At 75.9% G+C, this 221,970-nt stretch carries 200 protein-coding genes and 7 pseudogenes (2 of these 207 cut by a window edge); 104 read left to right on the top strand and 103 right to left on the bottom strand.

Annotated features, from left to right (window positions below; translation table 11 throughout):
- Positions 1-293 carry the 5' portion of an SRPBCC family protein gene (locus tag HNR12_RS27080; RefSeq protein ID WP_179770199.1) on the bottom strand. 130 nt of this gene lie to the left of the window's left edge, so only the first 293 of its 423 coding nucleotides appear in the window; the start codon lies at positions 291-293; the stop codon falls past the left edge of the window.
- A 150-nt stretch (positions 294-443) separates the two neighbouring features.
- Between HNR12_RS27080 and HNR12_RS27075 the strand changes: the two genes are divergently transcribed.
- Positions 444-1,034 carry a TetR/AcrR family transcriptional regulator gene (locus HNR12_RS27075; protein WP_179770198.1) on the top strand — a complete coding sequence of 197 codons (591 nt, stop codon included), beginning with the start codon at positions 444-446 and terminating at the stop codon, positions 1,032-1,034.
- Here HNR12_RS27075 and HNR12_RS27070 read toward each other — a convergent pair.
- Together HNR12_RS27070 and HNR12_RS27065 are read right to left on the bottom strand one after the other, a co-directional pair.
- Complete coding sequence (locus HNR12_RS27070) at positions 1,016-1,600, bottom strand: dihydrofolate reductase family protein (protein ID WP_179770197.1); 585 nt, start codon at positions 1,598-1,600, stop codon at positions 1,016-1,018. The two genes, HNR12_RS27075 and HNR12_RS27070, sit on opposite strands and share 19 nt — an antisense overlap.
- A 400-nt stretch (positions 1,601-2,000) precedes the next feature.
- A pseudogene (locus tag HNR12_RS27065) lies at positions 2,001-3,443 on the bottom strand (Hsp70 family protein); the annotation flags it as partial.
- Here HNR12_RS27065 and HNR12_RS27060 point away from each other — a divergent pair.
- Together HNR12_RS27060 and HNR12_RS27055 are read left to right on the top strand one after the other, a co-directional pair.
- Positions 3,352-3,735, top strand: coding sequence for a DoxX family protein (locus HNR12_RS27060; protein ID WP_394353929.1), 384 nt, complete (start codon positions 3,352-3,354; stop codon positions 3,733-3,735). The pseudogene HNR12_RS27065 and the gene HNR12_RS27060 sit on opposite strands and share 92 nt — an antisense overlap.
- A gap of 133 nt (positions 3,736-3,868) precedes the next feature.
- The gene (locus tag HNR12_RS27055) at positions 3,869-4,723 is read left to right on the top strand and encodes a DUF1963 domain-containing protein (RefSeq protein WP_179770194.1); all 855 of its coding nucleotides are present in this window, start codon (positions 3,869-3,871) and stop codon (positions 4,721-4,723) included.
- 93 nt (positions 4,724-4,816) lie between these two features.
- Here HNR12_RS27055 and HNR12_RS27050 read toward each other — a convergent pair whose 3' ends face one another.
- Both HNR12_RS27050 and HNR12_RS27045 read right to left on the bottom strand, forming a co-directional pair.
- Positions 4,817-6,343, bottom strand: a complete 1,527-nt coding sequence (locus HNR12_RS27050; RefSeq protein ID WP_217782135.1) for an acetyl-coenzyme A carboxylase carboxyl transferase subunits beta/alpha — start codon at positions 6,341-6,343, stop codon at positions 4,817-4,819.
- A gap of 175 nt (positions 6,344-6,518) precedes the next feature.
- Positions 6,519-7,904, bottom strand: a complete 1,386-nt coding sequence (locus HNR12_RS27045; protein ID WP_179770193.1) for an SLC13 family permease — start codon at positions 7,902-7,904, stop codon at positions 6,519-6,521.
- Positions 7,905-8,039: 135 nt separating this feature from the next.
- On the opposite strand from HNR12_RS27045, the gene HNR12_RS27040 reads away from it, so the two are divergent.
- The 5 genes and pseudogenes from HNR12_RS27040 to HNR12_RS27025 all read left to right on the top strand — a co-directional run bounded on the left by HNR12_RS27040 (position 8,040) and on the right by HNR12_RS27025 (position 11,406).
- Positions 8,040-8,738, top strand: a complete 699-nt coding sequence (locus HNR12_RS27040) for a FadR/GntR family transcriptional regulator (RefSeq protein ID WP_179770192.1) — start codon at positions 8,040-8,042, stop codon at positions 8,736-8,738.
- A 90-nt stretch (positions 8,739-8,828) separates the two neighbouring features.
- Positions 8,829-9,221: a DUF6153 family protein gene (locus HNR12_RS27035; RefSeq protein WP_179770191.1), complete on the top strand. Its 393-nt coding sequence runs from the start codon at positions 8,829-8,831 to the stop codon at positions 9,219-9,221.
- 123 nt (positions 9,222-9,344) lie between these two features.
- Positions 9,345-10,073 (top strand): DUF305 domain-containing protein, encoded by a 729-nt coding sequence (locus tag HNR12_RS27030; protein WP_179770190.1) that lies wholly within the window; start codon positions 9,345-9,347, stop codon positions 10,071-10,073.
- A gap of 114 nt (positions 10,074-10,187) precedes the next feature.
- Positions 10,188-10,649: pseudogene (locus tag HNR12_RS29675) on the top strand (sigma factor); the annotation flags it as partial.
- Between the two features lie 160 nt (positions 10,650-10,809).
- Complete coding sequence (locus tag HNR12_RS27025; RefSeq protein ID WP_308118490.1) at positions 10,810-11,406, top strand: sigma factor-like helix-turn-helix DNA-binding protein; 597 nt, start codon at positions 10,810-10,812, stop codon at positions 11,404-11,406.
- 57 nt (positions 11,407-11,463) lie between these two features.
- Here the strand turns inward: HNR12_RS27025 and HNR12_RS27020 are convergent, their stop codons facing one another.
- On the bottom strand, positions 11,464-11,979 hold the full coding sequence (locus HNR12_RS27020; protein WP_179770189.1) for a MarR family winged helix-turn-helix transcriptional regulator: 516 nt from the start codon (positions 11,977-11,979) through the stop codon (positions 11,464-11,466).
- Positions 11,980-12,109: 130 nt separating this feature from the next.
- On the opposite strand from HNR12_RS27020, the gene HNR12_RS27015 reads away from it, so the two are divergent.
- On the top strand, positions 12,110-13,213 hold the full coding sequence (locus HNR12_RS27015; RefSeq protein ID WP_246425179.1) for an alcohol dehydrogenase catalytic domain-containing protein: 1,104 nt from the start codon (positions 12,110-12,112) through the stop codon (positions 13,211-13,213).
- Here HNR12_RS27015 and rpmF read toward each other — a convergent pair.
- The 7 genes from rpmF to HNR12_RS26980 form a co-directional block, all read right to left on the bottom strand.
- Complete coding sequence (rpmF, locus tag HNR12_RS27010) at positions 13,174-13,350, bottom strand: 50S ribosomal protein L32 (protein WP_179770188.1); 177 nt, start codon at positions 13,348-13,350, stop codon at positions 13,174-13,176. The two genes, HNR12_RS27015 and rpmF, sit on opposite strands and share 40 nt — an antisense overlap.
- Before the next feature lie 110 nt (positions 13,351-13,460).
- The gene (locus HNR12_RS27005) at positions 13,461-13,709 is read right to left on the bottom strand and encodes a type B 50S ribosomal protein L31 (RefSeq protein WP_179770187.1); all 249 of its coding nucleotides are present in this window, start codon (positions 13,707-13,709) and stop codon (positions 13,461-13,463) included.
- Between the two features lie 76 nt (positions 13,710-13,785).
- Entirely contained in the window at positions 13,786-13,950 is a 165-nt protein-coding gene (gene rpmG / locus HNR12_RS27000; protein WP_179770186.1) for a 50S ribosomal protein L33, read from the bottom strand.
- 61 nt (positions 13,951-14,011) lie between these two features.
- A complete protein-coding gene (gene rpsN / locus HNR12_RS26995) occupies positions 14,012-14,317 on the bottom strand; it encodes a 30S ribosomal protein S14 (protein WP_179770185.1) in 306 nt (101 codons plus the stop codon).
- A 1-nt stretch (position 14,318) separates the two neighbouring features.
- Positions 14,319-14,555, bottom strand: coding sequence for a 50S ribosomal protein L28 (rpmB, locus tag HNR12_RS26990; RefSeq protein ID WP_179770184.1), 237 nt, complete (start codon positions 14,553-14,555; stop codon positions 14,319-14,321).
- Positions 14,556-14,615: 60 nt separating this feature from the next.
- Positions 14,616-14,876: a 30S ribosomal protein S18 gene (gene rpsR, locus HNR12_RS26985; protein ID WP_179770183.1), complete on the bottom strand. Its 261-nt coding sequence runs from the start codon at positions 14,874-14,876 to the stop codon at positions 14,616-14,618.
- 266 nt (positions 14,877-15,142) lie between these two features.
- Positions 15,143-16,084, bottom strand: a complete 942-nt coding sequence (locus HNR12_RS26980; protein WP_179770182.1) for an RNA polymerase sigma-70 factor — start codon at positions 16,082-16,084, stop codon at positions 15,143-15,145.
- 253 nt (positions 16,085-16,337) lie between these two features.
- Between HNR12_RS26980 and HNR12_RS26975 the strand changes: the two genes are divergently transcribed.
- Positions 16,338-16,823, top strand: coding sequence for a carboxymuconolactone decarboxylase family protein (locus tag HNR12_RS26975; protein ID WP_179770181.1), 486 nt, complete (start codon positions 16,338-16,340; stop codon positions 16,821-16,823).
- Between the two features lie 94 nt (positions 16,824-16,917).
- On the opposite strand, the gene HNR12_RS26970 is transcribed toward HNR12_RS26975, so the two are convergent.
- The gene (locus tag HNR12_RS26970) at positions 16,918-17,268 is read right to left on the bottom strand and encodes a DUF3817 domain-containing protein (RefSeq protein ID WP_179770180.1); all 351 of its coding nucleotides are present in this window, start codon (positions 17,266-17,268) and stop codon (positions 16,918-16,920) included.
- 205 nt (positions 17,269-17,473) lie between these two features.
- Positions 17,474-18,196: a TetR/AcrR family transcriptional regulator gene (locus HNR12_RS26965; RefSeq protein ID WP_179770179.1), complete on the bottom strand. Its 723-nt coding sequence runs from the start codon at positions 18,194-18,196 to the stop codon at positions 17,474-17,476.
- Between the two features lie 64 nt (positions 18,197-18,260).
- Here HNR12_RS26965 and HNR12_RS26960 point away from each other — a divergent pair, with 64 nt between their 5' ends.
- The 4 genes from HNR12_RS26960 (at position 18,261) to HNR12_RS26945 (ending at position 22,868) form a co-directional block, all read left to right on the top strand.
- Positions 18,261-18,659, top strand: a complete 399-nt coding sequence (locus tag HNR12_RS26960) for a VOC family protein (RefSeq protein ID WP_217782147.1) — start codon at positions 18,261-18,263, stop codon at positions 18,657-18,659.
- 202 nt (positions 18,660-18,861) lie between these two features.
- Positions 18,862-19,272, top strand: a complete 411-nt coding sequence (locus HNR12_RS26955; protein WP_179770178.1) for an SH3 domain-containing protein — start codon at positions 18,862-18,864, stop codon at positions 19,270-19,272.
- Positions 19,273-19,403: 131 nt separating this feature from the next.
- Complete coding sequence (locus tag HNR12_RS26950) at positions 19,404-19,865, top strand: hypothetical protein (protein ID WP_179770177.1); 462 nt, start codon at positions 19,404-19,406, stop codon at positions 19,863-19,865.
- A gap of 228 nt (positions 19,866-20,093) precedes the next feature.
- Positions 20,094-22,868: an FAD-binding and (Fe-S)-binding domain-containing protein gene (locus HNR12_RS26945; RefSeq protein ID WP_179770176.1), complete on the top strand. Its 2,775-nt coding sequence runs from the start codon at positions 20,094-20,096 to the stop codon at positions 22,866-22,868.
- 69 nt (positions 22,869-22,937) lie between these two features.
- Here HNR12_RS26945 and HNR12_RS26940 read toward each other — a convergent pair whose 3' ends face one another.
- From HNR12_RS26940 to HNR12_RS26930, 3 genes are all read right to left on the bottom strand, one after another.
- Entirely contained in the window at positions 22,938-23,363 is a 426-nt protein-coding gene (locus HNR12_RS26940) for a VOC family protein (RefSeq protein ID WP_179770930.1), read from the bottom strand.
- Between the two features lie 40 nt (positions 23,364-23,403).
- Entirely contained in the window at positions 23,404-23,679 is a 276-nt protein-coding gene (locus HNR12_RS26935; RefSeq protein ID WP_179770175.1) for a hypothetical protein, read from the bottom strand.
- A 216-nt stretch (positions 23,680-23,895) separates the two neighbouring features.
- Entirely contained in the window at positions 23,896-24,828 is a 933-nt protein-coding gene (locus HNR12_RS26930) for a LysR family transcriptional regulator (RefSeq protein WP_179770174.1), read from the bottom strand.
- A 76-nt stretch (positions 24,829-24,904) separates the two neighbouring features.
- Between HNR12_RS26930 and HNR12_RS26925 the strand changes: the two genes are divergently transcribed.
- Entirely contained in the window at positions 24,905-25,618 is a 714-nt protein-coding gene (locus HNR12_RS26925; protein ID WP_179770173.1) for an aspartate/glutamate racemase family protein, read from the top strand.
- 522 nt (positions 25,619-26,140) lie between these two features.
- On the opposite strand, the gene HNR12_RS26920 is transcribed toward HNR12_RS26925, so the two are convergent.
- Positions 26,141-26,971 carry a helix-turn-helix transcriptional regulator gene (locus HNR12_RS26920; RefSeq protein ID WP_179770172.1) on the bottom strand — a complete coding sequence of 277 codons (831 nt, stop codon included), beginning with the start codon at positions 26,969-26,971 and terminating at the stop codon, positions 26,141-26,143.
- A 207-nt stretch (positions 26,972-27,178) separates the two neighbouring features.
- On the opposite strand from HNR12_RS26920, the gene HNR12_RS29670 reads away from it, so the two are divergent.
- A complete protein-coding gene (locus HNR12_RS29670; RefSeq protein WP_179770171.1) occupies positions 27,179-28,864 on the top strand; it encodes an OmpA family protein in 1,686 nt (561 codons plus the stop codon).
- 114 nt (positions 28,865-28,978) lie between these two features.
- On the opposite strand, the gene HNR12_RS26910 is transcribed toward HNR12_RS29670, so the two are convergent.
- The 4 genes from HNR12_RS26910 to HNR12_RS26895 form a co-directional block, all read right to left on the bottom strand.
- Positions 28,979-29,410: a PPOX class F420-dependent oxidoreductase gene (locus tag HNR12_RS26910; RefSeq protein ID WP_179770170.1), complete on the bottom strand. Its 432-nt coding sequence runs from the start codon at positions 29,408-29,410 to the stop codon at positions 28,979-28,981.
- 72 nt (positions 29,411-29,482) lie between these two features.
- The gene (locus HNR12_RS29665) at positions 29,483-30,055 is read right to left on the bottom strand and encodes an ArsR/SmtB family transcription factor (protein ID WP_179770169.1); all 573 of its coding nucleotides are present in this window, start codon (positions 30,053-30,055) and stop codon (positions 29,483-29,485) included.
- 247 nt (positions 30,056-30,302) lie between these two features.
- Positions 30,303-31,124, bottom strand: coding sequence for an NAD(P)H-binding protein (locus HNR12_RS26900; protein WP_179770168.1), 822 nt, complete (start codon positions 31,122-31,124; stop codon positions 30,303-30,305).
- Positions 31,125-31,279: 155 nt separating this feature from the next.
- Positions 31,280-31,708, bottom strand: coding sequence for a MarR family winged helix-turn-helix transcriptional regulator (locus tag HNR12_RS26895; RefSeq protein WP_179770167.1), 429 nt, complete (start codon positions 31,706-31,708; stop codon positions 31,280-31,282).
- A 123-nt stretch (positions 31,709-31,831) separates the two neighbouring features.
- On the opposite strand from HNR12_RS26895, the gene HNR12_RS26890 reads away from it, so the two are divergent.
- Positions 31,832-32,722, top strand: coding sequence for an MBL fold metallo-hydrolase (locus tag HNR12_RS26890; RefSeq protein ID WP_179770166.1), 891 nt, complete (start codon positions 31,832-31,834; stop codon positions 32,720-32,722).
- A gap of 408 nt (positions 32,723-33,130) precedes the next feature.
- On the opposite strand, the gene HNR12_RS26885 is transcribed toward HNR12_RS26890, so the two are convergent.
- The 3 genes from HNR12_RS26885 to HNR12_RS26875 form a co-directional block, all read right to left on the bottom strand.
- Positions 33,131-33,631 (bottom strand): hypothetical protein, encoded by a 501-nt coding sequence (locus HNR12_RS26885; protein ID WP_179770165.1) that lies wholly within the window; start codon positions 33,629-33,631, stop codon positions 33,131-33,133.
- A gap of 660 nt (positions 33,632-34,291) precedes the next feature.
- Entirely contained in the window at positions 34,292-35,557 is a 1,266-nt protein-coding gene (locus HNR12_RS26880; protein WP_179770164.1) for an FAD-dependent monooxygenase, read from the bottom strand.
- Positions 35,558-35,601: 44 nt separating this feature from the next.
- Entirely contained in the window at positions 35,602-36,786 is a 1,185-nt protein-coding gene (locus tag HNR12_RS26875; RefSeq protein WP_179770163.1) for an NAD(P)/FAD-dependent oxidoreductase, read from the bottom strand.
- A gap of 156 nt (positions 36,787-36,942) precedes the next feature.
- Between HNR12_RS26875 and HNR12_RS26870 the strand changes: the two genes are divergently transcribed.
- On the top strand, positions 36,943-37,866 hold the full coding sequence (locus HNR12_RS26870) for a phosphotransferase family protein (protein WP_179770162.1): 924 nt from the start codon (positions 36,943-36,945) through the stop codon (positions 37,864-37,866).
- 40 nt (positions 37,867-37,906) lie between these two features.
- Here the strand turns inward: HNR12_RS26870 and HNR12_RS26865 are convergent, their stop codons facing one another.
- Complete coding sequence (locus HNR12_RS26865; protein WP_179770161.1) at positions 37,907-38,680, bottom strand: TetR/AcrR family transcriptional regulator; 774 nt, start codon at positions 38,678-38,680, stop codon at positions 37,907-37,909.
- A gap of 102 nt (positions 38,681-38,782) precedes the next feature.
- Between HNR12_RS26865 and HNR12_RS29340 the strand changes: the two genes are divergently transcribed.
- Together HNR12_RS29340 and HNR12_RS26860 are read left to right on the top strand one after the other, a co-directional pair.
- On the top strand, positions 38,783-38,911 hold the full coding sequence (locus tag HNR12_RS29340; RefSeq protein WP_274706682.1) for a hypothetical protein: 129 nt from the start codon (positions 38,783-38,785) through the stop codon (positions 38,909-38,911).
- Positions 38,912-39,034: 123 nt separating this feature from the next.
- Complete coding sequence (locus tag HNR12_RS26860; RefSeq protein ID WP_179770160.1) at positions 39,035-39,502, top strand: DUF6640 family protein; 468 nt, start codon at positions 39,035-39,037, stop codon at positions 39,500-39,502.
- Here the strand turns inward: HNR12_RS26860 and HNR12_RS26855 are convergent.
- Positions 39,489-40,292, bottom strand: a complete 804-nt coding sequence (locus HNR12_RS26855; protein WP_179770159.1) for an aminotransferase class IV family protein — start codon at positions 40,290-40,292, stop codon at positions 39,489-39,491. The two genes, HNR12_RS26860 and HNR12_RS26855, sit on opposite strands and share 14 nt — an antisense overlap.
- 257 nt (positions 40,293-40,549) lie before the next feature.
- On the bottom strand, positions 40,550-46,000 hold the full coding sequence (locus HNR12_RS26850; RefSeq protein ID WP_179770158.1) for an ATP-binding protein: 5,451 nt from the start codon (positions 45,998-46,000) through the stop codon (positions 40,550-40,552).
- 602 nt (positions 46,001-46,602) lie between these two features.
- On the opposite strand from HNR12_RS26850, the gene HNR12_RS26845 reads away from it, so the two are divergent.
- Positions 46,603-47,013, top strand: a complete 411-nt coding sequence (locus HNR12_RS26845; RefSeq protein ID WP_308118491.1) for a nuclear transport factor 2 family protein — start codon at positions 46,603-46,605, stop codon at positions 47,011-47,013.
- 81 nt (positions 47,014-47,094) lie between these two features.
- Here the strand turns inward: HNR12_RS26845 and HNR12_RS26840 are convergent, their stop codons facing one another.
- Together HNR12_RS26840 and HNR12_RS26835 are read right to left on the bottom strand one after the other, a co-directional pair.
- A complete protein-coding gene (locus HNR12_RS26840; protein ID WP_179770156.1) occupies positions 47,095-47,421 on the bottom strand; it encodes a DMT family transporter in 327 nt (108 codons plus the stop codon).
- Positions 47,418-47,777 carry a DMT family transporter gene (locus HNR12_RS26835; protein WP_179770155.1) on the bottom strand — a complete coding sequence of 120 codons (360 nt, stop codon included), beginning with the start codon at positions 47,775-47,777 and terminating at the stop codon, positions 47,418-47,420. Before HNR12_RS26835 ends, HNR12_RS26840 begins: the two co-directional genes overlap by 4 nt.
- A 628-nt stretch (positions 47,778-48,405) precedes the next feature.
- On the opposite strand from HNR12_RS26835, the gene HNR12_RS26830 reads away from it, so the two are divergent.
- The 3 genes and pseudogenes from HNR12_RS26830 to HNR12_RS28915 all read left to right on the top strand — a co-directional run.
- Positions 48,406-49,125, top strand: coding sequence for a TetR/AcrR family transcriptional regulator (locus HNR12_RS26830; RefSeq protein ID WP_179770154.1), 720 nt, complete (start codon positions 48,406-48,408; stop codon positions 49,123-49,125).
- Position 49,126: 1 nt separating this feature from the next.
- The gene (locus HNR12_RS26825; RefSeq protein ID WP_218902061.1) at positions 49,127-50,824 is read left to right on the top strand and encodes an MFS transporter; all 1,698 of its coding nucleotides are present in this window, start codon (positions 49,127-49,129) and stop codon (positions 50,822-50,824) included.
- A pseudogene (locus HNR12_RS28915) lies at positions 50,710-51,633 on the top strand (MFS transporter); the annotation flags it as partial. The gene HNR12_RS26825 and the pseudogene HNR12_RS28915, both read left to right, overlap by 115 nt.
- A 133-nt stretch (positions 51,634-51,766) precedes the next feature.
- Here the strand turns inward: HNR12_RS28915 and HNR12_RS26815 are convergent.
- Positions 51,767-52,594 (bottom strand): SAM-dependent methyltransferase, encoded by an 828-nt coding sequence (locus HNR12_RS26815; protein WP_179770153.1) that lies wholly within the window; start codon positions 52,592-52,594, stop codon positions 51,767-51,769.
- A 233-nt stretch (positions 52,595-52,827) separates the two neighbouring features.
- Between HNR12_RS26815 and yhfZ the strand changes: the two genes are divergently transcribed.
- Genes yhfZ through HNR12_RS26775 form a run of 8 tightly spaced genes read left to right on the top strand, consistent with a single transcriptional unit; the run spans position 52,828 to position 60,397 of the window.
- On the top strand, positions 52,828-53,742 hold the full coding sequence (yhfZ, locus tag HNR12_RS26810) for a GntR family transcriptional regulator YhfZ (protein WP_179770152.1): 915 nt from the start codon (positions 52,828-52,830) through the stop codon (positions 53,740-53,742).
- Between the two features lie 15 nt (positions 53,743-53,757).
- A complete protein-coding gene (locus HNR12_RS26805; protein ID WP_179770151.1) occupies positions 53,758-54,138 on the top strand; it encodes a transcriptional antiterminator in 381 nt (126 codons plus the stop codon).
- Positions 54,135-54,494: a DUF2620 family protein gene (locus tag HNR12_RS26800; RefSeq protein ID WP_179770150.1), complete on the top strand. Its 360-nt coding sequence runs from the start codon at positions 54,135-54,137 to the stop codon at positions 54,492-54,494. Before HNR12_RS26805 ends, HNR12_RS26800 begins: the two co-directional genes overlap by 4 nt.
- 3 nt (positions 54,495-54,497) lie before the next feature.
- The gene (locus HNR12_RS26795; protein WP_179770149.1) at positions 54,498-55,892 is read left to right on the top strand and encodes a YhfT family protein; all 1,395 of its coding nucleotides are present in this window, start codon (positions 54,498-54,500) and stop codon (positions 55,890-55,892) included.
- Positions 55,889-56,815, top strand: a complete 927-nt coding sequence (locus HNR12_RS26790; RefSeq protein ID WP_179770148.1) for a phosphotriesterase family protein — start codon at positions 55,889-55,891, stop codon at positions 56,813-56,815. Before HNR12_RS26795 ends, HNR12_RS26790 begins: the two co-directional genes overlap by 4 nt.
- Positions 56,812-57,939: an aminotransferase class V-fold PLP-dependent enzyme gene (locus HNR12_RS26785; protein WP_179770147.1), complete on the top strand. Its 1,128-nt coding sequence runs from the start codon at positions 56,812-56,814 to the stop codon at positions 57,937-57,939. The genes HNR12_RS26790 and HNR12_RS26785 overlap by 4 nt, the downstream gene beginning before the upstream one ends.
- Positions 57,939-59,105, top strand: a complete 1,167-nt coding sequence (locus tag HNR12_RS26780) for an alanine racemase (protein WP_179770146.1) — start codon at positions 57,939-57,941, stop codon at positions 59,103-59,105. The genes HNR12_RS26785 and HNR12_RS26780 overlap by 1 nt, the downstream gene beginning before the upstream one ends.
- Positions 59,106-59,137: 32 nt before the next feature.
- On the top strand, positions 59,138-60,397 hold the full coding sequence (locus HNR12_RS26775) for a phosphopentomutase (protein ID WP_218902060.1): 1,260 nt from the start codon (positions 59,138-59,140) through the stop codon (positions 60,395-60,397).
- Between the two features lie 62 nt (positions 60,398-60,459).
- On the opposite strand, the gene HNR12_RS26770 is transcribed toward HNR12_RS26775, so the two are convergent.
- Positions 60,460-61,542 (bottom strand): tartrate dehydrogenase, encoded by a 1,083-nt coding sequence (locus HNR12_RS26770; RefSeq protein ID WP_179770145.1) that lies wholly within the window; start codon positions 61,540-61,542, stop codon positions 60,460-60,462.
- 93 nt (positions 61,543-61,635) lie between these two features.
- The gene (locus HNR12_RS26765) at positions 61,636-62,541 is read right to left on the bottom strand and encodes a LysR family transcriptional regulator (RefSeq protein ID WP_179770144.1); all 906 of its coding nucleotides are present in this window, start codon (positions 62,539-62,541) and stop codon (positions 61,636-61,638) included.
- Positions 62,542-62,659: 118 nt separating this feature from the next.
- Between HNR12_RS26765 and HNR12_RS26760 the strand changes: the two genes are divergently transcribed.
- Positions 62,660-64,300 carry an SLC13 family permease gene (locus HNR12_RS26760; RefSeq protein WP_179770143.1) on the top strand — a complete coding sequence of 547 codons (1,641 nt, stop codon included), beginning with the start codon at positions 62,660-62,662 and terminating at the stop codon, positions 64,298-64,300.
- 34 nt (positions 64,301-64,334) lie between these two features.
- Here the strand turns inward: HNR12_RS26760 and HNR12_RS26755 are convergent, their stop codons facing one another.
- Positions 64,335-64,814: a MerR family transcriptional regulator gene (locus HNR12_RS26755; RefSeq protein ID WP_179770142.1), complete on the bottom strand. Its 480-nt coding sequence runs from the start codon at positions 64,812-64,814 to the stop codon at positions 64,335-64,337.
- Positions 64,815-64,877: 63 nt separating this feature from the next.
- Here HNR12_RS26755 and HNR12_RS26750 point away from each other — a divergent pair, with 63 nt between their 5' ends.
- Complete coding sequence (locus tag HNR12_RS26750; RefSeq protein WP_179770141.1) at positions 64,878-65,870, top strand: NAD(P)/FAD-dependent oxidoreductase; 993 nt, start codon at positions 64,878-64,880, stop codon at positions 65,868-65,870.
- Positions 65,867-67,294 (top strand): MFS transporter, encoded by a 1,428-nt coding sequence (locus HNR12_RS26745; RefSeq protein ID WP_179770140.1) that lies wholly within the window; start codon positions 65,867-65,869, stop codon positions 67,292-67,294. The genes HNR12_RS26750 and HNR12_RS26745 overlap by 4 nt, the downstream gene beginning before the upstream one ends.
- 50 nt (positions 67,295-67,344) lie before the next feature.
- On the opposite strand, the gene HNR12_RS26740 is transcribed toward HNR12_RS26745, so the two are convergent.
- A complete protein-coding gene (locus tag HNR12_RS26740) occupies positions 67,345-67,497 on the bottom strand; it encodes a hypothetical protein (RefSeq protein WP_179770139.1) in 153 nt (50 codons plus the stop codon).
- A gap of 382 nt (positions 67,498-67,879) precedes the next feature.
- Between HNR12_RS26740 and HNR12_RS26735 the strand changes: the two genes are divergently transcribed.
- The 3 genes from HNR12_RS26735 to HNR12_RS26725 all read left to right on the top strand — a co-directional run bounded on the left by HNR12_RS26735 (position 67,880) and on the right by HNR12_RS26725 (position 70,542).
- A complete protein-coding gene (locus HNR12_RS26735; protein WP_179770138.1) occupies positions 67,880-68,359 on the top strand; it encodes a YciE/YciF ferroxidase family protein in 480 nt (159 codons plus the stop codon).
- A gap of 189 nt (positions 68,360-68,548) precedes the next feature.
- Positions 68,549-70,210 (top strand): serine/threonine protein kinase, encoded by a 1,662-nt coding sequence (locus HNR12_RS26730; RefSeq protein ID WP_179770137.1) that lies wholly within the window; start codon positions 68,549-68,551, stop codon positions 70,208-70,210.
- Positions 70,207-70,542 carry a hypothetical protein gene (locus HNR12_RS26725; protein WP_179770136.1) on the top strand — a complete coding sequence of 112 codons (336 nt, stop codon included), beginning with the start codon at positions 70,207-70,209 and terminating at the stop codon, positions 70,540-70,542. The genes HNR12_RS26730 and HNR12_RS26725 overlap by 4 nt, the downstream gene beginning before the upstream one ends.
- A 56-nt stretch (positions 70,543-70,598) precedes the next feature.
- Here HNR12_RS26725 and aztD read toward each other — a convergent pair whose 3' ends face one another.
- The 4 genes from aztD to aztB all read right to left on the bottom strand — a co-directional run bounded on the left by aztD (position 70,599) and on the right by aztB (position 75,000).
- Positions 70,599-71,837, bottom strand: a complete 1,239-nt coding sequence (aztD, locus tag HNR12_RS26720; protein ID WP_246425178.1) for a zinc metallochaperone AztD — start codon at positions 71,835-71,837, stop codon at positions 70,599-70,601.
- A 91-nt stretch (positions 71,838-71,928) separates the two neighbouring features.
- The gene (aztC, locus tag HNR12_RS26715; RefSeq protein ID WP_179770135.1) at positions 71,929-72,882 is read right to left on the bottom strand and encodes a zinc ABC transporter substrate-binding protein AztC; all 954 of its coding nucleotides are present in this window, start codon (positions 72,880-72,882) and stop codon (positions 71,929-71,931) included.
- The gene (locus tag HNR12_RS26710; RefSeq protein WP_179770134.1) at positions 72,876-74,069 is read right to left on the bottom strand and encodes a hypothetical protein; all 1,194 of its coding nucleotides are present in this window, start codon (positions 74,067-74,069) and stop codon (positions 72,876-72,878) included. Before HNR12_RS26710 ends, aztC begins: the two co-directional genes overlap by 7 nt.
- 85 nt (positions 74,070-74,154) lie before the next feature.
- Complete coding sequence (gene aztB / locus HNR12_RS26705) at positions 74,155-75,000, bottom strand: zinc ABC transporter permease AztB (RefSeq protein WP_179770133.1); 846 nt, start codon at positions 74,998-75,000, stop codon at positions 74,155-74,157.
- A gap of 50 nt (positions 75,001-75,050) precedes the next feature.
- Here aztB and aztA point away from each other — a divergent pair, with 50 nt between their 5' ends.
- Positions 75,051-75,722, top strand: a complete 672-nt coding sequence (gene aztA, locus HNR12_RS26700; protein WP_179770132.1) for a zinc ABC transporter ATP-binding protein AztA — start codon at positions 75,051-75,053, stop codon at positions 75,720-75,722.
- 212 nt (positions 75,723-75,934) lie between these two features.
- Here aztA and HNR12_RS26695 read toward each other — a convergent pair whose 3' ends face one another.
- From HNR12_RS26695 to HNR12_RS26685, 3 genes are all read right to left on the bottom strand, one after another.
- Complete coding sequence (locus HNR12_RS26695) at positions 75,935-76,915, bottom strand: alpha/beta fold hydrolase (protein ID WP_179770131.1); 981 nt, start codon at positions 76,913-76,915, stop codon at positions 75,935-75,937.
- A 34-nt stretch (positions 76,916-76,949) separates the two neighbouring features.
- Positions 76,950-78,008 (bottom strand): hypothetical protein, encoded by a 1,059-nt coding sequence (locus tag HNR12_RS26690; RefSeq protein WP_179770130.1) that lies wholly within the window; start codon positions 78,006-78,008, stop codon positions 76,950-76,952.
- 1,024 nt (positions 78,009-79,032) lie between these two features.
- Entirely contained in the window at positions 79,033-79,767 is a 735-nt protein-coding gene (locus HNR12_RS26685; RefSeq protein ID WP_179770129.1) for a GbsR/MarR family transcriptional regulator, read from the bottom strand.
- Positions 79,768-79,945: 178 nt separating this feature from the next.
- On the opposite strand from HNR12_RS26685, the gene HNR12_RS28030 reads away from it, so the two are divergent.
- Positions 79,946-81,562, top strand: coding sequence for a serine/threonine-protein kinase (locus tag HNR12_RS28030; protein ID WP_218902059.1), 1,617 nt, complete (start codon positions 79,946-79,948; stop codon positions 81,560-81,562).
- Between the two features lie 30 nt (positions 81,563-81,592).
- Here the strand turns inward: HNR12_RS28030 and HNR12_RS26675 are convergent, their stop codons facing one another.
- The 4 genes from HNR12_RS26675 to HNR12_RS26660 all read right to left on the bottom strand — a co-directional run bounded on the left by HNR12_RS26675 (position 81,593) and on the right by HNR12_RS26660 (position 84,417).
- Positions 81,593-82,264 carry a pyridoxine/pyridoxamine 5'-phosphate oxidase gene (locus HNR12_RS26675; protein ID WP_179770128.1) on the bottom strand — a complete coding sequence of 224 codons (672 nt, stop codon included), beginning with the start codon at positions 82,262-82,264 and terminating at the stop codon, positions 81,593-81,595.
- A 192-nt stretch (positions 82,265-82,456) separates the two neighbouring features.
- Positions 82,457-82,969 (bottom strand): DUF1360 domain-containing protein, encoded by a 513-nt coding sequence (locus tag HNR12_RS26670; RefSeq protein ID WP_179770127.1) that lies wholly within the window; start codon positions 82,967-82,969, stop codon positions 82,457-82,459.
- Between the two features lie 154 nt (positions 82,970-83,123).
- Entirely contained in the window at positions 83,124-83,330 is a 207-nt protein-coding gene (locus HNR12_RS26665; protein WP_179770126.1) for a hypothetical protein, read from the bottom strand.
- Between the two features lie 184 nt (positions 83,331-83,514).
- Positions 83,515-84,417: an alpha/beta hydrolase gene (locus HNR12_RS26660; protein ID WP_179770125.1), complete on the bottom strand. Its 903-nt coding sequence runs from the start codon at positions 84,415-84,417 to the stop codon at positions 83,515-83,517.
- A gap of 109 nt (positions 84,418-84,526) precedes the next feature.
- On the opposite strand from HNR12_RS26660, the gene HNR12_RS26655 reads away from it, so the two are divergent.
- The 8 genes and pseudogenes from HNR12_RS26655 (at position 84,527) to HNR12_RS26625 (ending at position 91,654) form a co-directional block, all read left to right on the top strand.
- Positions 84,527-85,069, top strand: coding sequence for a TetR/AcrR family transcriptional regulator (locus tag HNR12_RS26655; RefSeq protein WP_338119831.1), 543 nt, complete (start codon positions 84,527-84,529; stop codon positions 85,067-85,069).
- A gap of 392 nt (positions 85,070-85,461) precedes the next feature.
- Positions 85,462-86,370, top strand: a complete 909-nt coding sequence (locus HNR12_RS26650) for an endonuclease/exonuclease/phosphatase family protein (RefSeq protein ID WP_179770123.1) — start codon at positions 85,462-85,464, stop codon at positions 86,368-86,370.
- Positions 86,371-86,539: 169 nt separating this feature from the next.
- On the top strand, positions 86,540-87,370 hold the full coding sequence (gene kduI, locus HNR12_RS26645) for a 5-dehydro-4-deoxy-D-glucuronate isomerase (protein WP_179770122.1): 831 nt from the start codon (positions 86,540-86,542) through the stop codon (positions 87,368-87,370).
- A complete protein-coding gene (locus HNR12_RS26640; protein ID WP_254904157.1) occupies positions 87,367-88,155 on the top strand; it encodes an SDR family oxidoreductase in 789 nt (262 codons plus the stop codon). The genes kduI and HNR12_RS26640 overlap by 4 nt, the downstream gene beginning before the upstream one ends.
- A gap of 248 nt (positions 88,156-88,403) precedes the next feature.
- Positions 88,404-89,186 (top strand): IclR family transcriptional regulator, encoded by a 783-nt coding sequence (locus HNR12_RS26635; RefSeq protein ID WP_217782173.1) that lies wholly within the window; start codon positions 88,404-88,406, stop codon positions 89,184-89,186.
- Positions 89,187-89,405: 219 nt separating this feature from the next.
- Positions 89,406-90,296 (top strand): annotated as a pseudogene (locus HNR12_RS29870) (L-lactate permease); the annotation flags it as partial.
- A gap of 61 nt (positions 90,297-90,357) precedes the next feature.
- Entirely contained in the window at positions 90,358-91,107 is a 750-nt protein-coding gene (locus HNR12_RS29330) for an L-lactate permease (protein WP_218903450.1), read from the top strand.
- A 100-nt stretch (positions 91,108-91,207) separates the two neighbouring features.
- Positions 91,208-91,654 carry a hypothetical protein gene (locus HNR12_RS26625; protein WP_179770121.1) on the top strand — a complete coding sequence of 149 codons (447 nt, stop codon included), beginning with the start codon at positions 91,208-91,210 and terminating at the stop codon, positions 91,652-91,654.
- A gap of 110 nt (positions 91,655-91,764) precedes the next feature.
- Here the strand turns inward: HNR12_RS26625 and HNR12_RS26620 are convergent, their stop codons facing one another.
- Together HNR12_RS26620 and HNR12_RS26615 are read right to left on the bottom strand one after the other, a co-directional pair.
- Entirely contained in the window at positions 91,765-91,983 is a 219-nt protein-coding gene (locus HNR12_RS26620; RefSeq protein ID WP_179770120.1) for a hypothetical protein, read from the bottom strand.
- A 148-nt stretch (positions 91,984-92,131) separates the two neighbouring features.
- Positions 92,132-92,944, bottom strand: coding sequence for an MBL fold metallo-hydrolase (locus tag HNR12_RS26615; RefSeq protein WP_179770119.1), 813 nt, complete (start codon positions 92,942-92,944; stop codon positions 92,132-92,134).
- Between the two features lie 493 nt (positions 92,945-93,437).
- Between HNR12_RS26615 and HNR12_RS26610 the strand changes: the two genes are divergently transcribed.
- From HNR12_RS26610 to HNR12_RS28905, 3 genes are all read left to right on the top strand, one after another.
- Entirely contained in the window at positions 93,438-94,886 is a 1,449-nt protein-coding gene (locus tag HNR12_RS26610) for a GntP family permease (protein ID WP_179770118.1), read from the top strand.
- Between the two features lie 131 nt (positions 94,887-95,017).
- Positions 95,018-96,190, top strand: a complete 1,173-nt coding sequence (locus HNR12_RS26605) for a CaiB/BaiF CoA transferase family protein (RefSeq protein WP_179770117.1) — start codon at positions 95,018-95,020, stop codon at positions 96,188-96,190.
- Positions 96,190-98,193, top strand: coding sequence for an aldolase/citrate lyase family protein (locus HNR12_RS28905; RefSeq protein ID WP_246425177.1), 2,004 nt, complete (start codon positions 96,190-96,192; stop codon positions 98,191-98,193). Before HNR12_RS26605 ends, HNR12_RS28905 begins: the two co-directional genes overlap by 1 nt.
- 275 nt (positions 98,194-98,468) lie before the next feature.
- On the opposite strand, the gene HNR12_RS28015 is transcribed toward HNR12_RS28905, so the two are convergent.
- Positions 98,469-99,884: a sensor histidine kinase gene (locus tag HNR12_RS28015; RefSeq protein WP_218902058.1), complete on the bottom strand. Its 1,416-nt coding sequence runs from the start codon at positions 99,882-99,884 to the stop codon at positions 98,469-98,471.
- Positions 99,885-100,099: 215 nt separating this feature from the next.
- On the bottom strand, positions 100,100-100,246 hold the full coding sequence (locus HNR12_RS26590; protein WP_179770116.1) for a hypothetical protein: 147 nt from the start codon (positions 100,244-100,246) through the stop codon (positions 100,100-100,102).
- A 553-nt stretch (positions 100,247-100,799) separates the two neighbouring features.
- Here HNR12_RS26590 and HNR12_RS26585 point away from each other — a divergent pair.
- Positions 100,800-101,990: a sensor histidine kinase gene (locus tag HNR12_RS26585; RefSeq protein WP_179770115.1), complete on the top strand. Its 1,191-nt coding sequence runs from the start codon at positions 100,800-100,802 to the stop codon at positions 101,988-101,990.
- A gap of 568 nt (positions 101,991-102,558) precedes the next feature.
- On the opposite strand, the gene HNR12_RS26580 is transcribed toward HNR12_RS26585, so the two are convergent.
- From HNR12_RS26580 to HNR12_RS28900, 3 genes are all read right to left on the bottom strand, one after another.
- Complete coding sequence (locus tag HNR12_RS26580; RefSeq protein ID WP_179770114.1) at positions 102,559-104,103, bottom strand: lyase family protein; 1,545 nt, start codon at positions 104,101-104,103, stop codon at positions 102,559-102,561.
- An 86-nt stretch (positions 104,104-104,189) separates the two neighbouring features.
- The gene (locus tag HNR12_RS26575) at positions 104,190-105,764 is read right to left on the bottom strand and encodes a class I adenylate-forming enzyme family protein (RefSeq protein WP_179770113.1); all 1,575 of its coding nucleotides are present in this window, start codon (positions 105,762-105,764) and stop codon (positions 104,190-104,192) included.
- A 40-nt stretch (positions 105,765-105,804) separates the two neighbouring features.
- Complete coding sequence (locus tag HNR12_RS28900) at positions 105,805-107,508, bottom strand: zinc-binding dehydrogenase (RefSeq protein WP_179770112.1); 1,704 nt, start codon at positions 107,506-107,508, stop codon at positions 105,805-105,807.
- A gap of 452 nt (positions 107,509-107,960) precedes the next feature.
- Here HNR12_RS28900 and HNR12_RS29660 point away from each other — a divergent pair, with 452 nt between their 5' ends.
- On the top strand, positions 107,961-111,506 hold the full coding sequence (locus tag HNR12_RS29660; protein ID WP_218902057.1) for a LuxR C-terminal-related transcriptional regulator: 3,546 nt from the start codon (positions 107,961-107,963) through the stop codon (positions 111,504-111,506).
- A 280-nt stretch (positions 111,507-111,786) separates the two neighbouring features.
- Here HNR12_RS29660 and HNR12_RS26560 read toward each other — a convergent pair whose 3' ends face one another.
- Positions 111,787-112,962 (bottom strand): erythromycin esterase family protein, encoded by a 1,176-nt coding sequence (locus HNR12_RS26560; protein ID WP_179770111.1) that lies wholly within the window; start codon positions 112,960-112,962, stop codon positions 111,787-111,789.
- A 101-nt stretch (positions 112,963-113,063) separates the two neighbouring features.
- Here HNR12_RS26560 and HNR12_RS26555 point away from each other — a divergent pair, with 101 nt between their 5' ends.
- From HNR12_RS26555 to HNR12_RS26530, 6 genes are all read left to right on the top strand, one after another.
- Positions 113,064-113,768 (top strand): TioE family transcriptional regulator, encoded by a 705-nt coding sequence (locus HNR12_RS26555; RefSeq protein WP_179770110.1) that lies wholly within the window; start codon positions 113,064-113,066, stop codon positions 113,766-113,768.
- 356 nt (positions 113,769-114,124) lie between these two features.
- Positions 114,125-115,387: an IS701 family transposase gene (locus HNR12_RS26550; RefSeq protein ID WP_179770109.1), complete on the top strand. Its 1,263-nt coding sequence runs from the start codon at positions 114,125-114,127 to the stop codon at positions 115,385-115,387.
- A 144-nt stretch (positions 115,388-115,531) separates the two neighbouring features.
- A complete protein-coding gene (locus HNR12_RS26545) occupies positions 115,532-116,698 on the top strand; it encodes a 3-deoxy-7-phosphoheptulonate synthase (protein WP_179770108.1) in 1,167 nt (388 codons plus the stop codon).
- Between the two features lie 57 nt (positions 116,699-116,755).
- Complete coding sequence (locus HNR12_RS26540; RefSeq protein WP_179770107.1) at positions 116,756-117,526, top strand: 2,3-dihydro-2,3-dihydroxybenzoate dehydrogenase; 771 nt, start codon at positions 116,756-116,758, stop codon at positions 117,524-117,526.
- A 42-nt stretch (positions 117,527-117,568) separates the two neighbouring features.
- A complete protein-coding gene (locus HNR12_RS26535; RefSeq protein ID WP_179770106.1) occupies positions 117,569-118,264 on the top strand; it encodes an isochorismatase family protein in 696 nt (231 codons plus the stop codon).
- A complete protein-coding gene (locus HNR12_RS26530) occupies positions 118,261-120,180 on the top strand; it encodes a chorismate-binding protein (RefSeq protein ID WP_179770105.1) in 1,920 nt (639 codons plus the stop codon). The genes HNR12_RS26535 and HNR12_RS26530 overlap by 4 nt, the downstream gene beginning before the upstream one ends.
- An 86-nt stretch (positions 120,181-120,266) precedes the next feature.
- Here the strand turns inward: HNR12_RS26530 and HNR12_RS26525 are convergent, their stop codons facing one another.
- A complete protein-coding gene (locus tag HNR12_RS26525; RefSeq protein WP_179770104.1) occupies positions 120,267-121,718 on the bottom strand; it encodes an NDP-hexose 2,3-dehydratase family protein in 1,452 nt (483 codons plus the stop codon).
- Entirely contained in the window at positions 121,708-122,697 is a 990-nt protein-coding gene (rfbB, locus tag HNR12_RS26520; protein ID WP_179770103.1) for a dTDP-glucose 4,6-dehydratase, read from the bottom strand. The genes HNR12_RS26525 and rfbB overlap by 11 nt, the downstream gene beginning before the upstream one ends.
- 287 nt (positions 122,698-122,984) lie before the next feature.
- On the opposite strand from rfbB, the gene rfbA reads away from it, so the two are divergent.
- From rfbA to HNR12_RS26490, 6 genes are all read left to right on the top strand, one after another.
- Positions 122,985-123,989, top strand: coding sequence for a glucose-1-phosphate thymidylyltransferase RfbA (gene rfbA, locus HNR12_RS26515; protein WP_179770102.1), 1,005 nt, complete (start codon positions 122,985-122,987; stop codon positions 123,987-123,989).
- A complete protein-coding gene (locus HNR12_RS26510) occupies positions 123,959-124,663 on the top strand; it encodes a methyltransferase (protein ID WP_179770101.1) in 705 nt (234 codons plus the stop codon). Before rfbA ends, HNR12_RS26510 begins: the two co-directional genes overlap by 31 nt.
- A gap of 7 nt (positions 124,664-124,670) precedes the next feature.
- Positions 124,671-125,282: a dTDP-4-dehydrorhamnose 3,5-epimerase family protein gene (locus HNR12_RS26505; protein ID WP_179770100.1), complete on the top strand. Its 612-nt coding sequence runs from the start codon at positions 124,671-124,673 to the stop codon at positions 125,280-125,282.
- Positions 125,283-125,343: 61 nt separating this feature from the next.
- Positions 125,344-125,895 (top strand): TetR/AcrR family transcriptional regulator, encoded by a 552-nt coding sequence (locus HNR12_RS26500; RefSeq protein WP_179770099.1) that lies wholly within the window; start codon positions 125,344-125,346, stop codon positions 125,893-125,895.
- 79 nt (positions 125,896-125,974) lie between these two features.
- Positions 125,975-126,520, top strand: a complete 546-nt coding sequence (locus HNR12_RS26495; protein WP_179770098.1) for a TetR/AcrR family transcriptional regulator — start codon at positions 125,975-125,977, stop codon at positions 126,518-126,520.
- Between the two features lie 106 nt (positions 126,521-126,626).
- A complete protein-coding gene (locus tag HNR12_RS26490; RefSeq protein ID WP_179770097.1) occupies positions 126,627-127,751 on the top strand; it encodes a nucleotide disphospho-sugar-binding domain-containing protein in 1,125 nt (374 codons plus the stop codon).
- Positions 127,752-127,826: 75 nt separating this feature from the next.
- On the opposite strand, the gene HNR12_RS26485 is transcribed toward HNR12_RS26490, so the two are convergent.
- Positions 127,827-129,065: a class I SAM-dependent methyltransferase gene (locus tag HNR12_RS26485; protein ID WP_179770096.1), complete on the bottom strand. Its 1,239-nt coding sequence runs from the start codon at positions 129,063-129,065 to the stop codon at positions 127,827-127,829.
- Positions 129,066-129,081: 16 nt separating this feature from the next.
- Entirely contained in the window at positions 129,082-130,107 is a 1,026-nt protein-coding gene (locus HNR12_RS26480) for a Gfo/Idh/MocA family protein (RefSeq protein ID WP_179770095.1), read from the bottom strand.
- A 212-nt stretch (positions 130,108-130,319) separates the two neighbouring features.
- On the opposite strand from HNR12_RS26480, the gene HNR12_RS26475 reads away from it, so the two are divergent.
- Positions 130,320-132,659 (top strand): TOMM precursor leader peptide-binding protein, encoded by a 2,340-nt coding sequence (locus HNR12_RS26475; protein WP_338119830.1) that lies wholly within the window; start codon positions 130,320-130,322, stop codon positions 132,657-132,659.
- A 35-nt stretch (positions 132,660-132,694) separates the two neighbouring features.
- Here the strand turns inward: HNR12_RS26475 and HNR12_RS26470 are convergent, their stop codons facing one another.
- Positions 132,695-133,300 carry a response regulator transcription factor gene (locus tag HNR12_RS26470; protein WP_179770093.1) on the bottom strand — a complete coding sequence of 202 codons (606 nt, stop codon included), beginning with the start codon at positions 133,298-133,300 and terminating at the stop codon, positions 132,695-132,697.
- A gap of 303 nt (positions 133,301-133,603) precedes the next feature.
- Entirely contained in the window at positions 133,604-136,792 is a 3,189-nt protein-coding gene (locus HNR12_RS29325; protein WP_179770092.1) for a BTAD domain-containing putative transcriptional regulator, read from the bottom strand.
- A 120-nt stretch (positions 136,793-136,912) separates the two neighbouring features.
- On the opposite strand from HNR12_RS29325, the gene HNR12_RS26460 reads away from it, so the two are divergent.
- Complete coding sequence (locus HNR12_RS26460; protein WP_179770091.1) at positions 136,913-138,523, top strand: MFS transporter; 1,611 nt, start codon at positions 136,913-136,915, stop codon at positions 138,521-138,523.
- Between the two features lie 175 nt (positions 138,524-138,698).
- The gene (locus HNR12_RS26455) at positions 138,699-139,289 is read left to right on the top strand and encodes an NADPH-dependent FMN reductase (RefSeq protein WP_179770090.1); all 591 of its coding nucleotides are present in this window, start codon (positions 138,699-138,701) and stop codon (positions 139,287-139,289) included.
- A 246-nt stretch (positions 139,290-139,535) separates the two neighbouring features.
- Here HNR12_RS26455 and HNR12_RS26450 read toward each other — a convergent pair whose 3' ends face one another.
- Positions 139,536-140,243 (bottom strand): TetR/AcrR family transcriptional regulator, encoded by a 708-nt coding sequence (locus tag HNR12_RS26450; protein ID WP_179770089.1) that lies wholly within the window; start codon positions 140,241-140,243, stop codon positions 139,536-139,538.
- A gap of 161 nt (positions 140,244-140,404) precedes the next feature.
- On the opposite strand from HNR12_RS26450, the gene HNR12_RS26445 reads away from it, so the two are divergent.
- Complete coding sequence (locus tag HNR12_RS26445) at positions 140,405-141,139, top strand: SDR family oxidoreductase (protein WP_179770088.1); 735 nt, start codon at positions 140,405-140,407, stop codon at positions 141,137-141,139.
- Between the two features lie 46 nt (positions 141,140-141,185).
- Here the strand turns inward: HNR12_RS26445 and HNR12_RS26440 are convergent, their stop codons facing one another.
- Positions 141,186-143,144 carry an aconitate hydratase gene (locus tag HNR12_RS26440; protein ID WP_179770087.1) on the bottom strand — a complete coding sequence of 653 codons (1,959 nt, stop codon included), beginning with the start codon at positions 143,142-143,144 and terminating at the stop codon, positions 141,186-141,188.
- A gap of 120 nt (positions 143,145-143,264) precedes the next feature.
- On the opposite strand from HNR12_RS26440, the gene HNR12_RS26435 reads away from it, so the two are divergent.
- Positions 143,265-144,242, top strand: coding sequence for an aldo/keto reductase (locus HNR12_RS26435; protein WP_179770086.1), 978 nt, complete (start codon positions 143,265-143,267; stop codon positions 144,240-144,242).
- Positions 144,243-144,343: 101 nt separating this feature from the next.
- On the opposite strand, the gene HNR12_RS26430 is transcribed toward HNR12_RS26435, so the two are convergent.
- The 3 genes from HNR12_RS26430 to HNR12_RS26420 form a co-directional block, all read right to left on the bottom strand.
- Entirely contained in the window at positions 144,344-144,757 is a 414-nt protein-coding gene (locus HNR12_RS26430; RefSeq protein WP_308118987.1) for a rhodanese-like domain-containing protein, read from the bottom strand.
- Complete coding sequence (locus HNR12_RS26425) at positions 144,754-145,284, bottom strand: cysteine dioxygenase (RefSeq protein ID WP_179770085.1); 531 nt, start codon at positions 145,282-145,284, stop codon at positions 144,754-144,756. The genes HNR12_RS26430 and HNR12_RS26425 overlap by 4 nt, the downstream gene beginning before the upstream one ends.
- 194 nt (positions 145,285-145,478) lie before the next feature.
- Positions 145,479-146,504 carry an LLM class flavin-dependent oxidoreductase gene (locus HNR12_RS26420; RefSeq protein ID WP_179770084.1) on the bottom strand — a complete coding sequence of 342 codons (1,026 nt, stop codon included), beginning with the start codon at positions 146,502-146,504 and terminating at the stop codon, positions 145,479-145,481.
- Between the two features lie 416 nt (positions 146,505-146,920).
- On the opposite strand from HNR12_RS26420, the gene HNR12_RS26415 reads away from it, so the two are divergent.
- Positions 146,921-147,313, top strand: coding sequence for a hypothetical protein (locus HNR12_RS26415; RefSeq protein ID WP_179770083.1), 393 nt, complete (start codon positions 146,921-146,923; stop codon positions 147,311-147,313).
- Positions 147,314-147,396: 83 nt separating this feature from the next.
- On the opposite strand, the gene HNR12_RS26410 is transcribed toward HNR12_RS26415, so the two are convergent.
- A complete protein-coding gene (locus HNR12_RS26410; protein ID WP_179770082.1) occupies positions 147,397-147,858 on the bottom strand; it encodes a MarR family winged helix-turn-helix transcriptional regulator in 462 nt (153 codons plus the stop codon).
- A gap of 79 nt (positions 147,859-147,937) precedes the next feature.
- Here HNR12_RS26410 and HNR12_RS29865 point away from each other — a divergent pair.
- Together HNR12_RS29865 and HNR12_RS29320 are read left to right on the top strand one after the other, a co-directional pair.
- A pseudogene (locus HNR12_RS29865) lies at positions 147,938-148,507 on the top strand (SDR family NAD(P)-dependent oxidoreductase); the annotation flags it as partial.
- Between the two features lie 37 nt (positions 148,508-148,544).
- Positions 148,545-148,694, top strand: coding sequence for an SDR family oxidoreductase (locus HNR12_RS29320; RefSeq protein ID WP_218902056.1), 150 nt, complete (start codon positions 148,545-148,547; stop codon positions 148,692-148,694).
- Between the two features lie 38 nt (positions 148,695-148,732).
- Here HNR12_RS29320 and HNR12_RS26400 read toward each other — a convergent pair whose 3' ends face one another.
- Positions 148,733-149,500, bottom strand: a complete 768-nt coding sequence (locus tag HNR12_RS26400) for a helix-turn-helix domain-containing protein (RefSeq protein ID WP_179770081.1) — start codon at positions 149,498-149,500, stop codon at positions 148,733-148,735.
- Positions 149,501-149,707: 207 nt separating this feature from the next.
- On the opposite strand from HNR12_RS26400, the gene HNR12_RS26395 reads away from it, so the two are divergent.
- The 3 genes from HNR12_RS26395 to HNR12_RS26385 are packed head-to-tail and all read left to right on the top strand — an operon-like array spanning position 149,708 to position 151,449.
- A complete protein-coding gene (locus HNR12_RS26395) occupies positions 149,708-150,571 on the top strand; it encodes a V-type ATPase subunit (protein ID WP_179770080.1) in 864 nt (287 codons plus the stop codon).
- Positions 150,568-151,101, top strand: a complete 534-nt coding sequence (locus HNR12_RS26390; protein WP_179770079.1) for a hypothetical protein — start codon at positions 150,568-150,570, stop codon at positions 151,099-151,101. The genes HNR12_RS26395 and HNR12_RS26390 overlap by 4 nt, the downstream gene beginning before the upstream one ends.
- Positions 151,102-151,131: 30 nt before the next feature.
- Positions 151,132-151,449 (top strand): hypothetical protein, encoded by a 318-nt coding sequence (locus HNR12_RS26385; RefSeq protein WP_179770078.1) that lies wholly within the window; start codon positions 151,132-151,134, stop codon positions 151,447-151,449.
- A gap of 62 nt (positions 151,450-151,511) precedes the next feature.
- Here HNR12_RS26385 and HNR12_RS26380 read toward each other — a convergent pair whose 3' ends face one another.
- A complete protein-coding gene (locus HNR12_RS26380) occupies positions 151,512-151,850 on the bottom strand; it encodes a DUF6355 family natural product biosynthesis protein (RefSeq protein ID WP_179770077.1) in 339 nt (112 codons plus the stop codon).
- Between the two features lie 192 nt (positions 151,851-152,042).
- Between HNR12_RS26380 and HNR12_RS26375 the strand changes: the two genes are divergently transcribed.
- The 3 genes and pseudogenes from HNR12_RS26375 (at position 152,043) to HNR12_RS29655 (ending at position 154,537) form a co-directional block, all read left to right on the top strand.
- Complete coding sequence (locus HNR12_RS26375; RefSeq protein ID WP_179770076.1) at positions 152,043-153,764, top strand: cation:proton antiporter; 1,722 nt, start codon at positions 152,043-152,045, stop codon at positions 153,762-153,764.
- A gap of 171 nt (positions 153,765-153,935) precedes the next feature.
- A pseudogene (locus HNR12_RS29860) lies at positions 153,936-154,256 on the top strand (GAF domain-containing protein); the annotation flags it as partial.
- Between the two features lie 65 nt (positions 154,257-154,321).
- On the top strand, positions 154,322-154,537 hold the full coding sequence (locus HNR12_RS29655) for an ANTAR domain-containing protein (protein ID WP_217782424.1): 216 nt from the start codon (positions 154,322-154,324) through the stop codon (positions 154,535-154,537).
- A 15-nt stretch (positions 154,538-154,552) separates the two neighbouring features.
- Here HNR12_RS29655 and HNR12_RS26365 read toward each other — a convergent pair whose 3' ends face one another.
- Both HNR12_RS26365 and HNR12_RS26360 read right to left on the bottom strand, forming a co-directional pair.
- Positions 154,553-155,458, bottom strand: a complete 906-nt coding sequence (locus HNR12_RS26365) for a serine hydrolase (protein WP_179770075.1) — start codon at positions 155,456-155,458, stop codon at positions 154,553-154,555.
- A complete protein-coding gene (locus HNR12_RS26360; protein WP_179770074.1) occupies positions 155,455-156,354 on the bottom strand; it encodes a LysR family transcriptional regulator in 900 nt (299 codons plus the stop codon). The genes HNR12_RS26365 and HNR12_RS26360 overlap by 4 nt, the downstream gene beginning before the upstream one ends.
- A gap of 205 nt (positions 156,355-156,559) precedes the next feature.
- Here HNR12_RS26360 and bla point away from each other — a divergent pair, with 205 nt between their 5' ends.
- Positions 156,560-157,504, top strand: a complete 945-nt coding sequence (gene bla / locus HNR12_RS26355) for a class A beta-lactamase (protein ID WP_179770073.1) — start codon at positions 156,560-156,562, stop codon at positions 157,502-157,504.
- Between the two features lie 64 nt (positions 157,505-157,568).
- Here the strand turns inward: bla and HNR12_RS26350 are convergent, their stop codons facing one another.
- A complete protein-coding gene (locus tag HNR12_RS26350) occupies positions 157,569-159,998 on the bottom strand; it encodes a hypothetical protein (protein ID WP_179770072.1) in 2,430 nt (809 codons plus the stop codon).
- 528 nt (positions 159,999-160,526) lie between these two features.
- On the opposite strand from HNR12_RS26350, the gene HNR12_RS29310 reads away from it, so the two are divergent.
- The 7 genes and pseudogenes from HNR12_RS29310 to HNR12_RS29650 all read left to right on the top strand — a co-directional run.
- Entirely contained in the window at positions 160,527-161,864 is a 1,338-nt protein-coding gene (locus HNR12_RS29310) for a sensor histidine kinase (RefSeq protein WP_179770071.1), read from the top strand.
- On the top strand, positions 161,864-162,301 hold the full coding sequence (locus tag HNR12_RS26340) for a roadblock/LC7 domain-containing protein (protein WP_179770070.1): 438 nt from the start codon (positions 161,864-161,866) through the stop codon (positions 162,299-162,301). Before HNR12_RS29310 ends, HNR12_RS26340 begins: the two co-directional genes overlap by 1 nt.
- A 31-nt stretch (positions 162,302-162,332) precedes the next feature.
- Positions 162,333-162,677 carry a DUF742 domain-containing protein gene (locus HNR12_RS26335; protein WP_179770069.1) on the top strand — a complete coding sequence of 115 codons (345 nt, stop codon included), beginning with the start codon at positions 162,333-162,335 and terminating at the stop codon, positions 162,675-162,677.
- The gene (locus HNR12_RS26330; RefSeq protein WP_179770068.1) at positions 162,655-163,272 is read left to right on the top strand and encodes a GTP-binding protein; all 618 of its coding nucleotides are present in this window, start codon (positions 162,655-162,657) and stop codon (positions 163,270-163,272) included. The genes HNR12_RS26335 and HNR12_RS26330 overlap by 23 nt, the downstream gene beginning before the upstream one ends.
- A gap of 144 nt (positions 163,273-163,416) precedes the next feature.
- Positions 163,417-164,664, top strand: a complete 1,248-nt coding sequence (locus HNR12_RS26325) for a styrene monooxygenase/indole monooxygenase family protein (RefSeq protein WP_179770067.1) — start codon at positions 163,417-163,419, stop codon at positions 164,662-164,664.
- A 97-nt stretch (positions 164,665-164,761) separates the two neighbouring features.
- Positions 164,762-165,484, top strand: coding sequence for a YqjF family protein (locus HNR12_RS26320; protein ID WP_179770066.1), 723 nt, complete (start codon positions 164,762-164,764; stop codon positions 165,482-165,484).
- Between the two features lie 152 nt (positions 165,485-165,636).
- A pseudogene (locus HNR12_RS29650) lies at positions 165,637-166,785 on the top strand (CASTOR/POLLUX-related putative ion channel); the annotation flags it as partial.
- Between the two features lie 1,000 nt (positions 166,786-167,785).
- Here the strand turns inward: HNR12_RS29650 and HNR12_RS26310 are convergent.
- Positions 167,786-168,799, bottom strand: a complete 1,014-nt coding sequence (locus HNR12_RS26310; protein ID WP_179770065.1) for a glycoside hydrolase family 11 protein — start codon at positions 168,797-168,799, stop codon at positions 167,786-167,788.
- A 542-nt stretch (positions 168,800-169,341) separates the two neighbouring features.
- Here HNR12_RS26310 and HNR12_RS26305 point away from each other — a divergent pair.
- Positions 169,342-170,913 carry a long-chain-fatty-acid--CoA ligase gene (locus tag HNR12_RS26305; protein ID WP_179770064.1) on the top strand — a complete coding sequence of 524 codons (1,572 nt, stop codon included), beginning with the start codon at positions 169,342-169,344 and terminating at the stop codon, positions 170,911-170,913.
- Between the two features lie 128 nt (positions 170,914-171,041).
- Here HNR12_RS26305 and HNR12_RS26300 read toward each other — a convergent pair whose 3' ends face one another.
- From HNR12_RS26300 to HNR12_RS26270, 7 genes are all read right to left on the bottom strand, one after another.
- Positions 171,042-172,664: a solute symporter family protein gene (locus HNR12_RS26300; RefSeq protein ID WP_179770063.1), complete on the bottom strand. Its 1,623-nt coding sequence runs from the start codon at positions 172,662-172,664 to the stop codon at positions 171,042-171,044.
- A 1-nt stretch (position 172,665) separates the two neighbouring features.
- Positions 172,666-173,013 carry a DUF485 domain-containing protein gene (locus tag HNR12_RS28865; RefSeq protein ID WP_179770062.1) on the bottom strand — a complete coding sequence of 116 codons (348 nt, stop codon included), beginning with the start codon at positions 173,011-173,013 and terminating at the stop codon, positions 172,666-172,668.
- A 509-nt stretch (positions 173,014-173,522) separates the two neighbouring features.
- Positions 173,523-175,244, bottom strand: a complete 1,722-nt coding sequence (locus HNR12_RS26290) for a sodium/solute symporter (protein ID WP_179770061.1) — start codon at positions 175,242-175,244, stop codon at positions 173,523-173,525.
- A complete protein-coding gene (locus HNR12_RS26285; protein WP_179770060.1) occupies positions 175,244-175,594 on the bottom strand; it encodes a hypothetical protein in 351 nt (116 codons plus the stop codon). Before HNR12_RS26285 ends, HNR12_RS26290 begins: the two co-directional genes overlap by 1 nt.
- Entirely contained in the window at positions 175,594-176,472 is an 879-nt protein-coding gene (locus HNR12_RS26280; protein ID WP_179770059.1) for a LytR/AlgR family response regulator transcription factor, read from the bottom strand. The genes HNR12_RS26285 and HNR12_RS26280 overlap by 1 nt, the downstream gene beginning before the upstream one ends.
- Positions 176,472-177,476 (bottom strand): sensor histidine kinase, encoded by a 1,005-nt coding sequence (locus HNR12_RS26275; RefSeq protein WP_217782440.1) that lies wholly within the window; start codon positions 177,474-177,476, stop codon positions 176,472-176,474. Before HNR12_RS26275 ends, HNR12_RS26280 begins: the two co-directional genes overlap by 1 nt.
- A gap of 327 nt (positions 177,477-177,803) precedes the next feature.
- Complete coding sequence (locus tag HNR12_RS26270; protein WP_246425176.1) at positions 177,804-178,622, bottom strand: IclR family transcriptional regulator; 819 nt, start codon at positions 178,620-178,622, stop codon at positions 177,804-177,806.
- 124 nt (positions 178,623-178,746) lie between these two features.
- Here HNR12_RS26270 and HNR12_RS26265 point away from each other — a divergent pair, with 124 nt between their 5' ends.
- The 6 genes from HNR12_RS26265 (at position 178,747) to HNR12_RS26240 (ending at position 185,823) form a co-directional block, all read left to right on the top strand.
- The gene (locus tag HNR12_RS26265; protein WP_179770056.1) at positions 178,747-179,979 is read left to right on the top strand and encodes a CaiB/BaiF CoA transferase family protein; all 1,233 of its coding nucleotides are present in this window, start codon (positions 178,747-178,749) and stop codon (positions 179,977-179,979) included.
- 7 nt (positions 179,980-179,986) lie between these two features.
- On the top strand, positions 179,987-180,769 hold the full coding sequence (locus HNR12_RS26260) for an enoyl-CoA hydratase-related protein (protein WP_179770055.1): 783 nt from the start codon (positions 179,987-179,989) through the stop codon (positions 180,767-180,769).
- 183 nt (positions 180,770-180,952) lie between these two features.
- Positions 180,953-181,936 (top strand): Bug family tripartite tricarboxylate transporter substrate binding protein, encoded by a 984-nt coding sequence (locus HNR12_RS26255; protein ID WP_179770054.1) that lies wholly within the window; start codon positions 180,953-180,955, stop codon positions 181,934-181,936.
- The gene (locus HNR12_RS26250; RefSeq protein ID WP_179770053.1) at positions 181,936-182,637 is read left to right on the top strand and encodes a tripartite tricarboxylate transporter TctB family protein; all 702 of its coding nucleotides are present in this window, start codon (positions 181,936-181,938) and stop codon (positions 182,635-182,637) included. The genes HNR12_RS26255 and HNR12_RS26250 overlap by 1 nt, the downstream gene beginning before the upstream one ends.
- A 174-nt stretch (positions 182,638-182,811) precedes the next feature.
- Positions 182,812-184,389, top strand: a complete 1,578-nt coding sequence (locus tag HNR12_RS26245) for a tripartite tricarboxylate transporter permease (protein WP_179770052.1) — start codon at positions 182,812-182,814, stop codon at positions 184,387-184,389.
- A gap of 213 nt (positions 184,390-184,602) precedes the next feature.
- The gene (locus HNR12_RS26240) at positions 184,603-185,823 is read left to right on the top strand and encodes an MFS transporter (RefSeq protein ID WP_179770051.1); all 1,221 of its coding nucleotides are present in this window, start codon (positions 184,603-184,605) and stop codon (positions 185,821-185,823) included.
- 64 nt (positions 185,824-185,887) lie between these two features.
- Here HNR12_RS26240 and HNR12_RS26235 read toward each other — a convergent pair whose 3' ends face one another.
- The 6 genes from HNR12_RS26235 to HNR12_RS26210 form a co-directional block, all read right to left on the bottom strand.
- Complete coding sequence (locus HNR12_RS26235; RefSeq protein ID WP_179770050.1) at positions 185,888-187,663, bottom strand: hypothetical protein; 1,776 nt, start codon at positions 187,661-187,663, stop codon at positions 185,888-185,890.
- A 243-nt stretch (positions 187,664-187,906) separates the two neighbouring features.
- Positions 187,907-188,836, bottom strand: coding sequence for a gamma-glutamyl-gamma-aminobutyrate hydrolase family protein (locus tag HNR12_RS26230; protein WP_179770049.1), 930 nt, complete (start codon positions 188,834-188,836; stop codon positions 187,907-187,909).
- Between the two features lie 193 nt (positions 188,837-189,029).
- On the bottom strand, positions 189,030-189,584 hold the full coding sequence (locus HNR12_RS26225; protein ID WP_179770923.1) for a GTP-binding protein: 555 nt from the start codon (positions 189,582-189,584) through the stop codon (positions 189,030-189,032).
- A gap of 19 nt (positions 189,585-189,603) precedes the next feature.
- Positions 189,604-189,963: a DUF742 domain-containing protein gene (locus HNR12_RS26220; protein WP_179770048.1), complete on the bottom strand. Its 360-nt coding sequence runs from the start codon at positions 189,961-189,963 to the stop codon at positions 189,604-189,606.
- 67 nt (positions 189,964-190,030) lie between these two features.
- Positions 190,031-190,462 carry a roadblock/LC7 domain-containing protein gene (locus HNR12_RS26215; protein ID WP_179770047.1) on the bottom strand — a complete coding sequence of 144 codons (432 nt, stop codon included), beginning with the start codon at positions 190,460-190,462 and terminating at the stop codon, positions 190,031-190,033.
- 63 nt (positions 190,463-190,525) lie between these two features.
- Entirely contained in the window at positions 190,526-192,010 is a 1,485-nt protein-coding gene (locus HNR12_RS26210) for a sensor histidine kinase (protein ID WP_179770046.1), read from the bottom strand.
- An 826-nt stretch (positions 192,011-192,836) separates the two neighbouring features.
- On the opposite strand from HNR12_RS26210, the gene HNR12_RS26205 reads away from it, so the two are divergent.
- The gene (locus HNR12_RS26205) at positions 192,837-194,540 is read left to right on the top strand and encodes a DEAD/DEAH box helicase (RefSeq protein WP_179770045.1); all 1,704 of its coding nucleotides are present in this window, start codon (positions 192,837-192,839) and stop codon (positions 194,538-194,540) included.
- 338 nt (positions 194,541-194,878) lie between these two features.
- The gene (locus HNR12_RS28860) at positions 194,879-196,126 is read left to right on the top strand and encodes a styrene monooxygenase/indole monooxygenase family protein (RefSeq protein WP_179770044.1); all 1,248 of its coding nucleotides are present in this window, start codon (positions 194,879-194,881) and stop codon (positions 196,124-196,126) included.
- An 85-nt stretch (positions 196,127-196,211) separates the two neighbouring features.
- Here the strand turns inward: HNR12_RS28860 and HNR12_RS26195 are convergent, their stop codons facing one another.
- The 4 genes from HNR12_RS26195 to HNR12_RS26180 all read right to left on the bottom strand — a co-directional run bounded on the left by HNR12_RS26195 (position 196,212) and on the right by HNR12_RS26180 (position 200,197).
- Complete coding sequence (locus HNR12_RS26195) at positions 196,212-197,462, bottom strand: FAD-dependent oxidoreductase (RefSeq protein WP_179770043.1); 1,251 nt, start codon at positions 197,460-197,462, stop codon at positions 196,212-196,214.
- 74 nt (positions 197,463-197,536) lie between these two features.
- Complete coding sequence (locus HNR12_RS26190; protein WP_179770042.1) at positions 197,537-198,262, bottom strand: maleylpyruvate isomerase family mycothiol-dependent enzyme; 726 nt, start codon at positions 198,260-198,262, stop codon at positions 197,537-197,539.
- Entirely contained in the window at positions 198,255-199,103 is an 849-nt protein-coding gene (locus HNR12_RS26185; RefSeq protein ID WP_179770041.1) for a fumarylacetoacetate hydrolase family protein, read from the bottom strand. Before HNR12_RS26185 ends, HNR12_RS26190 begins: the two co-directional genes overlap by 8 nt.
- Positions 199,100-200,197 (bottom strand): cupin domain-containing protein, encoded by a 1,098-nt coding sequence (locus HNR12_RS26180; protein ID WP_179770040.1) that lies wholly within the window; start codon positions 200,195-200,197, stop codon positions 199,100-199,102. The genes HNR12_RS26185 and HNR12_RS26180 overlap by 4 nt, the downstream gene beginning before the upstream one ends.
- Positions 200,198-200,386: 189 nt before the next feature.
- On the opposite strand from HNR12_RS26180, the gene HNR12_RS26175 reads away from it, so the two are divergent.
- Complete coding sequence (locus tag HNR12_RS26175) at positions 200,387-201,193, top strand: IclR family transcriptional regulator (protein ID WP_179770039.1); 807 nt, start codon at positions 200,387-200,389, stop codon at positions 201,191-201,193.
- A 135-nt stretch (positions 201,194-201,328) separates the two neighbouring features.
- On the opposite strand, the gene HNR12_RS26170 is transcribed toward HNR12_RS26175, so the two are convergent.
- From HNR12_RS26170 to HNR12_RS26160, 3 genes are all read right to left on the bottom strand, one after another.
- Entirely contained in the window at positions 201,329-202,600 is a 1,272-nt protein-coding gene (locus HNR12_RS26170; RefSeq protein ID WP_218902055.1) for an FAD-dependent oxidoreductase, read from the bottom strand.
- Between the two features lie 47 nt (positions 202,601-202,647).
- On the bottom strand, positions 202,648-203,922 hold the full coding sequence (locus HNR12_RS26165; protein ID WP_217782434.1) for an MFS transporter: 1,275 nt from the start codon (positions 203,920-203,922) through the stop codon (positions 202,648-202,650).
- A 425-nt stretch (positions 203,923-204,347) separates the two neighbouring features.
- Complete coding sequence (locus tag HNR12_RS26160) at positions 204,348-204,839, bottom strand: hemerythrin domain-containing protein (RefSeq protein ID WP_179770037.1); 492 nt, start codon at positions 204,837-204,839, stop codon at positions 204,348-204,350.
- Positions 204,840-204,961: 122 nt separating this feature from the next.
- Here HNR12_RS26160 and HNR12_RS26155 point away from each other — a divergent pair, with 122 nt between their 5' ends.
- Together HNR12_RS26155 and HNR12_RS26150 are read left to right on the top strand one after the other, a co-directional pair.
- Positions 204,962-205,312 (top strand): winged helix-turn-helix transcriptional regulator, encoded by a 351-nt coding sequence (locus HNR12_RS26155; protein WP_179770036.1) that lies wholly within the window; start codon positions 204,962-204,964, stop codon positions 205,310-205,312.
- Between the two features lie 141 nt (positions 205,313-205,453).
- Positions 205,454-206,302 carry an SDR family oxidoreductase gene (locus HNR12_RS26150; protein ID WP_179770035.1) on the top strand — a complete coding sequence of 283 codons (849 nt, stop codon included), beginning with the start codon at positions 205,454-205,456 and terminating at the stop codon, positions 206,300-206,302.
- Between the two features lie 57 nt (positions 206,303-206,359).
- Here the strand turns inward: HNR12_RS26150 and HNR12_RS26145 are convergent, their stop codons facing one another.
- From HNR12_RS26145 to HNR12_RS26100, 10 genes are all read right to left on the bottom strand, one after another.
- Entirely contained in the window at positions 206,360-207,310 is a 951-nt protein-coding gene (locus HNR12_RS26145) for a dihydrodipicolinate synthase family protein (RefSeq protein WP_179770034.1), read from the bottom strand.
- 49 nt (positions 207,311-207,359) lie between these two features.
- On the bottom strand, positions 207,360-208,568 hold the full coding sequence (larC, locus tag HNR12_RS26140) for a nickel pincer cofactor biosynthesis protein LarC (RefSeq protein ID WP_179770033.1): 1,209 nt from the start codon (positions 208,566-208,568) through the stop codon (positions 207,360-207,362).
- Positions 208,565-209,347 (bottom strand): nickel pincer cofactor biosynthesis protein LarB, encoded by a 783-nt coding sequence (larB, locus tag HNR12_RS26135; protein WP_179770032.1) that lies wholly within the window; start codon positions 209,345-209,347, stop codon positions 208,565-208,567. Before larB ends, larC begins: the two co-directional genes overlap by 4 nt.
- Complete coding sequence (larE, locus tag HNR12_RS26130) at positions 209,344-210,249, bottom strand: ATP-dependent sacrificial sulfur transferase LarE (RefSeq protein WP_179770031.1); 906 nt, start codon at positions 210,247-210,249, stop codon at positions 209,344-209,346. Before larE ends, larB begins: the two co-directional genes overlap by 4 nt.
- Entirely contained in the window at positions 210,246-211,385 is a 1,140-nt protein-coding gene (locus HNR12_RS26125) for an Ldh family oxidoreductase (protein ID WP_246425803.1), read from the bottom strand. Before HNR12_RS26125 ends, larE begins: the two co-directional genes overlap by 4 nt.
- Before the next feature lie 62 nt (positions 211,386-211,447).
- On the bottom strand, positions 211,448-212,704 hold the full coding sequence (locus tag HNR12_RS26120) for a DUF362 domain-containing protein (protein ID WP_179770029.1): 1,257 nt from the start codon (positions 212,702-212,704) through the stop codon (positions 211,448-211,450).
- Positions 212,701-214,221, bottom strand: a complete 1,521-nt coding sequence (locus tag HNR12_RS26115) for a tripartite tricarboxylate transporter permease (RefSeq protein WP_179770028.1) — start codon at positions 214,219-214,221, stop codon at positions 212,701-212,703. The genes HNR12_RS26120 and HNR12_RS26115 overlap by 4 nt, the downstream gene beginning before the upstream one ends.
- A gap of 9 nt (positions 214,222-214,230) precedes the next feature.
- A complete protein-coding gene (locus HNR12_RS26110; protein WP_179770027.1) occupies positions 214,231-214,800 on the bottom strand; it encodes a tripartite tricarboxylate transporter TctB family protein in 570 nt (189 codons plus the stop codon).
- 130 nt (positions 214,801-214,930) lie between these two features.
- The gene (locus HNR12_RS26105) at positions 214,931-215,989 is read right to left on the bottom strand and encodes a tripartite tricarboxylate transporter substrate binding protein (protein WP_179770026.1); all 1,059 of its coding nucleotides are present in this window, start codon (positions 215,987-215,989) and stop codon (positions 214,931-214,933) included.
- A gap of 109 nt (positions 215,990-216,098) precedes the next feature.
- Entirely contained in the window at positions 216,099-216,746 is a 648-nt protein-coding gene (locus HNR12_RS26100) for a GntR family transcriptional regulator (protein ID WP_179770025.1), read from the bottom strand.
- Between the two features lie 195 nt (positions 216,747-216,941).
- Between HNR12_RS26100 and HNR12_RS26095 the strand changes: the two genes are divergently transcribed.
- The 5 genes from HNR12_RS26095 to HNR12_RS26075 form a co-directional block, all read left to right on the top strand.
- The gene (locus HNR12_RS26095; protein WP_179770024.1) at positions 216,942-218,090 is read left to right on the top strand and encodes a mandelate racemase/muconate lactonizing enzyme family protein; all 1,149 of its coding nucleotides are present in this window, start codon (positions 216,942-216,944) and stop codon (positions 218,088-218,090) included.
- Between the two features lie 44 nt (positions 218,091-218,134).
- Positions 218,135-218,923, top strand: coding sequence for an SDR family oxidoreductase (locus tag HNR12_RS26090; RefSeq protein ID WP_179770023.1), 789 nt, complete (start codon positions 218,135-218,137; stop codon positions 218,921-218,923).
- Positions 218,924-219,110: 187 nt separating this feature from the next.
- Positions 219,111-219,962: a fumarylacetoacetate hydrolase family protein gene (locus HNR12_RS26085; RefSeq protein WP_179770022.1), complete on the top strand. Its 852-nt coding sequence runs from the start codon at positions 219,111-219,113 to the stop codon at positions 219,960-219,962.
- 360 nt (positions 219,963-220,322) lie between these two features.
- Complete coding sequence (locus tag HNR12_RS26080; RefSeq protein ID WP_179770021.1) at positions 220,323-220,943, top strand: hypothetical protein; 621 nt, start codon at positions 220,323-220,325, stop codon at positions 220,941-220,943.
- Between the two features lie 651 nt (positions 220,944-221,594).
- A protein-coding gene (locus tag HNR12_RS26075) for an IS5 family transposase (protein ID WP_394353923.1) occupies positions 221,595-221,970 on the top strand; the annotation gives its coding sequence in 2 pieces (ribosomal slippage) (positions 221,595-221,963 and positions 221,966-221,970; 876 coding nt in all) (it continues 502 nt past the right edge of the window).

Below are 221,970 nucleotides of genomic sequence, written 5' to 3'. Positions count from 1 at the left end.
TCGGTGCCCGCGCCGTCGGGCACGAGGGCGTGGGAGGCGACGGTGCGCACCCCCGCCGTGCGCGCCTCCCAGGTGAACCCTGCCTCGGGGCGCCAGTCGGTGACCTCGTACACGGCGGGGGCCAGGCCGGGCTGGCGCACCCGGAACCGGCTGCCGACGGCGACGGGGCCCGGGTCGCCCACCCGGGAGACCGCGTCGACGGTCGGCAGCATCCGGGCCCATTCGTCCAGGGCGCTCATGACCCGCCAGACCGACGCGGGGTCGGCGGCGACCCGCCGTGCCACGGTGATCATCGTGCGCCGCCTCCCAGGGGCTCGACAGGAACGACCGGTCCCCGCAATGTACCATTCGGTACATTGACCGCGCGGGGCGGCGGACCGGCGGGGGGCCGCCCGGCGCCCGGCCGAGCCCCGCCCGCACCCGACCCCGAGGTGAGCCGCACCGTGAGCGACGCCCGCGAGGACCTGCTGGACCGGGTCGTCGCCTGGCTGGCCGAGCACGGCGCCGGCGACACCAGCATGCGCACCCTCGCGGCGGGCCTGGGCACCAGCCACCGGATGCTGCACTACCACTTCGGCTCGCGGGAGGCCCTGCTCGGCACGGTGGTCGAGCGGGTCGAGCGCCGCGAGCGCGACGCCCTCGCCGCGCTCCGCGCCTCGACCGCCGACCCCTTCGAGGCCGGGATGGCGTTCTGGGCCCGCCTCGCCGACACCGCCCAGGTCTTCGCGCCGCTGTACTTCGAGCTGGCCGGGCACGCCATGCTCAGCCGCCCCTACGCCCGCTCCTGGCGCCGCTGGCTGGCCGAGGGGTGGTCGGCGGCGCTGGCGCGGCTGTTCCTCGACGCGGGCGCCGCACCCGACCGCGCCGAGGCCCTGGCCCGGCTCTCCCTCGCCCAGGCGCGGGGCCTCCTGTTCGAACTGGCCCTGACCGGGGACCGTCCGGCCGCCGACGCCGCCATGCGGCGGTTCGCCACGATGCTGCGCGCCGAGGCGGCGGCGGCCGCGGGCGGGGCGGGTCAGCGGGGGATCCGGTAGCGGATGTGGGTGGCCTCGGGGGTGTCGACCACGCGGACGACCTCCAGTTCCACGCGCGCGGGCAGCACGTCGAACAGCCGCCGCCCGCCCCCGAAGAGCACCGGGACCAGGTGGATCTGCACCTCGTCCAGCACCCCCTCCTCGATCGCGCGGCGCCCCGTGTAGGCGCCGATCACGTGCACCCGGCGGTCGCCGGCGGCGGCCTTCGCCCGCGCCATGGCGTCGGCGATCCCACCGGACACGTAGGTGACCAGCGGATAGCCGGCCACGGACGGTCCGGGCGGCCGGTGGCTGGGCACGAAGATCGGCACCCCCTGGCCGTGGTGGTCGCCGCCCCAGTGGTCCACCTGCTCAGCGGTGCGCCGCCCCACCAGGATGGCCCCGGCCGCCGCGACCTCGGCCATCAGCTCCCCGCCGGGCCCCGAGGTGCGGACCTCCCCCTCGGGGGTGAAGGCCCACGCGTGCAGCGGGGCGAACCCGTCACCTCCGGGGTTGCCCGGGCCGTCGTTGGGTCCCGCGATGTACCCGTCCAGCGACATCGACATGTCCAGTACCGCTACCGCCATGGCGGCCTCCCGCGTCGAGTCCGGCTCTGCCTTTCCTGGGGGTGACCCCGCCGGGCGGCGTTTCTCATCGGTCCCCGGCGCCCCGTCGGGGCCGGGCGGCCTCGGCACCGGCCGCGGGCGGGCGGCCGAAGTGGCGGGCCCCCGGTGCCAGCGCGGCGGCGGGCGGCGCACCGGTGGTCGGCACGGGCACCGCCCTCTCCACTGGGAGTGAAGCGGTCCTCATGACAATGTGTTTTGCGGTGAAACGCGCAACTCGGTGCGCCCCGGTGAGCGCCGCTGGACGGCGAAGGGGTCCGGCCGAGAGCAGGCTGGGCCGGCGGTCCGGCGCGGGCGCCGGCGGCGGTTAGGGCGCGCCGGTCGCGAAGTCCTCGTCGTCGGGGTCGCAGGGCACCAGCGCGCCGGCCGGTCGGGTCAGGTCCTCGGTGGCGTCGGCGGCCTCGGCGGGGACGCCCGTGACGACAGTGGACCGCGCACCGCCGGTGCCCAGGTCCGTGGCGGTGACGGTGACGACTCCGTTGGGGTCGATGTCGATGGCGGCCTCGATCCGCGGCACGCCGCGCGGCGCCGGCGGCAGATTGGTGAGGTCGAAGCCGCCGAGCCTCCGGTTGTGCCGCGCGGTCTCGCGCTCGCCCTCATAGACCTGGATCCGTGCGAGGGGCTGGTCGTCGTCGGCCGTGGTGAAGATCTCCGACCGCTTGGTCGGGATGGTGGTGTTCCTCTGGATGAGCTTGGTGAACACCCCGCCCTTGGTCTCGATCCCCAGCGACAGCGGGGTGACGTCCAGCGGCAGGAGGTCCTTGACCTCGCCCTTGAGGACACCGGCCTGGAGCGCGGCGCCGACCGGCACCAGCGCGTCGGGGTCGGCGCCCCGGTAGGGCTCCCTGCCGCCGGTCAGCTCCCTGACCAGGTCGACCACCGCGGGCATGCGGGTGGCGCCGCCCACGAGCACCGCGCGGTCGACGTCCTCGGGGGCGCGCTCCGCGTCGGCGAGCACCCGGTGCACGGCGGTCCGGGTGCGCTCGAGGAGCCCGGCGGTCAGGCGCTGGAACTCCGCGCGGGTCAGCGTCGCGTCCAGGTGCAGCGGGCCCTCCGCCGATGCCGCGATGTGGGGCAGGCTGATGGCGGACTCGCTGGAGCTGGACAGCTCGATCCTGGCCTTCTCGGCCGCCTCGCGCAGCCGCTCCAGCGCCGTGCGGTCCGCTGCGAGGTCCGCACCGGTCCGCGCCCGGAAGCGCTGAACCAGCCAGTCGACGACGGCCTGGTCCCAGTCGTCGCCGCCGAGGTGGTTGTCGCCGTTGGTGGCCTTGACCTCGACCACGCCGTCGCCGACCTCCACCAGGGAGGCGCTGAAGGCGCCGCCACCGAGGTCGTAGACGAGGATGGTGGCCTCGTCCTCCTTCTCCAGGTGGTAGGCCAGCGCCGCGGAGGTGGGCTCGTTGATGATGCGCAGGACGTTGAGGCCCGCGATCGTGCCGGCCTCCTTGGTGGCCTGGCGCTGGTACGCGCCGAAGCAGGCGGGGACGGTGATGACCGCGTCGGTGACCTCCTCGCCCAGGTAGGCCTCGGCGTCGCGCTTGAGCTTGCGCAGGACGAACGCGCTGATCTGCTGCGGGTTGAACGTCTTGCCGTCGATCTCGGCCGTCCAGTCGGTGCCGATGTGGCGCTTGACCGAGCGGATGGTCCGGTCGACGTTGGTGACCGCCTGCCGCTTGGCGGCCGCCCCGACGAGCACCTCGCCGTTCGTCGTCTTCATCGCCCACGGCTGGCAGAAGCTCACCGAGATGGGCCTGGCCGGGACCGCCGCGGGATTCGGCCAGATGGGCGTCCCGCTGCCCACCGTCAGCGCCTGGTTCGCGACGTTCGTCGAACTCGTGGGCGGCGCCGCACTGGTGCTCGGGCTCGCCACCCCCGTGGTCGGAGTGCTCCTGGCGCTCAACATGCTCGGCGCCTTCGTGTTCGTCCACGCCGGCAACGGGCTGTTCGTCACCGAGAACGGCTTCGAACTCGTTTTCGCCCTGGGCGCCGCGGCCCTCGTGCTCGCCGCCGTCGGCGCCGGGCGCGTCAGCCTCGACCACCTGATCGCCCCGCGCCTGCCCCGCCGCTCGGGCCGCCCGACGGCCGGCGCCGCGGCCTGACCCGGCCGGCGCCACCGCCCGCGGCCCGCGCCGGCCGCCCGCGGCCGTGGAAGGCGGGACGGCCGGAACCGGACGCGGCGGGCGCGGCGGACCCGGGGCGGAAACGTCTCCGGGATGTGGTTCACTCCTGCGCGTGCGACCACACGACCTCAAGACCAGCTTCCACCGGCTGTGCGCCACCCACCTGGGCGCGGACACGGGGCCGCGCGTGGCGGCGCTGGCCCGTACCGGCTTCCACCTCGACCCGGTCGGCGACCCCGCCGACGCCACGGGGCGGTTCCGCTTCGGTGGGCGGGCGCTCCTGGATCCCGGCACACCGTGGCCGGAGTCCGAGGGCCGCCCGATGCCCCTGCTCGCCGTCGTGGACACCGACGCGCTCGCGCCCTGGCTCGACCTCGAACTCCCGCCCGGCTCGGGCCTGCTCAACGTCTTCTACATCGGTGCCGAGGACGACGTCGCCGACGACATCCGGGCCGGCGAGCAGGCCCGCTTCGAGTCGCCGGTCGACTGGCGGGTGGTCCCCGCCGATTCCGCGACGGCGGCCGACACCGCGCCTCCCGCCGGCGGCGTGGTGCTCCCCGAGCGCCCCGTGCGCGCCGCCCCGATGCTCGCCCTGCCCGACACCTCCCGGGTCTTCGGCCCTCCGGTGGCCGACGGCCCCGGCGACGCGGAGGTGTGGGACGCCTTCGAACGCGTCTGGGAGCGACTGCCCGACCTCGCGGACGGCGACCGCGCCCTCCCGCCGTTCGCCAACCTCCCCGCGGACCTCGACGAGGACACCGACGAGTCCGGCCACCGCGCGTTCGGCTGGCCCTGGCCCATGCAGGGCGGCCCCATGCCCGACACCGGCCGGATCCACCTCCTCCAACTCGACACCGACCCCGCCTGGACCTGGGCCGACTGCGGCATGGTCACCTTCGACATCCCCGCCCCCGCCCTGCGCGCCGGCGATTTCACCCAGGTCGACTGCTACCTCGCGTCCTGCTGACCGCCGCCGCCCCGCCGGGGGCGGCGTTAACGGCTGTCCGCGCTGATTTGGCCAACCGGCGCACGCCGCCGGGTGATGTGCCTTCTCGGGCGGCTAGGGCAGGCCCAGGCGGCGGTAGCGGGTGTGGCGGGACCGCGTTCGGGTGGCCGGGTCGGTGGTGACCAGGGATGCCAGCTCCTGGCGGATGACGGCGCCCAGGCGGCGGCAGAACGCGTCGGGCTCGTCGGCGGCGTCGTCGTGTTCGGGGACCACGCGGTCGACCACGCCGTTGGCGTGCAGGTCGCGGGAGCGCACGCCCTGGGCGGCGGCGAGGTCGGGGGCGCGGTCGACGGTGCGGTGGACGATGGCGCTGGCGCCCTCGGGCGGCAGGGGCGACAGCCAGGCGTGCTGCGCCGCGACCACCCGGTCGGCGGGGGCCAGGGCCAGCGCGCCGCCGCCGGTGCCCTGGCCCAGCAGCACCGCCAGGGTCGGGGTCTCCAGGGTCACGAGTTCGGCCAGGCAGCGGGCGATCTGGCCGGCCATGCCGCGCTCCTCGGCGTCCTTGGACAGGGCGGCGCCGGGGGTGTCGATGACGGTGACCAGCGGCAGGCGCAGCTCGCGCGCGACGCGCATGCCGCGCCGCGCCTCGCGCAGCGCGGCCGGGCCCAGCGGCCGCTCCATCGACTGGCGGGCGCGGTCCTGGCCGAGCACGACGCAGGGGGCGTCGCCGAAGCGGGCCAGCGCCAGCAGCAGGCCCGGGTCGGACTCCCCCTCGCCGGTGCCGTTGAGCGGAACCACGTCCTCGGCCGCGCGGCGCAGCAGCTTGCGCACGCCCGGCCGGTCGGGGCGGCGGGACCGCGTGATGGACTCCCAGGCGGGGATGTCGGGCACGGGCGGGTCGTCGGCGCCCAGCGGCGCGCCGCCGGGCCCGGCGGGCGTGCCCGAGGGCCGGGCCAGCAGGATGTTGAGCGCCCGGTCGGCGATGGCGGGGACGTCGGCGGGCTCCAGCACGGCGTCGATCAGCCCGCGGCGGTAGAGGTTCTCGGCGGTCTGGACGCCTTCGGGGAAGGGGCGGTCGTACAGCGCCTCGTACACGCGCGGGCCGAGGAAGCCGATCAGCGCGCCGGGCTCGGCCACGGTCAGGTGCCCCTGGGAGCCCCACGAGGCGAGCACGCCGCCGGTGGTGGGGTGCCGCAGGTAGACGAGGTAGGGCAGGCCCGCGCTCTTGTGCGCGGCGATCGCGGCGGAGATCTTCACCATGGACAGGAACGCCAGGGTGCCCTCCTGCATGCGGGTGCCGCCCGAGGCGGGGGCGGCGATCAGCGGCAGCCGCTCGGCGGTGGCGCGCTCGACCGCGCTGACCAGCCGCTCGGCCGCGGCGATCCCGATCGATCCGGCCAGGAAGCGGAACTCGCACACCATGACGGCGACCCGGCGGCCGCGCAGCCGCCCCTCGCCGGTGAGCACCGACTCGTCGCACCCGCTGCGTTCGCGCGCCGCGGCGAGTTCGGCGGCGTAGGCGGGGTCGGGGCGGACGTCGACCGGTTCGGTGTCCCAGGAGCGGAAGCTGCCGGGGTCGAGCGTGGCCGCGAGGAGGTCGCGGGCGCCCAGTCTCCGGCCGTGGTCGCGCGGGCTCGCCACTGCGGTCTCCTCTCGGGGGCGGACTCCTGGTGGACTAGCCAATAGGCCAGTGCCGCCGATGTCAATCCCCGCGGCCGGGGTTCGCCCCGCTGCCCGGACGGCGCCTACGAGCGCGTGCCGGTGCGGCGTGACGGCGCGGCCGGTCCCCCGCGGGGGGCCGGCCGTGCCGTCACGGCTACAGCCAGCCGGGCAGGACCAGCACGCCCCAGGCCAGCAGCGGGCCGATGGCCACCACGACGGCGCTGTAGACCAGGATCTGGCGGTAGAACCGGTCCGGCTCAATGCCGGTGGCGTTGGCCAGGACCAGGGCGCCGTTGGTGGAGAACGGGCTGACGTCCACGATGGTCGAGGCGACCGCGAGCGCCGTGATCACCCCGACCGCGCCGATGTCGCCCTGGAGCAGGAACGGCACCGCCAGCGGGATGGTGGCGCCCAGGATCGCCGCCGAGGACGCGAACGCCGACACGATGCCGCCGATGTAGCACAGCAGCAGCGCCACCAGCAGCGGAGCCGCCAGCCCGGCGGCGCCGTTGCCGACGTACTCGATGGTGCCGGCCTCCTCCATGACGCCGACGAACGTCAGCATGCCCGTGATGAGCAGCACCGTGGACCAGCTGATCTGGCTGATGGCGCCCTTCTGCGCGGCCGGGGAGAGCAGCGCCAGGACCACCGTCACGGTGATGGCGACGAAGCCGACGTCCAGCCCGAAGCCCAGCGCGAGGACGCCCAGGATGACGAGTCCGGCGATGGTCGCCGCCTGGTCGAACCGGAAGCCGCCGGCCCCCTTCTCCGCACCGGCCTCGGCGGCCGCGCCGTCCTTGGTGGCGGCGGGGGCGGCGTCCGCGGCGCCCTGCCCGCCCGAGGAGCCTGAGCCCGACGGCGGCGCGGCCGGGGTGCCGCCCGCGCCGCCCGCCCCGGCGCCGACGGCCGCGGGCTCGAAGTCGCGGGCGTGCACGCCGATCAGCCGGTGCCCGCCCAGGGCCAGGAACAGCACCGCCGAGATGGCGAGGTTGAACAGCAGGCTGCCGAAGAACAGGGTGAGCGGGGCCAGGGGGAGGTCGCTTTCGGCCACGATGCCGTTCACCGTGACCCCGTACACGCTCGCGGGCGAGAACCCGCCGCCCTGGGCGCCGTGCACCACCATCATGCCCATGAGCAGCGGGCTGATCCGGTACTTGGCCGCGAACCCCAGCGCGATGGGGGCGATGATGGCGACGGCGGCGGGGCTGAGCGCGCCCACCGCCGTGAGCAGGGCGGTGATGGCGAACATGATCCACGGGATGGCGATCACGTACCCGCCGACCAGGCGCACCGCGCCGCGGACCAGCAGGTCCACGGTGCCGTTGTTCTTGGCGATGGCGAACAGGTAGGTGACCCCGACCAGGGTGAGGAACAGGTCCGCGGGGAACCCGGCGAGGATGGTGTCGGTGTCCATCGCCAGGGCGAGGGTGCCCACCAGGAACGCGGCCACGAACGCCAGGGCGCCGATGTTGATGGGGAGGACGGTGGCGATCACGAACATCGCCACGAGTACGAGGATGGTGAGAAGTTGGGGTGACATGGTGGACCGATCAGGGGCGGGGACGAGCTGTGATTCAGCTCATGAGGAACAGTGGCCTAGCCAATATGTCAGCTATCCTCCTGTCAAGGCCCTTGCATGATCCACCCCCTGTCGCCGGGACCTCCCGGAGGAACCATGAGGCCCAAACCGCCGCGCCCGCGCCCTCTTGCGCGCCCACGACTCTACGAGCAGCTCGTCGAGCGCCTGTGCGAGTACATCCGCGAAGCGGAGCTCGGCCCGGGCGACAAGCTGCCTCCCGAACGCGAGTTCGCCGCCGCCCTCGGCGTCAGCCGGGTCTCCCTCGGCCAGGCCCTGGTGGCGCTGGAGGTCCAGGGCATCATCGACGTCCGGCACGGCGACGGCGCCGTAGTACGGTACAGCCCCTCCGACGAGGAGGTGCTGCGGGTCCTGCGCGACCGCGACAACCGCCGCGCCGAGATCATCGAGGCCCGCCAGGCGCTGGAGGTCAAGCTGGCCGAACTCGCCGCCCGGCGCCGGAGCAGGGCCGACATCGCCGAGATCGACGCCGCCCTCGACCTGATGCGCCGGGAGATCGCCTCCGGCGAGCGCGGCACCACCGGCGACGAGCGCTTCCACAGCGCCGTGATCCGCGCGGCGCGCTCGGGGCTGCTGGCCCGGATGATGGACGAGATCGCGCCGATGATCCTGCAGACCCGGATGGAGTCGCTGTCCCAGCCCGGCCGCCCCCCGGCGTCCCTGGCCGGCCACGAGCGCATCGCCGACGCCATCCGCGCCGGCGACGCCAAGGCGGCGGGCGAGGCCATGCGCGACCACCTGGAGATGGTCTCCGACGTCGCGCCGCTGGACGACTAGGGCGGCGCGGCCCGCCTCGGCTGGACCGCGGGGCGGTCCCCGGCGGCGCCCCGCCGCGCCGCGCGCTCCGGACGTGCCTACAATCGGTTCATGATCTTGGTGCCCCGGCGACGACTGCGGCGTACCGCGCTCGTGTGGGCGCGGGGGCTGCTGATGCTGGGGCTGCTGTTCGGGGTCGGCGCGATGCACACGCTCGGGCACCATCCCGAGCACGCCCACGGCACGCCCCCGCCCCCGGCGGCCGCGGCGCACGCCGACCCGGCGACCGCCCACGACGGCACCGATCCGCCCGCCCTTGACCCCACCTCGGTGTGCCTGGCCATCGGCGGGATCGCGCTCGCGCTGATCGGGGTGGCCGCCGCGCTGTTCACCCCGTGGCCGCGGGTGCCGGTGGGTCCGCCGCCGGCCATGCGGTGGCGGCTCACCGCCGTCGCGCTGCCCGCGCCGCCCTCTCTGGCGAAGCTCCAGGTGTTACGGATCTAGATGCCCCGCGGGGCCGCGCGCCCGACGCCCGCCGCCCCGGACACGGACCCACGACCACCTGCACCGCGCCATGGCGCCCGTTCGCCATGCCCGCGCGCCCGCATACGAGAAGGACCGACACACATGACCGAGCACACCGGGCACACCGAGCACACCCTCAAGCGCGTCCTGCCGCTGCTCGCGGCCGCCGTGGCGGCCGCGCTCACCGCCACCGCCTGCGGCGGCACCGAGCCGTCCGCCGAGGCCGCCCCCGAGTCCTCCGCCGAGGCCGCCGAGTTCAACGACTCCGACGTGATGTTCGCGCAGATGATGATCCCCCACCACGAGCAGGCGGTGGAGATGGCGCACCTGGCCGAGGACCGGGCCGGCGCGGAGGTCCGCGACCTGGCCGCCGGGATCGAGGCGGCCCAGGGGCCGGAGATCGAGCAGCTCACCGCGATGCTGGAGTCCTGGGGCGAGGAGCCCCTGCCCGAGGCCGAGGCCAGGGACCACGGCATGGCGGGCATGCTGACCGACGACCGGTTGGCCGAGCTGGAGCGGGCCGAGGGCGGGGAGTTCGACACGCTGTTCCTGGAGATGATGATCGCCCACCACGAGGGCGCCGTGCAGATGGCGGCGGAGGAGATCGAGAACGGCGTCAACCCCGAGGCCGTTGAGCTGGCCGAGTCGGTCGTGGAGGCCCAGGAGGCCGAGATCGAGCAGATGAACGGCATGCTCGGCGGCGCCGGATCCGACTCCGACGCCGACGCCGGCTCCGCGCCCGAGGCGAGCACCGGCCCCGACGAGACCGAGGGCGACGAGGCCGGGGGCGACGGCGAGGGCGAGGCCGCGCACGACCACAGCGGCCACTGATCCGCTCCATCCCCGGGCGGGGGCGTCGGGACCGCGCGTCCCGGCGCCCCCGCCGCGCGTCCGGGCCCGGGCCGCCTCGCACGCGTCCGGCTCGCCCCGCCGGGGCGGTCCGGCATGTCCCGGCGGGAGTCCGGTCCAGACCGCCGCGCGGCCGCGTGTCACAGGGCGCGCGGCCGCCGCCTCTGCCGCTGGGGCTGCGGGTCACGCGGCGCGCGGCCTGCCGGCGGCCGCTTTCCCCCGCTTCGCGGAGCCGGCCGCGCCGCCGCGTGTCACAGGCGCGGGCGCCGCCTCGTCTCGTGTTGCGGGAAGCGGCCGCACAAGAGGAAGGTGGCGATGATGGGGTTCATCGCGGCGAGCGGAACCGGGGCCGGGACCGGAGAGGCGGCGGGCGCCGCGCCGTCCCGCCCGGCGGGGCGCGGCGGAGGCGGCGCGAGCCGCGCCGAGGAGTTCGAGGAGCTGCGGCCGCTGCTGTTCTCCATCGCCTACCGGATCCTTGGCAGCGTGGCCGAGGCCGAGGACGCCGTGCAGGAGGCGTGGCCGCGCTACGCGTCCTCCCCCGTCCGGCCCGACTCCCCCAAGTCGTTCCTGTCGGCGGTGGTCACCCGCATCGCGATCGACGTGCTGCGCTCGGCCCGCGTCCGGCGGGAGGAGTACACCGGCCCGTGGCTGCCCGAGCCGCTGCTGACCGATCCCTACCAGGACCCCGAGCGCGGCGGAGCTGGCCGACTCGGTGTCGGTGGCGGCGCTGCTCCTGCTGGAGCGGCTCACCCCGCTCGAAAGCGCGGTCTTCGTGCTGCGCGACGTGTGCGGGTTCGGCTTCCCCGACATCGCCTCGGCCGTGGGGCGCTCGGAGGCCGCGTGCCGCCAGCTCGCGGTCCGCGCCCGCCGCCACATGGACGGGGGCCGGCCCCGGTTCGCGGCCGACCGGGCCGAGCGCGAGAGGCTGGCGGGGCGGTTCCTCGACGCCTTCCGCGACGGCGACGTCGACGGGCTGACCGCGCTGCCGGCCGCCGACGCGGAGATGGTCGGCGACGGCGGCGGCAAGGCGCCGCAGTGGGGCGAGCGCCTCGCCGGTGCCGCGGCCGTGGCCCGGGTGCCGGCCGGGGTGGTCCCGCTGTTCGCCCGGATCAGCGCGCGGGCGCAGGCCCGCACGCTGAACGGCCGGCCGGGCGCGGTCTTCAGCGACCGCGGCGGACGCGTTCTCAGCACGTGGACGTTCGACGCCGCGAACGGGCGGATCCAGGCGATCCGCACGCTCAACAACCCCGACAAGCCGCGCCGAGTGGGGCCCGTGGCCGACGCCTGGGCGGCGCTGGCCGAGGCGCGGGCCTAAGACGCGGCCGGAGGCACCCGGGGCCGGGCGAGCGCGGCGCGCGCCCCTGCGCGCGCCTCACCCCTTGGCGGGGCGCTCCTTCGCGCGCGGCGGGCGGCGCCTGCGGGCGGCCGTGGAGCGGGGCGGCTGGGCCCGCATGTGGTCGCGGACGCGGCCCATGATGTCGCCGAGGTGGCGCAGGTCGTCGTCGGACAGCGGCTCGAACAGCAGCCGGCGGGCGACCTCGATGTGCCCGGGCAGGACCCTGCCGACCAGCGCGCGCCCGGCGTCGGTGATGGTGACGAGCGTGGCGCGCTGGTCGTCGGGGCTGGGCGCGCGGGTGACCAGCCCCTCCTTCTCCAGCAGTCCGGCCTGGTGGGTGAGGCCGCTGCGGCTGTAGACGACGCCGTCGGCGAGTTCGGTCATGGTCATCCGGCCCTCGGTTCCGGCGAGCTTGGCCAGCAGCTGGAACTGCACGTGGCTGAGGTCGCTCTGCGACCGCAGCTGCTGCTCCACGGCGTGCTGGAGCAGGCTGGCGGACTCCATGAGGGCGAAGTACGTGGTGAGCTGCTCGGGTTCCAGGGCGTCGGCCATCACCCCATCGTAGATGCTTCGAAAACGAAGCAGTGTGACCGTCCTCACCACCCTCCCCCTGTGCTTCGAATTCGAAGCACACTAGGCTCGCAATCACTTCGAAATCGAAACACTTTGGGGAGAGAGTGCCATGAGCACCATGAAGGCAGTGCGCTTCCACTGCTACGGCGACAGCGGCGTGCTGGTCCACGAGGAGGCCGAGCGGCCCGTTCCGGGCCCCGGGCAGGTGCTGGTGCGGGTGGCCGCCACGTCGTTCAACCCGGTCGACGCGACCATCCGCGCCGGCCGCCTGACCGAGGTCTTCCCGGTGGAGCTGCCGCACGTGCCCGGCCTCGACGTCGCCGGGACCGTCGCCGCGTTCGGCCCGGGGGTCGAGGGGCCGCGGGTGGGCGAGGCGGTGGTGGCGTTCCTGCCGCTAGACGCCGACGGCGCGGCGGCGGAGTACGCGCTGGCCCCGGCCGCGTCCCTGGCGGCGGCGCCCCGCACGCTCGACCTGGCCGACGCGGCCGCGCTGCCCGCCGTCGGCCTGACCGCGTGGCAGGCGCTGTTCGAGCACGCCGGCCTGCGGGCGGGGCAGTCGGTGCTGGTCAACGGGGCCGGCGGGGCGGTGGGCGGCTACGCGGTCCAGCTCGCCGCGGCGGCCGGGGCCCGCGTCACCGCCACGGCGGGCGCGCGCAGCGCCGACCGCGTCCGCGGCTACGGGGCCGAGCGGGTCGCCGGGTACCTCGACCACACCGCGCCCCTCGCCGATGCCGTCGGCGGGCCGTTCGACGCGGTGCTCAACCTGGTGGCCACCACACCCGAGGAGAGCGCGGCGCTGACCGGCCTCGTCGCCGACGGCGGGATCGCGGTCAGCGCCACGGGCCCCCTGCCCGAGGACCCCGCACGGGGCGTGCGCGCCGCCGCGCTCTTCACCCGGAGCGACGCCGCCACCGGCCCCCGCTCGGTGTGGTGCGGAGCGGGGGCCGGGGGTGCGCACCGGGCGGGTGGCCGTGGACCAGTGACTGGCGGAGGATCCAGCGCCGAGGGCGACGCCGAGGGCCGGGCCGCCGCCCCGGACGCCGCGCCGGGCCGCCGGACACGCCGAAGGGCGCGGGTGCCGCCGCCCCCGCCCTTCGGCGCGCCGTCTGTTCTCACCGTCCGCTCGTGCGTCCGCTCTCCCGTCGGCGCGCGGCCGTGTGCCAGGTGCCGGTCTCAGGGCTGGTCCGGGGGCGGCAGGAGGCCGCGGCGGTAGGCCGGGACGAGCTGGTAGGGCACCCGGTACGTGCGGCCGTCGAGCTGGACCGTGGCGAGTTCGGGGCGTTGGGCCTTCCAGGCGGACCGGCGCTTGCGGGTGCTCGACCGGGGCGTGCGCTGCTTGGGTACGGCCATGGCGGTGTCTCCTTGTCTGCTGGGCTGCCCCTCTTCCCGGGGCGCCTGGGCTTGTCGGCTTCCACGGCTTCCCGGCCTCGCGTCTTCGCGTGCCGGAGGCGTGGGCGGCGCTACCTGGTCCGGGCGTAGCGCCGGTTGAAGCGCTCGACGCGGCCGGCGGTGTCGACCACGCGGCTCTGCCCGGTGTAGAAGGGGTGGCTCGCAGAGGAGATCTCGACGTCGATGACCGGGTAGGTGTTGCCGTCCTCCCATTCGATCGTGGTGTCGCCGGTGGCGGTGGAGCGGGTGAGGAACGCGAAGTCGGCGGCGCGGTCGCGGAACACGACCGGGTGGTAGGGCGGGTGGATGTCGGGGCGCATGGCGGTGTCCTTTCTCCGGGTGGGCGGGTGCGGGCCCGGCGCGGCGGCGGGCGGAGCGCTGGGCGGGCCGGGCGGCTCAGCGCTGCTCGCGGAACTCCACGTGGCGGCGCACGAGGGGGTCGTACTTGCGCAGCACCAGGCGGTCGGGGGTGTTGCGGCGGTTCTTGCGGGTCACGTACACGTAGCCCGTGCCCGCCGTGGAGGCGAGCTTGACGATGGGGCGTGCGCGGTCGCGTGCCATGGGTCTCCTCGGCTGATGGGGTCGGTGCGGGGCGCGCCCGCCGGGGCGGGGCGGGCGCCGGTCACCAACTGGACTTGGTCACTCCGGGAAGCTCGCCCCGGTGGGCCATCTCGCGGAAGCGGATGCGCGAGAGCCCGAACCGGCGCAGATGGCCGCGGGGGCGGCCGTCGACGGCGTCGCGGTTGCGCACCCGGGTGGCGCTGGCGTCGCGGGGCTGGCGCTGGAGTTCCGACACTGCGGCGGCGCGCTCCTCGGGGGTGCTGCGGGGGCTCTTGACGATCCGCTTCAGCTCGGCCCGCCGCTCGGCGTAGCGGGCGACGACGCGCCTGCGGTGCTCGTTGCGGGCGATCTTGCTGGTCTTGGCCATGTCAGACCCGCTCCCCTCGGGCACGGATGTCGGCGACCACGCGCTCGATGCCGCGCGCGTCGATCACCTTCATGCCTTTGGTGCTGACGGTCAGCCGGACGTAGCGGTTCTCGCTGGGCAGCCAGTAGCGCTTGCGCTGGATGTTGGGGTCGAACCGGCGCCGGGTGCGGCGGTGGGAGTGGGAGACCGCGTTGCCGAAGGCGGGGGCCTTGCCGGTCACCTGGCAGATGCGGGACATGCGGGTTCCTTTCGCTGGTGCGTCGCCGGTGCGGGCCGGGACGGGGCCGGACGGGGCGGGTCAGGACCTGCCGCGCGGCAGCGGCGCGGACGGGTAGGGCAGCAGCGCCATCTCGCGGGCGTTCTTGATCGCCCGCGCCAGGAGCCGCTGCTGGCGCGCCGTGACGCGGGTGACCCGGCGGCTGCGGATCTTGCCCCGGTCGGAGATGAACCGGCGCAGCAGGTCGGTGTCCTTGTAGTCGACGTAGTCCGCGTCGCCCAGGGGGTTGGCGAACCGCGCCGGCGTGCGCCGCCCGCGGGACCGCCCCGATGCCGAGGTCATGGCTGCCTCCCGAGTGTGTGGTGCCTGTCGTGCGGGTCGGGTGCGCGCAGGGCGGCGCCCGCGACCCATGATGAAAACGATAACCGTTTTCATACTACCTGCGTGCGGCACCCCAACGCACACGCCTCCCGGGCGGCGGACACCGCGCCCGCCCGGCCGCCGCCTTCCCCGCCAACGCGAACGGCCGGCCACCCCGGAGGGTGGCCGGCCGGTGGACCCCGTTCGTCCGCTCGCCCGGTGGCGCCGCCGTCGGGCGGCCACCGGTATCAGCGGCTCATGGCGGTCTCCCGCTCGACACGGGACAGCTTCTGGGGGTTGCGCACCACGTAGAGGCCGGTGATGAGGCCGTCCTCGACCTGGGCGGTCACGACGTTGTCGACCTCGCCGTCGACGCGCATGACCAGCGCGGCGCGGCCGTTGATCTGCGCCCACTCGACCGCCGTCTCGCCGGGCAGCCGCAGCCTGCTCATCTCCAGGAGCCGGATGACCTTGTCGGCGCCGGTGATGATCCTCGGGAGCGCCTGCTTGATCCCCCCGCCGTCGCCCACCAGGACGACGTCGGGCGCGAGCAGGTCGAGCAGGCCCTGCAGGTCGCCGGTCTCCACGGCGCGCTGGAACGCCGCGAGCGCGCCCCGGGTCTGGGCCGGCGACACGGGCCCGCGCGGGCGGCGCGCCGCGACGTGCGCCCGCGCCCGGTGGGCGATCTGGCGGACGGCGGCGGGGGTCTTGTCGACGGCCCGCGCGATCTCGCCGTAGTCCAACTCGAACACGTCGCGCAGCACGAACACCGCGCGCTCGTTGGGCGCCAGCGTCTCCAGCACCAGCAGCATCGCCGTCGAGACGCTGTCGGCCAACTCGACGTCCTCGGCGACGTCGGGCGAGGTGAGCAGCGGCTCGGGCAGCCAGGGCCCGACGTAGGTCTCCCGGCGGCGGCCGAGCGTGCGCAGCCGGATCAAAGCCTGGCGCGTGGCGATCCGGACCAGGTAGGCCCGCCGGTCGCGCACCTGGCCGAGGTCCACGCCCACCCACTTCAGCCAGGTCTCCTGGAGCACGTCCTCGGCGTCGGCGGCCGAGCCGAGCATCTCGTAGGCGACCGTGAACAGCAGGTTGCGGTGGGCCACGAACGCCTCGGTGGCGGGGTCGCCTTCCCCGTCCCGGCTCCCTGGCCGCACGTGGTCGGCGGGCGTGGTTGACGACGTGGCGGCCATGTCGGCTCCTCTTCCTCTCGGCGGTGTCGCTCACAGGACACCGGCCGCCGCCGGTCTGTGACACATCGGCGGCGATCGCCGCCCACTCTGCCGCACGCGGGCGCGCGCCCGGCGCGCGGGCTCCCGTGTGCGCCGGGCCGCGTCCGGACCCGGCCCGCGCCTGTGCGCCGCGTCACACCGCGACCCTGTCACGGGGGCGCGGCCGTCGGCATCTTGTGGGCGTCCGTATCCGACAAACCGCGAGGACGACGCCATGGAGCCCCGTTTCAACCTGTTCGACAGCCCCACCGCCGCGAAGTTCGCCAAGCGGATGCACGCCGCCGGGATGGTCACCGAGGGGGCGTCGCTGCCGAAGACGACGCAGGAGCTGGTCCGGCTGCGCATCAGCCAGATCAACGGCTGCGGCCTGTGCGTCGACATCCACACCAAGGAGGCCGCGGCCGCCGGTGAGACGCCGCTCCGCCTCAGCCTGGTCGCGGTCTGGCGCGAGGCCACGGTGTTCACCGAGGCCGAGCGCGCCGCCCTGGCCCTCGCCGAGGAGGGCACCCGCCTCGCCGACGCCCACCACGGCGTCTCCGACGCGACCTGGGCCGAAGTCCGCAGGCACTTCGACGACGACCAGATCGGCGCCCTGATCGCCGTGATCGCCATGATCAACGCCGCCAACCGCATGAACGTGATCGTCCGCAACGCCGGGGGCTCCTACGAGCCCGGCATGATGGCCGGCACCCTGGACTGACCGCCGGACGCGGGCGGGCGGGCCGGACCGGGCGATTTGGTCCGGCCCGCCCGCAGGGGCGCCTCTCAGGGCGCCGGGCGATCGCCCCGCCGGGTCAGGACACGGGGTCGGGGGTGCGCTCCGACCGCCCGGGGGCGGGGGTGAGGCGGCCGGTGCGGTGCAGCCACCAGTCGGCGGCGAGGGTGGCCAGGGGCGGGACGGAGGCGGCCAGGGCCAGCAGGGTCGACCAGACGTTCCAGCGCAGGTGGACGGCCGCGGCGAGGGTGACGGCCACGTAGACGATGAACGCGCCGCCGTGCACGGGGCCGAAGAACTCCACACCCGCCTCGCTGCGGCTGCCCAGGTACTTGACGTACATGCCGGCCAGCAGCCCGATCCAGGTCAGGGCCTCGATGATCGCCACCACGCGGAAGGCGACCGCTGCGACGCGGGGACTGATGCTCACGGTGTTCCTCGGTTCCTTGGAATGGCTCGGCCGGGGCGTTATGCGCGTATCGCGCCGTTTGCCGCTCACAGGCTAAGGCGCCCCCCGGAGCGTCCGGATCCGGGGCCGCGGTCGCGGTCGCGGCTCCCGCCGCGCGCGGCCCGCGCCGCTTCCGCCGGCTCCCCCGGTGCACCGCCCCGCCCGGCACGCGCCTCCGGCGCGGCCGTCACTCCGCCGCCAGCGGCTCCAGGGCGGCCACGACGCGGTCCAGGCCGAAGCGCCAGGCGGCCTCGGGGTTGTAGGCGGCGTTGTTGGCCGCGCCCGCCGCGGCGCCCACCCGCTGGGCCAGCGGGTGGTCCGCGCCCAGGTAGGCGGCCAGGCGGCGGCCGGTCTCCGGCCAGGACTCCGCCATCTCCGCGGCGTGCGGGTCGGGGCGCCGGGCGCGGGCGGCGGCGCGGGCGAAGTCCAGGACGAAGGTCAGCGCGGCGTCGCGCTCCACGTCGGAGAGCCCCATCGGGTCCAGGGCGTGCAGTTCGTGGTCGTACTTGGCGATGGTGCCCGGCCCCAGGGCCGTGCGCTGGTCGGCCACCTCCAGCAGCCACGGGTGGTCGGTGTGCAGGGCCAGGTTGGCCTCGGCGACCCGGCGCACCCGGGCGCGCCAGTCGGCCTCGGTGTGGGGCGGGCGCGGCGCGGCCGCGTGGACGGCGTCGGCCATGAGCACCGGCAGGTCGTCGCGCGAGCCCACGTGGGTGTACAGCGACATCGTGGAGAGCCCGAGGTCGCCGGCCAGCCGCCGCGCGGTGACCGCCGCCAGCCCCTCGGCGTCGGCCAGGGCGACGGCGGCGTCCACCACCCGCGAGGTCGACACCCGCGCCCGGGGACCGCGAGCCCCGCCGCGCGGTGCCGAGGGGTGGTCGCGCCACAGCAGGTCGATCAGGTCACGGGCCACGGAAATCCTCCTCCGATGTCGGGAATACCCGAGCCGTCTGTTACCTTGTACATCGTACATAGTTTTGCGACCACGGGAGGCTCCCCTGAAGACCACCGCCACCGCCCTGTCCCTGAATGTCCCCGACGTAGCGGCGTCCGCCTCCTTCGCCAAGGAGCACTTCGGGTTCACCGAGGCGATGTCGGACGACGGCTTCGTCTCCCTGGCGCACCCCCACGCCGCCCTCAACCTGATCTTCCTGCGCACCGGCCTGGGCACCTTCAAGCCCGCCTCCATCGCCGGTCCCGCCGGACAGGGGATGCTGATCGTGTTCGTCGTCGAGGACCTCGACGCCGAGTTCGCCCGCATCGCCGCCGCCGGCGCGCAGGTGGTCACCGAGCCCGAGACCGAGCCGTGGGGCGAGCGCTTCTGCCAGTTCGCCGACCCCAACGGGCTCATCTGGCAGCTCGTCCAGTGGGTCTGACCGGCCCGAAGGGCTGACGAGTTGACGGGCTGAGAGCCCGCCGCGCCGCCTCACCGACGGAGGCGGCGCGGCAGGCCGACCGTCCGGCGGGGCCCCTACCACGGCCGAGCGCGCGGAGCCAGGGGCGGGTTCCACCCCGCGCGAGGTGCCCAGGCGCGTGCTGTGATGCGAGGGCAGCCGCTCCCGCTCTCCTGGAGGAACCGTGCCCGCCTCTCGCCTCGCCCGTCCGGCCGCGGCCCTGGCCATGGCCGCAGCCCTGCTCGCGGTCCCGGCGCCGCCCGCCTCCGCCGCGTCCGGCTCGGCCGCTCCCGCCGAGCCGCCCGCCGACGTCAGCCTCCTGCACTACCCCTGCGGCACGTCCGCGCCCGCCGACAACAGCACCGTGGTCGGCTATCCCCTGACCGACGGCCTCAACATGCGCTCCGGCTCGGGGGTCACCTGCCCCTCCCTCGGCCAGGCCCAGCGCGGCGACCGCCTCGACTACCACTGCTTCACCATCAACCGCCACGGCGACCGGTGGACCTATGTGCGCAACGTCCGCACCAACGTCGCGGGCTGGGTGGACAACGACTTGATCTCCTACGGGGGGAGCACGGTGTGGTGCGGCCGGTGACCCGCCGGCCCCGACGGGGCGGGGCTCCGCCGTTCCCGCGGCACCCCCGCAATTCCGGAAAAGGCCGAGCATTTTCGCCCGAAAATCCTGATCATCCGTTTAGCGGCGCCGCCGTCGCTATTCTTTCCCCCATGAACCCCGTCGAGTGCTGGTTCTGCTCCGGTCCGATTCGCGGTGGCGACTACCTGCGTTTTGACATGTACCGGAACGCCCAGTACACGCCCCTGCTCGTGGCGGTCCACGTGCGCTCGGAGCGGGCGTGGGTGAACATCCCCCGGTGCGCGCGGTGCTGGTTCGGGCACGGCGTCGAACGCGTCACGCGATGGGTCTTCCTCGGCTCGGCCCTGGTCACCGGCCTGCCCACCGTGCTGATGGCGGGCTCCTACCTCGGCGGCGACCCCTGGGCCGACTCCTGGCAGATCGTCTTCCCCTGGATCTGGACCCTGGCCTGGCTGGGCCTGTGGCTGGGCGTGCGGCAGCACCGGCTCCCCTGGCGGTTCCTCGCCCCCCGCCCCGAGCGCCACGCCCGCGAGCACCCCGCCGTGGCCGCCCTGGCCGAGGAGGGCTGGAAGCCCGGCGGCCCGCTGGGCTGACCCCCGGCCCGCCGCCGCGTCCACCGCCGCCTAACCGCCCGGCCCCGCCCTGCGCCCCCGGGCGGCGCCGCAGGGCGGGTCGTCCGCGGCGGGCGGTGCGCGCGCGAGTATCCTCGACCCGCGTGACCTGGCGCTCCGGGCACCACCGCCCAAGGCCGCCCGGCCCGCCCGGGTGCCGCCGGTGGTCCGGCCCGGCCCGCGCCCACACCAGCGAGGGGGAGCACCACCGTGATCGAAACGCCGGACCGCGCCGTCCTGTCCGCCGTCGAGACGGCCGTCCCCGGCATCGCCCGGACGCGGGTCAGCGACCGGCTCGGCATGGCCCACGACGCCTCGCACTACCTGCTCACCCCCCAGGCCGTGCTCGTGCCACGCGACACCGGCCAGGTGGCGGCGCTCCTGCGGGCGGGCCTGCCCCTGACCTTCCGCTCCGGCGGCACCAGCCTGAGCGGGCAGGCCGTCAGCGGCAACCTGCTGGTCGACACGCGCCGCCACTTCCGCTCCGTGGAGGTGCTCGACGACGGCGCACGCGTGCGCGTCCAGCCGGGCGCCGTGCTGCGCCAGGTCAACGCCCGGCTCGCCCCCTACGGCCGCAAGCTCGGCCCCGACCCCGCCAGCGAGTCGGCGTGCACCATCGGCGGCGTCGTCGCCAACAACTCCAGCGGCATGACCTGCGGCACCCACGCCAACACCTACCGGACCCTGGAGTCGCTCACCCTGGTCCTGGCCGGCGGCACCGTCCTGGACACCGGCGCCCCCGACGCCGACGCCCGCCTGCGCGCGCTGGAGCCCGACCTCGCCGCCGGCCTGGAGCGGCTGCGCGACCGGGTGCGCGCCGACCCCGACTCCGTCCGCCGCATCACCGCCCAGTTCTCGCTGAAGAACACCATGGGCTACGGCCTCAACAGCCTCCTGGACCACGACTCCCCCGCCCAGATCCTCGCCCACCTGGCCGTGGGCAGCGAGGGCACGCTCGGGTTCGTCGCCGAGGCGGTGCTGCGCACGGTCCCGGCCCACCCCCTGGCCGCCACCGTCCTGCTCGTCTTCCCCACCCTGCGCGCGGCCATGGACGCCATGCCGCGCCTGGTGGAGGCCGAGCCCGCCGCCGTCGAACTGCTGGACGCGGAGTCCCTGCGTGTGGCACAGGCCGACCCCAAGGCCGGCGACGTGCTGCGCGCCCTCACCGTCGAGGAGCACGCCGCCCTGCTGGTGGAGTGGCAGGAGGCCGACACCGAGGCGCTGGCCGAGCGCGAGCGCGCCGCCGAACGGGTCTTCGCCGACCTGCGCCTGGCCGCCCCCGCGCGGCTCAGCCGCGACTCCGCCGCCCGGGCCGCGCTGTGGCACATCCGCAAGGGCCTCTACGCCGCGGTCGCCGGGGCGCGCCCCAGCGGCACCACCGCGCTGCTGGAGGACGTCGCCGTCCCCGTGCCCGAACTTGCCGGCCTGTGCGGCGACCTCACCGCGCTGTTCGCCCGCTACCGCTACGAGGACAGCGTCATCTTCGGCCACGCCAAAGACGGCAACCTGCACTTCATGCTCAACGAGCACTTCGCCACCGACGTGCGGCGCTACGCCGACTTCACCGAGGACATGGTCGCCGCCGTCCTCGACCGGGGCGGCACGCTCAAGGCCGAGCACGGCACCGGCCGCGTCATGGCCCCGTTCGTCCGCCGCCAGTACGGCGACGAACTGTACGAGGTCATGCGCGAGGTCAAGCGGCTGTGCGACCCCGGCGGCACGCTCAACCCCGGTGTCGTCCTCACCGACGACCCCCGCGCCCACCTGCGCGACCTCAAGGTCTCCCCCGCCGTGGAGCCCGAGGTGGACCGGTGCGTGGAGTGCGGCTACTGCGAGCCGGTGTGCCCCAGCCGCGACCTGACCACCACCCCGCGCCAGCGCATCGTGCTGCGCCGGGAACTGGCCGCCGCCCAGGCCGCCGGCGACCACGCGCTGGCCCGCCGGCTGGAGGAGGAGTACGGCTACGACGCCGTGGACACCTGCGCCGTGGACGGCATGTGCGCCACCGCCTGCCCCGTCCAGATCAACACCGGCGAGCTGACCAAGCGGCTGCGCGCCGAGCGCCACGGCCGCCTCGCCCAGCAGGGCTGGAAGACCGCGGCACGGCACTGGGACGGCGTCACCCGGGCCATGAACCTCGCCCTGGACACCGCCGCCGCCGCGCCGGGCCGGGTGCCCGAGGCCGCCAGCCGTGCGGCGCGCGCGGTGGCCGGCGCCGAGGCCGTGCCCCAGTGGACCCCCGACCTGCCGCGCGGCGGCCGGCGGCGCCGCCCGGTGCGCGCGGCCGAGGCCGACGCCGTCTACGTCCCCTCGTGCCTGAACACGCTGTTCGCCCCGGCCGAGGGCGGGCCGGGCGTGATGGCCGCCTTCGGGCGCCTGGCCGAGCGCGCGGGCGTCCGGCTGCGGGTGCCCGAGGGCGTGGCGGGCCTGTGCTGCGGCACCCCGTGGTCGTCCAAGGGCTACACCGACGGCTACGCGGCCATGCGCCGCCGGGTGGCGGCGGCCCTGGCCGAGGCCACCGACAAGGGCCGCATCCCCGTCGTCAGCGACGCCGCCTCCTGCACCGAGGGGTTCGACCGCCTCGCCCAGGCCGCCGAGGTCGAGGTGGTCGACGCGGTGGCCTTCACCGCCGAGCGCCTCCTGCCGCGCCTCACCGTGCGGCGCCGCCTGCCCTCGCTGGCCCTGCACCCCACCTGCTCGGCCACCCGGCTGGGCCTGGACCCCGCCATCGCCGTGGTCGCCGAGGCCGTGGCCGAGCGGGTGGTGGTGCCCGACGACTGGCAGTGCTGCGCGTTCGCGGGCGACCGCGGCCTGCTGCACCCCGAGCTGACCGCCTCGGCCACCCGCGCCGAGGCCGCGTCGGTGGCCGCGGCCGGGTGCGCCGCCCACGCGTCGGTCAACCGCACCTGCGAGATCGGCCTGGCGCGCGCCACCGGCCGGCCCTACCGCCACCTGCTGGAGCTGCTGGAGGAGGCCACGGCCTGAAGCGCGCCCCGGCGGCGGCGCGGTCGGCCCCGGGGCGGCGGCCCGCCCGGCCGCCCTCCCGCGCGGGGCTCAGCCCAGCTGCTCGGCCAGCGCGACGATGATGCCCTCGGGGCCGCGGACGTAGCACAGCCGGTAGCTGTCCTCGTAGCGCGCGACCTCGCCGACGGGTTCGGCGCCGCGGGTGCGCAGGCGGGCGAGGGTGTCGTCGAGGTCGTCGACGGCGAACATGACGCGCCGCAGGCCCAGCGTGTTGGGCGGCAGGTCCTCGGGCTCGGCGCTGACCGCCGCCGGCGCGCGGAACCGCGTCAACTCGATCCCGCCGTGGCCGTCGGGGGTCCGCAGCATCACGATGTCGCTCTTGACGTCGTGGAGCCCCACGAGGCGGTCCACCGAGGGCCCCTCGACCGAGACCTCGCCCTCCACCTCCAGACCGAGTTCGACGAAGAACGCGGTCGCCGCCGCGAGGTCGTCGACGACGACACCGACGTGGTCCATGCGTTGAACGGCCATGTCCCGAGGATAGGCGCCCGCGGCGTCATTTCCCGGCGCCGCCGCCCTCGTACGCGCGCCGGTAGTACGAACGCAGCCCGAGGCTGGCGGCGGTGAGGACGGCGCCGACCACCAGGCAGCGCAGGGCGAAGGGCAGGGCGTCGTCGCCCTGCACCACCAGGAGCAGGCCCATCACGCCGGCCATCAGCACCGGGATCCCCGTCGCGAGCAGGGCGGTGCCGTACCACTCGACCTCGCGGCGGCCGGTCATCGCGCGGACCGCCACCGCCACCGGGTTGCGCCGTCGTGGTCGCTCGGCCATGGGAGGGCCCCTGTCACTCGGCGGGCGGGGGATGCGGCGCGCCGCGAACCCGCGCGCCGGTTTTCGGTGCCGGTCTCGGTGCCGGAAAACGCCGACGGGGACGAGTATGCCGGGCCGCCCCGGAACCGTCGAGGGGGCCGCAAGCGGCGCACCGGCCCTCCTCCGGGCCGGTTCCGGCGCCGTCGCCGCCGCTCGCGGGGCCCTTCGCCGGCCGGGTCAGGAGCCCGCGCGCGGCGCCTGGCCGGATGCGGACGCCTGGTCGGCGCGGCGGGCGTCGCGCAGCGCGAGCACGGCGGCGCGGACGGCCGGGATCTGGTCGGCCTCGCGATGGTGGAAGGCGTGCAGCGCGCGCGGGCGCACCCCCGGCACGTCGTGCACCGCCACCTCGGGGTGGCGGAAGGCGGCCAGGGCCAGTCCGGGCAGCAGCGCCACCCCCAGCCCCCGCGCCACCAGCGCCTGGGTCACCACGTAGTCGTCGGTGGCGTGCCGGATGTCGGGCGCGAACCCCGCGTCGGCACAGGCCCGCACCAGGGAGGCCGTGCACCGCTCGCAGCCGGCGATCCAGCGCTCCCCGGCCAGGTCCGCCAGGCCGGCCGCCGGCCCGGTGCGCGCGGCCGGCACCACGAGCCGGACCGGGTCCGCCCCCAGGGGCAAGCCGACCAGGCCCGCCTCCTCCGGCGGCGGCGCCCCGGCGTGGGCGAACGCGACCGCGACGTCCACCGCGCCGGTCCGCAGCAGGTCGAGCGCCTCGGGCGGCTCGGCCTCCCGCAGCCCGACGTCGAGGCCGGGATGGCGCTCGGCCAGCAGCCCGATCGCGGCGGGCACCAGGGTCGCCCCGGCCGAGGGGAACGCCGCCAGCCGCACGGTGCCCGACCGCAGGTCGCTCAGCGCGGCCAGGTCGTCGGAGGCGGCCCGCAGCCGCGACGCGACGGCCTCGGCGTGGCGCAGCAGCACCGCGCCCGCCTCGGTCAGCCGCACCCCGCGCGGCACGCGGACCACCAGCGGCAGGCCGGCCTGGCGTTCGAGCGCGCGCAGGTGCTGGCTGACCGCGGGCTGGGTCCAGCCCAGCGCGCGGGCCGCGCCGCCGATGGAGCCCGCGCGGGCGATCTCGCGGAAGACGAGCAGGCGGTGGGGGTCGGGGCCGGTCATGCCATAAGTATCCCTTGGGTCCTGGCCAAGAAGGTCAGGGCTACCTAGGGGCGGCGGAGCGGGCCACGATGGGGGCATGACACGAACGATCGGCCTCATCGGAGGCATGAGCTGGGAGTCCTCGGCGGAGTACTACCGCCTGCTCAACGAGGGGGTGCGGCAGCGCCTCGGCGGCCACCACAGCGCCCGCGTGGTCCTGCACAGCCTCGACTTCGCCGAGGTCGCGGCGATGCAGCGGGCCGGGGACTGGGCCGCCGCCGGCGCGGCGCTGGCCGAGGCGGGCCGGGGCCTGGAGCGCGCGGGCGTCGACCTGGTGCTGCTGTGCACCAACACCATGCACCGGGTGGCCGACACCGTGGAGGCCGCGGTGGGGGTGCCGTTCCTGCACCTGGTGGACTGCACGGCCGAGCGGCTGGCCGGGGCGGGCCTGCGCCGGGCGGGCCTGCTGGGCACCCGCCACACCATGGAGCTGCCGTTCTACCGGGACCGCATGCGCGCCCGCGGGGTGGAGGTGGTGGTCCCGGAGGCGGCCGACCGCGCCGTCGTGGACGCCGTCATCTACGACGAGTTGACCCGGGGCCGGATCGAGGAGTCCTCGCGCGCGGAGTACCGCCGGATCATCGCCCGGCTGGCCGAGCGCGGCGCACAGGGCGTGATCCTGGGCTGCACCGAGATCACCCTGCTCATCGGCGAGCGCGACAGCCCGGTGCCGGTGTTCGACTCCACGCGCCTGCACGTCGAGGCGGCCCTCGACCTCGCCCTGGCGCCCGCCGCGGCCCCCGCCGACTGACGCGCGGGGGAGGCTCCGGCCTTCGCCGGGGCTCGCCCGGCTGCGCCGCTCCACCAGTAGGTGGCGGCGCCACCGACAGAACGACCTTTACGACGTAGATTCCTAACATATGTCCGACTTGCCGGACGGTGCGGCAACCGGTTGACCCCTGGCCACGCTCCGTAGCGTTACGGAGATGACGGACGTCCGCCCCGGCCTCGACCTCGCCCGCTCCTTCTACGCCGACGTCGTCGAACCCCTCGTCGGCGTGCCCCACACCGCGTGCCTTCACCCCCTGGCCCGCCCGCCTCACGGAGGTCTACCGCTCGATGCTCGGCGGCACCCCGGCGGGCTGAACCGCTGCGCCGACCGCTCGCCGCCTAGCACGCGCGCACGGGACGCACAAGAGGGGAGCCTGTGCCCTTCCTGGATTGGCGTGGGTGGAGAGCATGGAGCCCCATACGTGTCGACGGAGGAGGAGCGGGACGTGCCGTGCGGTGCAGGGGGCGGCCGGGGAGGCGGGAGCCGAGGCGGGGGCGCGCCTCACCCGCCGCGCGGGCGCGCGCCCGGCGGGTGGAGGCGGTCGGGCGCCTCGGTCTCCGGGAAGTACACGATGAGGGTCTGCCGCGGCGCCTCCGGGAGGCGCAGGCCGCGGTACGCCAGGGTGAAGTCCGGTCCCCCGCGGCCGCTGATCCGGTACCGCCCGTGGGTCTTCTCGTCCACGCGTTGAAGGTCGCGCAGCCGGCGAAACTCCGGGCTTTTCTCCTCCAGTTCGGCGACCAGCGCCCGCAGTTCCCGGTCGTCGGGATAATAGGCGCGGCTCATCCGCAGATAGGAGACCACGGATATCGCCTTGGCCGTCCAGTCCGGAAACATCTCCGCGCCCAGCGGGGTGAGGAACATGATGCGCGCCATGTTCCGCTCGGATTCGGGAATGCGCGCGAAGTCCGTGAACACCTCCGCCGCGCGCGTGTTCCACGCCAGGACGCCGGTCGCGCGGCCGACCACGTAGGCCGGGGTGCCGCCGATCCTCGACAGCATGTCGTGAAGGCCCGGCATGACCCGTTCGGGCAACTCAAGGGGGACCCGGTCGTCGGCGGGCCGCGCCAGGCGGATGAGGTGCGCGCGCTCCACATCGGTGAGCCGCAGCACGCGGGCCACGGCGTTGAGGACGGGGACCGAGACGGTCGTGTTCCTCCCCTGCTCCAGGCGCAGGTAGTAATCGGGGCTGACCCCGGCGAGTTCGGCGACCTCCTCGCGGCGCAGGCCCGGAACACGCCGGCGACCGGAGTGGCGGACACCTACGGTGCCGCAGGGCTGTATGGCCGCGCGGCGCGAACGCAGGAAGTCGCGGAGTTCCGTACAGGGGTCCATGCCCGTATTCTCGCCGATCTCTCCCGCCCATCGGATTGTCCGCCACCGGCCTTTTCCGGCCGCTGTTCTCCCGGCCTTTTCCGGAGGCGCGGCCGTCCGAACGACCGCGGGGCCGCACACGTCGGCGGCCCCGCCCCGCCCCCGCCCGTCCGCTGACCGCTCACCACTGACCGCTGACCGCTGACCGCACCCCCAGGAGAGGCCCCGGTGACCCACCGCAGCAACCGCCGCCGCCCGCTGAGCGCGCTCGTTCGGCCCTCGGCCGCCGCCCTCGCCGCCGTCCTGGCGGCCACCGCCTGCTCGGAGGCGCCGCCCGGCTCCGGCCCCGAAAGCGGTTCCGAGAGCGCCGGAGGGGAGTCCGGCGCGCCTCATCAGGCCGCCGGTTCCGTCGAGTACTACGACACCCTGTACGCCGACGACGACCGGCCCAGGCCGCAGGACGCCGTCCTCGGCTACCACTACTCCCCCGAGGAGCCCTCGGTCCGCGTGGACCTGCTGGCCGCCGACCGCCACGAGGGGCACCTGGTGGTGCAGGTGCGGCTGTCCCGCGACCCCGCGGACGGCGACCACGCGGTGCACCCGTTCGGCATGCTGCAGAACGAGTTCGGCGTCGGCAGCAGCCGGAGGTACCCCCGAGGCCGGGCCTCGGGTGTCGCGGTGCTCGACGTGCAGAACCGCGCGCTGCAGCTGCCCTACCGCATCCCCTCCGAGCAGGCGCACGACGTCGACTGCCTGTGCAGCAACAACGACGAACTGGACTCCTTCCTCGACCCGGGCGAGGAGATGACGTTCTACACCGTGCACCCGGCGCCGGCGGGCACCGATACCGCCACCGTCTTCACCGACGCCGCGCCGCCGTTTGTGGACGTGCCCGTCACCGACCGCGCGCCGAGCGCACCGGAGGGGCAGACCCTGCGGATGCCCGAGGACGTACCCGCGGCCGAGCCGGACACGCTGGCCTGGGGCACCGCCGTGGAGGCCGCCGACGCCAGCCAGGCCGTCCGCACCGACGCCGAGTCCACCAGCATCGACCTCTCCGCCGACGTCCTGTTCGCGACCAACGAGTCGGAGCCGTCCGCCGAGGCCGAGGAGGTGCTGGCGCGCACCGCCGAGCAGATCGACGCCTCCGGCGCCGCCGAGGTCACCGTGGCGGGCCACACCGACGACACCGGCAACGACGCGATCAACGACCCGCTCTCACGGGAACGCGCGGAGAACGTCACCTCCGCCCTGGAGGACCTGGTCGCCGGGGATGTGACCTTCACCGCCGAGGGGTTCGGCTCCGACGAACCCCTCTACGACAACGACACCGAGGAGGGGCGGCGGCTCAACCGCCGCGTCACCATCAGCTTCACCGGCCAGGCGCAGGCGCCTCCCGGCGGCTCGGCCGGCCCTTCGCCCACCGCCGCGCCGTCCCCGGGGGCGTCGGAGGCCTCGGGTGAGGCGCGCCCCGCGCGGGAGTTCGAGCAGGAGTACAACCTCCTCGGCTCGACCGGCGGCGACATGGGCACGGCCCGGCTGCGGCTGCTGGACCTGCGCCGCCTGGACGGCGGGGCGGCCCTGCTCCTCTACGAGTTCACCGGGGTCGACTCCGCGTCCACGATCGACTTCCTGGACACCGCGCCGCTCAACGAGGACGGCGGGACATGGACCTCGGGGGTCGCGCTCACCGACCCCGCCACCGGCCTGCGCCACCGGCCGCTGCGCCTGGAGCAGGAGGGCGCCGACCGCCCGGACCTGCTCAGCACGCGGATCGTCAACCCGCTGCACAACCGGGAGGCCGGCGAGAGCGCGGTGCTGTTCACCGTGGTCCCGCTGCCGGAGAGCGCGCCCGCCGCGACGGTCGAGGCGGGCGAGTTCCCGCCGTTCGAGGACGTCGCGGTCGCCGACTGACGCGGGCCGCGGCCGGGCGGCGCGGGGACGGCGGTGGTCCGCGGGCCGCGGTGGTGCGGGGGCGGTGGTGGTGCGGCGGGCGCGCCGCCCCGCACCACCGCCCCGGCCGCCTCCTCAGCGCAGGCTCTGGCCGTACACGTGGTCGACCGCCATCACCATGAGCACCCGGCGGTCGGACACCATCACCGACCGGTACTCGTCCCAGTCGGGGTGCTCCCCGGCGGCGCGCCGGTAGTAGTCCACCAGCGCCTCGACCTCGGGTCCGTGGGGGTCGGTGCCCGGCCCGATCAGGGTCACCGTCCCCTCGGCGGTGGCCCACCGCCATCCGTCGGACGCGGTGACCTCCAGCGCCGCCCGCGGGTCGCGGCGCAGGTTGACGGTCTTGGCCCGGCCCTCGGTCATCGACACGTAGAGGCGTTCGGCCTCGCGGTCGTAGTAGGGCTGGACCGGGGAGAGCTGGGGCCGGCCGTCGGCCTTGAGCGTGGCGAGGACGCCGAGCCGGCTCTCGGCGAGCAGCGCGCGCGGGTCGAATGCGGTACCTGTCATGTCCGTCCCAAGCCCCGGCGGCGCCCGCCTATTCCGCGTCCGGCCGCCCGGTGGCGCACCCCGCCGGAGGCGTCACCGCGGGGACCGCGGGAACGCCAGTCCGGCGCCCAGCGGGGTGAGCGTGTGCATCCGCCATCTCCCCGTGTAGACGCTGTGGACGAGCCCGGAGGCGCGCAGCACGCGCACGTGCTCGCTCACGGTCGACTCCGCGACACCGAGCAGGCGGGCGAGCCCGCCCGTGCACCTGGAGCGGCCCAGGGCCAGCAGCACCCGGGCCCGGGTGGGCCCGAGGAGGGCCTCCAGAGCGGCGGCGTGGGAGCCCGCGTCGGGCTCTCCGCCCGTGGCGGTGACGGGGTAGACCAGCACCCGCGGGAGGTCGCGGTCCACCAGGGCGACAGGCGTGACGCGGCAGAAGTACGCCGGGATGAGGACCAGCCCGCGCCCGTTCAGATGGATGTCCAGATCGCCGTAGTGGGCCGGGTAGTCCGCCGTCAGGACGGGGAGCTGCCAGCTCAGCGGCGGCCGCAGCGCCGCGAGCGTCTGCTCGACTCCGCCGCGCGTGAACTCCCCGGCCGGCCGGGTGGCCTCGGACCCCACGCACGCCCGGGCCCGGGGCCAGTCCGGCGCGATGATCGTGTCGTGCACCGCGCGCAGCGCGGAGGTCAGCAGGTCGATCCGGTCGCGGTCCCCGGCGGCGAGGTCGGCCGTCCACGGCGGCAGCGCGCGTCTGCGCGCCGCGTAGGAGAGGTCCGCTTTGAGCCGCGCGCGGGGGGTGGCCGAAACGGCCTCCAGACCAGCGTCGATCCCCTCCAGCCCGTCGAACGGGCGGCCCTGGGGCGCGCGTCCGCATGGGGTCCGCCCCCGCTCGGAGTGCCGCGCGGGGGCGGGGAGGTCAGCCGCCGAACCGGGCGGCGTTCTCGGCCACCCACTGGGCGAAGGTGCGGGCGGGGCGGCCCGTGACCTGCTCGACCGTGGGCAGCACCGTGTAGCCGGCCGGCGGCGGGTCCGTCCGCATGGCCAGGAAGAACGCGATGTCGTCGTCGCCGAAGCCCTGCGCGCGCCACTGGGCGACGGTCTCGTCCCGGCTGACCTCGACGTAGCGCACCTCCCGGCCGAGGACCTCGCCGATGATCCGGGCCTTGTCCGGCGGTGTCAGCACCTCGGGGCCGGTCAGCCAGTACTCCCTGCCGCCGTGGCCCTCGCCGGTGAGCGCGGCGGCGGCCACCGCCGCGATGTCGGCGTCGTGCACCATCGCGCTCTTGGCCGAGGGAAACGCCTCGCGCAGCACGCCCTCCTCGCGCACGGCGTCGGCCAGTTCGAGGGCGTTGGACATGAACTCCACCGGCATCAGCAGGGTCCAGTCCAGGCCGCTCTCCTCGACGGCGCGGTCGAGACCGGTCCGCTCCACGTCGCCCTTGAGCACGGTGACCCTGCGGACCCCGGCCGCCACCGCGAGGTCCATGAGCCGGGGGCCGGTCTCCAGCGGGGCGTAGTCGTCGCCGAAGCTGATGAGGTGGAGGGCGGTGGCGCCGTCGAACACCTCCTCCAGCCCGGCGGGGTCGGTGAGGCTGCCGACGGCGACCTCCGCGCCCGGCGGGAGGCCGGCCCGGGCGGGGTCGCGGGTGAGCGCGCGGACGCGGCGGCCCTCGGCGAGCAGGTGGTGGACCAGGGGGCGGCCGACGTTGCCGGTGGCTCCGGTCACAAGGACGGTCATGGTGGCTCCTTTCGTCGGGCGCCGAACCTAGCTGCGGTGGCGGCCATCCACTGTCCGCCAATGCCGCGGGTGCCGCGCACGCCGGAGCCGCCTCCGCCCGCGCCGGGCGGGGCCCGGCCGGATGGGCCGGGATCGGACCGGGTGGATTGGACCGGCTAGTTCCGGACCAGCGCCTGCCGCAGCAGGTCGTGCAGCACGCTCTGCTGCTCCGCGCTGAGAGCGCCCAGCGGGGAGTGCTCGCTGAGGAGGTCGAGGAGCCGCTCCCGCAGGGCCGCGCCCTCGGGGGTGAGGGAGATCCGCTTGGCGCGGCGGTCGGTGGGGTGCGCGTGGCGCTCGACCAGGCCCTGCTTCTCCAACTTGTCGACGACGAAGGTGGCGTTGGAGGGCTCGCAGCTCATGCGCTCGGCGAGTTCGCGCATGGTGAGGGGACCGCTCATCTCCCGCAGCGCCGTGGCCTGGGGCGCGGTGAGGCCGAGGGTGGCGGCGCGTGCCTGCACGTGCTGGGCGATCTGCTGGGCCAGGCCGTTCACCAGGCCGCAGAGCTGCCGTTCGGCCGTGGCCCGCGCATCCGGGGACGTCGTCATAGGACCAGCCTAGCAAGTACATCAAGTCAAAACATTTCAAGCTTGCATATTTCAAACTTGATCCTTAAGGTCTCCCATGTCGCCGCGACGCGGCGAGGACCACCCACGGAGACGGGAGACCACATGAGCACCATCGCGGCGGACCACGCGGAGCGGCTGCGGCGGCCGGCGGGCATCCGCTCGCTGCGCCTGGGCGACACGCGGGTGACCTACCTGCCGGACGGGGCGGTGCTCCTCCCGCCGCGCGGCTGGCTGCCCGACACCACCGAGGAGGTGTGGGCGGCCCACCCGGAGTACCTCGACGCCACCGGCCACCTGGTGGCGAGCATCGGGGGCCTGCTGGTGGAGTACGGCGGACGGGCGCTGCTCATCGACTCCGGATTCGGCCCGCGGTCGCTGCCGGCCGACCCGCAGACCCCGCGCGGCCCGATCCACGGCGGCGCGCTGCTGGACAGCCTGGCCCGGGCGGGCCGCCGCCCCGAGGACGTCGAGGCGGTCGCCTTCACCCACCTGCACCCCGATCACCTCGGCTGGGTCGAGGACCCCTCCCCCGGAACGGACCGCCCCCCGTTCGCCCACGCCGCCCACCTCGTCTCCGAGCCGGAGTGGGCCGGGCACGCCGGCCTCACCGCCGGGGGCATGGCCGGCACCGTCGCCGCCCTGGCGCCGCGCGTCCGCACGGTCGCCGACGGCGAGGAGGTGTTCCCGGGAGTGCGGGTCCGGATCACCGCCGGCCACACGGCCGGGCACGCCGAGTACGTCATCACCGGCGGCGGACAGCGGCTGATCGCCTTCGGCGACTCCCTCCACTCGCCCATCCAGGTCGGGCACCCCGAGTGGTCGGCGGCGGTCGACCACGACCCCGCCCGGTCGGCCGGCCACCGCCGTGCCCTCGCCGCCGAACTGGAGGAGCCCGGCACGATCGGGTTCGGCATCCACTTCGCCGACGCCCAGTTCGGCCGCGTCCGCCGCGACGGCGGCGGCGCCCGCGTCTGGGCGCCCCTGGCCGACTGAGCCCCGGGCGGCGCGCGGACGGGCGGCCTCGGGCGGCAACGGCCGAGGCGGCGGAGGGTCCGCAGCCCTTCCGAGCCGGGCCTGCGCGAACGGTGCCGGACCGGGAGGGCCGTGTGCCGGAGCGGTCCCGGGCCCGTCCGCGAAATCGGCGGGAGGGAGCGGAATACCCGGCCCCACCGGGTGGTTGTGCAGGGTGCAGGTCGATGCGGTCAGTGTCCCCCGGGCCTCACCCATCGCCTTCGCGGAATACCGCGTCCAGACCCGCCACGGCGGGCACCGGGCGGCCTCGGAGCCGCGTTGTGCTTCTCGCCGAGAGGCGACCGCCGCATCGCACCTTGCACGCGTCACGGCCCCGGCGGCAACCACCGCCGGGGCCGTTTCGCGTCTCGGGGGCGCGGGGACCCGCGCTCAGGCCCGCCGGGCCGCGCGCGAGCGCGCGGAGACCGCCAGGCCCACGGCGCCCGCCACGGCTGTCAGCAGGCAGATCGCGGCCAGCGGACCGGCGGCGAGCAGCATCATCCCGTAGCCGATGTTGGCCCCGATGACCGGCGCCTGTCCGACCCACAGCAGCGCACCGCCGAAGGCGCCCAGCACGGTGAGCGGCGCGACGACCGCCCACCAGCCCGCACGCACGTGTCCGGCGCGGACGGCCTTCACCAGGGTGTACAGGCAGGCGGCGGCGACGGCCGAGGCGGCGAGCCCGATACCGTGCAGCGCCCACGCGGGCAACGACGCGGCGGGCAGGTGGGCGTCGCCGCCGGGGGTGCCGCCGTCGCCCAGAAGGAGTTCGAGGATCCACCGGACCGCCACCGGGCTCGCCAGCGGCAGCCCGAGCGCGGCCGCCGGCCACAGTCGGCGCCGTACGGCTGGTGCGGTGCGGTGCCCCGGTTGCGAGGGATGTGGTTGCATACCCGCCATCGTGGTCGCCCGCGCGGCGGCACGGCAGAGTACGCGTACTTACTTACTCACGTACTCACTCCGACGACGCCGTCCCCACACCCGGCGACTCCGGAGAGCGAGGCAGCCGGCAAGGCGGAGGCCGGTCACGGTGGGTACGGCCGGCGGTCAGCGGCTCCCCTCAACGTGACTGAGCCCGCGCCGAGGCAGCGAGCGGCGAGGGCCGCGGCCACCGCCCTGGTCGCCCGCTGCCAAGCCCGCGACCGGGACCGAGCGCCACACCCAGCGGTCGCCGGGAACAGCCCCGGCGGTGGCGCCTGCTGGGCGGGGGAACCGGAGGATCCCCGTACCGCCTCCGGCCGCGCCTCCATCCCCGGTCCCGCCTGGCCCGGTGGCGAGAATCCGTATGCCGTCGCCCCACGAGGGTCACGGGGCCCGGCGCCGGGGACTGGCTGCTGGCGTCCTGTCGGCCCGCCCGACCGCCCGCCACACCGGTGACCGCCGCCCCCACCACCCGCCGACCTCGGCGCCCCGACGCGGGCCCGACCGTCTTCGGGGGAAGCGGTGGCCGCCTGCCAAGGCCGCCGCCACCGCCCCCACCCCACCCGACGCGGCGGCATCGGCGCTTCCCCGCGGCCGTGCCGGTGCTTCCCGCGGCCGCGCCGCGGGCTCTTACCCGGGCACGCGCGCGGCCCGCGCTGTTGCGGCGGTGGCGAGGTCGGGATGGGCGAAGTCCATGTCCTTCATCCGGGCCGCCTTCGCCTTGGTCCGCCACATCCGGAACAGCGGCGCGGTCAGGGGCAGCAGGCTGAGGCGCAGCAGCAGCCTGCGCCGCCCCAGCTCGAACCGGCCGGCCGGCACGAAGAACGCGCGCATCTGGGTGCCGTTGCCCTGCAGGTAGGCGATGTGCGGCCGCAGCCGCCGCTCCCACCGCGCCAGCGCCTCGGGCACGTCGGCGCCGTGGCGCTGCAGCATGGTGCCCAGCAGGTCGGCCCCCGCCATCCCGCTGGAGACCCCCATCCCCGCGTACAGCGTCACGCACCAGGCGGCGTCGCCCACCAGCACCACCCGGCCCCGGTGCCAGCGGTCCATGCGCACCTGCTCGACGGAGTCGAACAGGACGTCGGGGGCCGACTCCAGCGCGTCCAGCGCCGCCCCCAGGACCGGGCCGGGCGGCTCGGGCCCGAACGCCTCGCGCACCCGCTCGGCCATGGGGCGGGTGAACTCCGCCTCGACGTCGTCGGTGCGGTAGCTGAGGAGCACGGTCGGCGGTCCGTCCTTGAACGGGAAGACCCACATGGACCGCGCGGACTCGGCCATGATGACCGAGTCCCGCGGGGAGCAGCCCGGCAGCGCGCCGGGCAACTGGAAGGCGACCGCCATGTGGCCCATGCGGTGCAGGTGGTCCTCGTGCGGCCCGAACACCAGCCGCCGCACCGTCGAGCGCAGTCCGTCCGCGCCCACGACCAGGTCGAAGCGCTCGGTCGCCGAGGTCTGGGCGGCGGTGTCGGCCAAGGTGACCTCCACCCCCTCGGCGTCCTGCTCGATGCGGACCGGCTCGGTGGAGTAGCGGACCTCCACGTCGGCGGGCAGCGCCGCGAACGCGGCCGCCTCCACGTCGCCGCGCGTCATCAGCCACGGCCGCCCGGGGAAGTCCTTGAACCCCAGGCCGGGCCGGACTCCGCCGTCGCGGTCGATGTCGTGGCTCGCACCGTCGGGACCCCGGTCGGTCATGTGCTCCAGGGCGCCCAGGCGCCCGGCGGCGGCGCGGCCCGCGCCGAACAGCGCGACGAAGTACCCGCCGGTCCGACGGGCCGCGGCGCGCTCGACCACGACCGGCGTCCAGCCGATCTGCCGCAGGCGCAGCGCGGCGGAGATCCCGCTGACGCCCAGCCCGACGACCAGTGCGCGGCGGCCGCCGCCGTTCCTCTCGTCCATGGGATGCCTCTCCTCGCGGGGGTGGGGTCGGTGCCGGCGGCCGCTCAGCGGGCGGTCGGCGCGGCGGGACGGCCGGCCTTGAGGAGTTCGCGGCGCGTGTCGTCGGCGACCCAGGTCAGCGAGCCGGGCTTCTCGGCCTCGTGGGCCAGGTGCTTGAGGGTGGACAGGCAGACGAACTCCTTGACCCGGGCGCCCAGGCGGCCGGCGATGTGGAGCCCCTTCGCGGTGTCGTCCCTGTTGGCGAACTGGAAGATGCCCGCGCCCCGGCCGAGGCTGATGCACTGGCCGAAGAACCCCAGGTTGACGGGCTCGGGCTCCTCGCCCGCGATCCTGCGGAGCACCGTGTCGGCGGCGTGCGCGCCCAGCCGGGTCGCGGACTGGCAGCTCATGCGGAAGGGCAGGTCCGAGGGCGCGGCCGCGTCGCCGGCCGCGACGATGCGCGGGTCGTCCACGCTGGTCAGGGTCTCGTCGGTGAGAAGGCGCCCCAGGGCGTCGGTGCTCAGCCCGCTGCGCGCGGCGAGGTCGGGCACGCCGAACCCGGCCGTCCAGACGGTGACGTCGCTGCGCAGATCGCGGCCGTCGGCGAACCGCACGGTCTCGCGCGTCACCTCCGCCACCGTGGAGTCCGGGCCGTCGAGGACCCGCACGCCGAGCTTGGCCAGGCGCCCGGCGACCGAGCGCCGCCCGCGCGGGTGCAGGTAGGGGCCGAGGATTCCGCCGCAGACGAGGGTGACCTTGCGGCCCTGCTCGGCGAGTTCGGCGGCGGCCTCGATACCGGTCGGCCCGGCCCCGACGACCGTCACCGCCGCGCCGGCGGGCGCGGCGGTGAGGGCGTCCGCCAGCCGCTGCGCCTCCTCCAGGGTGGAGACGGGGTGGGAGAACTCGGCGGCGCCGGGCACCGGGGGCTCGGCGCCGCCGCTGCCCACGGCGTAGACGAGGTGGTCGTAGCCGAGGGAGCCGCCCTCGGCGAGCGCGACGCTGCGCTCGGCGGCGTCCACGCGCGTCACCGCGTCCACGACCAGCCGGACACCCGGGGCCAGGACGTCGCGGTAGTCGGTGACCGCGCGGTGCGTCCCGGCCGCCAGCTGGTGCAGCCGGATCCGCTCGACGAAGACCGGGCGCGGGTTGACCAGGGTCACCGCCACGTCGCCGCGCTGGGTGAGGCGGTTGGCCGCCAGGACGCCGGCGTACCCGCCGCCGATAACGACCACATCGGTGTTGTCTGCCATCGCGTTACTCCTTCGCTGCGGAGGTCCGCACACAAGACACCGCCGCCACGGCCCCCGTGACACCGTGTGGCGCACATCACTCGGCGCAGGGCGCCCGGGGTGCTGCGGGAAAACCGGTGCCCCGGCGCGCCGCCGCCCGCTACACTCGCGCCCGCCATGGACGTCGCAGACCATTCGCGCGGAGAGGGCCCCGGCGAGGGCGCCCCCGACAGCATCCCCGACAGCGCCCCCGACCGCGGGCACGGGGCCGTGCTGGCCCGGGTGCTCGCCGGGGACCGTCCGGCCGACCTGCGCCGCCACCGCGGCCAGTTCCACGACGTGGTGGTCGGCTCGCGGCGGGTCGTGTGCTTCGCCCGCACCCAGGCGGCCGGCGCGCGGCTGGCGGGCCGGGCCGCCGTGCTCCGGGCCGTGGCCGGACTCGGCCTCGGCGTGCGGGTGCCCGAGCCGCTCGCCCAGGGCGGCGGAGCCGCCGGCCCCGAGCCGCCCCACCTCGTGCTGACCCGTGTCCCCGGCGCGCCGCTGGACCCCGCGCGGCTGCGCGAGCGCGCGGTCGCCGACGCGGTGGCCGACCAGTACGCCGCACTGCTTCGGCGCCTCGCCGACGCGGGCGCGGCTGCGGCGCGCGGCGGCCTGCCGGGCACCCCGCGCGACCGGTGGCACCGGTTCGCCGCGGACGTCCGCGACGGCCTGCTCCCGCTGATGTCGGCCGCCGGACGGGCGCGGGCCGAGCGGGAGCTGGCGGCGGCCCGCGGCCTTCCCCACCGGGAGTCCGCCCTGGTCCACGGCGACCTCGGGCCGGAGAACGTGCTGTGGGAGTGGAGCGGCGGGCTGCCCCGCCTCAGCGGGGTGGTCGACTGGGACGGCGCCGCCGTGGGCGATCCGGCCGGGGACCTGGCGGCCGTGGCGGCGGGCCACGGCGACGCGCTCCTGGCCGCCGTGCTCGCCCGGGTCGGCGCGCCGCCGGACACGGCCGAACGCGTCGCCGCCCTGCGCGGCACGTTCGCCCTGCAGCAGGCGCTCGGCGCCCTGCGCGACGGCGACGCCGCGGAACTGGCCGACGGCCTGCGCGGGTACCGCTGAGCGGAGCGGTCGGCCGGGCCGTCCGCGCCCCCGGCACCGGTCACGCGCCGCGCTTCCCGGACGGCGCGTCCGGCCGGCCCAGGTCGCGCTCCCGCTCCGGCCGCTCGGCGGCGTCCAGGCCCAGGCGGGCGGCGATCTCGCTCAGGCACTCCTCGAACACCGGCTCCATGTCGGTGTAGGCGAAGTCCACCTGGTGGAGGACCTCCATGCACAGCAGGCCGTACAGCCGGATCCAGCACGACAGGAAGACGTGGGCGGCCTCGGGCGGCAGCCGGCCGCCGATGGAGTCGGCGTAGGCGGTGAGCTGGGCGCGCAGGGACGCGGGCAGGTCGGCCGGGTCGGGCACGGGGAAGGGCCGGGTCCGCCACACGTCGGCCACCAGGTCCAGCAGCACCTCCTCGAAGCGCTGCCCGGCCTGGCGGCGCTCCGCATCGGGCCGCCGGGCGGCGGGAGCGACCGGACTGGCGAAGATCCAGCCGAACTCGGCCGGGTGGGCGACGGCCCAGGCGCGCATGGCCCGGCAGGCCTCCAGCAGCCGCTCGCCCGCGGGCGCGCCGGGGCGGGCGTCGCGGGCCCGCTCCATCTCGGCGGCCAGTTCGCAAAAGAAGCCGGCCGTGACGGCGCCCACCAGTTCGTCGTGGCCGGCGTAGTAGTGGTACAGGGCCGGGCCGCTCATGCCGACCTCGCGGGCCACGGCGTTGATGGTCACGGCGGCCGGCCCCTGCTCCACGAGCAGGCGGCGCGCGGCCGCGTGGATCTCCTCCAGGGCGGCCTCGCGCATCCGGCGCCGCCGGTCGGTGGTGCGTGCGGGCATGCGGCGTCCCTCTCTCGTCCTCGGTGCCGTTGACATCCTAGGCCCTCTATGTTTACTTAATGGTTCTAAGGAAATCTAGAACCTCTAAACAAGTGAGGGACGATGACACAGACCTGGTGGATCCTGCTCGGAAGCCTGTGGCTGGCGACCGCCGCGTGGTGGGGGCTCTCCCGCTACGCCCACGTGCGGCGGGGGCTCGTCGGCGCCGACGGCCGGGGGCGGGCCAACTGAGCACGGCCCCCGTCCCCGCGCCGGCGCCGCCGCCCCGCGCGGCGGCGCCGGCGCGCATCCCCCACTCCCCGCTCTCCCCCGCCCGCGCCCCTCCGCGCCGCCCCCGGAAAGGGACCAGCCCTCATGCTCTTCGCCCGGACCCTGATCGTCGCCGTCGCCGTGGTCACCACCTCCGGCGCGGTGCTCGCCGACCTCGTCATCCCCGGCCTCGCGGCCCAGCACGCGTTCAACCCCCGCTGGCCCCCGCACGCCAAGTTCCACGACGCCCAGTACATGGTGATGACCGTGCTTCTGGGCCTGATCGGCCTGGTCCTGGCCCTGCGCCGGGGGCCGGGCTCCCTGGGGCGGCTGCTGGGCGCCGCGGCCGTCCTGGCGGTTCCCTGGGTCGGCATGCTCGCCGCCCCGCTGTTCCCGGGGACCGCCGCCTACGACCCGGAGTTCGCCGACCGCACCGTCTTCGTCCTGGGCCTGCACGGGCAGCTGTTCCTGGCCCTGGTGCTGATCACGACCCTGCTCGCGGCGGTGGCATTGGCCCTCGGCGCGCTCCCGCCGCGCCGGGGCCGGGCCGGAACGGACCTCACGGCGCCGTGAGGGGCTCGGCCGCGTAGGCCCGGTGCAGCAGCTCCACGAACTCCGGCGCCTCGGGGAGGTCGGCGGCGCCGATCCGGCGGACCGCGATCCCGGGCGTCCAGGAGTTCATGACCACGGCGCCGGCCAGCGCCGGCACGTCGGCCGGGGTGACCTCCTTGCTGACCTGGGGCACCCCCAGGCGGTCCAGCCGGCGCCGGACGATGTTCATCGTCGTGCCCGCCAGCATCCCGGCCGCCGGCCACACCACCGCCGCGCCGTCCCAGAAGGCGAGGTTCCAGATCGTCCCCTCGCTGAGGCGCCCCCGGCGGTCGACGAACGCCGCGTCGTCGAAGCCCTGGGCGACCGCCTCGCGCAGGTGGTAGGTCTTGGCGACCTCGCCGACGTGCTTGATCCGGGGCAGCACCCGCTCGTGCTCCACGACGGCCAGCGCCAGCGGCCCGGCGGGGCCGGAGGAGGGCGGGCCGGTGCGCACCAGCAGCTCGGGCACCGCATCGGGCCCGGCCACGGTGAACTCGCCCGCCGGGGAGTACACCGTGGCCGTCAGCGAGACGTCGGCCGGGCTCTGCGCCAGCGCCGCCCGCAGGGCCGCGCGCACCCGATCGTCGCTCGGCGCCTGGCCGAACAGCTCCTGGGAGGCGCCGCGCAGCCGGTCCAGGTGCAGGTCCAGGCCGCGCACGCGGCCGCCGCGCACCTGCATGGCGGTGAAGTGGGCGTAGCCCGCGAAGGCGAGCGGGGCCAGCTCGGCGGCGGTCGCCGGGCGCTCGTCGCGGTGCACAGCGAAGAAGGTCATACCGTCCTCCAGGGGTCGCGAGGTCGCGTGGACGCCCGGACGCCTCCCCGGCGAACGGTCCCGCCGTCACCGGTCTGACGTGCGCGGACGTCCCTTGCAACCGCGACGCTACGCCTTCACACCCGTGTGAAGGTCAACCCGCGCGGGGCGGCGCGCCGCCCGGCCGCGCCCCGCCCGCCCCTGGCCGTTCGCGGCACGCGCGAGGCCCGTTCGACCCGGCCGGGTCGAACGGGCCCTCGCCCCGCGTTACCGGTGCCTCAGCGCAGCCCGGACTGGATCGCCTCGATGATCCGCGGGCGCATCTCGGCGGCGCTGATGACCGCGTCCACCGAGCCGACCTCCACAGCCCGCCGGATGCTGTGCACCCGGTCGAACTCCGCCGCGACCTCGCCCAGCTTCTCGGCGCGCACCGCCGAGCGCAGCTCGTCCAGCTCCGCCGCCAGCGCCGCCTTGTCGGTGCCCACCGCCGCCGCGACCCGGCCCTCCAGTTCGCGCACGCGCGGGTCGGCCGCGGTGCGGGCGTTGACGTCGCCGGAGAACACCACCGCCGCGGCGGGCGCGCCGCCCAGCACCGAGGCGAACGAGCCCTCCAGCGCCAGCACGGTCATGTTCGGGTTCAGCGCCTTGGAGAACACCACGAAGGCGCCGCCGTGGTAGCGCGAGATCACGCAGAACACGATCGGGCCGCGGAAGTTCACGATGGCCCGGCCGATCTCGGCGCCGTACTCCAACTGGAGCTTGCGCATGGACTCCGGGGAGCCGTCGAAGCCCGACAGGTTGGCCAGCACCACCAGCGGCCGGTTGCCGCTGGCCGCGTTGATCGCGCGGGCGACCTTCTTGGAGGAGCGCGGGAACAGCGTGCCCGCGGTGTAGGTGTCGGGGCCGTCGGTGGGCGGGAAGCCGCGCCGGGGCACCGACCGCGACTCGATGCCCACCAGGCACACCGGGATCCCGCCCAGGTGGACGTCCTGCACCGCCGCGGTCTCGGCGTCGGCCATGCCCGCCCAGCGCTCCAGCACCGGGTGGTCCTGGTCGGACAGCGCGCGCATGACCGTGCGGATGTCGAACGGCTTCTTGCGGTCGGGGTTGGTATCGGCGGAGAAGATCTCGCCGACCGTGGTGAAGTCGCTGCCCTCCAGCGTGTGCGGGAAGTCGGAGACGTCGCGGTCGAGGGGGTCGGTGGTGGCGGCCCGGCGCGGCGCCGACTCCCCCGGCACCACGTAGGTGTGGTCGTAGTGCGCCATCAGGATGTCGCGCGCGGCGGCGAGGTTCGGCGCCCAGTACTGGGCCTGGCCGTTGGGGCCCATGACGCGGTCGTAGCCGCCGATGCCGAAGTTGTCCTCGGCCGACACGCCGCCGGAGAAGTCCAGCGACTGCTTGCCGGTGAGCACCATCGCGGAGTCGGGGGTCATGACCAGGACGCCCTTGGTGTGCATGAGCATCGTGGCCTCGGCGTTCCAGTACGGCTGCGCCCCGACGTTGATGCCCGCGACCACGATGTTGATCTCGCCGCCGTCCTGGGTGAACTCCACGATCCGCTTGAGCGCGGCGGCCACCCAGTCCATGTTCTCGGTGCCCGACTCCATGGAGATGCGGGCCCCGGCCGACAGCGCGTACCACTCCAGGGGCACGCCCATGCTCTCGGCGAGGTCCAGCGCCGCGATGACGCGGCGGCACTCGGGTTCCGACAGCGCGCCCAGCGCCTTGGTGGGGTCGCCCAGCAGCACCACCCGGGTGACGCCCTCGGGGTGGCGCCGGGTGGGGGTGGTGACCACGCCGGCCACCATCGCGGCGGTGTTGCCGCCCTTGGGGCGGTCCACCGGGACCAGCCGGTGGTCGGCGTCGAGGTCGTACTCGGTGAAGTCGCCGAGCAGACCGGTCAGCTCGTAGGGGTAGACGGTGTTGCGGGCGGCGGCGCGCAGCACCTTCTGCCGGTAGTCGTCGACCGGCTCGACCGGCTCGGTGGAGGGCTCGCCGATGGTCAGTTCGGTGCCGCCGGTGGCGTCGAAGGTGGCGCGCACGGCCACCTTGACCAGCTCACCGGTGCGGCGGTCGCGCTGGCGCGCGATGAACAGGATCTCCTCCAGCCCCGCGCCGGCCGTGGTGGGCAGCACGCGGCGAGCGATCCGGTCCAGCTCCGCGCGGGTGATGTCGATGGGCGGCCAGACGTAGACCACGATCCGGTTGGTGGTGAACCGCTTCTTCGACGGCCGCCGCGCCTGCGCCCGGCGGATGGAGTCCAGGCAGGCGGCGATGGTGTCCTCGGCGGTGGGCAGCGCGACCAGCCGGCCGTCCTGCTCGCGCAGCTCGGTGAGGTCGCGGACCTGGGCGAACGCCACGAGGCGGTCGTCGGAGGGGTTCTCCCGCGCCACCGCCTGGAACAGGTAGACCTCCTCGTCGGAGGACGGCAGGCGGGTGAGGTCGAACTTGCTCAGCCGCTCGATCTGCATCCGCTGCGCGATGTAGGGGTGCAGGCCGCGGATCAGCCGCTCCTCGGTCATGCCGGTGGTGGAGGGGCGGAAGGTGAAGTGGTGGTGCATCACCGCGCCGGCCCGGCCGGCGACGGTGGCGGTGACCCGGCGGACCTGCTCGGGCAGCGGGTGGGCGCTGATGGCCTCGTGCAGGGCGGCGGCCATGGCGTCGGAGTCCTCGGGCTGGTTCTCCCAGACCAGGTAGATGTCGGCGTCCACGGCGTCCTCGCCGCCGGCCACCTCGGCCAGGCCGCGCAGCGCGCTGCCCACGGAGTCGAAGGAGGCCGCCGAGGAGGCCAGGCAGGAGCCGCCGCGCCGGGCGACGACGAACGTGCAGCCGGCGGCCTGGCGGGTGTGGACGTCGGTGAGGCCCTTGTTGCCGTAGTAGCGGCGGGTCAGGACCTCCAGCATCACCGGGTCGTGCAGGCCGTGGCGGACCAGCCGCTGGCCCAGCACCCGCACCAGCGGCTCGGTGCTGCGCACCATGGCGGCGATGCGCTCGTCGCGGTCGGGCGCCTCGGGGTTGGCGTCGAGGTAGCGCAGGTGGCGGCGGACGTCGGCGTAGACCCGGGCGCGGTTGCGGCGCAGCAGCGGCTGGGCGAACCAGGAGAACACCAGGCCGCGGGCGAGGTCGGCGACCACCGGGAAGCGGACCTGGGTGGCCGCCACCAGCCGCTCCAGGGCCAGGCCGACGGGCTCGCGCAGCGCCTCCTCGGGCGGGGGGTCGCGCAGCCAGGCGCGCAGCAGCGCGGTGACGACGGCGGCGTCGGCCGAGGCGCGCTGCTGGGCGAGGAAGATCCTAAACACCGCCGCCTCAAGGTCGGGGCCGCGCTCCAGGTCGGTGACGCCGTAGTGGCCCAGCGCCTTGGCGAGCTTGGCCTGGAACGCCGGGGGCAGCCCGGCCCGCTCGACGTCGAGGCTCTGCAGGTAGGTGTGGAAGTACTCGCGCGCGCTGTGGACGTGGTTGTCGCCGTCGTCCTCGCCGGCCGGCCGGTTGCGGCTCAGCTCGGCGAGGTCGGCGAAGACGCCGACCAGGTCCAGCTCCTCGGCCAGCGGGCGGTGGCCCTCGGCGGCGGCGGCCCGGCGCACGGCGAGGTAGCCGTCGACCACCCGGCGCTCGTCGTGGGGGTCGACGTCGAAGCCCAGGAGCAGGCCGCGCAGGTCCTCGCGGCCGCGCGCCAGCCGCTCGGCCACCGGAACGGCCTCGGGCTCGGCGGGCAGGTCGAGTTCGACGGCGGGGCCGGTGGCGGTGTCCTCGGTGTCGGTGAGGGGCTCCAGGCGCAGCAGCGGCGCGCCGGTCTCGACCTGGCTGCCCACGGAGACGGAGTACTCCTTGAGCCGGGCCTTGACCGGTGCCCGCAGCACGGTCTCCATCTTCATGCTCTCCAGCACGAGGACCGGGGCGCCCGCCTCGACCTCGGCACCGGCCTCCAGCGGCGCGGCCACGACCAGCGCGGGGGCGGGGGCGCGCAGCACGCCGCCCTCGTCGCGGCTGACGCGGTGGACGACCCCGTCGACCTCGATGCGGTGGATGGGGCCGTGCGTGCCGGTGACCAGGCGGTAGCGGGCGCCGTTGACCGTGATGCGGCCGGTGTGGCGGTCGAAGCGCTCCAGTTCGACGTCGGCCGTGCGGACGTCCTCGCCCGCCTCGACGCCGACGCGGAAGCGGTGCGCCCCCACGCGGGCCACCCGCACGCGGTAGCCGACGCCGTGCAGCTTGAGGTCGAGCGGCCGGCCGCTCTTGTGCTGCACCTGCGGGCGCCCGCCGAAGGCGGTGGACAGCAGCCGCTGCCGCTCGACGCGCTCCTCCTCCTCGTAGGCCTCGATGGCGGCGGCGGCCAGCGCGACGGCGGAGTGGCGGTGGGAGACCAGGCGGCCCTCGCCGCGGACGCGGTCGATCCAGCCGGTGTCGGCGCTGGCGTCGACGACCTCGGGCTGGTCGAGCAGGTCGAGCACGAAGTTCTTGTTGGTGGCGCCGCCCTCGATGATCACCGTGGTCTGGGCCATGGCCCGGCGCAGCCGGCCCAGCGCCTCGTCGCGGTCGCGGCCGTAGGCGATGATCTTGGCGATCATGGAGTCGAACTCGGTGGGGATGGTGTCGCCCTCGCTGACACCGGTGTCGACGCGGATGCCCGGGCCCACGGGCAGGTCCAGGCGGGCGATGCGCCCGGGCGAGGGCGCGAAGTCGCGGTCGGGGTCCTCGGCGTTGAGGCGGGCCTCGACGGCGTGGCCGCGCTCCACGGGCGGCGTGCCCTCCAGGCGCCCGCCGGAGGCCACGTGCAGCTGCGCCTTGACCAGGTCGAAGCCGGTGGTGGACTCGGTGATGGGGTGCTCGACCTGGAGGCGGGTGTTGACCTCCAGGAACGCGAACATGCGGTCGCCGGGGTGGTAGAGGAACTCCACGGTGGCGGCGCCGCGGTAGCCCACGGCCACGGCCAGGCGCTCGGCCGACGCCTTGAGGTCGGCGGCCTGCTCGGGGCTGAGCACCGGCGACGCCGACTCCTCGATGATCTTCTGGTTGCGCCGCTGCACCGAGCAGTCGCGCACGCCCAGCGCCCAGGCGGTGCCCTGGCCGTCGGCGATGACCTGGACCTCGACGTGGCGGGCGCCGGTGACCAGGCGCTCCAGGAACATGACGCCGCTGCCGAAGGCGCGGGCGGCCTCCTGGCTGGTGCGCTCGAAGGCGTCGACCAGTTCGGCCTCGCCGGTGATGACGCGGATGCCGCGTCCGCCGCCGCCGGCGGTGGCCTTGAGCATCAGCGGGTAGCCGATCTCGGTCGCGGCGGCGAGGGCGGCGTCCAGGGTCTCCACGGCGCCGCGGCTCCACGGCGCGACGGGCACGCCGACCTCCTCGGCCAGCAGCTTGGCGCCGATCTTGTCGCCCAGGCGGCGCATGGCGTCGGCGCTGGGGCCGACGAAGGTCACGCCGACGCGTTCGCACAACTCGGCGAACGCGGGGTCCTCGGCGACGAAGCCCCAGCCCACCCACGCGGCGTCGGCCTTGGTCTCGACCAGGGCGCGCTCCAGCACGGCGAGGTCGAGGTAGGGGCGCGCCGAGGCGGGGCCGAGGTCGTAGGCGATGTCGGCCTCGCGCACGAACGTGGCGGTGCGGTCGACGTCGGTGTGCAGGGCGACGGTTTCGATCGGTCGGCCCGCCTCCGCGGACAGTTCGCGGACAGCGTTGATGAGCCGCATCGCGGCCTCACCACGGTTGACGATGGCGATACGACTGAACACCCGACCGAGCCCCCTCCTTAAAACCCCGAAGCCCGGTCGGCCGACTCCCGACCTGGGCGATCCGCTTCAGCGGCGGGCGGTTAACCGGGCCGAGTGTAGCGAATGGCGGACGGTGGGGTTGCGGCGCGCGCTGCGGCGCGGACCCGCCGGGAGGGGGCGGCGGCCCGCCCGGTGGTCACTCCGTGTGACGGCGGGCCAGGAGGCGGCGGGGGCCGGAGGGCGGGGGCCCGAGGGCCGCGCGGGGGCGGGAACCGGCCGGTCGGAGGCGCCGGAGGCGGGGGCGGGCCGCCGGGGCGGGGAGCACGCTCGGTGACGGCCGCCCGCGCCTCCAGACCGCCTTGACGGGGCTTGGATCCCGGCGCGGCACCGCGGGAAGGCCGCCCGGGACGGGCGGGGGACGGCGGTTGGCCCGCCGCGTGACCGGACTTGGACGGCGGCTGGAGCCCGCCCGCGCGGCCGGGCCACCGGGTTCAGCGGCGCGCGGAGCGGGAGCGAGCCGGGCGGGGGCGAAGGAGGGGCTTGGCGGCAGAGCCGTTGGCAAGACCAACAATATGGTTTATCGTTGGCACAGCCAACATTGGCCACACCATCAAGGAGTCTCCGTGTCCACCACCCTGACCGCCGACCGCGCCGAGGTCGCCGAGCTGTTCGCCCGGCTGGCCGACCTGCTGGACGCCCGCCGCCCCGACGACGCCCGCACCGTCTACCACGACGACATCGTGGTCCACTCGCCGCGCGGCGGCGAGCTGCGCGGCCTGGCGGAGGTGACCGGCTTCCTCAAGAGCGCCCTGACCGGGGAGGAGCTGACCCAGCACGTGCACGGCGACGTGCTGGTGCACCTGGACGGCGACCGGGCCACCGCGGCGGCGAACCAGCTCGTGTACTTCTACCGGGGCGGCGAGCCGCCGCACCGGACCGGCGGCCTGCGCGTGGCCTGCGGCGCCGCGCGGACCCCGGAGGGCTGGCGGTTCACCGAGATGCGGATCACGCCCGCCTGGACGCGGGAGCACTGAGCGGGAGGGACGGGGCCGCGCCCGCGCGGGTCCGCGCGGTGCCGGGGGCGCGGCCCGCCAACCGGCACCGCGCCCCCGGCGTCAGTGCGCGGCACCGAGTTCGATGCACAGCACCCCTGCGGCGATGAGCACGATGCCCAGGACCATGACCGTGGTCAGGGGCTCCTTGAAGAGCACGCGCGAGGCCAGCGCGGTCAGGGCCACGCCCACCGCCGCCCAGATGCCGTAGGCGACGCCCAGGGCCAGCCCGCTGCTCAGCGTGAGGGTGAGGAACCCGAAGGCGGCGACGTAGCCGGCGCCCACACCCGCCCACCACGCCTTGGCGCCGCCGGGCTGGGAGGCCATCCGCAGCGAGAGCGTGGCGGCCACCTCGGTGAGGATCGCGCACGCGAGGAAGATCCAGCTCATGCCCCGGCCCGCTCCGCTTCCCGCGCCCTTCTGGCGGCGGCCTGGGCGCCGAGTTCGACGCACAGCACCCCGCCGATGACCAGGGCGATGCCGACGCCCATCACCACGGTCAGCGGGTCGCCGAAGAGCAGCGTGGCCATGACGGCGGTCAGCGCGACCCCGCTGGCGCCCCAGACGCCGTAGGCCACACCGATCCCCATCCCGGCGCGCAGCACGAGCCCCAGAGCGGCGAACGAGCCGACGTAGCCGGCGGCGACCACGGCGTAGAGGGCCGGGGCGTCCAGGGCCGCGCGCAGGGAGAGCGTGGCGGTGACCTCCATCAGGATCGCCGCCGCCAGCAGCAGCCATTTCCTCATCAGGGCGTCTCGTCTCCCAGGTGTCGTCCGGCGACCACCGGCGGGTCGCCGCGGTCACGCCTCGAAGCGGGCAACGCGGCGGCCGCGGTCCCCTCTACCCCGAGCAGGCCCCGCACCGAGTCCGAAATGCGGCGTTTCGCGGCACCGTTCCCGCCCGGGACTCTACCTCCCGCAAGACCAAGCCCGCCGCCCCGAAGGCCACGGGGCGCCCGGCCGACGGACAACGGCAGGGACGGCAAGGGGCGAGGCGCGCGACGGGCACCAGCGCCTGCCGGTGGTCGGGGCGCGCGGCCACCGGACCCGTAGGTGTTGAGGCGGCGACGGTGCGCCGAAGGCGGAAGGGCGCGCGGCAGCCCCGCCGCAGGCGTCCTCGCCGCCCCGTCGACACCCCCGGCCCGCGCCGACCTGACCGCCAACCGCCCGCCCCCGCCCCGTCCCACCGTCGCCGCGCCGTCGCCGCCTCGACCTTCGCCGGCATGGCCGTTGACCGGCGGTCCGCCGATCGCCGATGGGCACGGCGGAACGGCGCCATCCCACCCGTCCCCGCACCCCCGTGAGCAGGGTCATGTTGTGTACATTCGTACTTTTACTTTTGTACTTGTACATTTGTACACAGGAGGTGAGGCACATGGACTCCACTGGAGGAACGGATCCCGCCACGCGCGCCGAACCCGCCCGGGCCGCCGGGGCCGGCGCCCGGCGGGCCCGGCGGGATCCCTCGGGGCGGCGGCGGGCCATCATCGAGGCGGCGGCGGACCTGATCGCCGAGCAGGGGGCCGTCGACCTGACGCACCGGCGGGTGGCCGCGCGGGCCGGGGTGCCGCTCGGGGCGACCACCTACTACTTCTCCTCCCTGGAGGAGCTGAGCACCGAGGCGCTGCGCCTCCTCGCCCGCCGGCAGGACGACCAGCTCGCCGGCATCCGGCGCACCCTGGAGGGCGGCGCCGACCCCGACACCCTGGCCGCCGCGCTGCACGACTACCTGTGCGGCACCGCCCAGGTCTACGCCGACATGGCGCTCTACGTCGCCGGGGCCCGCGACCCCGCGCTCAGACCGCTGGCGCTGAGCTGGTTCGACGACCTCGTGGGCATCCTCTCGGCGCACACCGACCCCGACTCCGCCCGCGCCATCGCGGTCTATCTCGACGGGGCCACCGTGCACGCCGTGCTCCACGACGAGCCGCTGGACCGCGCGGCCCTGAGCCACGCCATAGCGCCCTTCCTGGCCCGTACCGCGGCCTCCTCCGAAGCCTCCGCCGGACCCGCCCGACCCGCCGGGGCCGCCGACTCCCCCACGCCACCCACAACCGCCGGAACGCCCGGCGCACCCCACGAGAAGCGAGAATGAGATGAGCATCCAGCGCCGACCGGACACGGCGGCCGCCCCCGCCGTGTCCCGGGCCCGCCGCTGGGCGTGCCTGGCGGTGCTCTCGGCCGGCCTGCTGGTGGTCGTGATGGACTACACGGTCCTCAACGTGGCGCTGCCCGACCTCACGGCCGACCTGCGGCCCACCGCCGACCAGCAGCTGTGGATCGTCGACGTCTACTCCCTGGTCCTGGCCGGCCTGCTGGTCGCCATGAGCGCTTTGGCCGACCGCTGGGGCCGCCGCCTGCTGCTGCTCGCCGGCTTCGCCGTCTTCGGCGGCGCCTCGCTGCTCGTCCTGGCCGCCGACACCCCACCCGCCGTGATCGCCGTGCGCGCGCTGCTGGGCGCCGGCGGGGCCATGATCATGCCCACCACGCTGTCGATGATCCGCTCGGTCTTCACCGACCCGCGCGAGCGCGCCACCGCGCTGGGCGTGTGGGCGGCGACCTCCTCGCTGGGCATGGTGGTGGGCCCCGTGGTCGGCGGGTTCCTGCTGGAGCACTTCAGCTGGCACGCCGCCTTCCTGCTCAACGTGCCGCTGATGCTGGCGGGCCTGGTCGCGGGCCGCCTGGTGCTGCCCGAGACCCGCGATGCCGCCCCGGGGCGCTGGGACGCGCTGGGCACCGCGCAGTCCATCGCGGGCATGGCCGCCCTGGTCTGGGCGGTCAAGCGGATCGCCAAGGAGGGGCCGGGCGACCTCCTGGCGCTGGGTGTGCTGGCGGCGGCCCTCGCCCTGCTGACCTGGTTCGTGCTGCGCTGCCTGCGGCGCCCCGACCCGCTGCTGGACGTGCGGCTGTTCACCCGGCGCCCCTTCACCGCGGGCGTGCTGGCCGCGCTGGCGGCGATGTTCGCCGAGGCCGCGCTGCTGCTCCTGGTCGCCCAGTGGCTCCAACTGGTGCTGGGCCTGTCGCCGCTGTGGGCGGGGGTGTACATGGTCCCGATGGCCGTGACCGCGGGCGCGGCCTCGCTGGTGGCCTCGCCGCTGGCGCACCGCGCCGGGGCGCGCGGGGTGCTGGCGGGCGGGCTCGCGGTGTCGGGTGCCGGCTTCCTGTCGCTCCACCTGTCCCCCGGCCCGCTGACCTACCCCGCCGTCCTGGTCGCCCTGGCGCTGATCGGCGCGGGCACCGGGTCGCTGGCCATCGCCTCGGCCATCATCATGACGGGCACGCCCCCGGCCAAGGCGGGCAACGCCGCGGCCATCGAGGAGACCGCCTACGACCTGAGCAACCTGCTGGGCGTGGCGGTACTGGGAAGCGTGGCGGCGGCGGTCTACCGGGGCCACCTCGACACCGCCGGGCTGGGGTTGTCGCCCGCGAACGCCGACGCCGCGCGGGAGTCGCTGGCGGCGGCGCAGGAGATCGCCGAGCACACGGGCGCCGCCGAACTGGCGCTGCGCGCGCAGGAGGCGTTCTCCGACTCCCTGGTGCAGACCGGGGCGATCGGCGGGCTGGTCATGCTCGCCACCGCGGCGGCGGTGTTCGCGCTGGTGCCCCGGGGTTTCGACCTGGGCGAGCAGCCGACCGGATCGGCGCCAAGCCGGTCCTGCTCGGCGGCCTGGCCGCCTTCGCGGCGGCCTCCGCGCTCTACGCGCTGGCCGACAGCCCGGGCTGGCTGTGGGCGGCCCGGCTGGGGCAGGGCGCGGCGGCCTCGGCGTTCTCGCCCTCGGCCTCGGCGCTGGTAGCGCGGCTGAACCCGGCGGCCCGGCGCGGCCGGGCGTTCGGGAGCTACGGCTTCCACAAGTCGATCGGCTACACCCTGGGCCCGCTGCTGGGCGGCGTGCTGGTCTGGGCCGGCGGGCTGCGGCTGCTGTTCGCGGTGATGGCGGCCTGCGGCGCGGTGGTGGCGGTGTGGGCGGCGCTGGCCGTGCCCGCCGTGCCGCCCCTGCCGCGCGCCCGGCAGACGGTGGCCGACCTCGCCCGCCGCCTGGGTGACCGGTCGTTCCTCGGGCCGACGGCGGCTCTGGCCGCCGCCACGGCGGCGCTGTCGGTCGGGGTGGGGTTCCTGCCGGTGTCGGGCGCGGCCGCGGGCCTGGGCACCGTGGCCACCGGCGCGGCCGTCTCCGCGCTGGCGGCCACGGCCGCCGTCGTGCAGCCGCTGGTGGGGCGCGCGCTGGACGCGGGGCGCCTGCGGGCGCGCACGGGCCTGCTCGCCGGGCTGCTGGTGACGGCCGCCGGACTCGGCGCGGCGGTCCTGCCGGGGCTGCCGGGGCTCCTCGCCGCGGCCGTCCTCATCGGCGCCGGGACGGGGCTGGTCACACCGCTGGGCTTCGCCGCCCTCGCCGCGGCCACGCCCGAGGAGCGCATGGGCCAGACCATGGGATCGGCCGAACTGGGCCGCGAACTGGGCGACGCGGGCGGCCCGCTGCTGGTCGCGGCGACGGCCGCGGCCGCCGCGCTGGCCTACGGCTACGCGGCCCTGGCCGTGCTGCTGGCGGCGGGCGCCCTGGCGGCCCTGGCCACCGGCCGCCGGGACGGCGGCGCGGCGCGCCCTGATCGGCGCGGCACCGCCGGGCCCGCGTCGCCCGCCCGCGCCGGGCGGCCGCCGACCGCGGCCGCCCGGCGGCCCGTGCACGCCCACCCGGCGGCCCGCGCCCCTGCCCACCTGCGCCCGCGAGCGCACCCCGCTAGACGACGCGCCCGACTCCCCCGAAGAGGTAGACCTCCGGCGGGGCGCCCACGGCGGTGGGCTCGGGGCGCCAGCGGGAGCAGGACACCACGCCCGGCTCCAGCAGTTCGGTGCCCGCGAAGTAGCCCTCGATCTCCTTGCGGCTGCGGGCGATGATGGGGGTGCCGCCGCGCTCGTTCATCTCGCGCATGACCTCCAGCATCGGCTCGCCGTGGATCTCGGCGGTGGAGTGGGTCAGCACCAGGTGGCTGCCCGGCGCCAACTCCTCGACCAGGCGCGCCACGACCGCGTAGGACCGCTCGGTGTCCACGAGGTGGTTGACCACGCCCAGCAGCATGAGCCCCACCGGCCGGCTGAAGTCCAGCGTGGCGCGGGCCGCCTCCAGGATGGCCTCGGGCTCGCGCAGGTCGGCCTCGATGTAGTTGGTGGCGCCCTCGGGGCTGCTGGTCAGCAGCGCGCGGGCGTGCACCATCACCAGCGGGTCGTTGTCGACGTAGACCACCCGCGACTCCGGCGCCAGCTCCTGGGCGACCTCGTGGGTGTTGTTCATGGTGGGCAGGCCGGTGCCGATGTCGAGGAACTGCCGGATGCCGGCCTCGCGCACCAGGTGGTGGATCACCCGGATGAGGAACGCGCGCTCGGCGCGGGCGCCGTCGGCGATGTCGGGCAGGCGGCGCAGCACGTCGTCGCCCGCGGCGCGGTCGGCGGCGTAGTTGTCCTTGCCGCCCAGCCAGTAGTTCCACACCCGCGCGGAGTGCGGCACCGACAGGTCGAGGGAGGGAGGAGCCTCGCGGGACTCGTCGGCCGGGGGGAAGGGGGTGCTCATCAACGACTCCAGGGACCGTGTTCGGCGGCGATGCCATGGTGGTGCGCCGCGGTGGCGGCGGCGCCGGTGCCCCGGACGCCCCGCCCTGCGGCGGGATGAACCCGACAATACTCACCCGCTCCCGCCCCGGCGCGCCGGATCTCCGGTCGCCGCGAACACGATCCGGTGAACTTTGCCAAGTCGGCCGCGTGAACCTATACCCAATATCCAGAATATTGAATATATTGCTCCGCATGTCCCGTATGCAGGTGCTGATGTCCAAGGCCGGCGCGGTGGCCCACAGCATGGCCGCCGAGCTGACGTCGGCCTCCGTGGGCGACCGCATGCCCACGGCCCAGGAGCTGAGCGAGCGCCACGGCGTGGGCAAGGGCACCGTCCAGGCGGCTCTGGCGCTGCTGGAGGAGGCCGGCGCCGTCGAGATCCGCTCGCGCGGCAAGCTGGGCACCTTCATCGCGGCCATCGACCACCGGCTGGTCTGGGAGCTGGCCGGCAGCGGGTCCATCCCCATCGCCATGCCGCTGCCCTACACCCGCCGCTACGAGGGCCTGGCCACCGGCCTGCACGCCGCCTTCGAGCAGCTGGGCCTGCCCTGCACGCTGATGTTCGTGCGCGGCTCGGCCAACCGGGCGCGGGCCGTCCGCCAGGGACGCGCCGACTTCGCGGTGATGTCGGGCTTCGCCGCCCGCGCCGACCCCGAACTGGAGATCGTGCGCGACTTCGGCCCCCAGACCTACGTGGGCGCCCACGGCCTGGTGGTGGCCCAGGGCCGCGACCCCGACGACCCCGACCTGCGCCTGGCCGTGGACCCCTCCTCGGCCGACCAGCGCGAGCTGACCGCCCTGCGGTTCCCCGGCCTGCCCCCCGAGCGCCGGGTGGAGGTCTCCTACAACCAGCTCGGCCGCCACTTCGCCGACGGCCTGGTGGACGCCACCGTGTGGAACGTCGACGAGGTCGACGCCCACATCGCCGCGCCCATCACCGTCCACCCGCTGGACGGCGTGGACGACACGGCCACCACCTCCGCCGTCGTCGTGGCGCGCCGCGGCGCCGACCCCGCGCCCGTCGCCGTGCGGGAGGCGCTGGCCGCCGACGTCGTCATGGCCGCCGCCGCCGAGGTCGTGGCGGGCACGCGGATCCCCACCTACTAGAGAGGAGCGCTCGCGATGGACCCGGCCCTTCTCCAGCGGCTCGACCTCGTCCGCGGCCTGCCCGGCACACCGCCGGGCGTGGTGGACTTCGTCGCCGCCGAACTGTCCCGCCTGGAGGACGCCCACCACGTCACCGAGGAGACGGCGGGCACCCTGACCGCCCACCTGGTGGCCGCCCTCACCCGGGCGCTCGGCGGCGAACCTGACGTGGACCCGCCGTCCGAGGCGGTCTACCGGGAGGTCACCGAGGCCGTGCCCGGCGCCCCCGCCGCGGCCGCCGGGCTGGCCGACCGCGCCGAGGCGGCCCTCGGCGTGCGGCTGTCCGAGGCCGAACGGCGCTACCTCAGCCTCCACCTGGGCACGCTCGCCCTCACCTCGCCAAAGGAGAAGCCATGAAGTTCATCGCCGGCGGAGTCGCCAAGTCCGAGGTCGCCGACACACTGCGACCGCTGCTGCGGGAGGGCGACACCGTCCAGGTGGGCACCGACATGGACGCCGCCGCCCTGCTGCGCACCGGCGCCGCGGACTACTACCTGGGCACCTGCCACACCGGCGCCGGCGCCAGCCTGGGCGTGCTCGTGGGCCTGCTGGGCTCGGACCGGACGCACACCTTCGGCCGCCGCGTGCCCTCCGCCGCCGACGTCCAGGCGGCGGTGGACGCGGGCAAGGTCGCCTTCGGGTTCGCCCTGGACCAGGTACAGGACGTGGTGCCGCTGCTGTGGGCCGCCCTCGACGCGAAGCGCCAGGGCTGACCCATGGACCTCGCGACCACCACCGCCGCCTCCGCCGGCGTCTCCTTCGAGCCCTGGCAGGCCGGCCTCGTCATCGTGCTGTGCGCCTTCGCGGCGCTCATCGCCAACGCGGCGCTGGCCGTCTTCAACGACGGCGCGCGCCCCTTCATGCTCGACTACATCCAGGGCCGCTCCACCCGCCCGGCCACGGCCACCATCGTCTTCGGGCTCTCCGCCGGGTTCATCTTCGGACTGGGCGCGCCCATGGCGCTGTCCACCGGCGTCCTCAACCCGTGGCTGGTCTTCCTGCCCGTGGAGATCCTGGGCCTGCTGGCGCCGTGGCGGTGGCTGGCCGCCGGCGCGGGCGCGCTGTGGGGCGCGGTCTGCGTGTTCGGGCTCAACGCCGCCAACCGGGTGGCCACCGGGCTGCCGGTCGACTTCATCAGCGCCCTGCAGGAGATCTCGACGCCGATCCTGTGGCTGTTCGCGATCTTCCCGGTGCTGGCGATCACCCGGCAGTTCGGCCGCACCAAAGGCCTGGTCGCGCTCGTCGCCGAGGCCGCGGTCATCGTGGCGTCGATGCGGCTGTGGCCCGACCTCTTCCCCGGGTCGGCCGCCATGGCGCTGGGCGTGATCCTGCTGCTGGTCTTCGCGGTGCTGCGCGACCGGGCCGCCAAGCGGGCCGAGACCGCCGAACTCGCCGCCAAGACCGAGGAGGAGCGCCGGGCCCACGAGGAGCGGCAGGCCGCCACCGCCGCGGCCTCCGACCAGCTGTTCGGGCCCAGCGCCGACCGGCTGCGCCGCAACGCGCCCTGGCTGGCGGTGCTGGGCGGCCTGGTCGCCGCGCTCGCCGCGAGCGGCGTGTTCGGCGGCGGCGAGGCCACCAGCTTCCTGGTGGCCGACGGCTCCTACACCGAGGCCGCCCAGGTCGACTTCCTGCGGGCGTTCGGGTTCGTGCCGCTGATCGCCACCACCGCGCTGGCCTCGGGCGCCTACGCCATGGCCGGGTTCACGTTCGTCTACCCGGTGGGCTACCTGGTGCACGTGTTCGTCGACTCCTGGCCGCTGGCCATGGGCGCGGCGTTCGTGCTGGGCGCGGTCGTCATGGCGGCCGAGGTCTACCTGCTCAGCGCGCTGGGCCGGTGGCTGCAGCGGCGCCCCAGCATCCGCGACGCCGCCGACCACATCCGCGCCGCCATCACCGAGTCGCTGTCGCTGGCGATCCTGGTGGGCTCGCTCATGGCCGGCCTGGCGATGGGCGAGGGCCTGGGCATCGCCCTGGTCGGCGGGCTCTACCTGTTCAACGAGTCGCTGGGGCGGCCGGTCGTGCGCATGGCCGCCGGCCCGACGGCCGTCATCGCCGCCGGGATCGTGCTCAACCTGCTCCACCTCGTCGGCCTGTTCACCCCCGCCTCATGATGATCCGCACCGTCACCGGGCAGCGGACGGCGCCGGCCGGGGTCGCCGGCGCCGTCCTGGCCCACGAGCACCTGCGGATCGACCTGACCACGCCCGCCGACCCGGCGGCGGCCGTCACCGACGACGCCGCCGTGGTCGCCGAACTGCGCGCGGCCCGCGCCAAGCACGGCCTGGGCCTGGTCGTGGACCTCACCTGCCGGGGCATGGGCCGCGACGTGCGCGCCGTCCGGTCGATCTCCGAGCGCTCCGGGGTGCCCGTGGTCGTGGCGACCGGGTGGTACTACGAGCGGTTCCACCCCGGCGGCGAGCCCGGCGGCTCGGTGGAGCGCGCCGCCGACCTGCTCGTAGCCGAGATCGAGGAGGGCGTGGCCGGCACCGGGATCCGGCCGGGGGTGATCGGCGAGGTCGGCAGCCACGGCCCCGCCGCCACCCCGGCCGAGCGCACCGGGCTGCTGGCCGCCGGGCGCGCCGCCGCGGCCACCGGCCTGCCGGTGGCCACCCACGCCCACCTGGGGCAGGGCGCCCTGGAGCAACTGGACCTGCTCACCGGCGCCGGCGTGCCCCCGCACCGGGTCTCCATCGGCCACCAGGACCTCGCCGAGGACCCCGGCCAGCACCGCGCCATCGCCGAGGCCGGGGCCTACGTCGCCTTCGACACCGTCGGCAAGGCGTCCTACCGCTCCGACGAGCACCGGCTGGCGCTGCTGCTGGACCTGCTGGAGGCCGGGCACGCGCGCCGCGTCCTGCTCAGCAACGACATCTCCCGCGACGCCTACCTGGCCTCGCGCGGCGGCCAGGGGTTCGGCCACGTGCTGGGCCCCTTCCGCCGCGCCCTGGCCGAGCGCGGCGTCGACGAGCCCACACTCGACCTGCTCTACCGGGCCAACGCACTGCGGTGGCTGACCGGAACGGAGGAGTCATGACCGCCAGGGAGGGCGGGCGGCCCGAACTGCCCGCCACCGCGCCCCTGCCCATCGCCACCGCGGCCGACGCCGAGCGCGCCCAGCAGCGCCTCGTCGCGGCCGTGGCGGCGCACCTGCCCGGCGCCGAGCAGTTCCGCGCCGACGCCGGGGTGGTGCCCGGCACCGGCCGCCCCGACACCACCCGCCGGGTCGAGGCGGCGCTGGCCGAGGCCTTCGGCGCCGCCGACGCGTGCCTGGTGCAGGGCGCCGGCACCGGCGCCATCCGCGCCGCGCTGTCGGCGGGGCCCTGGGCCGAGGGCACCCGCCGGATCATCGCCCACGACGCCCCCGACTACTCCACGACCGCCACCACCCTGCGCGACGGCGCGGCCGAGGTGGTGCGCGTGGACTACGAGGACCCCGCCGCCCTGGCGCGGGCGCTGGCCGAGGACCCCGCCCGCTGGGTCTACGTCCAGCACACCCGCCAGCGGCTGGCCGACCGGCACAGCCCGGCCGAGGTCATCGCCGCGGCGCGCGCCGCCGGCCGCGGGGTGGTCGTGGACGACAACTACGCGGTGTACCGCACGCCCCGCACCGGGGTGGAGTTGGGCGCCGACGTGTCGGCGTTCTCGCTGTTCAAGCTGCACGGCCCCGAGGGCGTGGGCGTGGTGCTGGGCGACGCCGAGGTGGTGGCCCGCGCCCGCGCCGCCAACTACTCCGGCGGCGGCCAGGTGCAGGGCCACCAGGCGCTGGCGGCACTCCAGGCGCTGGTCATGGTGCCGCTGAACTGGGCCGCGCAGGCCCGTGCGGCCGTGGAGCTGCGCGACCTGCTGGCGGCGGGCGAGGTGCCCGGCGTGGTCGACGCCCGCCTGGCCAACGCCCAGGACCTGTGCGTGGTGGCGCTGCTGGAGCGCCCGGTCGCCGAGCACGTGCCCGCCTGGGCGGCCCGCCACGGCGCGATCCCCTACCCGGTGGGCTCCAACTCCCGGTTCGAGATCACCCCCCTGGTCTACCGGCTGTCCTCGGCGGCGCTGGCCGCCCGGCCCGACCTGCGCCCGTGGGCGGTGCGCGTCAACCCCATGCGGGCCGGTGCCGGGCTGACCGCCGCGATCCTGCGCGCGGCGCTGGCCGAAGGGGCCGCCTGATGTTCCTGCGGATGACCGAGCGCCGCAACCCCGCCCTCATCGACGCCGCCGTGGCGCTGCACCGCTCCGGCGCCATCGAGCCCGACACCTACGTCATCGACCGCGACACGGTCGAGCACAACGCCGCCGCCCTGGCCGCGGCCGGCGCCGAGCACGGCGTGGGCCTGTGGTTCGTCGCCAAGCAGTACGGGCGCAACCCCCTGGTGACCGCCACGGTCGCCCGCCACCTGCCCTTCGCCGCCGCGATCGACCACCGCGAGGCCGAGGCGGCCGTGGCCGCCGGAGCCCGGCTGGGCAACACCGGGCACCTGGTGCAGACGCCGCGCCGGCTGCTGCCCCGGGTCCTGGCGCACGAGCCCGCCTATGTCACCGTCTTCGACCTGGAGAACCTGGCGGCGGTGGCCGAGGCCGCCGCCGCGCTGGGGCGCCGCCAGCGGGTGCTGCTGCGGGTGCGCGGCGCGCCCGAGACCACGTTCCCGGGCCAGGACGGCGGGTTCGAGGCCGACGGCCTGGCCGACGCGGTGAAGCGCGCCGCGCGCCTGCCGGGGGTGGAGGTCGCCGGCGCCACCGGGTTCCCCTGCATCAGCTTCGACCCCGAGGCGGGCCGCCCCCGGCCCACCGGCACCCTGGAGCGGGTGCGCGCGGCCGCGGCCCTGCTGCGCGACCTGGGGGTGGCCGACCCCGTGCTGTCGCTGCCCAGCCACACCAGTGTGAGCACCGTCCCCTGCATCGCCGCCCTGGGCGGCGCGTTCGGCGAGCCCGGGCACGCCCTGACCGGCACCACCCCCGAGCACGCCGAGGACCCCGGCCTGGCCGAGCGGCCCGCGATCGTCTACGTCTCGGAGGTCGCCCAACTGGGGTCGGCGCCCAGCGTGTTCGGCGGCGGGTTCTACAGCCGGGGCCACGAGCGCGAGGCGCTGATCGCGACCTCGGGCGGCGCGCGGCGGGCCGCGCTGCGCTCGGCCCCGGCCGCCAGCATCGACTACTACCGCCGGTTCGACTGGCTGGAGGAGGGCGCGGGCGCGCATGTCGGCGACACCGCCGTCATGGCGTTCCGCACCCAGGTGTTCGTGACGCGCAGCCGGGTGGCCGTGGTCTCGGGCATCGGCTCCGGGCGGCCCGTCCTCGACGGCGTGTTCGACGCGCTGGGCGGGCGGGTCGCGTGAGCGCGCCGTCCGCCGCACGGCGCCCCGCCGCCTTGCCCCCGGACCCGGCGCGCCGCTCGGCCACCCTGCTGGTCCTGGACGGCCTGGGCGTGGGCGCGCTGCCCGACGCCGCCGACCTGCGGCCCGCCGACGCCGACGCCGACACCCTCGGCGCGGTGGCGCGCTGGTCGCTGGCGCGGCGGGGCCGCCCGCTGGCCGTCCCCCACCTGGCCGGCCTGGGCCTGGCGGCCGTGCGCCCCGACCTGGCCGGCGCGCTGGCGCCGCCCGTCCCGCTGCTGCGCGCGGCCGGCGCCCGCTCCGCGCTGGGCTACCCCGGCGCGGACTCCTTCGCCGGGCACCAGACCCTCATGGGCGCCGACATGTCGCACGTGGTGCTGCGCCGGCTGGCCGAGTCCGCCGAGGAGGTCACCGCCGCGCTGAAGGCGGCCGGGCACCGGGTGGAGCCGCTGGAGGGCGGCCCGGTGCTGGTGGTGGACGGCACGGCGCTGGTGCACGACAACCTGGAGGCCGACCCCGGGCTGAACTGGAACGTCTCGGGCCGGCTGGCCGACGCGGCGTTCGAGGAGATCGTGGCGATCGCGCGCACCGTGCGCGCGGTGGCCCCGGTGGCGCGGGTCATCGCCGTGGGCGGGCACTCCGACGGCCCCCTCGCCGGCGCGGTGCGCGCCGGCGCCGACGGCACGGTCGGACTGGACACCCCGGCCAGTGGGTTCTACCGCAACGGCGGGCTGCGGGTGCTGCACCTGGGCGCCGAGGTCGACCACCGCCGCCAGCTGCACGGCGCCGCCGCGGCCCGCGGCCGGCCGGTGGCGCTCGTGGGCAAGGCCGCCGACCTGCTGCGCACCGACGAGCCGGTCGAGCGCCGCCCCGAGGTCGAGACCGAGCGGATCCTGGGCTCGGTGCGCGAACTGGCGGGCCGGGGCCTGGTGGTGGCCAACGTGCAGCGCACCGACCTGGCCGGGCACTCCCGCGACCCCGAGGCGTTCGCCGACCAGCTCGAACTGGTCGACGCCGCGCTGCCGGGAATAGCGGCGCGGCTGGGCGGCGGCGACCTGCTGGTGGTCACCGGCGACCACGGCAACGACCCCGCGCGGGGCCACCCCTTCCACACCCGCGAGTGGGTGCCGGTGCTGGCCGCCGCGGGCGGAGTGCCCGGGGCGGTGCGCGGCGCCGACCTGGCCACGCTCGCCGACGTGGGCGCCTCGGCCGGCCGGTGGCTGGGGCTGGCCGAGGGCGCGACCGCGTGCGGGACGGCCGCCGACCTGCTCGCGGCCGCGCCCGCCGCGCGCTGAGACCGCCCCGCCCGCGCCGGGGGCGCGGGCGGGGCCCACACGGAGGGGCGGCCGGCGCGGGCTCAGTCGCCCAGGTGGTCGACCACGGCGGCGGTGACGTCCTTGGTGGTGGCCGTGCCGCCGACGTCGCGGGTGAGCACCCCCTGGGCGCAGGCGGCCCGGACGGCGCGCTCGACCCGGTCGGCCTCGGCGGGCAGGCCCAGGTGGCGCAGCATGAGGGCGGCGCTGCCGATGGCGCCCACGGGGTTGCACACGCCCTGCCCGGCGATGTCGGGGGCCGAGCCGTGGACCGGCTCGAACATGCCGGGGAAGCGCCGCTCGGGGTTGAGGTTGGCGCTGGCGGCCAGGCCGAGGCTGCCGGCCAGGGCGCTGCCCAGGTCGGAGAGGATGTCGGCGTGCAGGTTGGAGGCCACCACCACCGACAGGTCCTGGGGCCGCAGCACGAACTTGGCGGCCATGGCGTCGACCAGCACGCTCTCGGTCTCCACGTCGGGGTAGTCGGCGGCCACCCGGGCGAACACCTCGTCCCACAGCACCATGCCGTACTGCTGGGCGTTGCTCTTGGTGACGCTGGAGACCTTGCGGCGGGCGCGGGTGCGCGCCAGGTCGAAGGCGAAGCGCATGATCCGCTCGCAGCCGGCCTCGGTGAACACCGCCGACTGCACCGCCACCTCGGCGCCCGGCCCGCGGCCGGAGAAGTTGCGGCCGCCGAAACCGCCGTACTCGCCCTCGGAGTTCTCGCGGACCACCACCCAGTCAAGGTCTTCGGTGTCGGCGGCGCGCAGCGGGCCGGCGACGCCGGGCAGGAAGTGGACGGGGCGGACGTTGGCCCACTGGTCGAGGTTCTGGCACAGCCGCAGCCGCAGGCCCCACAGGCTGACGTGGTCGGGGACCGTGGGCCAGCCCACGGCGCCGAAGTAGAGGGCGTCGAAGCCGCGGACCCGCTCCAGGCCGTCGTCGTCCATCATGGCGCCGGTACGGGCGTAGTGGTCGCAGCCCCAGGGGAACTCCGTCCAGGCGAACTCCAGGGCGCCGCCGGAGTCGGCGGCGAGGGCGTCGAGGACCTGGCGCCCGGCGGCGACCACCTCGGCGCCCACCCCGTCGCCGGGGATCGCGGCGATACGGAAGCGGCGGGACTGGGTCATGGCTCCTCCATCGGCTCGGCTCGCACGGCGAGTCAACCGCCCGGCCGCCGGCGGCGTCCAAGACCGATCCCCGATACCGCTCATAGGTTCGTCCTATGAATCGCGGCCGCGGGCGCCCTCGGCGACGTAGTCCTCGACCGTCTCCAGGAACGCCTGCGCCGCCGGGGTGAGCCGGGCCGCGCGGCAGACCACGATCACCCGCAGCAGCGACACCGGCTCGATGCGCCGCACCCGCGCCCCCAGCCGCTCGGCGATGGGCCGCCAGGACTCGGGCACCACCGCGTGGCCCAGCCCCGAGAGCACCAGCGGCAGGATCGAGGTGCGGTGGCCGACCTCGGCGGCGATGTGGGCCTCCACCCCGCCGGCCAGGATGTCGTCGACCAGCCGGCGCATGAGGCTGCCGGGCTGGGAGACCACGAGCCGCAGCCCGTCCAGGTCGGCGCGGCCCACCACGGCGGGCGGCGGCGGGCCGTCGCCCGGCGGGGAGAGCAGGACCAGCGGCTGGTCGGCCACGGGCAGCACCCGCATGTCGGCGATCCGGGGGTGTTCGGCCGCCCCGAGCAGGCCGACCTCGGCCGCGCCGGTGCGCACCGCCTGCACGACCTCCTCGGGGGTGAAGGCGCTCTCGGCGCTGACGGTCATCAGCGGGTGGGCCGCGGCGAAGCGGGTCATCAAAGTGGTCAGCGGCTCGATGCCGGGCGAGGGCATGGTGACCAGCGACACGCGGCCGCGCCGCAGGCCCCGGGCGGAGCGGGCGGTCTCGCGCACGGTCTCCAGGTCGCGCAGCACCTGGCGGGCGGGCTCGACGATCCGGGCGCCGGTGTCGGTGAGCACCGCGCCGCGCCCCACCCGGTGGAACAGGTCCACGCCCAGCTCGCGCTCCAGCCCCGCGATGGTCTGCGACAGCGACGGCTGGGCGATGTGCAGGTGCTCGGCCGCCCGCCCGAACCCGCCGTGGTCCACGATGGCCAGGAAGTAGCCCAGCTGGCGAGCGTCCACGTCACTCCTCCTCCTGATTCATAGGGCCAGCCTATGGGTGTCAGAGCGTCTCCGTCATTGACGTGTCCGCGGTCACACGTGAGAGTGATCCAGGCGAACCGACCAAAGGAGACCCCCCATGGCATCGGAGTCCACCCCCGAACCCGGATCCCCCGCACCGCCGCCCGGTCCGGGCACGCGGACCGACGTGGAGCAGGCGCTGCTGGCCGGGCGGTCGCAGCGGGAACTGGCCGAGCAGCGCCTCTCCCCCGCCGAGGAGCGCTTCGAGTCGGGCCGGCGCACCCTGGGCTGGTTCCTGGCGCCGGCGGCCGCGCTCGTGTTCTACTTCCTGCCGCTGGACATGGACCCCACCCAGCAGGCGCTGGCGGCCGTGCTGCTGGGCGTGATCGCGCTGTGGATCTGCGAGAGCGTGCCCATCCCCATCGGCGGCCTGATCGGGGTGGCGGCGGTGGTACTGCTGGGCATCGCCCCGCCCGACGAGGTGCTGGCGCCGTTCGGCTCCACCACGGTGTTCACCTTCATCGGGGTGTTCATCATCGCCCAGGCCATGCTCAAGCACGGCGTGGCCCGGCGCATGGCGTTCTTCATCCTGGCCCTGCCCGGGGTGGGGTCCTCGACCCTGCGGATCGTGCTGGCCTTCGGCGTGATCACCTGCCTGGTCTCCAGCTTCATCTCCAACACCGCCACGGTCGCGATGCTGATGCCCACGGCACTGGGCATCCTGACGGTCATCGCCGGAATGATGCAGGAGCGCGGCCAGGTGCGCCCCGACTTCGACCCCACCCGGCTGCGGGTGGGCGCCGCGCTGATGCTGATGCTGGCCTACGGCGCGAGCGTGGGCGGCCTGCTCACCCCCATCGGCTCCCCGCCCAACCTGATCGGCCGCGCCCTCATCGAGGAGGCCACCGGCGAGCGCATCTCCATGCTCCAGTGGATGGCGGCGGCGCTGCCGATCGTGCTGGCGATGTTCCTGGTCCTGGCCGTGGTGGTGCTGCTGCTCAACCGGCCCGAGGTGCGCCGGATCGAGGGGGTCAACGAGTACATCCACCAGCAGCGCGCCGAGCAGGGCCCGATGAGCCGCGCCGAGCGCAACACCGTCATCGCCTTCGGCATCACCGTGGTGCTGTGGCTGGCCCCGGCCGTGGCCGGCCTGGTGCTGGGCACCGAGGCGCCGCTCTACACGCTGCTGGACGAGCGGCTGGACGAGGGGATCGTCGCGGTCATCGGCGCCTCGCTGCTGTTCGTGCTGCCGGTGGACTGGGGTCAGCGGCGCATGACCCTGGACTGGAGCGACGCCGCCCGCATCGACTGGGGCACCGTGCTGCTGTTCGGCACCGGCATCATCTTCGGCGCGCTGCTGTCCTCCACCGGCCTGGCCGAGACCATCGGCGAGGGGGCGGCCAGCGGGCTGGGGATCGGCAGCGTCTTCGCCATCACCGCGTTCGGGGTGCTCCTGGCGATCCTGGTGTCGGAGACGACGAGCAACACGTCCTCGGCCACCGTGGTGGTGCCGATCGTCATCCCGCTGGCGGCCGCGGCCGGGGTGGACCCGTTCGTGCCGGCCCTGGCGGCCACGTTCGCGGCGTCCTTCGGGTTCATGCTGCCGGTCTCCACACCGCAGAACGCCATCGTCTACGGGTCGGGCTGCGTGGCCCTGCCCCGGATGATCCGCACCGGGATCGTGTTCGACGTCGTGGGCGCGGTGCTGATCATCCTGCTGCTGCCGCTGATGGCGGCGCTGGTGGGCCTGGGCGGCTGAGCCGCCCGCCCCCGCCGGCGCCCGGTGCCCGGAGTCAGCGCGGCGCGGTCGCCTCGGGGGCCGCGCCGCCGTGCGCGCGGGACTCCTCGACCACGCAGTCGGCGCCGCTCAGGCCGCTGAGCCCGGCCGCGTCGGCGGCGAGGCGGCGGTAGGCCGGGCACTGGGTGAAGTCCTCGGCGGTGCACTCCATCAGATGCTCGATCAGCGCCTTGGCCGCCGCCAACTCCTGGAGGCGGCGGTCGAGGTCGGCGTGGTGGCGGGCCAGCAGCGCCCGCCGCTCGGCCCGCCCCGACACGGTGACGACGTCGCGGATCTGCTCCAGGCTCATGCCCGCCGCCTTGCCGCGCAGGATGGTCAGGACCCGCACCGCGTGGTCGGCGGTGTAGCGGCGCCGGCCGCTGACACGGGCGGCGGGCTCCAGCAGGCCCATGGCCTCCCAGTGCCGCAGGACGTGCGGGGCCAGGCCGAAGCGCTCGGCCAGTTCGCCGATGCGCAGCGTCTCAGTTGACTTCATGTTGACATTAACTTGCAGTATTGCCGCCACGTCAAGCGAAACCCCGCGAATGTGGAGGCAGCGATGTATGACGCCGTCATCGTCGGCGGCGGCCCGGCCGGTATGGCCGCGGCCCTGGCCCTGGGGCGGGTCCACCGGACCGTGCTCCTGATCGACAGCGGCGAGGGGCGCAACGCCCCAGCCGCGCACGTGCACAACTTCCTCACCCGCGACGGCACGCCGCCGGGCGAGCTGCGCGCGATCGGGCGGCGCGAACTCGCCGCCTACCCCGGCGTGGAGGTGCGCTCGGGGGCGGTGGCCGACCTCGCGCGGGCGGGCGCGGACGGCACGGTCGACGCGGCGGGCGCGGACGGCGCCGCCGAGCCCCGCTGCTCCGTCGTCCTGGCCGGCGGCGATAGGGCGGATGCGCGGCGGGTGCTGCTGGCCACCGGCCTGGCCGACGACCTGCCCGGCCCGCGCGGGGTGGAGGCGCTGTGGGGGCGCTCCGCGTTCCACTGCCCCTACTGCCACGGCCACGAGTGCGCCGGCCGCCGCGTGGCGGTCCTCGGCGCGGCGCCGCCCCGCGTGCGGCTGGCCCTCCAGCTGAGCCGCTTCGCGGCCGAGGTCGTGCTGTGCACCGGCGGCGAACCCCTGGACGCGGACGCGCGCGCCGCGCTGGCGGCGGCGGGCGCGGCCGTGCGCTGCGAACCCGTGGTCCGCCTGGAGGGCACCGGCGGGCAACTGGAGCAGGTGGCGTTCGAGGGCGGGGCGCCCCTGGCCGCCGACGCGGTGTTCGTGGTCAACGCGCCCCGGCAGCGCAGCGGCCTGGCGGCCCGGCTGGGCTGCGCGGTCTTCGCCGACGGCTGCGTGGAGGTGGACGAGTTCCACCGGACCAGCGTCCCCGGGGTCTACGCGGCGGGCGACATGGCGCGGCGCGCCACCCTGCCCGTGCCGGCGGCGGCGGTCGCCGTCGCGGCGGGGTCCGGGTCGGTGGCCGGCGCCGCGATCGACCAGGACCTGCTCAGCGCCGACTTCGGCCTGCCCCACCCCTTCCCCCGCACGGGGAGCCCGTCGTGACCGCGCCCGCGACCGCCGGGGCGCCCGTCCGCGCCCGCACCGGCCCGGCGACGGCCGGCCTGCTCATCGGCATGCTGCTGTCGGTGCTGGACCAGACGGTGGTGGCCATCGCCCTGCCCGCCATCGCCGCCGACCTGGGCGGCATGGCCGGGATCGGCTGGGTGGTGACCTCCTACCTGCTGGCCTCCACCGCCACCGGGCCCCTCTACGCCCGGCTCAGCGACCGGTTCGGCCGCCGCGCCGTGTTCACCGCCGCCATCACGGTCTTCCTCGCGGGCTCGGCGCTGTGCGGGCTGGCCCAGACCCTGCCCCAGCTCGTGGCGGCCCGCACCGTGCAGGGCCTCGGCGCCGGAGCGCTGTTCGTACTGCCCACCGTCGCGCTCTCGGAGCTGTACCCCCAGCGGCTGCGCGGCCGGGTACAAGGGCTGACCGGCGCGGTGTTCGCGCTGGCCAGCGTGGGCGGGCCGCTGGCGGGCGGCGCCATCACCGACGCCTGGGGCTGGCGGTGGATCTTCCACGTCAACCTGCCGCTGGGCCTGCTCGCCCTCGCGCTCACGGCGTGGGCGCTGCGCCTGCCCCGGCCGCCCGGCGGCGGCGGACGCACCGACCTGGCCGGCGCCGCCCTGCTGGCGGGCGCGACCACGGCGGTGCTGCTGGTGGCCGAGTGGGGCGGCACCGCTTGGGCGTGGACCTCGGGCACGGCACCCGCCCTCGCGGTGGCGGCGGCGGTGCTGGCGGCGCTGTTCGTGTGGCGGGAGCGCCGTGCGCCCGACCCGCTGCTGCCGCCGCGCCTGTTCGCCGTGCCCGCGCTGCGGGTGCTGCTGCCGGCGTGCGGGCTGCTGGGGGTGCTGCTGGGCGGGTCGGTGTTCTTCCTGCCCGCCTTCCTCCAGGCCGCCTACGGCATGGGGGCCACCCAGGCGGGGCTCGCCCTCAACCCCTACGTGCTGGTGTTCATGGCGGTCTCGACGGTGGCGGGGTCGCGCGTCGGCGCCACCGGCCGCTTCACCCCCGTCCTGGTGGCCGGGGCGGTCGTCGCGGCGGCGGGCTTCGTCCTGCTGGGGGCGCTGGGTCCCGGCACGCCCTACGCCGTGTTCGCCGCGGAGATCGCGCTGCTGGGCGCGGGGTTCGGGCTGCTGATGCAGAACCTGGTGGTGGCCGCGCAGAACGCCGCCGCACCGGCCGACCTGGCCGCCGTCAGCTCGGCGGCCGTGGTGGTGCGCGGCCTGGGGCTCGCGCTGGGTGTGGCGGCCTTCAGCGGCCTGCTCACCCGGGAACTGGCGGGTGCCGCCGGCCCGGAGGCGACGGCGGCGGCCGTGCCCGACGTGCTGCTGTGGGGCGCGCCGGCCGCCGCCGCGCTGGCCGCCCTGCTGCTCCTGCTGCGCGGGGCGCCCGCGCGCGGGGGCGCGCGGCCGGAGGCGGGCTGAGGTGTGCGGAGCGCCCCGCGCGGGGGGCGCTCCGCACCCGCCGACCGGGGTCAGGCCAGAACCTGCGCCGACACCCCGGGGTCGGAGAGGAAGGCGGTGTGGCCCGCGCAGCCCGCGTAGCGGTTGTCGGCGCCGGTGAGGGCGACGTTGGCGCTGGGGCGGACGATGAGGTCGCACGGCGAGCGGAAGGTCGTGTGGCTCACGGCGTCCGGGGTGGTTGGCGGCGCTGCCGCCCTAGCCGTGCGCGAAGACGACGAGGGCGCGCTCCTGGGCGTGCGCGTCCGCCGGCACGGCGGCGGCGGCCGACAGCGCCGCGGCGGACGGCAGGGCGGTGAGAACGGCCCGCATCGGCGGGTCCTCCTTCGGGCGGGGGCTCCCGGTCTCGGCAGGCGCGGCCTTCGGGCGCACCCGCCGAAGCACCGGTCGCGCGCCCGAAGGGGCCGTCCGCCACCGGCGGCTTGGGCGGGGCGCGTGTTTGCGGCCGGTGGCGCCGGTTAGGGCAACTCCCACGCAAGGAAGCGTCACGCACGGGCAAAGGCCGTGCGGGATTCGACGCCGGAGCAACGACCAGAGGGGGTAACCGGCATGGACAGCCGCGAGCATCTTGTCGTCTGGCTGAACGACGCCTACGCCATGGAGAAGGCGCTGGAGGAGACCCTGGAGTCCCACGCCAAGGACGCCGAGGGCGACCCCGACGTGCACGCCCGCATCCTGCGCCACATCGACGAGACCCGCGAGCAGGCGCAGACCATGCGGGAGTGCGTGGAGTCGCTGGGCGGCAGCGTCTCGGGCGCCAAGTCGGTGGTCGGCAACCTGTTCGGCACCGGCCAGGCCGTGTTCAACAAGCCGCTCAAGGACACCCTGGTCAAGAACGCGCTGGCCGACTACGCGGCCGAGCACTTCGAGATCGCCTGCTACCGCGCGCTGATCGAGGCCGCGCACAGCCTGGGCGAGGACGCGATCGCCGCGCGCCTCACCCCGATCCTGCGCCAGGAGGAGGACATGGCGCGGTTCCTGGAGGAGCGCCTGCCGATGACGGTGCGCGCCGCCCTCGCCAAGGGCTGAGGCGGTCCGGCCTTCACCCGCCTCACCCCCGCACACGCGTCCGGCCCCGCACCGCCCCGGTGCGGGGCCGGACGCGTTCGGGAGGGGCGGCGGGCGCCTCCGGGGTCTCGGTCCGGTTCCGGGTGTCAACGCGGGCGCGGGTTTGCGATGATGCGGTGCAGGGAGCGCGCACCGGAGCGGAGGGATGCCATGGCGGAGCCGCCGGGGCCCGAGGGTCCCCTGCGGGTGGGGCCCTACACCGTGCTGGAGCGGCTGAGCGAGGGCCCGTACGGGCGGACGTACCTGGCCGCCGGGCGTGGGCGAGGACGCGTCGCCGTCACACTCCTGGACGGGGCCATCGCGCAGGATCCCGACCTGCGGCACCGCCTGGCCCGGGAGGTGGCCGCGGCGCGCCGGATCCCCGGCGCCCGCATCGCCGCCGTGCTCGACGCCGACACCATGGCCGACCCCCCGTGGGTCGCCACCGCCTTCGTGGCCGGGCTGCCCCTGGACGCGGTGGTCGGCCGGCACGGCCCCCTGCCGGCCGCGACGGTGGCCGTGCTCGGGGCCGGGGCGGCCGAGGGCCTGGCGGCCGAGCACGCGGCAGGGCTGCTGCGCGGCCGGATGCTGCCCGCCGATGTCACCGTGGCCGCCGACGGGCCGGTCCTGGTGTCCCCCGCGGTCGTCCGCGCGGCGGCCGCCGGGGCGACCATGACCGGCGCGGTACTGGGCGCGCCGGACTTCCTCCCCCCCGAGACGCTGATGAGCCTGCCCGCCGGGTCGGCCGCCGACGTGTTCTCCCTGGCCTGTGTCCTGGTCTACGCCGCCACGGGGCGCTCCCCGTTCGCGGCCGAGCCGGAGACGGCCGCGGCCTACCGGGTCATCTACGCGGCCCCCGACCTGGCGGGCGTGCCCGCCGCGCTGGTGGGCCCGCTCGGCGCGGCCCTGGACAAGGACCCCGACCGGCGGCCTGCGGCGGCGGAACTGGCCGAGGCGCTTGAAGCGGTCGAGGCGCCCTTCCCCGGGGAAGGCTGGCTACCCGATCCCGTCGCCCGTGAGGTGGCCGACGCGCACCCGGCACAGGGCTCCGTCGCCGACAGCGCGACCCGGGACGCCCGGCTCAAGGCCCGGCCCGCCACCCTGGTGCCGCTGCCGGGGCCGCCCGTGGTCCCGGCCGCCCCGCCCGTGCGGCGCGGCCCCGCGCCCCCTCCCCCGCCGCCCGCCGGCGACGGCCCCGCGCGGGTCGCGCGAGCGGCGCGGCGGCGGCTCGCCGCCCGGGGCGCGTTCAGCGCGTGGGACATGTCCGGCGCGACGGCCCTGGACACCCGCCTGGCCCCGCCGCCGCGCCGCCACGCACCGCCGCCCCGCCTGGTGGGGCGCCCGGAGCCGCGCTCGGGCGCGCCGTCCCCCGGGTACGCCGACGCCGCCGACCCTGTGGGCGACGAGGAGGTCTTCTATCTCCTGGATCGCGACCTCGACGGCGCGGCCGACGGGGGCCGAGGGCCGTCCGACACGGCCGACCCCCGCGCCGGCGGCGAGACCGAGCCCCCGCCCTGGGCGGTCGGCCCGGACGTGCCCGGCGTGCCCAGCGCCGAGCCCGCGCACACGGACGCGGGCGCGGGGCGGCGGACCGGTCTTCTCCCCGCCCTGCTCGCCGGGGCCGGCGCCCTGGTCCTGGCCGTGGTGGTGGGCACCGTCTCCTCCGAGCAGGCGTCCCCCCTGGTCCTCGCGGTCCTGGGCGCGGTGGCGGCGGCCGGGCTCGCGGTGCCGACGGCCGTCCTGACACGCATGCGCCCCCTCCGCCGCCGGCGCCGGGGCGGCGCCGGCGGCACACCCCCCAGCGGTTCCACGGAGTCGGAGAGTTCGGAGTGACCGAGAAGACGGACGGCCCGGGCGGGCTGGTGGAGCTGGAGCGCCTCCGGTTCGACCACCAGGTCGCGATGGACATCCGGGAGCAGGACCGCGCCGACCGCGAACTGGAATTGCGCGCGCGGATCGCCGGGCGCGGCCAGGTCTTCGGCCTGGTGTCGCTGTTCGCCATCCTCGGCACGGCGATCACCCTGGGCCTGCTCGGCCAGGAGTGGGCGGCGGCCGGGGTCGGGCTGCCGGGCGTGGCGATGATCGTGGGCGTGTTCGTCAGCGGCCGGCTGCGCGCGCCCGAACCGCTGCCCGGCGCGGACCCGGCGGGCACGCAGGCGCCCTGAGAGGGGGGCGCCCGCGTGCCCGGCAGTGGTCACGGCCGCTGTTGCGGGACCGCCGCTCAGGCGGCGGGCAGGCCGGTCAGCTCGTTGGACGCCTCCGGCAGCTCCGCCTCCGTCGTGACCTCACCGGTGGCGATGTCCACGGCGTAGACCTTCTTCTCGCCGGGCTCGGTCACATAGGCGGTGCCCCCGCGCACGTACAGCGTGGGGCGGGGGTCCTGCCACTCCAGGGGCTCGCTCCACTCGCCCACCACGGGGTGGGAGGCGGTGACCTCGCCGGCGGCCATGTCGATCACGTGCAGCGCGCCGTCGGTGCCCAGCACCAGCCCCTCTCCCTCGGGGCCGCGCCCCAGCGAGCGGAAGCTGTAGCTGGTGCCCAGGTCGACCAGCTCCAGCTCGCCGCTCTCGGTGTCGATGACCGAGACGCGCTCGGGCCGCTCCAGCTCGGCGTCGGGGTCGGTCTTGTAGTCGCCCAGGACGTAGGGCGAGTCCTCGTGCCCGGCCTGGTTGCCGATGCGGCCGTAGTCGTCGGGGCTGTCGACCTTGGTGATGTCGCCGCCGGAGTAGACCAGCACGCCGTCCTCGCAGCCGATCACCACGGCCTCGCCGCGCGCGGTGGCCTCGCCGTGCACGCCGGGGCACTCCTCGCTGCGGGCGGTCTCCACGCCTTCGGCGTCGAGGACCTGGATGCCGGGGCGCTCCTCCTCGTCGCCGAGGGTCACGACCATCTCGCCGTTCTCCAGCACCAGCGCGACACCGTGGTGGGGGTGCTCGGTGGTGTGCGTGTCGGCCTCGGGCAGGCCCTCTCCCAGGTCGGCGGGGTCGAAGACGGTGACCTCGCCCGTGCCGTCGGAGAACAGCGCGGTCCGCCCGGCGTGGTGGACGACGTGGCCGGGCTCGGGGGCGGGGAACTCGTCGTCGGTCAGCCGCGCGCCGGCGGCGTCCAGGACGCGGAACCCCGAGGAGGTCGACACGAGCACGTGGCGGTCGTCGCCCGCGGGGTTGACCCGGTTGAAGCCCTCCAGCGGGATGTCCTCGACCACCTCCAGGGTCGTGCCGTCGAGGACGTAGAGGCCGCCGTCGTAGGTGGCGACGAGTGCGTCGGCGACCTCGGCGCCGGGCCGCGCGGACTCCTCGGGCGCGGCGCCGGTGCCGGCGCCGCCGGAGCCGCAGGCCGCGGTGGCGGCCAGGCCCAGCACGGCCAGGGCCGACAGCGCCGCCCGGCCGCCCCGCCGGGCGGCGGGGCGGGGACGGAGGGGACCGCCGGAGAGGCGGGGCGGGTGGGGCAGGTGGGGCATGGTGCACGTCCGTTTCTCGGTGTTGCGGGGTGGGGGACCCGGTCGGGCCGCCCCGGAGCGCGGGGGGTGGGGTGGCGCCGGGGACGCCGGCTCAGCCGGTCAGGCCCTCGGCGATGGCGTCGGTGTTGTGGCGGGTCATCTCCAGGTAGGTGGCCGCGCCGCCGTCGGGCCCGGTCAGCGACTCGGAGAACAGCGGCACGACCTCGATCTCCAGCCCGGCCTCCTCGGCCATGACCCGGGCCAGGCGGTCGGGCTGGGAGGAGTCGGCGAACACGGCGGGCACCCCGGACTCCTCCACGGCGGTGGCCAGGGAGTCCAGGTCGGAGCCGCTGGGCGAGGCCAGGGTGGTGCCGCTGGGGATGACCGCGCCGACCACCTCGAAGTCGTAGCGCTGGGCCAGGTAGCCGAACACGTGGTGGTTGGTGACGAGGCGGCGCCGGTCGTCGGGGATGGCGCCGAACCGCTCCTGGGCGTGGGCGTGCGCCTCCTCGACCCGCTCGCGGTAGGCGCGGGCGTTGGCGCGGACCCGGTCGGGGTCCACGCCCCCGACCTGCTCGACCACGGCGTCGGCGATGAGGTCGACCGCCTCGCCGGCGCGCACCGGGTCGGTCCAGAAGTGCGGGTCGGGCGCTCCGGCGGTCTCGCCCTCGGTGTAGGAGATGGGGTCCACGCCCTCCCCCACCGCCAGGGAGGGGGTGCCGGCCGCCTCGGCGGCCTCGACGTTGCGCAGCACGCCCTCCTCCAGGCCCAGGCCGTTGTAGACGATAAGGGCGGCGTCCTCCAGTTCGGCGGCCTGGCGGGCGGAGACGGCGAACGAGTGGGGGTCGGCGTTGGGCCGCATCAGCACGGTCACCTCGGCCTCGTCGCCGACGACGTTGCGGGTGAGGTCGCCCAGGATGTTGGTGGTGACCACGATCCCGGAGCGCTCTGCGGCGATCGCGCCGCAGCCGGAGAGGGCGGTGGCGGCGGCCAGGGCGAGCAGCGCGGCCCCGGCCGCCGCGCGGCGGGGGGCGGCGGGCCGGCGGTCCGGCCGGGGGGTCACCATCCCGTCTCCACCATGAGGTCGGGGCTGAAGCCGAGGTCGAAGGTGCGGGCCAGGCGCAGGTCGTCGTTGTAGTCGATCTCGTGGACGGCGTCGGCGGCGGGTTCGTTGACGTAGGCGCGGTTGGTGTCGATGAGGACGGCGGCGCCCTCGGGCGCCTCGTCCATCAGCTCGGCGGCGGCGGTCTGTTCGCCGGTGGCCGGGTCGTAGGCGCGCAGGGTGCCGTCCTCGCCCAGGACCAGCACCGGCAGCTCCTCCCCGGCCGCGCTGACGGCGGCGGCGGGGCCGGTGTCGAGGTGGGTCCAGGCGCGTTCGCCGACGTCGAGCACCCAGACGCCGCCGTCGCCGCCCCCGGCCGCGCCCGCCAGGACGGCGGCGCCGGGGCGGTGGTGGAAGGCGGTGACCGGGCCGGCGGGGGCGCCGTCGGGGTAGGGGACGGTGTCGGCGGTCCAGGCGCCGTCGTCCTCGGTGAGGACCAGGGCGCCGTCGGCGCAGCCCAGGACCGCGCCGCGCCGGGTCAGCGCCTGGCCGGCGGGGTCGGGGCAGCGCGCGTCGACGGCGGTGCCGGCGGTGCCGGCGGGTTCGCCGTCGCGGTCGAGCACCGTGACGGCGCCGTCGGCGCCCACCGCCACCACGTGCCCTCCGTAGGGCAGTGCGGCGGCACCCTCGCGGGCGGCGGGCTCGCCGGTCCCGCCCTCCTCCAGGGCGGCGCGGTCCAGCAGCCGCACGCCCGCCCGCGAGGTCAGCGCGGCGGTCGTGGTGTCGGCGGCCGCCTGGATCGGGCCCTCGGCCTCGACCTCGCCGACCACCGCGGGGTCGGCGCGGTAGTAGTGCACGTGGTCGCCGTGGTCCACGGTCCAGGTGCCGCTGTCGAGCACGACGGCGCCGCTGCCGGTGCCGAAGTAGGCGAACCGGCCGTCGGCGGCGGCCTCCTCGGCGCCGGGCGCCGAGCCGACCTCGGTCACCTCCTCGGTGGCGGGGTCGAGCATGTGCAGGGCGCCGGTGCCGGTGTCGGCCATGACCAGGCGCCACTGCGCCTCGGCGGTCTCCTCGGCCCCCTCGACGTAGCCGTGGGGGGTGGCGGTCTCCTCGGGCGCCGCGCCGCCGCCGGTGGCGCCGCCGCAGCCGGTGGCCAGCAGCCCTCCGGCGGCGCAGGCGAGGACCGCTCTGGTTGTGCTGCCCAGCTTCATGGTGGGGACTCGTGCTCCTTGTCGCGGTGCGGGGATGGGGTGCGGGGGGCGTCGGGGGGTGGGGAGTGGGGCGCGGCCGGACCTGTCAGGGGGCGGCGGCCGCCGCGCGGGCGGGCCGGTGGTCGCGCACGCGGGCGGCCAGGGCGGAGAGGAAGAACAGGCCGACGGCGACGGCGGCGATGGTGGCCCCGGCCGCGGTGTCCAGGTGCCAGGAGAGGACCAGGCCGGCGGCGGTGGCGGCCGCGCCCAGCAGGGCGGCGCCGAGCATGATCGCCGGGACGCGCCGCGCCCACAGGGCCATGGCGGCGGGCGGCGCGATGAGCAGGCCGAAGACCAGCAGGGTGCCCACGACGTGGAAGGACGCGACGATCGCCAGCGTGACCAGCCCGACCATGGCGGTGTGCGCCAGGCGGGGTGCCAGGCCCAGGGTCTGGGCCTTGCGGGGGTCGAACGCCAGGGCGACGAACGCCCGGTGGCCCAGCAGGGACATCGCGGCGGCGGCCGCCGCGGCCGCCGCCAGGACGGCGAGGTCGGCGGGCCGCACGGCCAGGACGTCGCCGAACAGGAACCCGGTGAGGTCGACGGCGAAGGACTGGGAGCGGGACACGATGATCACGCCCAGCGCCAGCATGCCCACGAAAAGCAGGCCGATGGCGGTGTCAGTGGAGAGCCGGGACCACCGGGTCACCGCGCTGACCCCCAGCGCCATGGCCACCGCGCTCAGCGCCGCGCCCACGAACAGGTTGCCGCCCAGCAGGGAGGCCAGGGCCACGCCGGGCAGCATGCCGTGGGACATCGCGTCGCCGAGGAACGCCATGCCGCGCAGCACCACCCAGGTGCCGGCCAGGGCGCAGGTGCCCGCGACGAGGAGTCCGCCCCACAGTGCCCGCGCGACGAAGGACGCCTCGAACGGGTCGGTCAACCATTCCATACGCACGACTGTACGATGAAAACGATTATCGTTGTCAATCTGGGGGTGCAGTGGAACAGCACACACCGACCGCCGTCGACCTGCGCGGGGTCCACGCGGCCCACGGCTCCACCGCCGTGCTGCACGACGTGCGCGCCGCGATCCCCGCGGGCCGGGTCACCGCCGTGGTGGGGCCCAACGGCTCGGGCAAGTCCACGCTGCTGGGCGTGCTGGCCGGGGTGCACGCGCCCTCGTCCGGCACCGTGGCGCGCTTCCACACCGGGCGCCCGGCCCTGGTCGTGCAGCACAGCGCCGTGCCCGACACCCTGCCGGTGACCGTGGCCGACACCGTCGCCATGGGCCGGTGGGCGCACCGGGGGCCGTGGCGGCGCCTCACCGCCGAGGACCGCGCGATCGTGGCGGAGTGCATGGCGCGGCTGGGCATCGCCGACCTCGCCCGCCGCCGCCTGGGCTCGCTGTCGGGCGGGCAGCGCCAGCGCGCGCTGCTGGCCCAAGGGCTGGCCCAGCAATCCGACCTCCTGCTGCTGGACGAGCCCTCCACCGGGCTCGACACCGCCGCCCAGCAGGCGGTCCTGGACACGGTGGCCGCCCTGCGCGACGAAGGGGTCACCGTCGTCCACGCCACCCACGACCCCGCCGTGGCGCGCGGCGCCGACCACGTCCTGCGCCTGCGCCAGGGCCGCCTCGTCCCCGAGGCGGAGTCCGCGCCCGCCTTGGGCTGAGGGGCGGCGGGGCGCGGGCGGGGTTCGGAGCGGGGTTCGAAGCGGGGTTCGGAGCGGGGTTCGAAGCGGGGTTCGGAGCGGGGGTTCGGTGGGCCCGGACGGGGGTCCGGGGTCGGGAGCCAAAGGGCCGGGCCCGCGCGGGGCGCCGGCGCGGACGCGGGGCGGCGTCCGGGGCGCGTGAGGGGGCCGGGCAGCGGCCGGGCGCCCCCGGGTCACTCCCCCGCCGCCGCGCCACCCGCCCGCAGCGCGAACGCGCGCACCGGCGCCGACCACGCCTCGGGGTGGGACCACGGAAACGCGTGGGCGCCGGGCAGGCGGGCGAACGCGCCCTCGGAGGCGGTCGCGGCGAGGCTGCGGGCCCAGCGCTCGGTGGCGATCCGGTCGCGGCGGCCGTAGAGCACGAGGACCGGGACCTCCAGGCGCGCCACGGACTCCTCCAGGTGGTCGGCCAGGTGCGTTGACACCGTGTGCAGCAGGCGGCGCGGGCCCGCCCGCACCCACTCCGGGCGCTGGGTGGCGTTCAGGCCCGGGGCCTCCAGGCGGCCGTCCAGCAGCCAGCGCGCCACCAGCGGCCCCCAGCGCCGCGCGGCGGGGTCGATGGTCGGGCTCGCCAGCACCGCGCCGGCCACCAGGGGGTGGCCGCGCGCGGCGTGTGCGGCCACCTGGGTGCCGCTGGAGTGGCCCATCAGCACCACGGGGGCGTCGTGGCGGGCGAAGATCCACTCGGCCACGCACCGGCCGTGCTCGGCGACACCGAGTTCGCGGGGCGGGTCGCCGCTGCCGCCGAAGCCGGGCAGTTCGATGAGATGGGCGCGGGTCCAGGCGCCGAGGGCGGCGAGGGCGGGCAGCAGGTACTGCGACACCCCCAGGCCCTGCACGAGCACCGCCTCGGGCACGCCGGGGCGGGGGGTGCCCACGGTGTGGGAGCACACGCGCCCGAACAGGCCGTCGTGGTAGCCGACGAGGCGGCGGTGCGGGAAGGCCGGGGGCTCGCGGCGCCCGGCCCGGTCGGCGCGCGCGGCGTGGCGGGCGTGGTCGGTCTGGTGGGCGCGGCCGGTGCGGTCGGTGTGGTCGGCGCGTTCGGGGGTCTCCGGGCTCTCGGGACGTGCGGGAATCTCGGGGCTCGCGGAGGTCTGGGGGCCTTCGGCATCACCGCTGCCGTCCGCGGCCCCGCCGCCGGTGGCGCTGGTCATCGGGTCCTCCCGTCGCGTCGGGGCGGGCGAGGGGTCACGGCGCGGGGGCGTCCGCGCCGGTGCCCTCGTCGGCGATGCGGACCGGCCGGTGCGCCGCGCTCCCCCGCGCCTCGGCCAGGAACTCCGCCAGTTCGGCCAACGTGAGCGGTGCCGGAAGGTCCTGCCGGGCGCCCAGCGAGGCGAACGCGGAGCGGTAGCGCAGCAGGCCGCCGAGGTCGGTGGGGTAGGCGCGCGCGTCCACGCCGAGCAGCCCGCCGGTTCGGGAGGCGTGGCGGCGGGCCAGCGCGCCCCACTCCTCCGCCGGGAGCTGGCCCATCGACCGCAGCCCGTTGGAGAACAGGTTGACGTGGATGTCCCGGTAGGGGGGCGCGGGCGCCTCGCGCAGGTAGTCGGCGAGGCGGTCGCGCGAGGGCTCGGTCGGGAAGTGCAGCCAGAACGGCACCGAGCCGGTGCGCAGCGCCCAGTAGGGCTCCCACTGGTTGTAGGTCTCCACGATCAGGCGGTCGTCGGGCAGGCCCAGGCGCCGGTACCACCAGCGGTACAGCTCGGCCACCAGCGGGCTCAGCTGCTCGGGCTCGGGGACGGTGATGCGGCGCAGGCGCAGGCCGCGCTCGGCGGCCACGGCGCGCAGGTCGGCGGTGAGCGTGTCGTCGTAGCCCCATTCGGCCTCGGGGCACTCGGCGTCGGCCTCGGGGGCGTCCCAGGTACGGGCGGCGGCGCCCTGTTCGGCGAGGAAGCGGGCGACGCGCTCGCCGCCCTCGGTGTAGCCCTGCGGCGGGATGCCGCCGAGGGCGCCGAACTGGAAACGATGCCGCTCGCCCAGGACCGTGGCGGGCCAGCGCAGCGGGCAGTCGAGGATGAAGACGGTGCCGCCGGGGGCCAGGCGCTCGCGCAGGAACCGGGTCAGCACGGCGCCCAGGCGCAGGCGCTTGACGCGGAAGTACATGAAGCGGCAGACCATCGCCCGGTCCTGGTTGGGGTCGTGCATGTGGCACAGGTCCAGGTCGGGGTCGCGGTCGAGCATGAGGCGGCCGAGGGGGCGCCCGGTGTGCATCGCCGCGCGGGGGTCGTCGGGGTCCAGGCGGGCGCGCACGGGCAGGAGGAAGGGCCGCGCCGGGAGCCGCCCGGGTCCACGTTCAGCCGACCGGGGGCGGAAGAGTCAGCCCGCTTTGCGCGCCGGCGGCCACACCCGGCGTGATCCACGGCCATGAAGCGCTTACCCATCCCCGCGTGCGCGGGGAGCACCCTTTTTCACCTGGGGTGTTGCATCGCAGGAGTGGCGTTTTCGACTACTTGTACTCCATTCAGCGGGAGGGGCACTAGAGCTCAGCCGTCTTCGGGCTTCCTCTCGCCGCCAACGTGCAGAGGCAAAGCCCCATCCCCGGACCGCCATCGCCCAGCATCGACCACCGATAACCGACGACCCGCATCCGCCCTGAGCACCCGGAACCCCTGTCCCTTAAGCCCCGGCAAGGGATTCGCGCGCCACTTCCCCGCCCGACTCGCACGATGAGGCATGCCTGCGAGGGCGAGGGGCCGGAATCCGCATATCGTCGGCGTCCGGCACCGCAATTGGTCGTAGAACGCCCCTCTTGCGCCTCGCTGAAACGCGCCCGCCCACCCCAAACCGCCCTCGAAAAGGGGGTGACGACCACATATTGAGACACCACAGGCGAGCGGGGGTCGCATGTGCCCGCAATGCCCGATTCTCCGGGCGGCGATCTTCGCTCCACGTCCGCAGCGGTGACCGTGGAGCATAGATCGTCGTGAAAGAAGGCGATTTCGTCTCACCATCTGAGAAGTGAGGGGCCGCGCGCCCTCTTTGCCCGTTTCGCGCGGCAGCGGGCCTCGCTCGTCCCGCAGGGACATCGGCATCGGCCAACGCCGGGCGGCCCCGGCGAGCGCGCGCCCCGAACCTCTGCCTCCCTCGCTGCCCCGTCGCCGCCTCCACCACCAACCCAGCGGCCCGGAAAACGCTTACCTTCGCCCCGCACCGCCTCGGCGCCCCGTCGCAGGCGCAATCCCCAACCCCGAACCGACCACCGCACACCCCCGCCCACTCCTCCCTCGCTGCCCCGTCGCCGCCTCCACCACCAATCCCCGAACCGATTACCGCCTCAGCTCTCCCGCTCCGTTGTCCGGCCGGTGCGGAAGAGGCGGTGGTAGTACTCCGCCCTGCTCAGCAGTTCGTGGCTGACGTGGTGCAGGTAGCGCCCGGTGTTGGCCAGGCGGGCGCCGGCCGGGGTCGTGGGGCCCAGGGCGGCGGCGCCCTGGCGGGCGGCCTCGGCCAGGACGGCGTTGCGCTGGGCGCTGGCGATCGAGGCGTGGAACCACGCCTCGTCGTCGATCACGTAGCGTTCGGACCGCCGGCCCGGGGCACGCTCGCGCCGGATCAGGCCCTGGCGTTCGAGGTAGGCCACGGCCTTGGAGACCGACGCCGCGCTCACCCCCAGCCGCCGGACCAGTTCGGCGGCGCTCAGGCTGCCGGCGTCGGTGGTGTGCAGGCAGGCCACCGCCCGCGCCGCCGTGCGCGGAATCCCGCCCCGCAGCAGCAGTTCGGCGAGGTAGTCCTGGAAGCGCTCGACGGCCGCCGGGTTCCGGCCGTAGGCGTCGGCCCGCGCCCTGGCCGCCGGGGCGGCGCCGCCGGAACCGGTCCGGCGGCCGCGCAGCCGCGCCGCCCGCTGGGCGCGCTCGGCCCCGTACCCCCGGGCTCCGCCGTTGCGCGCGACCTCGCGGGTCACCGTCGAGGTGGACCTCCCCAGCCGCCGGGCGATCTCGGCGTAGCCGAGCCCGCCCGCCAGCCCGGCGGCGATGACGCGGCGCTCGTCCTCGGTCAGCCGGCGTCCGGGCATCGCTCCCCCTCCTCCTGCGTCACGTCGATCGGACCGCACCGTTGGCGCGGCTCCCATTATCGGGACGGCGGAGCAGGCACGACCCCTCTCGTCACGATTGCGGCTCAGCCTGTGACCGAATGCGGCAACGCCTATGTGGCAGCGGGTTCGGCCCGTTATGGTGCCTGCGGGAGGCGCCATGAGTCGTGCACTGCGGGCCGAGGATCCGCGCCGGATCGGGCCCTACCGCCTGCACTCGCGGCTGGGCGGCGGCGGCATGGGGCAGGTGTACCTCGGCCGCTCCCCCGGCGGGCGCGCCGTGGCGGTGAAGGTGGTGCGCCCCGAACTGGCCGACGACATCGGCTTCCGGCGCCGCTTCGCGACCGAGGTGGAGGCCGCCGGCCGCGTCGGCGGGTTCTACACCGCGCAGGTCCTGGACTCCGACACCGAAGCCGACCCGCCGTGGCTGGCCACCGCCTACATCCCCGGCCCCTCCCTCTACGAGGCCGTCGAGACCCACGGGCCGCTGCCGCTCGACACGGTGGCCGCGCTGGGCGCCGGGCTCGCCGAGGGGCTGGCCGCCGTCCACGCCTGCCGCCTGGTGCACCGCGACCTCAAGCCCGGCAACGTCATCCTCGCCTCCGACGGCCCGCGCCTCATCGACTTCGGCATCGCGCGGGCCATGGACGCCACCAGCTACACCCAGACCCGCACCGTGCTGGGCACGGCCGCGTTCATGTCGCCGGAGCAGGCCGTGGGCGCTCCCGTCGGGCCGCCCAGCGACGTGTTCTCGCTGGCCTGCGTGCTGACCTACGCCGCGACGGGCAACAGCCCCTTCGGGACCGGGCGGATCGAGGCGGTCGCCTTCCGCGTCGTGCACGCCGAGCCCGACCTGAGCGGCGTGCCGCACCGGCTCGCGCCCCTGCTCGCGGCCTGCCTGGCCAAGGCACCCGAGGACCGCCCCGGCGTGGCCGAGGTGCTGGAGCGGCTGACCGGGGGCGGCGCCGACCACCCGACGCTGGTGCTGCCGCCCCAGGTCACCACCATGGTCACCCTGCGCGAGACGATCCTGGTGACCGACGTGCTCCCGCCCGGCCGCGACACCGAGGCGGAGCTGCGCGCGGCCCTGGAGTCGCGGTTCCTCGCCGACCTGCACCTGCTGACCGCCCGGCGCCATGCCGAGGCCGCCCGGCGGCGGCTCGCGGCCAAGGACCGGGCCCGGGAGCGCGAGCAGGCGCAGCGGCAGGAAGCGAGGAGGGAGCCGAAGAAGGACCGGCCGAAGTCGTCGGGGAGGTCCACCCCCTCCGGGAAGAAGAAGTCCGGGTCCTCCGGCGCCAAGAGGTTTTCGGCCTCGGCCTCCGCGCACAGGCCGCCCCCCGTCCGCAGCACGCGGCGCCCGCCCCCCAAGACCGCCCCCAAGCCCCCGGCGAGCACGGCCGCCAAGAAGGAGGACGAGAGTAACTCCGAGTACGGGTGGTGGCTGGCGATCGCCGCCGGCATCGCGGTCGCGCTGTATGTGTTCCACGAGGGCTTCTCCGTCTGGGTCAGCCAGGCGTTGAACGACGGCACCGACACCCTAGAGGCCGGCGACTGCGTGGGACACGTCCCCCCGGAGGGCGACGTGGAGGTGCCGTGCTGGGCGGCGGCGGCCGACTACACCGTCCTCGGCCTGGCGTCGGCGCCGCCGGAGCTGGAGGCGGGGCTGATCGACTACGAGGCGCCCCACGTGTGCACCGGCGTGACCGGCTGGGACGCGAGCGTGGACCACGCGCTGGAACTCGGCGGCTACACGGTGTGCGTGGAGGTCATCGAGTGAGCCGCGCGCGGCCGGGGGCCGCCTCCGTGCTCACGGCCAGAGCCGGTCGCGGCGCCACGGGCCGGTCCCGGTGGCGCGGCTGTAGCGCAGCCGCGTGTGCCGCCGGCTGGCCGCACCCTGCCAGAACTCCACCTTGTCGGCGATGACCAGGTAGGACGTCCACTCCTTCGGCACCAGCCCGGGCTCGGCCGCCAGGCGGTCGCGGACCGGGCCGAGTTCCCGGTCGATGTCGGCCGGGTCGGCCAGGACCTCGCTCTGCCGCCCCAGCAGCACCAGTTCGCGGGCGCTGGCCGACCGGGCCAGGAAGTCGGCGGCGGCGCGCTCGGGCTCCTCGGCCTCCGCGCGGCCGGACACCCGGACCTGCCGGCCGAGTTCGCGCCAGTGGAAGGTCAGCGCCACGTACGGGCTGTGCGCGAGGTCCCGCCCCTTGGCGCCGGCGGTGCTGACGGCGAACCGCCACCCGGCCCGGTCGACGGACTTGAGGATGAGGACGCGCGCCTCGGGCCGCCCCTCCGGGGTGACGGTCGAGAGCGTCATGGCGTGCGGCTCGGCGACCCCGGCCTCGACCGCGTCGACCAGCCACGCGGCGAACAGGTCGGTCGGGTCGTCAGGGGCCTCGCCGGGGTCGAACGCCGGTAGCGGCCCGCCGAGCACCTCCAGTCCCCGCAGCAGTTCCCGCAGGTCGTCGCCGACGTCCGCCATGGCACCTCATCCCCGCCTCGACACCGCCTTCCGCGCACGATAGTCCCGCCGCCGGAACGCGCGCCACCGGGTTTGCGGGCGTCCGCCGGGCACCCGCGCCGGTGGCCCATCGGAACGGCGGCCGTGCGGCACCCCAGGCCGCTCCGGGGTTCCGTCCTCGGCGCGGCGCGAGGCCGGCGCGGTGCGGGCGGTTCAGTCCTCGGCGCGCTGCTGGAGCCAGGCGTAGGCCAGTTGCAGCCAGTCGGAGAACGCCACGGCGGTCATCGTCCCCGCGGCCAGGCGGGTGGCGCGGGGAGCGAAGATCAGGCCGGCGACATGGGCGGTGGCCACCCACTGGGCCAGGCAGAACGGGCAGGTGAGGAGTTCTCCGACGGCGTGGCGGGCCCCCGTTCCGCGCACCTCCTCGTGCAGCTCCGCCGGGCCCGACGCGCCCTTGAAGCGGGTGAAGGGGGCGCGCAGCGGGCTGGCCACGGGGTCCTTGGCCAGAGTGCGCGAGAGCTTGTGCGTGGAGAGGGAGATCAGGAACAGGTCCCGCGGCGACAGGGAGTCGGGCAGCGTCCGCCCGCGCAGGCGGGTCAGTCCCGCGAGGGCGGCCAGGCAGCCCCCGTAGGTCAGCAGTGTCGCGAAGTAGGCCCGCGTGGGACGGGAGGCGCCGCCCTCGTATTCGCGCCTCTCCTCGTTCACGGTCTGCACGATCGAGGTCATGGTCGTCCTTTCGCACAGCGGCCGGTGGCGCTCCCCGATCGCTACCACAGCCGCCGGGGTGCGGCCGCGGTGCCGGTCGGGCTGGTACCGGTTCACCCGCCGGGTGCTGGGCCGGGGCGGCCGCCCGCAACCCGCCCCCGCGCCGGACGGCGGCTCACCCCCGGCGGCCGGACACCCGGCGGACCAGGGCGGCGGTCCGGTCGCGGCGGCCCCAGGCGACCACGGCGGCGAGGACGCCCAGGATCACCGGCGTCGCCGCGTTCTGGCCGTCGAAGTACAGGAACTGGGTGATGAGCGCGCCGATCATCAGGCCGACCAGCGGTGTCGTCCATGGTGTCTCCCTCTCAGCGTGTGCCGTCACAGGGGTGGACCGCGCGGGGCGCCGCTTCTCATCGGCCGCCGCCGTTGGGGGTGAGGCACCCAGCCGGGCGGCCTTCGGGCTAACGCCGACTCCGGCCCGCCGGCGGTCCCGCCTACCGGTTCCGCTCCCCCGCCCGTTCCGCCCGCCGGCCCCGGCCCCGCCCCGCCGGGCTCCCCCTCCCCCCTCAGTGCGGCACGGCGGCCGCCACCGCGTCCACCAGCCGCTCCACCCCGGGCCGCTCCACGGGGAAGTGGCCCGCCCCCTCCAGGACGACGAGTTCCTTGGGTGCGGCGATGCGCTCGAAGAACGGCAGGCTGACCGCCAGCGGAGTCCACCGGTCGTCCCCGGGATGCGCCAGGACGAACCCCGGCGACGTCGCCCGCTCGGGCTCCAGCGCCGGCGCCGAGTCCAGCAGGTCGCGCAGGAAGCCCAGCGGCATCCGGTTCCCGCCGCCGCGCCGGTCGCCCGCGATCAGGTCCGCCAGGCCGGGCTCGTTGCTGATGGCGCGCATGTTGGTCAGCCACCGCAGCGGCACGCGCACCCCCGCCAGCGGCCCCGCGACCGCCCGCAGCGCCGGCCGGGCCGCCGCGCTCAGCAGCGGCGAGCGGGCCATACGCCGCCGCACCGCCGCGTCGCGCGGGTCGGGCAGGCAGGTGGCGACCACGCGGTCCGCCGCGCCGGTGCGGGTGGCCGCGTCGTAGGCCAGCATCCCGCCCATGCTGGCGCCCACGACCACCAGCGGGCCCGCGTGCGCCGCGCGTTCGGCGCGCAGGAGGTCGCAGGCCATCGCGACCCAGTCGGCGTAGCGGACGGCACCGGGGCGCGGAACGCGGGTCCGGCCGAACCCGGGCAGGTCGGGCACTGCGACGCGCAGGCCGCGCCCGGCCAGCAGCGCGGCGTAGGGCCACATCGCCGCCGCGTGCCCGCCCAGCCCGTGCAGGAACAGGACGCGGGCCGCCGCCTGTGGGTCGCCCACCCGCTCGACGTGGACGTCGGTGTCGCGCCAGCGCCACCACGTGGATTCGCGGCTGGGCAGGGGGTCGGGCCGCAGGGCGGCGGGCAGGGCGTTCAGGTAGCGTTCGTGCATGCCAGCAGTCTCGAAGCGGCCGACCGGCGCCACAAGTCGCGTTTCCGCAGGTCGCGACGGTGCCTCCGCGCCGCGCAAACGGCCACGTCAGCAGCGGTCCCGGCACACGGTGGAGGTGCTGCTGGAGGCGGCTGCTCAGGTTTTCGACCGCGAGGGGCCCGACGCGACCACCAACCGCATCGCCGAGCGGGCGGGCTACTCCATCGGCACGCTCTACCAGTACTTCCCGAACAAGGAGGCGATGCTGCTCGCGCTCACCGAGCGGCACGTGGAGGACGCCGAGCGCGCGGCGACGGCCGCGCTCGCGGGTCTGCGCGCCGAGGAGCCCGACCGGCGGCGGGCGGTGCGGACGCTGGTGGAGTCCGTGGCGGAGGTCCACCGCGAGCGCCCCGGCCTGCACCGGCTGATGTACCGGTACACCCCGCGCCCCCGGGAGGCGGTGGAGCGGCTGGAGGGGACGTATGCCCGGGTGGCCGCCGCGCTGGCCGACGAGTTCGCGCGGTGCGGACACGACCGCGCCGAGGCCGAGCGCGGCGCGCTCCTCCTGGTGCACGCGGCAGACGCCTACCTGCACCGGATCGTCCTGGACGACCCCGCCGAACTCGCCGCCGTCACCACGGCCCTGTGCGCCATGGCCGCCCCCGCCGACTGACCCACCGCCGCCCACTCCCCCGGACGGCGCCCGGAGTGGGCCGGGTCACGGGGGTGTGTTGTGAGATCGGTGGGGGTGATGTCCCTCTACCTGGGATTATGCGGTTATCGTGGACCGCGCGCGCCCCCTCGCCGCTGTTCCGGTCGACTTCGTGCGGTGGGGCGCGTCCCCCGGTCCCGCGGCCCCCGCTCCTGCCCCGCGCCGGGGCCGTGCCGCCCGCCTCCGCTCCGCGACGCGACGCGGCGCGCGCCCACGGGCCCCGCCCCCGCCGGACCCGCCCCGCCCTGCCCCGACCCGGCGGCCCGCCCCCGCGGGTCCGCCCGCGCCGTGCCACCGGCTCCCCCGCGCCCTTCACCCCGACGCCCCTCGCCCCCCTCAAGGAGGCCCAGCCGATGCGGTTGGCCCGGTACGCCGCCGCCGTCCTCGCCGGCGCAGCGCTGCTGCTCGGCCTGTCGATCACACCGGCGGGCACAACGACGGCGGGCGCCGAGGCCGCTCCGCCGCGCCCCCAGGCGCGGTCGGCCCTGACGTGGAACCTGTGCGGCACGGCCGAGCACTGCCCCGGCCGCACCGACCCGGCGCTGAAGGCGGCGGCCGCCGCCGGGCAGGCGCTGACCGACCCGGACCTGGCCTACATCATGCTCCAGGAGGTCTGCGCGGTCTCGCACGTGGCGCCGCTGCGCAAGCGCCTGGGCACCGACTGGGGGGTGTACTTCCGGCCGGCGCGCGACGTGCGGACCGGCGAGTTCATCCGGTGCGGGATTCCCAACGGCCCGGGCTCGGTGCAGCCCGAACTCGCCGGCACGGCCGTCGCCGTCAAGAAGTCCGGCCCCGGCGGCCGCGTCCGCGTCGCGGGCATGGAGTTCGACCCGCCCGACCCCGGCTCCCCCGCCACGCAGGGCGCCGCCTGCCTGGTGGACGACACGTCGCGGACGCTGGCCTGCTCCGCGCACTTCGTGCACAGCGGCGTGGATCCCGACGGCTCACTGCGCACCTGGTACGCCCGGCAGCTGGGCGAGCGGATCGACGCCGCCGTCGCGCGGGGCTACCGCGTCGTCGTCGGCGCCGACCTCAACACCACCTCCGCCGACGGCTACGCCGCCGGCCTGCACGCGGGAGCGGTGGCCGCCGACGCGGGTGCCGCGCCCACCTACGGCCCGGCCTACCCGTTCGAGGCCGCCACCCTGGCGATCGACTACCTCTACTTCGACACCGCCGGCTGGTCGCCGGGCCCCGCGACGGTGAGCGACGTGGTCTGGAGCGACCACCGCATGCTGCGCGGCTCCGCCGTCCCCCGCTGACCGGGCGGAGTTCGGCGCCTTCTCCGCCCTGGCGTGACCCCCGGCCACCCCGCCCACCCCCGCCGTCGGCGGTGAACCGCCGACGGATCGCGGTTCGGGTGATAGCTTTGTCCCGAAAACTGGGACCATGTACCGTTCATCGGTACACACGGGGACCGAAGGAGAAGGCATGGACGTCCGCTTCGCCACCAATCCCGACGACGCCCGCCACTACGGCACCGACGAGCTGCGCCGGCGCTACCTGGTGCAGGGCATGTTCACGCCCGGCGAGCTGCGGCTGACCTACAGCCACCAGGACCGGGTGGTGCTGGGCGGGGCGGTGCCGCTAGCGGAGCCGCTGCGCCTGGGGGCCTACGACCCGCTGCGCACGGCCTACTTCGCCGAGCGGCGCGAGCTGGCGGTCTTCTGCACCGGCGGGCGCGGCACGGTCACCGCCGACGGCGCCGAGTTCGACCTGGGGCCGCGCGACCTCGTCTACCTCGGCATGGGCACCCGCGAGATCGCGCTGTCCTCGGCCGACCCCGCCGACCCCGCCCGCCTCTACCTCTTCTCCACCCCCGCCCACCAGGCCCACCCCGCCGTCCTCGTGCGCGAGTCCGACGTCGAGGGCGTCGAGCTGGGCAGCCCCGACAACGCCAACGTCCGCACCCTGCGCAAGTACGTCGACGGCACCACGGTGCGCAGCTGCCAGCTCATGATGGGCTACACGGCGCTGGCCCCCGGCAGCGTCTGGAACACCATGCCCGCCCACACCCACGTGCGGCGCACCGAGTGCTACCTCTACTTCGACCTCGGCCCCGACGACCGCGTCCTGCACCTGATGGGCCGCCCCGAGGAGAGCCGCCACCTGGTGGTCGCCGACCGCGAGGCCGTCATCTCGCCCAGCTGGTCCATGCACAGCGGCGCGGGCACGGCCAACTACTCCTTCGTGTGGGCGATGGCCGGCGAGAACTACGACTTCGCCGACATGGACCACGTCGCGATGGACGAGCTGCGATGAGCGCGGCGGCACCGGCGCCGGCCGAGGGGCTGGCCGCGATGTTCTCCCTGGAGGGGCGGACCGCCCTGGTCACCGGCGCGCGCACCGGCCTGGGCCGGGCCGCGGCGGCCGGGCTGGCCCGGGCGGGCGCCGACGTGGTGCTGCTGGGCCACGGCGGCGACATGTCCGACGCGCGCGCCGACGTCGAGGCGGCCGGCCGGCGCGCCTGGGAGGAGTCCGTCGACCTCGCCGACCCCGGGCGCGTGGCCGCGGCGGCGCGCGACCTGCTCACCCGGCACCGGGTCGACATCCTGGTCAACAACGCCGGCATCATCCGGCGCGCGCCCGCGAGCGAGCACGCCGACGAGGACTTCCGCGCGGTGCTCGACGTCAACCTGGAGTCGCTGTTCGCCCTGACCCGCGAGGTCGGCCGCCCCATGCTGGAGCGCGGTGCGGGCAAGGTCGTCAACATCGCCTCGCTGCTGTCCTTCCAGGGCGGCATCAACGTCGTGGGCTACGCCGCCAGCAAGCACGCCGTCGTCGGCGTCACCAAGGCCCTGGCCAACGAGTGGGCGCCGCACGGGGTCCAGGTCAACGCGCTGGCGCCGGGCTACTTCGCCACCGCCAACACCGCGCCGCTGCGCGCCGACCCCGAGCGCTCGGCCGCCATCGAGGCGCGCATCCCGGCGGGCCGCTGGGGCCGCCCCGAGGACCTGGCCGCCGCCGTGGTGTTCCTCGCCGGCCCCGGTTCGGACTACATGGCCGGCCACGTGCTCGCCGTCGACGGGGGGTGGCTGGCCCGCTAGCCCCTCCCCGCACCCCCTCCGCCCCGGCCCGGCCGGCCCCCGCGCCCGCCGGGCCCTCGGCGTGCCCGCGGCACGCCCCGCCCAGCAGCCCCGCAGCCCGTCCGGCGCGATTCCCCCGCCTCCCCTCCTTGCCACTGCGATGTGACTCGGCTTACCCTCTTCCCGTTGAAAGAGACAATGTACCGATAGGCGGGACACAATGCCGGGTCAGCAGTCAGTACACTCGTCTCCCGATGGAGGAGATGGGCGTGACGGAGACCGCGCGGGGCATGGCGGGGCGGGGCACCCTGGAGCGGGGCCTCGCGATCATGGAGCACGTGGGCGCGCACGGGGACGTCAGCACCAACGCCGTCGCACGGGCGCTGGGGCTGAGCCGCAGCGCCACCTACCGCACCGTCAACACGCTCAAGGAACTGGGCTACCTGGAGGCCGACCCCGCCACGGGGCGCATCCGGCTGGGCGTGCGCCTGGTCGACCTCGGCGTGAAGGCGCTGTCCTCGGCCGACCTGTTCCGGGTGGCGCCGCCGGTCATGGTGGACCTCGCCCAGCGCACGCGCGAGACCGTGTACCTGGCGATCCCCGATGACGACTCCATGCTCTACGTCGCGCGGGAGCAGGGGCCCAGCTCGGTCGCGCCCAGCGCCGGCCTCGGCGGGCGCCGCCCCCTGCACGCCACCAGCCTGGGCAAGGCGTGGCTGGCCGCGCTGCCGCGCCACGAGGCCGCCGAGCGCGTCCGCGCCCTGCCGCTGGCCCGGCGCACACCCAACACCATCGTCGACGCCGGCGAACTGCTGGCCGAACTGGACCGGGTACGCGCCCGCGGCTGGGCCGTGGACAACATCGAGAACGAGCCCGACGTCGGCTGCGTGGCCGCCGCCGTGCGCGACCGCTCCGGCGCCGCGATCGCCGCCATGAGCATCGCCGGACCCGCCGGCCGCGTGCTGATGCGCGTCGACGAACTCGGCCCGCTCGTGGCCGAGACCGCCGCCGCGCTCTCGCGCCGCCTGGGCCACGTGCCCGCCGCCGGCTGACACACCGCCGCAGCGTCCCGCGCTCCCCCGCGCGGGCGGCGCCCGCACCCGCGGGCACCGCCCCGCCGCGGCCCGCTCCCGGCGCCTTGCGCGCCACCCCGTGCCGCCACGCGCACCGCGCCGCGCCCCCGCGCGCCGGCGCCGCCGCCGCACGGCGCGCCACCCCCCTCACCCCCTGAAGCGCCCCGCCGCGCACCGACTCCCCTTCGAGGTTCCGCTATGGGTTGGGTCCAGAACTACCACCCGGTCGGGCCCCTGTGGCTCTCCGCGATCGTCGCCGCACTCCCCATCGTCGTCCTGCTGCTCGCCCTCGGCGCCTTCCGCCGCTCGGCCCACCTCTCGGCCGCCCTGGGCCTGGGCACCGCGGTCGTCGTCGCCTTCGCCGCCTACCGCATGCCTGTCGACCTGCTGGCCTCCAGCACGGTGCTGGGCCTGGTGTTCGGCATCTGGCCTATCGCCTGGATCGCGTTCAACGCCGTCTACTTCCACAACGTCACCGTGGCCACCGGCCGCTTCGAGAGCATCCGCCGCGCGCTTTCGGGCTTCAACCCCGACCGCCGGCTCCAGGCGCTGCTCATCGCCTTCGGATTCGGCGCGCTGCTGGAGGGCGTGGCCGGCGGCGGCTCGCCGATCGCCATCACCGCCGCCATGATGGCCGCCCTGGGCTTCCAGCCGATCAAGGCCGTGGTGCTGGCGCTGCTGGCCAACACCGCACCGGTGGCCTTCGGCGGCCTGGGCAACCCGCTGATCGTGCTGGGCACGGTGGCCGGGCCCCTGATGGACACCGACCCCGAGACCGCGACGGAGCTGTTCTCGGCCATGGCCGGGCGCCAGCTGCCGCTGCTGTCGCTGGTGGTCCCGGCGCTGCTGGTCGCGGTCCTGGCGGGCTGGCGGCGCACCCTGGAGGTGTGGCCGGCGCTGCTGGCCACCGGCGGCACCTTCGCCGTCACCCAGTTCCTGGTGGCCAACTACCTCGGTCCCAGCCTGGTCGACGTGGTCTCGGCCCTGGCCTCCATGGGGGCGCTGTGGGGGCTGACCCGGTTCTGGCGGCCCACGACGGTGTGGCGCTTCGAGGGCGAGCCGGCCGACGACGCCCGGCCCGAGGCGGCCGGCGCCGAGGGCGCTGAGCCCGAGCACCGGGGCGTGCGCGCCTGGACCCCCTACCTGATTCCTGATCGCGGTCATCTTCGTCTCCCGCGTCGGCAGCATCTTCGAGAACCTGCCGCCGTGGGCGGACGTCACCGCCTGGCTGCAGGCCGCCACCGTGGTCGTCCCCTGGCCCGGCCTGCACGAGGAGGTCGTGCGCGTCCCGCCGATCACCGCCGAGGACACCCCCTACCCCGCCGAACTGAGCCTGGACCTGCTGTACTCGGCCGGCACGGTGGCACTGGTCGCCTCGGTGATCGCCGGGCTGGTGATGGGCGCCTCGGTGCGCACGCTGGCCCGGGTCTACTGGGAGACGGCCGTGCAGATGCGCTGGGCGCTGGCCACCATCACCATGATCCTGGCCATCGCGCACGTCATGAACTACTCCGGCGCCACCTCCACCCTGGGGCTGGCCCTGGCCACCACCGGCGTGCTGTTCCCGTTCTTCGCCGCGTTCGTGGGCTGGCTGGGGGTCTTCCTCACCGGCTCCGACGCCTCGTCCAACAGCCTGTTCGGCCCCATGCAGGTCGTCTCGGCCCAGCAGCTGGACGTCAACCCGGTGCTGGCCGGCTCGGCCAACACCACCGGCGGCGTGATGGGCAAGATGATCTCGCCGCAGAACCTGTCGGTGGGCGCCACCGCGATCGGGCAGAGCGGCAAGGAGTCGGTGCTGCTGCGCCAGACGTTCGGCTGGTCGGTGCTGCTGACCGCCGTGGTCGGGCTGCTCACCCTCGTGCAGGCCCACCTGCTGCCGTGGATGATCCCCACGCCGTGACGCCCGCGCCGCGGGGCCCCGGCGGCGGGCGCGACGTTTGGCGCGGCCCGCCGCCGGTAGTGCCCCGGGCATCGGGCATCCGGACGGGAAGGAGGCGGCCATGGTGGTCAAGGGGGCCGCGCAGGGGGCGGCGGCGGGCGTGCTCGCCACCGGGGCGATGACGGCGGTCCTGGAGGCCGGGCGCCGGCTGTCCGGCCACGGGCAGCCGCCCCGCCACATCGTGCGGGCGCTGCTGCCCGGGGGCGGCGGCGCCGTGCCCCGGCGCGGCGAGAACGCGGCGACGGCCGTCGCCCACGCCGGGTTCGGCGCGGCGGCGGGGGCGCTGTTCGGCGCGGCCACCGGCCGCCGCCGGCCCTCGCGCCTGCTGGGAGCGGGCTACGCGCTGGCCGTCATGGCCGCCGGCTACCAGGGCTGGGCGCCGCGCATCGGCGCCCAGCCGCCGCTGCACCGCGACCGGCCCGACCGCGTGGCGACCCTGGCGGCCGCCCACGTCGTCTACGGCTGGGGCCTGGCCGCGGCGCTGCGCCGGTGGCGCCGGGGCCGCTGAGGTGCCGCGGGCCGTGCCCGCGGCGCGCGGCGGGGCCCCGCACCGGGACGTCCTCCCGGGCGGGGCCGCCGGCGCGGCGCACACGCGTGGCCGGGCGTCCTGCGGCCGGGCTACCTGCGGCCCTCCTCCAGGCGCAGGGCGATCCCCAGCGCGAAGAACGTCGGCGCCCACTCGCCCACGAACAGGCCCCACCGGTCGGCGCGGTCGATGCCGGCGTCCTCCCGTTTGAGGGACACGCACCAGGACAGGAAGCTCAGCCCGATCGAGGCGGCTCCCGCGGCATAGGCCATGTCGGCGGTCAGGCCCATCTGGGCCAGTTTCTTGATCATCGTTCACCCGTTCCCTCATCGTGTGCGGCGCACGAGTGTGCGCCCAAGGGCCCGCGCTGCCCGCGCCGGTGTCAACGCAACCCGGTGCGCGGGTCAAGCGCGGATGAAGGCGGCCGGGGACCTCGGCCGGTCCGCCGCGCCCGGCCGCTCACAGGGCCAGGGACTCCCCCGGGGCCACCACGGTGACGTCGGCCCCCAGGCCGCGCTCGCGCATGGCGGCCAGGAAGTCCGCCAGGCCCGATCTGAAGACGGTGTAGTCGTCGTAGTGCACCGGCAGGACGCGGCCGGGCCGCAGCAGGTCGGCCAGCCGCGCGCCGGCCCGGCCGTCCATGGTCACCACCAGGCCGCCGGGCAGCGTGGTGCCGCCCGTGGTGCCGCCCAGGTGCACGACCATCAGGTCGATGCCGGGGAAGCGGTCCCGGATCTCGGCGAGGCCGGGGAACAGCAGCGTGTCGCCGGTGACGTAGACGCGCAGGGCGGCGCCGGGCGCGGAGAAGTCCAGGACGGTCCCCATCACCGGGGGCAGCAGCCAGGGCAGGCCGCGCGGCGCGTGCCGGCCGGGTACCGCGGTGACGCGCAGCGTGGTGTCGGCGGCGGCGAGGGTGTGATGGCGCCAGGTCCGCAGGCCCACGGAGCGGGAGAACCCCCACTGGTGCAGCCGGGTCGCGGCCTTGGGCGTGGTGAGGACGGGGACCTCGCGGTGCAGGCGGCGGCGGGCGATGCGGTCGAAGTGGTCGCCGTGCAGGTGCGACAGCACCACCGCGTCCAGGTGCGGCAGGTCCTCGGGGGCGAGGGCGGGCTCGGTCCGCCGCCGCGACACCAGGCCCTTGCCGAGGTAGGCGTACTGGCCCCGGTGCAGGAAGTTGGGGTCGGTGAGGACGGTGAGGTCGCGCCAGGTGATGAGCGTGGTGGCGGTGCCGATGAAGCGCACCGACCCGTTCGTGCTCGCGTGTTCGGCCATGGCCGGCGACTACCCGGGGCGGGCGCCCGGCCCACACCCGCCGGTTCGATGAAGCGGCGGCGGGGTGGCGCGGGGCGGGCGGGGCGCCGCGGGGCCGGGGCACCGCCGAGAGCCGGCAGCGCGCTGGCCTGGGCATATGCCGCGACGAAGCCATAAGCGGGGCTTATATGGATCATGGAAACGCCCCTCTACCCAAACCGAGCCGGATTCGTGTTGCATGGGCGGGTCTGTGTCGCGGACCACAGGCGGTGGTGACCCCATTCAGCCACACGCGCCCCGCCCCTCCCGGCGGCGCGCGGGATGGCCCCGCCGCCCTGGCCCCCGACGGCACCGCGCCGCGCCGCCACCGCTGTCGGCGCCCGGGCGTGGTGCGTGCCGAAGTGCGCGAGCCGTGCGGACGCGGTCGCGCGCCGCCGCTCGTGCGCCGCGGACCGCCGCGCCGCGCGCGGACGGCGGCGCCGAACCCGCACGGGTCTGACTATGGAAGAGCAAGATGACTGACACCTTGGTCGTGCTCCACGCGACGATCGCCATCGTCGGTGTGGTGCTGCTGATCATCTGGGCGGGTGTCGAGCCGGTGATCGCCCTCGTGGTCGGCTCGATCTACCTGGGTCTGGCGGCCGGGCTGGGCTTTGAGAAGACCATCACCACGATCGCCACCGGATTCGGCGACATCATGGCCGAGGTCGGCCTGTTAATCGGGTTCGGCGTCCTGCTGGGCTCACTGCTGTTCGCCATGGGCGCGCTGCAGAAGCTGGTGGAGCTGCTGCTGCGGCTCCTGGGCCCCCGGCGGCTGCCCTACACGCTGGCCGCAGTGCTGAGCACGATCTTCCCGTCCATCTACGTGGACGTGCAGCTGGTCCTGGCCTCGCCGCTGGCCCGCTCGGCCGCCCCGCGGATCGGCCGGCACGGCCTGGCCCTGATGGGCGGCGCGCTGAGCGCGGGCATCCTCATCGGCTACGTCTTCGTGATCCCGGGCCTGGGCACGGTGTCCATCGCCGGCCTGCTGGACCTCCCGCTGGGCACGATGATGCTCTACGGCTTCCCCATCGCGCTGGTGACCTCGGTGCTCACCACGTTCCTGTTCAGCCGCCTGCTGCGGATGGGCTGGTGGAACGCCGCCAAGGACGAGCAGGAGCTCGCGCCCGGCGAGCCGGGCGCCGCCGTCACGGCGGCGGACGCCCCGGAGGGCCCGACCGGTACCGCGGGCGCGGACGGGTCCGGCGGCACGGCCGGAGCCGGGGGCGCCGGCGGTGTGGCCGTGGAGCAGCGCGGCGCGACCCGCACCCCGCCGCTCTACGTCTCCCTGCTGCCGATCCTGGTGCCGCTGGTCATGATCGGCGGCGGCGCCGTCGCCGAGGCCGCCGGCGTGGAGTCGGCCGCCGTCGCGTTCTTCGGCGACCCGGCGCTGGCCCTGTTCGTCGGCCTGGTCGGCGCCTACCTGCTGGCCCGGGGCGCGCTGGGCACCAAGCGCACCAACGAGGCGCTGAACGAGGGCCTGAACACCACCGGCCAGATCCTGCTGGTCACCGGTGTGGGCGGCTCCCTGGGCGCCGTCATCGGCGAGACCGCGCTGGCCGACGTGCTGGGCGGCTTCTTCTCGGCCGAGCACGGCACGCCCGCCCTGGTGGCCGTGGTCCTGGCCTGGCTGATCGCGGCGGTGCTGCACCTGGCCATCGGCTCGATCTCGGTGGCCGCGATCACCGCCGCCGGCATCCTCGCCCCCATCCTGGGCGGCCTGGACGTCCCCACGGTGGTCATCGGCCTGGCGATCGGCTCGGGCGCCCTGTTCGCGCTGCACGTCAACAGCAACTTCTTCTGGATGTTCCAGTCCCTGCTGGGGATCTCCACACGGGGCGCCCTCAAGGCGCTCACGTTCGTCACGGCGCTGGCCTCGGTGGTCTCCCTGGTCCTGGTGTGTGCCGTGGCCCTGGTGGTCTAGCACCCATCCCCCTCGGGCGGGCGGCCGGCGCGACCGGCCGCCCGCTCCCGCGCGGTCCCGAGGCCGCACCCCCGCACTCCCCGCACGCCCCCCGCGAACGCACCCCTCCGCCACGCAAGAGAAAGGACGCCATGCAGCCGCTTCGCGGAACGACCGTCGTGTCCTTGGAGCAGGCCATCGCCGCTCCCTACGCCACCCGGCAGCTCGCCGACCTCGGCGCGCGCGTCATCAAGGTCGAGCGCCCCGGCGCGGGCGACTTCGCCCGCGGCTACGACTCCCGCGTCAACGGGCTCAGCTCCCACTTCGTGTGGGTCAACCGCAGCAAGGAGTCCCTGACGCTGGACTTCAAGGACCCGCGCGGCCTGGCCGTGCTGCGCCGGCTGCTGGCCGGCGCCGACGTGTTCGTGCAGAACCTGGCGCCCGGCGCCGCCGCCCGCGCCGGGCTGGGCGCGGCGGAGCTGCGGGCCGCCGACCCCCGGCTCGTCGTCTGCGACATCTCCGGCTACGGCTCGCCCGGCCCCTACGAGACCATGAAGGCCTACGACCTCATGGTGCAGAGCGAGTCGGGCCTGCTGTCGGTCACCGGCACCGGCGAGGACATGGCCAAGGTGGGGATCTCGGTCTCCGACATCGCCGCCGGCATGTACGCCTACAGCTCGATCCTGGCGGCGCTGCTGGAGCGCGCCCGCACCGGTGTCGGCGCCCACCTGGACGTGTCGATGCTGGAGGCCACCGTGGAGTGGATGGGCTTCCCGCTCTACTACACCTACGAGGGCGCCGAGCCGCCGCCGCGCGCCGGGGCCGCACACGCCACCATCTACCCCTACGGCCCCTTCACCGCCCGCGACGAGACGGTGGTCATGATGGCCGTCCAGAACGAGCGGGAGTGGCGCGCCTTCTGCGCGCGCTTCCTGGAGCGCCCGGGCCTGGCCGAGGACCCCGACTACGCCTCCAACGCCGCCCGCAACGCCAACCGCGAGGCGCTGGGCGCGGTGATCTCCGCGCGCTTCGCCGAGCTGTCCGGCGACGAGGCCACCGCGCTGCTCGCCGCCATCCCGGTGGCCTACGCCCGCGTCAACGGCCTCGCCGACGTGTGGCGCCACCCCCAGCTCGCCGCACGCGGGCGCTGGCACGAGGTCGACACCCCGGCGGGCCGGGTGCCCGCCCTGGCGCCGCCCGGTGTCGCCGGTGCGCCGCGCATGGACCCGGTGCCCGCCCTGGGCGAGCACACCGACGCCATCCTCGGCGAGCTGGGCCTGCCGGCCGAGGAGGTCGCCGACCTGCGCGCCGAGGGGGTCGTGTGATGGCGGCGCCCGCGCCGCACCCCGCGCTGGCCGGCGCGGTGACCTGGCTGTTCGTCCCGGCCGTGCGGCCCGACCGCTACGCCAAGGCGGTCGCCGCCGGAGCGGACGCGGTGATCGTGGACCTGGAGGACAGCGTTCCGGCCGGCGCCAAGGCCGAGGCCCGGCGGGCGCTGGCCGAGGCGTGGCCGCGCGCGCTGAGGCCCGCGCTCACGGAGGCGGGCGGTCCGGCGGTGGTGGTGCGCGTGAACGCGCGCACCGCCCCGGAGTTCGCCGAGGACGCCGCGCTGTGCCGGGAGCTGGGCCCCGCGGCGGTGGTGCTGCCCAAGGCGGAGTCGGCGCAGGACGTGCGCGCAGCCGCCCAGGCGTGCGGCGCGCCGGTGCTGCCGCTGGTGGAGACGGCGCGGGCGCTGGTGGACCTGCGGAGCGTGGCCGGGTGCGAGGAGAGCGCGCGGCTGCTCTTCGGCGGGGTGGACCTCGCCCTGGACCTGGGCGTGAGCGACGACGCGGCGCTGGACTCCGCGCGCGCCGACCTGGTCCGCCACTCGGCGGCGTTCCGGCTGCCGCCGCCGGTGGACGGCGTCACCACGGCCGTGCGCGACCCCGATGCCGCCGCGCGCGACGCCGCGCGCGCCCGGCGGTGGGGCTTCGGCGGCAAGCTGTGCGTGCACCCCTCGCAGGTGGCGGCGGTGGCCGGGGCGTTCGCGCCCGAGCCCGCCGAGGTGGAGTGGGCGCGCGGCGTGCTGGCCGCGGCCGATGAGGCGGGCGCGGCCGGTGAGGGCGCGGTGGCCCGCGACGGTGAGATGATCGACCGGCCGGTCGTGGAGCGGGCCCGCCGCCTGCTGGAACGCGCGGAGCGCGCCGGGCGCGGCGGCGGCACCGGGAACGCTGGAAGCATCGGGAGCGCCGGGAGCCCCGAGCCCGCCGACTGGGCGGGGCGCCGGGTGGGCGGGGCACCGGGCGGGTCCGCGGCCGGCGCGGAGGGGGATCGGCCGAGGGGGGAACCGGTGGACATCGCGCATCTGCGGGACTTCATCGCCGTCATCGACAGCGGGAGCTTCACCCGCGCCGCGGCGCGGCTGTTCGTCTCGCAGCCGGCGGTCAGCCAGCGCATGACCCAGTTGGAAAGCGAGCTGGGCGTGCGCCTGGTGGAGCGCGGACCGCGCGGCGTGGTGCCCACGCCCGCGGGCCGCGCCCTCTACCGCGACGCCCAGCACCTGGTGCGGCAGTTCGACCGGATCACCCAGGACGTCGGCAGCGACCGCCACACCATCCAGGGCGCGGTGGCGGTGGGCCTGCCCACGACGGTGGCGGTCTACCTGGCACCGGCCCTGTTCACCTGGACCAAGCGGCACTACCCGGGTGTGCACCTGCAGATCTTCGAGTCGATGAGCGGCTACATCCAGGAACTGCTGCACGTGGGGCGGCTGGACCTGGCGGTGCTCTTCCGCGCCGACGACGCGCCCCGGGCGGGCGAGACGGTGCTCTACGCCGAGGAGCTGTACCTGGTCGGACGCCGCACGGGCGCCTGCCCGGCCCCGGACGCGGCGGCGGACGCGGCGGGCGGCGGGGCCGTCGGCTCGGGCGTCGGCGAGGTCCCGCTGGCCGGACTGCGCGGGCTGCCGCTGGTGGTGCCGGGCCGGCGCAGCAACCTGCGCGACATCCTCGACCGGGCGTTCGCCGACCGGGGGTGGACCCCCACCATCGCCGCCGACGTGGAGTCGCTGGGCACCATGACCCGCATCGCCGAGAGCGGCGAGGCGTGGGCGGTGCTGCCGATGTCCAGCGTCACCGCCCTGATGCGCACCCCCGGCCTGGAGGTCCGCCGCATCGTCGACCCGGTGCTGGACCGCTATGTCGCGGTGTGCACGGTCTCCGACTACTACGAGCCCCGCGACGCGGTGTCGGCGGTGCGCCACGGCATCGTGGAGGTCACCACCGCGCTGGGCGCCAAGGGCGAGTGGCCCGGAATCCGCCTGGCGGAGGGCGGCGACGGCCCGGACTAGGAGGCGGTCCGGGCGACCGGCACCGGTTCGGTGTACCAACATGACGCCGCGCCGGCCCAGCGCGCGTCCCGCCGACCGGTTCCGGACGGGACGCCCTCACGCCGAAGGCCGCCAACCGGGGCGGCGGCCGCCGTCAACGGGCTCGCCTGCCGCGCGCCGGGCGCGCCGGGCGGCGGACCGTCTTCGATGGAGCGCGCCGGCGGTCCGACCGCCCTGGGGAGACGTACGCCCCGGGCGACCGCCGCGAGCCGGGACGGCGGGCGGGTTCGGCGGACTCAGTTCTCGGGGGCCGTGCCGTCGTCGGTCGGGGCGGAATCGCCGGGTGTGTCGTGGTCGCCTGAGCCGTGCGCGGCCGGTCCGCTGTGCGCGCCCCGGACACCGGGCGCGCCGTCTTCCTCGCGCCGTCTCGCGCGCGTGTCCCGCCCCTCGTGGGTGTCCTCTCTATCCCGGGCGGCCGGTCCGCCGTACGCGGCGTCCGCCTCGGAGTCGCCGGTCGCGCCGCCGTCCGGTGCGGGCGCGGCCGTCGGCTCCCCCGTGCCGCCCGGGGGCAGGGGGATCTCCAGGGCCAGTCGGAACAGCGCCGCCGTGGGGCGCTCGGCGACCAGGCTGCCGCCCAGGGCCGCCGCGCGCTCCTCCAGGTTGCGCAGCCCGCCCGAGGAGCGCACCGCCGCGCCGTCGACGTCCTCGTCCACGCCGTCGTTGGCGATCTCGGCGTACAGGCGGTCGCCGCGCACCTCAACGGTGATCGCGCAGTGCTCCGCCTTGCTGTGCCGCAGCAGGTTGGTGACGCCCTCGCGCAGCAGGGTGGCCACCACCGTGGCCACGGCGGGCGGCAGGTCGACGGTCTCGACCCGCATCCGCAGGTCGACGTCGGCGGACTCCAGCACCGAGCGCACCGACCGGCACTCGTGGTCCAGCGACAGGTCGCGGTAGCCGTGGGCCACCGCGCGCACGTCGCTCAGCGCCTGGCGGCCGATGTAGAGCACCTCGGCGACCTCCTGGCGGGCCTTGCCCGGCTGGCGGTCGACCAGCCGGTGCGCCAGCTCCGCCTTGAGGGTCATGGCCGACAGGCTGTAGCCCAGCAGGTCGTGCAGGTCGCGCGCGAAGCGCAGCCGCTCCCGGATGACCGCCATCTGCGCGAGCTCGCCCTGCGCCAGGCCGAGCTCGCGGACGATCTCGCCGAGGTGGCAGAGCAGGTAGACCGCCAGCCCCAGCACGCAGGTGGAGACCGCCGTGTAGGCGATGGCCGCCGGACCGCCGCCGAAGGCGCCCTGCACGGCGCCCATCACCACCGCCAGCAGCCCGAAGGCCACCCGGCCGACGGTGCGCGGCAGCACGAGCAGCAGGCTGCCCGCCAGCAGGATGGGCATGCCCACCCACGCCTGGCCGTAGTACAGCAGCGGCAGGCAGGCGAGCATGGCCTGGGGGATCAGCAGCCAGGTCGCGGCCGTGCGGCGCTCGCGGCGGCCCGACCAGGCGCCCTGGAGCAGCTGCAGCGCGAGCAGGGCGGCCATGAGGACGAGCGAGACGGCGGTGGGCACGGGACCGAGGCGCAGCTGCACCACGTTGATGAAGCCGACCGCGCACAGGCCGGCGAAGACGGTCGCCGTGACGGCCCACGCCAGCCGGGGGGCCATGGTTGTCGCAGCAGAGGAGGGAGTCTGGTCCGCCGAGCCGTTGTCGGATGCCATGGATATCCGCTCCCGCAGGCGTCGAACCGGGCACAGGGGGTCGGACGGGCGGCGCTGCCGGTCCGCATCGGAGGATATACAGCCGGTACGTCAATCCGGCAATACGGACGGCTCGCCGCCCTCGGCGGGCACGGCAGCGGGGCGGCGCACCGCAGTGCGCCGCCCCGGGCGAGCGGCGCGGGGACGCGCGCCCGCCGTGGCGCCGGACCGGGCTTTCAGGAGGCCGCGGGGCGGGTGCAGATCGAGGTGGGGGTGACCACGGCGTCCTCGGCGGTGGTCCAGTTGTCGAACTCCTCGATCACGAGGTCATTCGGCTCGACCGAAACCGGACCGGGTCGGAGGGCCGTTTCCTGGGTAGACATGTTCCGCTCCTCCATTCGCACATTCCCATGGGGCACAGCATTCGGACGGGGGGCTGACATGCACGGCCCATTGTCGTGCCCTGTGCGGACGTCGGGTAGTGCGCCCGTCACGACCGGGCGGGTGCGTTCCTCACGGCCCGGCCCGGGCGCCGCCGCGCGCCCCGGCCGTGTGCCGGGGCCGCTGCCGGAGGCCGGGGGCCGCCGCCGGGGGTTCCGCAACGTCTTCGGAACCCCCGGCGGGCACCGTGTCGTAGAGACGTGTGGAGGAGGTGCCATGGCAGTATCCGTCGCCCCGTTGACCGCGCCCGAGGACTCGGTGCCGCGCGGCGAGGCGGACCGCGGACCGGCCGAGGGACCGTCCCGCGCCGGCCGGGCCGCCCGGGAGGCGCGGCGCCCCGTGCTTTCGCGCGCGCCGGGCCGCCGCATAGGCTCGTCGGTGACCGGGCCTCCCGGGCGCGCGCTGCGCCGGGCCGGCGCGGCCGTGAGCCGGCGGCGCGGCGCGGTCCGCTCCCCGCGACGGCGAAGCGGTCAGTGGGACCCGGGGAGGACCGGCATGCGTGGTGGTGCGCGCGGCAGCGAGCTGGTGCCCGAGTCCGCGCTGGGGTGCCTGCGGTCCTCGGTCGCCCTGGTCATCGGCGGCTACTACCTCATCAGCGCGCTGCACCTGCTGCTGCGGCCCTCCTCCCCGGCCGAGACCGCGCTGGCGCTGGCCGTGCTGACCGCCCTGCTCCCGCTCCAGTTCGCGCTGTGCCGCTGGGCGCCCCGCCCGGAGCACCGCGTGCGCGCCCGCGCCGGGCTGGCGGTGCAGTCCGTGCTGGTGTTCCTGCCGCCGCTGGTGACCCAGGACGCGTGGCTGGGCATGCCCGGCTTCCTCGCCGGCAGCGCGCTGCTGATCCTGCCGCACCGCTCGGCCTGGCCGGTGTTCGCGCTGGTCGTGTCGGGTGTGGTGGTGGTGCACACCCAGTTCGGCGCGGTGCCGCCGGCGCAGAACGGCGGTCCCGTCTACATGGCGGTGCAGGCGGTGGTCTCGGGGCTGGTGCTCTACGGCATCTGCCGGCTGCGCGACCTGGCGGTGCACCTGAGCCGCACCAAGGACGAACTGGCCGACGCCGCCGTGGCGCGCGAGCGGCTGGGGTTCGCCCGCTCGCTGCACGACCTGCTGGGCGACAAGCTCTCGGAGCTGTCGATGAAGTGTGAACTGGCGCTGCGGCTGATCACGTCCCGTCCGGCCCAGGCGCGCGAGGAGCTGGCGCAGATCCTCCAGATCAGCCGACGGGCCTCCACCGACATGCGGGCGGTGGCGCGCGGGTACCGCGAGCTGCTGCTGGAGGCGGAGTGCCGCTCGGTGCGCGCCGTGCTGACCACGGCGGGAGTGCGCGTGGACATGGCCAACGACTGCGGGCGGCTGCCGCTGAACGCGAGCATGCTGCTGGCGTCGGCGCTGCGCGAGGGGGCGAGCAACGTGCTGCGCCACAGCCGCGCCGAGTACTGCTCCGTCACGATCCGCCGCCGGGGCTGCGAGGTGGTGGCCGAGATGGTCAACGACGGCGTCAACCCGGCCGACCCGCCGGCGGCGGAGAAGCCGTCCGAGGGCGGGCTCGCCGACCTGGCGGAGCGGTTGCGCGCGGCCGGCGGCTCCCTGTCCACGGGCCGCGCGGGCGCCGGCCGCTTCCGCCTGCGCATCACCCTGCCGGTCGACCCGGCCCCCCTGGCCCGCCCGGCCCGCGCCGGCACGGGCCCCTGACCCGCCGGCCCGGCCACGGAGGTCGCGGCCCGGGCCGGCGCCCGGAGGTGAGCGCCGGCCGCGGCGGTCGTGTCTGCCGCCACCGCCGAGCGGCGCCGACGCGGGCGGCGCACCACGCGGGCGCGCTCGTTCGCCGGGCCCTCGGCCGAGCGGGCGCGCGGTCCGCGGGCGTGCGCGCCCCGGCGTCCCCGGACCGCGCGCCCGCATCCTGCGCGGTTCCCGGCGGGATGACGACGGGCCGCTCCGCTCCCGGGAGCCGCCCTGCTCCGCACATTCGAGGGGCCGGGCAGCCAAGACCGCCATACCGTGCACCCACACCCCCTCAATCTGGCGCTATGGCCCCATGTGCGCTTTCCGTCGACGGCCACACGAGGCAGGCGCACCGGGTGCCGACGAAGAGCGGAGGGCGGCGCGGCTCGACCGGGCGGCGCGCATCCGAGCGCCTGGGGGTCTCCCGCCCGCGCTCTCGCACTCCGGCGCCCCGGGCTCCGGCCGTCGCCGTCCGCTGCGCCGATCATCCGCCGCCGGTGCTCATGGCCACCGGCGGCGCACGGGGGTGCCTCGGTGGTCAGCCGTGGTGGGCGGCGGCCGGGGTGCGGTGGGAGGCCGGCCAGGCGGCGGGGGTGAGGGCGTCGGGTGGGGGCGGGGGTGTGAGGGCGCCGGGCAGGCGGGGCAGGGGCGTGCCGCCGAGTGCGTCGGGTGCCGCCGGGTCGGCGGCACCGGCCACCGCGCCGCAGCCCGCCGCCGGGCGGGCCCCGCCCGCGCGGCCGAGGCCGGGGGCGAGGGTCTCGGCGAGCCGCCGTACGGCGGCGGCGCCGCCCGCGCCGTGCTCGTCGGCCAGCGCCTCGGGGTCCAGCCGCAGACGCAGCTCGCTCGCGAGTTCGGCCAGGGTGTGGGTGGCCCCGCCGGTCAGCCGCAGGCACTCGCGCAGCAGCGTCCACTCCCCCTGCCAGCTGCCCGGCGGACGGTCGTCGCTCGCCACCAGGCAGCGCACGAGCGCGCCCGACAGTGCGGGGATCTGGACCGCGCAGCCCTGCAGCGCCGCCGCGAGGATCGGGCCGCGCTCGTCGGGACCCACCCAGGGGGTGGCGCGGCCGCGCGGCAGCACCGGCACCGCCGCCGCGACCCGGCCCAGCACCTCGGCGGTGGCGTCGCAGGCGGCGGCGATGTCGGCCAGCGGCGCGCGGGGTCCGGCCCCGGGCTCGGGGCCTGGCAGCGGGCCCGCTGCCAGGCCGGTCTCGCGGGCGAAGGCGGCCGCCAGCAGCGCGGCGCGGCGGGCGGGGTCGCGCGGCTCGACCGCGCCGCCCCGGTCGCCGCCACTGCCGCCGTCGCCACCGGGGGCACCGTCGCCGCCAGGCGCACCGGGGTATCCCGCGTCCTCGGCGAACGGCTCCCCGGTGCCCGAGCCGCCGCCGAGCACCACCGGCAGGCCGGTGTCCAGCACCGACTCGATCCGGGCGCGGGCGCGGCGCACCTGTGCCGACCATCCGGCCGCCCGCAGGCCCAGCATGACCCCCACGGCGCGGGCTGCGGGGCCGCGCCCGGCCGGGGGCGCGGCGCGGTGGGCGGCCGACAGGGCGGCGAGCGCGCGCTCCGCGGTCTCCAGTTCGCCGCGCAGCACCCGCAGCGCGCGCTTGGCGACCAGCATCGCGCCGGTCTCGAACACGTCCTGGGCGGTGGTGCTGCGGCGGACGTGCCGCGCGCAGTCGGGGTCGCGCTGGGCGAGCACGGCGGTGAACGCGCGCTGGAGGGCCGCCGCCGGGTTGGCGTTCTCTCGGGCGGCGACCGCGACCAGGCGCGGGTCCAGGCCGTGGTCGGCGGCGACGGAGGTGATGGTGCGGGCCGCCTCCTCGGGCAGCGCGCCCAGGGACGCCTGGGCGCGGGCCAGCGCCGCCTGGGCGTCGAGCGCGGCCTGCAGCCAGGCGTCGTCGGCGACCGCCCGCTCCACGGGGGTCCCCGCGCGCACCGGGCAGAGCAGGCCGGTGTCGGTGAGCGGCCCGGTCGGCGCCAGGGCCGGGGCGGCGTTCATCAGGCGGCCGCCCCGTTCGGGGGCGCGGCGCCGGCGGGCGGCCGCGCGGGTGCGCGGCGCTCCGGACGCCGTCTTCTCGGGCATGTCCCTCCCTTCGCGGCGGTGCCGCCCGCACGCCGAGACGCCCCCGCGCGGCCGGACGGTCGCGGCGCGGGGGCGGCCATCGGCGGTCAGGCGCCGCTTGCGGCGGCCTGGTGCAGGCGGCCGGCCAGCTCCAGGCGCTTGATCTTGGTGGTGGCGGTCTGGGGCAGGTCCTCCAGGCGCCACTGCACCGGGTCGGCCAGCGGCGGCAGGTCCTCCACCGCGCGCTTCCAGGCGGCCGGGTCGAGCGGTTCGTCGTCGCGGGTGCAGACGACGGGGACGGGGGCGCCCTCGGGCGAGGGCACGATCACGACCTCCACCAGGGCGGGCAGACGGGCGAACAGCCGGTCCTCGATCTCCAGGGTGCTCTCGATGCCGGGGATCTCGTCCACCTCGCGGTCGAGCAGGTGCAGGCAGCCCCACTTGGTGCGGTAGCCCAGGTCGCCCATGCGCCACCAGGAGCCCTGCGCCTGCTTCTCCCAGCGGTGGTGCTCGCCGAGGTAGGTGAGGATGCGGCCGTCGCTGCTGACCTCGATGTAGCCGGGCGAGGACTTGGTGACGGGGCGGCCGTCGCGGCTGACCACCCGCACCCCGGTCATGCCGGGGAACGGCCGGCCCACGCACCGGCCGTCGAAGTCGTCGCCCATGGCGCGGTTGTAGGTGCGCGCGGCGATGGGGCCGACCTCGCTCTGGCCGTAGGCCTGGGCGAACAGCGGGTTGCGCCGGCGCGAGGCCGAGAGCATGCGCTGCACGGTGCGGGGGTGGATGGCGTCGAAGGTGCTGCTGAAGTACTTGACGTTGGCCAGCGGCTTGCGCGGGTCCTCGGCCAGCACCTCCCAGCGCAGGAAGGTGTTGGGGTGCGCCTCGATGAACCCGGGCGGCACCTGGGAGAACACCTCGGCGACCCGCTCGGGGTCGTCGTCGCGCAGGACGATCAGCGGGTGGCCCTGCAGGATCGAGATCGGCATGGCCGTGTACATGCGCGAGTGCACGAACGACACGTGCACGGCGACCGGCTCGCTGCGCCGCACCGCCGCGCCCACGATGGTGGCCTGCGGCCGGTAGCGGGCCTGGAAGGTGTGCCCGGTGTGCACCGCCAGCTTGGGCAGGCCGGTGGTGCCGGAGGTGTGGGTGATGAGGGTCGGGTGGGAGGGGGGCATCTCGACCGGGCGCACCCGGGGTGCGCCGGCGAGGGAGGCCAGGGAGACAGCGCCCTCGTAGGTGCCCGAGACCAGCAGCACGGTGCGGCAGGTGTCGAACACCTCGGCGGGCAGCTCGGTCTCCAGCTTGGCCTGGTCGGTGAGGAGGTAGGGGTTGTCGACGCGGCGGATGAGCTGGGCCACGGTGTCGCCGTCGAGCTTGGCCGACAGCATCACCGGGATGGCGCCGATGCGGGCGATGGCGCACGCCAGCAGGGAGATGTCGAAGTTGTCGGACTTGTGGACCACGACGTAGTCGCCGGGGCGGACCCGCACCGACCACAGGCGCGAGGCCGCGTCGGCCACCACCCGGGCCAGCTCGGTCAGGGAGGGGCGCCGGCCGGTCTCGGGGGCGATGTCGAGGTCGTGGTCGAGGATGACGGGCGAGGCCGGGTGCCGGGCGGCGGCCCGGTCGAACAGGGTGCCCAGCCGGATGCCCTTGTTTGCGATGCGCTGTAGGAACATTGCCCTTCCGTCCTGGTCGTCGCGCGTGAACGGCGGCCGGTCACGCCTGCTCGATGACGTCCTTGATGCGGCTCAGCGTCACGGCGAGGTCGGATTCGAGCTTTTCGGTCCACTCGGCGATGAACCGCTTGCGGTCCTCTTCGTCGAGGTCCGCGACGATCTTGTGGATGCCGGCCGTGGCGCGGCCCATCCGGAAGTGGTGGACGAGGACCGAGCCGCCCTCGCCGTCGGGCGCGACGTCGAAGCCCCAGATGCTCTCCTGGTCCTCCTTGGCGTGGGAGAGCATCATCCAGCGGAAGGTGCGGTCGGGCTCGGCGGCCACGACGCGGGCCTCGGTGTGCCAGGTGCCGCGCACCAGCGGCGCCCACCCGACCACGTCCTGGGCGCGGTAGTTCTCGCCCCGGAAGACCGAGCCCACGGCCCCCGGCTCGCCCTGCACCCACTCGCCGCCCCGGCACTCCGGGCTCCACTTGCCCTGGGACGGCAGGTCGCTGACGAGCGTGTAGACGGCGGACGGCGGCGCGGCGACCCGGATTTCGGCGCGCACCTCGAACAGCGGGGACTGGTCCACAATCGAAGTACTCATGGCGCTGAGGCTGGCAGCCGCGGCGCCGTCCGGGCCACGGCCGCCGGGGGCGTTGGTCAAGTCGGCGCCGTCGGCGCTGCCAGGGCGGGCGGCGGCGCCGGGCCGGGCGGCCGGGGCGGCGCCGCCGGCCCGGGCCGCCTCGACCGCGCCGGATCGCGCCGATCCCGCGGCGCTCTCGCCGACGCCGGTGGCCAGCACGAAGCGCACCCCCGCGCCCTCCCCCGCCTCCAGGCGGCGGTGGGCCTGGGCGGCCTCGCTCAGCGGCAGCACCTCCACCCGGCGCGGGCGCAGCCGCCCCGCCGCCGCCAGCCGGGCCACGTGGTCGGCGGCCGCCGCCAGCTCGTCGGTGGCGGCCTGGGAGATCGCGAACCCGGTGACGGTGCGGTCCAGCAGGTAGAGCGGTCCGGCGGGCAGGACGGGGCGGGTGGCCATGCCGGCCAGCAGCACCATGCGGCCGCGCCGCGCCAGCAGCGGCACGGCGGTCTCGACGTCGTTGCGGCCGGCGGCGTCGACCACCAGGTCGGCGCCCTCGGGGTGCAGCGCGGCGAGCGCACCGGCCAGGTCGGGGGCGCGGTAGTCCACGGCGGCCTCGGCGCCCAGCGCGCGGCAGTAGGCGGCGTCGGCGGCCGAGGCGACCGCCGTCACGCGGGCCCCGGCCTCTGCCGCCATCACCACGGCCGCGCCGCCCACGTTGCCCCCGGCGCCCACGACCACCACGCGCGCGCCGGGGCGCAGCCCGCCGTGCACGAACAGGGCGAGGTAGGCGGTGGCGGCGGGATGGGCCAGGGCGGCGGCCTCAGCCCCGGGCACCTCGGGCGGGAGCCGGTAGAGGCGGTCCGCGGGCACCGCGACCCGCTCGGCGGCGGCGCCCTGGCGGCCGGCGTGGCCCATGCTCAGGCACCACACCCGCTCACCCGGCACGAATCCCCCGGCCGGCGGGCTGTCGGCGGCCACGGTGCCCACGAGGTCGCGGCCGATGACGAACGGGAAGGTCAGCGGGGTGCGCCACGCACCGGAGCGGACGAAGGTGTCGACGTGGTTGACCGCGGTGTAGGCGACGTCCACCAGCACCTCGCCGGAAGCCGGCCGCGGTGGGGGCAGGTCGCCGTAGCGGATGTGCTCGGCCGGGCCGAGCGCCTCGATGTAAGCGGAGCGCATGGTGCGCCATTGTGGCCGCGCCCCCTCGGGCGGCGCCGGGGCGCGGGCGCACCCTGTGTCATCTCCAGCGCGAACGCCGCGGCGCCCGCGTCGGCGGCGGAATCCCTCACCTGGGCACCCCTCACCGACGAACACCCGATTCGTGACGGATGCACATTGCTACCGAATCGTGACGCTTCCTAGCATTGCGGTGCAGGCGAAGAACGGCCGCCAGTCACGGCGGACCGCAGTGACCAGTAGCCGCGACCGAGACCGCCCGAACAGGCCATAAGCCGCCGGGCAGCCCCATCCGTGGTTTTCGATCTTTCGCCCAAGGACGCACAGTGCACCCCATCCCTACCGTGATGGCACACGCAAGGCGCCACACCGCCGACGACCCGAGCAGTCCCAGCAGTCCGAGCACTCCCGGAACCCCGAGTGCCCCCCAACCCCGGGGGGCTCTGCGGGCCCCGGTGGCCCCGAGCACCCCGTGGACCCACTTCTCCACACCCCTGATCGGCCGCGACGCCGAACTCGACGCCCTCCAGCGCCGCCTGGCAGACCCCGCCGTGCGCGTGCTGACCATCACCGGACCGGTGGGGGTGGGCAAGAGCGCCCTGGCGGCAGCGGTCTTCCGGGCGGTGGCGCACCGGTTCGGCGCCGGCGCCGCCGCCCTCGACGTGGAGTCCGCCCGCACCGAGTCGGCGGTGGCCGACCGGCTGCTGCGGGCGCTGCCGCCCGCCACCGCCCCGGGCGCCCCGCGCCCGGCCGCGCGCTTCCTGCTCGCCGTGGACGGCGGGCCCGGTCTGGGCGCGCTGCTGGGCGGACCGCTGGCGCGGGCGCTGGCCGAGCGGCCCGAGGTGACCGTGCTGGTCGCCGCCCGCGAGGCGCTGGGCGTCTACGGCGAGGAGGTCTTCCCGCTGCGCGCCCTGCCCGTCCCCGCGCCGGGACCGCGCCGGGGTCCGGCCGGCGGCGCGCCGCGGCCGGAGGCCCTGCTGGCCCTGCCCTCGGTGCGGCTGTTCGTCAGCCGCGCCCGCGCCGCGCGGCCCGGATTTCGCCTCACGCCCGGCAACGCCGAGGCGGTGGCGCGGCTGTGCGAGCGCACCGACGGCCTGCCGCTGGCGATCGAACTGGCCGCCGGCCAGCTGAAGCTGTACACACCCCAGGACGTGCTGGCGGTGCTGGAGTCCGACCTGGGCGTGCTGGCCGCCGACGGCGGGTGCACGCTGTCGCGGCACGCCGACATGCGCGCGGCCATCGACTCCTGCGCGGAGCGGCTGTGCGAGGGCGACCTCGACCTGCTCGGCCGCGTGGCCGCCTACCACGACGGCGTCGACCTGGCCGCCGCGGCCGCGCTGGCCGGCGGCGGCACCGCGCGGGCGCGCGTCCGCGTGGCGCGGCTGGTCGACGCCGGCCTGCTCAGCGCCGAGGAGGCCGACGCGGGCGAGGCCGCGCACGGCCCGGCCGAGCCGGCCGCGGCGGCGGAGGGTGTGCGGCCGTTCGGCGGGGGCGGTCTGGTGTTCCGCGTCGGCGGGCTGACCAAGCGCTACGTGCTGGAGCGGCTGCGCCGCGACGGCCGCCTGGAGGAGGCGCTGCGCGCCCACGCCCGCCACCTGCTCGACCTGGTGGCGGCGGGCCCCTGGGCGCCGCCGCGCCGCGTGCCCGGGCGCTGGCGGGTCGACGCCGAGTCCGCGCAGTACTTCCTGCTGGACACCGGCGACGTCGCGGGCGCGGTGCGGCTGGCGTGCGCGCTCGCGCCCACCTGGCCCGTCGGCGGCGGGCTGCGGCGCACCGCGACCTTTCTGGAGGAGGCCCTGCGCGACCCGGCCCTGGGCGCCGAGGCGGCGATCGACGCGGGCTCGGCCCTGGGCGAACTGCTCACCTGGCAGGGCGAGCACGCGCGGGCCGGGGCCGCGCTTGAGGCGGCGCTCGCGGCGGCCCGGCTGCTGGACGAACCGCTGCGGGCGGCGATCGCCGAGCGCCGCCTGGGCGCGCTGGCGGTGCACCGGGGCGACCACGCCGCGGCGCTGCCGCTGCTGCGCGGCGCGCTCGACGCGGTCGACGCCCTGCGTGCGCTGCACCGCGCCGAGCCCGCTGCGGGCCGCGCCGGCGGACGCGGCGCGCGCGGCGTGCTCGGCGGCGCGGGCGTCCCGGGCGACGGGGGCTCCGGCGCGGCCTGGCGCGAGCGGCGCCGCGGCGCCGGCCTGGCGGTCGTCCCGGCGGGACCGGCGGCCGAGGCGGACGGCGGCGCGGCCGCGCGGGCGGCCGCGGCCCGGGGCTCCGGCGGCGGGGTGGCGGCCGCCGGAGGGCCGGCGGGCGGCGGGACCGGCGCGGGCCGGTCCGCCGCCGACCGGCCGGCCGTGCCGGCGGGCGGCGGGATCCGCTCCGGCAGGCGCGCCCACGGCCATGGCGCGCACCGGCGGACCGGCCCCCTGACGGGCGGCCTCGCCGCCGCCGCGGCCGGCCTCGGCGCGGCCGACGGAGGGCTCCGCCGGCACCGCGCCCCGCGCGGCGGCCACGCCGGGGCGGGGCTCGCCGGGCGGCTGTCGTCCGCCGCGCCGCTGGGCGGGCGCGCCGGCGCGCCCGCCGGCCTGCTCGACGTCCTCGGCGGCGCCGATGGCACCGGCCGCGGGCGGGCGGAGGGCGTCTTCGGCTTCCCCGGCCGCGCCGACGGGTGCGGCGGCACGGGCGCTTGGTCCGACACCGCCGGGACGGCCGGGGACGCGCGGGCCGCGCACGAACGCACCGGCGCCGTCCTCACCGGCGAACGCGCCCACTGCCTGCGCCACCTGGCCGAGGCCCTGCTCGCGACCGGACGGCCCGACGAGGCCGAGGCGGCGGCGGTCGACGCGGTGTGCGCCTACGAGAGCGTCGGCGACACCGAGGGCGCCCTGCTCGCCGGACTGGTCCTGGCCTCGGCCCGCGCCGCGCGCGGCCGCACCGCCGACGCCGAGCGGCGCGGGCGCGCGGCCCTGGAGCGGGCCCGCGAGCGCGCCGACCGCGCCGGAGGCGCGGCGGCCCTGGAGGAGTGGGCCGCGCTGCGGATCGCCCGGGGCACCGTGGGGCGCCGGCCGCAGGAGGCGGTGGCGGCCCTGGCCGCCGCGTCGGCGCTGCGCGCCGACCTCGGCTGCACGGCACCGCACGACCTCGCCCGGCGGGTCCGCGAGGCGATGGACGCGGCGCGCGCGGCGGCCGGCCCCGAGGCGGTCGCGGCCGCCTGGGAGCGGGGTGCGGAGTTCGACCTGGACACGGCGGTGGCGGCGGCCCTCGCCACCGAGCCCGACGCCCCGACCCGGACGCCCCTCGGGGGCGCCGCCGGGGGCCGCCCGCACGCGGCCCTGGCCAACGCGCCCGACCCGGCACCGGCGGCGCACACGGCGGCGACCGTCGCCGGGCACCCGGAACCGGGTGCGGAGACGGGGTTCGGGGCGTGCGCCGAGGCCGTGTTCACGGGCATCCCGGCGGGTGGCGCGGTGCGGTCCGGCCGCGCCCCGGAGCCGCGCGGCGGCCACGGCGCCCCCCTCGGCACGGGCCGCGCGGCGGTGTCGCCGCCGCTCCCGGAGACGGGTGGCACCGTGCGTTCGGAGGCGGTGCCGGGCGCGCTCCGCGAAGCCGGAACCGGCACGCCCCCGGCGACGGCGGCGGTGATGCGCCCCGAGGCGGCACGGGGAACGGGCCCGGCCCCGGCGGCGGGCTCGCGGGCGGCGTACCGGGCGGCGGCGCCGAGCGCCCCGCGCACCGCCGCCGAGCCCGGCGCCCTGCCCCGGCCCGAGCAGGCCGGGCGGCCCGAGTCGGCGGCACCGATGCCGCCGGACTCACCGCTGACCCCGCGCGAGACCCAGGTCGCCCGCCTGGTCGCGGAGGGCATGACCAACCGCGAGATCGCCCGCGCGCTGGGCATCGCGGAGTGGACCGCGATCAACCACCTGCGCAAGATCATGCGCAAGCTGGACTGCTCCTCCCGCGTCCAGGTGGCGCGCTGGGTCACCCGCGCGTCGGCGGACGGCCCCGAGCGCTGATCGCACCCCGACAGCAGCCCGGGCCGGCCGGAAGCCCCCAGGCCGCCCCCGGCCCGGGCTGTACCACCACGACCACCGCAGTTCGCCGGGCCCGGAGCCTGGGCGGGCGCGCGCACCCGTTGTCCGTCCGGGGGAAGCAGCCCGCCTCCGCCGGACCAGGGGACTCGCCGCCTCCCCGAGACCCCCTGTCCGGACCAGAAACGCGGCCATCGCCCCGGGTGGCGCACACCCGCCCTCGCAGGAACGGCCGCCCCCTGGACTCGACGGCGGCGCCGGCGCGCTAGGGCCGGGGCTGGACGGATTCGGCGGCGGCCGTGCCGTCGGCGAGGTGCAGGATCGCGTCGGCGGCGGCGACGGTCTCCCGGTCCAGCGGGAAGTAGCCCTGCTCCGGCCGGTGGTCGGTGCGGCTCCGGGCGGGCGGGAGCGTGTCGGCCGGGACCAGGCCCCAGGGGGCCGCCCGCGTCTGGAGTCCGGCCTCGTAGGTGCCGGGCTCGGGCTCGGCCAGGCCCATGGCCGCGCTGCGGCCCAGGCTGCCGGCGATGAAGGTGTAGCCGCTCTCACCGGCCGACTGCTCCGCGACGGCGCCGGCGGAGAACCAGGTGAGGTCCAGGCTCTCCGTCCGCCACCGGCCCGGGTTGCGCTGGAGGTGGGTGTTGTGGGCGAACGCCAGCGTGGGGCCGCGCCCCGCCTCGGCGGCCCGGATGTCGGCGAGGTTGTCGGCCATGAGCACGTCGCGCGTGATGAGCAGGCGGGTGTAGCGCTCCTGCCGGTCGATGTCCTCCGCGCACCGCTCGTGGTAGCGCAGGAGTCCGATCCCGGCGGTCAGGTGGGTCCGCGCCCGCCGCCAGGCGGCGCGCGAGGTCGCCGGGACGAGTTCGGGCGCCCGCGCGTAAAGGGTGGTGAGCAGGTCGTCGGCGATCACCCGCAGCCGCCCGGCCTCGGCCGTGGCGCCCATGGACGCGGCCGGGTCCATGACCGCCTCGGTGCGGCTCCACCGCTCGTCGGCACCGGCGGCGCCCGCGATGTCGAGGTCCAGTCCCAGGTAGTCCCGGACGTGCTCCAGGTAGGCGCGCGGGCTGGGCGCGCTCATCATCTCCGTGGGGATGTCGAACCCGTGGAAGGCCAGCCGCTCCTCGGGCGGGCGCCCGGTGTTGTACTCGCGCATCCAGGCGAGCAGCCGGCCGGTGGCCTCCGGGCCGCCCAGGCCCCCGACACCGTGGGAGAACCCCTCCTGGAGCACGGATTCGAGGGTGCCCGCTCCCCCCTGGACGTAGTCGTCGACGGCGAGCGCCGCCACGCGGTCGGTCTCCAGGGCGATCGACCGGAAGCCCCGGTCGACCAGCCGGGCGAACAGCTCGTTGCGGACCAGCGCGAACGCCGGCTCGCCGTGCGTGGGCTCCCCGATCCCCAGCAGGGCGCAGGAGTCGGGGACGAAGTGGTACATGTCCTGAGTCATGTGGCTCAAGCGTATCCTTGAAAGGACCGTTGAGACTCAGGGCCGATCCGGTCCGTCTGGACGGCTGTCCGTAGGCTGAAAGTCTCAAACCGGTGGTATCCATGCGGCCCTTGGACCTCGCGCGCGAGCACGGCATCTCGACCCAGGCGGTCCGCAACTACGAGCGCGACGGCTTCCTCCCCGCCGCCGAGCGCACGCCCGCCGGCTACCGGGTCTACACCGACCTCCACGCGGCGGCGCTGCGCACCTTCCTCGCGCTCGTCCCGGCCCACGGGCACGCCGCGGCCGGGCGGATCATGAACGCCGTCCACGGCGGCCGGATCGACGACGCCCTGGCGGCCGTGGACGAGGGCCACGCCCAACTGCTCCGCGACCGCGCCACCCTCGACGGCGTGCGCGAGGCCGTGGAGCACCTGCGCGCCGACCCCGGCGCCGCCCCCGGCACGGCGGCCGACACCGGCGCCCGCACCATCGGCGAACTCGCGCGCCGCCTGCGGGTGACCCCGGCGACCCTGCGCAACTGGGAGGACGCCGGAATCGTGGTCCCCTCGCGCGACCCCGCCACCGGGTACCGCCTCTACCGCGCCGGTGACGTGCGCGACGCCGAACTGGCCCACCTCCTGCGGCGCGGGGGCTACCCGCTGGACCGCATCGCCGCCGTGGTCGCCCAGGTCCGCACGGCCGGCGGCACCGACGCGCTCGCCGGCGCCCTGGCCGAGTGGCAGCGCAGGCTGACCGCCCGGGGCCGCGCGATGCTCGACGCGGCCGCCCTGCTCAGCCGCTACCTGCGGGTGTACTCCGCCTAGCGCCGGGGTCCGCGCTCCGTCTCCTCCGCGCCGCCGGCCCGCGCCCGCGGTGTATCTCGGCCCTCCCCCGTGCCGCACGACCGGCGTCCCGGTCCCCCCGCCATCGTCCTTGTCATCGTCCTTGTCATCCTCACTTGCCATCCCTCGTGCCATTCCCCCTTGCCATGCCCGCCGCCCGCCGCCCCGCCGCCCGCCTCTTCCACGGCAATTAACTGCCGTTTCCCGCATTTCCCCGCGCACAACATATTGCCATTGGCATTGCCATTCATTCCGCGCCACGCGATTCCTATTCTCCGAGCAGTACCGCGAAACAGAAATGAAATCGATTTCGGCGGAGACGATCAGCGGAGGCAGGAATGGACACTGGAACAGCGCACCGGCCGCGCACGCGTGTCGGCTCCGGGCATCCGGCGCACGCGGGCCACCCCCTTCACCCCGACCCGCGGGTGCGGCCCGTACGCGAGCACCGCGGGCGGCCGGCGCGGCCGCTGCGCACGCGGCCCGCCCCGCTCACCGCGTCGCCGATCTTCCGCGAGCTGAGCGAGGACCTGTTCGCCTCCCTGCCCCGCAGCGACCAGCGCGGCAAGGGCGTCGCCTACCTGCGCGGCCTGCTCGCCACGCCCGGCCGCAAGTCCGTGCGCAACATGGCCGCCGGGCTGGGCGGCGCCGAGAGCTGCTCGGCCACCGGCCAGAGCCTGCACCACTTCATCTGCAACTCCACCTGGGACTGGCTGCCCGTGCGCCGCACGCTGGCCCAGCGGCTGGCCGGCTGGCTGCCGCCGCGCGCCTGGGTGGTGCGCCCGCTGATCATCCCCAAGACGGGCCAGCACTCCGCCGGGGTCGGCCGGTTCTTCTCCGACGGCGGCCGGGTGGTCAGCGCCCAGCGCGCCGTGGGCGTCTGGTTCGTCACCGACCGCACGGCCGTGCCCGTCCACTGGCAGCTCGACATGCCCGAGCCGGGCGGCGACGGCCGCACCGGCGGCTACGCCGACCTCGCCGCCGACGCCTGCCTGGAGATGGCCGCCGAGTGGGGCCTGCCCTCAGCGCCCGTGCTGCTCGACCTGGACGGCGCCGACCCCGTCCCCGCCCTGCGCCGGCTGCGCGCCGCCGGGATGACGCCGGTGGCCCGGCTGCCCCGCGACCGCGAACTCGCCGTGGCCGATCCCGCGCTGACCGGCCACACCGGCACCGTGCTGACCGCCGAGCGGATCATGCGCGCCGCCCGCGCCCTGCGCCGCCCCCTGCCCGGGGCCCGCGCCGGCCGCCCGCCGCGCCCGGTGCTGGGCGTATCGGTGGGGGTGGCCCTGCCCGGCCAGACCCGCCCGGGCGAGCCCGACCTGGCGGTCACCGGCACCGCGCCGGCCGGGGGCACCTGGCCCGAGGAGATTTGGCTGTCGGGCCGCACCGCCTACCGGAGCGCGCCGCCGCTGTGGGCGCTGCGCACCCTGGTGCGGCGGGTGGACGTCTCCCTGCACGCCATCGGCGACCGCGTCGGCCTGCGCGACTACGCCGGCCGCTCCTTCGCCGGGTGGCACCGCCACATCACCCTGGCCTCCGCCGCCCACGCCGTCGCCGCCTTCAGCACCGACCACCGTGCCACGCGCCGCCCCCTGGCCTGAAGGGCGGCGCCCGAGCCCAGCGCCGCGCGCCGCCACTCCCGGCGCGCAGCCACAGGCCACCCGACGCGGGCGCGCTGAACGCGTCCGGTCACCGGCGGCGCCGCGCCCGCGGCGCCCGGCAAGTGGAGGACAGTGGAGGACCCCGTGGACATCGACCTGCTCGCCGCCCGCTCGCACACCGCACCCCAGCAGCCCGACTGGGCCACCCACCCGCGGCTGCCCGAGGTGCGGGCCCGGCTCGCCGAGCTGCCGCCGCTGGTGCGCCGGCGCGACACCGACCGGCTGCGCGGCCTGCTGGCGCGCGTGGCGGCCGGGGAGGCCCAGGCCGTGGTGGTCGGCGACTGCGCCGAGGACCCCGCCGAGAGCGGCGGGCCCGACGTCGCCGCGAAGTCCGGCCTCGCCGAGGCGATCGCCGGAACCCTGAAGATGATCACCCGCCGGCCGGTCGTGCGCGCCGCGCGCATCGCGGGCCAGTACGCCAAGCCGCGGTCGCGCCCGGTCGAGCGCGTCGGCGGCCGCGACCTGCCGGTCTACCGCGGCCACATGGTCAACGCCCCCGACCCCGACCCGGAGTCCCGCACCCCCGACCCCGAGCGCATGCTCACCGGCTACGCCTCGGCCCACGCGGTCATGGGCCACCTGGGCTGGCTGAGCGGGCGCACCCGCGAGGGCTGCCCGTCGGTGTGGACCGCGCACGAGGCCCTGCTGCTGGACTACGAGCTGGCCATGACCCGCCGCTCGGCCGACGGCCGGCACCTGCTGGCCTCCACGCACTGGCCCTGGCTGGGCGAGCGCACCCGCGCAGCCGACGGCCTGCACGCCGCGCTGCTGGCCTCGGTGGTCAACCCGGTCTCCTGCAAGGTCGGCCCCACCATCACCCCCGAGGAGCTGCTGGCGCTGTGCGAGCGCCTGGACCCCGACCGCGAGCCGGGCCGGCTGACGCTGACGGTGCGCATGGGCGCCGGGCGCACCGGCCGGCTCCCCGAGCTGGTCGAGGCGGTGCGCCGCGCCGGCCACCCCGTCATCTGGATGTCGGACCCCATGCACGGCAACACCGTCACCGCCCCCTCGGGCCTCAAGACCCGGTTCGTGGAGGCGATCGTGCAGGAGGTCCGGGAGTTCCAGGCGGCCGTGCGCGAGGCCGGCGGCGTGCCCGGCGGCCTGCACCTGGAGACCACACCCGAACCGGTGACCGAGTGCGTCCAGGACGTCTCGCGCGTGCACCAGGTGCCGGGCAAGTACACGTCCTTCTGCGACCCCCGCCTCAACCCGGGCCAGGCCACCGCCGTGGTGGCCGCCTGGAACGCCTGAAGGCGCCCCGCGGCCCTGACCCCGCCGCTCCCCCACCGACCGAGAGGACACGACGCCATGAAGGGAACCACGGCACTGGTCACCGGCGCCGCGGGCGGCATCGGCGCCGCCGTCGCCCGCGCGCTGGCCGAGGAGGGCGCGGCGGTCGCCCTGGTCGACCGCACCCAGGAGGGGCTCGACCGCCTGGCCGCCGACCTGGCGGCCGACGGCCACGGCGTCCTGGCGCTGGCCGCCGACGTGCGCTCCGACACCGAGGCGCGCCGCGCGGTGGCCGCGGTCGAGGACCGCCTGGGTCCGCTGGACCACCTGGTCAACGCGGCCGGGGTGCTGCGGCTGGGCCCGGCCTGGGAGCTGACCGACGACCAGTGGGCCGAGAGCATCGGGGTGAACGCCACCGGGGTGTTCACCATGAGCCGCGCGGCGGCGGCCCGGATGGTGCCGCGCGGGCGCGGCGCGATCGTCACCGTCACCTCCAACGCCGCCGGCACCGCCCGCAAGGGCATGGCCGCCTACGCCGCGTCCAAGGCGGCCTCGGAGATGTTCACCAAGTGCCTGGGCCTGGAGCTGGCCGAGCACGGCATCCGCTGCAACACCGTGGCCCCCGGCTCCACCGACACCCCGATGCTGCACTCCATGTGGGCCGGCGCCGCCGACCGCGCGCGCACCCTCGACGGCGACCCCGCGGCCTACCGCGTGGGCATCCCGCTGCGCCGCCTGGCCGCGCCCGAGGACGTCGCGGCCGCCGTGGCGTTCCTGCTGTCGGACTCCGCCCGGCACATCACCATGCACACCCTCACCGTCGACGGGGGCGCCACCCTCGGCGTCTGATCCGCCGGGGCGCCCCCGCCGACCCCGCGAGAAAGGGGACCCATGCCCGCCATCCCGCCCATCAGCGCCTATCCCATGCCCACCGCGGGGGAGCTGCCGGCCAACACGGCCGACTGGACGCTCCAGCCGCACCGGGCCGTGCTCCTGGTGCACGACATGCAGCGCTTCTTCCTGCGCCCGTTCGGATCGGCGCCGGCGCTGCGCGACCGCCTCGTGGAGAACTGCGGGCTGCTGCGCGACCGCTGCGCCGGCCTGGGCGTGCCCGTGGCCTACACCGCCCAGCCCGGCGGCATGAGCCCCAGCGAGCGCGGCCTGCTGCGCGACTTCTGGGGCCCGGGCATGGACGCCACCCCCGAGGACCGGGCGGTGGTGGACCGGCTCGCGCCCCGCGACGGCGACTGGCTGCTCACCAAGTGGCGCTACAGCGCCTTCCACCGCACCGGCCTGCTGGAGCGCATGCGCGCCGAGGGCCGCGACCAACTGCTGGTGTGCGGCGTCTACGCCCACGTCGGCATCCTGATGAGCTGCGTGGACGCCTTCACCAACGACATCCGGGTGTTCCTGGCCGCCGACGCCGTCGCCGACTTCGCACCCGGCTACCACCGCCTGGCCCTGGACTACACCGCCCAGCGCTGCGGCATGGTCCGCCTCACCGCCGACCTGCTCGACGCGCTGGACGCCGCCGAAGGCCGGCGGGCCGGTGTGGGCGGGCGCCTGGCCGAGGAGGTGCGCGCGTGAGCACCACCCCCTCCACCCCCCAGGCCGCCCCCGGACGCGACCTGCTGGCGGCCGTGCTGCGCGACCCGCCCGAGGCGTTCGCGCTGCTGCACCGCCCCCACTCCGGCCCCGGCCCCGACCGGGTCGAGGTCCTCACCGGCACCGCCGCGGCCGTGCCCCGGCTGGCCGACCTGCCGCTGCCGCCGCTGGAGGGGCCGGGCCGCGCCCGCCACGACGTGGTGGCCGTGGTCCCCTACCGCCAGCTCGCCGAACGCGGGTTCGCCTGCGTGGACGACGGCGCCCCGCTCATCGCGCTCCAGGTCGCCGACCAGCAGGAGGTCGCGCTGGAGGAGGTGCTGGCGCGCGTGGGCGACTCGGGGATCACCCTGGCCGACGGCGGGTTCGACATCGGCGACGAGGACTACGCCGCCGTCGCCCGCGACATCATCAACGGCGAGATCGGGCGCGGCGAGGGCGCGAACTTCGTGCTCAAGCGGACCTTCGTGGCGCACATCGAGGACTACTCCCCGGCCAGCGCGCTGACCCTCTTCCGGCGGCTGCTGGCCCAGGAGTCCGGCGCCTACTGGACGTTCGCCGTGCACACCCCCTACGGCGCGTTCGTGGGAGCATCGCCGGAGCTGCACGTCAGCGTGGACGGCGGCACCGCGCGGATGAACCCCATCAGCGGGACCTACCGGTTCCCCGGCACCGGCCCCACCCTCGACGGCGTCCTGGGCTTCCTCAACGACGCCAAGGAGACCGACGAGCTGTACATGGTCGTGGACGAGGAGCTGAAGATGATGGCCCGCGTCTGCGACACCGTGCCGCGGGTGGTGGGCCCCCGGCTGCGCGAGATGGCCCGCCTGGCCCACACCGAGTACGTGATCGAGGGGAGCACCCGCCGCGACCCCCGCCAGGTGCTCGGCGAGACCCTGTTCGCGCCCACGGTCACCGGCAGCCCGCTGGAGAGCGCCTGCCGGGTGATCGCCCGGCACGAGCCGGGCGGGCGCGGCCACTACAGCGGGGTGCTGGCCCTGCTGGGCCGCGACGCCGCCGGCGCGCGCAGCCTGGACTCGGCCATCATGATCCGCACCGCCGAGATCTCGCCGGAGGGCCGCGCCCGCATCGGCGTGGGCGCCACCCTGGTGCGCCACTCCGACCCCGCGGCCGAGGCCGCCGAGACCCGCGCCAAGGCGGCGGGCATGATCGCGGCGCTGGAGGGCACCCCGCGCAGCGTCGGCGACCACCCGCAGGTGCGGGCGGCGCTGCGGCGGCGCAACGAACGGGTGTCGGACTTCTGGCTGGGCGCCGCCGGCGCCGCCGCCGAGCGGCCCTTCGCCGGTCTGGACGTGCTGGTGGTCGACGCCGAGGACACGTTCACCGCGATGCTGGCCCACCAGTTGCGGGCGCTGGGCCCGCGGGTGGAGGTGTGCCGCTTCGACGAGGACCCGTGCCTGGACGGCCGCGGCCTGGTCGTGATGGGCCCGGGCCCGGGCGACCCGCGCGACCTGGGCGACCCCAAGATCGCGGCGCTGCGGGCGGGCCTGCGGCGGTTGCTGGCCGACCGCCGGCCGTTCCTGGCGGTCTGCCTGAGCCACCAGGTCCTCAGCCAGGAGCTGGGGCTGGAGGTGGTGCGCCGCCCCGCGCCCAACCAGGGCGCCCAGCACACCATCGACCTGTTCGGCAGCACCGAGCGCGTCGGCTTCTACAACACGTTCTCCGCGCGCAGCGCCGAGGACGTGCTCGCCCCGGCCCTGGCGGCGGGGCCGGTGGAGGTCAGCCGCGACCCCTGGACCGGCGAGGTGCACGCGCTGCGCGGCCCCGGGTTCGCCTCGATGCAGTTCCACCCGGAGTCGCTGCTCACCCGCGACGGCGTGGACATCCTCGGCCGGATGCTGGCGGGGGTGCTGGCGCCCGTGGCCACCGAGGTCGGCTGAGCCCGGCCCGGCGCGGCCGGGCGGAAGGGCACGCGAAAGGGGCCCCGCCGCAGGCGGGGCCCCTCGCCGCTGCGCGCGGCGGCGCCCTACAGGTCGACCGCCCCGCAGGCGAAGCAGGCCAGCAGGGTGCGCGCCTGGACGTTGACGTAGCGGGTGTGGCGCACCAGCGCGTGCAGCTGGTCCAGGCTCACCCAGCGGTACCCGGCGGGCTCGGCCAGCGGCGCGGTGGCCTCGTCGGCCTCCACCACCAGGTAGCGGCTCTCGGCGTGCAGGAACCGCCCGCCCTCCTCGGAGTGCACGGCCGCGTAGCGCACGCGCTCGGGCGGCGCCGCCAGCACGGCGTCCAGGAACGGCGGCGGCGCGGGCAGGTGGGCGTAGTTGGCGGGCGTGCACTGGACCGTGGGGGCCAGTTCCACGCCGTCCATCAGCCCGCCCTCGGGCCGGGCGTGCACCAGGACGTGGGGCACCCCGCCGAAGCGGCGCAGCAGGAACGCCGTGACGCCCAGGCCGCAGGGCCGCAGCAGCGGCTGGCACCACCGGGCGACCTCGCGGGTGCCGGCCTCCACCGCGACGGTGACGACCTCGAAGTAGCGGCCGGCCTCGTGGCGGATCCGGTCCTCCTCGCGCACCCAGTGGGGGATCGACTTGAGGGGGACGGTGCGGGTGCGCACGCGGTGGCGGGTGCGCTCGCCGGTGAACCACGACAGCAGCGCGGTGTCGTCGTGCAGCGCGCGGTCGGCGCCCTCCGGAACCGGGGCGCCGGCCAGCACGGTGCGGGCGTCCATGTTGACGGCGTTGTCGTGGCGCAGCAGCCGGCCCAGCGCGCCCAGGGTGACCCAGCGGAAGTCCTCGTGCTCGGGCACGTCGGCGCCGGGGGCGACCTCCACCAGCATGTTGCGGTTGACCTTGCGCAGGAACCACGAGCCGTGCTCGGACTGCAGCACGTCGGCGAGCACCCGGCCCCGGCGCGGCCCCATGAAGTACTCCAGGTAGCGCACCGCCCGGCCGCCGTGCACGCCGGTGTAGTTGCTGCGGGTGGCCTGCACCGTGGGCGAGAGCTGCACCAGGTTGCGGTTGCCCGGCTCCATCTTGGCCTGCATGAGGAACCGCAGCACGCCCCCGCGGCGCTGGGCGAGGATCCCCAGCACCCCGATCTCGGGCTGGTTGATGATGGGCTGGTGCCACTCGGCCGCCTCCTCGCCGGAGTCGGCGCGCACGTGCAGCCCTTCCACGGTGAAGAAGCCGCCGCTGCGGTGCACCAGGTCGCCGGTGTCGGCGCGGAGGTGCCAGCCGTCGGCCTCGGCGAAGGGCACCGGCCGCACGGAGAACCCGCCCTGGTCGGCGCGCCGGGACAGCCAGGCGAGCACGTCCTCGGGCGCGGCGTCCTCGGGCGCGGTCAGCGCGGCCGAGGCCCGCAGCGCGGCCGCGGCCCCGCCCTCGCGGCGGGGCCGCAGCAGGGGGCCGGTGCCCTCCTGCCCCAGCGGCGCGGCGGAGGCGCCGTTGAGCGGCGCGGTCGGGTGGGCGGTCTCAGGCGCCATGGCCACCGTCCTTCCCCGGGCGCAGCGGCTCCCACCAGGCGCGGTTGGCGCGGTACCAGGCGACCGTGTCGGCCAGGCCGTCCTCGAAGGCGACCCGGGGGGCGTAGCCGAGCTCGGTGCGGATCTTGGTGTCGTCCAGGGCGTAGCGGCGGTCGTGCCCGGCGCGGTCGGCCACCCACTCGATGGCCGAGGCGTCGGCGCCGCACAGCCGCAGCAGCCGCTCGGTCAGGTCGCGGTTGGTGTGCTCCTCGCCGCCGCCGACGTTGTAGACCTCGCCGGGGCGGCCCTTGGCCAGCACCAGGTGCAGGGCGCGGCAGTGGTCGTCGACGTGCAGCCACTCGCGCACGTTGAGCCCGTCGCCGTAGAGGGGCACGCGCTCGCCCTCCAGCAGGTTGGTGACAAAGCGCGGGATGACCTTCTCGGGGTGCTGGTAGGGGCCGTAGTTGTTGGAGCAGCGGGTGATGGACACGTCCATGCCGTGGGTGCGGGCGTAGGAGCGCACCATCAGGTCGGCGCCGGCCTTGGACGCCGCGTAGGGCGAGTTGGGGGCCAGCGGCTCGTTCTCGTCCCACCGGCCCTCGGCGATGGAGCCGTAGACCTCGTCGGTGGAGACGTGCAGGAAGCGCGGCACCCGCGCGGTGTGGGCGGCGTGCAGCAGCGCCTGGGTGCCCAGCACGTTGGTGCGGGCGAACTCCGCGGCGCCGGCGATCGAGCGGTCCACGTGGCTCTCGGCGGCGAAGTGCACCACCGCGTCGTGGCCGGGGACCAGGTCGGCCAGCAGGCCCGCGTCGCAGATGTCGCCGCGCACGACGGACAGCCGCGGCCCCTCCTCGGGCAGGTTGGCGCGGTTGCCGGCGTAGGTGAAGCGGTCGAGCACCGTGATCCGGGCGCCCTCGGCACCGGGAGCGGCGTCGGCCAGCACCGACCGCACGTAGTGCGAGCCGATGAATCCGGCGCCTCCGGTGACCAGGATCTTCATTTCGACACCTCCGTTGGCCCCGGCCCGCCTGAGCCGGAACGACAAGGCCGGAGAATCGCAGAGCGGTTGCTGATATGCAGCCTTGTCGAGGAAATGGGCGCCCTCAACGCGCGAATAATCCATATGTCAGGTCAGCGGGGTTCTCGTTGACACCGCGAGAAATGCAATGCGATTCTCAAACCGCTTCCGCCGAAGGGGAGGCGGGAGAAATTGTGGCGACCCGCCTCCCCGGCGAATTCCGCCACCAGCGATTCCACGACACAACCGCCGATCGAAAGGAGGTCGCGATGAGGGGGATCATCCTCGCCGGCGGGTCCGGCTCCCGGCTGCGCCCGATCACCTCGGGTGTCTCCAAGCAGCTGCTGCCGGTCTACAACAAGCCGATGGTCTACTACCCGCTGTCGGTTCTCATGCTCAGCGGCATCCGCGAGGTGCTCGTCATCTCGACCCCGCACGACCTGCCCGGCTTCCGCCGCCTCCTCGGCGACGGCAGCGGGCTCGGAATGGAGATCAGCTACGCCGAGCAGGACCGGCCGCGCGGGCTGGCCGACGCCTTCCGCGTGGGCGCCGGCTTCGTGGGCGACGAGCCCGTGGCCCTGGCGCTGGGCGACAACATCTTCCACGGCACCGGCCTGTCGGCGCTGCTGGCCCGCGAGGTGCAGGCGCTCAGGGGCTGCACCCTGTTCGGCTACGCGGTGTCCGACCCCCACCGCTACGGGGTGGGCGAGGCCGACGCCGCCGGCAACCTGGTCTCCCTGGAGGAGAAGCCGCGCGTGCCGCGCTCCAACCGCGCCATCACCGGGCTGTACTTCTACGAGCCCGACGTGGTGGACATCGCGCGCACCCTGAAGCCCTCGCCCCGCGGCGAACTGGAGATCACCGACGTCAACCGCGTGTACCTGGAGCAGGGCCGCGCCCGGCTGGTGGACCTGGGCCGGGGCTTCGCCTGGCTGGACACCGGCACCCACGACTCCCTGATCCAGGCGGGCGAGTTCGTCCGCACGCTGGAGCAGCGCCAGGGCGTGAGCATCGCCTGCATCGAGGAGGTGGCGCTGCGCATGGGCTTCATCGACGCCGAGGAGTGCCGCCGCCTCGGCGAGCGGCAGGCCGACTCCCCCTACGGCCGCTACATCCTGGAGGTCGCGCGCGCCGCCGCCGAGACGACCCCGCCCGGGTTCCTGCGCAGCGCCGAACTCCAGCCGCCCTTCCGGCCCGGCGACCCCGCCGGTCCGCTGCCCCACGACCCGGAGAGGACGGTCCCATGGCCGGCGACGGCATCCAACTCGGCCTGAGCGAGGCCGAGCGCCACACCGACACCTCCCAGCGCGACCGCGAGTTCGAACTCCTGGACCTGCGCTGGGACCTGCTGCCGGGGGTGTTCGCCCCGCACAACTCCCGCTCGACCGCCGCCTACACCTCGTGGCTGCCGATCCCCGCCGGGGGCACCGTGCTGGAGATGGGCTGCGGCGCGGGCGTCACCGCGGTCTACGCCGCCCTGCGCGGCGCCCGCGCGGTGGTGGCCGCCGACATCGCCGCGGCCGCCGTGGAGAACACCCGCGTCAACGCCGCCCGCCACGGCGTGTCCGACCGGGTGCGCGCGGTGCGCAGCGACATGTTCGCCGAGATCGGCCCCGAGGAGCGGTTCGACCTCATCTTCTGGAACTCCAGCGCGATCCCGGCCCCGGAGTCCTTCGTCTACACCCGCGACATCGAGTGGTCGCTGTTCGACCGCGACTACGCCTCCCACCGCGCCTACCTGCGCGAGGCGCCCCGCCGCCTCACCGAGGGCGGGCGGCTGTTCCTGGGCTTCAACACCAACGGCGACGTGGAGCGGCTGCACCGGCTCTGCGCCGAGGCCGGGCTGCGCGCGGTGGAGGCGCGCAGCATGACCACCACCTACAACGACGGCGCCACCACCACGCGGTTCATGCTGCTGGAGCTGCTGCCCGCCGACTCCGGGGGCTGATGCCGGCATGGACGTGCGCGGACTCGACGTCGAGGGCGCGCTGCTGTGCGCCCCGCCCGTCTTCACCGACGAGCGGGGCGCGTTCGCGTCGCCCTACACCGAATCGGCGCTGCGGCGGGCGGCGGGCCACGCCCTGTTCCGCCCGGCCCAGCTCAGCTTCAGCACCTCGCGGCGCGGCGTGCTGCGCGGGGTGCACTACACCGCCGCGCCCCCCGGCGGGGCCAAGTTCGCCTACTGCCCGCACGGGCGCGCGCTGGACGTGGTGGTCGACCTGCGGGTGGGCTCGCCCACCTTCGGCGCCTGGGACAGCGTCGCGCTGGGCGGCGGCGAGGGGCGGGGGGTGTACCTGCCCACGGGGGTGGGCCACCTGTTCCTCGCGCTGGAGGACGACACCGTGATGGCCTACACCCTCTCCCGCGAGTACGACCCGGCCAACGAGCACTCGATCTCCCCCGCCGACCCCGAGCTGGGGCTGGAGCTGCCCGCCGGGGAGGGCGCGGTGCTGCTCTCCGAGCGCGACCGCGCCGCCCCCACGCTGGGCGAGGCGCGCGCCCGCGGGCTGCTCCCCGACTACGCCGTCTGCCGCGAGATCGACCGCGCCCAGGTGGCCGCCGGCTGAGATGACACATCCGTCCGCGCACCCTGGAGGGGGGGTGCGCGGCCTTTCGAGAATGAACGGCATGGAACGCGAAGAGATCACCCGAGCTGCCGCCGACTTCATCGTCTACAAGGTCGAGTCGTCCCTGGAGGACGTCGCCGAGGGCATCGGCGTCACCCCCGAGGAGCTGCGCACCCACTTCCCCGACGAGATCGCGCTGCGCGCGGCCGTGGCCCGCCTGGGCACCGACCGCATCGAGGAGAGCCTGGACGCGGCCCGCGTGGACGAGGGCTCCGCCGAGGACGCGGTGCGCCGCATCGTGGACGAGTGCTGGCCCCACGCCCCCCTGCGCGCCTTCCTCTACGGCGAGAACCGCCTGGTGGGCACGCCCGAGCTGGACGCCGCGCTGGAGCGCATCGACGCCCGCGGCAACGAGCTGTTCGAGCGGGGCCGCGAGGACGGCAGCTTCCGCACCGACCTGCCCGCCGCCTGGATGGGCGCCGCGCTGTGGTCCCTGCTGGCCGTGGCGTCGTGGAACGTCCGCAACGACCACCTGCCGGCCGAGGACGGGCCGCGCAGCATCAAGGAGATGCTGCTCGACGGGGCGCGCCGCGTCCCCGCCCCCCAGTCCTAGCCGGCCCGGCCCCCGCCCGCCCTCCGGCCGGGGCGCCCCCCGCGCCCCCGGCCGCGCCCCTCGAAAGGACCGACGGAAGATGGACCGCCAAGAGATCATCACCGCCGCCGCGAAGTTCTGCGAGACCCGGGTCCAGGCCGACCTGGACGAGGTCGCCGCGGGCATCGGCATCAGCTCCGAGGAGCTGCGCTCCCACTTCCCCGACCGCTACGCACTCATCTGGGCGCTGGGGAAGATGGGCACCGACCTGATGGAGGAGAGCCTGGAGAAGGCCCGTGTCGAGGAGGGGCCCGCCGAGGACGCGGTGCGCCGGCTCATCGCCGAGGCCTGGACCTACGCCCCCTTCCTCGCCTTCCTCTACGGCGAGAACCCCCTGCACGGCCCCGGCGAGCTGGACGACGCGTTCGTCCGCATCGGCAAGCGGGCCACCCTGATGTTCGAGCGCGGCCAGCGCGAGGGCGTCTTCCGCACCGACCTGCCGGCCGCCTGGATGAGCGAGGCCATGTGGGTGCTGGTGGCCGTGGGCGCCTGGAGCGTGGCCAAGGGGCACATCGCCGCCGACGACGGCCCCGACTACATCGTTGAACTGCTGTTCAACGGCACCCGGGCGCGGGCCCGCGCCTGACCACCCCGCCGCCGCGCCCCGCGCGGCGGCGTTCCCGTCCACCGAGGCAGTTACCCGGGGCGGCCGTGCTGTGCGGCCGCCCCGTCGCATGAGGGAGGAGTCTGCTGTGAAGGCCCTGTTCATCACCGGCGGCAGCATGGGGACGGTGTTCCCCCAGGCGCCCCTGGCCCGCGCCACCCGCGACGCCGGGCACGAGATCCTCATGGCCGGCCCGGACACCGTCACCCCCACCATCGCCCAGGCGGGCCTGCCGCCGGTCTCGATCTCCGCGCAGACCAAGCAGGCGCTGGACCCCAACCTGCCGGGCGACCCCGCCGAGCAGATGCGCTACGTGGGGCGCTGGTACGGCAGGACGACGGCCGAGGCCCTGGAGCCGCTGCAGCGCATCGCCGCCGACTGGCGCCCCGACATCGTGCTGGGCGGCGGGATGTTCTACCCGGCGGCGCTGCTGGGCCACATCCTGGGGGTGCCCACGGTGCTGCAGCCCTGGGGCGTGCTGGACGCCGGCGGCTACGACGAGGGCGCCAACGAGGCGCTGCGCCCGGTCCTGGACCGCCTGGGCCTGGAGCGGACCCCGGCTCCCGACCTGGCGCTCAACGTCGCCCCGCCGAGCCTGCGCGGCCCGGTCGGCAAGGGCGAGCAGCCGCTGCGCTGGATCCCGGGCAACCTCCAGCGCCCGCTGGAGCCGTGGATGTACACCCGCGGCGGTGCCAAGCGGGTGCTGCTGACCTCGGGCAGCCGGGTCACCCGCGAGGGCACCCTGCACACCATGGACGTGCCGACGCTGCGCGCGCTGGCGGCGGCCTTCACCGACATGGGCGTGGAGACGGTCATCGCGGTGCCCGACGACGTGGCGCCGCTGCTGCGCGGCGAGGACGGCGGCGGCCCGCGCGCGGGCTGGGTGCCGCTGGACATCATCGCGCCCACCTGCGACCTGATCGTGCACCACGGCGGGGTGGGGTCCAACATGACGGCGATGGCGGCGGGCGTGCCCCAGCTCATCGTGCGCGAGATCCCCTCCTCCGGCGAGATGGACCCGCAGGTGCGGTTCGGCTCGCTGATCGACCTTGCGCCCGAGGAGCAGTCGGTGGAGAACATCCGGGCCGCCTGCGCGAAGATCCTGTCCGACCCCTCCTACGCGGAGCGGGCGCGGATCCTGGCCGACGAGATCGCGGTGCTGCCCACCCCGGCCGAGGTGGTGGCCGTGCTGGAGGTGCTGGCCCGCCGCTGAGCGGACGCCGGCCAACGCCAAGGGCGCCTCCCCCGCGGGGGAGGCGCCCGATCGCGTTGCGCGGCGCGGTGCCGGTCAGCGGATGTGGACCCCGGGGACGTAGAGGATCCACCGGCCGCCGGCGTCGCGGAAGCCCTGCTCCTTGGCGAAGATCTCCGCGGCGTGGTTCCAGGCGAACAGCACCGCGTAGTCGGGGTAGGCCGAGCGGAACTCCTCGGGCGAGCGCACCGGGATGTGGGTGCCCGGGGTCAGCCGGCCCTGCTTGGCGTCGGTGCTGTCGTGCACGGCCGGCAGCAGGTCGGGGCCGATCCCGGCGTAGTTGAGCACGGTGGAGCTCTTGGCGGTGGCGCCGTAGCCGGCCACCGTGCGGCCCTCGGCCTTGAGCCGCTCCAGCAGGGCGCGCAGGTCGGCGCAGGCGGTGCGGGCGGTGGCGGCGAAGCGCCGGTAGACGGCGGGGTCCTCCAGGCCCAGGGTGCGCTCCTCGGCGAGCGCGGCGGCCACCCGCTCGGAAGCGGGGCGGCGGCCGGGGCGCATGACGGTGTAGCGCATGGACCCGCCGTGGACGTCCAGGTGCTCGGCGTCGACCAGTTCGAACCCGAAGTGCCGGGCCATGTTCCGCACCGAGGTCACGCCGAAGATGTAGTAGTGCTCGTCGTAGATCTGGTCGAAGAGGGTGCGCCGGACGATGTCGCCCAAGTAGCGGTCCTCGAACACGAACACCCCGTCCTCGGCCAGCAGCGCGTCGATGCCCCGGAAGATGGAGTCGATGTAGGCGATGTGGCTGAAGGTGTTGGCCGAGAACACCACGTCGGCCGGGCCCTCGTCCTTGGCGATGCGCCGCGCGGTGTCCTCCTCGAAGAACTCGGTGGACACCCGGATCCCCTGCTCGGCGGCGATCTTGGCGGCGCCGATGGAGGGGTCCACGCCCAGGTGGCGCACGCCGGCGTCCTTGACGGTGCGCAGCATGATGCCGTCGTTGCTGCCGATCTCCAGGACGAAGGGGTCGGCCTTGCGCAGCGGCCCGGCCAGGAACGACTCGGCCACGGCGGTGAAGTGCCGCCGCATGACCTCCGAGCCGGAGGAGCGGTAGGGGTAGTCGTCGTGGAACATCTCGGTGCGCGGCACCTCTTCGGTGAGTTGCACCATGGAGCAGGCGGTGCACACGCCGGCCGCCAGCCGGAAGTAGTACTCGCTGCCGGCGCGCTCGGGGGTCACGAAGGAGTCCGACACCGGCTGGCGGCCGAAGTCCACGAACTCCTCGACGGCGCCGGCGCAGATACGGCACGTGGCCGCGCCGTCCGCTCGCTGTGCCATGGGGTGTGTCCTCTCTCTACGGGTGGGTCGGATCGGTGCGCGGCGCCGGCGCCGGGCCGGTGTCCCGCAGGGCCGCCGCGGCGATCTCGCCCACCAGGCGCGCCTGCGCCCGGGTCTCGGCGGTGGTGCCGGCCTCGCCGGCCCGCACGGCGCGGGCGAAGTCGGCCACGGCGTTGGCCCACTGGTCGTCGGCGGGGACCTCCTCGGTACGGGTCCCGGCCGGTCCGGTGATCTCGATGCGCGACACGCGGTCGGCGGGCGGGGTGAAGACGTGCTCGACGCTGAGCGCGCCTTGGGAGCCGACGACGTGGTAGTGCGAGGTGTAGGCGTGGTCGAGCCCGAAGGAGCACTGCGCCACCACACCGCCCGGCGCGCTCAGCAGCGCGCCGCCGCCCAGGTCGACCTCGGCGGCGCCGGCGTGCAGCACGGCGCCGGCCAGGCGCAGGCCCGTGCCCAGGAACCGCACGGCGGCCCGCAGCGGGTACCCGGCGGTGTCCAGCAGCGCTCCGCCGCCCAACTCCGGGCGCAGCCGGATGTCGCCGGGCGGGCGCGCGGGGATGGCGAAGGCGGAGCGGAACAGGCGGGGCTCGCCCACCGCGCCCTCGGCGATGAGCGCGGCCACCCGGTCGTGCAGCCGGTGGTGGCAGAACGTGTAGTTCTCGCGCAGCACCAGGCCGCGCTCCAGCGCCAGGGCGTGCAGGCGCTCGGTGTCGGCGGCACTGGTGGTCAGCGGTTTCTCGGCCAGCACGTGCTTGCCGGCGCGCAGCGCGGCCTCGATCCAGCGCGCGTGCAGGGCCGCCGGCAGCGGCACGTAGACGGCGTCGACGTCGGGGGCCGCCAGCAGGGCGGTGTAGTCGCGCGCGGTGGCGCCGCCGAACTCCGCAGCGGTCTTCTCGGCCTTCTCGGGCGTGCGGCTGGCGGTGCGCGCCAGGCGCACCCCCGGTGTGCGGGCGAGCGCCGGCAGCAGGCGGCGCACCGCGACGTCGGCGCAGCCGAGCAGGCCGAACCGCAGGTCGCCGCCGGGTCCCCGGCCGTTGTCCATGACCGCTCCCTCTCGTCGAGCCGGGCCGGGCGGCCCGGGGCTTCGCGCAGCCCAGCTTGGAGGGGCGACCTCGGCGCCACGAGCACGACCCCGCCGGTATGTCACCTTTCGCCCGGAGCCTGGCGGCCTGTGTCGGCTTCGTGAGGAACGCACACCGGTGCCCGTGCGGCGCGCACTGCACGGGCCGCGTCCGCCTGGGCGAGGATGGTCGGGTGCGTGCCGACGACGGGGCGGCCCGGGACGGGACGCCCCAGCCGGGCGCGCCGCCCGGCGCGGCCCCGCCCGCCGAGGCGGGCGCGCCGCCCCGCGGACCGGACGCGCCGCTGGCCTTCGCCCCGGGCCTGGCCGCGCGCACCGTTCCGGGTGAGGGCGTGTTCGTGTTCTCCGAGCGGGGCGTGACCGTGCTGCGCGGCGGCGCCGTGGAGGCGCTGGCGCCGCTGCTGGACGGCACGCGCGGCCCGGCCGCCCTCGCCGCGGCCGCGCCGGGGCAGCCGCCCGGCGCGGTCGCGGCGGCGCTGCGCCGGCTGGCCGGCGCGGGCCTGGTGGTGCCCGCCGAGCCCGCCCCCGGCGCCGGGGCGGCGTTCTGGCGCGCGGCGGGTGCCGCGCCGCCCGAGCCGCCCCGGGTACGCGTGGTCTCCGTGGACGGCGCCGACCGCGCGCACGTGGTGCGCGCCGCCGCGGCCGCCGGCCTGCCCCTGGTCGGCGGCCCCGGGCGCGGGGCCGGCGCGGCGCATCCGGGCGCCGCGCTGTCGGTGGTGGTGTGCGCCGACTACCTCTCCCCCGGCCTGGAGGGCGTGGACGCCGCCCACCGCGCCGCCGGGCGGCCGTGGCTGCTGTGCCGGCCGGTCGGCGCGCGGGTGTGGGTCGGCCCGGTGTTCACGCCCGGGACGGACTCGGGCTGCTGGCACTGCCTGGCCCACCGGCTGCGGCCGCACCGCCAGGCCGAACTGGCGGCGCTGCGGGCGGCGGGCGCCCGCCCTCCGGCGGCGCCGCCCGCCGGCCTGCCCGCGCTGGAGGCGGCAGCGGCGCACCTGGTGGCGGTGGAGGTCCTGCGGTGGGCCGCGGGGCTGCGCGGCGCCGGGGGCGCGGGCGAGTACGTGTGGACGCTGGACGGCGCCGCGCTGGAGGGCCGCGCGCACCCGGTACGCGCCCGCCCGCAGTGCCCGGTCTGCGGCGACCCCGGCCTGGTGGCCGCGCGCACGCGGCGGCCGGTGCGCGTGGGGTCCGCGCCCAAGGCCGCCGCCGGGGGCACCGGCCACCGGGCGCGCGAGCCCCACCGGGTGCTGGAGGAGTTCGGCCACCTGGTCGGCCCGGTCACCGGAATCGCCAAGGCGCTGCGCCCGGTGCGCGGGGCGCCCCCCGGGTTCCACGCCTACCGCTCCGGCCCCAACGCGGCGGCGCCCGGCACCGGGCTGGCGGGGGTGCGCGCGGCGCTGCGCGCCGAGAACGGCGGCAAGGGGGTCACCGACCTCGACGCCCGCGTCAGCGCGCTGTGCGAGGCGGTCGAGCGGTACAGCGGCGCCTTCCAGGGCGACGAGGAGCGGGTGCGGGCCCGCTACGCCGACCTGGGCGGGGCGGCCGTGCACCCCGACACCTGCACGCTGGTGGACGCGCGCCAGTACGCCGACCGGGAGCGGTGGAACGCCGAGCACGGCGCCTTCCAGTTCGTGTGCGACCCCTTCGACGACACCGCCGAGCTGGACTGGACGCCGGTGTGGTCGCTCACCCGCGAGGAGCACCGGCTGCTGCCCACGGCCCTGCTGTACTTCGGCGCGCCCGGTGAGCCGGGGTGGCGGCCCTTCCGCGCCGACTCCAACGGCTGCGCCGCGGGCTCCAGCGTGGCCGACGCGGTGGTGCAGGGCGCCCTGGAGCTGGTGGAGCGCGACGCGGTGGCGCTGTGGTGGTACAACCGCACGGTGCACCCGGCGGTGGACCCGGGCGCCTTCGCCGACCCCTGGGTGGAGCGCGTGGCCGGGGAGTACGCGCGGCTGGGCCGGGTGTTCTGGGTGCTGGACGTGACCTCCGACCTGGGGGTGCCGGCCATGGCTGCGGTGACGCGGTGCGCGGAGGGCCCCGAGCGGGTGATGTTCGGGTTCGGCTGCCACTTCGACCCGGCGGTGGCGCTGCGCCGGGCGGTGGCCGAGATGAACCAGCTCGTCGCGGCCGTGCCGGACGGCGTGGCCGACTGGGGCGACCCCGACGCCGAGCGCTGGTGGAAGGGCCCGGGCACGGCGGGCGCGCCGCACCTGCTGCCGGATCCGGGGCGCCCGGCGCTGGGCCCGGGCGACTACCCCCGCGCCGCGCGCGCCGACCTGCGCGACGACGTGCTGTGGCTGCGCGACGCGTTCGCCGCGCGCGGGCTGGAGATGCTGGTGCTGGACCAGACCCGCCCCGACGTCGGCCTGCCCGTGGTGCGCACGGTGGTGCCGGGGCTGCGGCCGTTCTGGGCGCGGTTCGCACCGGGCCGGCTGTTCGACGTGCCCGTGCGGCTGGGGCGGCGCGCCGCTCCCGTCGCCTACGCCGACCTCAACCCCGTGCCGCTGTTCCTGTGAGGTCGGAAGCCGGGAGCCCTTCATGGGCCGGCCGGTCAGACCCAGCCGGCCTCGCGGGCGATGCGCACCGCGTCGACCCGGTTTCGGGCGTTGAGCTTGGTGGTGACCGAGGCGAGGTAGTTGCGCACGGTCCCGGCGGTCAGGTAGAGCTGCGCGGCGATCTCGGGGACGTCGCTGCCGTCGGCGGCGCGGCGCAGCACGTCGAGTTCGCGCGCGGTCAGCGGGCATTCGTCGGTCTCGAACGCGGCGAGGGCGAGTTCGCCGTCGATGACGCGCCGGCCCGAATGCACCCGCCGCACCGCCTCGGCGAGTTCGTGCGGCGGTGCGTCCTTGAGCAGGAATCCGTCGACCTTCGCCGAAAGCGCGCGGCGCAGCGCGCCGGGCTTGCCGATGCTGGTGAGAATGAGTGTGCGGGTCTCGGGCGCCTGCTCGTGGATGTCGGCCGCCGCGGACAACCCGTCCTTTCCGGGAAGATCAATGTCGAGAATGGCGACGTCGGGCCGGTGTTTGAGCACCGCCGGAAGGATATCGTCGCCGGAGACGATTTCCGCCACAACGTTGATATCGGATTCCAGCCGGAGCAGCGATACCAGTGCCCCGCGCACCATGTGCATGTCCTCTGCCAAGACCACGCTGATCATGAAAAGACCGTCACCCTGCCTCCGGGCGCCGCTCCGCGAAGCGCGCCCGGAAACGGCGGAGCGCACGGCGGCGGCACCCCACGCGCCCCTGCAATCCCTATCACGGAAGAATACCATTACGACCCGATTAAGCCAGTATTTTCCCGCAGCGGTACGGAGAGTGATAATGGGGTCACGGCTCATGCGGAGCGTAGTCGCAACTCCCTTAAATAGGCGCGGTGGCGCGATTGGCCGGCGCGCATGCGCCGAGCGCACTCACCGGCAACTCCCCGTCAATTCGCGGCGAACAAATGCGGGCCGGTCTTAGGCACCTTCGGTGAGGGCGTTGTCCCAGGAAGCGGCGATGTTCTCCGCACTGCGCACACCCGTTCGCCGCCCTTGTTCGAATTGCGCGTCGAATTCGTCGGCACCGGCGATTTTCCGGACCGCCTCGGCGATCCGCTCGGCCTCGGCGGCCTCGGCCGCGGCCGGCCGGGTGCCCCCGCGCGCGCCCGCCGCCGCGCCGAGCAGGAGCGCGGCGTCGGCCCCCCGCCCGAGGGCCGCGGCCGTGGCGGCCAGCCCCGCGCACGCCGCCGCCACCGCCTGGCCCGAGGCCGTGGACCGCGCCGTGGCCAGCGCGCGCCGGTGGCGGGTCAGCGCCGCCGCGGCGTCGCCCCGCGCCAGCGCGGCGAAACCCAGTTCGGTCAGCGCCATCGCCCGCTCCTCGGTGGGCTGCTCGCCGCCGCGCTCGCCCAGCCACGCCTCCAGCAGGGTCTCGGCCTCGGCCGAGCGGCCCTGGCGCCGGGCCAGCGCGCCCAGGTGCAGCCCGGCGAACCGGCGGCCGAAGATGTCGCCGTGGCGCACGGAAAGGCGGTGGGCGCGCTCCAGCAGCCCGGCGGCCCGCTCCAGGTCGCCGGCCAGCATCGCCGAGCGGCCCAGGAACGCCAGCCAGTGCCCGGTCTTGGTCACCAGGCCCAGCTCCTCCGACAGCGCCAGCCCGGCCTCGCCGATGCGGGCGGACTCGGCGTGGTCGCCCACGGCCTCGGCGTGCCGGCGCAGCACCGCCATGGCCTCCAGCCGGCCCCAGCCGTCGCCCAGCTCCTCGAACAAGGCCAGGGCGCGCCGGCCCTCGCCCCCGGCCTCGTCGGCCCGGCCGCGCATCAGCGCCAGCCAGGCGCGGTTGCACAGCACCGCCGCCACACCCCAGCGGTCCCCGCGCTCGCGGAAGTCGGCCAGGGCGGCGGCCAGCATCCACTCGGCCGCCTCCTGCTCGCCGACCTCCATGAGCATGGGGCCCATGAACCACCACGCGCGCGCCTGGGCGGCGCGGTCGCCGGCGTCCTGGAAGGCGGTCACGGCGGCGGCCGCCCGGGCGGCGGGGTCGGGCAGGTCGCGGTCGCCCAGTTCCAGGCCGGTGCGCCAGGCCGCGGCCAGCGCGCGCAGGCCGGGCGGCCCGCCGGGCAGCGCCAGCGCCGAGGTGAGCGTGCGGTGGGCCTCGCCCAGCCGGCCGCGCAGCCAGCGGTACCAGAACCCGCCCACCGCCAGCCGCAGCGCGCTGTGGGCGTCGCCGGTGCGCAGCGCCTCGGCGAAGGCGGCGCGCAGGTCGTTGGCCGACTCGTCGAGCCGCCGCAGGGTCAGCGCCTGGTCGGCGCCGCGCAGCGCGACGTCGGCCCGCTCGGCGAACTCCACGTGGAAGCGCATGTGGCGCTCGCGCACGAGGCCGGCCTCGCCGGCCTCCTCCAACCGCTCGGCGGCGTAGGCGGCGATGGTCTCCAGCAGCCGGAACCGCACGCCGTCGGCGCCCTCCATCGGCACCGCCAGCGAGGACTCCGCCAGCCGCGCCAGCGACCCGGTGGCCGGGCGGCCCAGCACCGCCGCCGCGGCCTCGGGGGTGAACCCGTCGGAGAAGACCGAGACCCGGCGCAGGGCGACGCGCTCGTCCTCCTCCAGCAGGTCCCAGCTCCAGTCGATCATGGCGCGCAGGGTGCGCAGCCGCTCGGGCGCGTCGCGCTCGCCCGAGGCCAGCAGGGCGAACCGGTCGTCCAGCCCGGCGGCCAGCGTGGCCACGCCCAGGGCGCGCACCCGGTTGGCGGCCAGTTCCAGGGCCAGCGGCAGGCCGTCCAGCCGCCGGCAGATGGCCGCCACCACCGGCTCGGTGCGGGCGTCGAGGCGGAAGCCCGGCGCCGAGGCGGCCGCGCGCACGGCGAACAGCCGCACGGCCGACCCGTCGCCGTCGGCGCGCAGGGGGGCCACCTGGTAGACCCACTCGCCGCGCACCCGCAGCGGCTCCCGGCTGGTGGCCAGCAGGTGCAGGTCGGGCGCCGCCTCGCGCAGGGAGCGGATCAGCGGCGCCGCCGCGCCCAGCAGGTGCTCGCAGTTGTCCAGCACCAGCAGGCCGCGGGTGCCCGACAGCGCGCCGGCCAGCCGGGCCAGCCCGCGCGCGTGGCGCGGCACGCTCTCGTCGCGGATGCCCACGGCGTAGGCGACGGCGTCGGCCAGGCGGTCGGGGTCGTCGCCGGTCTCGGCGGGCAGGTGGCCCAGCTCCACGAACCAGGTGGCGTCGAAGTCCGCGGCGGCGGCCCGCCCGGCCTCCACCGCCAGCCGGGTCTTGCCCACGCCGCCGGGCCCGGTGAGGGTGACCAGGCGGCGGCCCTCCGCCAGCAGCCGGCGCAGGTCGGCGAGGTCGGCCTCGCGCCCGACGAACTCGTCCAGCGGCGCGGGCAGCCCGGAGCGGGCCGGGGCCGCGGGCTTGGCGGGCTCGGCCAGGAGGCCGGGGTCCTGGCGCAGGATCGCGCCGTGCAGCTCGGCGAGTTCGGGGCTGGGGTCCACGCCCAGCTCCTCGGCCAGCGCGGCGCGCAGCCGCTCGTAGGACTCCAGCGCCTCGGTCTGGCGCCCGGCCCGGTAGAGGGCGCGCATGTGGGCGGCGCGGATGCGCTCGCGCAGCGGGTGGGCCTCGGCCAGCGCGCCCAACTCGTCGGCGAGAAGCGGGTGGCGGCCCTGCCCGGTGCGGGCGTCGGCGCGCTCCTCGATCGCGGTGAGCCGGTCCTCCTCCAGGTGCTCGGCCCAGGGGCGCAGCGCGGTGGTGTCGGCGGCGTCGGCCAGCGCGGGGCCCCGCCACAGGTCCAGCGCCTCCTCCAGCGCGGCGGCGCGGACGTCGGGGTCGGCGCTGGCGCGGGCGTGCTCCACCAGCGCCCGGAACCGCAGGGCGTCCAGCTCGTCGTCGGAGAAGCGCAGGGCGTAGCCGCCGGGGCGGTGCACGAGGCGGTCGCGCCCGCCGGGTTCGGCGGAGTCGAGCACGCCGCGCAGCCGGGAGATCTTGGAGCGCAGCACCCGTTCGGGCGCGGCCGGGCGGTCGGTCTCCCAGACCTCCTCGATGAGGGCGCCGGTGGTGGCGGGGGTGCCGTTGCGCATGAGCAGGGCGGCCAGGATGGCGCGCACCTTGGCCTCGGGCACCGGAACCAGCCGCCCGTCGGCGCTCCACACCTGCACAGGCCCGAGAACGCCGAACCGCATGGGGGCAGCCTAGTACAGGTTCCGGTCCGGCGCCCGGGGACCGCAACCTCTCCGGAACCCCCGCTGGCCACCCTGGTGGCCAGACGGCGCGATCCGCGCCCGCGAGGGGAAGGAAGGACCATGTCATCCGGTTCCAAGGCCGGAGTGAAGGAGTGGGTCGGCCTGGCCGTGCTGGCTCTGCCGATCCTGCTGCTCTCGCTCGACCTCACCGCACTGCACCTGGCGCTGCCGCACCTGGCCGCCGACCTCGACCCCACCAGCACCGAGCAGCTGTGGATCCTCGACATCTACGGCTTCATGGTCGCCGGCTTCCTGATCACCATGGGCACGCTGGGCGACCGGATCGGCCGCCGCCGGCTGCTGATGATCGGGGCCACGGCCTTCGGCGCCGCCTCGGTGGCCGCCGCCTACGCGCCCACGCCCGAGACCCTGATCGCCGCCCGCGCGCTGCTGGGCATCTCGGGTGCCACGCTGATGCCCTCGACGCTGTCGCTCATCAGCAACATGTTCCACGACGCCCGCCAGCGCGGCTTCGCCATCGCGGTGTGGGGCTCCTGCTTCGCCGCCGGCGGCGCCATCGGCCCCATGGCCGGCGGCGTCCTGCTGGAGTGGTTCTGGTGGGGCGCGGTGTTCCTCATGGCCGTCCCCGTGATGGTGCTGCTGCTGATCACCGCCCCGCTGCTGCTGCCCGAGTACCGCGACCCCGTCCCCGGGCGGCTGGACCTGTTCAGCGTGGTCCTGTCGCTGGCCGCGATCCTGCCGTTCGTCTACGCCTTCAAGGACGCCGCCCGCGAGGGCTGGCAGGTCTCGACGTTCGTCGTGATCGCCGTGGCCGCGGTGTTCGGCTGGCTGTTCGTGCGGCGCCAGCGGCGGCTGCGCGACCCGCTGATGGAGCTGGGCCTGTTCCGCCACCGCGCCTTCACGGTTGGGCTGGGCAGCCTGCTGCTGGGCACCCTGGTCCAGGGCTCCTTCATCCTGCTGCTGGCCCAGTACCTCCAGCTGTCCATGGGCCTGTCGGCGCTGGCCGCCGGGCTGTGGATGGCGCCGTTCGCGGCGGCCAACATCCTCGGCTCGATGGTGTCGCCGCCGCTGGCCCAGCGCATCGGCCCCGGCCGCACGATCGCCCTGGGGCTGCTCGTGATGGCCTGCGGGTTCCTCATGTTCGCCCAGGCCGGCCCCGACTCCGCCCTCTGGCTGCCGGTGGCCGCCTCCATGATCATCTCCATCGGCATCGGCCCCCTGATGGTGCTGGTGATCGACCTGGTGATCGCGGCGGCGCCCAAGGAGAAGAGCGGTTCGGCGTCCTCGATGTCGGAGACAGCCTCGGAGATGGGCATGGCGCTGGGCGTGGCCACCCTCGGCGCGATCGGCTCGGCCGTCTACCGCTCGCAGATGAGCGACAGCCTTCCGGCGGGCGTGCCGGAGTCGGCCGCTCCGCAGGCGGTGGACAGCATCGCCGGCGCCACCGCGGTGGCCCAGGAGCTGGCCTCCGGCACCGGCGCGGCGGTGCTGGAGGCCGCCCGCGCGGCCTTCACCTCCGGGCAGGCCGCCGTGTCCTACACCAGCGTGGCGGTACTGCTGGTCCTGGCCGTCCTCTCCGGGTTCTTCCTGGACTCCCGCCGCAAGCGCGGCGGGCAGGAGGGCGAGGACGCGCCCCAGACCGCCGGCACGCCGGACGCGGAGGCCGCTGAGCGGCGCGAGCAGCGCCAGGAGCGCATCGCCGCCGAGTAACCGCGCGCGACCCGCGCGGGCGCCAACGGATCCGCCGCACGGATCCGCGACGGCGGCCCGGGCGGGCGGCGCCCCCGGCCGGAAGGCCCGGGGGCGCCGCCCGCCGCGCCCCAGACCCCGGCAGGGGCCGCCCCGTCCCTGAACAGGAAGAAGCAGTTAAGGAGCAAGGCCCACCATGCCGGAGAACGACCCCCTACGCGTGGCCGTCATCGTCGGGAGCATCCGCACCGACCGGTTCGGCCCCATCCCCGCCCGCTGGATCGCCGAGCGGGCGCGGCAGCACGGCTCCTTCGAGGTCGACGTGATCGACCTCGCCGAGGCCGACCTGCCGTTCGTGCTCGGCGGCGACGACCCCGGCGCGCCCGTGCCGCCCGAGGTGGCGGCGCTGTCGCCGCGGCTGGCCCGCGCCGACGCGTTCATCGTGGTCACCCCCGTCTACAACCGGGGCTACCCGGCCTCGCTGAAGAACGCGATCGACTGGTTCTACACCGAGTGGAACGCCAAGGCCGTGGGCTTCGTGTCCTACGGCGGCCTGACCGGCGGCGTCACCTCGGTCGAGGCCCTGCGCGCGGTCTTCAACGAGGTGCAGGCCACCACCATCCGCAACACCGTGTGCTTCATGGACTGCCACGACAAGTTCGACGAGGAGGGCAACCCGGTCACCCCCGAGCCCGTCAACGTCGCCGCCAAGGCGTTCCTGGAGCAGCTGGAGTGGTGGGCGCGCGCCCTGCGCGACGCCCGCCGGGTCTCTCCCTACGTCGTCTGATCCGCCCCGGCCGATCCGTCCGCCGCGACCACGTCAGGAGGTCCGCCTCTCGCACCAGACATCACAGACCCGGCCCCTCGCGGGCCGGGCGGTGCGGCTCCGGGGGCGTACGCGCCCTGCCCCTGCCTCGTCCCTGGACCGCACCCGCCTGCCGGCGGCGGCCACCCCGCGTGCGCGGGGTGGCCGCCGTTGTTCGCGCCCGGGCCGGGCCGGGGCGGCGGGAGGGGCGGCGGGAGGGGCGGCACCTCAAACGGAGGGCGCCGCGGGCGCGGCCAGGCGGTCCAGCCACTCGGTGAGCAGGGTGCGCTCGGCCGCGCTGAGCGCGTCCAGGCCGGGCAGGGCGGCGCGCAGGGCCACGACGGCGGCGGTGACCGGCTCGCCCGCGCCGGCGGGGGCGGGCGCGCCGGTGGTGACGGCGGCGATGGCGGCCTCGCGGGCCAGCGCCGACAGCGCGGGGTCGCGCCGCTCCTCGGGCAGCTCGATCAGGGTCAGGGTCAGCCCGCGCCCGGCGGAGTGCATGAGGTGGGCCGCGCGCTCCTCGCTGACGCGCAGCCGGCCGGCGGCGGCGACGCGCCGCACGCGCTCGGCCAGCGCCGCCGCGCCCAGGGCCGCGGCCGGTGACTGGCGGCCGGTGCGCACGTCGCCGTAGACCAGCGTGTACAGCGCGGGGTTGGCCAGCCCGAACCCGACGTGGAGGTCCCAGCCCCGGCGCAGGTCCTCGACCGGGTCGGCGGAGGCGGGCAGGCCGGCCTTGTCGGCCAGGTAGCGCTCGAACCCCTGGCGGGCGACCGCGTCCAGCAGGCCCTGCTTGTCGTGGAAGATGCGGTAGATGGTGGGCGACTGCACGCCGGAGCGGGCACAGACCGCGCGCGTGGAGACCGCCTCGCGCCCGCCCTCGGCAAGGAGTTCGGTGGCCGCCTGGACGATGCGGTCGCAGATGATCTCGCGCTTCATGGTGGCGGCGATACTACCGCCGACCCGGCGATGTTTCCAGTGGCAACGTTTTTCTGTTGGCGCATTGACGACAATCGATAACGACGTTACGTTGTCAGCGTTAACAACCGCTGCACGGCCGGCCGCCCGTGCGCTCCACCGAGGGAAGCAAAGTGAGCACCATGAGCGAGAAGCCGCGCGTCGCCGTCGTCACCGGCGGGTCCCGGGGCATCGGACGGGCCGCCGCCGAGCGGCTGGCCGCCGACGGCCAGAGCGTCGTCGTGGGCTACTCCGCCGGCGAGGCCGAGGCCAAGGCCGCCGTCACCGCGATCGAGGAGGCCGGCGGCACGGCGGTGGCCGCCCAGGTCGAGGTGGGCGACGCGGACTCCGTGCGGGCCCTGTTCGACACCGCCCAGGCCCGCTTCGGCGGGATCGACGTGGTCGTCAACGCCGCCGGGATCATGCGCCTGACACCCGTGGCCGACCTCGACCTCGCCGAACTGGAGCGGGTGCACCGCGTCAACGTGTACGGCGCGTTCGCGGTCAGCCGCGAGGCCGCCCGCCGCCTGCGCCCGGGCGGGGCGCTGATCCACTTCTCCACCACCGTCACCCGCACGCTCCAGCCCACCTACGCCGCCTACGCGGCGAGCAAGGCGGCCGTGGAGGCGCTGGTGCCGGTCCTGGCCCGGGAGCTGGCCGGGCGCGACATCACCGTCAACGCCGTGGCGCCCGGCCCCACAGCCACCTCCATGTTCCTCGACGGCAAGAGCGAGGAGCTGGTGCGCCAGATCACCGGGCGGATCCCCCTGGGCCGCCTGGGCGAGCCCGCCGACATCGCCGAGGTCGTCTCGGCCCTGGCCGGCCCGGCCCGCTGGATCAACGGCCAGACCGTCATGGTCAACGGCGGCCTGGCTTGAGCGCTCGGGCCCGGGGCGCCCGCCGCGCCGGCCGCCCCGGGCCGCCCTACTCCAGCTCCCGGGCCAGCAGCGGGATCCGCCCGCCCGCCAGCACGGCCCGGGCCTGGTCGGGCGAGAGCCGGTGGCGCAGCCGGTACTCCTCCCCCGTGGCGGCGTCGCGCGCGCAAACCTCGTCCCCGGCCGTCAGGCGCTCGGTCAGGCCCTCCAGCACCAGCACGTCCCCGGCGCCGATCCGGTCGTGGTCGGCGGGGTCGGTGAACTCCAGCGCGAGGATGCCGAAGTTGGCCAGGTTCTGCCAGTGGATCCGGGCGAAAGACTTCGCCACCACCGCGCGCAGCCCCAGGTAGCGGGGCGTGATGGCGGCGTGCTCGCGCGAGGAGCCCTGGCCGTAGTTGTCGCCGCCCACCACCAGGTGGCCGGAGTCCCCGGCGGTCTCGCGCGCCCGCCGGGGGTAGTCGGGGTCGATGCGGGTGAACGTGAAGTCGGCCAGGCGGGGCACGTTGGAGCGGTAGGGCAGGGCCCGGGCGCCGGCCGGCGAGATCTCGTCGGTGGAGACGTTGTCGCCGACCTTGAGCAGCACCGGGGCCTCGATCCGGTCGGGCAGCGGCGGGAAGTCGGGCAGCGCCGAGATGTTGGGCCCCTTGACCAGCTCGACCCGCCGCGCCTCCTCGGGCGGCAGCGGCGGCACCAGCATCGCGGTGTTGACCGAGGCGCGCGCGGGCGGCTCCAGGCGGGGGTACTCCAGGCCCAGCTCGGCGGCGAGGTCGCGCGGGTCGGTGATCACCCCGGTGAGCGCGGCGGCCGCGGCGGTCTCCGGAGAGCACAGCCACACGGCGTCCTCCTCGGTGCCCGAGCGCCCGGGGAAGTTGCGCGGGAAGGTGCGCAGGGAGTTGCGGCCCGGGGCCAGCGCCTGGCCCATACCGATGCAGCCCAGGCAGCCGGCCTGGTGGATGCGCGCGCCGGCGGCGACCAGGTCGAGGGTCGCGCCGATGCGGGTGAGGTCGGAGAGGATCTGCCGCGAGGACGGGTTGACGTCGAAGCTGACCGCGCTGTCGGTCTGGCGGCCCTTCACCATGGCGGCGGCCACGGCGTAGTCGCGCAGCCCGGGGTTGGCCGAGGACCCGATGACCACCTGGTCGACCTCGGTGCCGGCGGCCTCGCGCACCGGCACCACGTCGCCGGGCGAGGAGGGCCGCGCGATCAGCGGCTCGACGGCCGACAGGTCGATCTCCTCGGTGACGTCGTAGCGGGCGCCGTCGTCGGCGAGCAGCTCGGTGAAGTCCTCCTCGCGGTCCTCGGCGCGCAGGAACTCCCGCACGGCGCGGTCGGCGGGGAACACGGTGGTGGTGGCGCCCAGCTCGGCGCCCATGTTGGCGATGACGTGCCGGTCCATCGCCGTGAGCGTGGCCACCCCCGGCCCGTGGTACTCCACGATCCGGTTGAGCCCGCCCTTGACCCCGTGGCGGCGCAGCATCTCCAGGATCACGTCCTTGGCCGAGGTCCAGGGCGGCAGCGCGCCGGTGAGGCGCACCCCCCAGACCTCGGGCATGCGCAGGTGCAGCGGGCGCCCGGCGACGGCCATGGCGACCTCCAGCCCGCCCACGCCGATGGCGAGCATGCCCAGCGACCCGGCGGCGCAGGTGTGGGAGTCGGACCCGGCCAGCGTCTTTCCGGGCACGCCGAAGCGCTGCATGTGGGTGGGGTGGGAGACCCCGTTGCCCGGCTTGGAGTACCACAGCCCGTAGCGCCGGGCCGCCGAGTGCAGGAAGGCGTGGTCCTCGGCGTTCTTCTCGTCGGCCTGGAGCAGGTTGTGGTCCACGTACTGCACGCTGACCTCGGCGCGCGTGCGGTCCAGGCCCAGCGCCTCCAGCTCCTGCATGACCAGGGTCCCGGTGGCGTCCTGGGTGAGGGTCTGGTCGACCCGCAGCCCGATCACCGTGCCGGGCACCGCCTCGCCCTCGACCAGGTGCGACTCGATGAGCTTGTGCGCGACTCCGCATCCCATGGCGCTCCTCCTCTTCCCGCACGGCTGACCGCGCGCGCCGGCGGCAAACCGCGCCCCGTGCCGCCCGCGGGGGCCACGACGGTGGGAGCGCTTCCAAGCGGGGCCGTAGGATCGGCTGCCATGGAAGAACGCACACTGGGCAGGACCGGGACCGGTGTCAGCGCCGTCGGGTTCGGCGCCTGGCAGATCGGCGCCTCGTGGGGGCACGTCGACGAGGACGACGCGCGGGCGGCACTGCGCGCGGCGGCCGACGCCGGGGTCACCTTCTTCGACACCGCCGACGTCTACGGCGACGGCCGCAGCGAGCGGCTGGTCGGCGAACTCCTCGCGGAGCGGCCCGGCCTGACGGCGGCCACCAAGATGGGCCGGCGCGTCGAGCAGGACCCCGCCAACTACCACGCCGACAACCTGCGGGCGTGGAACGACCGCTCCCGCGCCAACCTCGGCGTGGACACCCTCGACCTGGTGCAGCTGCACTGCCCGCCCCCGGCCGTCTACGCCGCCGACGCGGTGTTCGACACCCTGGACGCGATGGTCGCCGAGGGCCGCATGCGCGCCTACGGGGTCAGCGTCGAGACCTGCGACGAGGCGCTGGCCGCGATCGCGCGCCCCAACGTCGCCACCGTCCAGATCATCCTCAACGCGTTCCGGCACAGGCCGCTGGAGCGGGTGCTGCCGGCGGCGCGGGCGGCCGGGGTGGGCGTCATCGCGCGGGTGCCGCTGGCCAGCGGGCTGCTGTCCGGCCGCTTCGGCGCCGACACCTCCTTCGCCGAGGACGACCACCGCAACTTCAACCGCGCGGGCGAGGCGTTCGACGTCGGCGAGACGTTCTCGGGCGTGGACTTCCGCACCGGCCTGGCGGCGGTGGACCGCCTACGCCCGCTGGTGCCCGAGGGCATGACCATGGCGCAGTTCGCGCTGCGCTGGATCCTGGACCAGCCGGGCGTGAGCACGGTGATCCCCGGCGCGCGCAACGCCGACCAGGCCCGCGCCAACGCCGCCGCGGCCGGGTTCGCCCCCCTGCCCGCCCCGGTCCACGACGCCGTGCGCGCGGTCTACGACGACCTGGTGCGCCCCCAGGTGCACCACCGCTGGTAACCGCGCTCCGGCCCGCCCGCCGCCGCGCGGGCCGCCGCCTCCCCCGGGGCGGCGGCCCGCGCGTGCGGGCGGGGCCCTGCCGGTGGTCCCGCCCGGCGCGCTCAGGCGCCGGGCGGGACCACCGGCAGGCCCTCGGCGGCCCAGGCGCGGAAGCCGCCGACCATGTCGGTGGCACCGGGCCGGCCGAGGTCCAGCAGGTCGGCAGCAGCCAGGCTGGAGGCGTAGCCCTCGTTGCAGAACAGCACCACGCGCGTGTCGGCGGATCCGGCGGGGCCGGGCAGCCGGTCGGGGCTGGTGGGGTCCAGCCGCCACTCCAGGACGTTGCGCTCCACGACCAGCGCGCCGGGGATCGCGCCCTCGGCGGCCCGGTCGGCCTGGGGGCGGATGTCCACCAGCACCGCACCCTCGTCCCGGGCGCGGGCGGCCTCGCGCGGGGCCAGCCGCACCAGCCGGGCGCGGCGCCGCTCAAGCAGCCGCGCCACCGCGCCGCCCGGCGGCACGGCGCCGGCGCTCACGCGTCCTCCCGCAGCAGCGGCACGGAGGCGACGGTCGGGGCGGCCGGTTCGGGGTCGTCGGTGAGGGTGCTGTGGGTGCGGCGCAGCGCGCCGCTGTCGTCGACCCGGTAGTAGGACATCGCGGTCAGCGGCGGCGAGTAGGCGTGCACGCTGACGGCCGGGGCCGGCGCCAGGTTGACCACGTCGTGCACGTGGCCCAGCGGGAAGGCGGCGCCGGTGCCCTGGGGCAGCTCGCGCCGGGCCAGGCGGCCGGTCCAGTGGTGCTCGGTGAGGTCGCCGTGGACCACGGTGAGGGCGCCGAGCGAGCCGGCGTGGTCGTGCAGGGCGGTGGCCTGGTCCTGGGTCCAGGAGATGAGCCACAGGTCGACGTAGGCGTCGGTGCTCAGGCGCATCGACCAGCGGTTGCGGGTGTCGTAGCGGACGGCGTGCAGGCCGCGCCGCACCTCCTCGGCGGTGCGGGCGGTGAGTTCGACCAGGCGGTCGAGGGTCAGCGGGGTGGGTGCCGGTGGCTGGACTACGGCGGTCATGGCGGTTGCCTTTCCAGGCGGGACGAGCGGACGTGGCGGGTGCCGGTGCGGCGCGCGCCGGCGACACCGCTCGTCGAACACGGCCGCGCGCAGCGCCGCCGCCGACCGCGCCTCCGCCACGGCCGCCACCCCCTCTCGTCGCTCCCCCGGCCCCGGCCGCCTGCGGCGCGGGGCGCTGATCCGTCCTGTACCGGCTACCTCGGCGCGGCGGCGGGCGCGGCCGCGGCCGGGCGCCACAGGCCGCGCTCGCCCAGCAGCGGCAGCACCCCGGCGCCGAAGTGGTGCACCTCCTCCAGCGCCGGGTCGCCGCTAAGGACGAAGTGGGTGATCCCGGCGTCGGCGTACTCGGCGATGCGGTCGGCCACCTGCCGGTGGCTGCCCACCAGCACGGCCGCGCCCTCGCCCGGCCGTGCGGCGGGCCGGGGCAGGGCGCGCCCCGGCGCGGTCCCGGCCGGCGCGCGGGGCACCGCGCCCGCGCGCGCCGGCGCGGCGGCGGGCAGCCGCCGGCCGCGCGGCCCGGTGCCCGCGATCAGCGGCCCGGCGTGCCGGCGGGCCTCCAGTTCGGTGTCGCGCGTGACCACGTGCAACCGGGTGCCGAAGGCCGGTCGGCGCCCCGCGCGCTCGGCCAGGGCCCGGGCGCGGTCCAGGGCGCGCCGCAGCGCGCCGCGCGGGCGGGCCGGCAGCAGGCACACGTCGGCGTGGCGGGCCGCGACCTCCAGCGCCGCCGGGGAGTACCCGCCCAGGTAGACGGGCGGGAAGTCGGGGCTGCGCCCCATGGCGCCCGCGGCGGCGGCGAGGTCGGCGTCGGCGCGGTAGCGGGCGATGGCGCCGAGGAAGGCGTCGGCGCGGCGGGGGTCGCCGGCTCCCCCGGCGCCGGGCTCGTCGTCGGCGACGACGTGCAGCAGCACCCGGCCGCCGCTGAGCCGCTGGTAGGTGTCGGCGAGCTGGGCGCCCAGGGCGGGCGGCATCAGGCCGGGGCGCAGGGCCAGCAGGAAGGTGAGGGTGCGCGCCTCGTCGGCCAGGCGCGCCGCGCTGATCCAGGCGTCCTGGCTCCACCGCTCGGGCGCGGTGGCCACCCCGGTGAACCCGTGGTCGGCGGCGGCGCGGGCGAAGGCGCGGAACAGGCCGACCGCGCGTTCGCTCTGGGCGCGGGTGGGCACGGCCCCCGTCCCCTGGTCGGCGCCCCGGGCGGGCAGGCGCCAGTGCAGCGCCACGGCCACGGCAGTCGTCCTCTCGGCTGGGACCTGCCGCCCGGGAGCGGGCGGCGGTGCACGGGATCGCGGCGGGCCGGGACCGCAGCGGAGAGTGCGGTCCCGGCCCGGATCGGCGGCGCCCTGGATCTTCTACGAAAGAAAGCGCCGCGGCGCCGGCTCGCAGTCGAAGTTCCGAGCCGACTGCCGCCATCCTCACCGCTCTACCGATCTTTGTCAATCTGAAAAGTAGGAAATAGGACCGGCGTGTCGCGGCGGACCCCGCCGGCGGCCCGCGCCCCGGCGGACCCGCGTGTGGCCGGGGCCGCCCCGGGAAGGGGTCGCGGTGACCGCGCGGGGCGGCGCCGCGCGCCTTCACCGGCGCCCGCGCCCTCCCCGCGCGGTCGTGCCGCCGCCCACCGCGCGCCCGAAGAGGAGAAGCCTTCGTGACCGTCCTCCGCACCGCCGGCGCGGCGCTGGCCGCCGCCGTCCTGGCGGCATCGGCCCCGCCGGCCGCCGCAGCGGCCGACCCCGCCCCCGCTCCCGCCGCGTCCGCGCCGCCCGCCCCCGCCCCGGGCGGCGCGCCCGCGCACGACCGGGTCAACTGCGACATGGGCGACGGCTGGGCCGACGGCTCCACCGTCGACCGCCGGGGCTCCTACGGCGACCCGGCCGACATCCCCGACTACGGGGCGTCCGGTGACGCCGCGGCCGCCCCGCCCTGGACGTGGGCCGCGGCCGGCGCCGCCGTCGGCGTGCTGGCGGGCGCGCTGGCCATGGCCTGGGCGCCCCGCCGCCGCGAGGCCGCGGCCGCTCCGGGCGGCCGCCCCGAGGAGTAGGGGCCTTCGGCGCCGGCCGGGCGGCCCGCCCCTCGGGGGGCCGCCCGCGCCGCCGCCGGTGCCAGTGCTTCGGGGCGGGCCCTTTAGTCCTCGGCCGGCTCCGCCGCGCCGACCTGGGCGCGCATGCGGTCGTTGGCGTGCTCCAGGGCGGCCACCACCGCCGCGCGCTGCTCGGGCGGAAGGTCGCCCACCACCTCGTCGGCGAGTTCGACCCAGGCGGCCTCGATCGCCGGGAGCAGGCGCCGGGCCTCCTCGGTCAGCACGATGCGCACCTGGCGGCGGTCGGCGGGCACCGGCTCGCGCCGGAACAGGCCGCGCTTCTCCATACGGGCCAGGCTGCGGGTCGCGGTGGGCGGCTCCACCCCCACGCGGGCCGCGAGCTGGGAGACGGTCATGCCGTCCTCCTCCTCGGCCAGCAGCCACAGCAGCACGTCCTGGCCCGGATGCAGGTCCAGCGCGGCGAGCTTGCGGGCGCGCACCGCGCGGTAGAGCTTGCCCGTCTTGGTCAGCGCCCGGTTGACGCGCATCGCCTCGTCCCTGTTCACCCGCCCATGCTACTGATGTATAGTCGGCTATTCATTAGCCGACTAAATGATGTTCGGCTAACGACACCAGGAGGTGCGCATGGAAACCGGACTCACCGGCAGGACAGCGTTCGTCACCGGCGGCTCGGGCGCGATCGGGCGCGCCGTCGCCGCCGCGTTCGCCGCCGAGGGCGCGGCGGTGGCGGTGGGCTGGCACACCAACCGCGCCGCGGCCGAGAAGACCGCCGGGGAGATCGCCGAGGCCGGCGGCACCGCCCGCCCGGTCCGCCTGGACCAGGCCGACCCCGACTCGGTCGCCCGCGCCGCGGCCGAGGTGGAGGCCGCCTTCGGCGGCGTCGACGTACTGGTGGCCAACGCCGTGGCCTGGCCCGCCTCCCACGACCAGGACTGGGCGGCCCTGGCCGCCGTGCTGACCGCCAACGTCTCGGGCCCCCTTGCCACCGTGGAGGCGGTGCTGCCGGGGATGCGCCGCGCCGGGTGGGGGCGGATCGTGCTCGTCTCCTCCGACGTGGTCGACCAGCCGATGGCCGGGCCCACCGGCTACCCCGCCGCCAAGGGCGCCCTGGAGGCGGCGGCGCGCGTCCTGGCCGTGCGCGAGGCCCGCCACGGCGTGCTGACCAACGTGGTTCGCCCCGGATTCACGCTGACCGAGCGCGCTGAACACCCCCTGGCTGGGCCGGGAGGCCGTGGAGTCCGAGAGCCGGCAGACCCCCACCGGCCGCATCTGCACGCCCGAGGACGTCGCCGCCGCGGCCGTCTTCCTCGGCTCGGGCGCCAACGGCCACGTCAACGGCGAGGTGCTGTCGGTCGCGGGCGGCCGGCAGCTCACGCGCTGAGGCGCGGCGCCGCCGCGCTCCCGGGGCGGCGCCCGCCCTCAGCCGGTGCGGCCCCCGGCCTCGCGGCCCGCGCCCGGCGCCTGCGCGCCGGTGCCGGTTTCGCTGTCGGCGTCGGTGTCGGCCGCCCTGGGCCGGGGGGCGCGGCGGTCGCCCACCCGGCGGCCGGTGATCGACTCCTCGTCGACGCGGATCCACGCCTCCCGCCGACCGCCCGCCCACGGGCGGACGTCGGTGTCGGCGCGCAGGTCCGCCAGCTCCCGGGCGTCGGTCACCGGGCGGCCCCGCCCGGTGACGAGCACGCTCCAGCCCTCGGCGGTGGCGCCGTCGAGCCGGTCGACCTCGAAGCTCATCGCCCCCGGCGCGTGCCGGGCGATCAGCCCGCCCTCCTCGGTGCGGAACACCACCGCGCCCCGCCAGAAGGAGTAGGTGACCGGCAGCACCGTGGGCGGGGCCCCGGGCGCGGTGGTGAACGCGACCCGGCCCACGCCGCCGGGCGCGATCAGGCTCCGGCACTCCTCCGCGCCGAGCACGCGGCCGGCGGGGGCGGGGACGGCGGTGACCGCGCTGCCCGGCGGGGTGTCGCCGCCCGCGCCCAGCAGGCACTCGGTGGAGGTGCGCAGCGCCTGGGCCAGGCGGTAGAGCGCCTCGTGGCTGGGCTCCGCCGGGTTCTCCTCCAGGTAGGCCACGTAGCCGGGGTCCATCCCGGTACGCTCGGCCAACTGCTCGCGCGAGAGCCCGAGCTCGGTGCGGCGGCGGGCGACACGGCGCCCCACGTCGCCGCCCTCGGGTCGGTTCGGCCCCCTCATCGGCCCTCCCCTGGGTCGGTGGCGGACGGCCGCGGCGCGTGTCGCCGCAGGTCGTCGTGGCTTCCCCTGCCCCGAAGGCGCCCGGCTCACTCCTCACCGCACCGCCACCGGGCGGGGGCGGCCTCCCGTACCCGGTGGTGGGGCGCGGCGGCCCCTGCTTTAATTGGGCGCCAACCGTCGGCGAGGGGACCGAGAAGCGGGACGCCTGTGGACTTCTGGGACGAGGTGCGGGCGGGGTGGGACCGGGCCGCCGCCGCGGTCGACACCGCCGCCGCGGCATCACCGGTCACGATGCGGCCCATGCTGCCCTTCTCGCTGATGCGCACCCAGGTGCCCATCGCGCTCACCGGCCACAGCGGCGCCGGCAAGACCATGATCTACCGGTCCCTGACCGGGCGCACCCGCAACCACTCGCTGCCCACCGCCCGCAGCGACCGGGTGGAGCGGCACCGGGCGCGCATCCGCACCCCGCGCGGGACCTTCCGCGCCGAGACCCACATCCCGCCCGGCCAGGCCAGCGACCCCCGCACCCACGGGCTGGAGCGGATCATGACCGGCGGGCGCTACCCGGCCGGGGTCATCCACACGGTCTGCTGGGGCTACAACAAGATCTGGCCGGAGGAGCAGAACGGCGTCCTCAACGCGCTCAGCGACGTCGAGGGCAAGCCGGTCACCCTGGAGAGCCTGACCGAGCGCAACCGCCGCGAGGAACTGGCCGACTTCGCCGACATCTGCGGGCGGCTCACCCGGGCCTGGCGCCGGCGCACCGACGTCTGGCTGATCGTGGTGGCCGCAAAGGCCGACCTGTACTGGGACGACCTGGACCGCGCCCGCGACTACTACATCCCGCGCGGGCGGCGCGGCGGCGACTCGGAGTTCGCCGCGCTGCTCGCCGACCTCGTGGAGGCGGTGGGCACCATGAACCTCCGCCGGGTCGCCGTGGTGCCGTTCAGCTGCTGGCTGGAGACCTACCAGGTGGGCCGCGACGTCCGGGTGGCACCGCAGCTGGACGCCACCCACTCCTCGCGCCTGATGAACTCCTTTCTCTCGTTGGTGGGGAACACGGTATGAGCACTGGCACTGGCACCGGCGCGGGAGGCGGCCCGCGGACACCCGGCGGCGACCAGCCCGGCCCGACCGCCGGCCACGCCGTCACCGTGCACGGCGGCGACGTGCACCTGCGCTACGAGACCCGCGAGCAGGCGCTGGCCGCGAGCTTCGAGGCCGCGCTGGCCCGCGCCGAGGAGCTGCTGGCCGGCGCCGACCGCGCGCGCACCGCGCTGGGCACGGTGCGGGCCGTGCAGGTCCTGGCCGGCGGCGCCGGCCTGGCCTGCGCCGCCGCGGCCGCGCCCGCGGCCCAGGCCGCCGCCCTCCTCGGCGCGGCGGTGCTGGTCCTCGCGCTGACCTGCGGCGCGCTGGCCTACACGCTCCAGGCGCTGCTGGCCGCCCCGCTGCGCCGGCGCCTGCTGCGCGACGAGAACGCCGCCACCGAGACGGTCAACGAACTCCGGGAACTGCTCGGCTCCGTCGCCGCCGAGGGCGAGTGGAGCCGCAGCGCCTACCGCCTGGCCCGCCGCCGGGTCGAGCGGTTCCCGCTGTGAGGCGGTCAACCGAGAACCGAGGGGGCCAGCGTGGCGGGTGACCAGGGGCGCGGGATGCTGAGCCTGGGCGCCGACCTCTTCGGCGTGGTGACCACCCCGGCGGCGGTCGTCATCGCGGTCGTGGCGTTCCTCCGCTCGCCCCGGCCCGACTCCCTGGGGCCCGAACTCCTGCCCGCCCTGCTCGGCGTGTTCGTCGTGGGGATCGTCCTGACGGGAGTGGGCGTGGCGCGGCGCCTGGGGTTCGGCTACGCCTTCGAGCCCGACCGGGGCCTGGCCGCGACCGTGCTCCTGCTGCTGGGCACCGCCTTCACCCTGGGCGCGCTGGCCGCCTACCTGCTGCTGCGCTGAGGGCGGCGCCCCGGGAGCCGGCCGGGGCGCCGCCCGGGGGACGGGGCTTGCCGCCTCCCGGGTCAGGGCACCCAGACGGCGCCCACGGTGCAGCCCTCGTACCCGGGGGCGTAGGAGGCGTAGTAGACCCCCCAGTCCTCGGTGGAGTGGTTGTCCAGGTCGGTGATCCCGGGGCCCACGCAGTACAGGGACGACGGGAAGGCCGGGTTCCACTGGTCGACGTCGACCGCCACCGAGCCCGTGCCGCAGTGGTTGTAGCGGCCCATGTCGAGGTAGCCGCAGGGCTCGCCGGCGCTCGCCTGCTCGGCGTGGGCCGCCGGAGCGCCGAGCCCGACCAGGGCCAGGCCCGCCGCCGCCGCGGCCGCCGCCGCGCAGGCCCGCGTCTTCGTCGTGAACGTCATGGCTGTTCCGCCTTTCATCGCACTCGTGTTCTCGGGGCCGGCCGCGGCCGGTCGCTCACGCGCGCCGCCCGCGCCGCGACGGGGCGTGACCCCCACCACCCGACCACGCCGCTCCTCGGCGTGCCACCTCTTTCGTCGCGCGCCGAAACGCGAACATCGGACGGGACCGCTGTCGGTGGGGAAGGGGCGGGCATGGAGGTGACCCTCGTCGTCGCGGCGGGCGTGGTCAGCATCGTGGTGGTGGCCGCGCTGTCCGACCGGCTCGGGGTGGCGCTGCCGCTGAGCCTGGTGGCCGTGGGCATCGGGCTGAGCTTCGTGCCCGGGGTGCCCCACCCCCGGCTCGATCCCGAGTGGGTGCTGGCCGGGGTGCTGCCGGTGCTGCTCTACGCGGCGGCGGTCACCATGCCGGTGCAGGACTTCCGGCGCGACGTGGGGCCCATCACCGGGCTGGCGGTGCTGCTGGTGGTGCTGACCACCCTGGGCACGGGCTGGCTGTTCCACGCGGCGGTGCCGGGCATCGGCTGGCCGGCGGCCTTCGCGCTGGGCGCGGTCGTCAGCCCCACCGACGCGGTCGCCGCCACGGCCGTGGGCCGGCGCCTGGGCCTGCCCTCGCGGCTGCTGACCCTGCTGGAGGGCGAAGGGCTGGTCAACGACGCCTCGGCGCTGATCCTGCTGCGCACGGCGGTGGCCGCCTCGGCGGCGGCGGTGTCGGTGTGGGGCGTGCTGGGCGACTTCCTCTACGCCGTGGCGGTGTCGGTGCTGATCGGCCTGGCGGTGGGCGTGGTCAACGTGCGGGTGCGCGGGCTGCTCAACGACCCCGTGCTCAACACGGCGGTCTCCTTCGTGGTGCCCTTCGTGGCGTTCGTGCCGGCCGAGGACGCCGGTGCCTCCGGTGTGCTGGCCGCGGTGGTCGCCGGCCTGGCCACCGGCCACCTCAGCCCGCGCCACCTGGCCGCGCGCGACCGCCTCAGCGAGGCCACCAACTGGCGCACGCTATCGTTCCTGCTGGAGAACGCGGTGTTCCTGCTGATGGGTCTGAGCGTGGCGCCGCTGGTGGCGCGGGTGGCCGAACGCGGCCTGGACCCCTGGACCGCCGTCGGCCTGGGTCTGGCGGCCTCCGCCGTGGTCACCGTGATCCGCATGGCCTTCGCGGTCCCGCTGGTGGCGGTGATGCGCCGCGACGTGCGCCGCGCCCGGCGGATCCGGCCCCGCCTGGAGGTCCTGCGCCGCCGCCTGGAGGACACCGAGGCGCCTTCGGGGCCCCGCGGGCGCGGCCGGGAGCGGCTGCGCCGCCGGGTGGTCCGCGCCTCGGCCGACGCCGCGTTCCGGCTGCGCAAGCCGGTGGGCTGGCGCGGCGGCGTGGTGCTGGCCTGGTCGGGCATGCGCGGCGCGATCACCCTGGCGGCGGCCCAGACCCTGCCCGCCGACACACCGCACCGCCCGCTCCTGGTGCTGGTCGCGTTCGTCGTGGCGGCGGCCACGCTGCTGGTCCAGGGGTTCACCCTGCCGGCGGTCATCCGGGCGGTCAAGGTCCCCGGCGACGACCCCGACCGGATGCGCGACGACTACGCCGGACTGCTGGCGGAGCTGTCGCGGGCCGGCGCCGCCGTGCTGGCCGACCCCGCCGTGACCGCGCCGGAGGGGGAACCCGCCGATCCGGCCCTGCTGGACCGGGTGCGCGCCGACAGCCGCGTGCGGTCCTCCGACGACGAGGACGACGGGCTGGGGGTCTGCGGCCGCGACGACGACGCGGCGCGCGCGGAGTACGTGCGGCTGCGCCGGGCGGTGCTGTCGGCCCAGCGCGAGGCCCTGCTGGCGGCGCGCGGGCGCGGCCTCCACGACTCCCGGGCGCTGCGCCGCGCCCAGTCCGCCCTGGACGTGGAGGAGGCCCGGCTGGAGCGGTTCGCCGGCTGAGGCGGCCCCTACCGCCGCGCGCGAGCCCGGGCGGGTCGGGAATGCCGGGTTCGCACCTGGGTAGCGTGGTCCCAGGCGCCGCAGTGCCGGGAGGGCGCCGGGGAGAGGAGGCAGGCGGTGGCCGAGTCGCACGGGGCCGTGCAGGACCGCCACATCCGGCTCTTCGCCGAGATGGCGCGGGAGCTGCTGGCCCAGGACACCGTGGAGGACGTGCTGCAGCGCATCTGCGAACTGGCGGTGGACACCGTCCAGGGCTGCGAGGCCGCCGGGGTCATGCTGCTGGACCGGCGCAGGCACCTGCTGGACACCCCGGCCGCCACCCACGAGTTCGTCCGCGCCTCCGACCGCGCCCAGGTGGAGTGCGACGAGGGCCCGTGCCTGGACGCCGCCCGCCACGAGCAGAGCTTCCGGGTCGACGACATGGCCGCCGAGGACCGGTGGCCGCGCTACCGCCCGCGCGCGGTGGAGCTGGGGATCGGCTCCATGCTCGGCTTCGAGCTGTACACCCACGACGCCACGCTGAGCGCCCTGGCTGGGCCTTCGCCTCCCACGCCGTGGTGGCCATCGCCGCCGCCCAGCGCGTGGCCACGCTGCGCGCGGGCTACGAGACCCGCCAGGAGATCGGCGAGGCGGTGGGGATCATCATGGAACGCCGCCGGCTCACCAGCGACCAGGCGTTCGCGCTGCTGCGGACCGCCTCCAACAACACCAACACCAAGCTGCGCGAGGTCGCCCGCTCGGTCGCCCTCACCGGGGAGCTCCCCGACGTCTAGCGCCGCGCGCCGCCGCTACAGCTCCCGCAGGTGGTCGCGCAGGGCGCGCGCCACCCGGCCCATCAGCGCCTCGGCGCCGGGCTGCACCATGGCGGCCACGCGCGAGGCGGTCAGCGCGGCCACCGCGAAGGTCCGGCCGTCGGCGTGCTCGACCACCCCGGCCTCGTGGCGCATGTTGAGCAGGGTGCCGGTCTTGGAGGACCACCGGGCGGCGTCGGAGGCGAAGTCGGGCGCCAGGCGGTGGCGCAGCACGTTGGCGGCCATCAGCTCGCGCACCCGCGCGGCCACGCCCTCGGGCACGGCCGAGGGCCGCCACAGCGCCTCCAGCAGGTCCACCATCGCCCGCGCCGACCCGGAGTTGGAGCGCGAGACGTCGAGCTGGCGCAGCCGGTGCCCGCGCCCGGCGGTCTGCGCCTCGATGGCCAGCGCGTAGGCCAGGTGGAGGTCCTCGGGGTCCAGCCGCTCGGCCGGGGTGTCCAGCAGGTCGCTCATGAGGTGGCGGCGCACCGTGATGCCGTGGAGGCCCGCCGATCGCAGCCAGGCGGCGACCTCCTCCGGCGGGGTCAGGCCGAACAGCGCGTCGCTGGCGGCGCCGTCGCTGAGGGCCACCGCCAGGTAGAGCAGGTCGTCCACGGCGATGTCGACGGGGTGGCGGAACCGGGTGATGCCGGTGGGCCCGGGGGTGGTGACCCGGCCCGGCTCCACGTGCAGCCGGGCCGCGCCGTCCAGCTCGCCCCGGGCGATGCGGTCCAGGGTGGCGGCGGCCAGCGGGACCTTCACCAGCGAGGCGATGGGAAACTCCAGGTCGGGCTCGATGCCCAGCTCCTCGCCGGTGTCGAGGTCGCGCACGAGGAAGGAGCCGTGCAGGCCGCCCTCGTCGAGTTCGGCGCACAGCCCGCGGACCAGGGCCTCGACACTCACGCCGCCGCCTCCGCCCCGGCCGCGGCACCCAGGCAGCGGGCGACCGCCGCACCCAGCAGGGTGCGGATCCGCTCGGCGTCGTCGCCGGCGCCCACCGCCCCGGCGACGTCGTAGCCGCGCGGCAGCGCGGTCTCGCCCAGCGGGCGCCAGTGCAGGCCCAGCTCGGCGGCCTGGCCGGCCGGGCACAGCAGGAGGTCGGCCGACTCCAGGGTGTCGGCCACCGCCGAGGTCAGCGAGCCCGCCACGGCCACCTGCGCGGGCCGCAGGCCCAGCGTGTCGCCCAGCCGCACCAGGCGGTCGCGCACGTGGGGGACGTCGTCCTCGGGCTGGATCCACACCCGCCGGGCGCGCGGCGCGGGGTCGCCGCGGCCGGGCCGCAGGGTCTCCAGGTAGTACACCGCGGCGCGCGGCGGGGCGGCCCCGGCCAGGCCCAGCGGCACCGTCCAGGCCGCGCTGTCGGGCGCCACGGCCACCACGGCGGCGCGCACCTGGTGGGAGCGCAGCAGTTCGGCGCGCCGGGCCGGCGGCGCGGGCTGGAACTCCAGGTGCAGGCCGTGGCCCCGGGCCTCGGCCTCCAGCCGCGCCAGGGCCAGGGTGGCGCAGGTGTCGGGCACGGCCAGGCGCAGCGGGGTGCGCCGGGCGGTCTCGGCGTCGTACTCCATGGCGTCGGCCAGCCGGACGAGCCGCTGGGCCGAGGGCAGCATCTCGCGGCCGAAGGGGGTGAGGGTGGCGCGCCGGGCCGAGCGGTCGAACAGCGGCGCCCCCAGGTGCTTCTCCAGCGCCGCGATGCGCCGGCTGGCCACCGGCTGGGGGATGCGCGCGGCGGCGGCGCCGAGGGTGAAGCTGCCGCGCTCCCCCACGGAGACGAACGCGCGGCAGGCGCCGACAAGATCCATGGCCAGAGGATATGCCCGTTTGGCATGGAACTGGTCATTGCCGTCTTGGACGGCATCGGCGGTCGTCCACCAGACTGCTGCGCGGGCCCGCCACCAGGGGGGACGCGCGGCGCCTCGCCGCGCCGCGGGCCCGCGCCCTGCCGTGTCCCCGGGAGGGGCGCCCTCGTCCCGCCCGCCCCACCACCGCGAGGAGAAGGACACCGCCATGTCCGTCGGAACACCCGCCGAACCCGTCCGCGCCCTGCCCGCCGCCGCGGCGGCGCTGGCCCTGCTGTCCGTGCTGGGCTGCGGCGCCCCGGAGCCGGACGCGTCCGCCGCCGAGGAGTCGGCACCGCCCTCGGCGGCCCCGCTCGACCCGGCCGCCTACACCCCCGACCTGGAGGAGCTGGAGAAGGAGTACGACGCCCGGCTCGGGGTCTACGCCCTGGACACCGGCACCGGGCGGGAGGTCGCCTTCAACGCCGACGAGCGGTTCGCCTACGCCTCCACCCACAAGGCGTTCTCGGCCGGGGCCGTGCTGGAGGCCAACACCATGGCCGAACTGGAGGAGGAGGTGCCGATCGAGGCCGCCGACCTGCTTCCCGACTCCCACTCCCCCGTCGTGAGCGAGCACGTGGGCTCCACCATGACGCTGCTGGAGATCTGCGACGCCGCCGTGCGCTTCAGCGACAACAGCGCCGCCAACCTGCTGTTCGAGGAGCTGGGCGGCCCCGAGGGGCTGGACGCCGCGCTGGAGGAGCTGGGCGACGACGTCACGCAGGTCGACCGGGTCGAGCCCGACCTCAGCGAGGGCCGGCCCGGCGACGACCGCGACACCAGCACGCCCGAGGCCATGGCCACCACCCTGCGCGCCTACACGCTGGGCGACGTGCTGCCCGAGGACAAGCGCGCCCTGCTCGTGGACATGCTCAAGCGCAGCCGGACCGGCGACGCCCTGATCCGGGCGGGCGTGCCCGAGGGCTGGGAGGTCGGCGACAAGACCGGCACGGCCGGCTACGGCGCGCGCAACGACATCGCCGTGGTGTGGCCCGAGGAGGGCGGCGACCCGATCGTGATGGCGATCATGACCGGCCAGGACGACCCCGAGGACGAGCCCCAGGACGCGCTGGTGGCCGCGGCGGCCGAGGTGGTGGCCGGCGCCCTGCGCTGAGCCGCCGCGCACGCGCCGCCCGCCTCGGCCGCACCGCCCGCTTCCCGCGCGCCCGCCGCACCGGCTACCCGTGCCGCCCGGCGGCGGGCGCGCCGCTCCACGCGGCGCGGAACAGGTCCACCTGGGCGCGGACGAGCTGGTCGTCGTCGGTGCCGCCCTGGCGCACCCGGGCCAGCAGGGCGAGCAGCGCGGCGGTCGGCTCGGGGTCGTCGCGCAGCCCGCCCGCCAGCCGGGACCGGCCGTCCACGAATGCTTCCAGCACCGCCGCGAGGAACCACAGCCGGGTGGCGAACTCCCGCGCGGCGGGCACGTCCGCACACGCGGCGGCGCCCGCGCGCAGCCCCTCGGCCGTCACCTCGGGCCAGGACTGCCCGAGCAGATCGTCCACCAGGGCCGGGGGGACGTCGGCGCGCGTGGACACCGGCCCCTCGGCGCGCAGCCGCCGCAGCAGCTCCCGCTTGGCGGTGTCGACCTCGGCGGCCACCAGGGCGGTGGCGAACTCGCCGGTCTCGGGCGCCGGCCCGGTGCCGTCGGCCTCGTGGGCGGCGCGGATCTCCACCAGGGCGCGGGCGGTGCGCAGGCACTCGCGCGGCAGCCCGCCCGACAGCACGTGGCACAGCGCCACCAGGGAGTCGGGGATGCCCGCGACGCGGCGCACCAGGATCTCGCGCACGTCGGCGAAGGTCAGGTGGCCCACCCGCAGGATGTCGTCGAAGGCGGTGTCGAAGGCGTCGCGCACCCCGAAGGCGCGGTTCTCGAACGCCGCGAGCGCCTCTTCCGACACCGAGACGAGGAACAGGCAGTGCGGCACGCCGAAGACCGCCTTGACGTCGTTCATGAACCGCTGCGCGGCGTCCCCGCCGCTGATCTTGTCGCACTCGTCGATGCCGATGACGATCCGGCCCTCGCCGTTGTGCGTCGAGCGCCACCACTGCGCGGCCTCGGCGGCGAACTCCCGGAAGTCCGCGACCACCTGGGGCAGCCCCATCTGCTGCTCGGCCAGCTCGCTGCCGCGGGTGCCGCCGAACTGGAGGAAGCGGGTGGCGGCGAGCCCCCCGGTCAGTCCCGTGGTCACCGTCTGCATGAACCGCAGCCGCCGCAGGTGCTCGCGCGCCGACTGCGCGATGTCGGGCCGCCGGGGGCTGCCGCGCCGCGCCCGCGCGGCCAGGCGCTGGGCCAGGAACAGGGCGGCCGCCGCGCCGGCCAGGATCAGCAGCCCCGGGGTGACCGGCGTCCACAGCGCGGCGTAGTCGGGCCGCTCGCGGGGCGCCCGCTGCACGACCTGCACGACCTGCCACACGAAGTAGGCCGCGGCCGCCGGCAGCGCCCCCGCCGCCAGGACGGCCGCCGCCCGGCGCAGGTGGCCCGCCGGCACCCGCTCCCCGCTGAGCAGCCCGGCCCGCCGCTCGGTCAGCAGGCGGATGACCGCCGCCAGCGCGGCGGTGCCGGCCGCCATGGCCAGCGCGAAGTTCACCGCGACGTGCTCCAGCCAGATCAGGGTGGCGGGCGCGACCGACAGGTCCGAGGCGCGCCACAGCGCCGCGCCGGCCGCCACCGCGAGCACGGCGGCCACGGCGCGCAGCAGCACCGCCACCCGCGACAGGCCCGAGGGGGTGTGCGCGGTGGCGACGACCGCCTCGCACAGTTCGGCGAAGGCGTGCACCAGGAACTCCCGCGCGTCGTACTGCACCGGCGCCGAGACCAGGACGCGCAGGTCGGGGGCGTCGCCGCGGGCGAAGCGGATGTCGCAGAAGCCCTTGAGCAGGGTGCTCTTGCCCACGCCCCGGGGGCCGGAGATCCCGATGCTGCCGTAGGCCATGGTGTCGGCCAGGCGGGTGAGCCGCCGCACGGCGTCGGTGGAGACGATCTGCTGGGGCTCGGTCGGCTCGGTCAGCGCCGGGGCCCGGGTGACGTGGAAGGGCTGCTCGCGGTCCAGGGCGCGCAGCCGGTCGTTGATGGCGCGGCGCACACCGGGCGCGATGACGGTGTCGCGCAGGTGCCGCTCGGAGGCGGGGGAGAACACCGCGCGGGTGTGGCTGGCGTGGCCCAGCAGCCGCACGAGGGGGACGGCCGCCGCCGCGGCGGCCAGGGGCAGCAGCCCGGCGGCCGGGGTGATCAGCAGCCCCGCGAGCGGCACGCCGACGGCCACGACGGCGAGCGCGGCGGCCGAGCGCAGGGCGCCGGGCGGGAACTCCACGTCGGCGGCGGCGGCGTCGGCGAGGTCCTGGAGCCACCGGCGGGTGTCCAGCTCCATGGAGTAGGACAGGACCTCGGTCCGCAGCAGCCGGTCCAGGCTCGGCTCCAGGTCCTGGACGATCTCCTCGGGGGTGGCGCCCGCGTGGCGGACGGCCGCGCGGATCTCGGGGGACAGCAGGATGGGCAGGGCGAGGTCGGCGATCACCTCCCTGTCCCAGTCCGGCGCCCGCTCCGCCGCGGCCCGCTGCCACGCCCGCACCGCCCGGACGAATTCCCGGATATGACCGAACAGGACCATTGGAGGATCCTAAATCCGGGCGGCGGGCGCCGAGCGGGGGTGCCCGCGGCCGGCCGCGGGCGATCGGCTACGGTGGGCACCGGCTCCGGGCCGGTGGGCGGCCCGGGCGCGCGGACCGGCGCGCTGATCCCGCTCCCGCGGCGGGGTCCTGGCTCGTCAGCGGCGCGCGGCCGGAGGCGGCGGGCGCGGCGGCGGAGCCCGCGGGCCAACTTGTTCAAAGTTGGACAATCGTGACATTTGGGCGTTTTGACGTCTTTAATGAGTTAGAAGAGCAATTGCGACTCGCGCGCTTTTCGTCCGCTTCAACTTGTGCAAGTCTGAAGATCAACGGGTCCGCCGACCGGCCTTTTCGCCATTGGCGTCGGCCTTTTCCCGACCCGGCAGCGCGCGCCCGTCGGCCGCGCCGGCCTCCCGCGCGCCCGCCGCGCACCGCCCTGACCAGAAGTGCGAGAAGTCGATGTCCGTGCCACTGCCGCGCCCCGGCGCTTCGCACCGCCTGCCCCTCAGCCCGCGCATGGGGAGAAGACCATGATCCGGCTGCTCCGGCGCCGCCGCGCGGACTCCGCCGAGCCGGCCGCGCCCCCGGCCGCCGCCGGTACGCCCCCCGCGGCGGACGCCGCGCCCGCCGCTCCCGCCTCCTCGCCCCGGCACGCCGCGCCCGCGCCGGCCCCCGCCGCCGAGCAGGGCCCCGCCGGGCAGCCGCCCGCGGCGCGCACGACGCCGGCGGAGCCGGCGGCCCCCGCCTCCGCCGACCCGGCGGGCGGCCCCATGGCCTCGGTGTGCGACCGCTTCGCCATGCAGGTGCTCGTCCTGGCCGAGCAGCAGCGCCAGGCGCTGGACCTGCTGGAGCGCGACGAGGAGGACCCCGAGCGCCTCGGCCGCCTCTACGCCGTCGACCACGCCGTGGCGATGATGCGCCGCGCGGCCCGCGAACTGCGGGTCCTGGCCGGCCAGGACGACAGCGAACTGGGCGGCGACCTCGCCTCGCTGCTGGACGTGGTGCGCATGGCCGCGTCCTCCATCGAGTCCTACACCCGCATCCAGATCGGCACGGTCGCCGAACTCGCCGTGCCCGCCTACGCCACCGACGACGTGGCCGCGCTCATCGCCCCGCTCCTGGACAACGCCACCCGCTACTCGCCGGGCTCCGTGGCCGTCAGCGCCCACCCCACCGAGACCGGCGGGGTGGTGGTGCGCATCGTCGACTCCGGGATCGGCCTCAAGGAGGAGCAGGTCCGCACCCTCAACGCCGCCATGGCCGGCCCGGTGCCGCCCGTGGACGACCGCACCGCCCGGCACACCGGCTTCCCCGTGGTGCACCGGCTCGCCCAGCGCCACGGCGTGGGCGTGCACTTCTCCAGCCGCACCGCCGGCGGGCCGGGCGGCACCACCGTGGTGGTGTCGCTGCCGCCGCACCTGGTGTGCGACATCCCCGCTCCCCCGCCGCCGGTGGGCGACCTCTTCGCCGCCGGCGCCCCCGCCGACCCCGGCGGCCCCGCCGGGGCGGAGCAGCCCGCGCCGGCGCCGCCGCGGCTGAGCCTGGCGCCGGGCCCCATCGGCCCGGAGTCGGCGCCCCCGCCCGAGCCCCCGCCGCCCGAGCGCCCGCCCGCCGGCGACCTGCCGCGCCGCGAGCGCCGCAGCCTGCGCCGCCAGGACGCCGGCAGCGCCGACCGGCCCCGCCGACCGCTGGCGCGCGAGGGCGGCACGGACGCGGACGAGGCCGGGACCGGCCCGGCCCCGGCCGGGTCGTTCGCCGACGACCTCGCCGCCTTCACCTCCGGCGCCGCGGGCACCGGCGCCGACGACCCGCCCCCGCCCGCCGGCGGCCCCGGCACCGACCGCGACGACGACAACGAGGTGTGGTGATGGACGGCGCAGCACCGCGCAGCCCCCAGGAGTTCGGCTGGCTGGTCAACGACTTCGCCAACTCGACCCCGGGCGTGGCCCACGCGCTCATCGTGTCCTCCGACGGGCTGCCGCTCATCTCCTCGGGCGACATCCCCGCCGACACGGCCGACCCGCTCGCGGCGATGACCAGCGGGCTGATCAGCCTGGGGCACAACATCGCCCGCCAGGTCGACGAGGCCCGCTGCGACCAGATCATGCTGAAGTTCCCCGCCGGGCACTTCCTGTTCATGGGCATCGGCAGCCTCGCCGGACTGGCCGTGCTCGTCCGGGAGGGCGCCAACCTCGGCGTGGTGGCCCACCGCATGACCCAACTGGTGCAGAGCGTGGGCCACGTGCTGACCCCGCAGATGCGCGACGACCTGCGCGGGATGTCCGTCGGCCGGAGCGTGTCGTGACGTCCCCGCCCACCACGAGGAAGAAGCCACTATGACGGTCAATCCATGGGTGCGCCCCTATGTGCTGACCGGCGGGCGGACCCGCACCCGGCACCGCCTCCACGTGCACACGCTGATCTCGGTGCCGCACTACGACCCGGCGTACTCCCGGCGGCTGCCGCCCGAGGCGCGCTCCCTCTACGAGCGCGCCCACACCGCCGTGCAGTCGGTCGCCGAACTGTCGGCGCACTGCGGGGTGTCGCTGGGCGTCACCCGGGTGCTCATCGGCGACATGGCCGCCCGCGAGCGCATGGTCATCAACCCCGAGACCTACTCCTCCCCCTACGACCCCCGCCTGCTGAAGAGAGTCATCGATGGCCTTTACCAGCTCGCCTGACCGGTCGCCGCAGTTGACCTCGGCGAAGATCGTCGTGGCCGGCGGGTTCGGTGTCGGGAAGACCACCCTCGTGGGCACGGTGTCGGAGATCCCCCCGGTCAACACCGAGGCGTGGATGACCCAGGCCGCCCGCACGGTCGACCCCGACACCCAGGGCACCGGCAAGGTCACCACCACGGTCGCCATGGACTTCGGCCGCATCACGATGTCGCCCGACCTCGTGCTGTACCTGTTCGGCACCCCCGGCCAGGCGCGGTTCTGGCCGATGTGGGACGACCTGAGCCGGGGCGCCAGCGCCGCCGTCGTGCTCGTGGACACCCGGCGGCTGGACGTGTCCTTCCCGGCGGTCAACTACTTCGAGAACGACTCCGACGTGCCGTTCATCGTCGCCGTCAACCTGTTCGACGGCGAGCAGAGCCACGACCTGGCCGAGGTGCGCGACGCCCTCCAGCTGGACCCGGAGATCCCGCTGGTGGCGTGCGACGCCCGCGACCGCGCCTCGGTGGTCCAGACGCTGACGGCCTCGCTGACCCACACACTGCGGCGCACCTCCGCGTCCGGCGGCCCCGACCGGCAGGCGGCGGCGCTGCGCTAGGCCGCCGCGCGCACCACCCACGACCCCGCTGTCCGCGCGGTGCGCGGACCGGCCGCCCCGGCCGCCTGCGCCGCCACGGGTCTTTCGGCCGGCGGCGCGGCCGGGTACGCCGCTACCCCCCATCGGCAACCAAGAGAGGCGGCAATGCGCAGAATCCTCATCGTCGGCGCCGGGCAGGCCGGGCTCCAGCTCGCGCTCAGCCTGCAGGGCGCCGGCTACGACGTGACGGTCATGTCCGCGCGCACCCCCGAGGAGATCCGCGGCGGGCGGATCATGTCGACCCAGTGCATGTTCGCGCCCAGCCTGCAGATCGAGCGCGACCTGGGGCTCAACCTGTGGGAGGACCGGGCGCCGCGCATCGTCGCGCAGCGGCTGACGGTCTCCGACCCGCCCGGCGAGGTCGCCTTCGGGTTCGTGGGGCGCTGGGACGCCTACGCCCAGTCCGTCGACCAGCGGGTGAAGATGGCCGGCTGGCTGGAGCTGTTCGAGTCGCGCGGGGGCGAGGTCGTCTACCACGGCGTGATGACCTCGGAGCTGGAGGCGCTGTCGGCGATGTACGACCTCACGGTCATCGCCGCCGGCAAGGGCGAACTGGTGGAGCTGTTCGACCGCGACCCCGAGCGCTCGCCCTACGACCGGCCCCAGCGGATGCTGTCGTGCATCTACCTGCACGGCATGGCGCCCCGGCCCGACTACCCCGAGCCGCACGTGCGCATCAGCGCGCTGCCCGGGATCGGCGAGCACTTCTTCATGCCGGGCTACACCAACACCGGGCCCTGCGACATCCTGCTGTGGGAGGCGGTGCCGGGCGGGCCGTTCGACTGCTGGTCGGACCGGCCGGGACCCGAGCAGCACCTGGAGCGCACGCTGGAGCTCATGCGGCGCTACGTGCCCTGGGAGTACGAGCTGTGCGCCGACGCGCGGCCCACCGACGCCCGCTGCACCCTGTTCGGCGGCTACGCGCCCGTGGTGCGCCACCCCGTGGGGCGGCTGTCGGCGACCGCGCACGTGCTGGGCATGGCCGACGTGGTGGTGGCCAACGACCCGGTCACCGGGCAGGGCTCCAACAACGCGGCGCGCTGCGCCGACGTCTACTACCGCGCCATCCTGGAGCACGGCGGCCGGCCGTTCGACCCGGAGTGGATGCAGCGGACGTTCGACACCTACTGGGCGCACGCGCGCTGGGTGACCGCCTACACCAACATGATGCTGGCGCCGCTGCCCGAGCACGTGCAGCGCGTGCTCGCCACGGCCGCGCACAACCCCGAGGTCGCCTACCGGTTCGCCAAGGGCTACACCGACCCGTCGGACTTCCAGCACTGGATCCTGGACCCCGAGAAGTCCGACGCCTACCTGGCGTCGGTGGCCGACAAGGACCACACGGCCGTCTGAGGACGAGCGGGTGCGCCGCGGGGGTAGGAGGGGGTGCGCCGGGGCCCGCGTTCGGCCCCGGCGCCGCGAGGGCCGCCGGCGGAAGGGAGGGTGTGCCGTGTCCGCGTCGGATCCGCTGCCGCCGGAGGCGGTCGCGCCGCCGCCCGGTCCCCCGGCGCTCACCCAGGGCTGGCGCGACGTCGTGTTCCTGCACTGGAGCGTCGACCCCGACCTGGTGGCGCCGCTGCTGCCGCCCGGCACCCGGCCCGACGTGCTGGCGGGGTCCACCTACGTGGGGGTGGTGGCGTTCGGCGTCGCCTACACGCGCGTCCTGGGCGCGGTGCCCACCGGCGGGTTCGACGAGGCCAACGTGCGGCTCTACGCGCGCGACCGGAACGGCCGCCAGGGGGTGGTGTTCCTCACCATGGACGCCGACTCCGCGCACAACGTCCTGGCCGGGCGCGCGCTGGCCCGCGTGCCCTACATCTGGTCCGACGTCGCGGTGCGCACGGCGGGCGGCCAGGCGGTGGGCGGCGTGCGCCGCCGCGCGCCGGGGCCGCCCGCCCGCGCCCGGTGGCGGGTCGCCGTCGGCGCGCCGATCGCCCGCCCCTCCCCGCTGGAGCGGTTCGTGACGGCGCGGTGGGGGCTGTTCACCACCTGGTTCGGCGCCACCGCATGGATTCCCGTGGCGCACCCGCCCTGGCCGCTGCACTCCGCGTGGGTGCTGCGCTACGAGGGCGACCTGGTGGCCGCCGCCGGCGTGGCGCTGCCGGACCGGCCGCCGGAGTCCGCGCTGTGGTCGCCGGGCGTGGCCACCGGCTTCTACCTGCCGCGCCGCTGAGGGCGGCCGGACCGGTGGCCGGAGGCGGCCGGTTCCGGCCGCGAAAGGCCGTGACGGGCCGTCCGCGGCTTCCGCGACCGCGCGCGCGTCCGCAACGGTCGGCGGCGGGGAGTACGATCCCTACTTCCGGGAAGCCGAGTCCACCGTCGCCCATGCCCCCTGGCCGGTTCCTGCTCCCGCGCCCTGTCCCCGAACCGTGCCACGGGAGGTTCCGCGTGCCCAGGATCACTCGCCGCGAACGCCTGCGCTACTGGTTCGACGGCACGATGTCGCGCGGCACGCCCGCGCTCATCGGCTGGCTGGCGGTGGTGCTCGTCCTCATGATCCTGGCGTTCGGCCTGGTCACCTGGGCGGCGGTGCCCCGCACCGGCGGCCTGGCCGGCCACGGGTTCCTGGGGCTCCTGTGGATGACCTTCATCCGCATCACCGACCCCGGCGCCATCGGCGGCGACGACACCGCCAACCTCCCGTTCATCGCCGTGATGCTGGTGGCCACGCTCGGCGGCATCTTCGTGTTCAGCGCGCTGGTCGGCGTGATCTCCTCGGGCCTGGACAACAAGCTCACCGAGCTGCGCAAGGGCCGCTCGCGGGTGATCGAGCGCGGCCACACGATCCTGCTGGGCTGGTCGGAGCAGGTGTTCGTGATGCTGGAGGAGCTGATCGCGGCCAACGAGAGCGAGCGGCGCGCGGTCGTGGCCATCCTCGCCGACCGCGACAAGGTCGAGATGGAGGACGAGATCCGCGAGCGGATCGCCGACACCCGCTCGACCCGGGTCATCTGCCGCACCGGCAACCTGCTCAACCCGCACGACCTCGACATCGCCAACCCCGACGACGCCCGGTCGATCATCGTCGTGCCCTCCGGCGAGGAGGGCGGCGACAACCAGGTCATCAAGACCCTGCTGGCGATCGCCAACCGGCCGGGGCGGCGCGGGCGGTCCTGCAACATCGTGGCGGCGGTGGGCGACCCGCTCAGCGTCCGCCCGACCCAGCTCGCGGGCGGGCGCCAGGCCAACATCATCGACACCACCGACATCGCGTCGCGGCTGGTGGTGCAGACCGCGCTGCAGTCGGGGCTCTCGGCCGTCTACACCGACCTGTTCGACTTCGGCGGCGACGAGATCTACCTGACCGAGCAGCCGGGCCTGGTGGGCACGCCCTACGGCCACGCGCTCGCGGCCTTCGCCACCTCCAGCCTGCTGGGGCTGCGCACGGCCGAGGGGCGGACCGTGCTCAACCCGCCGATGGACACCGAGATCCGGCGCGGCGACCAGCTCATCGTCATCGCCGAGGACGACAGCACCATCAAGCTGGGGCCCCGACCGCCCGCGCCGCAGGAGGAGCTGATCGTCCCGCCCCGGCCCCGCCCCAGCGAGCCGCGCATGGTGCTGGTGATGGGCTGGAACACCGGCGCGACCAAGGTGCTGGAGCAGCTCGACAGCTACCTGCCGCCGGACTCCGGCATCCACGTCGCGGCCCGCAGCCCCCGGGTGCGCGCGGACATCGACGCGGTCGAGCCGCGCCTGAAGAACGCCAAGGTGGCGTTCGCCGAGGCCGACATCACCGACCGCGCGTTCCTGGAGCGCGTGAACCTCGCGATGTACCACCACGTGATCGTGCTGACCTACGACCACCTCAAGCTCCAGAACGCCGACTCCCAGACCCTGGTGACGCTGCTGCACCTGCGCGACATCTCCGAGCGCCGCCAGGAGAAGTACTCGATCGTCAGCGAGATGCGCGACGACCGCAACCGCGAACTGGGCCAGATCACCCAGACCGACGACTTCATCGTCAGCGGCAAGCTGATCAGCCTGCTGATGACCCAGGTGTCGGAGAACCCGCACCTGCACGAGATCTTCACCCACCTGCTCGACCCGGCCGGCTCGGAGATCTACCTCAAGCCGATCGAGGACTACGTCCGCCCGGGGGGCGCGCATCGACTACTACACGGTCCTGGAATCCGCCCGCCGCCGCGCACACACCGCCATCGGCTACCGCCTCCACGCCCAGTCGTCCGACCCCGACCACGGCATCGTCCTCAACCCCGACAAGCGCGAACGCGTCCGCTTCTCCCCGGGCGACCGCCTCATCGTCCTGGCCGAGGACTGACCAGCGCCCGCTCTCCGGACCCGGCGCCCGTGGGGAAAACCCTCGTCCGGATTCCGTTTCCCCTGAATTCAAGGCGGTCCGGCCCGCCGCGGGCCGGACCCGTGACGCGCCGTGGCGCGGCGGCCAGGCCGTTGGGCCGTCGCGCCACGGGTTTCGTTGGGTTGGGGGATCTAAGCCGGGCCGCGGGCGGGGCTAGGCCGCGCTGCAGGAGACCGTCGGCCAGGTGTGGTTGCCGTTGTGCTGGATGGTCACGCCGAAGTTGTTGCCGTTGCCGTTGGGGCGTGCCGTCAGGACCTGCTGGCTGGGGTAGCTGGCGCTGATGTTCCAGGTGGACAGGATCCGCGCCGGTGAGGGGACGTTCATGGTCACGGTCCAGTTGCTGGAGCCGCTGACCGCGACGTTGAGGTTGTAGCGGTCGTCCCAGCGCTCGCCGGCCGACAGCGTCGCGGTGCAGCCGCCCGGGCTGCCGGGGTTGCCGGGGTTGCCGGGGTTGCCGCCGGTGCCGCCCACCGTGATGTTGGAGTTCCCGCTGCTCTGGTAGCCCTCGGTCGCCATGATCATGTAGTCGTGGCTGCCGAGGTTCATCCCGGCGCGCGCCCAGGCGTCGAAGTGGTTGCCCGAGGTGATGGTGCCGCCGGTGCGGCGGGACTGCCGGACGCTCCAGTACTGGTCGAAGGTCCGGGTGCCCTCGATGGAGGGGGCGTTGTGGCGGGTGGTCTTGTAGATGTCGTAGGTGCCGCCGTCGCTGGTGACGGTGCCCATGTAGGTGCCGGTGGGCCGATAGGTGCCCCAGTTGTCGACGATGTAGTACTCCACGAGCGGGTTCCGGGTCCACCCGTAGAGGGTCAGGTAGGCGTTGCCCGACGGGTTGAAGGTGCCGGAGTAGGTGACCGTGCGGCGGCCGCCGGTGGCCCAGCCCTTGCCGGCGACGAAGTTGCCGGTGTTGCGCCACTGGGTCGTGTAGTTGCCGCCGGAGCCGAGGCCCATGGAGACCGTGCCCTGGGCGTCGGTCCAGAACGAGTAGAAGTAGCCGTTGTTCGTGCCGGTCTGGTTGGTGGTGATGTCCGCGTTGGCGGACGCGGGCAGCATGGTCACGCTGAGGACCAGGGCCGCCGCGGCCGCGCACACGCGGCTGAGGAGCCGCCACGGGCGCGCCTGCGCGCGCGGACGGGTCGGCTGCTTGGCGCGAATGGGGATTTCGGTCATGTGCTGCTGCCTCCTTGTGAAGGCTGGGGGACTAGGCAGCGTGATGAGACCGAGTGTTGGGGCGACCGCGGGGAGTTGTCAATAATTTCCGGAAGATTGCCGAATGTTTTCTGGCCGAACAATGCCGGAAGCGAGCGTCAACCCTGGCCAACCGCCCGCCCCGCCTGCACGATCACCCGCCGGGCGGAGCAGGACGGCGGACCGAAACTTTCGGCTTTCGGAACCCGCCCCGGGCGCCGCAGGGCTCCCTCCGGACCGGCGACCGGCCGCGCCGCCGCCGGGCACGCGGCGGCGGGTGAACCGCGGGGAGACGGCTTCCACGCCGGTCTCCAGCGGCGCCGCGGCCGACGGCCGCGGCGTTCCGTGCGCGCATTCCCCGCGACGCGACTCGCCGCGGGGGCGCGGCGGGGCTGTGTCGGGTGGGTTGGTGGTCTTGTCCCGGGTCAGGGGGAAACGTATGTTCGGTGGGCGGGTCCCGGCCTGGGGTTATTGGTGGCCGGGGGCCGCTGACGCCGGTCGTCGCCGAGGCAGGAGGTACGCCCGTGGAAACCGCCCTCAGCCCGCTTGAGTTCGCCCGGCGCACGAGGCGGCTGTATCCCGATCTCGACGCCGTGGTCGACGGCGATCTCCGGCTCACCTACGCCGGCTTCTTCGAGCGCTGCGACCGCTGGTCGGCCGCCCTCCAGCGCATGGGGGTGCGCAAGGGCGACCGCGTCGCCTACATCGCGCCCAACACCCACGCCCAACTGGAGTCGTTCTACGCAGTGCCCCAGATCGGCGCCGTGCTGGTGCCGGTCAACTACCGGCTCGCCCCCGACGACTTCGCCTACATCATCGAGCACTCCGGCGCCGAGGTCGTGTGCGCGCACGCCGACCAGCTCGCCGCCGTCGACCGCGTGCGCGACCGGCTCCCCCACGTGCGCCATTTCGTGGCGCTGGAGGGCTCCGCGCCGGGCTGGGCGGACTACGAGACCCTGCTGGCGGAGTCCGCGCCCGACTACACGCCGGTCGAGATCGCCGAGACCGACCTGCTCACCATCAACTACACCAGCGGCACCACCGCCCGCCCCAAGGGCGTGATGATCACCCACCGCAACGCCTACATGAACGTGGTCGGCACGCTCCTGCACCTGCGTCTGGGGCTGGGCGAGCGCTACCTGTGGACGCTGCCCATGTTCCACGCCAACGGCTGGACCTACACCTGGACCGTCACGGCCGTCGGCGCCGTCCACGTGTGCCTGCGCGCCGTCGACCCCGCCCGCGTGTTCGCCCTGATCCGCGACGAGGACGTGGCGTGGCTGTGCGCCGCGCCCACGGTCCTGATCACGCTGGCCAACACCCCCGAGGAGGTGCGCGGCCGGGTCCGGCCCGGCGTGCACGTCGTCACGGCGGGGGCCGCCCCGGCCGCCGACACCATCGGGCGGCTGGAGGAGACCTTCGGCTGGACCGTCACCCACGTCTACGGCCTGACCGAGACCACGCCGTTCATCACCGTCTGCGAGCCCCGCCCCGAGCACGCCGGGCTGCCGCCCGCCGAGCGCGCCGCCGTCAAGGCCCGCCAGGGCGTGGAGCTGATCACCAGCGGCGAGCTGAAGGTCCTGGACTCCTCCGGCGCCGAGGTGCCCTGGGACGGCACCACCGTCGGCGAGATCGCCGTGCGCGGCAACGTGGTGATGGCGGGCTACTACAACGACCCCGAGGCCACCGAGCGGGTCATGGGCGACGGCTGGTTCCACACCGGCGACGCCGCCGTCACCCACCCCGACGGCTACGTCGAGATCCAGGACCGGATCAAGGACGTCATCATCTCCGGCGGCGAGAACATCTCCTCCATCGAGGTGGAGGGCGTGCTGCTGCGCCATCCGGCCGTCCAGGAGGTCGCGGTGGTGGGCGTGCCGCACGAGCGGTGGGGCGAGACCCCCCGGGCCACCGTCGTCCTGCGCGAGGGCGCGCACGCCACGGCCGAGGAGCTGATCGCCTTCGCCCGCGACAACATGGCCCACTTCAAGGCCCCCACCCAGGTGGAGTTCACCGACGCCCTGCCCAAGACCGCCACCGGCAAGATCCAGAAGTACGTCCTGCGCAGGGGGGCCTCGGCGGTGTCCCGGCAGTAGCGCCCGGCCGCGCGGTCGGGGCGGCCGGGGCCGCGCACCCGGCGGCCGGGCCGCCCGGCGCAGACGACCGCCCCGGAACCGGGAGGGAGGTTCCGGGGCGGCCTGTCCGGGAGGGCTTCAGCGGCGGCTCAGTGCGAGGCCGCCTTCTCGGCACCGATTCCGGTGAGGGAGCGGACCTCCATCTCCGCCTGCTTCCTGGCGTTGTGCTCCTTGGAGAGCACCGTGCCCAGCCAGCCCAGCAGGAAGGACAGCGGGATCGACACCAGGCCCGGGTTGGACAGCGGGAAGATCGCGAAGTCCGCGTTGGGCAGCATGGCCGTCTCGCTGCCCGACACCGCCGGGGAGAACACGATCAGCGTGATCGTGATGACCAGGCCGCCGTAGATGCTCCACAGCGCCCCGGAGGTGTTGAACCGCTTCCAGAACAGCGAGTAGAGGATCGTCGGCAGGTTGGCCGAGGCCGCCACCGCGAACGCCAGCGCCACCAGGAACGCGACGTTCTGGTCGCGGGCCAGGATGCCGCCGATGATCGACACCGCGCCGATCACCAGGGCGGTGATCCGGGCGACCCGCACCTCGCCGACCTTGTCCTCCGCCCCCTTGCGGATCAGGTTGGCGTAGACGTCGTGGGCGAAGGACGCCGAGGCGGTGATGGTGAGCCCGGCGACCACCGCGAGGATGGTCGCGAACGCCACCGCCGCGATGAACCCCAGCAGGATCGGCCCGCCCAGCGCCAGCGCCAGCAGCGGCGCCGCGGAGTTGGGGCCGCCCGGCGCGCCCTCGATGGTCTCGGGCCCCACCAGCGCTCCCGCGCCGTAGCCCAGCACCAGCGTGAACAGGTAGAACACGCCGATCAGCGCGATCGCCCACACCACCGAGCGCCGCGCCTCCTTGGCGGTGGGCACGGTGTAGAAGCGCATCAGCACGTGCGGCAGGCCGGCGGTGCCCAGCACCAGGGCGATCCCCAGCGACAGGAAGTTGAGCCGCGTCATGGCGTCGATTCCGTACTGCGCGCCGGGCGCCAGCAGCGCCTCGCCGTTCTCGCCGCCGCGCTCCACGGCCTGGGCCAGCAGCTCCGACAGGTTGAACCCGTGCAGCCCCAGCACCCACACCGTCATGACGAAGGCGCCCGCGATCAGCAGCACGGCCTTGATGATCTGCACCCACGTGGTGCCGCGCATGCCGCCGATCAGCACGTAGATGATCATGACCACGCCCACGACCGCGATCACCACCGACTGCGCGACCGCGCCCTCGATGCCCAGCAGCAGGTTGACCAGGCCGCCGCCGCCCGCCATCTGCGCCAGCAGGTAGAAGAACGACACGGCCAGGGTGGAGATCGCGGCGGCGGCGCGGACGGGCCGCTGGCGCATCCGGAAGGCCAGCACGTCGCCCATGGTGTACTTGCCGGTGTTGCGCAGCAGCTCGGCGACCAGCAGCAGCGCCACCAGCCAGGCCACCAGGAACCCGATCGAGTAGAGGAAGCCGTCGTAGCCGTAGAGCGCGATGGCGCCGCAGATGCCCAGGAAGGACGCGGCCGAGAGGTAGTCGCCCGCGATCGCGATGCCGTTCTGCGGGCCGCTGAACGCCCGGCCGGCGGCGTAGTAGTCGGCGGCGGTCTTGGTGTTGCGGCTGGCCCGCAGCACGATCACCAGGGTGATCGCGACGAACAGCCCGAAGATGCTGATGTTGAGGACCGGGTTGACGTCGGTCAGCGCGGTGTCGGCCAGGGTGAGGGTGCCGGCGTCCATGTCAGGCCCCCGTCTTCTCGATGTCGGTGCGGATCTTGTCGGCCACCGGGTCCAGGCGCCGGTTGGCGTAGCGCACGTAGAGGCCGGTGATCACGAACGTCGAGACGAACTGGAGCAGCCCGAAGACCAGCCCGATGTTGATGTTGCCCGCCACCGGGATGGCCATGAAGTCGTGCGCGTAGTCGGCCAGGATCACGTAGAGCAGGTACCAGGCCAGGAAGAACGCCGTCATCGGGAAGACGAAGACGCGCAGGCGCCTGCGCAGCTCCACGAACTCGGGACTGGCCTGCACCCGCTCCCAGTCGTGGTCCGGCGGCGGTCCGCCGGTGGCGTGGTCGGAGTCGGTCACCACTACCTCCGCATCCCCATCTCGTGTGTGGCTGGGACAGCCGTGCCCGAGGACACCCGCGTCGCGCCGACGCCTGTGTTCTGGGACACACTGTGTTCCGCGCCACAGTAGGAAAACGGGGGCGCGCGGTGACAGGGGGACCCGCCCGAACGCCGTGCTGCGCGACGAACGGTCGACGAGCGGTCGGTGGCGCGCGGCGAACGGCGCGGGCGGCCCCGGGCGGGAGCCGCGCGGGGCGGCGCGGATCGGGCGCGGCCCAGGTGGGCGGCCGTACCGGTGGGACCGTGCGTGTCCGGATCGCTCCCCTGCGTGTCCAGTGTGCCGGGCGGGGGCGGTTCCGGGGGAGGGACTCTCGGCCCCTCCCGGGCCCTGGGACGCGCGCGGGGCCCGGCCGGTTCCCCGGCACGGGCGGCGGCGGCCCGCATGGCCGCCCGTCACCGCGGCGCCCCCGGCGCCGCGCCCCGCCCTTCGCGGTGCCCCGCTGTGCCCTCCGGTGCCCGCGGCGCTCCTCAGCGCGCCCCGGCGCCCGGCCCGCCCGGCCGCGGCGGCGCCTGCGGCCCCTCCCGCCGCCGCTCGTCCAGGTGCAGCCGCAGCATCGCCCGCCGCGACCACGACGGCGGCCGGCCCCTCAGCGAGACCCCCGCCATCGCCGCGAACGCCAGCGGCACCGTCCACAGCGCCGGCTGGGTCACCAGCAGCCCGCCCAGCCCGCCCAGCGGCGGCCCGAACAGCGCCAGCGCGATCGCGCCCAGGGTGGTCAGCAGCCCGGTGAGCACCCCCGCCACGGCGCCCGCGGCGGTCAGCCGCGGCCACCACACGCCCAGCACCAGCAGCGGGCAGAACGTCGCCGCCGCCACGGTGAACCCCCAGGTCACCACCACCCCGACGTCGATACCTGCGGCGGGCAGCGCCAGCAGCACCGTTGCCGCCGCCACCCCCACCACCGTGGCGCGCAGCCGCCGCAGCCCGCCCGGCAGCAGGTCGTGCGCGATGGCGCCGGCCATCACCAGCACCAGGCCCAGCGAGGTCGCCAGGAACGCCGCGAAGGCCCCCATGGTCAGCAGCGCGGTGGCCAGCGTGCCCGCCCACCCGGTGTCGACCTGGGCGGGCAGCGCCACCACCACGGTGTCGGTGGCGTTGGACAGGTACAGCTCGGGCACCAGCACCCGCCCCAGCACCCCGTAGACCCCGGGGAACAGGTAGAACACGCCCAGCAGCGCCACCGTGATCGCCGCCGTGCGCCGCGCCGCCCGGCCGTCGGGGCTGGTGTGGAACCGCATCAGGATGTGCGGCAGCCCCATGGTGCCCAGCGCCGTGGCCACCAGCACCGCCCACGTGCCCACCAGCGGGTGGCCGTCGCCCTCCTGGTCCAGCAGCGGCCGCGCCCACTGCTGGGCGTCCAGCGGGGCGTCGCCGCGCACCTCGGGCACGCGCGCCCCCTCGGGGAACACCGCCGAGGTGCCGCCGGCCATGGGGTGCTCGCCGGGCCGCAGCAGCCGGGGGTCGCCCTCGCCGGTGCGCACCCGCGTGGGCTCCTCCACCACCAGGGTGACGTCGACCTGGAAGGAAACCGGGGTGTCGGCGGCGAACCGGGTGAAGTCGACCGGGTGGACGGCGGCGTGGCGCACCTCGGGTCCGGCCGCCACCACCAGCCACACCGCCGGGACGATGAACAGCAGCAGCTTGAGCCCGAACTGGAACGCCTGCACGTAGGTGGCCGCGCGCATGCCGCCCAGCGCCAGCGTCACGCTCACCACGAACCCGGCGATCACCACGCCCACCCAGTAGGGGGTGGCGCTGACCGCGCTGAGCACCAGCCCGGCCGTGCGGAACTGCGGCACCACGTACAGCGCGCCGATGACCAGCACCACCGCCGCGCTCAGCCGCCGCAGCCCCGGCGAGCGCAGCCGCGCCTCGGCGAAGTCGGGCACGGTCAGCGCGCCCGAGCGGCGCAGCGGCGCCGCCACCAGGATCAGCATGGCGATGTAGCCCGCGGTGAACCCGACCGGGTACCACAGCGCGCCCACGCCGTCCTTGACCACCAGCCCGGCCACGCCCAGGAACGACGCCGCCGACAGGTACTCCCCCGACACCGCCGCGGAGTTCAGCAGCGGCGAGACACGGCGCGAGGCCACGAGGAAGTCGGAGGTGGTGCGCATGGCGGCCACCCCGCGCAGCCCGATCACCAGGGTTCCGGCGACCACGAGCGCGACGGCGGCCAGCGCGCCCATCAGCCCTCCTCGATGTGCTCGGCGCGGCGCAGCTGCCAGCGGGCGAGCAGCATCATCGCCGGGTAGGGCAGCCAGGCCAGCAGCGGCCAGGCCAGCGGGACCCCCAGCAGCCGGGGCCCCGCGCCCTCGGGCCACAGCGCGAACGCGGCGGGCAGGCCGATGAGCAGCACCAGCACCGCCGCCAGCGCCCGCAGCGCCTGGGCGCGCTGGCGGCGGTAGAGCCGCAGGGCGCGGTCGGCGTCGGCGGGGTCCAGCCGGGGCACCCGCCAGCGGCCGCGCGCCCGCCCGCGCGCGTGCGCCAGGCGGGTCTGCGGGCTGGTCACGGCCACGCGGCGGGGGCGCTGGGGCATCAGGGCCGCCGCTCCGGTCGGGCGGGGCGGGCCGGGCGCTCGGACCGCGGGGACCGGTCGGCGCGCTCGGCGCGGTCGCGGTCGAGTTCGCCGCTGCGGGCGGCCTGGAGCAGGCGGGCGCGCAGCTCGCGGGCGTGGCGGCGGCTGACCGGGACGTCGCCGAGGTCGGTGTGGGCCAGCAGCCCGCCCACGGCGTCGCTGCGCAGCTCGCGCACGGCGCCCAGCGCGACCATGAACCCGCGGTGCACCCGCGCGAACCCGGCCTCGGCCCAGTACTCCTCCAGCCGCGAGATCGGCATCCGCACCAGGTGGACGCCGCCGGCGGTGTGCAGCCGCACGTAGTCGCCGCTGGCCTCGACGTAGGCGACGTCGCCGCGGCGCACGTAGCGGGTGCGCCCGGCGGTCTCGACCCGGATGGCGGCCATGGTCTCGGGCGCGCGGCGCCGGCGGGGCACGGCCGCGCCGCCCTCGGCGCCGGCCGGCTCGGGCGGCCCGGCCGCCGCCAGCCGCGCCGCCTTCTTCAGCGCGGTGGCCAGCCGGTCGGCGCGCACCGGTTTGAGCAGGTAGTCGATCGCGCCCAGCCCGTAGGCGGTCAGCGCGTGGTCCTCATAGGCGGTGACGAAGACGATGACCGGGGGGTCGCTGAGCCGCGACAGCAGCGACGCCAGCTCGATACCGTCCAGGCCCGGCATGGCGATGTCCAGGAACACCGCGTCGAAGGGCCGGGCCTGGATGCTGCGCAGCGCGCTGATGGGGTCGCCGGCGGGGGTGACCTCGGCGACCTCGGGGGCCTCGCGCAGCAGCCGGCACAGCTCCTCCAGCGCCAGCGGGACGTCGTCCACGGCCAGCACCCGCAGCCCGACGGGCCGATCCGCCATCAGGGCATCACTCCCGGCTGGAATCGGGGGACCCGCAGCACCACGCGGGTCCCGGCGTCCACGGCGGTCTCCACCACCAGGCCGTACCAGGGGCCGTAGACGTGGCGGAGCCGGCGGTCGACGTTGGCCAGGCCGACGCTGTCGGCCGCGCCCCGCCCGGCCAGGGCCGCCTTGGCCACGGCGGGGTCCATACCGGGGCCGTCGTCCTCCACACTGATGACGCAGTCGTTGCCCTGGGCCTCGCCGGCCACCTGCACCAGTCCGGCGCCCGGCCGCGGCTCCACGCCGTGGCGCACGGCGTTCTCCACCAGCGGCTGGAGCACCAGGTAGGGCATTGCCACGCCCAGCACCTCGGGCGCCACGCGCACCTGCACCCGCAGCCGGTCGCCCAGCAGCGCCCGCTGCAGGATCAGGTACGCCTCGATGGCGTGGAACTCGTCGGCGACGGTGGTGTAGTCGCCGTGGCGGGCCAGGCTGTAGCGGGTGTAGTCGGCGAAGTCGGTCATCAGCTCACGGGCGCGGTCGGGCTCGGTGCGCACCAGCGAGGCGATCACGGTCATGGCGTTGTAGACGAAGTGCGGGGAGATCTCGGCGCGCAGCGCGCGGAACTCCGCCTGGGCGGCGAGTTCGGCGGAGGTCTCCAGGCGGCAGCGCTCCAGCGCGTCGGCGATCCAGTCGGCGGCCTTGCGCACGGCGGCGGCGGGCACCGGCCCCGACACCACCAGGGCCCCGGCGAGTTCGGCGTCGACGTGCAGCGGCACGGCCACCAGCGGCGCGCGCCCGGCGGGGTCCTCGGTGTGCAGCACGGAGTCGACCAGGGCGGAGGTGGGTGACCCGGGGGCCGGGCGCCCGGCCCACACCAGGGCGCCCGACAGGTCGGCCAGGGCCAGGCCGGGGGCGCCCAGCAACCGCCGCACGCGCCGGGCGGCGCGCGCGGCGCCGGGTCCCGACAGGCCGTCGCGCAGGTCGTCGACGACCCTGCGGGCGGTGCTCAGGACCGCCATGGCGTCGGTGCGCGGCGGCACGGGCCAGGTCCGCGCCGGTGCCCGGCGCGGACGGCGGCCGGTGGATCGCTGCATGGTCGGTTCCAACGGGCTGGGGGAGGGTGTCCGGGAGTGTGGGGCGGCGGGTCGGGTGAGCTGGTGCGATCGATCCTACGGCGCGCGGGTGTCGGCCGCATCACATCGGTCCGGGGCCGGCCGCGGGCCGGTCAGCGGGTGTCGGCGACCCGGGGCTCGGCGTGGGGGCGGCCCCTCAGCTCGTGGAACCCGGTCGCGTTCGCGCCCCACTCTGCCGGGCCGGGCCGCCGCCCGCCGGGAGGCGGCCGGCCGTCAGGGCCGGGGGCAGCCCAGGGCCTGCGACACCGAGGCGGCGCAGCGCCGCACCTGCGGCCCCATCTCGCGCATGCGCTCCTCGGGCATCCGCGACTCCGGCGCGCTGACGCTGATGGAGCCCACCACGCGGGAGTCGTGGTCGAACACGGGCGCGGCCACGGTGCGGATCCCGGGGGTGCGCTCGGAGAAGGACAGCGCGTAGCCGTCCTCGCGGACGCGCGCCAGCTCGGCGCGGACCTCGGCGCGGTCGGTGATGGTGGCGGGGGTGACGGGCGCGATCGGTTCGGCCAGGACCGCCTCGGCCTCGGCGGCGGGCAGGAACGCCAGCATCGCCTTGCCCGGGGCGCCGTAGACGAGCGGGATGGGCACGCCCAGCTCGGTGTAGGTGCGGCGCAGCGCGTGGTGGCTCTCGACCTGGTCGACCACCGCGCGCCGGTTGCCCGGCAGCAGTTCGTGCAGGCCCACGGTCTCGTCGACCAGGGCGCGCAACTCGTGCATGGGCCCCCGGGCGGCGTCGCCCAGTGTGGTGGGGAACGCGCCGCTGCGGGCGAGCTGGACCAGCAGCGGACCCAGGGCGTAGCGCCGCTGCGGCGTCTGCCGGACCAGTCCGTTGGCCTGCATGGACGCCAGAATCCGGTGGGTGGTGCTGGTGGACAGCCCCGTGGCGCGGGCGAGATCGCTGATGCCCATCTCGGGGCGCCGGGGGCTGAAGCACTTGAGGATGGCCACGGCGCGGTCGATCGACTGCACGCCCTGGCGTGCGGCGCCCGCAGCGCGCGCGCCGCCGACGGCCTGGCCTTCGGTTGTCTCGCTCAATTTCTCCCAACCCCATTGACGTTCACATGCCTGCAATCGTACGTTCCTGTTATACGGGATCGTATCCCACAATGCGGAAAGCATGTGACATCACCGTGGGAAGCACACGAAATCAGGTGCGTGGATGAAGCCACTCGACGGATTCCGGGTCCTCGACCTCACCCGTTTCCTCTCCGGCCCCTACTGCACGATGGTGCTGGCGGAGCTGGGAGCCGACGTGATCAAGGTGGAGCAGCCCATCACCGGCGACGACTCCCGCCGGCTGGCCCCCAAGGTCAACGGCGAGAGCTACCCGTTCGGCATGCCCAACCGCAGCAAGCGCAGCGTGTCGCTGGACCTGAAGGACCCCCGGGGCCGCGACGTGTTCCTGCGCCTGGCCCAGGGCGCGGACCTCGTCATCGAGAACTTCCGCCCCGGCGTGGTCGCGCGCCTGGGCATCGACCACGAGACGCTGCGGGCGGCCAACCCCGCACTGATCTACTGCTCCATCAGCGGGTTCGGCCAGACCGGCCCCTACCGCGACCGGCCGGGCTTCGACATCATGGCCCAGGGCGCGGTGGGCTTCCTGCGGATGACCGGCCACCCCGACGGCCGCCCGGCCAAGGTCGGGATCGCCGTCAACGACATCGCCGCCGGCGCCACCGCCATCTACTCCATCCTGGCCGCCGAGCTGAACCGGCGCGCCACCGGGCAGGGCGACTACATCGACATCTCCCTGGTCGACGCGGGCCTGGCCTGGACGGTGTGGGAGTCGGGCGCCTACTTCGGCAGCGGCGAGGAGCCCGCCCCCACCGGCACCCGCCACCGCCGGTCGACCCCCTACCAGGCCTACCGCACCGCCGACGGCTACGTCACCATCGGCGCCAACAACGACCGGCTCTGGCACCGCCTGGTGGTGGACGCCCTGGAGCGGCCCGCCTGGCTGGAGGACGAGCGGTTCGCGACCCTGCCGGCGCGCATGGCCCACATCGACGAACTCCAGGAGGAGATCGAGGCCATCACCACCACCCGCCCCACCGCCGAGTGGATCAAGGCCCTGGACCGGGCGGGCGTGCCCGGCGGCCCGGTGCTCACCTACGCCGAGGCGCTGGCCGACCCCCACGTCATCGCCCGCGGCATGGTCGCCGAGGTCGAGCACCCCATCGTCGGCACCATGCGCACCATCGCCCCGCCCGCCAAGTTCGGCTCACTGGAGTTCGAGGTCAAGGGCCCGGCGCCGTGGCTGGGCCAGCACACCCGCGACGTCCTGGCCGACGCCGGGCTCAGCGAGGCCGAGATCGCCGAACTCTACGCCGCCGAGGTGGCCTACGACGCCCACCCCGAACTCCACGACTCCCCCGCACCGCAGGAAAGGTAGGCACCCCATGTCCGACGATCTGGTGGTGGAGCGCTCGGGCGCCGTCGCGACCCTGACGCTGAACCGGCCCGAGAGCCGCAACGCCATCCGGCTGGAGATGTACGCCGAACTGCCCGCCCTGCTGCGCGGCATCGACGACGACCCCGGCGTCAAGGTGCTGGTGGTGCGCGGCGCCGGCACCAAGGCGTTCGCCGCCGGCGCCGACATCAGCGAGTTCGGCCGGGTGCGCGCCGACGCCGAGAGCGCGCGCTCCTACAACGAGCACGTCGCCGCCGCCGAACGCGCCCTGGAGGGCATGGCCAAGCCCACCGTCGCCATGGTCCACGGCCACTGCGTGGGCGGCGGGTGCGGCCTGGCGCTCGCCTGCGACCTGCGCTTCTGCGACACCAACGCCGGGTTCGCCATCACCCCGGCCAAGCTCGGCCTGGTCTACAGCCTGGAGTCCACGCGCCGCCTGGTCGACCTGGTCGGCCCGGCGCAGGCCAAGTGGATCCTGTTCTCCGGCGGCCGGCTGGACGCCGACCGCGCCCTGCGCACCGGCCTGGTCGACGCGGTGACCGAGCCCGACGCCCTGGCCGAGCACACCTACTCCTTCGCCGAACTGGTGGCCACCCGCGCCCAGTACAGCGTGCGCGCCGCCAAGCAGATCGTGAACCGGATCGTGGCCGGCCAGCTCCACGACGACGCGGAGACCACCGAGCTGCGCAACTCCTCCTTCGACACCGACGACTACGCCGAAGGCGTGCGGGCCTTCCTGGAGAAGCGCCCGCCCCGCTTCACCTGGTCCTGACAGCAGGGCGCCCCGCCGGGCCGCGGACCCTTCGCGCCCAGCGGGGCGCCCGGGCGGCCCGACCTCCGCCGCCCACCGCCGCCGGTCCCCCGCACCCTCCCTGAGCCGGCCGCCGCCCAGCACCCGCGGCCGGCCCGCGCCCCACTACCGAAATCCCGCACCGTGCCGGCGAGGAGGCACCCCATGCCCCGAACCACCACCATCCGCCTGCTGGCGTCGGCGACACTGCTCGCCGCCGTGACCGCCTGCGGGGCGGGGACGGCGGTCGAGGAGAACCCCGACGCCTACCCCAGCCGCGAACTGGACTGGACGATCGCGTTCGGCCCCGGCGGCGGCAACGACATCATGGCCCGCACGATCGTGGAGATCCTCCAGCAGCAGGAGCTGTACCCCCACGACATCGTCGTCGAGAACCGGGAGGGCGGCAGCGGCGCCACCGGCTGGGGCCACCTGCTCAGCAGCGCGGGCGACCCCTACGTCATCTCGACCACCTCGGGGTCGTTCATCACCACGCCGCTGCAGGCCGACACCGGCTGGACCCACGCCGACTTCACGCACGTGGGGCTGTTCGCCACCGACGACACCCTGTTCATCACGCCCGACTCCTCCGGGATCACCACCTGGGAGGACTGGGTGGCCCACGCCAAGGACGCGGGCACCGTGTCGGTGGGCGGGATCGGCACGGTCAACGTGGACTACATCATCCACGCCGAACTCGCCGACCAGGCCGGCTACGAGATCGAGTACGTGCCCTTCAACGAGGAGGGACAGCTCCAGACGGCGCTGTCCTCGGGGGCGATCGACGCCATGGTGTCCAACCCCGGCTCGATCATGGGCCAGGTCGACAGCGGCGACGTCAACGCCCTGCTGTTCAGCGGCGAGGACCCGCTGGAGGCGCTGCCCGACGTCCCCACGGCCGCCGACCTGGGCTACGACGGCATGGTCTCGATGCCGCGCGGGCTGATCCTGCCGCCCGAGACCCCCGACTACGCGCGCGAGTGGTGGATCGAGACCATGAAGCGGGTCGTGGCCACCGACGCCTGGCAGGACTACCTGGAGAAGAACCACCTCACCGAGGACCTGCGCTGGGGCGACGACTTCACCGCCTACCTGGAGGAGACCGGCACGCGGTTCGAGGACTCGCTGGAAGAGCAGGGGGCGGTCTGATGGCCAGGACCGGCAACCCCCGGGTGCGGCTCCCCTTCCAGCGCACCCCTCCGGAGGCGGGCGGCGCCCCGGCCGCGGCCGCCGCCGCGGCGCGCGGACCGGACGCCGCCCACGGCGGCGCATCGGCCGCCGGCGGCGGGCGCCGGATCGCCGTCACCGGCGCCACCGTGTTCTACCTGGTCCTGGCGGCGGTGCTGGCCGGCTACACCGCGATGGCCTTCGGCATGGAGTGGCAGACCACGGCCGGGCGGATCGGGCCGGGGCTGTTCCCCCGCGTCATCGGCGGCCTGGGAGTGGCGGCCTGCCTCCTGGCGGCGGCGCACAGCGCGTCGGCGCGCCCGGCCGCCGCGCCGGAGGCGTCCGACGGCGCGCCGGACACCGCGGCCGGCACCCGGGCCGAGGCGGGCGGCGCGGCCGCCACCACCCCCGACACCGCGGACTCCCCGGCAGCCGCCGAGTCCCGCCACCCCTGGCTGGTCCTGGCGCTGTGCGCCGTGTGCGCCGCGTTCGTCACCGTCCTGGTCCCCGTGGGGGCGGTGATCACCGGCTCCCTCGCGCTCATCGCCGCGCTGCTGCTGTGCGACCGCGCCCACCCCGTGCGCGCCGTCGTCCTCGGCGCCGCCTTCCCGACCGCCCTCTACCTCGTGTTCGTCTGGTGGCTCAACGCGCCCCTGCCGCCGGGCCTGCTCCCGCTGCGCTAGCCGGCCCCCTCCCCTCCGCCGCAGCCGGCCCCCGTCCGCGCACCGCCGGTGCGCCCGGCCCCCTCGGGCCGGCGCACCGGCCGCGGACCACGGCGCCGCCCGCCGCCCTGCCCGGCCGCGTCCGGCGCCCCCCGCACCCGCCCTGCCGAGTCCGGCACACCCCTCGGAGTCCGCATGGACATCTTCGCCAACCTCGTGAGCGGCATCACCGGCGTCCTGACCCCCACCAACCTGCTCTTCCTGGGCATCGGCGTGGTCGTGGGCATGCTCGTCGGCGCCATCCCCGGCCTGGGCCCCTCGGCCGGCCTGGCGATCCTGCTGCCCCTGACCTTCGGCCTGGAGCCCACCACCGCCATCGTCATGCTGGCCGCCGTCTACTACGGCGCCATGTACGGCGGCACCATCACCTCGGTCCTGATCAACACCCCGGGCGACTCCGCCAGCGTGCCGGCCACCCTGGAGGGCTACCCCATGGCCCGCAAGGGGCGGGCCGGGCCGGCGCTGGTGATCGCGGCGGTCGGCTCGTTCGCCGCCGGCACGGTCGCGGTCGTCCTGCTCACCATCGCCGCGCCGCTGATGGCGGGCGTGGCGTCCTCGTTCGGCCCGCCCGAACTGTTCCTGCTCATCATCATCGGGCTGCTCACCCTGGTGGTCCTCGTCGGCCGCAGCTGGCTGCGCGGGCTCATCTCGGTGCTGATCGGGTTCGCCATCGGCACGGTGGGCATCGACGTGGGCGGCGGCGAGCAGCGCTACACCTTCGGCTCCACCGAGCTGATCAACGGCATCGACTTCATCCCCGTGGCCATCGGCCTCTTCGGCATCGGCGAGATCCTGTGGACGCTCTACCGGGGCGGCCACAACGACGACACCATGACCGACGTGCGGGTGGACCGCCGCTCCGCCGCCTTCTGGCCCAGCCGCCAGGAGTGGCGCGACTCGCGCGGGGCGATCGCGCGCGGCACCCCGCTGGGGTTCGTGCTGGGTGTGGTGCCCGGCGCCGGGGCCACCGTGGCCTCGCTGATCTCCTACGGCATCGAGAAGGGGCTGTCCCGGCGGCCCCAGCGGTTCGGCCGAGGGGCGGTCGAGGGGCTGGCCGGGCCCGAGGCCGCCAACAACGCCGCCGCCACCGGGGCCATGGTGCCGCTGCTGACGCTGGGCATCCCGGGGTCGGCCTCCACGGCGGTGCTGCTGGGCGGGTTCCTCATGTGGGGCCTGCAGCCCGGCCCGCTGCTCATGCGCGACAACCCCGACTTCGCGTGGGGGCTGATCGGCAGCATGTACCTGGGCAACGTGATGCTGCTGGTGATGAACGTGTTCTGCATCCCGCTGTTCGCCAAGGTCACCAAGACGCCGTTCCGCACGCTGGCGCCGCTCATCATCATCCTGTGCGCGTTCGGCACCTTCGCGGTCAACGGCAGCGTGGTCGAGGTGGGCATCATGTTCGCCTGCGGGGTGCTGGGGTTCCTCATGCGGCGCTACGGCCTGGCCCCGGCGGCGACCGTGATCGCGCTGGTGCTGGGCCCGATGGCCGAGGAGACGCTGCGCCAGACCCTGCTCCTCCAGGGCGGCCTGGGCCTGTTCGTCGAGCGCACGCCCTCGCTGGTGCTGCTGTGCGTCCTGGTGCTGCTGCTGTGCGCGCCGGTCCTGTCCGCCCCGCTCAAGCGCGCGGCCGCCGCGCTGATGCCGCGCCGCGCGGCCGCGCGGGCGGCCGGGGAGGCCGGCGCCGCCGAGGACGCGGCACCGAAGGCGTGACCCCCGGGCCCCGCCGTCGCGGGCGGCGGGGCCCGGGGCACAGCGGCACCCCCGGCCGGAGCGGGCCGGGGGTGCCGCACCGCGCGAAGGCCGGGCCGCCGCCCGAACCGGACAGGGCGGATCATAGGATCCCCGGGGCGCGGACGCGCGCCGTCGGCGGTCGCACAGGCGGCGCACACGGCATCACGGGCACACCAACGGGGGGCGGCGGCGATGGGCGGGCGGACCGGGCGGCGCGGCGGCGCGGGGCAGGCGTGGCTGTGGCCGCTGCTGGTGAGCGTCGTGCTGACGCACACCACCCTCAACCTCGCGCGCCCGCTGATCTCCTACCGCGCCATCGCGCTGGGCGGCGACGCCGCCGCCGTGGGCCTGATCACCGCCGCCTACGCGCTGCTGCCGGTGGTGATGGCGGTGCCACTGGGCCGGTTCATCGACCGCACCCGCCACGGCGTGGTGCTCATCGCCGCCGGTACCGGCCTGCTGGCCGCCGCCTCGCTCGCCCTGGCGGCCGCCCAGGGCCTGGCGCTGATCGCAGCCGCCAGCGCGGTGCTGGGCGTGGGCCACCTCGTCTGCATGATCGCCGGGCAGGGGCTGATCGCCCGGCTCTCCCCCGACTCCGGCCTGGACCGCGCCTTCGGCTGGTTCACCGCCGCCGCCTCACTGGGCCAGCTCGTGGGGCCGCTGATCTCGGGGGCGGTGCTGGGCGACGCGGGCGGGCCGGCGCTGGTGGGCGCCACAACCACGGCGCTGCTCATCGCGGGCGCGATGGCCGCGCTGGGTCTGCTGCCGCTGGCGGCGCCGGCGCGGCTGCGCCCGCGCCCGGGCACCCGGGCCGCCGGCGCGCGGGGCGGGGAAGGCGGCCGGGGCGCGGCCGAGCGGATGTCGTCGCTGGCCCTGCTGCGCCGCCCCGGCCTGCCCTCGGGCCTGTTCTCCAGCCTGGCGCTGCTGGCCTCGATCGACATCCTCACCGCCTACCTCCCGTTGATCGCCGAGGCGCGCGGCATCTCCCCGGCGACCGTGGGCGTGCTGCTGGCGGTGCGCGCGCTGACGTCGCTGCTGTCGCGGCTGAGCCTGCCCTGGCTGATCGTCCGCTGGCGGCGGCGCACCCTGCTGACGGCGAGCACGGCGGGTGCGGGCGCGGCGCTGGCGGTGGTGGCCCTGCCCATCGGCTCCCCGGTGGCGCTGGGCGCGGTGCTGGCGCTGGGCGGCTTCCTGCTGGGCCTGGGGCAGCCGCTGACCATGACGATCGTCGCCACCGCCGCACCGCAGACGGCCCGCGCCACGGCGCTGGCCCTGCGCCTGTGGGGCAACCGGGTCGGCCAGGTCGCCATCCCCGCCGCCGCGGCCGGGATCTCCAGCCTGGCGGGGACCTCCGGCGGCCTCTGGCTCACCAGCGCCGTCCTGGCGGCGGCCGCCGCGGCGTCCTGGCGCTGAAGCCGCGCCCGGCAGGCTGTGTTCGCAGGTTCGCAGGTTCGCAGGTTCTCGGGTTCTTCGGCTCTCAGCCCAGCTTGGGCCGGCGCGAGGTGCCGGTGCCGGGCGGCCGGCGGGCCTGCGACGGCGCCGTGAACCCGCCGCGCTGCCGCGCGCCCGCCCCCTTGGCCAGCGGCACCCGCGCCGACGGGCTCTCGGCCGGGCCCCCCGGGTCCAGGGGCGGCCGGCCGTGCCGGTGCAGCGCCCGGTTGACCGCCTGGACGGCGGTGGCGACGAAGCCCGCCACCACGCCACCGGTCTCGGCGAAGGCGTGCCGGCCGGCGCGCTGGACCTCGCGGATGTCGGCCGGGCCGAAGATGCGGGGCGGCAGGGCGCGCGAGGCCGAGCCCGCCACCTCGAACACGTGGCGCCCGCCCCCGACCGGAACGGACACCCGGTAGCCGAGGTGCTGGCGGGCGCCGTCGAACAGCAGCTCGCCGGTGATCTCCCGCTCCGGCACGCGGGCGGCGTGGGCGAACTCCAGCAGCACCCCGGGCAGGCGCGGCACCCGCCCCATGGCGGCCACGTAGGCGCCCGCCTCGCGGCCGTGGGCGCGGAACCGGACCTCGCCGCCGGGGCCGCGCGTCGCCGCCACGGCCTCGGGCGCGGCCTCCCACACCACCTCCAGGCGGCCGTCGCCGCCCCAGGAGGGATCGTGCGCCCGCAGCAGCCGCTTGTACCGCTCGCTGACCCCCTCGCCGGTGCGCGGCGCGCCGACGAGCTGGACGACGTGCGCCCGGGGGTTGGCCGCCAGGATCGTCTCGGGTGCGGCGCCGACCCCGCCGCGGCCGGCCACCAGCCAGCTGTCGCTGACGGCGGCGTCGAACCGGCCCTCGACCACCTCGTCGCTCCACAGCGCCCGGCCCGGGGCGGCGGCGCGGGCGCGGTCCCACGCCTCGGTGGCGCGCAGCGTCCGCAGCGCCGACCCGACCAGCGGCCCCGCGGGGTCGGCCGGGTCGGTGCGGCGCGCCGCGTCCGCCAGGCGGGCGGCCCAGCCGATGCTGCGCAGGGTCTCCAGGGCGCTCTGCGCGGTGCCCTCGCGGTCGGGCAGCCAGGCCAGCGCGTCGATCACCCGCGGGTCGGCCCCGTGCCGCGCCAGGTGGTCGGCGATCACGGCCAGGGCGTCGGGGACCGAGGGCACGGCGCGGTCCGCGCCGGGGACCCGCTGCCCCACCCCGGTGGCCACCACCGGAGTGCCCTCGACCTCGACGACCACCGGCTCCGAGCCGTCGGTGGGCTGGATGCGCGCCAGCAGCCGCCCCCGGCCGTCGGCGGCGAAGCGGGCCATGCCGTCCACCAGCGGGCCCCGGGCCGCCAGGGTGTCCTCCCAGAAGTGCAGGGCGCCCAGCGGCACCGGCCGCTGGGCGTCGGCGAACTGTCCGGGGTCGCCCATCCCGATCTCCTGGAGGCGCTGGATCCGGTCGGCGGCCGGGAGCGGCACGCGGGAGTTGCCGACCTGCCACTGGGTGCGGGTGTCGACCACCAGCACCTCGGGATCGCGAGCGGCGACCGAGGCGCCGGCGCCGATGGCGACGGAGAAGCGCGGACGGGACCCGGGGGGCAGCAGGGCGCTGAGCCGGCGGATCTCGGCCAGGGTCGCGGCGCTGCGGTCGCCGCGCGCGGCGGCGGCCTGGCGCACGGCCTCGGGAAGTTCGTCGCGGCGGAACGGGGTGCCGTCGGGGCGCAGGCCCGGCATGGGGTAGTGGAACCGCTCGGGCAGGCGGGCACGGGCTCCCAGGTGGGGCGCGGTGGGCTCCGCGCGCGCCGGGACCGGTCCGCCGGCGTTCTCACCCTGGTCGTCCACGATGGCCCTTCCCCTCCGCGTGCGATTCGCCGGAGACGGACGGCCGACCGCCGAGGGCGCACGGGGGGCGCCAGAGGACCGGATCACCGCGGTGCCCGCCACGGTGCGGGCACCTAGAAATCTAGCCCATGCCTTGGGCGCGTTCCATCGCGGACGCCCCGGGAGCGTGCGGAGCCCTGGGGGGCGCCGCGCGGGGGGGCTCCGGGGCGGCGCCGGCGCCGCCCCGGAGGTGTGGCGGCAGGGTCAGGAGCGGGCGCCGCGGCCGCGGCGCCGGCTGATGGCGTCGCGGGCCTCTTTCGCCGCCCGCCCGCGGACGGTGTTGGGGCGGTTCCTGCCGGCGCCGATCGCCAGGCGGCGGCGCGCCACGTCCCTGGTCGGCGTGGGCCGGCGGCGCCGTTCGCGGAAGGCGCGGGCGTCGGCGACCAGGTCGCTGAAGATGGCCTTCCAGAGGTTCGCCTGGCCGTCGCGGCGCGGGTCGTAGACCTCGGGGTGGAACTGCACGCCGCGGACCGATCCCGGCAGCGCGTGGGGGCCGGTGCGCCGGCCCTCGACCGCCTCGACCACGCCGTCGGCCGCGTGCGCCGCCTCCTCGAGCCCGGGTGCCACCTTGTCGATCCCCTGGTGGTGGTAGGTGGGGACGTTCAGGGGCTGCGTGCCCAGGGTCTTCGCCAGCCGCGTGCCCGGCTTCGCGCGCACCGGGTGGCGTTCGATCGAGGTGTTGGAGGGCTGGTGGATGTCGCTGCCGACCCTGTCGGGCAGGTGCTGGGTCAGGGTGCCGCCCAGGGCGACGTTGATCATCTGCATGCCGCGGCAGATCCCCAGGACGGGGACTCCGGCGGCGACGGCCGCCTTGGCCAACGCGTACTCGGCGCGGTCGCGCTCGGGGTCCCGTGCCGCGGTCTTGGGATCGGCCTCGGCGCCGTAATGCTCGGGGGAGATGTCGGTCCCTCCGGTGATGATCACGGCGTCCACCCCCGCCACCACCATGTCGGCGTTCTCGGCCGTCCGGTCGGTCGAGGGGAGCATGACGACCCGCACGCCCTCGTGGCCCTCCACGGCCGCGATGAATGCCATGCGCAGTTCGGCCATCTTGAACTTTTCCTTGGACTGGGCGATGTACTGCCTCTCCTCGTTGCCCGTGGTGACGGCGACGGTGACGACGTTGTCCTGCACTGCGCACCTCGTTTTCGCATGGTCTGCCACGGGAGCGGCGGGCGCGGCAGGGGGCCGGGCGGCGCCCGGCGGCTCCCGGGGGGTGGGGGTGAAGCGCGGCGCACGGCCGTGGCGGCGGCGCGTGCACCGGTGCCGGGCTACACGGAGGCCCCTCTCCGCCGCGGCGGAGAGGGGCCTCCGGTTCCCGGACGACTCAGCCGACCGGCTCGGCCTTGCGCGACAGCGTGTAGCGCAGCAGCTCCTTGAGCACCCCGCCCGCGGAGTTGCGGTCGCGGGCGTCGAAGTCCACGATCGGGACCTCGGGCGCGATCTCCAGCGCCTCGCGGATCTGGTCGACGGTGTAGGGCAGCTCCCCGTCGAAGCGGTTGAGCGCCACGATGTAGGGCACGGTCTGGTTGGTCTCGAAGTAGTCGATCGCGTCGAAGCACTCCGCCAGGCGGCGGCTGTCGACGACGATGACCGCTCCCACGGCCCCGCGGACGATGTCGTCCCACATGAACCAGAACCGCGCCTGCCCCGGCGTGCCGAACATGTACATGATCAGCTCGTGTTCCAGGGTGAGCCGCCCGAAGTCCATGGCCACCGTGGTGGTGGTCTTGTCCGGGGTGGACGACAGGTCGTCGTGCTCGCGGCTGGCCTCGGTCATGACCGCCTCGGTCGACACCGGGGGGATCTCCGAGACGGACTTGACGAGCGTGGTCTTGCCCGCCGCGAACCCGCCGGCGATCACCACCTTGGCGGAGACCAGCGACCTGCCCGGCGCGCTGCTATTGGAAGAGACGTTCGAGTCCACGAAGCGCCCTCTCAAGAACTTGGTTTTCCGATGGGCTGTGGCCGGTGATGGTCGGGTGGATGTAGACCAGCCCCTGGTCGGCCAGATCGCTGAGCAGCACCTGGGTCACGCCCAGCGGGATCTTCAACTCCGCCGCGATCTCGGCCACCGAGCGCGTCTCCCGGCACATCTGGTGGATGCGCCGCGACTCCGGCAGCAGGGTCGACGGGACCTCGGCGTTGGCGTCGGCGGCCGACACCAGGGTCTGGACCATCAACGGGTGGCGGGAGCGCGTCCGGCCGCCGGTGAAGGTGTAGGGACGGATGCGGGCGCCCCTTCGCCTGCGATTCCTCATGTGGTTGCCCTCTCCGTGCCGGCGGTTGCGCTCCGGCCCGCTCCGGCGGGCCGCGGTGCGGTGCGGCTCACGGCGCCATGACCCCGCGGAGCTGGGAGCGGAGCTGCGGGGTGAGCGCGTGCCCGGCGCTCTCCACGAGCTTGGTCATCTGGTAGGCCACGATCTTCATGTCGGCCGTGGGCGCGCTGAGCACCGCCAGGCACGAGCCGTCGCTGATCGACATCACGAACAGGTGGCCGCGCTGCATGCGCACGATGAGCTGCTCGCAGTCGCCCTTCTGGAACAGCTTGGCGCCGCCGACGGCCAGGCTGTGCATGCCGCTGGCAATGGCGGCGAGCTGCTCGGCGTGCTCCTCGGGGAAGTCGCGGGAGGCGGTCAGCAGCAGGCCGTCGGAGGAGACCACGATGGCGTGCTCGACACCGGGGACATCATCGACGAAGTTGGAGATCAGCCAGGTGAAGTTCTCCGCTTCGGGGCTCTCACTCAAGCGGTTGTCCATGTCAGTCCAGCTTCTTCGTTAAGTAGGGGTCGGGAATGGGGGCCGGGCGCACCGGGCGGCGTATCAGCGCGACTGGTCGTTGTCGTCGCCCTCGCGGGCGGCCTCCTGCTCGCCCTCCAGGAAGCCGGCGAGGTCGTCGCGGATGCGCTCGGCGCGGTCGACGGTCTCCTCGGGCTCGGCGGCCGGGGCATCCTGCGGCTCCGGCATCGGCAGCGGGGCGGTGCTCCGGTGCGCGCTGCGGCGCGGCAGCCCGGCGGCGGTGACCGACGAGGAATCCATGGCGCTGCGGTCCTCCTTCGGGTACGAAACGGGACCCGGCGCGGCCGGGTTCGCCGCGGGGCGCCGGGGCAGCGGCGGCGGGGCCACCGAGCGGGGCGCGGGCTCGGGTGCGGCGGGCAGGGGCCCGGTGGTGCTGAACAGGTCGCCCGGCACCACCACGTGGGCGCTGATGCCCCGGAAGGCGCGCGCCTCCAGCTGCACCTCGATCCCGTGGCGGTGGGCGATGTTGCTGACGACGTAGAGGCCCATGTGCCGGATCGTCTGCTCGTCGAGCACGGGATCGCCCTGCAGGCGCTCGTTGAGCCGGGCCAGCTGGGTTTCGGGGATGCCGATCCCCTCGTCCTGGACGGTGATGAGCAGCCGCTCGCCGTCGGCCATGTACTGGCCGCTGACGACCACCTGGGCGTGCTCGGGGGACTTGCCGGTGGCGTTGTCCATCAGTTCGGCGAGCAGGTGGCTGAGGTCGTCGGCGGCCGAGCCCGAGACGAAGACCCCGGGCATGCGCCCGACCTGGACCCGCTGGTAGTCCTTGATCTCGGAGATCGCGGCGCGGGCGACGTCGAGCATGGGCACCGGCTCGGCCGAGGGGTCGCCGGTGTCCTGGCCGGCCAGCACCAGCAGGTTCTCGCTGTTGCGGCGCATCCGGGTGGCGAGGTTGTCGATCTTGAACAGGCGCTCCAGCAGCTCGGGGTCCTCGCTGCTGTCCTCCAGGTCCTCGACCACCTCGATGAGGGAGTCCACCAGGGCGAGGTCGCGCATGGCCAGGCCGGCCAGGGTGCCGGTGACCAGTTCCAGCGGCGGGGTGTCGCTCTCCCCGGCCTGCTCCAAGGCGGACGCCTCGGGCTGGGCGGGGGCTTCGGGCGCGGCGGAGGCGGCCTGCGGCTGCTCGCCGGGCGCGGCCTGGGGGGCCGCCTGCGGCGACATCGCGGCCGAGGGCGGCTGCTGGGGCCAGGCGGCTCCGGTGGGGGCGGGCGCCTGCGGGTACGCGTACTGCTGCTGGGGGTCCTGGGCGTGCTGCGGGTGCTGGTGCTGCTGGGGGTGCTGCGGGTAGGACTCCTGCTGCTGCGGGTGGGGCTGCTGCGGGTACTGCTGGGGCCAGGGGCCGGTGCCCGGGGCCTGCTGTGGGGGCAGTTGCTGTGCGAACGCCTGCTGCTGGGCGTTGAGCAGGTCGTTGGCGGTCATGCCGGGCCGCTGCTGGGGCTGCTTGCCCATGCCCAGGCGCCGGAGCAGTCGCTGCCAGCGCCCTTCGGGCTCGGGCGCGGGCCACATGGGCGGTTGGGGTCGGCCATCGTGCGTGACCGGCGGCTGCGCCTGGGGCGGATAGCCCTGGCCGGCCGATGACGACGCCTGCGCCACGGCACACCTCCTCGTATGCGGGAACGGGTGAGCGGCGGCCGGTTCACCGAGCTTCGACGGCGGGTCGGCAGCGGGGAGGCGCCGGAGACGGGCGCCGAGACCGCGCCGCGGGCGAAGCCAGGCGTGACCTTCGTGCCGATCGCATAGGGAACCGCGCTCCCGCGGACGATACCGCCGGAGCAACCGCCAGGATTACGACGAATCGGCGGTTACGCTAGCACAGGACTCACGGGCCAGAACGGTCTGATCACGCACTTTTCTGATCACGCGTAATACCTCCGGGAAAGCACCCAGAGTCCCGAATCCGACATTCCACGCAAGACGCCACATCCCATCCGGAGTGCAGCCCATTCCCCCCGCCCTCCCCCCCGGGCCCCGGCCCGCGGCCGGCCGCGCCGAGGCGGGGGTGTTTCCGCCGGTCGCACCGGGTCCGCCCAGGTCGCGGGCCTGGCGCGGGCGGGCGCGGCGCCCCGGGAACCCGGTCGGGCCGCCCCGCTCGCACGTATCGGACCGCGCCCGCGGCGGACAAGCGCCTTGCGCGTGATCAAGGTCATGCCCGGAGGGTCCGCGCGGCGCCCCCGGGCCCGCGACGCGGGCGCGCCGGGCGCCGGCGGCGCGCCCATGTGCCCGGCGCGCGGTCGGCGGGTAGCCGCCAGGAGTGGGACGATGCGATGAGCCGCCCCGGCGCGTCCGCCCGCGCCGGCCTGTACTTTCCCGAGTTCTTCCGAGGAGTTCCGCCATGACCGACACCGCGCCCGAGACCACGGGCGGTTTCACCGAGCTGCCGCTGCGGCCGGAGCTGCTGGCGGCGCTCACCCGGCTGGGCTACGAGGAGCCCACGCCCATCCAGCGCGAGGCGATCCCGCCGCTGGTGGAGGGGCGCGACCTGCTGGGCCAGGCCGCCACCGGCACCGGCAAGACCGCCGCATTCGCACTGCCCATACTGCAGCGGCTGCCCGAGGAGCGCGACGGCCGCGCACCCGCCGCCCTGGTGCTGGTGCCCACCCGCGAGCTGGCCATGCAGGTCTGCGAGGCGGTGCACCGCTACGGGCGCGACCTGGGCGTGCGCGTGCTGCCGGTCTACGGCGGCCAGCCCATCGGCCGCCAGATCCACAGCCTGGAGCGCGGCGTCGACGTCGTCGTGGCCACCCCCGGGCGGGCGCTGGACCACCTGGGCCGCTCGACGCTCTCGCTTGAGGGCCTGCACATGGTGGTGCTCGACGAGGCCGACGAGATGTTCGACATGGGCTTCGCCGAGGACATCGACGCGATCATGGAGGAGGTCCCCGAGGGCTGCCAGCGGGTGCTGTTCTCGGCGACCATGCCGCCGCGCATCGAGACCATGGCCCGGCGCACGCTGACCGACCCGGTGCGCATCCAGATCGCCCGGCCCGCGCGCGAGATGGACCAGGCCCCGCTGGTGCGCCAGAGCGCCTACGTGGTGCCCCGCGCGCACAAGCCCGCCGCGCTGGGCCGGCTGCTGGACGCCGAGGCGCCCACCGCCACCATCGTCTTCTGCCGCACCCGCGAGGAGGTCGACCAGCTCACCGAGGTGCTCAACGCGCGGGGGCACCGCGCCGAGGCGCTGCACGGCGGCATGAGCCAGGAGCAGCGCGACCGCGCCATGGGCCGGCTGCGCGCGGGCACCGCCGACCTGCTGATCGCCACCGACGTGGCGGCGCGCGGCCTGGACATCGAGCAGCTCACCCACGTCGTCAACTACACGGTGCCCTCGGCGCCGGAGTCCTACGTGCACCGGGTGGGCCGCGTGGGCCGGGCCGGGCGCGAGGGCGTGGCCATCACCCTGGTGGAGCCGCGCGAGCACCGGATGCTCAAGAGCATCCAGCGCGCCACCGGCTACACGGTCAACGTCGAGAAGATCCCCACCGTCGCCGACATGCGGGCGCGCCGCCTGGAGCTGACGGCGGCCTCGCTGCGCGAGAACCTGCTGGAGGAGGACGACCTCGACCGGTTCCGCGTGGTGGTCGAGACGCTGGCCGACGAGTTCGACGTCATGGAGGTCGCCCTGGCGGCGGTCAAGCTCGCCCACGAGGCGTCGGGCCCGGTGGACGACGAGGAGGAGATCCCCGAGGTGCGGGTGGCCGAGCGGCCCGAGCGCGGCGGCGCGCGCGGCCGGGGCGGGCGCGACGGCGGCGGCCGCGAGGGCGGGCGGCGCGAGCGGCGCCAGGGGCGCGCGCCCGCGCAGGGCATGACGCGGCTGTTCATCGGCGCCGGGCGCGGGGCGCGGATGCGCCCCCAGGACCTGGTGGGCGCGATCACCGGGGAGTCGCGGCTGAGCGGGCGCGACATCGGCTCCATCGAGATCGCCGACCGGTTCTCGCTCGTGGAGGTCCCCGACTCCGCCGCCGACGAGGTGATCAGCGCGCTGCGCAACAGCACCATCAAGGGCCGCCGGCCCGTGGTGCGCCGCGACGCCCACTAGAGGCGGCCGTGCGGCCCGTCCCGGCGCGCGGCGGAGGGCGCGCCGGGGCGGGTGCGGGGGGTGCGCGGGAGCGGGCGCGCGCACCCATGTGAATTACCGGCGGGTATTCTCAAATTCGCCTTTCGGATGATCCCATGAATTCCAAGGCATCCGCTTTCCCCGCATTTCCCCCGTTTTCCACGCTTTCTTCCCGCCGATTCCCGACATCCCTCGATCACGCAGCGTGACCCATTTGGCATGGGATGTTACGCCCAAGGAACATAGCCCCCACCCTTTTCGCATTCGGGCGGACCGCCCGAATTGCGGCTCTGTGCTTTTTCCACCTGGGGGGCGAAAACGTGCGCAAGATCCTGATCGTCGGCGGCGGGCAGTCCGGGCTCCAGTTGGCCCTGTGTCTCCAGGAGCACGGCTACGACGTCACGCTCATGACCGTGCGCAGTTCGGCCGAACTGTACGAGAGCCGCGCGGTGTCGATGCAGACCCTCTTCGACACCGCCCACGCCGCCGAGCGCGAGTACGGCCTGGACTTCTGGTCCGAGGAGGCCCCGCGGCTGAGCGGGATGCGCATCCGGGGCTTCGGTCCCGGCGGCGAGACCGCCTTCGACTGGACCGGACGGCTGCCCGCCCCGGCCCACGCCGTGGACGAGCGGGTCAAGATCGCGGTGTGGCAGGAGGTGTTCGAGGAGAACGGCGGCACGGTGGTGCTGCACGGCGCAACCGTCACCGACCTGGACCACCTCGTGGGCATGTTCGACCTCACCGTGGTCGCCACCGGCCACCAGGGCCTGGCCGAGGTGTTCGACGTCGACCCCGCCCGGCCGGTGGCGCGCATGCCCCCGGTCTCCACCGCCATCGCCTTCGTGGAGGACCCCGGCGACAGCGGCGACCTCATCGAGGTCGACATCGTGCCGGGCCTGGGCCACCTGCTCACCTGGCCGGGGTTCTCGGTCAGCGGCCGGTGCCGCCAGCTGTGCGTGACCGGGCCGGCCGACGGCCCGATGTCGCGGTTCCCGCGCCGGGTCAACCCCCAGGCCCATCTCGACGTCATCCTCGGGCTGCTGCGGGAGTTCCTGCCCCAGCGCCACGAGCTCTACCGCGACGCCGTGCTCGCCGACAGCCGCGCCGCGGTGCTCGACCTGGCCAACCCCATGGTGCGCACCCCCGTGGCCCAGCTGCCCTCGGGCGGGTCCGTGCTGGGTATGGGCGACACCGTCGTGGTGACCTCGCCGGCGCTCCAGCAGGACGCCAACAACGCCTGCGTGGCCGCCAAGGTGTACCTGGAGGCGATCCTGGCCCACGGCGACCGCCCCTTCGACACCGACTTCATGTTCGCCACCTTCGACCGCTACATGGAGCACGCCCGGCACTTCACCGGCGACCTCGCCGCCCGGCTGCACTACCACCCGGCCTACGTCACCGAGTTCTGCCTGGCCGCCGGGCGCCACCAGGACCTCGCCGACCGGTTCGTCCGCGGCTTCGACCAGCCCGCCGACCTCGCCGCGTGGTTCCCCGACGAGGCGGCCACGCGCGCCCTGGTCGCCGAGTACGACGCCGCCCGGCCGGCCCCCGCCGCACCGGCCGGCTGAGCCCCCGGGACGCGGCCGGCCGCCCGGGCCGCGGCCCGGGCGGCGCCCCCGCACCGCCCGGGCCGCGCTCCCGGTCCCCCGCGGCTCAGGCGCCGTAGAGCCAGTCGACGTAGGTGTAGGAGGACATGTCGCGGGTGCGCATCAGCTCGTTGCGCAGCACCGCGCCGACCCCGTCCACGTGCCAGATGTCGCCCCACAGCCGCGCCGTGCGCTGCACCCGCGCGGTGCGCGGCACCCGGACGCGCTGGTAGGCCGCCAGCGCGCGCGGCCAGTCCACCGCGCCCGCCTCGGCGTGCCGGTCGGCCTGGCGGGCCAGCTCGTGGGCGTCCTCCAGCGCCTGGCAGGCGCCCTGGGCGAGGTACTGGAGCATGGGGTGCGCGGCGTCGCCGGCCAGCCCCAGGCGGCCCCGCACCCAGGTGTCGGCGGGCTCGCGGTCGCGCATGTGCCAGAACCGGTCGCGCCACAGGTAGCCCAGCGCCGCGCGCACGGGGGCGCAGGCGCCGGCGAACGCGCCGTCCAGCTCCTCGGGCCCGCCCCAGTCGGCGGCGCCCGCGGCGAACGCGGGGCTGCGGAACACCGCGACCTGGTTGAGCATCTCGCCCTGGCGCAGCGGGTACTGCACGAAGTGGCAGCCCGGCCCCAGCCAGGCCACGACGTCGTCCTGGCTGACGTCCACCGGCACCTCGGCCAGCGGGAACGTCCCCCGGTAGGCCACGTAGCCCGACTCCACCGGCGCGTCGCCCACGATCTGGTCGCGCAGCCGCGAGTGCAGGCCGTCGGCGCCCACCACGGCGCCGCTGGCGTGCACGGTCCCGTCGGCGCAGAAGGTGCGGGCGGCCTCGCCGGCGGTCTCGACGCGCTCGGCGCGCGCCCCGGTCACCAGCTCGACCCCGGCGCGCTCGCAGGCGGCGAGCAGGATGCGGTGCAGGTCGCTGCGGTGCACCACCACGTACGGGGCGCCGTAGCGCGCGCGGAAGCCCTCTCCCAGGTCCAGGTGGGTCAGCTCCTCGGCGGTGAGGATGTCGCGGAACACCAGCCGCCGGGGCAGCACGCCGACCCCGACGACCTCCTCCAGCAGGCCCCAGGCGGCCAGCAGCCGCGTGGTGTTGGGCCCGAGCTGGAGCCCGGCTCCGACCTCGCCGAACTGTGCCGAGCGCTCCAGCAGTCGCACCGAGCGCCCGGAGCGCGCCAGGGTGAGGGCGGCGGCCAGGCCGCCGATCCCGCCGCCGACGACGAGCACGTCCACGGGTGCCGGGTCGCGGCGGGGCGCCGGCGCGTCGCCGGCGGCGGCCGCCGCCCCGGGCGCGGAACCGGCCGCCGGGGTGTCGCTGGGCATGGCGCCTCCTTGGGGTCGCGGGGGTCGCGGGGATGCGGCGGGGCGGCCGGGGCCGCCCCGCCCCTGGGGACCGGTCACAGCCAGCGGCCCGGGTCGGGCGGCGGGGCGCCCTGCGCGGTCGCCACCCCGGCCCCGCCCCGGCCGGTGATCCAGGCGGCGAGGGCGGCGGCGGTGCCGCGCACGGTCACCGGCTCCGCGCCGGGCGGCGCCGCGCTCCAGGTCCGCTCGCGGTCGGTGGGCGCCAGCACCAGGGCGGGGTCCTGCCCGCGCCGCAGCCGCGCCGCCGCGGTGTCGGCGAGCAGCGCGTCGAGCAGGTCCGGCGGCAGGTCGGCGAAGGCGGTCCCGGCGCCGAGGTCCACGGCGTGCACCCACACCTCGCGGCAGCGCAGCCACGGCAGCTCGGTCGCGGGCACGGTGCGGCCCTGACCGGTGACCACGGGGGCGCGCCACTGCTCGGGGGTGAGGGCGTCCAGGGCGGCGCGCAGCTCACCGGCGGTGTCGGCGACCAGCCCGCGCAGGTCGGCGGGCGGCCGCGCGGCCTCGGCCTCGATCTCGGCGTCGCGGGCGGCGCGGCCGGCGTACATCGGGTTCTCCACGCCGGTGCGCGCCCACTCCGCCAGGCGCAGCAGGGCGCGGGCGTTGCCGCCCAGGTGCGCGGCCACGTGCGCGCGGGACCACCCCTCCAGCGCGGTGGGCTCGGCGAACGCGGTGTCGGGCAGGGCGGCCAGCAGCTCAACGACCAGTGCGGTGCCCTGGTCCACCCAGGCCAGTTCGCGGGCGGGGGCGGCGGACTCAGGCATCGCCGGCCCCCTCGGCGCGGGCGGTGTTGACGAGTTCGCCGATCCCCTCGATGCGGGTGACCAGCCGGGAGCCGGGCGCGAGGTAGCGCTGGGGCCGGCGGGCGTGGCCCACGCCGCCGGGGGTGCCGGTGGCGATCACGTCGCCGGGGCGCAGGGTGAGGATGGCCGACACGTAGGCCACCAGGTCGGCCGGGCCGAACACGAGGTCGCCGGTGTCGGCGCGCTGCACGGTCTCGCCGTCGAGCTCGGCGGTGATCTCCAGGGCGGGGCCGCCGTCCCCGCCGCCCAGTTCGTCGGGGGTGACCAGGACCGGGCCGATGGGTGTGGTGGCCTCGAAGGTCTTGCCCTGGAGCCACTGGGCCGAGCGGTACTGGTAGTCGCGGGCGGTGACGTCGTTGAGGACGGTGTAGCCGGCGATGGCGGCGCGCGCCGCGCGGGCGTCGGCGCGGCGCACGGTCGCGCCGACCACCACCGCCAGCTCGGCCTCCCAGTCCACGGCCGACGAGGCGGCCGGCAGCACGATGTCGTCGCGGGCGCCGATCAGCGCCTCGGGGTACTTGGCGAAGAGGGTGGGGTAGGCGGGCAGCTCGCGGCCCATCTCCAGGATGTGGGCGCGGTAGTTCAGCCCGACGCAGACGATCTTGCCCGGCCGGGGCACCACGGGCGCCGGGTCGGCCTCGGACAGGTCGTGGCGGGTGCCGCCCGCCGCGGCGCGCTCGCGCCAGTCGGGCAGGGCCAGCAGGGCGCCGACATCGGCGGCGGGCAGCTCCACGGCGGTGGCGCCCTCCACGCGGACGGCCGCGGTGCGGCCGCCGGGCAGGCGCAGGGTCGCGAGTCTCATCGGGGGTCTTCCTCCACGGCCGCGCGGTACTGGTGCAGGCCCTCGAAGATCGGGGTGTCGCTGAAGCGGAACAGGTCCAGGCCCGACTCCGCCTCGATGCGGCAGGCGCACCAGGAGGGCACCACCACGAGGTCGCCGGTGGCCACGCGGTGCTCGGCGCCGTCCAGGACCAGGGTGCCGGTGCCGTCGAACACCTGGTAGACGGCGGAGCCCACCTCGCGCCGGGTGGCGGTGGCGCTGCCCGCGCGCAGCCGGTGGAACTCGGCGCGGATGGTGGGCATGACGTCGCCGCCGGTGGTGGGGTTGGTGTAGCGCACGGCGGCGTGGCCGGGCTCCACGGTCGCCGGGTGGCCCTCGTCCTCCAGTTCCAGCTGCTGGGTGAGCGCGCGGTCGGTGTGCTCCCAGCGGTAGGCGGCGATGGGCGAGGCGGCGGTGCGCTCCAGGCGCGAGAGCGGGCGCAGGCCGGGGTGGGCCCACAGCCGCTCGGCGCGGGAGAGGTCGGGGGTGGCGCGGTCGCTCACCTCGTCGGCGCCGAACTCGAAGAACGCGGTGTCGGTGTAGTGGACGAACGGGATGTCCAGACCGTCGATCCAGGCCATCGGCGCGTCGGTGGTGTTGTGGTGGCCGTGGAAGTGCCAGCCGGGGGTGAGGAGGAAGTCGCCGCGCCGCATGGCGACCGGGTCGCCGTCGACCACCGTCCACACGCCCTCGCCCTCCACCACGAACCGGAAGGCGTTCTGGGAGTGGCGGTGCTCGGGCGCGGTCTCGCGCGGGCCCAGGTACTGGATGGCGGCCCACAGGGTCGGCGTGATGTAGGGCCGCCCGCCCAGCCCGGGGTTGGCCAGCGCGATGGCGCGCCGCTCGCCGCCGCGCCCCACGGGCACCAGCTCGCCGGCGCGCCGGGCCAGCGGGTAGAGGGTCTGCCACTCCCACACGTGCGGGCGGGCCTGGGGCGCGGGGTGGGCGGGCATGAGGTCGCCGAGCTGGGTCCACAGCGGGGTGAGGTTCTGCGCGGCGAAGTCGGCGTAGAGCCGCGCGAGCGCGGCCTCCTCCTCGGGTGTGGGCTGTGGTGCGGCCGGTTCTGCGGCGGCCATGGCGGTTCCTTCCGTCGCGGGCGGGCGGCGAGCGGTGCCCGGGGGCGGCTCGCGCGGGGGCGCCCGCCGGCGGGGGTGGGCCGGGGCCGAGGGTGCGCCCCGGCCCGGAATCGACCGGGCACGCCCCCGCCGGCGGGCGTTGCCGCAACCCTAGGAACGGTGTTCTTCACAGAGCAATAAGATTCCACTATGAAGAACAAGCCTGCCTATGCGCTGGGGTCGGTCGACAACGTCCTGCTCCTGCTGCACCTGCTGCGCGACCAGGGCCGGATCAAGGTCAGCGAGGCCGCGCGGGAGCTGGGGATCGCCCGCTCCACGGCGCACCGGCTGCTGGCCATGCTCGTCTACCGCGACTTCGCCGTCCAGGACGACAACCACAACTACCTGCCGGGTCCGTCGCTGTCGTCGAGCTACGTGGGCGGGCCGCCCATCCGGGAGCTGCGCCGGATCGCCCAGCCGCACATGGAGGCCCTGTGCGCGCGGGTGCGGGAGACCGTCAACCTGGCGGTGCGGGTGGGCGCCGAGATCCGCTTCCTGTCCAGCGTGGAGTCGGCGCAGGTGCTGCACGTGGGCGACCGGCGCGGCACCAGCCTCCCCGCCCACCAGGCGTCGGGCGGCAAGGCGCTGCTGGCCGAACTCCCCGAGGAGCGGCTGCGCGAACTGTACGCGGTCGCCGGGGACGGCGCGGGCGAGGGGCCCGGCGAGGGCGGCGGGGCGGGGCGTGTGCCCCTGACCCGCGCCCAGTGGACCCGCCTGCGCCGCGACCTGGCGGCGGCCCGCGCGCGCGGCTACACGCTCAACATCGAGGAGACCGAGCAGGGCGTGTCGGCGCTCGGGGCGGCCCTGCACAACGGGCGCGGGTTCGGCGTGGCCGCGCTGTCCGTCTCGGTGCCCTCCGCCCGGTTCGGCGGCGACCGCATCGAGTCGTTCATCGCCGAACTGCGCCGCACCGTCGCCGACATCGAGCCGGAGCTGGCCGACTTCCCCGAGGCGTAGCGCGGCCGTGCCGCGCCCCCGGCGGAGCGGCACGGCCGCCGGGCGGCGGGCGGCCGCGCCGTGCGGACCCCCACGGACGCACGGCGCGGAGCCCAAGGGCGGCGCGCGCCTCGTACGGGGCGGGCGCCGCCCGGATCAGCCGGCCCCGGGCAGGTGGGCGTCCTGGCGCACCAGTTCCCGGCGCACGCCCGCGGCCTCGGCCGTGCCCGTGTCGGCCGTGAGGGCGGCGGCGACACCGGCGGCGTGGCCGGTGGCGAACGCGGCGCCCATCACCCGGACCGAGCCCCCGGCCACGCGGTCGGCGTCCATGCAGCGCCCCGCCGCGAACAGGTTGGCGGTGTCGGCGCTGCACACCGCGCCGAAGGGGATCTCGTAGTAGCCGTCGTCCTTGATGAAGTGCCACTCCGCCGGGAGCCCCGGGCCGGGGTGGTACTCCACCGGCCATCCGCACAGTGCGACGGCGTCGGGGAACCGGGCCGCGCCCAGCACCTCCTCGCCGCTGAGCCGGTAGCGGGCCTCCACGTGGCGCGACTCCCGGGTGCCCAGCTCGGGGCCGGTGCCCACGAGGTAGGCGTCGCCGCAGCCCGGCAGGGTGCGCAGCGCCTCCAGGTAGGCGCGCGCCTGCCGGCGCGCGTGCGCCTCGGCGCGGCTGGTGTCGCGGGCGTCGCGCGCGTCGTAGCCCTCGTCCACCACGAACGCGATGACGTCGCCGGAGATTGGCATGCGCGCGATGAGGCCGTGGTCGGAGATCAGCGGGCCCACCCCGTCGGCGCGGGCCGCGCGCACGGCCGCGCGCAGCGTGTCGCGGGTGACCTCGGCGTCGGCGGGCACGCCGCCGAAGCGCACGCCCAGCGACCCGTTCTGCACCCGGCCGCCGTTGCCGTAGCGCACCGCCGCGCCCGCCCGGACGGCGAGGTCGGCCTCGCCCGAGGCGTCCACGAACGCGCCGGCCGTGACCTCGTGCAGTCCGGCGTGGTCGGCGAGCACGGCCGAGACGACGCGCCCGTCCTCGCGGCGGGCGTCCAGCACGGTGCTGTGCAGCCGCACCTCCACCCCGGCCCGCGCGCAGACGTCGTCGAGCACCCGCTTGGCGGTCTCGGGGTCGAACACCACGGTGACGGCGGTGTACCTGCGCGGCTTTGACACCGCGCCCTCGGCCCGCAGCCCGGCCAGGACCTCTTCGGCCACACCCCGGATGACCTGTTCGTGGGGCTCGGCGCGGGTGTAGATCCCGCAGTAGGTCACCACGTTGCGCAGGGTCCCGGCCCCGCCCAGGCAGGGGCCGCGCTCCACCAGCAGGGTGCGCGCCCCGGCGCGGGCGGCGCCCACGGCGGCGGCCACGCCCCCGGCGCCGCCGCCGGCCACCACCACGTCGTAGTGCTCGCCGCTGTCGATGCCACCGATCACCTCGGCCGCTCCTCTCGTTTCCATCCCGTCATCGGACCTTCCGCGGTTCACGTCCGCGCCGCCCGCGCGGTGTCGGCGCCGGCCCCGGCGCGGGCGTCCGCGTTGGCGGGCGCCTGCTCGCGGACCAGCAGCATCACCGCCGCGCCCACCAGCGGGCCCACGGCCAGGGTGACGAAGGCGGCGTAGAAGGAGCCGGTGTGCTGGTAGACCGCGCCCACGACCACCGGCACGATGACCGAGCCCAGCTGCCACACCGCGTTGGTGGCGCCCGCCGCCGACCCGGCCAGGGCCCGCCCGGCCACGTTGGGGATCATGGTCACCATCAGCGGAGAGTAGATGTAGGCGCCCAGCCCCAGGAACGGGGCCACCCACAGGAACGCGGTGGCACTGTCCATGGCGCCGAACACCAGCAGTGTGGCCGAGAAGAACGCCAGCACCACCACCGTGGGCAGCCGCCGGCCCTTGCCGATCAGGTCGGTGACCAGGCCGATCAGCGGCTTGCCGATGACGGCGGTGAACGCGAACACCGCCACAACGGTCCCGGCCGTGACGGGGTCGACGCCGTTGCCGTCGACCATGAGCGTGTTGGACCAGGTGATGAACCCGTAGGTGCCCCACAGGCCGCCGAACCCGGCCAGGCCCAGCAGCAGCAGGTCGCGGTTGCGCGCCATGGGCCGCAGGTCGGGCAGCGCGGCGGAGCGCCCGCGCGCGGCGGCCGGCCCGGTGTCGCCGTTGCGCACGAGCACGTAGCAGGCCACGGCGACCGCGATGGAGACCCCGCCGAAGAAGTGGTAGGAGGTCTGCCAGTCGTGCCACTGGATGAGGCGCGGCACCACGGTGTTGGCCACCACGGTGCCCAGCGAGGTGGCGGTCATGAAGACGCCCATGGCCATGCCCCGGTCGCGCTCGCTGAACCAGGTGGAGATCAACTTGACGCCGGCGGAGTAGTCCGCGCCGGCGAACAGGCCGATGACGGCCTGGAAGGCGATCCCCATGGCCGCCGAGGTGCTGGAGCCGAAGCAGACCATGAACACCCCGGCCGCGAAGAGCGAGGCGGACAGGATCGTGCGGCCGCCCAGCCAGTCGGTAAGGAATCCGCCGCCGGCGTTGGAGATCACGTAGCCGATGTAGTAGCCGGTGGCGAAGACGCCCAGCCCGGCCATGGAGACGCCCAGCGCCTCGCCGACCGACGCCGAGGCCGGGCCCCACGTGGAGCGGTCGACCGAGGTCATGGTGAAGGCCAGCCAGGCCAGGATGAGGATCACCCAGCGGTACGCCGGCGCTTTCGCGGCCGTGGCCGGCGCGCTGTGCGGTGCGGTCATGGTCGGGTCCCTTTCGCCACTCGCGCGGGGAAGCCGCGCAGTCCGGCCGCCCCTCGGGGGCGGTCGCGCGCACGCCGAGCAGGGCGGCACCGCGCCGCTGGCCTGTGAAGTGCGAGGTCAGGCGCGGTGAGCGACATCACGCTACATCGGATGTAGCGCTTTGAGGAAAAACCGGCCGGACATTCTGCTCTCTGGAACAGGGGCGGCGGGCGCCCCTCTCCCATCAGCCGCCTCACGGCGGCCGCGTGCCGAGGGGCGGTGCGAGCGCGCGGGGACCGCGCGGCGGCGCGGGGGCGGAGGGACGCGGTGCGGCTCGGGGACACGAGCCGGCCGGCGGCGGGAGGCCGCCGCCGGGTGGCCAACGGGACACGGGGACGCCCCGCCCGGGCGCGCCCGGGCGGCCGGGCAGCGCCGGGGCGGCCGTCCTACCAGGTGAGGAACACCGGCCCCAGGACGTCCTCCTCGTAGTCGAGGTGCTCCAGGAGGTGGTCGGCCAGGGTGTCCAGGGCGGCGGCGAGGCGGGCGCGGGCCTGGGCGGCGGCGTCGCCCGTGAGGTCGCCGGCCGCCGCCTCCACCTCGTCAAGCAGGTCGGAGACCACGCGGTGGTCGGCCTCCAGGCGGTCCACGGCCGCAGCCAGGTGGGGCGCGGTCCGGCGGACGCGCGGGAAGACCGCCGCGTCCTCCAGCCCGTGGTGGTGGTGCACGAACCGGCAGAAGGCCAGGCAGTTGGTGCGCAGCTGGAACAGCGGCCCCTGGCTGCGCAGGCGGCTCAGCCCTTCGCGGATCTCCCCGGCGGGAGCGCCCCGGGCGGCGTCGGCGGCGAGCCGCCGGCAGGCGGCGAGGTCGCGGCGGAGCATGCCGTGCACCCACTTCAGCTCGTCCAGCAGCGGGTTGGGGGCGGTCTGGCTTTCGGACATGGCGATCCGGGGGTCCTTTCACAGCAGGGTGCGCGCCCGCACACAACACGGGGCGGCCCTTGAAGTCTCACCGGCCGGGGGCGCGGTTGCCAACCGCCGGGTTAGCAGCTTACTTTTGGTAAGTGACATCCTCCTCCGGTCCCGCCCACCCCGCCGACTGCGAGGTGTTCGCCCAGGTCCTCGACCTCGTCGGCCGCCGCTGGCTGCCGCTGATCCTGCTGGCCGGCGCCGAGGGCGCCCGCCGCTTCGGCGAGTACCGGCGCGCCGTCACCGGCATCTCCGACCGCGTGCTCTCCCAGCGGCTGCGCGAACTCGCCGACCACGGCCTGGTCGTACGCGAGGTCGTGCCCACCACCCCGGTCCAGGTCACCTACCGGCCCACCCGGCGCGGCCTTGACCTGCTCGACTCCCTGCGCCCGCTCATCGCGTGGGGCCGCGCCCACTCCGTCACCGGCCACCGCGCCTCGGCCTGACCCGGCCGCCCCGCCCGCCCCCGCTCCCCCGGCGGCCGCGCGCCCGGACCGGCTTTGACGCGCGCCGTTTCGGGCAGCCGCCTCTGCGACGCCTTCCGCGCCCCAGGGGCGCGGCCGAGCATCCGAAGGGAAGGGAAGCAGATGTCCGAGACGCAGACCGGTGCCGCGCCGTCCGTCCAACCGCCCGACCAGTTCGGCGACTACCCCCGCACGGCGGTGGTCACCGGCGGCGACAGCGGGATCGGCCGCGCCACGGCCGTGCGGCTGGCCCAGGCCGGGTTCGATATCGGGCTGACCTACCACTCCGACGAGGAGGGCGCGGGCATCACGGCCGAGGAGGTCCGCGCGGCCGGGCGGCGCGCCGAGGTGCGCCGCCACGACCTCACCGACCCGGTGGCGGGCTCGCGGGTGGTCGACGACCTCACCGAGGTGCTGGGCGGCATCGGCGTGCTGGTCAACAACGCGGGCCGGGGCACCAGCCAGGGCCTGCTCGACATGGACTACGACCTGTGGCGGGCCACGCTGGCGGTCGACCTCGACGCCCCGTTCCTGTGCTCCCAGGCGGCGGCGCGGCACATGCGCGACGCCGGGCGGGGCGGGCGCATCGTCAACGTCACCAGCGTGCACGAGGCCTATCCGCGCATCGGCGCGGGCCCCTACTGCGCGGCAAAGGGCGGCCTGCGCATGCTCACCCGCACCCTGGCGCTGGAGCTGAGCCTGTACGGCATCACCGCCAACGCCGTGGCGCCCGGCGAGATCGCCACGCCCATGACCGGCCAGCACGAGCAGACCCCCGAGCAGGACACCCGCGCGGGCTACCCGCTGGCCCGGCCCGGCGACGCCCGAGAGGTGGCGGCGGCCATCGCCTTCCTGGCCGACCCCGCCGCCTCCTACATCACCGGCGCCACGCTGTTCGTGGACGGCGGCATGACGATGATGGGCCCGCAGGCCGGCGGTGCCCTGGACAGCCCCGAGTGGCGGGCCGGCTGAGGGCGCGGGCGCGCGCCCGGCGGGGCGGTGCCGCTCCGCCCCGCCGGGCCCGGCCCCTCAGCGCGCGAGCGGGCTCAGCCGCGCGCGCCCGTCCCTGCGGGCCAGGCGCTCCAGCAGCAGGTCGACCTCGGCGCGGGCCGCCGCCGACAGCGTGGCCGCCGGGGCGCGCTGGGCCTCGTGGTCGAGGATTCCCCGGCGCGCGAAGACGTACTTGCGCACCGCCAGCCCCACGCCCGGCTGCTGCTCGTAGCGCAGCAGCGGCAGGTGCGCGTCGAACAGGTCGTGGGCGGCCTCGCGCTCGCCGCGCGCGGCCAACTCCACCAGCTCCACGAGCATGTCGGGGAAGCAGTAGCCGGTCATGGCGCCGTCGGCGCCGCGCTCGGTCTCGAAGTCCAGGAACAGGCCGCCGTTGCCGCACAGGATCGACAGCCGCCGCATGGAGCCGTCGCGCTCGAACCCCCGCAGCGCCGAGATCTTCTCCAGCCCCGGCCAGTCCTCGTGCTTGAGCATGACGCAGCCGGGGTTCTCCGCCACGATCGCGCGGATCACCTTCGGCGTCATCACCACCGAGAACGTCAGCGGGTAGTCCTGGATGACGAACGGCACGTCGGGCCCGATGGCCTGGGCCGCGTTGCGGTAGTAGGCGGTGATCTGGTCGTCGGTGCGCAGCGTGTTGGGCGGCGCGATCATCACCCCGGCGGCGCCGGCGTCCATGACGGCGGCGGTGAGCGAGCGCATCGCGGCGAACCCGGGGGCCGACACCCCCACCACCACGGGCACCTGGACCCGCCGGACCACGCGGGCGGCGATGGCCACCGCCTCGTCGTGGGCGAGCTTGGGCGCCTCGCCCAGCTGGCCCAGCACGGTGATGCCGGTGACACCGGAGGCGGTGTAGAAGTCGGTGAGCCGGTCCAGCGACGTGGTGTCCACGGCGCCGTCGGGCGTGAAGGGGGTGGGCGCGATCGCGAACACGCCGCGCGCCGAACTCGTGATGGGCGAACCGGGCAACGGGGCCTCCTCAAGGACCGATGGGATCGGGAACGGGGGTGCGGGGGTGTCAGCCGGGCCCGGGATCGGGGCCGGGACCGGCCGTGCCGGGCGGCGCGGCGCCGTCCTCGGCCGCCGACCGCGCCAGGGCGCGGCGCACCACGGTGCGCAGCGGCAGCCCCAGGGCGCGGGCGGCGCGGGCCGCGTCGTCGTACTCGGGCTTGGCGTGCCAGGGCCCGTGCTTGACGCGGACGGGGTGCCCGCCGACGTCGACCGTGGTGGTGCGGCGCGGCAGCGCGACCCGCCCCACCGATATGCGCCGCATCCCCAAACTGCCGGTGTGGCGCAGCAGCAGCGCCTCCACCTCGGCGGCCCGGCCGGGCCGGCACAGCGCGTGCACGGTGTGGGCGGGGCGGCCCTTCTTCATGACGATCGGGCTGGTCCAGGCGTCCACGGCGCCGCCCTCCAGCGCGGCCGCGACGGCGTGCGCCAGCTCCTCGCCGGTCGCGTCGTCCACGTTGGTCTCCAGCACCACCAGCGGCTCCTCCGCGCCGCCGCCCCCTGCGCCGACCGGCTCGCCCAGCACCGCCTGGAGCACGTTGGGCCGGTCGGGCAGGTCGCGGGTGCCCGCGCCGTAGCCGGTGCGCACCGGGACCATCGCCGGGGGCGGGCCGTAGCCGGCGGCCACCGTGCGCAGCAGCGCGGCGCCGGTGGGGGTGACGGTCTCGGCCGCGATGTCGGCGCCGGTCACCGGAACGCCCGCCAGCAGCGCGAGGGTGGCCGGGGCGGGGGCGGGCAGCCGCCCGTGTGCGGTGGCGACCGTGGTGCGGCCCAGGGTGGGCGGGGCCGACACCACCTCCTGCACGCCGAGCAGGTCCAGCGCGGCGGCGGCGCCCACGGTGTCGACCACGGTGTCCAGCCCGCCGATCTCGTGCAGGTGGACCTCGGCGGGGTCGGCGCCGTGCAGCCGCGCCTCGGCCTCGGCGATGGCGGTGACGGCCGCGGCGGCGGTGCGCGCGGCGCGCTGGGGCCGGGCGCGGTCGATGTGGTCGAGCAGGACGCGGGCCGGGCGGGCGGTGGCGGTGTCGGTCACCGCCACCTCGGCCTTGGTGGCGCTGATGCCGCGCTTGAGCACGGTGCGCGCCTCCAGCCGCCAGCCGGGCAGGCCGGTGGAGGCGACGGCCGCGCGCACCTCGTCCAGGGGCGCGCCCAGGTCCAGCAGGGCGCCCAGCAGCATGTCGCCGGAGATCCCGGCGAAGGGGTGCAGCCACAGGATCACGCGGCGCCTCCCGTCCCGCCGGCGCCGGCCGGACCCGCGCGGTGCGGGCCGCCGCCCGGGCCGGCCGCGGCGGCCATCGCCGTGGCCAGCCGGTGGGCGGCCATGGCCGCGCCGAACCCGGAGTCGATGTTGACCACCGTGAGCCCGGCCGCGCAGGAGCTGAGCATGGCCAGCAGGGCGGTGACCCCCTCCAGGCCCGCGCCGTAGCCGGTGGAGGTCGGCACGGCGATCACCGGGTGGGCCACCAGCCCGCCGACCACGCTGGCCAGCGCGCCCTCCATGCCCGCCACCACGACCACCGCGTGGTGGGCGGTGACGGCGTCGACGCAGTCCAGCAGCCGGTGCAGCCCGGCCACGCCCACGTCGCGGTACACGTCCACCTCCAGGCCCACCGCGCGGGCCACGGCCGCCGCCTCGGCGGCCACCGGCCAGTCGGCGGTGCCGGCGGTCAGCACGGCCAGCCGGAAGCCGCGCGGCGGGGCGGGCCGCCAGGCCAGCAGCCGCGCCTGGGGGTCGTAGCGGCCCGCGGGGTGGGCGGCCAGCACCGCCTGGGCGGTGTCGGGGTCGGCGCGGGTGGCCAGGACCGGGCCGGTGGCGTGGGCGAGGAGTTCGGCCACGATCGCCACCACCTCCTCGGGCCGCTTGCCGGGGGTGTAGACGCACTCGGCGACCCCCTGGCGGGCCTCGCGCCGGGTGTCGATGCGGGCGAACCCGAGGTCGCGGTAGCCGGGGTCGCGGGCCCGGCCGTCGGCGCTTCCGCCTGCTCCGGTGCCGCTCACCGCCGTCCTCCCGCGGCCCGCCCTGCCTCCACCAGCGGCAGCAGCGCGTTGAGCCGCCCGCTGGCGAACCCGCCCAGGTCCAGCGCGCAGAAGGCGAACCCGCAGGCGCGCACCGCCGGCTCGACCACCGCGCGCAGCCGCGCCGCCCGCTCGACCTCCCCCTCCGGCACCTCGACGCGGGCCAGTGTGCCGCCGGCGTGGGCGCGCACCCGCACCTGGGTGAACCCGTGGCACCGCAGCGCCGCCTCGGCGGCCTCCACCCGCGCCAGCACCTCGGGGGTCACGGGGTCGCCGTAGGCCACCCGCGAGGCCAGGCAGGGCGCCGCCGGTTTGGCGGCCACCGCCAGGCCCAGTCGCGCGGCGGCGGCGCGCACCATGGCCTTGGTGAACCCGGCGTCGGCCAGCGGGGTGACGGCACCGCGCCCGGAGGCCGCGCGCAGGCCCGGGCGGTGGTCGCCGAGGTCGTCGAGGTTGGTTCCCGTGGCCACGGCCGCGCCCAGCCGCGCCGCCAGCGGGGCCAGCGCGTCCAGCAGCGCCGACTTGCAGTGGAAGCAGCGGTCGCCGCCGTTGGCCACGTAGTCGGGGCGCTCGCCCTCGTCGGTGCAGACCTCCAGGTGGGCGATCCCGTGCTCGGCGGCGAACGCGCGGGCGGCCCGCCGCTCGGCGGCGGCCAGGCTGGGCGAGACCGCAGTGACGGCCAGCGCGCCCTCGCCCAGCACGTGGTGGGCGGTGTGGGCCAGCAGCGCGGAGTCCACCCCGCCCGAGTAGGCCACGACGACGCGCCCGTGGGCGGCCAGCGCCGCCCGCAGCCGCGCGGTGGCGGCGTCGACGGCGGCCGCGGCGGGGGCGCCGCTCTCGGCGCCGGTTCCGGCGCCGCCAGCCGTGCCGGCGGGGGCGCTCACCGCGCGGTCCCGGGCTCGGCGGCGGGCGGGGCGGCCGGTGCGGCCGGGCCGTCCAGGACCGCCCAGGAGTCGGCGGGCAGGCCCAGCGCTCCGGCCGTGGCGCGCAGCTCGGCGCGCACCTCCGGCGAGAGGGGGATGCCGTGGGCGCGGCGGTGCTCGGCGCGCTCGGCCTCGGGTTCGCCCGGCAGGTAGACCCGGCGGTGGCCCTCGGCGGCGGGCAGGGCCGCCAGTTCGTCGGCGAGCGCGGCCACGCGCGCGGTGAACTCCTCCGGCGGCGCGAACACCCCGGGCGCCAGCGCCAGGAAGAAGTGCCCCAGGCCCTGGGGCCGGTCGGGGTTGTTGTAGAGCTGGGGGATGTGCGGGCCGTAGTGGGCGCCCGACAGCAGCCCGGAGAGCACGTCGACCAGCAGCGCCAGGCCCGACCCCTTGGGGCCGCCCAGCGGCAGCACGGTGCCCGCCAGCGCCGCGCCGGAGTCGGTGGTGGGGCGGCCCTCGGCGTCCAGCGCCCACCCCAGCGGGATGTCCTGGCCGTTCTTGTGCGCCAGGATGATCTTGCCCTTGGCGACGTGGCTGGTGGCCATGTCGAACACGATGTCGGCGCGTCCGGGCGGCGTGGGCACGGCGTAGGAGAGCGGGTTGGTGCCGAAGAACGGCTCCTTGGCGCCCCACGGCGCCATGGCGGCCGGGGCGCTGGTGGTGGCGAACCCGATGAGCCCGGCGCGCGCGGCGGTCGCCGTGTAGTGGGCGAGCATGCCGCAGTGGTTGGAGTTGCGCACGGCGACCATGCCCACCCCCGACTCCTCGGCCTTGGCCACGGCGGTGCGCATCGCCTGCTCGGCGGCGACGATCCCGTGCCCGTTGCCCGCGTCCACCAGCGCCGACACCGGCGTCTGGGTGAGGGTGCGCGGCTTGGGCCGGGCGGCGATCAGCCCCTGCCCCAGCCGCTCGACGTAGATCGCGGTGCGGCTGACCCCGTGGGAGTCCACCCCCCGCAGGTCGGCCTGCACCAGGTGGTCGGCGACCGTGTCGGCGTCGGGCCCGGTGAGCCCGGCGGCGGTGAAGATGCGCGCGACCAGGTCGCGCAGTCCGGCCGGGTCCACGCCCGGTCCGTCGGTGGCGCCGTTGGCGTCCGGCATGCTCACGTCCCCGCTTTCGTCGTCGTTTCCCGCCGCGCCGGCCCCTCCGGGCCGGCGCCTCGTCACAGGACCAGCCGTCCCCGGGCGTCGAACTCCGGGCCCGGCCGGCGGTCCAGCACCTCGATGTCCTCGGCCGCCTCCACCTCGGCCAGCACCGCCTCCGACACCCACATCTCGTCCAGGGCGAGGGTGTTGTCGATGACGGCCATGCGCACCAGCGCCTCGTCGGCGGGCCGCAGCATCCGCCCCATCGCGTCCAGCAGCGCGGCGTCGTCGGGAAACGTCATCGGCACCGCCGCCCGCTGCGGTCCGCCGCTGGTCAGGCAGTTGAGGTAGGTGGCCTCCCGGTCGATGGCGGCGGCCAGGCGCTCGGTGGTGAAGTCGGCCAGCCCCACCCCGGTGGCGTTGCCGTGGGAGTCGGGCGACAGGTCGAGCACGCCCAGGCAGCGGATGCGCGGCCGGTCGGGCTCGGCCATGCCCTCCAGCCGCAGCCGCCCGATCACGTTGGTGTCCATGCCGCAGCCGCTGTAGGTCTTGCCCATCTCGCGCACGACGAGGGCGTCCAGGTCGTCCACGGGCAGCCGGGGCAGCAGCGCGCGGGCGCGCTCCAGCAGCTCCGGCTCCCGGTCGGCGAGGCGGTCGGCCGGCACCGCCTCCACCACCGACAGCCGCTCGTAGGGGTCCTGCACCAGGGCGACGCCGCCGATGACGGGCAGCCGCTCCAGCACCACGGCGCTGATGGCCGCGATGGCGTCGACCATGTGCGCCCAGCCCAGCCGGTGCACCATCGCGGCGCCGCGCGCCCGGCCCGCGCCCACGGTCAGCATCTTCAGCAGGCCGCTCTCGTGCGGGCCGTGGAAGGAGGTGTGCGGCTTGACCCGGTTGACGGCGACGATCGCGTCGGCCGCCGCGGCCTCCGCGGCGAAGTACACCGGCAGTCCGGGCAGCGGCGGCCCGGTCTCGCCGAGGTGGACCACCCGGTCCGAGCAGCTCACCGGCGCGCCGACGGCCCGCTCGGTGACACCCAGCGCGGCCAGGACGTCCCGCTGGCCCTGGGCGGTGCCGCCGCCGTGGCTGCCCATGGCCGCAAACAGCACGGGCCGCGCGCCGGCGTCGGCGACCGCGCGGGCCACGGCGGCCAGCACCTCGGCGATGCCGTGGATGCCGCGGCTGCCGGCGGTGACGGCCACCGTCGCCCCGGCGCCGACCCCGGCCCCGCGCAGCAGCGCGGCGGTCTCGGTGTAGGCCCGGGCGGCCGGGTCGGCGAGCGCGGCCGAGGGCAGGCGGCGGCGGATGCGGGCCAGCGGGACGCCTCTCACGCCTCGACCTCCGCGTTCCGCGGCACGCTGCGCCGCATCCGCTTGGCCAGCACCGGCGCCAGCAGGGACATGAGGATCAGGCCCAGCAGCACCAGCGACAGCGGCCGGGACAGGTAGTAGCCGAGCACGTCGCCCTGGGCCATCACCAGCGACTGGCGCACGCCCTTCTCGGCGATGGCGCCCAGGATCAGGCCCAGCACGATCGGCGCGGGCGGCACGCCCACCTTGCGCATCAGGTAGCCCACCAGCCCGGCCACCAGCATGACCCACACGTCGGCGACGCTGTTGTTGACCGCGTAGGTGCCCACCACGCACAGCGCCACGATGATCGGCACCAGCACCGACATCGGCACCCTGGTGGCGATGACGAAGTAGCGCGCGCCGACGATGGCGATGATCCCCATCAGGATGTTGGCCAGCAGGAACCCGAGCATGATCGCGTAGGTGGTGTCGGCCTGCTCGGTGAACAGCGCGCCGCCGGGCTGCATGCCGTGGATGAGCAGGCCGCCCAGGATCACCGCCGTGGCCGAGCTGCCGGGGATCCCCAGGGTGAGCAGCGGGATCATGGCGCCGCCGGTCACCGCGTTGTTGGCCGACTCCGCCGCCGCCACGCCCTTGATCGAGCCGCGGCCGAACTCCTCCTTCTCCGCGCCCTTGGAGAACCGCTTGGCCTCGTTGTAGCCGACCCAGGAGCCGATGTCGCCGCCGGCGCCGGGCAGGATGCCGACGAACACGCCGATCCCCGAGGAGCGGACCACGGTGCCCGCCATCCGCTTCAGCTCGGCCAGGGTGGGCAGGGCGCGGCCGCGCAGGCCCTTGGTCATGGCCTCGGTGGCGCCCTCGCGCCCCTCGGCCAGGATCAGCACCTGCGACAGCGAGAACAGGCCGATCAGCGCGGGCACCAGCTCGATCCCCGACTGGAGCGCGGTCGTGCCGAAGGTGAAGCGGGGGTAGCCGGTGAGGATGTCGATGCCCACGGTGGCCAGCAGCAGCCCCAGCACGCCGGCCGCGAACCCCTTGAGGAGCGAGCCGGCCGACAGGCTGCCGATGATGAGCAGGCCGAACACGGCGAGCAGGAAGTACTCGGGGGCGGAGAACGCCAGCGAGACCTGCGCCAGCGGCGGGGCCAGCAGCAGCAGCGCGAACGCGCTGACGACGCCGCCGACCATCGAGGCGATGGCCGAGACCGCCAGCGCCTTGGCGCCCTTGCCCTGGCGGGTGAGCTGGTAGCCGTCCAGCGCGGTGGCCGCGCCCGCCGGGGTGCCCGGCGTGTTGATCAGGATGGCCGAGATCGACCCGCCGTAGGTGGCCGAGGTGTAGATGGCGGCGAGCATGGAGATCCCGGCGACCGGGTCCATGCCGAAGGTGATGGGCACCAGCAGGGCGATGCCCATGGTGCCGCTGAGGCCGGGCAGGGCGCCGATGACGATGCCGCCGACGACGCCGGCGGTGATGGCCAGCAAAACCTCGACGGTGAACAGGTTGGCCAGGGCGTCGAGGAACAGCGCGGAGTCCATGGCGGCCCCCTACTCGAAGAGCATGCCGGCGGGCAGCGGCACGCTCAGCTCGTAGGCGAACAGGAAGTGGATGAAGGCGACCACGCCCACCGCCACCCCGGCGAACACCCGCCAGTCGCGCACCCCGTTGAACCACAGGTGCGCCAGCAGGTAGAGGCCGGTGGCGGCGAGGAAGCCGGCCACCTCCAGCAGCGCCACGTAGGCCACGATGATCCCCAGGGCGATGGCGGGGCGGCGCAGCACCGCCGGGCGCCAGTCGCCGTCGCCGGCGCCCTCGGGGTCGCGCGCCTCGGCCGCGGCGGCGACCGCGTCGGCGTCGGGTTCGGCGGAGGGGGCCGTGTCGGTGCCGCCGGCCGGGGGCGCGGGTTGGGCGGGCGCGCGCCGGCCGCGCACGGCGATCGCGGCGCCCAGCGCGGCCAGCGCCAGGAGCACGCCGCGCGGCCAGGCCGCGGCCTCGGCCGACAGCCCGAGGGTCGCGGCGAGGAAGACGGCGGAGAGCACGACCAGGACCAGGCCCAGGACCGTGTCGGGGGTCAGCGGCCGCCGCCGGGGCGGCCGTGTCGGGGTTGACGTCTGCACGGGGTATCAGCTCCTCACGCGGCCCCGGTGGTGGCGGGCCGCAGGCGGGCGGGCGGCGGGGCCGCGCGGGGCGGGCCGTCCGCTGGGGTGCGGGGCGCGGCGGCCGCGGAGCAGGGCGGCGCCGCGGGTGTCAGACCGCTTCGGGGCCCCAGATGTACTTCTCGCCGAGACGGCGGGTGGACTTGTCGTCGCGCTTGAGCATGCGGGCGTAGTCGTCGGGGGCCTTGTAGTCGACCTCCAGGCCCTGGCTGCCGAGCTGGTCGATGTGCTCGGGGTTGTTGATGGCCTTGCGGCAGGCGGTGCTGAGGGTCTCCACGATCGTGGGGTCGAGCCCGGCGGGTCCGGCGATCCCGCGCGAGGACCACGACTCCACGCCCTCGAACCCGGCCTCGGCCATGGTGGGCACGTCGGGCAGGTAGGGCGAGCGTTCCTTGCCGCCCCGCATCACCGCGACCACCTTGACCTTGCCGTCCTCGTGCTGGGACATCACCTCGCCGACGTTGGCGAACACCACGTCGGCGTTGCGGCCGAGCAGGTCGGAGATGCCGTCGGAGGAGCCCTCGTTGTGCAGCACGCTGAAGCGCGTCCTGTAGCGGTCGCTCAGCGCCAGCGAGGCGTAGTGGTCGTCGCTGCCCACGCCGGTGGAGGTCACGATCAGCGGATGCTTCTCGGCGTAAGCCATCAGCTCCCCGATGTCGGAGAACCGGTCGTCGTCGGGGTGCACGGCGATCGCGCCGTAGTCGGTGACCTGGTTGGCGATGGGCGTGAAGGACTCCACCGACACGTCGGTCCGGCCCAGCCGGGGGTCGAGGTAGCCGGTCATGAAGTTGGGCGAGTTGATGAACCCGATGGTGTAGCCGTCGGGCTCGGCGCGCACGATCTCGTTCCAGCCGGCCCACCCGCCGCCGCCGGGGCGGTTGACGATCTGGATCTGGGCGCCCAGCTCCTCCTCCAGGAACGGCTGGAGGATGCGGGCGCCGACATCGGTTCCGCCGCCGGGCGCGTAGGCGATGATGACCTGGATGGGGCGCTCGGGGTAGCCGGCGCTCGCGGCGCCGTCGGCGGTGCAGCCGGTGAGCAGCCCGCCCGCGCCGGCGGCGCCGACCAGGCCCAGGCCCAGTCCGCTGACGCGCAGGAACCGGCGGCGGCCGATCGCCGGTGGCACCGGCGTTACCTTGTTTTCGGGCATGCCAAATCTCGCCTCCTTGGGGAACGGCACACCGGGGGCAGTGGGCCTGCGGAAAGGCGGCGCGGTCGGCGGAGCGGTCCGGGGCCGTTTGGGTCCCGGCGCCAGGGCTTCAGCCCTGGGTCCGCTTCCGCTGCTGCGCGAGGAACTTGATCATGGTCTCCTCACCGGCGCGCAGGTGGCCGATGAGTGCGTCGCGGGCCGCGTCCAGGTCCTTCCTGCCGATGGCCTCGCAGACGTCCTTGTGCTCGTTGACGACTTCGCGCATCCGGCCCTCGTAGCCGGGCGCCAGGTAGTGGCGGATGCGGTTGATCTGCTTCTCGTTGATGGCGTAGAAGCGGATCAGCCGGGAGTTGCCGGTCAGGTCGACGATCCGCTTGTGGAAGGCGTGGTCGCGCGCCAGGTACTCCTCGTAGGGCCCCGGCGGCCCCGGCTGGGCGGCGGAGGCGAAGAAGCCGGCGAGTTCGTCGACGACCTCCTCGTCCCAGTCCCGCGCCAGGTGCTCCAGCCCGGCCGGCTCCACCAGCCGGCGCACCTGGTACAGCTCCCGGACGTCCTCGACGTCGAACCCGGCCACCGAGTAGCGGCCGCGCACGCGCACCGCCAGCCCCGCCGCCTCCAGGTTCTGCATGGCGTCGCGGATGGGCGTGCGGCTGACCCCCAGCACCTCCGAGAGCTGCCGGTCCACCAGCGGGGTGCCCGGTGGCAGTTCGCAGCGCACGATGGCGCCTTCGATCGCCTCGTAGGCGGTCTCGCTCATCCGCGAGCTCTTCAGGGGCCCGTGTGCACGCATCGGGGCTAGCGCGTCCATGTGACGCAAGGTACATTGCCTTCCGGACCACAACAAGGGCACATGGAATACCAAATTCCAAATACAGTGTCCCGCCGGCCGTCCGCGGCCCGCCGAGACCACCACCCGCGACTCCGCCGGCCGGCGGAAACAGGGAGAGTGCTGATGCCGGACCACGTAACCGTCTCCACCGTCGAAGCGCGCGTGGCGCGGGTCCCGCTGGAGCGGCCGACCTCGTTCGCCACCCGGCAGGTGACCGCGCGGGACTACGTCCTGGTGACCGTCACCGGCGACGACGGCGTGCAGGGCCGCGGGTTCTGCTACGCCGGAAGCAGCGGCGGCGAGGTGGTGCGCGCGGCCGTCACCGACCTGCTGGGCGCGGTGGTGCTGGGCCGCGACCCCCTGCTGGTCGAGCGGATCTGGGCGGACATGTACCAGGAGGCGCTGCTGCACGGGCGCACCGGCTCGGTCATGCGCGCCCTCAGCGCCCTGGACATCGCCCTGTGGGACCGCAACGCCCGCGCGCTGGGCCTCCCCCTGCACCGCCTGCTCGGCGGCTACCACGCCGAGTCCGTGCCCGCCTACGCCAGCGGCGGCTACTACCTCGACGGCAAGACCCCCGAGATGCTGGGCGAGGAGCTGGCCGGCTACGTCGCCGAGGGCTTCGGCGCCGTGAAGATGAAGGTCGGCCGGCTGTCCCCCGCCGAGGAGGAGGCCCGGGTCGCCGCCGCCCGCGCGGCCGTGGGCCCCGACGTGCTGCTCATGCTCGACGCCAACAACGCCTGGAGCGACCTGCCCACCGCCCTGCGCGCCGTGGAGCGCCTGGCGCCCTACGACCCCTACTGGATCGAGGAGCCGTTCAGCCCCGACGACATCGCCAACCACGCCCGCCTGGCCGCCGCGACGCGGGTGCCGGTGGCCACCGGTGAGATCGAGGCGGGCCGCTGGCGGCACAAGGAGCTGCTGGACCGCCAGGGCGCGGCCGTTCTGCAGACCGACGCGGCGGTGTGCGGCGGGATCACCGAGTTCCGCCGGATCGCCGCCACCGCCGCCTCCTACGGGGTGCCGGTGGCCCCGCACTGGTTCCACGACCTGCACGTCCACCTGGTGGCGGCCATCCCCAACTGCACGTTCGTGGAGTTCTTCCCCGACGACGCGGTGCTCAACTTCCGCCGGCTGGTCGACACCCAGCTGGCCGTGCGCGGCGGCCGCCTGGTGCTGCCCGACACACCCGGCCTCGGCTTCGCCTTCGACACCGAGGCCGTGGAGCGCTACACCGTACCGGGCACGGCCGCCGCGGTCGGCGCGCACTGAACGCGGCCCGGCGCCGCACAGCACACGACCCGAGGAGGAGCACGATGGTGGAAGCGAACACCCCGCGCCGCGCGGCGGTGGTCATGGCGGGCACCGCCGGCCTGGGCCGCGCCTGCGCGGCCCAACTGCTGCGCGACGGGGCGGCGGTGACCGTCTGCGGACGCGACGCCGGCCGGCTGGAGGAGGCGGTCACGGGCCTGCGCGACCTGGGCGAGGTCGCCGGCGAGCGCGCCGACGTCTCCGTGGCCGAGGAGGTCGAGCGGCTGGTCGAGGGCGCCGTCGCCCGGCACGGCCGGCTGGACGTGCTGGTCGTCAACGCGGGCGGCCCGCCCCCGGGCGACTTCGCCGACGTCGACCTGGCCGCCTGGGACACCGCCTACCGGCTCACCCTGCGCAGCGCGGTCACCGCGATCCGCGCGGCGCTGCCGGCCATGCGCGAGGGCGGGTTCGGGCGCGTCGTGATCATCGGGTCCTCCAGCGTGCGCCGCCCGCTGGAGGGGCTGGTGCTGTCCAACGTCTTCCGGCCCGCGCTGGCCGGGCTGGTGAAGTCGCTGGCGGTGGACCTGGCGCCCGACAACATCACCGTCAACATGGTCTCGCCGGGCCGCATCGACACCGAGCGCGTGCGCACGCTGGACGCGCGCCGCGCCGAGCGGCAGGGCACCGGCCCCGAGGAGGTGCGGCGCGCCGCCGAGGCGCAGATCCCCGCCGGGCGCTACGGCAGCCCCGAGGAGCTGGCGGCGCTGGTCGGCTTCCTGGCCCGGGAGGAGGCCGCCTACATCACCGGGCAGAGCGTGCTGGTCGACGGCGGCCTGGTGCCCGTCCTGCCCTAGCGCCGCCCGCCCAGGCGGCCGGCCGGGTCGGTCCGGCCCCACTCCCGCCCACCCCTCGGCGTCCCGGCCGCCGCTGCCGCCCCGGCGGCCGGGACGCCCGCCCCGCGGGAGCGCCCGCGCGCCACCGCACACCCGCCCACCCACGCCCGCACCGACCATCCGCCCCACCCCCGACCGAAGGAGACACATGTACCTCGCGACCGTCCGCAGCGAAGGCGGCGAGACCGCCGTGGTCGTCGACGGCGACCGGGGCCTGGCCGCCGTCGCCGACGTGGTCCCCGGCGCCCCCGCCACGGCGCTCGGCGTCATCGAGAGCGTCGCCGAACGCGACTTCGTCCAGGCGGTGCGCTCGGCGCCCGACTCCGCGTTCTCCCCCGTGGGCGACACCGTCTTCACCGCCCCCTACACCCGCCCGCGCAAGATCTGGGGAATCGGCCTCAACTACGTCGAGCACGCCTCCGACCTCACCGAGTCGGTGCCCGAGGAGCCCGCCTCCTTCATGAAGGGCGACCACACGATCATCGGCCCCGGCGACGCCATCCCGCTGCCGCGCCAGAGCGACCGGGTCACCGCCGAGGGCGAACTGGGCGTGGTGATCGGCCGCGAGTGCCGCGACGTCGGCGAGGACGCCGCGCTGGACCACGTGTGGGGCGTGTGCACGATCCTGGACCAGACCGCCGAGGACATCCTGGCCCGCAACCCCCGCTTCCTCACCCGCAGCAAGAACTTCCCGGGCTTCTTCTCCTTCGGCCCGGCGATCGTGCCGCTGTCGGAGGTCCTGGCCGCGGCCGGGCGCCTGGCCGACCTGGAGGTCGCCACCGTGCTCAACGGCGCCGACCACCGGGTGAACACGGTGGCGCACATGCGCTACTCGCCGGAGTTCCTGGTGGCCTTCCACAGCCAGGTGATGCCGCTGTTCCCCGGCGACATCATCTCCACCGGCACCCCCGGCGCCGCCCACATCCGCCCCGGCGACGTCGCCGGCTGCCGCATCCCCGGCGTGGGCGAGCTGAGCAATCCGGTCGTGCAGGGCCCCTGACCCGCACGGTGGTGGCGGACGTCGATCTGCGCCACCACCGTCCGCCGGGCCCGGCGCGGGCCGGCACGGTGCCCCGGCGCGGACCCGGCGGCCCGCGCCGGGGCACCGTGCCGGTCGAGTAGGCGACCAGGCCGTTCCGGGGCCTCGCCGTGTGGCCGGCGCCGGAGGCGCACTGCGGCGCCGGGCGGAATCAGCCCGCCGCCGCTGCCTCGCGGGCCAGTACGGCGTGGGTCGCGAACAGGCCGGGGAGCTGCCGGCGGGACGGCGGCCCAGTCCGCACTCGGTGGCCACCCCGAACGCGGGCACCGCCTCCTTGGCCGCGGCGAGTCGGCGGCGCCCGCCCTCGACCCCGTCCGTCGCGTGCACCAGGCCGAGGTAGAGGCGGGTCTCCTCGGCCAGCGCCAGGCCCTTGAGCGGGAGGAAGTAGGCGGAGTCGTCCCGGTCGCGCGGCACCGGCAGGTGCACCCAGTCCAGCGGTCGGCTCAGGCCCGCCGCGACGCCGTTGGCCACGGCCGTCAGGCGGGCGGTGTCGGCGGGCTGCACGAAGTGCCGGTGTCCGAAGTCGCCGTAGCAGAGGTGGTAGCCCAGGGGAACGCCGGCGGGCACGGCCTCGCCCAGCCGGACCATGCGCTCGACGATCCCGGTCAGCAGCCCGTCGGGGTCGTCCTCGCCGAACCACGCCGGGAACACGCCCTCTTGCAGGGCGAACTCCACCGCGCAGTCCCACTGCACCGCCAACCGGTCGGCCGGGACGGCCGCGGTGATCTCGGCCAGCTCGGCCAGCAGGCGTGCCTCGTAGGCGCGCTCCAGTTCCGCCTGGTGCACGGCGGTGAACGCGGCCACCACGGCGATCGGCGTGGGCAGGCTGACCTGGAACCGGGCATGCGCGGGGATCACGCCTTCGGCCTGGAGGCGGGCGAAGACCGGCCAGGACTCCAGCGCGGCGCGGGCATAGCCCAAGTGCCCGAACACCACGCCTGAGGGGTCGGCCCCCTCGCGGACCTTGACCCGCACACCCGGCCCGTACTCGGGCATCGGCGGGACGGTCTCCAGGTCAGGGTGGCTCCGCAGCAGCGGAAGCTGCCACACCACCCAGTTGTCGCGCTCTCCGGTCTCGCCGTCGGGGATGCGGGCGACCAGGTCGCCCAGCTCAGAGCTCACGGCACGGAAGACGGCCTCTGCGTCGGCGAGCGGAACGCTGCCCACAAGGTGGACAGCCGGAAACGGCGGGGGGCCATGCCTGCTCCTTGCGATCAGGGAAACATAAGAGGATCGGACCTCCCTGTGTCACCGCAGGTCACGGGGGCACGGCGGCTGCGGGGAGATCACGTTAGAGATCACCGCGCCGCAGCGCAATAGGGGTACGCCGGAATCGAGGCCCAGGTCAGCGGACGGATGGCGGGCGGTCAGACCCGCGGGCCGCCGGAAACCCCGGCCGGGTAAGGGAATCAGCGCGCAGGAGGCCGCGGGCGCCCGCCGGGAAACAGCTCCGAAAGCCGCTGGGTCCCCCCAGCTCACCCGGTCCGTCCAGGTCACGGCGCGTATCGTACGGCGCCGTGACCGGGGCCCGGCTAGGTCCTGTTTTTTGAAAGGTCTGCGGGGCGGGCTGGTCTTCGGTAATCCTTGGGATCCATGGTCCGACGCCATGAACTCACCGACGCCGAGTGGGACCTGCTCGCCCCGCTCATGCCCGCCCACCCTCGCAAAGGCAAGCGGTGGGCCGACCACCGCCGCGTCATCAACGCCATCCTCTACCGGACCAGAACCGGTATCCCCTGGCGCGACCTGCCCGAACGCTACGGCCCCTGGGAAACCGCCGCCGGACGCCACCGCCGCTGGTGCCTGGACGGCACCTGGGACAGGATCGCCGAGCGGCTGCGTATCAACGCCGCCACCGGCCGGCCCCTGGACGTGGGAATCGACTCCACCCTGGTGCGCGCCCACCACCACGCCGCCGGAGCGGCGAAAAAGGGGACGCGGTCCGGGAGGAATGGGACGGATCCGAAGC

The sequence above is a fragment of the Streptomonospora nanhaiensis genome (genome assembly GCF_013410565.1).
In the GTDB taxonomy this organism is placed as follows: domain Bacteria; phylum Actinomycetota; class Actinomycetes; order Streptosporangiales; family Streptosporangiaceae; genus Streptomonospora; species Streptomonospora nanhaiensis.
The sequence above is the reverse complement of the archived record's forward strand: the minus strand, read 5'-3'. Positions and strand labels throughout refer to the sequence as shown.

What these genes read in the sequence shown, in the direction of transcription:
- HNR12_RS27070 (WP_179770197.1), bottom strand. Translation starts at nt 1,600, where the DNA reads ATGGCGGTAGCGGTACTGGACATGTCGATGTCGCTGGACGGGTACATC.
- HNR12_RS27045 (WP_179770193.1), bottom strand. Translation starts at nt 7,904, where the DNA reads ATGTCACCCCAACTTCTCACCATCCTCGTACTCGTGGCGATGTTCGTG.
- HNR12_RS27040 (WP_179770192.1), top strand. Translation starts at nt 8,040, where the DNA reads ATGAGGCCCAAACCGCCGCGCCCGCGCCCTCTTGCGCGCCCACGACTC.
- HNR12_RS27035 (WP_179770191.1), top strand. Translation starts at nt 8,829, where the DNA reads ATGATCTTGGTGCCCCGGCGACGACTGCGGCGTACCGCGCTCGTGTGG.
- HNR12_RS27030 (WP_179770190.1), top strand. Translation starts at nt 9,345, where the DNA reads ATGACCGAGCACACCGGGCACACCGAGCACACCCTCAAGCGCGTCCTG.
- HNR12_RS27020 (WP_179770189.1), bottom strand. Translation starts at nt 11,979, where the DNA reads ATGGCCGACGCCCTGGAACCCGAGCAGCTCACCACGTACTTCGCCCTC.
- HNR12_RS27015 (WP_246425179.1), top strand. Translation starts at nt 12,110, where the DNA reads ATGAGCACCATGAAGGCAGTGCGCTTCCACTGCTACGGCGACAGCGGC.
- rpmF (WP_179770188.1), bottom strand. Translation starts at nt 13,350, where the DNA reads ATGGCCGTACCCAAGCAGCGCACGCCCCGGTCGAGCACCCGCAAGCGC.
- HNR12_RS27005 (WP_179770187.1), bottom strand. Translation starts at nt 13,709, where the DNA reads ATGCGCCCCGACATCCACCCGCCCTACCACCCGGTCGTGTTCCGCGAC.
- rpmG (WP_179770186.1), bottom strand. Translation starts at nt 13,950, where the DNA reads ATGGCACGCGACCGCGCACGCCCCATCGTCAAGCTCGCCTCCACGGCG.
- rpsN (WP_179770185.1), bottom strand. Translation starts at nt 14,317, where the DNA reads ATGGCCAAGACCAGCAAGATCGCCCGCAACGAGCACCGCAGGCGCGTC.
- rpmB (WP_179770184.1), bottom strand. Translation starts at nt 14,555, where the DNA reads ATGTCCCGCATCTGCCAGGTGACCGGCAAGGCCCCCGCCTTCGGCAAC.
- rpsR (WP_179770183.1), bottom strand. Translation starts at nt 14,876, where the DNA reads ATGACCTCGGCATCGGGGCGGTCCCGCGGGCGGCGCACGCCGGCGCGG.
- HNR12_RS26980 (WP_179770182.1), bottom strand. Translation starts at nt 16,084, where the DNA reads ATGGCCGCCACGTCGTCAACCACGCCCGCCGACCACGTGCGGCCAGGG.
- HNR12_RS26975 (WP_179770181.1), top strand. Translation starts at nt 16,338, where the DNA reads ATGGAGCCCCGTTTCAACCTGTTCGACAGCCCCACCGCCGCGAAGTTC.
- HNR12_RS26950 (WP_179770177.1), top strand. Translation starts at nt 19,404, where the DNA reads ATGAACCCCGTCGAGTGCTGGTTCTGCTCCGGTCCGATTCGCGGTGGC.
- HNR12_RS26940 (WP_179770930.1), bottom strand. Translation starts at nt 23,363, where the DNA reads ATGGACCACGTCGGTGTCGTCGTCGACGACCTCGCGGCGGCGACCGCG.
- HNR12_RS26935 (WP_179770175.1), bottom strand. Translation starts at nt 23,679, where the DNA reads ATGGCCGAGCGACCACGACGGCGCAACCCGGTGGCGGTGGCGGTCCGC.
- HNR12_RS26930 (WP_179770174.1), bottom strand. Translation starts at nt 24,828, where the DNA reads ATGACCGGCCCCGACCCCCACCGCCTGCTCGTCTTCCGCGAGATCGCC.
- HNR12_RS26925 (WP_179770173.1), top strand. Translation starts at nt 24,905, where the DNA reads ATGACACGAACGATCGGCCTCATCGGAGGCATGAGCTGGGAGTCCTCG.
- HNR12_RS26920 (WP_179770172.1), bottom strand. Translation starts at nt 26,971, where the DNA reads ATGGACCCCTGTACGGAACTCCGCGACTTCCTGCGTTCGCGCCGCGCG.
- HNR12_RS26910 (WP_179770170.1), bottom strand. Translation starts at nt 29,410, where the DNA reads ATGACAGGTACCGCATTCGACCCGCGCGCGCTGCTCGCCGAGAGCCGG.
- HNR12_RS26900 (WP_179770168.1), bottom strand. Translation starts at nt 31,124, where the DNA reads ATGACCGTCCTTGTGACCGGAGCCACCGGCAACGTCGGCCGCCCCCTG.
- HNR12_RS26895 (WP_179770167.1), bottom strand. Translation starts at nt 31,708, where the DNA reads ATGACGACGTCCCCGGATGCGCGGGCCACGGCCGAACGGCAGCTCTGC.
- HNR12_RS26890 (WP_179770166.1), top strand. Translation starts at nt 31,832, where the DNA reads ATGAGCACCATCGCGGCGGACCACGCGGAGCGGCTGCGGCGGCCGGCG.
- HNR12_RS26885 (WP_179770165.1), bottom strand. Translation starts at nt 33,631, where the DNA reads ATGCAACCACATCCCTCGCAACCGGGGCACCGCACCGCACCAGCCGTA.
- HNR12_RS26880 (WP_179770164.1), bottom strand. Translation starts at nt 35,557, where the DNA reads ATGGACGAGAGGAACGGCGGCGGCCGCCGCGCACTGGTCGTCGGGCTG.
- HNR12_RS26875 (WP_179770163.1), bottom strand. Translation starts at nt 36,786, where the DNA reads ATGGCAGACAACACCGATGTGGTCGTTATCGGCGGCGGGTACGCCGGC.
- HNR12_RS26870 (WP_179770162.1), top strand. Translation starts at nt 36,943, where the DNA reads ATGGACGTCGCAGACCATTCGCGCGGAGAGGGCCCCGGCGAGGGCGCC.
- HNR12_RS26865 (WP_179770161.1), bottom strand. Translation starts at nt 38,680, where the DNA reads ATGCCCGCACGCACCACCGACCGGCGGCGCCGGATGCGCGAGGCCGCC.
- HNR12_RS29340 (WP_274706682.1), top strand. Translation starts at nt 38,783, where the DNA reads ATGACACAGACCTGGTGGATCCTGCTCGGAAGCCTGTGGCTGGCGACC.
- HNR12_RS26860 (WP_179770160.1), top strand. Translation starts at nt 39,035, where the DNA reads ATGCTCTTCGCCCGGACCCTGATCGTCGCCGTCGCCGTGGTCACCACC.
- HNR12_RS26855 (WP_179770159.1), bottom strand. Translation starts at nt 40,292, where the DNA reads ATGACCTTCTTCGCTGTGCACCGCGACGAGCGCCCGGCGACCGCCGCC.
- HNR12_RS26840 (WP_179770156.1), bottom strand. Translation starts at nt 47,421, where the DNA reads ATGAGCTGGATCTTCCTCGCGTGCGCGATCCTCACCGAGGTGGCCGCC.
- HNR12_RS26835 (WP_179770155.1), bottom strand. Translation starts at nt 47,777, where the DNA reads ATGAGGAAATGGCTGCTGCTGGCGGCGGCGATCCTGATGGAGGTCACC.
- HNR12_RS26830 (WP_179770154.1), top strand. Translation starts at nt 48,406, where the DNA reads ATGGACTCCACTGGAGGAACGGATCCCGCCACGCGCGCCGAACCCGCC.
- HNR12_RS26825 (WP_218902061.1), top strand. Translation starts at nt 49,127, where the DNA reads ATGAGCATCCAGCGCCGACCGGACACGGCGGCCGCCCCCGCCGTGTCC.
- HNR12_RS26815 (WP_179770153.1), bottom strand. Translation starts at nt 52,594, where the DNA reads ATGAGCACCCCCTTCCCCCCGGCCGACGAGTCCCGCGAGGCTCCTCCC.
- yhfZ (WP_179770152.1), top strand. Translation starts at nt 52,828, where the DNA reads ATGTCCCGTATGCAGGTGCTGATGTCCAAGGCCGGCGCGGTGGCCCAC.
- HNR12_RS26805 (WP_179770151.1), top strand. Translation starts at nt 53,758, where the DNA reads ATGGACCCGGCCCTTCTCCAGCGGCTCGACCTCGTCCGCGGCCTGCCC.
- HNR12_RS26800 (WP_179770150.1), top strand. Translation starts at nt 54,135, where the DNA reads ATGAAGTTCATCGCCGGCGGAGTCGCCAAGTCCGAGGTCGCCGACACA.
- HNR12_RS26795 (WP_179770149.1), top strand. Translation starts at nt 54,498, where the DNA reads ATGGACCTCGCGACCACCACCGCCGCCTCCGCCGGCGTCTCCTTCGAG.
- HNR12_RS26790 (WP_179770148.1), top strand. Translation starts at nt 55,889, where the DNA reads ATGATGATCCGCACCGTCACCGGGCAGCGGACGGCGCCGGCCGGGGTC.
- HNR12_RS26785 (WP_179770147.1), top strand. Translation starts at nt 56,812, where the DNA reads ATGACCGCCAGGGAGGGCGGGCGGCCCGAACTGCCCGCCACCGCGCCC.
- HNR12_RS26780 (WP_179770146.1), top strand. Translation starts at nt 57,939, where the DNA reads ATGTTCCTGCGGATGACCGAGCGCCGCAACCCCGCCCTCATCGACGCC.
- HNR12_RS26770 (WP_179770145.1), bottom strand. Translation starts at nt 61,542, where the DNA reads ATGACCCAGTCCCGCCGCTTCCGTATCGCCGCGATCCCCGGCGACGGG.
- HNR12_RS26760 (WP_179770143.1), top strand. Translation starts at nt 62,660, where the DNA reads ATGGCATCGGAGTCCACCCCCGAACCCGGATCCCCCGCACCGCCGCCC.
- HNR12_RS26755 (WP_179770142.1), bottom strand. Translation starts at nt 64,814, where the DNA reads ATGAAGTCAACTGAGACGCTGCGCATCGGCGAACTGGCCGAGCGCTTC.
- HNR12_RS26750 (WP_179770141.1), top strand. Translation starts at nt 64,878, where the DNA reads ATGTATGACGCCGTCATCGTCGGCGGCGGCCCGGCCGGTATGGCCGCG.
- HNR12_RS26735 (WP_179770138.1), top strand. Translation starts at nt 67,880, where the DNA reads ATGGACAGCCGCGAGCATCTTGTCGTCTGGCTGAACGACGCCTACGCC.
- HNR12_RS26730 (WP_179770137.1), top strand. Translation starts at nt 68,549, where the DNA reads ATGGCGGAGCCGCCGGGGCCCGAGGGTCCCCTGCGGGTGGGGCCCTAC.
- aztD (WP_246425178.1), bottom strand. Translation starts at nt 71,837, where the DNA reads ATGCCCCACCTGCCCCACCCGCCCCGCCTCTCCGGCGGTCCCCTCCGT.
- aztC (WP_179770135.1), bottom strand. Translation starts at nt 72,882, where the DNA reads ATGGTGACCCCCCGGCCGGACCGCCGGCCCGCCGCCCCCCGCCGCGCG.
- HNR12_RS26710 (WP_179770134.1), bottom strand. Translation starts at nt 74,069, where the DNA reads ATGAAGCTGGGCAGCACAACCAGAGCGGTCCTCGCCTGCGCCGCCGGA.
- aztB (WP_179770133.1), bottom strand. Translation starts at nt 75,000, where the DNA reads ATGGAATGGTTGACCGACCCGTTCGAGGCGTCCTTCGTCGCGCGGGCA.
- HNR12_RS26695 (WP_179770131.1), bottom strand. Translation starts at nt 76,915, where the DNA reads ATGACCAGCGCCACCGGCGGCGGGGCCGCGGACGGCAGCGGTGATGCC.
- HNR12_RS26685 (WP_179770129.1), bottom strand. Translation starts at nt 79,767, where the DNA reads ATGCCCGGACGCCGGCTGACCGAGGACGAGCGCCGCGTCATCGCCGCC.
- HNR12_RS28030 (WP_218902059.1), top strand. Translation starts at nt 79,946, where the DNA reads ATGAGTCGTGCACTGCGGGCCGAGGATCCGCGCCGGATCGGGCCCTAC.
- HNR12_RS26675 (WP_179770128.1), bottom strand. Translation starts at nt 82,264, where the DNA reads ATGGCGGACGTCGGCGACGACCTGCGGGAACTGCTGCGGGGACTGGAG.
- HNR12_RS26670 (WP_179770127.1), bottom strand. Translation starts at nt 82,969, where the DNA reads ATGACCTCGATCGTGCAGACCGTGAACGAGGAGAGGCGCGAATACGAG.
- HNR12_RS26660 (WP_179770125.1), bottom strand. Translation starts at nt 84,417, where the DNA reads ATGCACGAACGCTACCTGAACGCCCTGCCCGCCGCCCTGCGGCCCGAC.
- HNR12_RS26650 (WP_179770123.1), top strand. Translation starts at nt 85,462, where the DNA reads ATGCGGTTGGCCCGGTACGCCGCCGCCGTCCTCGCCGGCGCAGCGCTG.
- kduI (WP_179770122.1), top strand. Translation starts at nt 86,540, where the DNA reads ATGGACGTCCGCTTCGCCACCAATCCCGACGACGCCCGCCACTACGGC.
- HNR12_RS26640 (WP_254904157.1), top strand. Translation starts at nt 87,367, where the DNA reads ATGAGCGCGGCGGCACCGGCGCCGGCCGAGGGGCTGGCCGCGATGTTC.
- HNR12_RS26625 (WP_179770121.1), top strand. Translation starts at nt 91,208, where the DNA reads ATGGTGGTCAAGGGGGCCGCGCAGGGGGCGGCGGCGGGCGTGCTCGCC.
- HNR12_RS26620 (WP_179770120.1), bottom strand. Translation starts at nt 91,983, where the DNA reads ATGATCAAGAAACTGGCCCAGATGGGCCTGACCGCCGACATGGCCTAT.
- HNR12_RS26615 (WP_179770119.1), bottom strand. Translation starts at nt 92,944, where the DNA reads ATGGCCGAACACGCGAGCACGAACGGGTCGGTGCGCTTCATCGGCACC.
- HNR12_RS26610 (WP_179770118.1), top strand. Translation starts at nt 93,438, where the DNA reads ATGACTGACACCTTGGTCGTGCTCCACGCGACGATCGCCATCGTCGGT.
- HNR12_RS26605 (WP_179770117.1), top strand. Translation starts at nt 95,018, where the DNA reads ATGCAGCCGCTTCGCGGAACGACCGTCGTGTCCTTGGAGCAGGCCATC.
- HNR12_RS28905 (WP_246425177.1), top strand. Translation starts at nt 96,190, where the DNA reads ATGGCGGCGCCCGCGCCGCACCCCGCGCTGGCCGGCGCGGTGACCTGG.
- HNR12_RS28015 (WP_218902058.1), bottom strand. Translation starts at nt 99,884, where the DNA reads ATGGCATCCGACAACGGCTCGGCGGACCAGACTCCCTCCTCTGCTGCG.
- HNR12_RS26590 (WP_179770116.1), bottom strand. Translation starts at nt 100,246, where the DNA reads ATGTCTACCCAGGAAACGGCCCTCCGACCCGGTCCGGTTTCGGTCGAG.
- HNR12_RS26585 (WP_179770115.1), top strand. Translation starts at nt 100,800, where the DNA reads ATGCGTGGTGGTGCGCGCGGCAGCGAGCTGGTGCCCGAGTCCGCGCTG.
- HNR12_RS26580 (WP_179770114.1), bottom strand. Translation starts at nt 104,103, where the DNA reads ATGCCCGAGAAGACGGCGTCCGGAGCGCCGCGCACCCGCGCGGCCGCC.
- HNR12_RS26575 (WP_179770113.1), bottom strand. Translation starts at nt 105,764, where the DNA reads ATGTTCCTACAGCGCATCGCAAACAAGGGCATCCGGCTGGGCACCCTG.
- HNR12_RS28900 (WP_179770112.1), bottom strand. Translation starts at nt 107,508, where the DNA reads ATGCGCTCCGCTTACATCGAGGCGCTCGGCCCGGCCGAGCACATCCGC.
- HNR12_RS26560 (WP_179770111.1), bottom strand. Translation starts at nt 112,962, where the DNA reads ATGACTCAGGACATGTACCACTTCGTCCCCGACTCCTGCGCCCTGCTG.
- HNR12_RS26555 (WP_179770110.1), top strand. Translation starts at nt 113,064, where the DNA reads ATGCGGCCCTTGGACCTCGCGCGCGAGCACGGCATCTCGACCCAGGCG.
- HNR12_RS26550 (WP_179770109.1), top strand. Translation starts at nt 114,125, where the DNA reads ATGGACACTGGAACAGCGCACCGGCCGCGCACGCGTGTCGGCTCCGGG.
- HNR12_RS26540 (WP_179770107.1), top strand. Translation starts at nt 116,756, where the DNA reads ATGAAGGGAACCACGGCACTGGTCACCGGCGCCGCGGGCGGCATCGGC.
- HNR12_RS26535 (WP_179770106.1), top strand. Translation starts at nt 117,569, where the DNA reads ATGCCCGCCATCCCGCCCATCAGCGCCTATCCCATGCCCACCGCGGGG.
- HNR12_RS26525 (WP_179770104.1), bottom strand. Translation starts at nt 121,718, where the DNA reads ATGGCGCCTGAGACCGCCCACCCGACCGCGCCGCTCAACGGCGCCTCC.
- rfbB (WP_179770103.1), bottom strand. Translation starts at nt 122,697, where the DNA reads ATGAAGATCCTGGTCACCGGAGGCGCCGGATTCATCGGCTCGCACTAC.
- rfbA (WP_179770102.1), top strand. Translation starts at nt 122,985, where the DNA reads ATGAGGGGGATCATCCTCGCCGGCGGGTCCGGCTCCCGGCTGCGCCCG.
- HNR12_RS26510 (WP_179770101.1), top strand. Translation starts at nt 123,959, where the DNA reads ATGGCCGGCGACGGCATCCAACTCGGCCTGAGCGAGGCCGAGCGCCAC.
- HNR12_RS26505 (WP_179770100.1), top strand. Translation starts at nt 124,671, where the DNA reads ATGGACGTGCGCGGACTCGACGTCGAGGGCGCGCTGCTGTGCGCCCCG.
- HNR12_RS26500 (WP_179770099.1), top strand. Translation starts at nt 125,344, where the DNA reads ATGGAACGCGAAGAGATCACCCGAGCTGCCGCCGACTTCATCGTCTAC.
- HNR12_RS26495 (WP_179770098.1), top strand. Translation starts at nt 125,975, where the DNA reads ATGGACCGCCAAGAGATCATCACCGCCGCCGCGAAGTTCTGCGAGACC.
- HNR12_RS26485 (WP_179770096.1), bottom strand. Translation starts at nt 129,065, where the DNA reads ATGGCACAGCGAGCGGACGGCGCGGCCACGTGCCGTATCTGCGCCGGC.
- HNR12_RS26480 (WP_179770095.1), bottom strand. Translation starts at nt 130,107, where the DNA reads ATGGACAACGGCCGGGGACCCGGCGGCGACCTGCGGTTCGGCCTGCTC.
- HNR12_RS26470 (WP_179770093.1), bottom strand. Translation starts at nt 133,300, where the DNA reads ATGATCAGCGTGGTCTTGGCAGAGGACATGCACATGGTGCGCGGGGCA.
- HNR12_RS29325 (WP_179770092.1), bottom strand. Translation starts at nt 136,792, where the DNA reads ATGCGGTTCGGCGTTCTCGGGCCTGTGCAGGTGTGGAGCGCCGACGGG.
- HNR12_RS26460 (WP_179770091.1), top strand. Translation starts at nt 136,913, where the DNA reads ATGTCATCCGGTTCCAAGGCCGGAGTGAAGGAGTGGGTCGGCCTGGCC.
- HNR12_RS26455 (WP_179770090.1), top strand. Translation starts at nt 138,699, where the DNA reads ATGCCGGAGAACGACCCCCTACGCGTGGCCGTCATCGTCGGGAGCATC.
- HNR12_RS26450 (WP_179770089.1), bottom strand. Translation starts at nt 140,243, where the DNA reads ATGAAGCGCGAGATCATCTGCGACCGCATCGTCCAGGCGGCCACCGAA.
- HNR12_RS26445 (WP_179770088.1), top strand. Translation starts at nt 140,405, where the DNA reads ATGAGCGAGAAGCCGCGCGTCGCCGTCGTCACCGGCGGGTCCCGGGGC.
- HNR12_RS26440 (WP_179770087.1), bottom strand. Translation starts at nt 143,144, where the DNA reads ATGGGATGCGGAGTCGCGCACAAGCTCATCGAGTCGCACCTGGTCGAG.
- HNR12_RS26435 (WP_179770086.1), top strand. Translation starts at nt 143,265, where the DNA reads ATGGAAGAACGCACACTGGGCAGGACCGGGACCGGTGTCAGCGCCGTC.
- HNR12_RS26425 (WP_179770085.1), bottom strand. Translation starts at nt 145,284, where the DNA reads ATGACCGCCGTAGTCCAGCCACCGGCACCCACCCCGCTGACCCTCGAC.
- HNR12_RS26400 (WP_179770081.1), bottom strand. Translation starts at nt 149,500, where the DNA reads ATGAGGGGGCCGAACCGACCCGAGGGCGGCGACGTGGGGCGCCGTGTC.
- HNR12_RS26390 (WP_179770079.1), top strand. Translation starts at nt 150,568, where the DNA reads ATGAGCACTGGCACTGGCACCGGCGCGGGAGGCGGCCCGCGGACACCC.
- HNR12_RS26380 (WP_179770077.1), bottom strand. Translation starts at nt 151,850, where the DNA reads ATGACGTTCACGACGAAGACGCGGGCCTGCGCGGCGGCGGCCGCGGCG.
- HNR12_RS26375 (WP_179770076.1), top strand. Translation starts at nt 152,043, where the DNA reads ATGGAGGTGACCCTCGTCGTCGCGGCGGGCGTGGTCAGCATCGTGGTG.
- HNR12_RS26360 (WP_179770074.1), bottom strand. Translation starts at nt 156,354, where the DNA reads ATGGATCTTGTCGGCGCCTGCCGCGCGTTCGTCTCCGTGGGGGAGCGC.
- bla (WP_179770073.1), top strand. Translation starts at nt 156,560, where the DNA reads ATGTCCGTCGGAACACCCGCCGAACCCGTCCGCGCCCTGCCCGCCGCC.
- HNR12_RS26350 (WP_179770072.1), bottom strand. Translation starts at nt 159,998, where the DNA reads ATGGTCCTGTTCGGTCATATCCGGGAATTCGTCCGGGCGGTGCGGGCG.
- HNR12_RS29310 (WP_179770071.1), top strand. Translation starts at nt 160,527, where the DNA reads ATGATCCGGCTGCTCCGGCGCCGCCGCGCGGACTCCGCCGAGCCGGCC.
- HNR12_RS26340 (WP_179770070.1), top strand. Translation starts at nt 161,864, where the DNA reads ATGGACGGCGCAGCACCGCGCAGCCCCCAGGAGTTCGGCTGGCTGGTC.
- HNR12_RS26335 (WP_179770069.1), top strand. Translation starts at nt 162,333, where the DNA reads ATGACGGTCAATCCATGGGTGCGCCCCTATGTGCTGACCGGCGGGCGG.
- HNR12_RS26330 (WP_179770068.1), top strand. Translation starts at nt 162,655, where the DNA reads ATGGCCTTTACCAGCTCGCCTGACCGGTCGCCGCAGTTGACCTCGGCG.
- HNR12_RS26325 (WP_179770067.1), top strand. Translation starts at nt 163,417, where the DNA reads ATGCGCAGAATCCTCATCGTCGGCGCCGGGCAGGCCGGGCTCCAGCTC.
- HNR12_RS26310 (WP_179770065.1), bottom strand. Translation starts at nt 168,799, where the DNA reads ATGACCGAAATCCCCATTCGCGCCAAGCAGCCGACCCGTCCGCGCGCG.
- HNR12_RS26300 (WP_179770063.1), bottom strand. Translation starts at nt 172,664, where the DNA reads ATGGACGCCGGCACCCTCACCCTGGCCGACACCGCGCTGACCGACGTC.
- HNR12_RS26290 (WP_179770061.1), bottom strand. Translation starts at nt 175,244, where the DNA reads ATGGGCGCGCTGGCCGCCGTCGCGCTCGTGGTCGCCGGAACCCTGGTG.
- HNR12_RS26285 (WP_179770060.1), bottom strand. Translation starts at nt 175,594, where the DNA reads ATGCCCCAGCGCCCCCGCCGCGTGGCCGTGACCAGCCCGCAGACCCGC.
- HNR12_RS26280 (WP_179770059.1), bottom strand. Translation starts at nt 176,472, where the DNA reads ATGGCGGATCGGCCCGTCGGGCTGCGGGTGCTGGCCGTGGACGACGTC.
- HNR12_RS26275 (WP_217782440.1), bottom strand. Translation starts at nt 177,476, where the DNA reads ATGGCGGTCCTGAGCACCGCCCGCAGGGTCGTCGACGACCTGCGCGAC.
- HNR12_RS26265 (WP_179770056.1), top strand. Translation starts at nt 178,747, where the DNA reads ATGAAGCCACTCGACGGATTCCGGGTCCTCGACCTCACCCGTTTCCTC.
- HNR12_RS26260 (WP_179770055.1), top strand. Translation starts at nt 179,987, where the DNA reads ATGTCCGACGATCTGGTGGTGGAGCGCTCGGGCGCCGTCGCGACCCTG.
- HNR12_RS26255 (WP_179770054.1), top strand. Translation starts at nt 180,953, where the DNA reads ATGCCCCGAACCACCACCATCCGCCTGCTGGCGTCGGCGACACTGCTC.
- HNR12_RS26250 (WP_179770053.1), top strand. Translation starts at nt 181,936, where the DNA reads ATGGCCAGGACCGGCAACCCCCGGGTGCGGCTCCCCTTCCAGCGCACC.
- HNR12_RS26245 (WP_179770052.1), top strand. Translation starts at nt 182,812, where the DNA reads ATGGACATCTTCGCCAACCTCGTGAGCGGCATCACCGGCGTCCTGACC.
- HNR12_RS26240 (WP_179770051.1), top strand. Translation starts at nt 184,603, where the DNA reads ATGGGCGGGCGGACCGGGCGGCGCGGCGGCGCGGGGCAGGCGTGGCTG.
- HNR12_RS26220 (WP_179770048.1), bottom strand. Translation starts at nt 189,963, where the DNA reads ATGAGGAATCGCAGGCGAAGGGGCGCCCGCATCCGTCCCTACACCTTC.
- HNR12_RS26215 (WP_179770047.1), bottom strand. Translation starts at nt 190,462, where the DNA reads ATGGACAACCGCTTGAGTGAGAGCCCCGAAGCGGAGAACTTCACCTGG.
- HNR12_RS26210 (WP_179770046.1), bottom strand. Translation starts at nt 192,010, where the DNA reads ATGTGGCCCGCGCCCGAGCCCGAAGGGCGCTGGCAGCGACTGCTCCGG.
- HNR12_RS26205 (WP_179770045.1), top strand. Translation starts at nt 192,837, where the DNA reads ATGACCGACACCGCGCCCGAGACCACGGGCGGTTTCACCGAGCTGCCG.
- HNR12_RS26195 (WP_179770043.1), bottom strand. Translation starts at nt 197,462, where the DNA reads ATGCCCAGCGACACCCCGGCGGCCGGTTCCGCGCCCGGGGCGGCGGCC.
- HNR12_RS26190 (WP_179770042.1), bottom strand. Translation starts at nt 198,262, where the DNA reads ATGCCTGAGTCCGCCGCCCCCGCCCGCGAACTGGCCTGGGTGGACCAG.
- HNR12_RS26185 (WP_179770041.1), bottom strand. Translation starts at nt 199,103, where the DNA reads ATGAGACTCGCGACCCTGCGCCTGCCCGGCGGCCGCACCGCGGCCGTC.
- HNR12_RS26180 (WP_179770040.1), bottom strand. Translation starts at nt 200,197, where the DNA reads ATGGCCGCCGCAGAACCGGCCGCACCACAGCCCACACCCGAGGAGGAG.
- HNR12_RS26175 (WP_179770039.1), top strand. Translation starts at nt 200,387, where the DNA reads ATGAAGAACAAGCCTGCCTATGCGCTGGGGTCGGTCGACAACGTCCTG.
- HNR12_RS26165 (WP_217782434.1), bottom strand. Translation starts at nt 203,922, where the DNA reads ATGACCGCACCGCACAGCGCGCCGGCCACGGCCGCGAAAGCGCCGGCG.
- HNR12_RS26160 (WP_179770037.1), bottom strand. Translation starts at nt 204,839, where the DNA reads ATGTCCGAAAGCCAGACCGCCCCCAACCCGCTGCTGGACGAGCTGAAG.
- HNR12_RS26150 (WP_179770035.1), top strand. Translation starts at nt 205,454, where the DNA reads ATGTCCGAGACGCAGACCGGTGCCGCGCCGTCCGTCCAACCGCCCGAC.
- HNR12_RS26125 (WP_246425803.1), bottom strand. Translation starts at nt 211,385, where the DNA reads ATGCCGGACGCCAACGGCGCCACCGACGGACCGGGCGTGGACCCGGCC.
- HNR12_RS26115 (WP_179770028.1), bottom strand. Translation starts at nt 214,221, where the DNA reads ATGGACTCCGCGCTGTTCCTCGACGCCCTGGCCAACCTGTTCACCGTC.
- HNR12_RS26105 (WP_179770026.1), bottom strand. Translation starts at nt 215,989, where the DNA reads ATGCCCGAAAACAAGGTAACGCCGGTGCCACCGGCGATCGGCCGCCGC.
- HNR12_RS26100 (WP_179770025.1), bottom strand. Translation starts at nt 216,746, where the DNA reads ATGAGCGAGACCGCCTACGAGGCGATCGAAGGCGCCATCGTGCGCTGC.
- HNR12_RS26095 (WP_179770024.1), top strand. Translation starts at nt 216,942, where the DNA reads ATGCCGGACCACGTAACCGTCTCCACCGTCGAAGCGCGCGTGGCGCGG.
- HNR12_RS26090 (WP_179770023.1), top strand. Translation starts at nt 218,135, where the DNA reads ATGGTGGAAGCGAACACCCCGCGCCGCGCGGCGGTGGTCATGGCGGGC.
- HNR12_RS26085 (WP_179770022.1), top strand. Translation starts at nt 219,111, where the DNA reads ATGTACCTCGCGACCGTCCGCAGCGAAGGCGGCGAGACCGCCGTGGTC.